Origin of the sequence: Nocardia sp. CA-128927, assembly GCF_050955855.1 — a bacterium.
In the GTDB taxonomy this organism is placed as follows: Bacteria; Actinomycetota; Actinomycetes; order Mycobacteriales; family Mycobacteriaceae; genus Nocardia.
The window spans coordinates 6640846-6871531 of record NZ_CP192087.1 but is presented as its reverse complement, the minus strand read 5'-3'; the positions used below and the strand labels follow the sequence as shown (position 1 = coordinate 6871531).

The 230686-nt window shown below is 66.7% G+C and carries 182 protein-coding genes, 1 tRNA gene and 8 pseudogenes (2 of these 191 running past the window's edge); 96 read left to right on the top strand and 95 right to left on the bottom strand.

Going from position 1 to position 230686, the window contains the following annotated elements:
• From lnt to ACQPW1_RS31465, 4 genes are all read left to right on the top strand, one after another.
• On the top strand, nt 1-1142 hold the 3' portion of the coding sequence (gene lnt / locus ACQPW1_RS31480; protein ID WP_433655394.1) for an apolipoprotein N-acyltransferase. It extends 496 nt beyond the left edge of the window; 1142 of the gene's 1638 nt are visible here — the last part of the coding sequence; its start codon lies off the left edge, out of view; its stop codon occupies nt 1140-1142.
• 360 nt (nt 1143-1502) lie between these two features.
• Nucleotides 1503-15311: an amino acid adenylation domain-containing protein gene (locus ACQPW1_RS31475; RefSeq protein ID WP_433655393.1), complete on the top strand. Its 13809-nt coding sequence runs from the start codon at nt 1503-1505 to the stop codon at nt 15309-15311.
• Between the two features lie 58 nt (nt 15312-15369).
• Nucleotides 15370-16365, top strand: coding sequence for an ATP-binding cassette domain-containing protein (locus tag ACQPW1_RS31470; protein WP_433655392.1), 996 nt, complete (start codon nt 15370-15372; stop codon nt 16363-16365).
• 103 nt (nt 16366-16468) lie between these two features.
• Nucleotides 16469-17290, top strand: coding sequence for an ABC transporter permease (locus ACQPW1_RS31465; protein ID WP_433665374.1), 822 nt, complete (start codon nt 16469-16471; stop codon nt 17288-17290).
• 120 nt (nt 17291-17410) lie between these two features.
• Here the strand turns inward: ACQPW1_RS31465 and ACQPW1_RS31460 are convergent, their stop codons facing one another.
• Nucleotides 17411-17746, bottom strand: a complete 336-nt coding sequence (locus ACQPW1_RS31460; RefSeq protein ID WP_040731279.1) for an RNA polymerase-binding protein RbpA — start codon at nt 17744-17746, stop codon at nt 17411-17413.
• 295 nt (nt 17747-18041) lie between these two features.
• Between ACQPW1_RS31460 and ACQPW1_RS31455 the strand changes: the two genes are divergently transcribed.
• A complete protein-coding gene (locus ACQPW1_RS31455; RefSeq protein ID WP_433655391.1) occupies nt 18042-18350 on the top strand; it encodes a hypothetical protein in 309 nt (102 codons plus the stop codon).
• 258 nt (nt 18351-18608) lie between these two features.
• On the opposite strand, the gene ACQPW1_RS31450 is transcribed toward ACQPW1_RS31455, so the two are convergent.
• Complete coding sequence (locus tag ACQPW1_RS31450; RefSeq protein WP_433655390.1) at nt 18609-19718, bottom strand: hypothetical protein; 1110 nt, start codon at nt 19716-19718, stop codon at nt 18609-18611.
• Nucleotides 19719-19822: 104 nt separating this feature from the next.
• Here ACQPW1_RS31450 and ACQPW1_RS31445 point away from each other — a divergent pair, with 104 nt between their 5' ends.
• Nucleotides 19823-20041 carry a hypothetical protein gene (locus ACQPW1_RS31445; protein ID WP_433655389.1) on the top strand — a complete coding sequence of 73 codons (219 nt, stop codon included), beginning with the start codon at nt 19823-19825 and terminating at the stop codon, nt 20039-20041.
• Nucleotides 20042-20132: 91 nt separating this feature from the next.
• Here the strand turns inward: ACQPW1_RS31445 and ACQPW1_RS31440 are convergent, their stop codons facing one another.
• From ACQPW1_RS31440 to ACQPW1_RS31415, 6 genes are all read right to left on the bottom strand, one after another.
• The gene (locus tag ACQPW1_RS31440) at nt 20133-20543 is read right to left on the bottom strand and encodes a YybH family protein (RefSeq protein WP_433655388.1); all 411 of its coding nucleotides are present in this window, start codon (nt 20541-20543) and stop codon (nt 20133-20135) included.
• A 145-nt stretch (nt 20544-20688) separates the two neighbouring features.
• A complete protein-coding gene (locus tag ACQPW1_RS31435) occupies nt 20689-22089 on the bottom strand; it encodes an APC family permease (protein WP_433655387.1) in 1401 nt (466 codons plus the stop codon).
• A 120-nt stretch (nt 22090-22209) separates the two neighbouring features.
• The gene (locus tag ACQPW1_RS31430) at nt 22210-23355 is read right to left on the bottom strand and encodes an LLM class flavin-dependent oxidoreductase (RefSeq protein WP_433655386.1); all 1146 of its coding nucleotides are present in this window, start codon (nt 23353-23355) and stop codon (nt 22210-22212) included.
• 14 nt (nt 23356-23369) lie between these two features.
• A complete protein-coding gene (locus ACQPW1_RS31425; RefSeq protein ID WP_433655385.1) occupies nt 23370-24374 on the bottom strand; it encodes an ABC transporter substrate-binding protein in 1005 nt (334 codons plus the stop codon).
• Nucleotides 24371-25174, bottom strand: coding sequence for an ABC transporter ATP-binding protein (locus ACQPW1_RS31420; RefSeq protein ID WP_433655384.1), 804 nt, complete (start codon nt 25172-25174; stop codon nt 24371-24373). Before ACQPW1_RS31420 ends, ACQPW1_RS31425 begins: the two co-directional genes overlap by 4 nt.
• Nucleotides 25147-25884, bottom strand: coding sequence for an ABC transporter permease (locus ACQPW1_RS31415; protein ID WP_433665373.1), 738 nt, complete (start codon nt 25882-25884; stop codon nt 25147-25149). Before ACQPW1_RS31415 ends, ACQPW1_RS31420 begins: the two co-directional genes overlap by 28 nt.
• A gap of 319 nt (nt 25885-26203) precedes the next feature.
• Here ACQPW1_RS31415 and ACQPW1_RS31410 point away from each other — a divergent pair, with 319 nt between their 5' ends.
• Complete coding sequence (locus ACQPW1_RS31410; RefSeq protein WP_433655383.1) at nt 26204-27709, top strand: flavin-containing monooxygenase; 1506 nt, start codon at nt 26204-26206, stop codon at nt 27707-27709.
• A 58-nt stretch (nt 27710-27767) separates the two neighbouring features.
• Here the strand turns inward: ACQPW1_RS31410 and ACQPW1_RS31405 are convergent, their stop codons facing one another.
• Nucleotides 27768-28493: a TioE family transcriptional regulator gene (locus ACQPW1_RS31405; protein ID WP_433655382.1), complete on the bottom strand. Its 726-nt coding sequence runs from the start codon at nt 28491-28493 to the stop codon at nt 27768-27770.
• Between the two features lie 82 nt (nt 28494-28575).
• Here ACQPW1_RS31405 and ACQPW1_RS31400 point away from each other — a divergent pair, with 82 nt between their 5' ends.
• Nucleotides 28576-29745, top strand: a complete 1170-nt coding sequence (locus ACQPW1_RS31400; protein WP_433655381.1) for an erythromycin esterase family protein — start codon at nt 28576-28578, stop codon at nt 29743-29745.
• On the opposite strand, the gene ACQPW1_RS31395 is transcribed toward ACQPW1_RS31400, so the two are convergent.
• Complete coding sequence (locus ACQPW1_RS31395; protein WP_433655380.1) at nt 29719-30285, bottom strand: TetR/AcrR family transcriptional regulator; 567 nt, start codon at nt 30283-30285, stop codon at nt 29719-29721. The genes ACQPW1_RS31400 and ACQPW1_RS31395 overlap by 27 nt on opposite strands.
• A gap of 144 nt (nt 30286-30429) precedes the next feature.
• Between ACQPW1_RS31395 and ACQPW1_RS31390 the strand changes: the two genes are divergently transcribed.
• Both ACQPW1_RS31390 and ACQPW1_RS31385 read left to right on the top strand, forming a co-directional pair.
• A complete protein-coding gene (locus ACQPW1_RS31390) occupies nt 30430-31449 on the top strand; it encodes an NAD-dependent epimerase/dehydratase family protein (RefSeq protein ID WP_433655379.1) in 1020 nt (339 codons plus the stop codon).
• 131 nt (nt 31450-31580) lie between these two features.
• Nucleotides 31581-34760: a carboxyl transferase domain-containing protein gene (locus ACQPW1_RS31385; RefSeq protein WP_433655378.1), complete on the top strand. Its 3180-nt coding sequence runs from the start codon at nt 31581-31583 to the stop codon at nt 34758-34760.
• A 289-nt stretch (nt 34761-35049) separates the two neighbouring features.
• On the opposite strand, the gene ACQPW1_RS31380 is transcribed toward ACQPW1_RS31385, so the two are convergent.
• Entirely contained in the window at nt 35050-36216 is a 1167-nt protein-coding gene (locus ACQPW1_RS31380) for a serine hydrolase domain-containing protein (RefSeq protein WP_433655377.1), read from the bottom strand.
• A 189-nt stretch (nt 36217-36405) separates the two neighbouring features.
• Between ACQPW1_RS31380 and ACQPW1_RS31375 the strand changes: the two genes are divergently transcribed.
• The 3 genes from ACQPW1_RS31375 to ACQPW1_RS31365 all read left to right on the top strand — a co-directional run bounded on the left by ACQPW1_RS31375 (nt 36406) and on the right by ACQPW1_RS31365 (nt 38795).
• Nucleotides 36406-36819, top strand: a complete 414-nt coding sequence (locus ACQPW1_RS31375) for a YciI family protein (RefSeq protein ID WP_433655376.1) — start codon at nt 36406-36408, stop codon at nt 36817-36819.
• A 1-nt stretch (nt 36820) separates the two neighbouring features.
• Entirely contained in the window at nt 36821-38080 is a 1260-nt protein-coding gene (locus ACQPW1_RS31370) for an RNA polymerase sigma factor (RefSeq protein ID WP_433655375.1), read from the top strand.
• Between the two features lie 67 nt (nt 38081-38147).
• Nucleotides 38148-38795, top strand: coding sequence for a pentapeptide repeat-containing protein (locus ACQPW1_RS31365; protein WP_433655374.1), 648 nt, complete (start codon nt 38148-38150; stop codon nt 38793-38795).
• A 13-nt stretch (nt 38796-38808) separates the two neighbouring features.
• Here the strand turns inward: ACQPW1_RS31365 and ACQPW1_RS31360 are convergent, their stop codons facing one another.
• Complete coding sequence (locus ACQPW1_RS31360) at nt 38809-39567, bottom strand: TetR/AcrR family transcriptional regulator (protein ID WP_433655373.1); 759 nt, start codon at nt 39565-39567, stop codon at nt 38809-38811.
• A 129-nt stretch (nt 39568-39696) separates the two neighbouring features.
• Here ACQPW1_RS31360 and ACQPW1_RS31355 point away from each other — a divergent pair, with 129 nt between their 5' ends.
• Nucleotides 39697-40338, top strand: a complete 642-nt coding sequence (locus ACQPW1_RS31355; RefSeq protein ID WP_433655372.1) for a hypothetical protein — start codon at nt 39697-39699, stop codon at nt 40336-40338.
• On the opposite strand, the gene ACQPW1_RS31350 is transcribed toward ACQPW1_RS31355, so the two are convergent.
• From ACQPW1_RS31350 to ACQPW1_RS31310, 9 genes are read right to left on the bottom strand one after another with little or no spacing between them, the layout of a single operon-like run.
• Nucleotides 40331-40933: a hypothetical protein gene (locus ACQPW1_RS31350; protein ID WP_433655371.1), complete on the bottom strand. Its 603-nt coding sequence runs from the start codon at nt 40931-40933 to the stop codon at nt 40331-40333. The two genes, ACQPW1_RS31355 and ACQPW1_RS31350, sit on opposite strands and share 8 nt — an antisense overlap.
• A 20-nt stretch (nt 40934-40953) precedes the next feature.
• Nucleotides 40954-41940, bottom strand: coding sequence for an MlaD family protein (locus ACQPW1_RS31345; RefSeq protein WP_433655370.1), 987 nt, complete (start codon nt 41938-41940; stop codon nt 40954-40956).
• A complete protein-coding gene (locus ACQPW1_RS31340) occupies nt 41937-43004 on the bottom strand; it encodes an MlaD family protein (RefSeq protein ID WP_433655369.1) in 1068 nt (355 codons plus the stop codon). Before ACQPW1_RS31340 ends, ACQPW1_RS31345 begins: the two co-directional genes overlap by 4 nt.
• A complete protein-coding gene (locus ACQPW1_RS31335) occupies nt 43001-44101 on the bottom strand; it encodes an MlaD family protein (protein ID WP_433655368.1) in 1101 nt (366 codons plus the stop codon). Before ACQPW1_RS31335 ends, ACQPW1_RS31340 begins: the two co-directional genes overlap by 4 nt.
• A complete protein-coding gene (locus ACQPW1_RS31330) occupies nt 44101-45138 on the bottom strand; it encodes an MlaD family protein (protein WP_433655367.1) in 1038 nt (345 codons plus the stop codon). The genes ACQPW1_RS31335 and ACQPW1_RS31330 overlap by 1 nt, the downstream gene beginning before the upstream one ends.
• Nucleotides 45126-46148, bottom strand: a complete 1023-nt coding sequence (locus ACQPW1_RS31325; RefSeq protein WP_433655366.1) for an MCE family protein — start codon at nt 46146-46148, stop codon at nt 45126-45128. Before ACQPW1_RS31325 ends, ACQPW1_RS31330 begins: the two co-directional genes overlap by 13 nt.
• Nucleotides 46145-47188 (bottom strand): MlaD family protein, encoded by a 1044-nt coding sequence (locus ACQPW1_RS31320; RefSeq protein WP_433655365.1) that lies wholly within the window; start codon nt 47186-47188, stop codon nt 46145-46147. Before ACQPW1_RS31320 ends, ACQPW1_RS31325 begins: the two co-directional genes overlap by 4 nt.
• 4 nt (nt 47189-47192) lie before the next feature.
• The gene (locus ACQPW1_RS31315; RefSeq protein WP_433655364.1) at nt 47193-48059 is read right to left on the bottom strand and encodes an ABC transporter permease; all 867 of its coding nucleotides are present in this window, start codon (nt 48057-48059) and stop codon (nt 47193-47195) included.
• Nucleotides 48059-48913: an MlaE family ABC transporter permease gene (locus ACQPW1_RS31310; protein WP_433655363.1), complete on the bottom strand. Its 855-nt coding sequence runs from the start codon at nt 48911-48913 to the stop codon at nt 48059-48061. The genes ACQPW1_RS31315 and ACQPW1_RS31310 overlap by 1 nt, the downstream gene beginning before the upstream one ends.
• 366 nt (nt 48914-49279) lie before the next feature.
• On the opposite strand from ACQPW1_RS31310, the gene ACQPW1_RS31305 reads away from it, so the two are divergent.
• The 14 genes from ACQPW1_RS31305 to ACQPW1_RS31240 all read left to right on the top strand — a co-directional run bounded on the left by ACQPW1_RS31305 (nt 49280) and on the right by ACQPW1_RS31240 (nt 65940).
• The gene (locus ACQPW1_RS31305) at nt 49280-49918 is read left to right on the top strand and encodes a TetR/AcrR family transcriptional regulator (protein ID WP_433655362.1); all 639 of its coding nucleotides are present in this window, start codon (nt 49280-49282) and stop codon (nt 49916-49918) included.
• Nucleotides 49919-49920: 2 nt separating this feature from the next.
• Nucleotides 49921-50565, top strand: coding sequence for a TetR/AcrR family transcriptional regulator (locus ACQPW1_RS31300; protein WP_433655361.1), 645 nt, complete (start codon nt 49921-49923; stop codon nt 50563-50565).
• Nucleotides 50566-50658: 93 nt separating this feature from the next.
• On the top strand, nt 50659-51696 hold the full coding sequence (locus ACQPW1_RS31295; protein ID WP_433655360.1) for an AraC family transcriptional regulator: 1038 nt from the start codon (nt 50659-50661) through the stop codon (nt 51694-51696).
• An 89-nt stretch (nt 51697-51785) separates the two neighbouring features.
• Entirely contained in the window at nt 51786-53204 is a 1419-nt protein-coding gene (locus ACQPW1_RS31290) for an MFS transporter (RefSeq protein WP_433655359.1), read from the top strand.
• 103 nt (nt 53205-53307) lie between these two features.
• On the top strand, nt 53308-54567 hold the full coding sequence (locus ACQPW1_RS31285) for a hypothetical protein (RefSeq protein ID WP_433655358.1): 1260 nt from the start codon (nt 53308-53310) through the stop codon (nt 54565-54567).
• The gene (locus ACQPW1_RS31280) at nt 54564-55535 is read left to right on the top strand and encodes a glutamate ABC transporter substrate-binding protein (RefSeq protein ID WP_433655357.1); all 972 of its coding nucleotides are present in this window, start codon (nt 54564-54566) and stop codon (nt 55533-55535) included. Before ACQPW1_RS31285 ends, ACQPW1_RS31280 begins: the two co-directional genes overlap by 4 nt.
• A complete protein-coding gene (locus tag ACQPW1_RS31275) occupies nt 55532-56716 on the top strand; it encodes a hypothetical protein (RefSeq protein ID WP_433655356.1) in 1185 nt (394 codons plus the stop codon). Before ACQPW1_RS31280 ends, ACQPW1_RS31275 begins: the two co-directional genes overlap by 4 nt.
• On the top strand, nt 56713-59145 hold the full coding sequence (locus ACQPW1_RS31270; protein WP_433655355.1) for a tetratricopeptide repeat protein: 2433 nt from the start codon (nt 56713-56715) through the stop codon (nt 59143-59145). The genes ACQPW1_RS31275 and ACQPW1_RS31270 overlap by 4 nt, the downstream gene beginning before the upstream one ends.
• A 76-nt stretch (nt 59146-59221) precedes the next feature.
• Nucleotides 59222-60259 (top strand): protein phosphatase 2C domain-containing protein, encoded by a 1038-nt coding sequence (locus ACQPW1_RS31265; RefSeq protein ID WP_433655354.1) that lies wholly within the window; start codon nt 59222-59224, stop codon nt 60257-60259.
• Nucleotides 60256-61542 (top strand): vWA domain-containing protein, encoded by a 1287-nt coding sequence (locus ACQPW1_RS31260; RefSeq protein WP_433655353.1) that lies wholly within the window; start codon nt 60256-60258, stop codon nt 61540-61542. The genes ACQPW1_RS31265 and ACQPW1_RS31260 overlap by 4 nt, the downstream gene beginning before the upstream one ends.
• Complete coding sequence (locus tag ACQPW1_RS31255) at nt 61542-62213, top strand: FHA domain-containing protein (RefSeq protein WP_433655352.1); 672 nt, start codon at nt 61542-61544, stop codon at nt 62211-62213. The genes ACQPW1_RS31260 and ACQPW1_RS31255 overlap by 1 nt, the downstream gene beginning before the upstream one ends.
• 79 nt (nt 62214-62292) lie before the next feature.
• Nucleotides 62293-63153, top strand: coding sequence for an SDR family oxidoreductase (locus ACQPW1_RS31250; protein WP_433655351.1), 861 nt, complete (start codon nt 62293-62295; stop codon nt 63151-63153).
• Between the two features lie 18 nt (nt 63154-63171).
• The gene (locus ACQPW1_RS31245; protein WP_433655350.1) at nt 63172-65067 is read left to right on the top strand and encodes a CocE/NonD family hydrolase; all 1896 of its coding nucleotides are present in this window, start codon (nt 63172-63174) and stop codon (nt 65065-65067) included.
• A 108-nt stretch (nt 65068-65175) separates the two neighbouring features.
• Nucleotides 65176-65940, top strand: coding sequence for an SDR family NAD(P)-dependent oxidoreductase (locus ACQPW1_RS31240; RefSeq protein ID WP_433655349.1), 765 nt, complete (start codon nt 65176-65178; stop codon nt 65938-65940).
• Nucleotide 65941: 1 nt separating this feature from the next.
• Here ACQPW1_RS31240 and ACQPW1_RS31235 read toward each other — a convergent pair whose 3' ends face one another.
• Nucleotides 65942-66409: an NUDIX hydrolase gene (locus ACQPW1_RS31235; RefSeq protein WP_433655348.1), complete on the bottom strand. Its 468-nt coding sequence runs from the start codon at nt 66407-66409 to the stop codon at nt 65942-65944.
• Between the two features lie 257 nt (nt 66410-66666).
• Between ACQPW1_RS31235 and ACQPW1_RS31230 the strand changes: the two genes are divergently transcribed.
• A complete protein-coding gene (locus tag ACQPW1_RS31230) occupies nt 66667-66954 on the top strand; it encodes a muconolactone Delta-isomerase family protein (RefSeq protein ID WP_433655347.1) in 288 nt (95 codons plus the stop codon).
• A 50-nt stretch (nt 66955-67004) separates the two neighbouring features.
• Here ACQPW1_RS31230 and ACQPW1_RS31225 read toward each other — a convergent pair whose 3' ends face one another.
• From ACQPW1_RS31225 to ACQPW1_RS31210, 4 genes are all read right to left on the bottom strand, one after another.
• On the bottom strand, nt 67005-67445 hold the full coding sequence (locus ACQPW1_RS31225; protein ID WP_433655346.1) for an NUDIX hydrolase: 441 nt from the start codon (nt 67443-67445) through the stop codon (nt 67005-67007).
• Between the two features lie 6 nt (nt 67446-67451).
• Nucleotides 67452-68606, bottom strand: coding sequence for a DegT/DnrJ/EryC1/StrS family aminotransferase (locus tag ACQPW1_RS31220; RefSeq protein WP_433655345.1), 1155 nt, complete (start codon nt 68604-68606; stop codon nt 67452-67454).
• A gap of 83 nt (nt 68607-68689) precedes the next feature.
• Nucleotides 68690-69808, bottom strand: a complete 1119-nt coding sequence (locus tag ACQPW1_RS31215; RefSeq protein ID WP_433665372.1) for a Gfo/Idh/MocA family protein — start codon at nt 69806-69808, stop codon at nt 68690-68692.
• Between the two features lie 210 nt (nt 69809-70018).
• A complete protein-coding gene (locus ACQPW1_RS31210; protein WP_433655344.1) occupies nt 70019-70258 on the bottom strand; it encodes a hypothetical protein in 240 nt (79 codons plus the stop codon).
• A gap of 21 nt (nt 70259-70279) precedes the next feature.
• Between ACQPW1_RS31210 and ACQPW1_RS31205 the strand changes: the two genes are divergently transcribed.
• A complete protein-coding gene (locus ACQPW1_RS31205) occupies nt 70280-71284 on the top strand; it encodes an XRE family transcriptional regulator (RefSeq protein WP_433655343.1) in 1005 nt (334 codons plus the stop codon).
• Nucleotides 71281-72174 carry a phosphotransferase enzyme family protein gene (locus tag ACQPW1_RS31200; RefSeq protein WP_433655342.1) on the top strand — a complete coding sequence of 298 codons (894 nt, stop codon included), beginning with the start codon at nt 71281-71283 and terminating at the stop codon, nt 72172-72174. Before ACQPW1_RS31205 ends, ACQPW1_RS31200 begins: the two co-directional genes overlap by 4 nt.
• Before the next feature lie 195 nt (nt 72175-72369).
• On the opposite strand, the gene ACQPW1_RS31195 is transcribed toward ACQPW1_RS31200, so the two are convergent.
• Nucleotides 72370-74691 carry a transglycosylase domain-containing protein gene (locus ACQPW1_RS31195; protein ID WP_433655341.1) on the bottom strand — a complete coding sequence of 774 codons (2322 nt, stop codon included), beginning with the start codon at nt 74689-74691 and terminating at the stop codon, nt 72370-72372.
• A gap of 385 nt (nt 74692-75076) precedes the next feature.
• Between ACQPW1_RS31195 and ACQPW1_RS31190 the strand changes: the two genes are divergently transcribed.
• Nucleotides 75077-76255 (top strand): hydroxylase, encoded by a 1179-nt coding sequence (locus ACQPW1_RS31190; RefSeq protein WP_433655340.1) that lies wholly within the window; start codon nt 75077-75079, stop codon nt 76253-76255.
• A 20-nt stretch (nt 76256-76275) separates the two neighbouring features.
• Here ACQPW1_RS31190 and ACQPW1_RS31185 read toward each other — a convergent pair whose 3' ends face one another.
• The 4 genes from ACQPW1_RS31185 to ACQPW1_RS31170 all read right to left on the bottom strand — a co-directional run bounded on the left by ACQPW1_RS31185 (nt 76276) and on the right by ACQPW1_RS31170 (nt 78424).
• Entirely contained in the window at nt 76276-76881 is a 606-nt protein-coding gene (locus ACQPW1_RS31185) for an HAD family hydrolase (protein ID WP_433655339.1), read from the bottom strand.
• A 20-nt stretch (nt 76882-76901) separates the two neighbouring features.
• The gene (locus ACQPW1_RS31180; protein WP_433655338.1) at nt 76902-77360 is read right to left on the bottom strand and encodes a VOC family protein; all 459 of its coding nucleotides are present in this window, start codon (nt 77358-77360) and stop codon (nt 76902-76904) included.
• A gap of 75 nt (nt 77361-77435) precedes the next feature.
• Nucleotides 77436-77825 carry a VOC family protein gene (locus ACQPW1_RS31175; RefSeq protein ID WP_433655337.1) on the bottom strand — a complete coding sequence of 130 codons (390 nt, stop codon included), beginning with the start codon at nt 77823-77825 and terminating at the stop codon, nt 77436-77438.
• 41 nt (nt 77826-77866) lie between these two features.
• On the bottom strand, nt 77867-78424 hold the full coding sequence (locus ACQPW1_RS31170; RefSeq protein WP_433655336.1) for a nitroreductase family deazaflavin-dependent oxidoreductase: 558 nt from the start codon (nt 78422-78424) through the stop codon (nt 77867-77869).
• Nucleotides 78425-78545: 121 nt separating this feature from the next.
• Between ACQPW1_RS31170 and ACQPW1_RS31165 the strand changes: the two genes are divergently transcribed.
• Nucleotides 78546-79073, top strand: coding sequence for an AAA family ATPase (locus ACQPW1_RS31165; RefSeq protein ID WP_433655335.1), 528 nt, complete (start codon nt 78546-78548; stop codon nt 79071-79073).
• A 15-nt stretch (nt 79074-79088) separates the two neighbouring features.
• On the opposite strand, the gene ACQPW1_RS31160 is transcribed toward ACQPW1_RS31165, so the two are convergent.
• Nucleotides 79089-80579: an FAD-dependent oxidoreductase gene (locus ACQPW1_RS31160; RefSeq protein WP_433655334.1), complete on the bottom strand. Its 1491-nt coding sequence runs from the start codon at nt 80577-80579 to the stop codon at nt 79089-79091.
• Nucleotides 80580-80660: 81 nt separating this feature from the next.
• Here ACQPW1_RS31160 and ACQPW1_RS31155 point away from each other — a divergent pair, with 81 nt between their 5' ends.
• A complete protein-coding gene (locus ACQPW1_RS31155) occupies nt 80661-81737 on the top strand; it encodes a P1 family peptidase (protein ID WP_433655333.1) in 1077 nt (358 codons plus the stop codon).
• Here the strand turns inward: ACQPW1_RS31155 and ACQPW1_RS31150 are convergent.
• From ACQPW1_RS31150 to ACQPW1_RS31125, 6 genes are all read right to left on the bottom strand, one after another.
• Nucleotides 81724-81918: a hypothetical protein gene (locus tag ACQPW1_RS31150; RefSeq protein ID WP_433655332.1), complete on the bottom strand. Its 195-nt coding sequence runs from the start codon at nt 81916-81918 to the stop codon at nt 81724-81726. The genes ACQPW1_RS31155 and ACQPW1_RS31150 overlap by 14 nt on opposite strands.
• A 34-nt stretch (nt 81919-81952) precedes the next feature.
• Entirely contained in the window at nt 81953-82270 is a 318-nt protein-coding gene (locus tag ACQPW1_RS31145; RefSeq protein ID WP_433655331.1) for a hypothetical protein, read from the bottom strand.
• A 2-nt stretch (nt 82271-82272) separates the two neighbouring features.
• A complete protein-coding gene (locus tag ACQPW1_RS31140; RefSeq protein ID WP_433655330.1) occupies nt 82273-82734 on the bottom strand; it encodes a hypothetical protein in 462 nt (153 codons plus the stop codon).
• 1 nt (nt 82735) lies between these two features.
• Complete coding sequence (locus tag ACQPW1_RS31135; protein WP_433655329.1) at nt 82736-83077, bottom strand: hypothetical protein; 342 nt, start codon at nt 83075-83077, stop codon at nt 82736-82738.
• A 66-nt stretch (nt 83078-83143) separates the two neighbouring features.
• On the bottom strand, nt 83144-84118 hold the full coding sequence (locus tag ACQPW1_RS31130; RefSeq protein ID WP_433655328.1) for a glycosyltransferase family 9 protein: 975 nt from the start codon (nt 84116-84118) through the stop codon (nt 83144-83146).
• 131 nt (nt 84119-84249) lie between these two features.
• Nucleotides 84250-84969 carry a metallophosphoesterase family protein gene (locus tag ACQPW1_RS31125; protein WP_433655327.1) on the bottom strand — a complete coding sequence of 240 codons (720 nt, stop codon included), beginning with the start codon at nt 84967-84969 and terminating at the stop codon, nt 84250-84252.
• Nucleotides 84970-85177: 208 nt separating this feature from the next.
• On the opposite strand from ACQPW1_RS31125, the gene ACQPW1_RS31120 reads away from it, so the two are divergent.
• Nucleotides 85178-85684, top strand: coding sequence for a DUF6328 family protein (locus ACQPW1_RS31120; protein WP_433655326.1), 507 nt, complete (start codon nt 85178-85180; stop codon nt 85682-85684).
• A 7-nt stretch (nt 85685-85691) separates the two neighbouring features.
• Here the strand turns inward: ACQPW1_RS31120 and ACQPW1_RS31115 are convergent, their stop codons facing one another.
• Both ACQPW1_RS31115 and ACQPW1_RS31110 read right to left on the bottom strand, forming a co-directional pair.
• On the bottom strand, nt 85692-86912 hold the full coding sequence (locus tag ACQPW1_RS31115) for a glycosyltransferase (protein ID WP_433655325.1): 1221 nt from the start codon (nt 86910-86912) through the stop codon (nt 85692-85694).
• A gap of 160 nt (nt 86913-87072) precedes the next feature.
• Nucleotides 87073-87306, bottom strand: coding sequence for a DUF6480 family protein (locus tag ACQPW1_RS31110; protein ID WP_433655324.1), 234 nt, complete (start codon nt 87304-87306; stop codon nt 87073-87075).
• Between the two features lie 357 nt (nt 87307-87663).
• Here ACQPW1_RS31110 and ACQPW1_RS31105 point away from each other — a divergent pair, with 357 nt between their 5' ends.
• The 4 genes from ACQPW1_RS31105 (at nt 87664) to ACQPW1_RS31090 (ending at nt 90233) form a co-directional block, all read left to right on the top strand.
• Nucleotides 87664-88077: an STAS domain-containing protein gene (locus tag ACQPW1_RS31105; RefSeq protein WP_433655323.1), complete on the top strand. Its 414-nt coding sequence runs from the start codon at nt 87664-87666 to the stop codon at nt 88075-88077.
• A gap of 98 nt (nt 88078-88175) precedes the next feature.
• Nucleotides 88176-88850 carry a PAS and ANTAR domain-containing protein gene (locus tag ACQPW1_RS31100; RefSeq protein ID WP_433665371.1) on the top strand — a complete coding sequence of 225 codons (675 nt, stop codon included), beginning with the start codon at nt 88176-88178 and terminating at the stop codon, nt 88848-88850.
• Nucleotides 88851-89026: 176 nt separating this feature from the next.
• Complete coding sequence (locus ACQPW1_RS31095; protein WP_433655322.1) at nt 89027-89458, top strand: anti-sigma factor; 432 nt, start codon at nt 89027-89029, stop codon at nt 89456-89458.
• On the top strand, nt 89448-90233 hold the full coding sequence (locus ACQPW1_RS31090) for an RNA polymerase sigma factor SigF (RefSeq protein WP_433655321.1): 786 nt from the start codon (nt 89448-89450) through the stop codon (nt 90231-90233). The genes ACQPW1_RS31095 and ACQPW1_RS31090 overlap by 11 nt, the downstream gene beginning before the upstream one ends.
• A 19-nt stretch (nt 90234-90252) precedes the next feature.
• On the opposite strand, the gene ACQPW1_RS31085 is transcribed toward ACQPW1_RS31090, so the two are convergent.
• A complete protein-coding gene (locus tag ACQPW1_RS31085; RefSeq protein ID WP_433655320.1) occupies nt 90253-90498 on the bottom strand; it encodes a hypothetical protein in 246 nt (81 codons plus the stop codon).
• 354 nt (nt 90499-90852) lie between these two features.
• On the opposite strand from ACQPW1_RS31085, the gene ACQPW1_RS31080 reads away from it, so the two are divergent.
• From ACQPW1_RS31080 to ACQPW1_RS31045, 8 genes are all read left to right on the top strand, one after another.
• A complete protein-coding gene (locus ACQPW1_RS31080) occupies nt 90853-91155 on the top strand; it encodes a hypothetical protein (RefSeq protein ID WP_433655319.1) in 303 nt (100 codons plus the stop codon).
• A 278-nt stretch (nt 91156-91433) separates the two neighbouring features.
• Nucleotides 91434-92144, top strand: a complete 711-nt coding sequence (locus ACQPW1_RS31075) for a response regulator transcription factor (protein ID WP_433655318.1) — start codon at nt 91434-91436, stop codon at nt 92142-92144.
• A complete protein-coding gene (locus ACQPW1_RS31070; protein ID WP_433655317.1) occupies nt 92131-93210 on the top strand; it encodes a sensor histidine kinase in 1080 nt (359 codons plus the stop codon). The genes ACQPW1_RS31075 and ACQPW1_RS31070 overlap by 14 nt, the downstream gene beginning before the upstream one ends.
• A gap of 79 nt (nt 93211-93289) precedes the next feature.
• Entirely contained in the window at nt 93290-93892 is a 603-nt protein-coding gene (gene ectA, locus ACQPW1_RS31065; protein ID WP_433655316.1) for a diaminobutyrate acetyltransferase, read from the top strand.
• The gene (ectB, locus tag ACQPW1_RS31060) at nt 93889-95166 is read left to right on the top strand and encodes a diaminobutyrate--2-oxoglutarate transaminase (RefSeq protein ID WP_433655315.1); all 1278 of its coding nucleotides are present in this window, start codon (nt 93889-93891) and stop codon (nt 95164-95166) included. The genes ectA and ectB overlap by 4 nt, the downstream gene beginning before the upstream one ends.
• Nucleotides 95163-95561: an ectoine synthase gene (locus ACQPW1_RS31055; protein ID WP_150404705.1), complete on the top strand. Its 399-nt coding sequence runs from the start codon at nt 95163-95165 to the stop codon at nt 95559-95561. The genes ectB and ACQPW1_RS31055 overlap by 4 nt, the downstream gene beginning before the upstream one ends.
• A 7-nt stretch (nt 95562-95568) precedes the next feature.
• Nucleotides 95569-96474: an ectoine hydroxylase gene (gene thpD, locus ACQPW1_RS31050; RefSeq protein WP_433655314.1), complete on the top strand. Its 906-nt coding sequence runs from the start codon at nt 95569-95571 to the stop codon at nt 96472-96474.
• A 552-nt stretch (nt 96475-97026) separates the two neighbouring features.
• Entirely contained in the window at nt 97027-99078 is a 2052-nt protein-coding gene (locus tag ACQPW1_RS31045; protein WP_433665370.1) for an AMP-binding protein, read from the top strand.
• 25 nt (nt 99079-99103) lie between these two features.
• Here the strand turns inward: ACQPW1_RS31045 and ACQPW1_RS31040 are convergent, their stop codons facing one another.
• A complete protein-coding gene (locus ACQPW1_RS31040; protein ID WP_433655313.1) occupies nt 99104-100270 on the bottom strand; it encodes a lactate 2-monooxygenase in 1167 nt (388 codons plus the stop codon).
• Nucleotides 100267-101139: a 23S ribosomal RNA methyltransferase Erm gene (gene erm, locus ACQPW1_RS31035; RefSeq protein WP_433655312.1), complete on the bottom strand. Its 873-nt coding sequence runs from the start codon at nt 101137-101139 to the stop codon at nt 100267-100269. The genes ACQPW1_RS31040 and erm overlap by 4 nt, the downstream gene beginning before the upstream one ends.
• A gap of 409 nt (nt 101140-101548) precedes the next feature.
• Here erm and ACQPW1_RS31030 point away from each other — a divergent pair.
• Nucleotides 101549-102706: pseudogene (locus ACQPW1_RS31030) on the top strand (serine hydrolase domain-containing protein).
• Nucleotide 102707: 1 nt separating this feature from the next.
• Here the strand turns inward: ACQPW1_RS31030 and ACQPW1_RS31025 are convergent.
• Nucleotides 102708-103439: a tyrosine-protein phosphatase gene (locus ACQPW1_RS31025; RefSeq protein ID WP_433655311.1), complete on the bottom strand. Its 732-nt coding sequence runs from the start codon at nt 103437-103439 to the stop codon at nt 102708-102710.
• 86 nt (nt 103440-103525) lie between these two features.
• On the opposite strand from ACQPW1_RS31025, the gene ACQPW1_RS31020 reads away from it, so the two are divergent.
• Complete coding sequence (locus ACQPW1_RS31020; RefSeq protein ID WP_433655310.1) at nt 103526-104098, top strand: NADAR family protein; 573 nt, start codon at nt 103526-103528, stop codon at nt 104096-104098.
• Here ACQPW1_RS31020 and ACQPW1_RS31015 read toward each other — a convergent pair.
• The 4 genes and pseudogenes from ACQPW1_RS31015 to ACQPW1_RS31000 form a co-directional block, all read right to left on the bottom strand.
• Nucleotides 104077-105270, bottom strand: coding sequence for a tetratricopeptide repeat protein (locus ACQPW1_RS31015; RefSeq protein WP_433655309.1), 1194 nt, complete (start codon nt 105268-105270; stop codon nt 104077-104079). The genes ACQPW1_RS31020 and ACQPW1_RS31015 overlap by 22 nt on opposite strands.
• A 140-nt stretch (nt 105271-105410) precedes the next feature.
• Nucleotides 105411-107662: pseudogene (locus tag ACQPW1_RS31010) on the bottom strand (serine/threonine-protein kinase).
• 240 nt (nt 107663-107902) lie between these two features.
• Entirely contained in the window at nt 107903-108235 is a 333-nt protein-coding gene (locus tag ACQPW1_RS31005; RefSeq protein ID WP_433655308.1) for a hypothetical protein, read from the bottom strand.
• Nucleotides 108236-108466: 231 nt separating this feature from the next.
• Nucleotides 108467-108787, bottom strand: a complete 321-nt coding sequence (locus tag ACQPW1_RS31000) for a nuclear transport factor 2 family protein (RefSeq protein ID WP_433655307.1) — start codon at nt 108785-108787, stop codon at nt 108467-108469.
• Between the two features lie 258 nt (nt 108788-109045).
• On the opposite strand from ACQPW1_RS31000, the gene ACQPW1_RS30995 reads away from it, so the two are divergent.
• Both ACQPW1_RS30995 and ACQPW1_RS30990 read left to right on the top strand, forming a co-directional pair.
• Nucleotides 109046-110125, top strand: a complete 1080-nt coding sequence (locus ACQPW1_RS30995; RefSeq protein ID WP_433655306.1) for an NAD(P)H-dependent amine dehydrogenase family protein — start codon at nt 109046-109048, stop codon at nt 110123-110125.
• Nucleotides 110122-110610, top strand: a complete 489-nt coding sequence (locus ACQPW1_RS30990) for a carboxymuconolactone decarboxylase family protein (protein WP_433655305.1) — start codon at nt 110122-110124, stop codon at nt 110608-110610. The genes ACQPW1_RS30995 and ACQPW1_RS30990 overlap by 4 nt, the downstream gene beginning before the upstream one ends.
• A 7-nt stretch (nt 110611-110617) precedes the next feature.
• On the opposite strand, the gene ACQPW1_RS30985 is transcribed toward ACQPW1_RS30990, so the two are convergent.
• The 3 genes from ACQPW1_RS30985 to ACQPW1_RS30975 all read right to left on the bottom strand — a co-directional run bounded on the left by ACQPW1_RS30985 (nt 110618) and on the right by ACQPW1_RS30975 (nt 113363).
• Nucleotides 110618-110989, bottom strand: coding sequence for a hypothetical protein (locus tag ACQPW1_RS30985; RefSeq protein ID WP_433655304.1), 372 nt, complete (start codon nt 110987-110989; stop codon nt 110618-110620).
• Between the two features lie 58 nt (nt 110990-111047).
• Nucleotides 111048-111743 carry a hypothetical protein gene (locus ACQPW1_RS30980; protein WP_433655303.1) on the bottom strand — a complete coding sequence of 232 codons (696 nt, stop codon included), beginning with the start codon at nt 111741-111743 and terminating at the stop codon, nt 111048-111050.
• A 63-nt stretch (nt 111744-111806) separates the two neighbouring features.
• Nucleotides 111807-113363 carry an amino acid permease gene (locus tag ACQPW1_RS30975; RefSeq protein WP_433655302.1) on the bottom strand — a complete coding sequence of 519 codons (1557 nt, stop codon included), beginning with the start codon at nt 113361-113363 and terminating at the stop codon, nt 111807-111809.
• A gap of 235 nt (nt 113364-113598) precedes the next feature.
• Here ACQPW1_RS30975 and ACQPW1_RS30970 point away from each other — a divergent pair, with 235 nt between their 5' ends.
• On the top strand, nt 113599-114969 hold the full coding sequence (locus ACQPW1_RS30970; RefSeq protein ID WP_433655301.1) for an FAD-dependent oxidoreductase: 1371 nt from the start codon (nt 113599-113601) through the stop codon (nt 114967-114969).
• A gap of 3 nt (nt 114970-114972) precedes the next feature.
• Here ACQPW1_RS30970 and ACQPW1_RS30965 read toward each other — a convergent pair whose 3' ends face one another.
• A complete protein-coding gene (locus tag ACQPW1_RS30965; protein WP_433655300.1) occupies nt 114973-115092 on the bottom strand; it encodes a nitroreductase/quinone reductase family protein in 120 nt (39 codons plus the stop codon).
• Nucleotides 115093-115160: 68 nt separating this feature from the next.
• Complete coding sequence (locus tag ACQPW1_RS30960; protein ID WP_433655299.1) at nt 115161-115553, bottom strand: ankyrin repeat domain-containing protein; 393 nt, start codon at nt 115551-115553, stop codon at nt 115161-115163.
• Nucleotides 115554-115668: 115 nt separating this feature from the next.
• Between ACQPW1_RS30960 and ACQPW1_RS30955 the strand changes: the two genes are divergently transcribed.
• From ACQPW1_RS30955 to ACQPW1_RS30945, 3 genes are all read left to right on the top strand, one after another.
• Nucleotides 115669-116937, top strand: a complete 1269-nt coding sequence (locus ACQPW1_RS30955) for a glycosyltransferase 87 family protein (RefSeq protein WP_433655298.1) — start codon at nt 115669-115671, stop codon at nt 116935-116937.
• Nucleotides 116938-117037: 100 nt separating this feature from the next.
• Nucleotides 117038-117232, top strand: a complete 195-nt coding sequence (locus ACQPW1_RS30950; RefSeq protein ID WP_378725710.1) for a general stress protein — start codon at nt 117038-117040, stop codon at nt 117230-117232.
• A 145-nt stretch (nt 117233-117377) separates the two neighbouring features.
• The gene (locus ACQPW1_RS30945) at nt 117378-118907 is read left to right on the top strand and encodes an FAD-dependent monooxygenase (protein ID WP_433655297.1); all 1530 of its coding nucleotides are present in this window, start codon (nt 117378-117380) and stop codon (nt 118905-118907) included.
• 157 nt (nt 118908-119064) lie between these two features.
• Here ACQPW1_RS30945 and ACQPW1_RS30940 read toward each other — a convergent pair whose 3' ends face one another.
• Entirely contained in the window at nt 119065-120180 is a 1116-nt protein-coding gene (locus ACQPW1_RS30940; protein WP_433655296.1) for a hypothetical protein, read from the bottom strand.
• Between the two features lie 229 nt (nt 120181-120409).
• Between ACQPW1_RS30940 and ACQPW1_RS30935 the strand changes: the two genes are divergently transcribed.
• The 3 genes and pseudogenes from ACQPW1_RS30935 (at nt 120410) to ACQPW1_RS30925 (ending at nt 122029) form a co-directional block, all read left to right on the top strand.
• Nucleotides 120410-120988, top strand: coding sequence for a TetR/AcrR family transcriptional regulator (locus ACQPW1_RS30935; RefSeq protein ID WP_433655295.1), 579 nt, complete (start codon nt 120410-120412; stop codon nt 120986-120988).
• Between the two features lie 104 nt (nt 120989-121092).
• Nucleotides 121093-121398: pseudogene (locus ACQPW1_RS30930) on the top strand (alpha/beta fold hydrolase); the annotation flags it as partial.
• A 16-nt stretch (nt 121399-121414) separates the two neighbouring features.
• Nucleotides 121415-122029 (top strand): alpha/beta fold hydrolase, encoded by a 615-nt coding sequence (locus ACQPW1_RS30925; RefSeq protein ID WP_433655294.1) that lies wholly within the window; start codon nt 121415-121417, stop codon nt 122027-122029.
• Nucleotides 122030-122057: 28 nt separating this feature from the next.
• Here ACQPW1_RS30925 and ACQPW1_RS30920 read toward each other — a convergent pair whose 3' ends face one another.
• Complete coding sequence (locus tag ACQPW1_RS30920) at nt 122058-122720, bottom strand: TetR/AcrR family transcriptional regulator (RefSeq protein WP_433655293.1); 663 nt, start codon at nt 122718-122720, stop codon at nt 122058-122060.
• A 102-nt stretch (nt 122721-122822) separates the two neighbouring features.
• Between ACQPW1_RS30920 and ACQPW1_RS30915 the strand changes: the two genes are divergently transcribed.
• From ACQPW1_RS30915 to ACQPW1_RS30895, 5 genes are all read left to right on the top strand, one after another.
• A complete protein-coding gene (locus tag ACQPW1_RS30915) occupies nt 122823-124292 on the top strand; it encodes a cytochrome P450 (RefSeq protein WP_433655292.1) in 1470 nt (489 codons plus the stop codon).
• Nucleotides 124289-124477, top strand: a complete 189-nt coding sequence (locus ACQPW1_RS30910; protein ID WP_433655291.1) for a ferredoxin — start codon at nt 124289-124291, stop codon at nt 124475-124477. The genes ACQPW1_RS30915 and ACQPW1_RS30910 overlap by 4 nt, the downstream gene beginning before the upstream one ends.
• A 127-nt stretch (nt 124478-124604) precedes the next feature.
• The gene (locus ACQPW1_RS30905; RefSeq protein ID WP_433655290.1) at nt 124605-125195 is read left to right on the top strand and encodes a hypothetical protein; all 591 of its coding nucleotides are present in this window, start codon (nt 124605-124607) and stop codon (nt 125193-125195) included.
• Complete coding sequence (locus ACQPW1_RS30900; RefSeq protein WP_433655289.1) at nt 125192-125986, top strand: hypothetical protein; 795 nt, start codon at nt 125192-125194, stop codon at nt 125984-125986. Before ACQPW1_RS30905 ends, ACQPW1_RS30900 begins: the two co-directional genes overlap by 4 nt.
• Nucleotides 125987-126011: 25 nt before the next feature.
• A complete protein-coding gene (locus tag ACQPW1_RS30895) occupies nt 126012-126887 on the top strand; it encodes a lysophospholipid acyltransferase family protein (protein WP_433655288.1) in 876 nt (291 codons plus the stop codon).
• A gap of 20 nt (nt 126888-126907) precedes the next feature.
• Here the strand turns inward: ACQPW1_RS30895 and ACQPW1_RS30890 are convergent, their stop codons facing one another.
• Both ACQPW1_RS30890 and ACQPW1_RS30885 read right to left on the bottom strand, forming a co-directional pair.
• Nucleotides 126908-127354, bottom strand: a complete 447-nt coding sequence (locus ACQPW1_RS30890) for a nuclear transport factor 2 family protein (protein ID WP_433655287.1) — start codon at nt 127352-127354, stop codon at nt 126908-126910.
• 108 nt (nt 127355-127462) lie between these two features.
• Entirely contained in the window at nt 127463-127660 is a 198-nt protein-coding gene (locus ACQPW1_RS30885; protein WP_433655286.1) for a hypothetical protein, read from the bottom strand.
• A gap of 190 nt (nt 127661-127850) precedes the next feature.
• Here ACQPW1_RS30885 and ACQPW1_RS30880 point away from each other — a divergent pair, with 190 nt between their 5' ends.
• The 4 genes from ACQPW1_RS30880 to ACQPW1_RS30865 all read left to right on the top strand — a co-directional run bounded on the left by ACQPW1_RS30880 (nt 127851) and on the right by ACQPW1_RS30865 (nt 131872).
• Complete coding sequence (locus tag ACQPW1_RS30880; protein WP_433655285.1) at nt 127851-128864, top strand: FecCD family ABC transporter permease; 1014 nt, start codon at nt 127851-127853, stop codon at nt 128862-128864.
• An 89-nt stretch (nt 128865-128953) separates the two neighbouring features.
• A complete protein-coding gene (locus tag ACQPW1_RS30875) occupies nt 128954-129958 on the top strand; it encodes a FecCD family ABC transporter permease (protein ID WP_433655284.1) in 1005 nt (334 codons plus the stop codon).
• Entirely contained in the window at nt 129955-130800 is an 846-nt protein-coding gene (locus tag ACQPW1_RS30870; protein ID WP_433655283.1) for an ABC transporter ATP-binding protein, read from the top strand. The genes ACQPW1_RS30875 and ACQPW1_RS30870 overlap by 4 nt, the downstream gene beginning before the upstream one ends.
• Nucleotides 130801-130867: 67 nt before the next feature.
• Nucleotides 130868-131872 (top strand): ABC transporter substrate-binding protein, encoded by a 1005-nt coding sequence (locus tag ACQPW1_RS30865; protein ID WP_433655282.1) that lies wholly within the window; start codon nt 130868-130870, stop codon nt 131870-131872.
• Nucleotides 131873-131924: 52 nt separating this feature from the next.
• Here ACQPW1_RS30865 and ACQPW1_RS30860 read toward each other — a convergent pair whose 3' ends face one another.
• A complete protein-coding gene (locus ACQPW1_RS30860) occupies nt 131925-132536 on the bottom strand; it encodes an HAD family acid phosphatase (RefSeq protein ID WP_433655281.1) in 612 nt (203 codons plus the stop codon).
• Between the two features lie 99 nt (nt 132537-132635).
• Between ACQPW1_RS30860 and ACQPW1_RS30855 the strand changes: the two genes are divergently transcribed.
• Nucleotides 132636-132863, top strand: a complete 228-nt coding sequence (locus ACQPW1_RS30855) for a hypothetical protein (protein ID WP_433655280.1) — start codon at nt 132636-132638, stop codon at nt 132861-132863.
• Between the two features lie 80 nt (nt 132864-132943).
• Here ACQPW1_RS30855 and ACQPW1_RS30850 read toward each other — a convergent pair.
• Together ACQPW1_RS30850 and ACQPW1_RS30845 are read right to left on the bottom strand one after the other, a co-directional pair.
• Nucleotides 132944-133396: pseudogene (locus tag ACQPW1_RS30850) on the bottom strand (SRPBCC family protein); the annotation flags it as partial.
• 30 nt (nt 133397-133426) lie between these two features.
• Nucleotides 133427-133954, bottom strand: a pseudogene (locus ACQPW1_RS30845) (YbhB/YbcL family Raf kinase inhibitor-like protein); the annotation flags it as partial.
• A gap of 146 nt (nt 133955-134100) precedes the next feature.
• Here ACQPW1_RS30845 and ACQPW1_RS30840 point away from each other — a divergent pair.
• On the top strand, nt 134101-134781 hold the full coding sequence (locus ACQPW1_RS30840) for a GntR family transcriptional regulator (RefSeq protein ID WP_433655279.1): 681 nt from the start codon (nt 134101-134103) through the stop codon (nt 134779-134781).
• Nucleotides 134782-134787: 6 nt separating this feature from the next.
• Here the strand turns inward: ACQPW1_RS30840 and ACQPW1_RS30835 are convergent, their stop codons facing one another.
• The 3 genes from ACQPW1_RS30835 to ACQPW1_RS30825 form a co-directional block, all read right to left on the bottom strand.
• Nucleotides 134788-136134: a M14 family zinc carboxypeptidase gene (locus ACQPW1_RS30835; RefSeq protein ID WP_433655278.1), complete on the bottom strand. Its 1347-nt coding sequence runs from the start codon at nt 136132-136134 to the stop codon at nt 134788-134790.
• Between the two features lie 132 nt (nt 136135-136266).
• Nucleotides 136267-138567, bottom strand: coding sequence for a GH92 family glycosyl hydrolase (locus tag ACQPW1_RS30830; protein ID WP_433655277.1), 2301 nt, complete (start codon nt 138565-138567; stop codon nt 136267-136269).
• A 229-nt stretch (nt 138568-138796) separates the two neighbouring features.
• Nucleotides 138797-139726, bottom strand: coding sequence for an NAD-dependent epimerase/dehydratase family protein (locus ACQPW1_RS30825; protein WP_433655276.1), 930 nt, complete (start codon nt 139724-139726; stop codon nt 138797-138799).
• A gap of 121 nt (nt 139727-139847) precedes the next feature.
• Between ACQPW1_RS30825 and ACQPW1_RS30820 the strand changes: the two genes are divergently transcribed.
• Nucleotides 139848-140663: an alpha/beta fold hydrolase gene (locus tag ACQPW1_RS30820; protein WP_433655275.1), complete on the top strand. Its 816-nt coding sequence runs from the start codon at nt 139848-139850 to the stop codon at nt 140661-140663.
• On the opposite strand, the gene ACQPW1_RS30815 is transcribed toward ACQPW1_RS30820, so the two are convergent.
• From ACQPW1_RS30815 to ACQPW1_RS30780, 8 genes are all read right to left on the bottom strand, one after another.
• Nucleotides 140664-141695 (bottom strand): esterase/lipase family protein, encoded by a 1032-nt coding sequence (locus tag ACQPW1_RS30815; protein ID WP_433655274.1) that lies wholly within the window; start codon nt 141693-141695, stop codon nt 140664-140666.
• 454 nt (nt 141696-142149) lie between these two features.
• Entirely contained in the window at nt 142150-142482 is a 333-nt protein-coding gene (locus ACQPW1_RS30810; protein ID WP_357389695.1) for a hypothetical protein, read from the bottom strand.
• A complete protein-coding gene (locus tag ACQPW1_RS30805) occupies nt 142482-142769 on the bottom strand; it encodes a hypothetical protein (protein ID WP_433655273.1) in 288 nt (95 codons plus the stop codon). The genes ACQPW1_RS30810 and ACQPW1_RS30805 overlap by 1 nt, the downstream gene beginning before the upstream one ends.
• 36 nt (nt 142770-142805) lie before the next feature.
• Nucleotides 142806-143690, bottom strand: coding sequence for a phosphoribulokinase (locus ACQPW1_RS30800; protein ID WP_433655272.1), 885 nt, complete (start codon nt 143688-143690; stop codon nt 142806-142808).
• A gap of 16 nt (nt 143691-143706) precedes the next feature.
• The gene (locus ACQPW1_RS30795) at nt 143707-144777 is read right to left on the bottom strand and encodes a class 1 fructose-bisphosphatase (protein WP_433655271.1); all 1071 of its coding nucleotides are present in this window, start codon (nt 144775-144777) and stop codon (nt 143707-143709) included.
• A gap of 29 nt (nt 144778-144806) precedes the next feature.
• Nucleotides 144807-145154, bottom strand: coding sequence for a DUF5313 family protein (locus ACQPW1_RS30790; RefSeq protein ID WP_433655270.1), 348 nt, complete (start codon nt 145152-145154; stop codon nt 144807-144809).
• Nucleotides 145155-145165: 11 nt separating this feature from the next.
• Nucleotides 145166-146101, bottom strand: coding sequence for a LysR family transcriptional regulator (locus tag ACQPW1_RS30785; RefSeq protein ID WP_433655269.1), 936 nt, complete (start codon nt 146099-146101; stop codon nt 145166-145168).
• A 3-nt stretch (nt 146102-146104) separates the two neighbouring features.
• Nucleotides 146105-147103, bottom strand: a complete 999-nt coding sequence (locus ACQPW1_RS30780; RefSeq protein WP_433655268.1) for a class I fructose-bisphosphate aldolase — start codon at nt 147101-147103, stop codon at nt 146105-146107.
• Between the two features lie 172 nt (nt 147104-147275).
• Between ACQPW1_RS30780 and ACQPW1_RS30775 the strand changes: the two genes are divergently transcribed.
• Genes ACQPW1_RS30775 through cbbX form a run of 3 tightly spaced genes read left to right on the top strand, consistent with a single transcriptional unit; the run spans nt 147276 to nt 150121 of the window.
• On the top strand, nt 147276-148706 hold the full coding sequence (locus ACQPW1_RS30775; protein ID WP_433655267.1) for a form I ribulose bisphosphate carboxylase large subunit: 1431 nt from the start codon (nt 147276-147278) through the stop codon (nt 148704-148706).
• Between the two features lie 16 nt (nt 148707-148722).
• The gene (locus ACQPW1_RS30770) at nt 148723-149148 is read left to right on the top strand and encodes a ribulose bisphosphate carboxylase small subunit (protein WP_433655266.1); all 426 of its coding nucleotides are present in this window, start codon (nt 148723-148725) and stop codon (nt 149146-149148) included.
• Between the two features lies 1 nt (nt 149149).
• Nucleotides 149150-150121: a CbbX protein gene (gene cbbX / locus ACQPW1_RS30765; RefSeq protein WP_433655265.1), complete on the top strand. Its 972-nt coding sequence runs from the start codon at nt 149150-149152 to the stop codon at nt 150119-150121.
• Here the strand turns inward: cbbX and ACQPW1_RS30760 are convergent.
• The gene (locus tag ACQPW1_RS30760; RefSeq protein WP_433665369.1) at nt 150095-151243 is read right to left on the bottom strand and encodes a GAF domain-containing sensor histidine kinase; all 1149 of its coding nucleotides are present in this window, start codon (nt 151241-151243) and stop codon (nt 150095-150097) included. The genes cbbX and ACQPW1_RS30760 overlap by 27 nt on opposite strands.
• Nucleotides 151244-151359: 116 nt before the next feature.
• Nucleotides 151360-152028 carry a response regulator gene (locus tag ACQPW1_RS30755; protein WP_433655264.1) on the bottom strand — a complete coding sequence of 223 codons (669 nt, stop codon included), beginning with the start codon at nt 152026-152028 and terminating at the stop codon, nt 151360-151362.
• A 175-nt stretch (nt 152029-152203) separates the two neighbouring features.
• On the opposite strand from ACQPW1_RS30755, the gene ACQPW1_RS30750 reads away from it, so the two are divergent.
• Nucleotides 152204-153139, top strand: a complete 936-nt coding sequence (locus ACQPW1_RS30750) for a phosphoribulokinase (protein WP_433655263.1) — start codon at nt 152204-152206, stop codon at nt 153137-153139.
• A gap of 10 nt (nt 153140-153149) precedes the next feature.
• Here the strand turns inward: ACQPW1_RS30750 and nuoN are convergent, their stop codons facing one another.
• Genes nuoN through ACQPW1_RS30690 form a run of 12 tightly spaced genes read right to left on the bottom strand, consistent with a single transcriptional unit; the run spans nt 153150 to nt 164892 of the window.
• Nucleotides 153150-154691 (bottom strand): NADH-quinone oxidoreductase subunit NuoN, encoded by a 1542-nt coding sequence (nuoN, locus tag ACQPW1_RS30745; RefSeq protein WP_433655262.1) that lies wholly within the window; start codon nt 154689-154691, stop codon nt 153150-153152.
• On the bottom strand, nt 154691-154990 hold the full coding sequence (gene nuoK / locus ACQPW1_RS30740) for an NADH-quinone oxidoreductase subunit NuoK (RefSeq protein ID WP_433655261.1): 300 nt from the start codon (nt 154988-154990) through the stop codon (nt 154691-154693). Before nuoK ends, nuoN begins: the two co-directional genes overlap by 1 nt.
• Nucleotides 154987-155733, bottom strand: a complete 747-nt coding sequence (locus ACQPW1_RS30735; protein ID WP_433655260.1) for an NADH-quinone oxidoreductase subunit J — start codon at nt 155731-155733, stop codon at nt 154987-154989. The genes nuoK and ACQPW1_RS30735 overlap by 4 nt, the downstream gene beginning before the upstream one ends.
• Nucleotides 155730-156260, bottom strand: a complete 531-nt coding sequence (gene nuoI / locus ACQPW1_RS30730; protein WP_433655259.1) for an NADH-quinone oxidoreductase subunit NuoI — start codon at nt 156258-156260, stop codon at nt 155730-155732. The genes ACQPW1_RS30735 and nuoI overlap by 4 nt, the downstream gene beginning before the upstream one ends.
• Entirely contained in the window at nt 156253-157485 is a 1233-nt protein-coding gene (nuoH, locus tag ACQPW1_RS30725; RefSeq protein ID WP_433655258.1) for an NADH-quinone oxidoreductase subunit NuoH, read from the bottom strand. Before nuoH ends, nuoI begins: the two co-directional genes overlap by 8 nt.
• A complete protein-coding gene (locus ACQPW1_RS30720; RefSeq protein ID WP_433655257.1) occupies nt 157482-159866 on the bottom strand; it encodes an NADH-quinone oxidoreductase subunit G in 2385 nt (794 codons plus the stop codon). Before ACQPW1_RS30720 ends, nuoH begins: the two co-directional genes overlap by 4 nt.
• Nucleotides 159863-161194 carry an NADH-quinone oxidoreductase subunit NuoF gene (gene nuoF / locus ACQPW1_RS30715; RefSeq protein ID WP_433655256.1) on the bottom strand — a complete coding sequence of 444 codons (1332 nt, stop codon included), beginning with the start codon at nt 161192-161194 and terminating at the stop codon, nt 159863-159865. The genes ACQPW1_RS30720 and nuoF overlap by 4 nt, the downstream gene beginning before the upstream one ends.
• Nucleotide 161195: 1 nt before the next feature.
• On the bottom strand, nt 161196-161978 hold the full coding sequence (gene nuoE, locus ACQPW1_RS30710; protein WP_433655255.1) for an NADH-quinone oxidoreductase subunit NuoE: 783 nt from the start codon (nt 161976-161978) through the stop codon (nt 161196-161198).
• Entirely contained in the window at nt 161975-163270 is a 1296-nt protein-coding gene (locus ACQPW1_RS30705) for an NADH-quinone oxidoreductase subunit D (protein WP_433655254.1), read from the bottom strand. Before ACQPW1_RS30705 ends, nuoE begins: the two co-directional genes overlap by 4 nt.
• A complete protein-coding gene (locus tag ACQPW1_RS30700; RefSeq protein WP_433655253.1) occupies nt 163270-163947 on the bottom strand; it encodes an NADH-quinone oxidoreductase subunit C in 678 nt (225 codons plus the stop codon). The genes ACQPW1_RS30705 and ACQPW1_RS30700 overlap by 1 nt, the downstream gene beginning before the upstream one ends.
• Entirely contained in the window at nt 163944-164525 is a 582-nt protein-coding gene (locus ACQPW1_RS30695) for a NuoB/complex I 20 kDa subunit family protein (RefSeq protein ID WP_433655252.1), read from the bottom strand. Before ACQPW1_RS30695 ends, ACQPW1_RS30700 begins: the two co-directional genes overlap by 4 nt.
• 7 nt (nt 164526-164532) lie before the next feature.
• Complete coding sequence (locus tag ACQPW1_RS30690; protein ID WP_433655251.1) at nt 164533-164892, bottom strand: NADH-quinone oxidoreductase subunit A; 360 nt, start codon at nt 164890-164892, stop codon at nt 164533-164535.
• A gap of 213 nt (nt 164893-165105) precedes the next feature.
• Here ACQPW1_RS30690 and ACQPW1_RS30685 point away from each other — a divergent pair, with 213 nt between their 5' ends.
• The 4 genes from ACQPW1_RS30685 to ACQPW1_RS30670 all read left to right on the top strand — a co-directional run bounded on the left by ACQPW1_RS30685 (nt 165106) and on the right by ACQPW1_RS30670 (nt 168498).
• Nucleotides 165106-165987 (top strand): phosphotransferase enzyme family protein, encoded by an 882-nt coding sequence (locus tag ACQPW1_RS30685; protein ID WP_433655250.1) that lies wholly within the window; start codon nt 165106-165108, stop codon nt 165985-165987.
• A 294-nt stretch (nt 165988-166281) separates the two neighbouring features.
• Nucleotides 166282-166842, top strand: coding sequence for a DUF4360 domain-containing protein (locus ACQPW1_RS30680; protein ID WP_433655249.1), 561 nt, complete (start codon nt 166282-166284; stop codon nt 166840-166842).
• Between the two features lie 198 nt (nt 166843-167040).
• A complete protein-coding gene (locus ACQPW1_RS30675; protein ID WP_433655248.1) occupies nt 167041-167598 on the top strand; it encodes a GrpB family protein in 558 nt (185 codons plus the stop codon).
• Between the two features lie 9 nt (nt 167599-167607).
• Nucleotides 167608-168498 (top strand): aminoglycoside phosphotransferase family protein, encoded by an 891-nt coding sequence (locus tag ACQPW1_RS30670; RefSeq protein ID WP_433655247.1) that lies wholly within the window; start codon nt 167608-167610, stop codon nt 168496-168498.
• Here ACQPW1_RS30670 and ACQPW1_RS30665 read toward each other — a convergent pair.
• From ACQPW1_RS30665 to ACQPW1_RS30650, 4 genes are read right to left on the bottom strand one after another with little or no spacing between them, the layout of a single operon-like run.
• Nucleotides 168495-169916, bottom strand: a complete 1422-nt coding sequence (locus ACQPW1_RS30665) for a beta-N-acetylhexosaminidase (RefSeq protein ID WP_433655246.1) — start codon at nt 169914-169916, stop codon at nt 168495-168497. The genes ACQPW1_RS30670 and ACQPW1_RS30665 overlap by 4 nt on opposite strands.
• A 1-nt stretch (nt 169917) precedes the next feature.
• Nucleotides 169918-170787 (bottom strand): carbohydrate ABC transporter permease, encoded by an 870-nt coding sequence (locus ACQPW1_RS30660; protein WP_433655245.1) that lies wholly within the window; start codon nt 170785-170787, stop codon nt 169918-169920.
• Nucleotides 170778-171737 carry a carbohydrate ABC transporter permease gene (locus ACQPW1_RS30655; protein WP_433655244.1) on the bottom strand — a complete coding sequence of 320 codons (960 nt, stop codon included), beginning with the start codon at nt 171735-171737 and terminating at the stop codon, nt 170778-170780. The genes ACQPW1_RS30660 and ACQPW1_RS30655 overlap by 10 nt, the downstream gene beginning before the upstream one ends.
• A 6-nt stretch (nt 171738-171743) precedes the next feature.
• Complete coding sequence (locus ACQPW1_RS30650; RefSeq protein ID WP_433655243.1) at nt 171744-173054, bottom strand: extracellular solute-binding protein; 1311 nt, start codon at nt 173052-173054, stop codon at nt 171744-171746.
• A gap of 258 nt (nt 173055-173312) precedes the next feature.
• On the opposite strand from ACQPW1_RS30650, the gene ACQPW1_RS30645 reads away from it, so the two are divergent.
• Together ACQPW1_RS30645 and ACQPW1_RS30640 are read left to right on the top strand one after the other, a co-directional pair.
• Nucleotides 173313-174191 (top strand): arginase family protein, encoded by an 879-nt coding sequence (locus ACQPW1_RS30645; RefSeq protein ID WP_433655242.1) that lies wholly within the window; start codon nt 173313-173315, stop codon nt 174189-174191.
• Nucleotides 174192-174281: 90 nt separating this feature from the next.
• Entirely contained in the window at nt 174282-174458 is a 177-nt protein-coding gene (locus ACQPW1_RS30640; protein ID WP_433655241.1) for a hypothetical protein, read from the top strand.
• A 3-nt stretch (nt 174459-174461) separates the two neighbouring features.
• On the opposite strand, the gene ACQPW1_RS30635 is transcribed toward ACQPW1_RS30640, so the two are convergent.
• Complete coding sequence (locus tag ACQPW1_RS30635) at nt 174462-174821, bottom strand: winged helix-turn-helix transcriptional regulator (RefSeq protein WP_433655240.1); 360 nt, start codon at nt 174819-174821, stop codon at nt 174462-174464.
• Nucleotides 174822-174966: 145 nt separating this feature from the next.
• Here ACQPW1_RS30635 and ACQPW1_RS30630 point away from each other — a divergent pair, with 145 nt between their 5' ends.
• The 4 genes from ACQPW1_RS30630 (at nt 174967) to ACQPW1_RS30615 (ending at nt 176724) form a co-directional block, all read left to right on the top strand.
• The gene (locus ACQPW1_RS30630; RefSeq protein WP_433655239.1) at nt 174967-175404 is read left to right on the top strand and encodes an NAD(P)-dependent oxidoreductase; all 438 of its coding nucleotides are present in this window, start codon (nt 174967-174969) and stop codon (nt 175402-175404) included.
• Nucleotides 175405-175510: 106 nt separating this feature from the next.
• Nucleotides 175511-175837, top strand: a complete 327-nt coding sequence (locus tag ACQPW1_RS30625; protein WP_433655238.1) for a hypothetical protein — start codon at nt 175511-175513, stop codon at nt 175835-175837.
• A 126-nt stretch (nt 175838-175963) separates the two neighbouring features.
• Nucleotides 175964-176048, top strand: a tRNA-Leu gene (locus tag ACQPW1_RS30620).
• Between the two features lie 424 nt (nt 176049-176472).
• Nucleotides 176473-176724: a hypothetical protein gene (locus ACQPW1_RS30615; protein WP_433655237.1), complete on the top strand. Its 252-nt coding sequence runs from the start codon at nt 176473-176475 to the stop codon at nt 176722-176724.
• A 149-nt stretch (nt 176725-176873) separates the two neighbouring features.
• Here the strand turns inward: ACQPW1_RS30615 and ACQPW1_RS30610 are convergent, their stop codons facing one another.
• The 3 genes and pseudogenes from ACQPW1_RS30610 to ACQPW1_RS30600 all read right to left on the bottom strand — a co-directional run bounded on the left by ACQPW1_RS30610 (nt 176874) and on the right by ACQPW1_RS30600 (nt 178880).
• Nucleotides 176874-177038: a hypothetical protein gene (locus tag ACQPW1_RS30610; protein WP_433653860.1), complete on the bottom strand. Its 165-nt coding sequence runs from the start codon at nt 177036-177038 to the stop codon at nt 176874-176876.
• 20 nt (nt 177039-177058) lie between these two features.
• Nucleotides 177059-178180 (bottom strand): annotated as a pseudogene (locus tag ACQPW1_RS30605) (IS701 family transposase); the annotation flags it as partial.
• Nucleotides 178181-178253: 73 nt separating this feature from the next.
• On the bottom strand, nt 178254-178880 hold the full coding sequence (locus ACQPW1_RS30600) for a TetR-like C-terminal domain-containing protein (protein ID WP_433655236.1): 627 nt from the start codon (nt 178878-178880) through the stop codon (nt 178254-178256).
• A gap of 277 nt (nt 178881-179157) precedes the next feature.
• Here ACQPW1_RS30600 and ACQPW1_RS30595 point away from each other — a divergent pair, with 277 nt between their 5' ends.
• The gene (locus tag ACQPW1_RS30595; protein ID WP_433655235.1) at nt 179158-179307 is read left to right on the top strand and encodes a hypothetical protein; all 150 of its coding nucleotides are present in this window, start codon (nt 179158-179160) and stop codon (nt 179305-179307) included.
• 570 nt (nt 179308-179877) lie between these two features.
• Here the strand turns inward: ACQPW1_RS30595 and ACQPW1_RS30590 are convergent.
• Complete coding sequence (locus ACQPW1_RS30590) at nt 179878-180660, bottom strand: thioesterase II family protein (protein WP_433655234.1); 783 nt, start codon at nt 180658-180660, stop codon at nt 179878-179880.
• A gap of 338 nt (nt 180661-180998) precedes the next feature.
• Here ACQPW1_RS30590 and ACQPW1_RS30585 point away from each other — a divergent pair.
• The 8 genes and pseudogenes from ACQPW1_RS30585 to ACQPW1_RS30550 all read left to right on the top strand — a co-directional run.
• A pseudogene (locus ACQPW1_RS30585) lies at nt 180999-186566 on the top strand (SDR family NAD(P)-dependent oxidoreductase); the annotation flags it as partial.
• Nucleotides 186567-186609: 43 nt separating this feature from the next.
• Nucleotides 186610-189753 (top strand): annotated as a pseudogene (locus ACQPW1_RS30580) (type I polyketide synthase); the annotation flags it as partial.
• 87 nt (nt 189754-189840) lie between these two features.
• Complete coding sequence (locus ACQPW1_RS30575) at nt 189841-193182, top strand: SDR family NAD(P)-dependent oxidoreductase (RefSeq protein WP_433665368.1); 3342 nt, start codon at nt 189841-189843, stop codon at nt 193180-193182.
• Nucleotides 193173-203996, top strand: coding sequence for an SDR family NAD(P)-dependent oxidoreductase (locus ACQPW1_RS30570; protein WP_433665367.1), 10824 nt, complete (start codon nt 193173-193175; stop codon nt 203994-203996). Before ACQPW1_RS30575 ends, ACQPW1_RS30570 begins: the two co-directional genes overlap by 10 nt.
• A 14-nt stretch (nt 203997-204010) precedes the next feature.
• On the top strand, nt 204011-216403 hold the full coding sequence (locus ACQPW1_RS30565; protein ID WP_433655233.1) for an SDR family NAD(P)-dependent oxidoreductase: 12393 nt from the start codon (nt 204011-204013) through the stop codon (nt 216401-216403).
• On the top strand, nt 216400-217806 hold the full coding sequence (locus tag ACQPW1_RS30560; RefSeq protein WP_433655232.1) for a DHA2 family efflux MFS transporter permease subunit: 1407 nt from the start codon (nt 216400-216402) through the stop codon (nt 217804-217806). Before ACQPW1_RS30565 ends, ACQPW1_RS30560 begins: the two co-directional genes overlap by 4 nt.
• A 36-nt stretch (nt 217807-217842) precedes the next feature.
• A complete protein-coding gene (locus tag ACQPW1_RS30555) occupies nt 217843-219339 on the top strand; it encodes a cytochrome P450 (protein ID WP_433655231.1) in 1497 nt (498 codons plus the stop codon).
• A gap of 105 nt (nt 219340-219444) precedes the next feature.
• A complete protein-coding gene (locus ACQPW1_RS30550; protein ID WP_433655230.1) occupies nt 219445-219681 on the top strand; it encodes a ferredoxin in 237 nt (78 codons plus the stop codon).
• Nucleotides 219682-219772: 91 nt separating this feature from the next.
• On the opposite strand, the gene ACQPW1_RS30545 is transcribed toward ACQPW1_RS30550, so the two are convergent.
• A complete protein-coding gene (locus tag ACQPW1_RS30545; RefSeq protein WP_433655229.1) occupies nt 219773-220366 on the bottom strand; it encodes an SGNH/GDSL hydrolase family protein in 594 nt (197 codons plus the stop codon).
• A 668-nt stretch (nt 220367-221034) separates the two neighbouring features.
• On the opposite strand from ACQPW1_RS30545, the gene ACQPW1_RS30540 reads away from it, so the two are divergent.
• From ACQPW1_RS30540 to ACQPW1_RS30530, 3 genes are all read left to right on the top strand, one after another.
• Nucleotides 221035-221619 (top strand): DUF2867 domain-containing protein, encoded by a 585-nt coding sequence (locus tag ACQPW1_RS30540; RefSeq protein ID WP_433655228.1) that lies wholly within the window; start codon nt 221035-221037, stop codon nt 221617-221619.
• 198 nt (nt 221620-221817) lie between these two features.
• Nucleotides 221818-229920 carry a type I polyketide synthase gene (locus ACQPW1_RS30535; RefSeq protein ID WP_433655227.1) on the top strand — a complete coding sequence of 2701 codons (8103 nt, stop codon included), beginning with the start codon at nt 221818-221820 and terminating at the stop codon, nt 229918-229920.
• 11 nt (nt 229921-229931) lie between these two features.
• On the top strand, nt 229932-230686 hold the 5' portion of the coding sequence (locus tag ACQPW1_RS30530; protein WP_433655226.1) for an acyl-CoA dehydrogenase family protein. The gene runs 397 nt beyond the window's last position; only the first 755 of its 1152 coding nucleotides appear in the window; the start codon lies at nt 229932-229934; its stop codon lies off the right edge, out of view.

The following is a 230686-nucleotide window of genomic DNA, read 5'->3' as shown; positions in this document are numbered from 1 at the left end:
TCGGCGGTGCACCGCTGGTCAGCTTCGCGGTGGCACTCACCGGAACCGGCGCTGCGGCACTGGTTCTGGCCGCGCGATCGATGCGCGCAGCCGACTCGGATGGTGTTCCCCCGACCCCACGAATCGCATTGGTCACCGCCGCAGTGACTTTGGTCATCATGCCCATCGCGGGCCTCATCCTCGGCGCCACCCTGCCCGACCCCGATCAAGGCGACCGCACCATCACCGTCGCCGCCATCCAGGGCAGCGTCCCCCGCCTCGGCCTCGACTTCAACGCACAGCGCCGCGCCGTGCTGGACAACCACGTCCGCCGCACCAAGGAACTGGCCCGCGCGATCGAGGCGGGGCAGGCGAAGAAGCCTGATGTGGTGATCTGGCCGGAGAATTCGTCCGACATCGACCCGCTGCGCAATGCCGACGCTTCGGCGCTGATCACCGAGGCGTCCGCGCAGATCGGCGCGCCGATCCTAGTCGGCGCGGTGCTGGTGAACAGCGACCGCACCACGACGAACTCGGTGATCGTGTGGAACGGTGCCGCGGGCCCGGGGGAGCGGCACGACAAGAAGATCATCCAGCCGTTCGGCGAGTACCTGCCGATGCGTTCGTTCTTCCGGCTGTTCTCCGAATACGCCGACCGTGCCGGGTATTTCGTGCCCGGCCACGGCGACGGCGTGGTACACGCCGACGGCATCCCGATCGGTGTCGCGACCTGCTACGAGGTCGCCTTCGACCGAGCCTTCGAGGACGCGATGCGCGCGGGCGCCCAGCTGCTCACCGTGCCGACCAACAACGCGACCTTCGGCGACAGCGAGATGACCTACCAGCAGCTGGCCATGTCCCGAATCAGGGCGGTCGAGCACGGCCGCGCCCTTGTTGTCGCGGCAACCTCGGGGGTCAGCGCGATCATCGGTGCGGATGGCAGTGTGCGGCAAGAAAGTCCGCAGTTCGTGCCCGCCGCTTTGGTAGCCGACCTCCCGCTACGCACCAGCAACACCATAGCAACTCATGTGGGACCCGCGCCAGAACGCGTTTTCGTCGTACTCACCGCTGTCGCAATGGTGGTCGCGGTGCTCCGGCGGAGGGCGTCGCGGGCTGCAAACAAGACCGACCGGAAGGTACGAAGCGCCGAAATCGTCGGCTGAAGGTCTCGGGGAGATAACCTGTCTCCCGGTTTTTTCTGTGGTTGCTGTGAGTGACTCGTCATGTAACGAATCGTTCGCAAGGGTGCGTTTGGGCGGCCGTAAGTGCTTGTCAGCGCATGAATGTCCTGACACTTCGGTGGTGCCTTCTGGGCGGTTTGTGTAGTTAGCTAAACGTTTGCTAGCCAAACAAGGCTGTCGCCGTTAGCGTGCGATGTGAAACAAATCCGCCACGTTGGCAATCCGGCCGATCAGACGCTCCGAATCATAGGGCGTGGATCACGTTCCACGGTCGGCCTTGCGTGCCTGCTGTGGGACGGGGCTAGGGGAGTTGCGTCAAACAGCGGCAGAACGGAGTGATTGATGAGTTCATTGGCCACGGACAGCGTCGACCAATGTTCATCGGGCGAATCTTCGGCACAACCATTCGTCTTGTCGCCGGCCCAAACGGCCCTCTGGTACGCACAGCGGATTCGTCCGGACGTGCCATTGACGATCGCCCAGTATGTGGAGATCCGCGGTGACCTCGATGTCGGCCGGTTGCTCTACGCGATCGAGCGCTTCGGTGCCGAAGCTCAGGTCGGCCAGGTGCGACTGCGGGAGATCGACGGAATCCCGCATCAGATGGTCGATCCGACGCGTCGGCCGGGCTGGGCCCGGGTCGATCTGCGCGCGGAGGCGGACCCGCACGCGGCGGCGATGCGCTGGATGAACGAGCACGCCAGCTCGCCGATCGATCTCGAACACGATCCGCTCACCACGAATGTTGTACTGCGGACCGGAGATTCGGAGCACATCTGGTACGCCCGGGCGCACCACATCGTGATCGACGGCTACGGCGCGATGAACGCGCTCACCCGCACCGCCGAGATCTACACCGCATTCGACAACCACACCGAGCCGGTGGTGTCCAGGGCGACCCCGCTGGCCGAGATCTACGCCGACGAGGTGCGTTACCGCGACACCAGCCGGTTCCGCGCCGACCGCGACTACTGGCTCGAACAGCTGGCCGGTGCGGGCGAGCCGATGAGCCTCGGCGGCGTCACCGTCACCGCGGCCAGCCACGACGTGGGCAGGCGCACCGCCACCGCGGTGCTCGACGACCGCTGCCAGTCCGCGATGGACGCGGCGACCACCGCCTTCGGCACCGCCAACTCGGCGCTGTTCGTCGCGGCGCTCGGCGCGTATGTGCGCTCGGTGACCGGGAATCCGGATGTGGTGCTGAGCCTGCCGGTGTCCGCGCGCACCACGGTCTCGCTGCGCCGCTCGGCCGGAGTGGTGTCGAATGTGGTGCCGATCCGGCTGAAGTTCACCGCCGACACCACCATCGCCGACGTGGTCAAAGCCACCGAACTGCAGATCACCGGCGCGCTGCGCCATCAGCGCTACCGGCACGACGACATCCGCCGCGACTGCGGCTACTCCCGGGACGCGCGCGGCTTCTTCGGCCCGATGGTCAACATCATGCTGTTCCACAACGAGCTGAAGTTCGGCAACCTGGTCGGCTCGCTGAACGTGCTGGCCACCGGGCCCGTCGAGGACCTGTCGGTCAACCTGTACAACGGCGTCGGCAATCGCATCCACGTCGACTTCGAGGCCAACCCGCGCCTCTACAGCGAGACCGAGGTGACCACCCACCACGATCGCTACCTCGATTTCCTCACCCGCTTCCTCACTTCCGCGCCGGACACCCTCGCCGAGTCGCTCACCGCGCTCACCGCCACCGAACGCGACCGGGTCCTGTACGACTGGAACGCCACCGAGACCCCACCACACACCGGCACCCTCGCGAGCCTGTTCGCCGAGCGCGCTGCGAGCTGCCCCGACGCCATCGCCCTCGAATTCGGCGAAGAGGCACTCACCTACGCCGAACTCGACGACTGCGCCAACCGGCTGGCCCGCCTGCTCATCGCGCGCGGTGCTGGACCGGAGAAGGTGGTCGCGCTGTGCCTGCGCCGCAGCCTCGAGCTCGTCGTCGGCATGTACGCGATCGTCAAGACGGGCGCGGCGTACCTGCCGCTGGACCCGGAGCATCCGGCCGAACGCATCGAGCAGATCGTGCGCCAGGCGGCACCGGTCTGCGTGCTGACAGCCGACCGCGACGAACTCACCCTGCCGGTGGACCGACTCGATATCGATACCGTCGACCTCTCGACCTTCGACCGCACCCCGATCACCGACGGCGACCGCACGGCACCGCTGTGCGCCGACCACCTCGCCTATGTCATCTTCACCTCCGGCTCGACCGGAAAGCCCAAGGGCGTCGGCGTCAGCCACGCCGCGATCGTCAACCGGCTGCGCTGGATGCAGCACGAATACCCGCTCGATCACACTGACGCCGTCTTGCAGAAGACCCCGGCCACTTTCGACGTTTCGGTCTGGGAGTTCTTCTGGCCCTTGCAGATCGGCGCGCGTCTCGTCGTCGCCGAGCACGACGGCCACCGCGACCCCGGCTACCTGGCCCGCCTCATCACCGAAAAGCACATCACCACGGCGCATTTCGTACCGTCCATGCTGTCGGTCTTCGTCACCGACACCGACGTGCGCGGCTGCACCGCCCTGCGTCAGGTGTTCTGCAGCGGTGAAGCGTTGCCCGCCGCGACCGTCCGCGACTTCCACGCCGCATTGCATCACCCTGCCCTGCACAACCTGTACGGCCCGACCGAAGCTGCGGTCGATGTCACCTACTGGCCGTGCACGTCCGATCCGGCGAGTGTGCCGATCGGTTCACCGGTCTGGAATACCCAGACCTACGTGCTGGATTCGCGCCTGCGACCGGTCCCGCCGGGCGTGGTGGGTGAGCTGTATCTGGCCGGTGTGCAGCTGGCCCGCGGCTACCTCGGTCAGCCCCGGCTGACCGCCGACCGCTTCGTCGCCAACCCGTTCACCCCCGGCGCCCGGATGTACCGCACCGGCGACCTGGCCCGCTGGCAGCTCGCCACCGGTCGACCAGGCGTGCTGGAATACATGGGCCGCAGCGACTTCCAGGTCAAGATCCGCGGCCTGCGCATCGAACTCGGCGAGATCGAGGCGGCGCTGCTGTCCGACGACCGGGTCGCCAGGGCGGTCTGCGTGGCACACACCGGCCGCAACGGCGACGAACTGGTCGCCTACATCGTCGCGGCCCTGGACGCCGACGAGTATCGGCCCGCGGTGCCCAGCGCCGGTCTCCCGCATCCGGTCTCCCGAATCGACACCGCCGCGCTGCTGACCACGCTGCGCCGCACCCTGCCCGCGTACATGGTGCCGTCCGCGCTGATGGAGCTCGACGAGCTGCCGCTCAGCGCCAACGGCAAGATCGACCGCAAGGCGCTGCCCGCGCCGGTGCTCGGCGCCCGCGCGGCCAACAGATCGACCGCCGAGCCGCGCACTGAGGTGGAGCGCGTGCTGGCGGGCATCTTCGCCGAGATGCTCGGCACCGACGACATCGGCGTCGAGGACAGCTTCTTCGACCTCGGCGGCAACTCGCTGATCGCCGCCCGCGCGGTGGCCAGGATCAACGCCGCCCTCGGCACCGGCCTCACCATCCGCGACCTGTTCGAGGCGTCGACCATCGCCGCGCTCACCCAGTGCTTCGCCACGCACACCACCGACGTCGCCTCGCCGAAACTCGTTGCGGCCGAACGGCCGGAGCGCATCCCGCTGTCGCTGGCCCAGCAGCGGCTGTGGATTCTCAACCGGTTCGCCGAACACGCCGCCGCCTACAACATGCCCCTGGCAGTCCGGATCGAGGGCGCGCTCGACGTCGAGGCGCTGCGCGCCGGTCTGGTCGACGTGATCGAACGGCACGAGAGCCTGCGCACCACCTTCCCGGAGGTGGCCGACGGGCCGTGCCAGCTGATCCATCCGGCCGCCGAGATCCCGCTCACCCTCGACCCGATCGACGCCACCGGCGCCGACGTCGCCGCACTGGCCACCGAATTCGCCGGATACGGCTTCGATCTGCGCATCCAGGCACCGATCCGGGTGGCGCTCTACACCACCGGACCGGACCGCTGGGTGTTCCTGCTCGTGCTGCACCACATCTGTGGTGACGGCTGGTCGATCGCGCCGCTGGCCAGGGATCTGATGGTCGCGGTATCGGCAAGGACCGAGGGTGCCGCGCCGCAGTGGACACCGCTGCCGGTGCAGTACGCCGATTTCGCGCTGTGGCAGCGCGAACTGCTCGGCAACGAATCCGATCCGGCGAGCGCGCTCAGTGGTCAACTGACCCACTGGCGTTCGGCGCTGGCCGGACTGCCGGACCAGCTCGACCTGCCGCTGGACCGCCCGCGCCCGCTGCGCCGGTCCACCACCGGCGGCCGGGTCGAATTCACCATCGCCCCCGAAATCCGCCGTGCCGCAGGCGAACTGGCGGCCACCCGGGGCGTGAGCATGTTCATGGTGCTGCACGCCGCGCTGGCCACGCTGCTGTCACGGTTGTGCGCGAGCACTGACATCGCCATCGGCACGCCGATCGCGGGCCGCTCCGATCCGGCGCTGGACGAGCTGGTCGGCATGTTCGTCAACACCCTCGTACTGCGCACCGAGGTCGAACCGGCCGCGGGCTTCGACCGCATGCTCGACGTTGTGCGCGAGACCGACCTCAACGCCTTCGCCAACGCCGACGTGCCGTTCGAGCGGCTGGTCGAGGTGGTCAACCCGGAACGCTCGGCCGCCAGGCACCCGCTGTTCCAGGTGATGCTGTCCTACGACCGCGCGCCGGACCTGCGTGTCGAGCTGTCCGGCGTGCAGGCCGAGGTGCTGCCGATCGTCTCCGATATCGCCAAGTTCGATCTGCAACTGGTGGTGCACGACGACATCTCCGACGGTCCGCTGACCGCCGAATTCGGTTATGCCACCGATATTTTCGACGCTTCGACGATCGAGTCGTTCGCTCGTCGCTTCGTCGCCGTGCTCAACGCGGTCGTCGCCGCGCCCAGCATGCCGATCGGCGACCTGACCATTCTGGACCGTCGCGAACTCGCCAACCTGGTGCCGATCGCGGGTTCGCCCGCCGAGCCGTTCAGCACGCTGGCGCAGCTGCTCACCGACACCGCCGAACGGCTGCCGGACGCGGTGGCGGTGCGGTACCTCGGCATCGACACCACCTACCGCGAGCTCGACGAGACATCGAACAAGCTGGCCCGCGCGCTGATCGAGCACGGCGCGGGCCCCGAGGTGGTCGTCGCGATCGCGCTGCCGCGCGGCCTGGACGCCATCACCGCGGTGTGGGCCGTCGCGAAAACCGGTGCGGCGTATGTGCCGATCGATCCGGGTTACCCGGGTGAGCGGATCGCGCACATGATCGGCGACTCCGGTGCGCTGCTCGGCCTGACCGACGCCGAATGCCTTGCGGCCATGCCGGAATGGCCCGCGCCGCGCGGCAAGCACCGCAAGAACCACGTCGATTGGCTGGTGCTCGGCTCCGACGAGCTGGCCGCCGAATCCGTGCACTACACAACGGATCCCATCACCGACACGCACCGGCATCACCCGCTGTGCACGGTGCACCCGGCGTACCTCATCTACACCTCCGGATCGACCGGCACGCCGAAGGCAGTGGTCATCACCCACGCGGGGCTCGCGTCCCTCGCCAACGAGCAGATGCACCTGTTCGGCGTCTCGGATTCGGCACGGACACTGCACTTCTCGTCGCCCAGTTTCGACGCGTCGGTGCTCGAGCTGCTGCTCGGTTTCGCCGCGGGCGCGACCATTGTCGTTGCCCCTGCGGGTCTGTACGGCGGCACCGAACTCGCGGCGTTCTTACGCGACGAACGGGTCACCCATGCCTTTGTCACGCCCGCCGCGCTGGCCACCGTGCCGACCGCGGGCCTGGACGAGCTCGAGGCGGTCATCGTCGGCGGCGAGGCGTGCTCGGAGGAGCTCGTCGAAACCTGGTCGGTCGAGCACCGCATGCACAACATGTACGGCCCGTCCGAGGCGACCGTCGCGGCCACCGCGACCGGTCCGATGGTGCCGGGTCGTCCGGTGCCGCTGGGCAGGCCGATCCGTGGCATGCGCTTGTTCGTGCTGGACGGACGCCTGCACCCGGTGCCGCCGGGCACTCCCGGCGAGCTGTACTTGTCCGGACCCGGGCTGGCGCGCGGCTACCTCGGCCGTTTCGGCCTGACCGCGCAACGATTCCCGGCCAACCCGCACGGCAGGCGCGGCGAGCGGATGTACCGCACCGGCGACCTGGTGGTCGTCGAATCGCCCGGGGGACGGCAGTCGGCGGAGCCGGCGGGGTGGGTGAATGCAGGGCAGCTGCGCTTCCTGGGCCGGGCCGACGACCAGATCAAGATCCGCGGGTTCCGTATCGAGCTGCGCGAGATCGACCACGTGCTGCGCGGCCACCCCGGCGTGAACTTCGCGCTCACCGTGGTGCATACCGACGAGCAGGGGCAGCCGAGGCTCGCGTCGTATGTCACGGCCGAGGTGCCCCTGGACGCCGCGGCGGTCGTCGAGACCGCACGTCAGCGGCTGCCCGGATACATGGTGCCCGCGTCGGTCATCGTGCTGGACGAGCTGCCGGTCACTCCGGCGGGCAAGCTGGATCGAAAGGCGTTCCCGGAACCCGTTTTCGCGGCCGTCGGATCCTCGCGTGCGCCGCACACGGAGCTGGAGTTGCGGGTCGCGGGCGTATTCGGCGACATCCTCGGCCGTCCGGTCACCGGGGCCGAGGACAGCTTCTTCGACGTCGGCGGCAACTCGCTGCTGGCCACCCGCCTGGCCGCGGCACTGCACGCGGAGTTCGGGGTCGACCTGCCGGTGCGGGTGATCTTCGAGGCGCCCACCGTCGCGGGGGTCGCCGAGCGGCTGACGCAAGCGCCCCGGACGCAGCGGTTGGCGCTGGCTGTGCAGACCACGCGTCCGGGACGCATTCCATTGTCGCTGCCGCAGCAGCGACTGTGGTTCCTCAATCGATATTCTCCCGAATCGAGTGCATATAACATCGCTTTCGTTATCCGAATCGCCGGTGATCTGGACGTGGCGGCGCTGCGCGCGGCACTCACCGACGTCGTCGAGCGGCACGAAGTGTTGCGGACGGTTTTCCCGGAGGACAACAACGGGGCACAGCAGTCGGTGCTGCCGACCTCCCGCGCGCTGCCGACGATCGACCCGATCGACGTCGACGACGCGGGTGCCGCGGCGGCACTGCGCACCCTGGCGCACACCGGCTTCGATCTGGTTCGCGACACTCCGCTGCGAACGACGTTGCTGCGCACCGGATCCGAGCGCTACCTGCTCGGCATCGTGGTGCACCACATCGCGGCCGACGGTTGGTCACTCGGCCCGCTGACCAGGGACCTGGCCGCCGCCTATGTGGCCAGGCACGAGGGCGCCGCGCCCGCGTGGGCGCCACTTCCGGTGCAGTACGCGGACTTCGGGCTGTGGCAGCGCGCCTGCCTCGGCGACGAGAACGACCTGGACAGCCTCGCGGGCAACCAATTGGCGTACTGGCGGACCGCATTGGCGGATCTGCCCGATGAGCTCCCGCTGCCCTACGACCGGCCGCGGGCCGCCGAACCCACGCAGCGCGCGGGCGCGGTGAAGTTCACGGTGCCCGAACCGGTGCAGCACGCCCTCGCCGAACTCGGCAAGGAACAGGGCGTCAGCATGTTCATGGTGCTGCGCTCGGCCCTCGCGGTGCTGCTGCGCTCGGTCACCGGCGGCCGTGACATCGTGATCGGCACACCGGTCGCGGGTCGTACCGACACCAAGCTCGACGAGTTGGTCGGCATGTTCGTCAACACGCTGGTGCTGCGTTCCGACGTCGATCCGGACCGCACCTTCGCGGGCCTGCTGCGCGCCGATCGGGACACCGAGCTGGCCGCGATGGCGCACGCCGACATCCCGTTCGAGCGCATCGTGGAGGAATTGGGCCGCGACTCACGGAGTTCCGGCCGTCATCCGCTGTTCCAGGTGGCGCTCAGCGTGCAGGACGGACCCGTCCCGGTGCTGGAGCTGCCAGGCCTCGCGTTGCGTGCCGAGGAACTCGACATCGCGCTGGCCAAGTTCGACCTGGAACTGCGGGTCGCGCACATCGGCTGCGACGCGGGCCCGGGCGAACCCGGTCAGGCCTTCGAATTCGTCTACGCCGCCGAGCTTTTCGACGAGTCGACGATCCACACCCTGGCCGACCGGTTCCTGCGGGTGCTCGCGGCGGTCACCGCCGATCCGCGAGTCCTGTTGCGCGACATCGACGCCCGCACCGAGCGGGAACGGCGCCTGTTCGCGCCGGCCACCGGCGGGGCGACGATGCCGCAGTGCACGTTGTCCGCGTACTTCACCGCCACCGCGCACATGCATCCACAGCGCACCGCCCTGCAGTCGGGCAGCGCCACACTCACCTACGCCGAAGTGGACCGCCGCTCGAATCGACTGGCGCGCGCCCTGCTCGCCCGCGATATCGGGATCGGTGACCGGGTCGCGCTCGGGCTCACCCGATCGGTCGAGTCCATCGTCACGCTGCTCGCCGTCGTCAAGTCCGGCGCCGCGTTCGTGCCGGTCGACCCGAACTACCCGGCCGACCGGATCCGGCACATGCTCACCGACGCGGGCTGCTGGGTCGGCGTCACCGTCGCCGAGCACGCCGAGCGGCTGTACGCGGCCGTCGCCGACGGTCCGGCGACCGACTGGCTGCTGCTGGACGATCCCGGCTTCGTCACCGAACTGGACACCCACGACGACGCACTGGTCGACGACCTGGACCGGCTGTGCACCATCGAGGCGTCCGATCTCGCGTACCTGATCTACACGTCCGGCTCGACCGGAAAACCCAAGGGCGTCGCGGTCACCCACGCCGGACTGTCCAACTTCGCCGACGAGCTGCGCGACCGCATGCGGGTCGACCGGGAGTCGCGCACGCTGCACTTCTCCTCGCCGAGCTTCGACGCCGCCATGCTCGACCTGCTGCTCGCGGTGGGTTCCGGTGCGGCCATGGTGATCTGCCCGCCGGAGGTCTACGGCGGTGACGAGCTGGCGGCGCTGCTGGAGCGCGAGCGGATCACGCACACCTTCCTGACCCCGGCCGCGCTGTCCACCATCGATCACCAGCGCTGGCCGCTGCCGCACCTGCGTGCGCTGATGGTCGGCGGCGAGGCGTGCGCGCCCGATCTGGTGGCCCGCTGGGCGCCGGGACGGACCATGTTCAACGGGTACGGGCCGACCGAGACGACCGTCGTCGCCACCATCGCGACGCTCACCGCCGACCGGCCGGTCACCATCGGCACGCTGGTCCGCGGCGCGCGGGCACTGGTCCTCGACGAGCGGCTGCACCCGGTGCCGGTCGGCGTGCCCGGCGATCTGTACCTCGGCGGCCACGGCGTGGCGCGCGGGTACTTCGACCGATTCGGGCTCACCGCACTGCGTTTCGTGGCCGACCCGTACGGCCCCGCCGGTGCGCGGCTGTACCGGACCGGTGATGTGGTGCGCTGGAACGGCGCCGGCGAGCTGTGCTACCTCGGCCGCAGCGACCATCAGGTGAAGGTGCGTGGCTTCCGCATCGAGCTCGGCGAGATCACCGCCGCGCTCGGCGAGCACCCCGGAGTGCGGTTCGCGCACACCGAGGTTCGCCAGATCGCGGGCGCGGATCGGATCGTGTCGTTCGTGCAGGCTTCCGACGAGCACGCAGGTGTGGATGTGGAGGCGGTGCGCGCCCATCTGGGCGCGCAGTTGCCGACGCACATGGTGCCCACGAGTATCACTGTGCTGGAACACATTCCATTGACACCGGTCGGCAAGCTGGATACCGCCGCGCTGCCCGAACCGCAACTCATCGCCGATGTGGCGGCGCGGGCGCCGGAGACCGAGTCCGAACAACTGGTCGCCAGGGTGATGGCGGAGCTGGTCGGCGTCGACACGATCCGCGCCGACGACAGCTTCTTCGACATCGGCGGAAACTCGCTGCTGGCAACCCAACTCGTCGCCCGGCTGGCCGCGGCGACGAACATCCGCCTCGAGGTACGCACCGTGTTCGCCGCGCCGCGGGTGGCCGCACTCGCCGCGCTGCTCGACTCGGGGCCCGCGGGCTCGGACGCACGTCCGGCGTTGGCGCGTCGCCACCGGCCGGAGCGGATTCCGCTGTCCGCGGCACAGCGTCGGCTGTGGTTCCTCAACCGCTTCAACGGATCCGGCGAATCGACCGACCTGACGGCGGGCGCCTACAACGTGCCGGTCGTGCTGCGGATGAACGGCAAGCTCGACGTCGACGCGCTGGTCATGGCGTTGCACGCGGTACAGGCCAGGCACGAGACCCTGCGCACCGTGTTCCCCGAGACCAACGGCGAACCGGCCCAGCAGGTACTCGATCTGGCCGCCGCCGCGATCACCCTGTTCGTCGCGACGGTCACCCCGGCTGAGGTCGACGACGCGGTAAGGCGTTTCGCCGCACCGGGATTCGACCTCGCGGGCATGGTGCCGATCCGGGCCGCGCTGATCTCCGTGTCACCCGACGGCGACACCGGCGTGCAGAACCCGGCCGAGGTGTCCGACGAACACGTGCTGGTCCTGGTGGTGCACCACATCGCCATGGACGGCTGGTCACTCGAGCCGATGGCCCTGGATGTGGCCACCGCCTACCGGGCGGCCTGCGCCGGACAGACACCGGATTGGACCGACCTCACCGTCCAGTACGCGGATTACACACTGTGGCAACAGGACACGCTCGGCGCCGAGAACGACGTCGACTCGGTGCTGAGCCGTCAGCTCGCGTACTGGCGGCGAACCCTGGACGGCAGCCCCGAGCTGCTCACCGTGCCCGCCGATCGGCGCCGCCCGCCGGTGCCGTCCTACCGTGGCGGGCTCGTCGAATGCGCTGTCGATGCGTTCACCCATCGGGAACTGCGGACGGTCGCGACCAGCAACAACGTCAGTATGTTCATGGTGCTGCACGCCGCGCTCGCGGTGCTGCTGCACCGGATGAGCGCGACCGACGACATCACCGTCGGCACGCCCATCGCCGGGCGCGGCCACCCCGCGCTGGACCGGCTGATCGGCATGTTCGTCAACACGCTGGTGCTGCGCACCCGGATCGACCCGGATGCCAGGTTCACCGACCTGCTGCACACCGTCCGCGACACCGACCTCGACGCGTTCGCGCACGCCGACGTGCCGTTCGAGCGGCTCGTCGAGGTGCTGAATCCGGCACGGTCACAGGCCCATCACCCGATGTTCCAGGTGATGCTCTCGGTGCAGAACCAGCCGGTGCGCGGGCTCGACCTGCCCGAGCTGCGGATCGAGGCGGCCGATATCGATACCGGTATCGCCAAGTTCGATCTGCAGTTCACGTTGACCGAATCGCAGACACCGGAACGGGATCCGGCGGGCATCACGCTGTCGGTGAACTACGCCAGTGACCTGTTCGACGAGCAGACCGCGCTGCGGCTCGGCAAGCGGCTGGTCCGGTTGCTGGCCGCGGTTGCCGCGAATCCGACCACCGCCGTGGGGGATCTGGAGCTGCTCGATCCCGCCGAATGGTCCGGGCTCGCCCCGGTTCGCGGTGCGGAGGCGGACCGTCCCGTCACCTTCCCGGAGGTGTTCGAGGCGGCGGCGAACATCGATCGCAAGGCGATCGCGTTGCGCACCGAGGACACTCAGGTCAGCTACGACGCGCTCGACCGGTGGACGAATCGGTTGGCACGGGTGCTGATCCGTCGTGGTGTCGGCCCGGAAACGCTGGTGGCTCTTGGTATTCCGCGTTCGGTCGAGTCGGTGGCCACGGTGCTCGCGGTGGCCAAGGCCGGTGCCGCGTTCGTGCCCGTCGACCCGCTGTATCCGGCCCATCGGATCGAGCACATGCTGTCGGATTCCGGTGCGGCACTGGGCATCACCCTCGGCGACTACCGCGACGAGCTGCCCGACGGCGTGGAATGGATCGTGCTGGACGACGCGCACTTCCGCGGACTCGTGCTCGACTCGTCCGACGCACCGATCACCGCGGCGGAACGCACCGCGCCACTGCGGATGGACAACCCGGCGTATGTGATCTACACGTCCGGTTCGACCGGTACGCCGAAGGGCGTGGTGGTCACGCACGGTGGTCTGTCCAATTTCGCCGCCGAGACCGCGCAGCGGTTCGACGTCCAACCCGGTTGCCGCGTCCTGCATTTCGCGACGCCGAGCTTCGACGCGGCGATGCTCGACCTGCTGCTCGCGCTCGGTGGCGCGGCCACCCTGGTGATCACGCCGCCCGGTGTGGTCGGTGGGGAAGACCTGGCCAGGGTGTTCATCGACGAGGCGATCACGCACGCGTTCATCACCACCTCGGCACTCGGCACGGTCGACCCGACCGGGGTCACCGAGCTGCGGCACGTGCTGGTCGGCGGCGAGGCATTGCCGCCGGACCTGGTCACCCGCTGGGCGCCGAACCGCAACCTGTACAACGTGTACGGGCCGACCGAGACGACCATCGTCACGGTGATCGGCCAGCCGTTGACGCCCGGCGGTCCGATCACCATCGGCGGGCCGATCCGCGGCGTCAGCGCGACCATCCTGGACATGCGCCTGCACCCGGCACCGGTCGGTGTCACCGGCGAATTGCATCTGTCCGGCGCCGCATTGGCGCGGGGCTACCTCGATCGGCCGGGCCTCACGGCGCAGCGGTTCGTGGCGAATCCCTTCGGCAAGCCGGGGGAGCGGATGTATCGGACCGGCGACCTGGTGCGCTGGTGGTCCGGGCAGGGTTCGCTGGCGGCCGGTCGCGGCTCGGGCTCGGTGCGCGAGATCGAGTACGTCGGTCGCACCGACCATCAGGTCAAGATCCGTGGCTTCCGTATCGAACTCGGCGAGATCGACGCGGCGCTGGCACGGCACGGGGCGGTGGAGTTCTCCACCACCATCGGACATCGCACGCCTGCCGGAACCACCGCGCTGGTGTCATATGTGAAGGCGCGCAACGGGTCCGAGGTGTCCACGGCCGAGCTCACCGAGCACGTGGCGGAGCTGGTGCCGAATTACATGGTGCCGCAATCGATCATGCTGCTCGACGAGGTGCCGCTCAGCCCGGTCGGCAAGCTGGACCGAAAGGCGTTGCCGGAACCGGTGTTCGCCGCCGCGGAGGGCTACCGCGCGCCGTCGACCCCGTCGGAGGCGGCGCTGTGCGCGGCCTTCGCCGCGGTGCTCGGCATGGAATCGGTGGGTGCCGACGACGGGTTCTTCGAACTCGGCGGCAACTCGCTGCTCGCCACGAAAGTTGTTGCGCAGGTGCGGGCCAACGGCCTGGACCTGCCGGTGCAGCTGATGTTCGGCGAGGCGACCCCGGCGGCCATCGCCGCCCGCCTCGACGGCTCGGGTGCGGGCATCGCGGCGGCGCTGGGACCGGTGCTGCCGATCCGGCCGAACGGTTCCGGGGCACCGCTGTTCTGCATCCATCCCGCGATCGGGCTGGCCTGGTGTTACTCGGGGCTGCTCGCACACCTCGCGCCGGACCGTCCGGTGTACGGGTTGCAGGCACCGCACGTCGCGGGCGAGGACGGCTTCGCCTCTATCGCTGAAGCCGCCGGACAGTATGTGGCACATATCAAGTCGATCCAGCCGACCGGGCCCTACCATCTGCTCGGCTGGTCGCTCGGCGGCCTGATCGCGCACGAGGTGGCGGTGCGGCTGCAAGAAGCGGGCGACCAGGTCGCCATGCTGTCGATGATGGACAGCTACCGGCTCTCCGATGCCTGGCTCGAGCACGCGATCCCGAGCGTGGCCGAGATCATCGAGGAGTTCGGCAGCGACCAGCTCGACACACCGCTCGATCCGGCGATGAACCTGCGCGACGCGGCAGAGCTGCTGCGCGCGCGGCCGGGGCCGTTCGCGGCGCTCACCGTCGAGCACCTCGAACGGCTCTACGCCGGGTACACCAACGGCACCCTGCTCGCGCACAGCTTCCGACCCCGCGTCTTCGACGGCGACCTGCTGTTCTTCACCGCCGCCGCGGACGAGATCAACCGGGCCGATCCGGAACGGCGTGCGGCCGCGTGGCAACCGTTCGTCACCGGCACCGTCGATGATCATGAACTGCCGTGCCGGCATTCGGCGATGACCGCACCCGAATCGCTTGCCGCGATCGGTCCGGTGTTGCGCCGGAAGCTGGACGGGGAGCCGGGGCCGAACGGGCACTCGGTAAACGGAGATACGAAACGAGCCAAGAACGGCTCGAAGCCTGCCATCGGGATCAGAAAGAAGGAGAAGCAGAGATGAGTGGGCGTTACGACATACCGGCCTCGATGGCAAGGGAGTCGCTCGTGGAGGTTGACCAGTGAGCTTGGCAGTAGAAGTCCTCGGCCTGGTGAAGAGCTACGGCAAGATCCGGGTGCTCGACAACATCGATCTGCAGATTCCGACCGGCACGGTGATGGGCCTGCTCGGGCCGAACGGTGCGGGCAAGACGACGACGGTCCGCATCGTCACCACGCTGCTGCGCCCGGACGCCGGGTCGGTCCGGGTGGCCGGGGTGGACGTGCTGCGCAATCCGGGCGCGGCCCGGCGGCGGATCGGGCTGTCCGGCCAATACGCCGCGGTGGACGCGAATCTGTCCGGCTACGAGAACCTGCGGATGGTGGCCCGGCTGTACGGGATGTCGCAGCGGCAGTCCACCGCACGGGCCGAAGAGCTGTTGAACGCGCTCGGGTTGGAGCATGCCGCGCACCGCAGGGCGGCCACCTACTCCGGCGGTATGGCGCGACGGCTCGACCTGGCCGGTGCGCTCGTCGCCCGGCCCGCGGTGGTGGTGCTGGACGAACCGACCACCGGACTCGATCCGCGCGGCAGGCTCGACATGTGGCGCGTCATCGGCGATCTCGTCGACGACGGCACCACCGTGCTGCTCACCACCCAGTATCTGGAAGAAGCCGATCTGCTCGCGGATCGGATCACCGTGATCGACCGCGGCCGGGTGATCGCGCGCGGCTCCGCGGACGAGCTGAAGATGTCCATCGGCGGCGACCGGCTCACCGTCACCCTCGCCGCCGGACAGGACGTCAAGCCCGCGCTGAGCGTGCTCGCCCAGGTCGGCATCGGCGAGCCGAGCCACGAGGCGGGCACCGACGCGGTGTCGATCGTGGTCGGCGACGGCTCGCGCACCATGGTCGAGGCGCTGCGCAGGCTCGATGACGCGGGCGTGTGCGTGGTGGACGCCGAAGTCCACCGCCCCAGCCTCGACGACGTATTCCTTTCGCTCACCGGCACGCCGGCCCGCGATGCGGCCGACCGCCAGCCAGAAACCGATGACGTACAAGAGGAGATCCTGTCGTGAGAGAGCGTAGCGAACGAACCGAAGACACAGCCGCCCTTGCAGGCACGACGGAACCGAGCGTCAGCGAGGTGCAGTCGTGACTGCCGTGGTCGAAGTCCCGAAAATGCAAGTTGTCCAGTTCGATTCGGGGCCGCGGTTGCGGATCTTCCGGGACAGCGCGATCGTCGCCCACCGCAATCTGCTGACCATCCTGCGGGTGCCGACTTTGCTGGTGACCGCGACGATTCAGCCGCTGATGTTCGTGTTCCTGTTCGCCTATATCTTCGGTGGGTCGCTGGGCGGCAGCCAGTACCGTGAGTTCCTGTTGGCTGGAATCTTCACGCAGACAGTCGCTTTCAACGCGGCGTTCACCACCGTCGGGCTGGCCAGTGATCTGCAGAAGGGCATCATCGATCGGATGCGCACGCTGCCGATGTCGCGGCTCGCCGTGCTGATGGGTCGCACGTTGTCCGATCTGGTCGTCAACGTGCTCAGCCTCGCCGTGATGGTCGGCTGCGGTTACGTCGTCGGCTGGCGGATCAACGGCGGAATCGCCGACGCCGTACTCGCTTTCGGCGTGATCCTGCTCTTCGCCTTCGCCATGTCCTGGGTCGGCGCGCTCACCGGCCTGATGTCACCGAACGTCGAAGTAGCGCAAAGCGCAGGCCTGATCTGGCTCTTCCCCCTCTCCTTCATCTCCTCCGCCTTCATCCCCGGCCAAACCCTCCCCGGCCCACTGCGCACCATCGCCGAATGGAACCCCATCACCGCCGTAGCCGGCGCAGGCCGCAAACTCTTCGAAAACGACGCCCCACCCACCTTCGCCCACGCCACCGGCTGGGCCGCCGACCACTGCGTCGAATACGCCATAGCCTGCTCCCTGCTAATCCTCGCCCTCGCCGTCCCCCTCGCCCTCCTCCAGTACCGAAAAGTAGCCAGCCACTAGACATTCAAGATCAGACTGATCCAGGGGGACTCACAGATCGTGCACACGGTTCACAGAGGCTAGACGCGGGTATGCGAAAGGCCGCCTTCATCTTTCGATGTAGGCGGCCTTTTCGGCTGATTAGACCCGGCGGCGGGTCTTGAGGAGGTCGAGGCGCTCCTTGAGCAGCTCCTCGAGCTCTTCCTTGCTGCGACGCTCCAGCAGCATGTCCCAGTGGGTGCGCGGGGGCTTGACCTTCTTGGTCTCGACGGTGGTGCCCTCGATCAGCATGCCTTCCTGACCGTTGCGGCAAAGCCACGTCGGGGGGATCTCGGCGTCGTCGGCGAACGGGACGTCGAACTCTTCACCGTTGTCGGTGCGGTACCGGGCGATCCGACGCGGAGCCAGGTCGTGGTCGCGATCGGTCTCGTAGCTCACCGCTCCGAGCCGACTGCCCCGGAGTACGCGATCTGCCATGGTGTGCCTCTCCCTGTGTGCTCGAGTCTTGTTGCTGCGACCGTACGAGCGGTTGGTGCTCGCTGGACCTTATGTGCAACGAACGGGCCTGCGCCGATAGTTCCCGACGGGCCACGGAACCGTTCCATTGTAGTGCCAACGGCGCGCCGACCTCGCCGCGCCCGCCGTCCGGCGGTTCTCGGGGGTCGCTGAGCGGGTTCGCGGCGTCGAGCGATTAAGGTTCTGCGTCATGTCGCGCCGCTCGCTGTCCCGCTAGGGGGTGTGTTCCATCTCTGATCGTCGTCACTCTCGCCAGATGTCCTGCCTGTGGTGTGGGCGGGAGATCGTGGAGTCCGAGGCCGGGCGTCGCCGCCGGTACTGCCGTCAGTCCTGTCGCCAACGTGCCTACGAACATCGCAACAGTCTCAAGGGAACGGGGATCCCGGACGACTCCGTCGTGCTCAGCGCCCAGGAGGCCGCCGATCTGGCGGACCGCTGGTTCGCCGCCCGCTGCGCCGCCGAGGACCTCACCATCGCCATCGACGAGGGCGCGAGTCCCGATGAGCTGGCGACGCTGGGCAAGACGCTGCTCGAGCTGACTCGGGACGCGGAACGCCTACGCTGACCGGCACGTCCAACACATCTGCCTCGAGGTAGGAACCGTGCTCTCGCCGCACTTGGCCTGGCTCTGCGCGCCGCCGAGCTCCTCGAGACTCACGTCGGATCACCTTGTTGCCGGTGACGAACGGCTCAGGTAGTCGCGCACCCACGTCGAACGCCGACTTCTCGTCGGGCGCAACGTGATGGGTGTCGACGAACGCCGCAGCATCAGTCGAGAGCCGGTTCCTACCTCGAGTGCGATGGGGACAACCGGACCGGGTAGCTACACGCGGATGTCGGTCGGCTTTGGATCGGTCACCAGACGTAGCGAGGTGGGCTCCGGGTGGAGGTTGGCTGAGGCATCGAGGCGCACCGTGGCCCGGGCCCGCCAGTAGATGACACCGAGCAAGACGGCGACGCCTGAGGTGAGCCCGGCGAAGGCGGTCAGGGTGGTGCCGTCCGGGTGGACGAGTGACTGGGCGCGCATCGCTTGGGTGAACACAATGGCCAGTAGACCGGTATAGCCGAGGGCCAGCACGCCGATTACCGCGGCCCGGGTGCGTTCGGCCCGCAGCCAGGGGTACCGCGGGGCCAACCACGCCAGGACGACGACAGCCAGAAGCAGCACCTGGATGCCGTGCAATCCGATGAAGTGGGGGACACGGAGGTCGCCACCGATCGTGCTCCAATGTGTGATCGGCATGCCCGCCGCGCCGTCACGTGGCGACAGATCGCGGTGGGCGGGATCGATGACGGTGTGTCCGGCGACCAGTTCGACGACGTTGCCGTCGGTATCACGGACCAGTTGCTTACCGGTGAAACCCATCAGATACCCGAGCATCATCCCGACGACCGCCAGGAACAACCCGGCATGGATCGCCCGCGTGGTCGGCCGATCCACCAGCCGCTGCCAGGACAGGATCAGCACGATGATCAGGTTCGCCAGGAACAGCCCGGGCACCCCGGACTGGAACACCTGCTGGCCGATCTCGTTCACCGCGTCGGTCTCGTCGTTGAAGTGGCTGAACGTGCCGCGCGCGGCCTGCAGGGCGATGAAGCCGACATCGATGAACCCGGTCACCGCGAACACCGTGCCCAACCACCAGGTCGCACGACTGCCCCTGTGCGGCAACGACAACAGCCACGCCAGCGTGAGCCCGTAGAGCCCGAACGCCACCCCGAACTTCAGCGGCTTCAACCAGACCGACTCACCGAGCAGCATGCGATCGTCGACCAGCATCGCCACCAGACAGAAGACGACCAACGCGGCCATCGTGAGCGTCATCCAGGTCAGCGGCCGATGCAGCCGGGTAGCGGCCTCGGCGACCGCGCCGCGGCGGCGCGGTCGCGCCGTCGACCGATTGGCGAGCGCGGCGGAGTGTGTTGTTGGCATGAACCGACGGTAGGAATCGGCACCCCCGGAAGACGTCCCGCCGCAGCGCCATTCGCGTCTAGCACCGGAGTACTGACGACCTGCTCGCCGACGCGAACTGTGGTGTGAGCCAGAGACCTATCGCAGGGAACCTGCACCCCGGCGGACCGGCCCCCGCCACGTCCGATCTCGCAGCAATGACCATCGCGGTCGATGATGTGGCAGCCGCCCGCGCAATCGTGGACAGCGCTGGCATCGACACCCGCGGCACCTTCGACGGATTCTTCGTCTCAGCGCGCGACGCGTACGGCTTCGGCCTGTTCTTCAGCCCGGCCGCTGGTTGAAGTGACAGCCGCACGCCTTCTGATTTCCCGCACGCAGACTTGCCGGACTGACACGCGTGCGGATGTCAAAACCCGTGCGGCTGCCGACCGATCAGACGGCGGGCAGGCTGGCGTCCGGGAACGAGTGGTGCTCGTGCGACACGATCCACCGCCCGTTTTCCTTGCGCAGGCCGAGGGTGAGGCGCAGGCGGCGGTTCGGGTCCTTGGCGAAGTCTTCGGCCGTGCCGCACAGCAGCAGGGCGTGGGCGAACGCGACGTCGGCGCCCGCCGTGACGTCCAGCGAGACGATCTCGAACGTCGCGCCCTGCGCCTGCCACTCGAAGAAGCCGGGCCAGGCCGCCTGGTAGGCGTCGATACCGCGCAGGCCCTCGTCCGGCGGCGGCACATCGAACATGACGATGTCGGGTGCGTGATCGGCGAGAACGGCAGCCAGGTCACCCGCGTGCACGGCGGCGGCCCACCGCTCGATCAGAACCCGGATCGTCTTCTCGTCGTCCGACATCGTTCATCGTCCCTTCATACGGCGCCTCACCAGTACGTTCGGCATCTAGTGAGCCTGCCGAAAACGCGCATGGGGCGCAATGGATTCCACGTCATATGTGAGATATCCCGACTGACGCGGGTCGGTTCCTGCTGCTGAGCGGCGGTTAGTCAGCAGCAGCGGGCGCGAGAGTGGAGCGTTTGCGGCCGTATCCGAGGTAGACGGCGAGGCCGACCACCACCCACACCGCGAACCGCACCCAGGTCAATCCGTCCAGGGTCGTCGCGAGCAGCACGCACCCGATCAGCGCGAGCACCGGAACCACCGGCACGAACGGCGTCCGGAACGGCCGCTCCCGCTCGGGCTCGGCCCGGCGCAACACCAGCACGCCCACGCACACCACCGCGAACGCGGACAGCGCCCCGATGTTCACCAGCTCCACCACGATGTCGATCGGCAGCAACCCGGCGATCGTCGCGCAGAACACACCGAGCAGCAGCGTCAACCGGACCGGCGTGGACTTCTTACCGGTCTGCGCAAGACCGCAGGGCAGCAACCGATCTCGGCACATCGCGAACGCCAGCCGCACCTGTGCGTAGACGATCATCAACAAACCCTTGGTCAACGCGATGATCGAGGCGACCACGATGACATTGCCGATCCAGCCGATCTTCAACCCCTCGAACGCCGTCGCGATCGGTGCCCCGTTGTTCAGCGACGCGAACGGCGCGATACCGGTCAACACGGCGCTGACCAGGGCATACAGTACGGTCGCGATGAGCACCGTGCCGATGATGGCGAACGGCACGTCCCGGCGCGGATTGCGCGCCTCCTCGGCCGAGGCCGCCACCACATCGAAGCCGAGGAAGGCGAAGAACGCGATGGCCGCGCCGCCGACGATGCCGCTGAAACCGAAGGGCGCGAACGGAGTCCAGTTGTCGATGTCGATATGCGGCGCACCGACCGCGACCACCAGCACCAGCACGCCGATCGTCACCCCGACCAGCGCCTTAGTGATCCGCGCGGTCAGCGACACCTCGCCGACCAGCACCGCGACGATCACGCAGATGATCAGCACCGCAGGCAGATTCACGATCCCGCCCTCGGCCGGACCCGCCGCGATGGCCTTCGGCACCGTGATCCCGAAGATCGAATCCAGCGCCGACACCGTCGTCCCGGACCAGCCGATCGCGACCGCGGCCCCCGCGATCACGAACTCCAGCAACAGATTCCACCCGACCAGGAACGCGGGCCCCTCGCCGAGCGTGGCGTAGGTATAGGTGTACGCACTGCCGGACACCGGCACCATCGCCGCCAGCTCGCTGTAGCAGAGCGCGACCAGCACGCAGACCGTCCCGGCCAGCAGGAACGACAGCACGATCGACGGCCCGGCCTTCTCCGCGGCGGCCACGCCGGTGATCACGAAGATGCCCGCGCCGACGATGGTGCCGACGCCCATCGACGTGAGGTCGACGCGTCCGAGTCTGCGCGCCAGCGTCGGCGCTCCGTCGGTCGTCGCGGTGTCGGGCAGGCGGCGGCGCCATCGCTGAGCGGCTGGGGTGGTCATGACTCCCTTATGAACTCGTCTAGCGGTCCCGCCTGTGAGCCGGACCGACAGACCATTCTGATTGAAGTGAGTCAGTCACCGTTAACTGGGTGTAACTGGGGAAGTCGGCGACCAGGTAAATCAGCTGCTGGACGACGCCGCGAAGGGTGTCGCGACCGGGGTGGCGGCCGGGCGGGACGGGTGGCTCCAGAGCCCCTTGCGCTCCAGGATCGGCAGCACGCCCTCGCCGAACCAGTACGCCTCCTCCAGGTGCGGATATCCGGACAGGATGAAGTGACTGATGCCCAGCTTCGAGTACTCGATCAGCCGCTCGGCGACCTCGGCGTGCGAGCCGACCAGCGCCGTGCCCGCGCCACCGCGCACCAGGCCGACCCCGGCCCACAGGTTGGGCGCGATCTCCAGCCGATCGGTGCTGCCGCCGTGCAGCTCGGACATCCGCCGCTGCCCCTCCGACTCGCTGCGCGCCAGGCTCGCCTGCACCCGCTCGACGTCGGCCGGATCGATGCCCTGCAGCAGCCGATCCGCCTCGGCCCACGCCTCCTCCGAGGTGTCGCGGCTGATCACATGGATGCGCAGGCCGTAGTCGAGGATGCGGCCCTGGTCGACGGCCAGCCGCCGGATCCACTCCAGCTTCCTGCTCACCGCGAGCAGCGGCTCACCCCAGGTGAGGTAGGTGTCGGCGTAGCGGGCCGCGACCGGTCCGGCCGGTGCCGAGGAACCGCCGAAGAACACCGGCGGAACCGGATCGGGCCGGTTGCTCAGCAGCGCGTCGCGGACGTGAATGTGCTCGCCCTCGAACGTGATCGGCTCGTGCGAGTTCCACAGCTCCCGCACCACGTGCAGGAATTCGCCGGTGCGCGCGTAGCGCTGCTCCTTGTCCAGGAAGTCGCCGTAGGCCTGCTGCTCGTGCGGCTCGCCGCCGGTCACCACGTTCAGCAGCAGCCTGCCCTGCGAATGCCGCTGGAAGGTGCCCGCCATCTGCGCCGCGAGGGTCGGGCTGACCAGGCCGGGGCGCAGCGCGACCAGGAACTTCAGCGTCTCGGTGGTGTCGACCATCATCGCCGTGGTGAGCCAGGCGTCCTCGCACCAGGCGCCGGTCGGCGTGAGGACGGCCTCGAAGCCGTTGTCCTCGGCGGCCGCGCCGATCTGGTTCAGGTAGCGCAGCGTCGCGGGACGGTCACCGGACATGAAGGTGCCGTGCCCGCCCGCGACCAAGCCGCGGGAATCGCCGTAGGTGGGCAGGAACCAATGGAATGACAATGTCATGGTGAGCCAACTCCTCAGGAAGCGGGGAACAGGTCATTGAAACGGGTGTCGGTGAAGTCGGTGATGTTCACCTTTCCGGGGATGAGCCCGGCGCCGGCGAACGCATCCGCGACACCCTGTTCGGCGGTGATGGCGGCGGGGTTGAGCTGATGGTCTTGGTAGCGGCCACGTTTCACGACGGTGAGAATCACGTCATAGGGCAGGCCGGTGAGCTCGGCGTAGGTCTTCGCCCACTGCTCCGGGTGATCGTTCACCCAGGTGTGTGCCCGCGCGATCCGGGCCAGCAGGTCGCGTAGTGCGGCGGAGGTCGCCTTGCTGTCCAGCGCCTTGTTGCTGGCGACGAAGAAGGCATCGCCTGCGACATACCCGGTGCCGTTCACCAGGATTCGCGCGTTCGACTGCTGCTCGGCCTGCGCGGTGTACGGGTCCCAGATGGCCCAGGCGTCGACTCGGCCGGTGGACAGCGCGGCGAGCGCGTCCGGCGGCTGCAGGTACTGCGGTTCGATCTGATCCCACTTGATGCCCGCCTTGTTCAGCACGGCGAGCAGGTGGTGGTGCGCCGAACTACCCTTGGCGACAGCGATCTTCTTGCCGCGCAACTCTTCCGGGGAGCGCAGGGGCGAATCCTTGGGCACCACGATGGCTTGGCCCTCGGTGCCGAGCTGATAGCCGCTGACGATCTTGATCGCCGACTTGGCCGCGGCCGCGAACACCGGCGGGGCATTGCCGACACCGCCGACGTCGACCGCACCGGAGTTGATCGCCTCCAGCATCGGCGGGCCGGACTGGTACTGCGACCAGGTGATCTTGTAGGGCGTCTTGTCCAGCTCGCCCGCGGCGGTGAGCAGTGCCTGGAGCCCAGTGCCCTTCTGATCACCAGCGTGCAACGTCACCTGAGAGAGGTCGATCGAACCGTCGGGGCGGACCGCCGCATCGTCGGCCTTGTCGGACCCACAGGCTGAGCCGACCGCCACGACCAGTGCGAGAGTCGTTGCGAGCAGCAGCCTTCTGGCTTTCATGCGGTTCCTTCCGGTGCCACGCCCAGTTCGGCGAGCAGTGTGTTGCGCAGGGAGAGCAGGTGCGGGTGGTCGTTGCGGCGCGGGCGCGGCAGCTCGATGCGGGACTCGTGGGCGATGCGGCCGTCGCCGAGCACGAGCACCCGATCGGCCAGCCGCAACGCCTCGTCGACGTCGTGGGTGACCAGCAGGACGCCCGGTTTGCGGCGCTGCCACAGGTCGATGACCAGGCGGTGGATGGTGATCCGGGTCAACGCGTCGAGGGCGCTGAAGGGCTCGTCGAGCAGCAGCAGATCCGGCTCCCGGACCAGCGCGCGGGCCAGGCTGGCTCGTTGCGCTTCACCGCCGGAGAGGGTGAGCGGCCAAGCGTTCGCGTGCTCAGCGAGGCCGACCTCGGCGAGTGCGGCACGGGCCGCGGCCTTGGGGTCGCTGTGGCGCAGGCCGAGAAATACGTTGGCCAGCACTCGTTTCCACGGCACCAGGCGCGGTTCCTGGAAGGCCACGGCGATGGTGCCGTGCGTGGTGAGCTCGCCTTCGATGCCGCGATCGAGGCCCGCGAGTGCGCGTAGCAGGGTGGACTTGCCCGAGCCGCTGCGACCGAGCAGTGCGACGAATTCGCCTGGCGCGATGTCGAGATCGAGTCCGTCGAGGACGCGACGGCCGTCGAAATCGCGAATCAGCCCGCGTACCCGGGCAACTGGCGTCTCCGCCGCGTCTTCCGCAGAAGTCGTTGCCGCCGAATGCCATTCGACGTCTTCGATCCGCTCTTCGGTGATCACTGCCCCAGGAATCCGCGTCGCCATGCCAGCGCCTTTCGCTCGATCAATCGGACGAACGCGTCGGTCAGCAGACCGAGCACGCAGTACACCAGCAGTCCGACGACGATGACGTCGGTGCGCAGGAACTCCCGGGCATCGTTGATCAGAAACCCGAGTCCCGCATCGGCATTGACCTGCTCGGCGACGATCAACGCCAGCCACGCGATACCCAGCGACTGACGCAACCCGACCAAGGTCTGCGGCAGCGCTCCAGGCAGCACGATGTGCCCGATCAAAGCGATCCGGCCGAGCTGCTGCACCCGAGCGAGCTCGGCCAACTTGCCGTCCACGCCCCGGATTCCGGCGAACGTATTGAGATACAACGGAATCGCCGCACCGAACGCGACGAGCACCACCTTCGGCAGCTCACCGATCCCGAACCACAGGATGAGCAACGGGATCAGCCCGTAGAACGGCACCGTCCGCAGCATCTGCATCGGCGGATCGACGACGTACTCGCCGACCGTGCTCAGTCCGGCGATGATGGCTAGGCCGATCCCCAGCACGGCACCGATCACGAACCCCGTCGCCGCCCGGCCGAGCGATACCGTGATCGCCTCCTGCAACGTGCCTTCCTGCAGCAGCTCCCAGGTGGTCCGCACAACCGTTACCGGCGAGGCGAGCAGCCGTTCCGGCAGCACACCGCTGACGCTGGCCAGCTGCCACGCCAGCACGATGACCAGCGGGCTGACCACCCGCAACCAGGTCTTGCGCGGCCGCCACCGAGCCGCCGACCGAACCCGAATCGGTGTCGGCTCCAAGACAATTGATGACACGCGACACCTCGGGTAGGGGACAAGATCTCCGGTGCGCTGCTGAGCACGCCGCAGTTATCCATGCTGTGCGCGCGGCGCGGCGGAGTCACCGTTTGAAACCAGCGAGGTTTTAATTACGCCCGGTCGGCAGCATGTTCTCAGCAATCGGCACTAGACGTAACCTTGAATAACACGTAACCTCGACCAAAGCTCTCGGTCGAAGGTGACCGAGGCGTGACCAGACGAAACGAGTTCCTCAATGACGCGGCATGTCGACGTACTGATCATCGGCGCCGGCCTCTCCGGCATCGGCATGGCCTGCCACCTCACCCGCGAGCAAACCGGACGCAGCTACGCGATCCTGGAGCGCCGCTCGGCGATCGGCGGCACCTGGGACCTGTTCCGGTACCCCGGCATCCGTTCCGACTCGGACATGCTCACCTTCGGCTACGGCTTCCGCCCCTGGATCGGCACCAAGGTGCTGGCCGACGGCCCGAGCATCCGCCAGTACGTCGAGGACACCGCCGTCGAATACGGCGTCAAGGAGCACATCCACTTCGGTCGCAAGGTGACCACCGCCCGCTGGTCGAGCGAGGCAGGCATCTGGACGGTCGAGGCACTCGACGAGCAGACCGGCGCCATCGAGGTCTTCACCAGCAACTTCCTCGTCGGCTGCACCGGCTACTACGACTACGACAACGGTTACCGCCCGGAATTCCCCGGCGAGGCCGACTTCGGCGGGCAGATCGTGCATCCGCAGCACTGGCCCGAGGATCTCGACTACCGCGGCAAGCGGGTCGTGGTGATCGGCAGCGGCGCCACCGCCATCACCCTGATCCCCGCGATGAGCAAGGACGCCGCGCATGTCACCATGCTGCAGCGGTCGCCCACCTACGTCACCGCGCTGCCCGCGAACGACCCGGTCGCCGTCGGCATGAAGCTGGCCCGCTTGCCCGCGAAGCTGGCCTACCGGTCGGGCCGGGCGCGCAATATTGCGTTGCAGCGCGCCAGTTTTCAGCTGTCCCGCACCAATCCCGCCGCGTCGCGCAAGGTGATGCTCGGCGCGGTGCGGATGTGGCTCGGCCCGAACATCGACATGCGGCACTTCACGCCGTCCTACAACCCGTGGGACCAGCGGCTGTGCGTCGTGCCGAACGGTGACCTGTTCAAGGTGCTGCGCAGCGGCAAGGCGGCCATCGTCACCGACCGCATCGAGACCTTCACCGAGACCGGCATCCGCCTCGCCTCGGGCGAGGAACTGGAAGCCGACATCGTGATCAGCGCGACCGGCCTGCGCGTGCAGATGCTCGGTGGCGCCACCCTCGAGCTCGACGGCGAGCCGGTGGTCACCCGCGACCGGGTCGTCTACAAGGGTGCGATGCTCGACGGCGTGCCCAACGCGATGATGGTCCTCGGCTACACCAACGCCTCGTGGACGCTCAAGGCCGACCTCGCCGCCGAGTACTTCTGCCGACTGCTCAACCACATGAAGTCGCGTGGCTACACGAAAGTGGTTGCGGTGGCCGAAGAAGGCGAACGTTCCGCCGATTCGGTCATGGGCGGCGCCCTCACCTCCGGCTACATCCAGCGCGGCGATGCGGTCATGCCCCGGCAAGGCACGACCGGTCCGTGGCAGGTCGTCAACAACTACTTCCGTGACCGCAAGATGCTGCGCAAGGGTGCGATCGAGGACGGCGTCCTCACCTTCACCCGCACTGCGGACGAGGCGGAGAAGCGCCCGCTCGAGGCCATCCGCACCGCCTGAGCCGCACGCTTCCTGATTTCCCGCACCGAGATTCGCATGCGATTCCAGGTGCGGGAAATCAAGGGGCGTGCGGGGGCGTGAGCACGCTCAGGTAATGATTGAGCTGAGTCGCGGCGTTGAGCATGGCGAGGCCCTGTGCATTGAGTTTGCGCTGCCAGTCGTTCAGGGCGGCGGCCAATGCGTCTGTGCCGCCTGCTGTTCGGATCTGCTGGACCACGGTGCGGATGTGGTCCAGCGGGTAGCCGCCGCGCCGGAGGAGATCGGTGAGGTGGGCGTCGCGGAGATCGCTTGCGCTGTAACGGCGGTACCCGGTCGCCGGGTCGCGAGTCGGAGCGAGAATCCCCGCGGCTTCCCAATTGCGCAGGGTCGCAGGGGTAATCCGGAGTCGGTGCGCGAGTTCGCCGATGGTTCGGGTCTCGGTGTCCTCGGATAGGTCTGCGACAGAATCGGACTCGGCCGTCAGATGGGCCACCGCCTTCCGCACCGCATCGAGAGTGTCTCTGTCGCGGAGCAATTGGCTGTGGCCACGGTCGATCGCCACCAGAACCCCGTCGATTCCGGCATTGTGGAGTGCGTTCATGATCTGGCCGCCGGCCGCGTGCCCGTATGCCGGAATGAGCGACAGGTAGGTGCGCAGGGCCGCGGCATGCACCTCGGTGTAGATCCGGTAGCCGCTGGGTGTGCGCTCAGCGGGCGGGATGCAGCCGTCCTGCTCGTAGTTGCGGACGGCTTGGGTCGATAGGCCGTGCTCGCGGGCTAGGTCGGTTGGTCGCAGTGTGATCACCGGTTTGAGACTTTACCGCACCGATGAGCGGTCAGCGATCGTAAAAGTCTCAACCGACCTTTCAATGATACGATTCAGACACATGAGTCAGAACATTCGGGACTTCGTACCCACACCATGTGACCTGGTAGCGCTGGGGGAGCCGACCCACCAGGAACCGGCCTTCCAGCTGGTCCGCAACGAACTGTTCGCCCAACTGGTCGACCTCGGCTTCCGGTCGATCGCCCTGGAAATCGACCGCATCGCCGCGCTCACCGTCAACGACTTCGTCCAAGTCGGCATCGGCAGCCTCGACTCTGCGATGAGCGAAGGCTTCTCGCACGGCTGGGGAAAGCTAGAAGGCAACAGGCAACTGGTCGGCTGGATGCACGAATACAACCAGCACCGGCCACCGGAAGAGCAACTGACCTTCCATGGCTTCGACGCACCAACAGAGAACACCACCGCCCCCAGCCCACGCCGCTACCTCGAATGCGCCCGCGACTACCTGCAATTCGACGTCGACCTCGCGACTCTCTTAGGCGCCGACGAACTTTGGAACCGCGAGGAAGCGATCCTGGACGCGGCCAAGTCGATCGGTGCCACGCCTGAGGCTGCGCGGTTGCGGTCGATCGCCAACGACATGCTCATGGCACTCGAGGCACGCGCACCAGAACTGACCGCGACCACATCACACGCCGAGTGGCGAAGGGCCAGAACACATCTCACCGCCGGCATCGCTCTGCTCCGCTACCACAGGCAAGCAGCGCGCCCCCTCGAGCTGGACGCACGCATATCCCTCCTGTCGTCCACCCGGGACGCGATCATGGCCCAGAACCTCCTCGACATCCGCGGCATCGAGGCCGGTCGCGGCCCGACCCTGGCCCACGCGCACAACCTCCACCTGCGGCGGCACCCCGGCACCATGCGCATGGCAGGCATGGTCCTCGACTGGGTCGGCGTCGGCGCTATCGTCGGAGCGCTATGGGGCGAGCAGTACACCTTCATCGCAGGCAGCCTGGGCTACAGCGAAGGTCTCGAACTCCCTGCGCCCGAACCGGATACCTACGAGGGCATGTTGCAGAGCCGAATCAGCACCTGGGGCCTGGCATCGGCCGCCACGATCGCCACCGGTCGCACCCGTACCGGCACCGCTCCCGAGAAGGGCTACTTCCAACTCGACCAGGCAACCCTCGACACCGCCGACACGGTCCTGCACATCAGCGACAGCTCGACTGTCGCGGGTTCACGCGGTCGGAGGGTTGATCTGTAGCCCGTCGACGATGAGGTCGAGGATGCGGGCGGCTCGTTCGGTGCCGCCATTCTCGGGGTTGATCCGCCACAGCACGCTCAGTTGGAGCAGTACGTCCTCGGGATCGAGGTCGGGCTTGAGTGCGCCCGCTGCGACGCCGCTGTCGAGGAGCAGGGCGATCGCGCCGACGAACGGCTGGTAGTGCTCGTCGTCGAGGCCGCCGTTGGTTGCCGCGTGAATGACCTCGGCGACACCGTATTTGAGCTGTCCGTATCGAGCGACCTCGTCGAACCATAGTCGCAGCGCGGTCAGCGGTGGATGTGCGGCGAGCAGGGTCGGGGCCAGGTCGATGAGTTCCTGGATGTCGTGGCGGTAGAGCGCGACGATGAGCGATTCCCGATTCGGGAAGTGCCGGTACAGCGTCCCGATGCCGACACCGGCCTGTTTGGCGATCGCCGTCAGGGACGTGCCACCGGAAACGGTGAACGCGTCCCTGGCGGCGACGAGGACGCGTTCGCGATTGGTTCGGGCATCAGCTCTGGCCTGCTTCGGCGTGTCCACCAATGTCGGCGCTCCATCCATACACACTTTGCCCATACACACTCTTTTGCTAAACGGAGGGCCCTCCGGTACGCTCACGGTCATTAACGGAGGGGTCTCCGTTTCATTCTCGCACAAGCGTTCCGAACACATTGGAGGACGACGATGGGTGAGTTGGTTCTGGTTACCGGGGGAAGTGGCTACGTAGCGGGGTGGTGCATTGTCGAGCTGCTGGAGCGCGGCTACGACGTGCGCACGACCGTGCGAGGTAGAGACAAGGAAGGGGCGGTGCTGTCGGCCGTGTCCACCGCGGTCGACCCGGCCGGGCGGCTGAGCTTCGCCATTGCCGACCTCACCTCGGACGATGGCTGGGCTGCCGCGGTCAAGGACGTCGACTACGTGCTGCACGTCGCCTCACCGCTCGGCCGCAACTCCGACGACGTGGACGCGCTGATCGACGCGGCCCGCGGCGGCGCGCTACGGGTGCTGCGCGCGGCCACCGAGGCGGGCGTGAAACGAGTGGTGCTGACCTCGGCGGCGAACGCGTCGAGCCCCTCGTCCTACGCGACCGACGGCATCACCGACGAAACGCTGTGGACCGATCCCGACGATCCGACGCTGATCCCGTACCGTCGGTCCAAGACCCTCGCCGAGCGCGCGGCCTGGGACTTCATGGCCGACTACGACGGACCGACCGAGCTCACCACTATCCTGCCCGGCGCGGTCTTCGGCCCGATCCTCACCACGAACACCACCGGATCCGTCGACATCGTCAGCCGCATGGTCTCCGGCAAGCTGCCCGGCGTCCCGCGCATCGGACTGGAAATCGTGGACGTCCGCGACCTCGCCGACATCCACATCAGGGCGATGACCGAGCCCGCCGCCGCTGGCGAACGTTTCCTCGCCACCGGCGAATTCATGTGGATGCGTGACATGGCCCGCGCCCTGCACGACGGCCTCGGCCCGCGCGGCAAGCAGGTCTCGACCCGTCAGCTGCCCGACTTCGCCGTCCGGCTCGCCGCGCGCCTCAGCGACGCGTCCCTCGGCGAAGTCATCCCCGCCCTCGGCCGCCGCAGCCGGCACAGCACCGACAAGGCGAAGCGCCTCCTCGGCTGGCAGCCCCGCCCCGCCAACCAGGCCGTTCTCGACTGCGCCAACAGCTTGATCGAACACAACGCCGCCTGACACCCGCCCTACTCGCTTCGTGGCCGCCCGCTACCTGACATCGCCTGCAGTGTTGACAGTTTCGGGCGGCACACGCGAGACCTCGGGTACGTCCCGTTCGACGTGCGATCGGGATGCGGGAGACTGGCTGAATGCGCGTGGTGGTGGTTAACCGGGGTGAGGTGGCGGTTCGGGTTTTGCGGGCCGCGCGGGAGCGGGGATACGCGACGTTGGCGGTGTACACCGCGGCGGAGCGGGACGCGTTGCACGTCCGGTTGGCGGATGATGCGGTGCAGCTTTCCGGGGAAGGTGCCGCTGCCTATCTGGACGTGAGTGCTGTGGTCGCGGCGGCCCGTAAGGCGGGGCCGGGGGCGTTGGTCCATCCGGGATACGGATTCCTCAGTGAGAGTGCGGATCTCGCTGCCGCCTGTGCGGCCGCCGAGCTTGTTTTCGTAGGTCCGGCACCGGAGGTGTTGCGCACGTTCGGTGACAAGGTTGCCGCGCGGGCGGCGGCGGAACGGGCCGGTGTGCCGGTGTTGGTGGCGACGTCGGCGGCCGCCGGGGTCGGCGAGATGGCCGCGCTGCTTGCCGGGCATCCGGACGGGGTGATGGTGAAGGCCGCTGCTGGTGGCGGCGGACGCGGGATGCGGGTGGTCCGGGAGCTGGAAGCGCTGGGGGAAGCGTATGAGCGGTGCCGGGCGGAGGCGTTGGCCGGGTTCGGCGACGACGCGGTGTATGCGGAAGCACTAGTGGCCGACGCGCGGCATATCGAGGTTCAGGTGGTCGCGGACGGCGTGCGTGCCGTCGCCATCGGTGACCGCGATTGCAGTGTGCAGCGGCGGCATCAGAAACTGATCGAAGTGGCGCCTGCCCCGAATCTTGCTGCGGCACTGCGGGAACAGCTGCACGGTGACGCGGTGCGGCTCGCCGAGTCGGTGGGTTGTCGCGGGGTGATCACCGTCGAGTTCCTCGTGCGCGGTGACGATGCGTGGTTCCTCGAGGTGAACCCGCGACTGCAAGTCGAGCACACCGTCACCGAAGAGGTGACGGGCGTGGATCTCGTGGCGATCCAGCTGGATCTGGCACAGGGGCACACGCTCGAGGACCTCGACTTGCCCGCTGGTGCACCACGCGGCTACGCCGTGCAGGCGCGGGTGAACGCCGAAATCATCACCGCGGGTGGCGATGTGCTGCCCAGCACCGGCACCGTGGTCCAGTTCGCCGGGCCGACCGGTGTCGGCGTGCGCGTCGACACGGCCGCCTACGCCGGTATGCGGCAAGGGGCACAGTTCGATTCACTGCTGGCCAAGGTGATCGCCCGCGGTCCGTCGTACTCCGCGGCACTGCGCCGCTGCTCGGACGCATTGGCCGAAACCGTTGTGGTCGGCGTCGATACGAATGCGGCGCTGTTGCGGGCGGTGCTGGATCAGCTCTCCGACGGGGCTACCGTCTCGACCGAATGGTTCGAACAGAACCTGCACGAGCCGACAACTAAGGCAGTCGATTACGCGCCCGCACTGCACGTCGAGCCGACCACCGTCGTCGCCCCGGATTCCGTTGTCCTGCAAGATGACGAACAGACCCTGCGTTCGACCATGGGCGGCACCGTGGTCAGCCTGGCCGAACCCGGCACCGTCGTCGCGGCAGGCGCCGAGGTCGCCGTCCTGGAAGCCATGAAGATGCAACACGTCCTGCGCGCCGAACGACCGCTGCGCATCCGACGGCAGGTAGCAGCGCCGGGCGCAACGGTGGATCCGCATGCGCCCCTGCTGATCTGGACCGAGGCCGACCATGACGGAACCGTCGCCGATATCGCGGCGATCGACCTCGATGCGGTCCGTCCAGACCTCGCCGAAGTACGCGAACGGCACCGCATCGGCCTCGACGAGGCCCGCCCCACCGCCGTCGCCAAACGCCACCGACTCGGCAGGCGCACCGCCCGCGAGAACATCACCGACCTCGTCGACGCCGACAGCTTCGTCGAATACGGCGCCCTGGCCGTCGCCGCCCAACGACTGCGCCGCAGCCCAGAAGACCTGATCGCGAACACCCCCGCCGACGGCCTGATCGGCGGAGTCGCCACCATCAACGCCGACCGCTTCGGCGCCGACCACACCCGGGTGGTCGTAATGTCCTACGACTACACCGTTCTGGCGGGCACCCAGGGCTACCGCGGTCACACCAAGTCCGACCGCATGCTGGAAATGGCCGGCACCCAACGCCTTCCGGTGGTCTTCTTCACCGAAGGCGGCGGCGGTCGTCCCGGCGACACCGACACCGGCGGCATCTCCGGCCTCGACTTCACCACCTTCCGCGCGATGGGCGCGCTGTCCGGCCGAGTCCCGTTGATCGGCATTGTGTCCGGCCGCTGCTTCGCGGGCAACGCCGCCCTGCTCGGCATGTGCGACGTCGTGATCGCCACCCCCGACGCGAACATCGGCATGGGCGGTCCCGCCATGATCGAAGGCGGCGGCCTCGGCGTCTACGCCCCCGAAGACATCGGCCCCATCGAGGTCCAACGCCGCAACGGCGTCGTGCACATCGTCGCCGACGACGAAGCCGAGGCGGTGCGCATCGCCAAGCGGTACCTCGCCTATTTCCAAGGGCCGGTGGATGATTGGACCGCACCGGACCCGCGCCTGTCCCGCCATGTGATCCCCGAGAACCGGCTGCACGCCTTCGATATCCGTGACGCGATCGAAGCCGTCGCCGACCTCGATTCCGTCCTCGAGCTACGCCCCGACTGGGCTGTCGGCATCGTCACCGCCCTGATCCGGGTGGAAGGCCACGCCTACGGACTCATCGCCAACAACTGCCATCACCTCGGCGGTGCCATCGACGCTCCCGCCGCCGACAAGCTCAGCGCCTTCCTGCGCCTGTGCGGAGCCAACAATCTGCCCATCGTCTCCCTCTGCGACACACCGGGTTTCATGGTCGGCCCGGATGCCGAGAAAGACGCCACCGTTACCAAGTTCAGCCGCCTCTTCATCGATGCGGCGGCCCTGTCCGTGCCTTGGGGCACCATCATCCTCCGCAAGGGCTACGGGCTAGGTGCCCAAGCCATGGCCGCCGGTTCCTTCCGTTCGCCCCGCTTCGTAATCGCCTGGCCCACCGGCGAAATCGGCGGCATGGGTCTGGAAGGCGCTGTCCGCCTGGGCTTCGCGAAGGAACTCGCCGCCATCGAAGACCCCGGCAAACGACAGGAAGCGTTCGACAACCTGGTCGCCATCGCCTACGCCACCGGCAAAGCCCTGACGGCCGCCACCTTGCACGAACTGGACGACGTCATCGACCCCGCCGAAACCCGCCGCTGGATCCGCACACTCCGCTGAACCCCTCGCGGTTCCCGCGCCGCGCACGCATTGCCCTGCCGCGCACGAGATTGCGGGCAAATCCGTGCGCGGGGCGACAGATTGTGCGCGGCAGTGCTAGCTGAGGGCGGCAACGCGCACGCTTTGCCACGCCGCGCCGCGCCCGCTTTGCCGTGCCGCGCACGCTTTGCCGTGCCGCGCACGCATTGCCGCGCCGCGCACGCATTGCCGCGCCGCGCACGCATTGCCGTGCCGCGCACGAGATTGCGGGCAAATTCGTGCGCGGGGCGACAGACTGTGCGCGGCGGTGCTAGCTGAGGGCGGTCTCTAGGGCATCGACGAGGTTGCGGGCGCGCAGGTCGAGCGCGCCTTCGACGATGTGGTTGGTGACGTAGGCGAACGAGAGGGTGCGTTCGGGGTCGGCGTAGCCCAGCGACCCACCACGTCCCGGGTGCCCGAACGAATTCGGCCCGCCGAGCGTGAGATCCGCGATCGGCAGCATGAATCCGCTGGCATAGCGGTCGGGCAGCATGATGACCCGATCGATGCCGCTCGTCTGCTCGCGGATGGCGGCATCGAGGGTCTCCGGGGTGAGCAGCCGCGTGCCATCGACCTCCCCGACCAGTGACGCATACACCCGGGCCAGCCCGCGGGCGGTGCCGATGCCGTTGCTGGCGGGCAGCTCCGCGGCGTGCACGGCGGGGGAGTTGAAGTCGATGTCCGGCGGGTCGGTGACCTGGAAGGCCCTGTTCGCCAACGACTCCGGATCACGCATCGCCGCGACCATCGGCCGCATCGGCTCCGGGATCAGCTCATCCGGCACCGACTCCAGATCCGGCTTCGGCGCGAACACCAACCGGCTGACCCGATGCTGTTCGGCGGCAGGCAATCCGATGAAGAAGTCGACGCCGTACGGCCCCGCGATCTCCTCGGCCAGGAACTGCCCGACGGTACGTCCGGTGATGCGGCGGATCACCTCACCGACCAGCCAGCCGTAGGTGCGCCCGTGATAGCCATGGTCGGTACCCGGCGTCCAGTTCGGCGTCTGCGCGGCCAGCGCCTCGACCATCGGCGTCCAGGCCAGCGCGTCGGCCAGCGGCACCGGCTTGTCGATCGCCGCGAGACCCGCCTGGTGAGTCAGTAACCAGCGCACCGGAATCGCGCCCTTACCCGCCGCCGCGAACTCCGGCCAGTACTGCGCGACCGGTGCGTCCAGGTCGAGCTGACCGCGCTGGACGAGCAGATGGGCCGCAGTGGCGACCACCCCTTTGGTCGCCGAGTAGACCAGCTGAAGCGTGTCGCGCTCCCACGGCCGCCCGGTGTCGGGATCGGCCAGCCCACCCCACAGGTCCACCACCGGCTGCCCGTCGCGATACACGCACACTGCCGCCCCGATATCGCCCTGCTCCGCGAAGTTCGCGGCGAATGCCGTCCGAACCGCCTCGAATCCGGGCGCTACCGTTCCATCGATCTCCATGGCATCCAGCATGTCACGCACGCCGAGGCGGGCGCCGAGTCATCGACGCGAACCGGCCATGATGCGCATCGAGCGATGCGGCCGGGACTCCTCCGGGGATTCTTCGACCGGATGTCCGAGAATGGTCAGCGGCTCCGACGTTTCTGCTGAGCGGCGCCGACGGGGTGCCGACGACGCAGAGGAGTTGTCATGAAGTACATGATCCTGAGCTACGGTTCGCAGCAGGATTACGACGGCATGGCGGGCAAGGACACCGGCAAGCCCGCCTGGACGGCCGCGGAGGTGGCGGCGATGGTCGAGTTCATGACCGACTTCAACAATCGGCTCGAGCAGTCCGGCGAGCTGGTGGAGACCCGCGGGCTGGCCGATCCGGTGCATACCCGGCGGATCGGCGGCACGGGCGATGCACCGTTCGTCACCGACGGACCATATGCGGAGACGCAGGAGGTCCTGGCGGGCTACTGGATCGTCGAATGCGAAAGCTTCGACCGGGCCACCGAGATCGCGGCCGAGCTCGGCAAGTGCCCGGCGCCCGCGCATATCGGCGACACCGCCTACGCGGATGTGCGCCCGATCGCCGAGGCGCCGCCCGAGTTCGGCTGATATGCCGACTGATCAGGTGTCGGACCTGCTGCGCTCCGCGGCGCCGCAGGTCCTCGCCGCGCTGGTGCGCCGCTACGGCCATTTCGATTCCGCCGCGGACGCGGTACAGGAAGCGTTGCTCGCCGCGGCGACGCAATGGCCTGACCAAGGCGTCCCCGACAATCCGCGGGCCTGGCTGATCACGGTTGCGTCCCGCCGACTGACCGATCTGCTGCGCAGCGAGCAGGCCCGAAAACAGCGCGAGGAGACGGTCGCCCGGTGGGCGCTGCCCGAGGACTGGCTGACCCCGCCCGCCGACCGGCAGCCGACGGATTCCGACGACACCCTGATCCTGCTGTTCCTGTGCTGCCACCCGTCGCTCTCGCCGCAGTCGCAGGTCGCGCTCACCCTGCGCGCGGTCGGCGGCCTGACCACCGCCGAGATCGCCCGCGCCTTCCTGGTTCCCGAACCGACCATGACCAAGCGCATCGGCCGAGCCAAGAAGGCGATCAAGGACAGCGGCGTTCCCTTCGCGCCCCCGGCGCTGGGCGACCGCGATGTTCGCCTCGCCGCGGTGCTGCACGTGCTCTACCTGATCTTCACCGAGGGCTATGCCGCCACCTCCGGCACCAGGCTGCAGCGCGTCGAATTGTCCACGGAGGCAATCAGGCTCACCCGCCTGGTGCATCGGCTGCTGCCCGACGACACCGAGGTGGCCGGTCTGCTCGCGCTGCTACTACTCACCGACGCGCGCCGCGAGGCACGTACCGGTCCGGGTGGTGAACTCGTCCCGATGGAAGAGCAGGATCGCGGCCGCTGGCACGCCGAGTCCATCGCCGAGGGCGTTGCACTGATCACGGCGACTCTGCCGCGCGGTGTCCCCGGCCCGTATCAACTCCAGGCCGCGATCGCCGCCTTGCACGACGAAGCACCGACCTACGCGGCGACCGACTGGCCACAGATCATGCTGCTCTACGAACGCCTGCTCGCCCTCGTCGACAATCCGATGATCGCGCTCAATCACGCCGTCGCGGTATCCATGGCACGTGGCCCACACGCGGGCTTGAAACTGGTCGACGACCTCGAAGCCGACGGCCGCATCGCCGACGACCACCGCCTGCACGCCGTCCGCGCGCACCTGCTGGAAACCACCGGCGACATCACGGCCGCGCGCGCCGCGTATCTCCTTGCCGCGCACAAGGCTCTGAGCATCCCGCAGCAGCGCTACCTGAACGGCCGTGCCGCCCGGCTCGGTGACCTGCCGGGGGAGACCGGGGGATGAACCTGTCGGTGCCGACCGGAATACTCGACCGCTGACGCACCACGAACCAGCACCAGGAGGAACCCGCATGCCCGGCGAGCTCGAAGACCTGCCCTACGCGCGCCATCTCGCGGCCTTGGCGGGCGACCTCGAGCCGGAAGGCGATTACGACTGCGTGCATCTGGACGGCGGCGAGCTCGACGACGTCAACGTGCAGAACGCCCGGTTCAGCGAGTCGGCCTTCACCTCGCTGGCGTTCAATCGAGGCAGCATGCGGCACACCAGGTTCGCCGACGTCTGGCTGCGCAACGTCCGCTGGATCGGCACCGAACTCGCCGACACCGGCTGGATCGACAGCGAAGTCATCGCCGGCGCCATGTCCGGCGTCGACCTGGCCGGCTCCAGGCTGCGCCGCGTGCGCTTCGAGGGCTGCAAGTTCGACTCCGTCAACTTCCGCACCGCCCAACTACGCGACGTGACCTTCGTCGAATGCGTCTTGCGCGACTGCGATTTCGGCGACGCCACCCTCACCGACGTGACCTTCCCCGGCTCGATCCTGGAAAGCATGGTTCTGAACCGAGTCAAACTGACCAAGGTAGACCTGCGCGGCGCCCGCGCCCTCGACATCACCGACGGCCTGGACTCCCTCCGCGGTGCCACCATCGACAACGGCCAATTGATGGAACTGGCACCAGCTTTCGCCCGCCACCTCGGCATCGTGGTGCGAAACAACTGATTTCGCGCGGCCGCTAACCGGTGCGGGCGATCGTTGCGGCGACGCCGTCGAGGACTATCTCGAGGCCGAACTCGAAATCGTCCTGAGTCGGGTCGGGGGTTGTTGGTGGGGTTGCTGATTCGAACAGGCCGGAACTGAAGAGTTCGGCCGCGTCGGGGTAGTGCTCCGGATCGACCAGGCGAGCCATGTGGCGGGCGTAGTCGCGGTTGGTTTCGGTTTCATCGAGACCTGTTGTGCGCCTGCCCTGTTCGAGTTGCTGGGCGAGCAGGTCCGCCTGGCGGACGTAGCCGCTGACCACCATCACTACGCCGACCTTCGCGCCGGAGTCGAGGCCGGTGGCGCGCAGGGCACGTAGGCCGGAGTCCATCCAGCCGACGGAACCGGGGCCGCTGGGTGGCCCGGCGATCGGCAGCTGGGTCAGCCAGGGGCGTTGCCGATGCCCCGACCAGAGGGCGAAGGCCCACTCACGCAGTGCTGGGCGCCAATCATCCACTGGCGCCGGGAAAGTCGGGGGTGTGCCGAGGGCGGCATCCGCCATTAGCACGAGCAACTCTTCCTTGGACCCGATGTGGCGGTAGAGCGACATCGGTGTGACGCCGAGGGTTTCGGCGATCTTCGGCAAGGTGGCGCCCGGCAACCCGTCCCGGTCGGCCAGCTGCACGGCGGTGCGGACGACCAGATCGACGTCGAGCCCGGCCGGGCGGCCCAGCCGCGGACCGACGGGCAGGCGCCACAGGCGGACGAGCTCGTTCGGCGGGGTGTCGTCGACCATCGTGCGTTCGCCTCCTCAGCGGTTGTGCTCGAACGGCCGGAACGTTAGCATGCGTCTTATAGTATAAGAGATATACTAAATAGGAAAGAACCTGGTCGAGGGCGGGCAGGTCAGCGAAAGCGAGAGTCCATGGACAGCTCCGTCATCAGACGCACCACCGGCACGGCAGGCCTGGTCGCCACGATCCTGATGCTCGTCGAACTACCGCTCTACTTCATCTACGGCGGCCCACCACCGGACTGGAACATCATCGCCCGCAGCATGTTCGGACTCATCGGCAACATCTTGCTGGTGGTGTTCATGATCGGGCTCCCGCATCTGCTGCGGGCGCGCGGCCCGGAGTACGCGTGGATCGGCTCGATCTGCGCGGTCGCCGGAGTGATGTGGCTGACGGTCAGTTCCGTCGCGACCTGCCTCGAGGTCGGCGCGGCCATCGCCGCGCCCGACCCGATCGATCCCACCATCGCCGTCACCGGCACGTATCTGCTCTACGGCTCGCTGTCGAAGCTGCTGATCGCCTTGTTCCTGACGGCCTTCGGCTGCGCGATCGCGGGCACCGCTCTGCTGCCGCGCTGGACCATGTGGTCGGCGTTCGGCTTGGCCGCGATCCACCTGGCCTTCGTGCCGTCGATGTTCTGCGGGAACGACCCGGCGAACTTCTACGCGGCCAACGGCTGGGGCACCACGGCGACCACGGGCGGCCTGACCATTCTCTGGCTGCTCGCGGTGAGCGTCACGTTGCTGCGCGCACCGGCGGTCCGGACTACTTGAGCGGCAGCGCCTGATTCATCCCGCCGACCTCGGTGATCTTCCAGTCGGAGTGCTGGTCGACCGTCACCGTGTAGGTGGCGGTCACCTGACCGGCCTGCGGGTTCTGCACATTCGCGACGGTGAGATTCACGAACACATTCACCGTGTACACGCCGTTGTTCCGCGCGGTGACCTTGGCCGCCACCGGGGTCGCGGTCGAGGTCCACTTCAGCGGGGTGAGCAGTTCGCCCATCTTCGGGCCGACGGCATCGAACTTGCTCGCCAGCGCGGGCGCGGTGTTGGCCCGCAACTTGCCGATCCAGGTGTTGATGTCCGCGTAGTTGATGGACGACGCGCCGACCGCGTAGTCGGTGGCGACCTGCTCGGCGTGCCGGTCATCGGCCGCCGCGGCCCGGACGTCGGCCAGCTCGCCGCGCGCGAGCACGAGAAAGGCGGACAGCGTGCCTACTGCCAGTACGAGCAGTGCGATGACCGTGCCGCGGATCAGGGTCGGAATCTGGATACTCACCGAACGATCACTTGCCGGACGGCGCGTGGCGGGCTCGGATGTCGTTGGCGCGGTGTCGGATTCGATCGTCTTCGTCAGCTCTGGCATGAGTGGCAACTCCGTCTGGTCTATTTGACAGTGATCTGCAGGTTCAGCGCGCCGTCCGGACTGGTGGCGTGCAGCGCCTGGGAAATGAGGGCGCCGAGGTCGATCCGGTGCGCCACCCCGGTGGTCGCCGCGACCACCGGTTCGAAGACCGGAAGCAGGGTCTGTAGGTCCGGCCCGAGCTGGTTGATCTTCGCAGCGAGCTGCTGCAACAACGGGATCAAGCCGATGGTTTCATCGGTGTCGATGAGGTAGTCCCCTGGGATGTCGCCCGATCGAGCGATCCGCGCGACAGCGGCGGCGACTTCGCCCACCCGCGGCCCGAATTCGGCCCACGGCCCTGCGGCCTTCGCCAATTCCGGCCCGGCCCAGGACAGCTCGGTGGCCCGCGACTGCATGGCCACCAGCATCTGACGAATCAGATCGGTGCGACTGAGCAGCGTTGCCGCGAGCAGATCGGTGGACCGGGACAGCTGCGGAATGACGGCTTCGGTTCCCGCGAAACCCTTTTCGAACGTCTCGACGATGCTCGCGATCGCCTGCGGGTCGAGCTGTTCGAGCAGCCGCGTCGCGGTGCGCGCGACCTCCGGGATCGAGACCGGCTCGGCCACGGTGGTCGCGTCGACCCGCTGCCCGTCCTGGAGATACGGCCCGCCCGCCGCGGTCGGCCGGAACTCGAGATAGGGCTCGCCGAGCCCCGAAAGCGCTTCTATCCGTGCCGAACTCGCCAGCGGAACCCGATACTCGGCATCGAACCGGAACGCCACCTCCACCGACCGCCCCTGGTGCGCAACGGATGTCACCTGACCGATCTCGATGCCGGACAACAACACCTTGGACCGCGGCAAGAGCCCACCGGAATCCGCGAGCAGCATGGTCGCGCTGGTGCTTTCGGTGAACCAGTCGACCCGAACCACGCCGAAGGTGAGATACGAACCGACGAGGACCAGGATGGCGCCGATCGAGCCGAGCGATGCGATGGATCCCAAGTTCTTGCCCGCGAACCTCATCGGACGACTCCGATCATCCGCAGGTTGTCGATGATTCGCGCGACCTGTTCGTCGGTGTTCGCCGCGCCCTCGATATCGACGCGCGTGACATTGATCTTCGGTCCCCGCTCCGCGAACGGGATGATCTTGTCGCGCAGCAGTGCGACCACCCGATTGAGGTTGGACGGCGAGTTCAGGTCGAGGGGACGGCTCGCGAACAGCAGTGGCACCAGCGCCTTGGCCGTCGCGTCACCGGCCTCCAGCAACGGCCCCAGCCACTGCACCGCATGACCGACGACGCCGAGTCCGCCGACCACGCCCAGCGTCAGCACCAGCGACTGCGCGTCGGCCGGAATCTCCACGGCGCCACGTTCGCTCAGCAACGCGTCCAGCTGGGTCGGATTGTCCAGCACCGCATCGAGATCCTGCTCGATCGCATCCAGCATCCGGTCCACCGAGCCCGTGTCGGCCGCGACATCCTGTGCGTCGCGGCCGAGCACCTCGAAGATCCGCGCGGTCTCCGTCGGCTGCTGCGGCAGTACGGCGTTCACCCGGTTGACGATGTCCTGGGCTTGTTGCAGCGCGCCGCCGCCGACGAAGGTCGACATGCCCGCCAGCAGGTCCTCCACCTGTAGCGCGGCCTTGGTCTGCCGCAGCGGGATAGTGCCGCCGTCGGGGATCATGTCGGTGAAACCCGTTGCCGGAGTGGTGAGTCCGATGTAGATGTCGCCCAGGAAGGTGTTCTGCCGTAGCTGGGCCGTGGTGCTCGTCGGCAGCTTGACCGAGCTCGAGATCTCGACGATCGCATCGACCCGGCCGCTGCTGGTCGCCGTCGGGTCAACCACGTGCACCGAGCGCAGGCTGCCGATCTGCGCGCCATTGGCGACCACTTTCGCCTGTGTGGGCAGGTTGAGCGCGTTCGCGAGTTCGATGCGTACCTGATAGGTCGGGCCGGACACGGACGCGCCGGGCACCGGCACCGTGGCCGGATCGAACGCGCAGCCCGACGCCGTCAGCAGCACGGCCGCCGCGGCCGCGACTATGCCGGACTCGAGCCTGGATGGTCGTCGTACAGACCTGCTCATCGCGCACCCACCGATCCGAGCACCGTCGGCACGAGATCCACTGCGGAGAGCCCGTTCTCGGCGGAGTGGCACTGACCAGGAATCACCACATTGATCGCCGCGCAGATCTGATCCGCCTGCTCTTGGGGCAGCGCCACTTTCGGTGCCGCGTAGGTGATCCGCGGCCAGCCGGTGACCGGGTCGACCGACTGCTGAAAGGCGTTCAGGACCGACGGGATCATCGACACGACCTGTTGCAGCGAACCGACATTCGCAGCCAGCAGCCGCAACCCCGGCACCGCGCCGTCGAGCGCGCCGAGCAGCGGCCTGCCGTAGTCACGGCCGAGGCGGTTGAGCCAGGGCAGCAGCACCAGCAGCGAATCGGCGATCTGCACGACCCTGGTCCAGATGTCGTTGACGAACGCGATGCCGGTGTTCGCGCGCACCAGCACCGTGGCGATGTCGTCCCAGTTCGTCGAGATGCTCGCGGCGATCGACGCGAACGCATCGATCAGGTGCCCGATGTTGCCGATCGCGGCATCCGGCTGCCGCAGCGCACCGGCCAGGTCCTTGATCAACGCATTGAGCCGCGGCCCGGTGTCGGCGGTGGCCGACTGAAAAGCGTTGACGCCGTCTCGGATCCGCGTCTTGTCGGCCGGATTGTCACCGCCGTTGAGCTGAGACGCGAGCTGTGAGAAGCCTTCCAGGGTCTGGCTGATGCTCTTCGGCGTGAATGTCTTGGTGACGCAACGGCTCCGGTCCCATTCGGCCGGTGCGGTCGGTTCACCGAAGACGGCGAGCGTGCGGTCGGCGACCAGACTGTCCGACAGGGTGGTCGCGGAGGGCTGCCCGCGCAGCGGATGATCGGCCGCCACCTCGAAATCGACCCGGACCGCGGTGCCCTCCGGCCGGATCGCGGTGACCGTGCCGACCGGAATGCCGAGGGTGGTCACCTGATTGCCGGTGTACAGACCGACCGCGTCCGGCATCAGCGCGCAGTAGCTCAGCATCTTCTTGGCCGGATCGAACGCGATGACATAGCCCGTGACAGCGACGACGGCGAGCAGCAGCGCGCCGACGACGGTGACGAAACCCGGTGCGGCAAGCAGACGTTTCATCAGCACCCCCGCCCCGGCACCGGGACACACAGCTGCGGCGTCAGCGCGGCCTGATCGATCACGACCCCGTCGGGTCCTGCGGCGGCCACCAGGCGATCGCGGAACTCCCGCCACGCCGGAATCGCGACATCCAGTTGTGCCCCGAGCTCGGACAGCTGCGGAAGTGTCTCGCGCAGCTTGCCGGCCAGCGGCTCCAGCACCTCACGCGACGACGGTTCGAGCGCGGCGATCCGGGACAGCAGTTGCGCGGTGATCCGCAACGCCACCTCGATCTCGGCCCGCTTGTCCAGCCCGGCGACGAGCAGCATCCCGATCTGGCGCACGAATTCGCCGACCAGGCCCTTGTTGTGGTCGATGGTGCCGAGGAATTCGCTCATCACCGTCAGCGCGCGCGACACTTCGGCGTTCTGCCGGTTCAAGATGTCCACGAACGATTGCACGGCCCCGCCCATCTGCCGTAGCGCGTCAGGACTCTGATCCAGCGAATCCTGTAGGGCCGCCAGGTTTTTCCGCAGTGTTTCACCGTCCACGTCGCGGGTGGGCTGCGCCGCGTCCTGCAAGGTGCGGATCAGACTGTAGGGCAGCCGAGTGCGGTCGATCGGAATGGCCTTGTCGCCGAGCGCCTTCGCGCCCGCCGGGAAGAGCGCCACATAGTGGCCGCCGACCGCGGTCAGCATCCGCAGCTCCAGCGATGTCGCATCGCCGAGGAATACACCTCGCTTGACGGTGAAGCTCATGCGCACCCGATCCGGCTTCAGCTTCAACCCGGTGACGGCGCCGACGGTGATCCCGGCGACGCGCACCTGATCGCCCACCTTCACCGACTGCGCCTCGGCCAACTCGGCCGTGTAGGTGGACTTGCCGATCGGCACCACGTAGATCGCCGCGGTGATCAACAGCAGCATCGCGACGAACACGGCTCCCACCACACCGAGCCGGAGTTCCCGCCGGTTCTTGGCGGCCTCGTGCCGGTCGACGTGCCCGTGATCCGGAATCAGCTTGTGCAGCAAGCCCGTTGGTGGCGTCACCCGTTGCATATCGTGATCCTCTGCCCGGCTACCAGCACCTGCATCACCTCGGGAAGTTGGGCGGCACCCTTCGAACACGTCAGGTTCACCTCGCTCGCCGCGGCGCCGTCGGGCGGCAGCACCGCGCTCAGCGCCTGGAGCAGTCCGGGCAGTCGGCCGAGTGCGTCCAGCGCCGCCTGCGAGTCGGGAAACAGCAGCCGCAGATCGGTCATCAGATCCGGGTTGGTGTTCTCGGTGAAGCCGAGGGTGTCCATCAGGCTGTTGAGCGGCCCGAGCGCGGACGGCGCCACGGCGGCGAAATCGAGTAGCCCGTCGAGCTTTTGGCGAAACGCGGTGAACACCTCGGCGATCCCGCGCAGCAGCGTGACCAGATGCGGTGAGCGGCCGCCGATCTGGCTGGAGATGGTGCCGAGGTTGGCCACGATGGTGCTGATCACCGCCTGCCGGTCGCTCGCGAATCGGCTGAGCTTGTCGAGGGATTCCAGCGCGGGCCCGATGCCGGAGCCGTTGCCGTCGATCACGGCAAGGACGTTCTCGGTGAACTGGTTGAGCGCGCCGGGGGAGAACTGGGCGATGACCGGCTGCAACCCGTTGAACAGCTGGGTGACGTCGAACGAAGGAATCGTATTCGCCTCGGCGATAGTCGATTCCGGCCGCAGTCGAGCGGCGGGCCGATCCGGCTGTTTGATGTCGACGTAGCGTTGCCCGGTCAGCGACTGGTAGCGGATGGCGAGCACGCTGCTGTCGTAGACCGGCCGATCCCGCTGCACCGAGAACCGAACGACCGCCGTCGCGCCGTCGAGGTCGATCTCGGTGACCTTGCCGACCTGCACGCCGAACATGCGCACGTCATCGCCGGTCTTCAGGCCGCTCGCATCGGTGAACCGCGCCCGAAACGTCTCGGTGTCGCCGCCGATCGGCCGGGTGATCGCCTGCGCGACCACGACCAGCAGCACCACCATTGCGACAGTAAAGATACTGAGCCGCAACACAATCGAGCGGATGGACAACTGCTTCATCGCACACCCCCGAGACCCGGCTGGCCGAACAGCGGCCCAGCGATCCCCGGCATGCCGCGCAACACCACCGCCACGTTCACCGCGGGACCCTCCGGGGTATCGGCGAACATCCGGTTCAGCCGGTCGATCAGTTCAGTGCTTTCGGCGCGGCTGCGTTGCGGGTCGGGCACCGTCGCGGCCATGGCTTCCAGTAGTGGCGTGAGCATCTGGGCGTAGCCGAGGAACTGGCCGCGTGCCGCGTCACCGACCTGGCCGACCGTGGGGAACACGTCGTTGACGACCATGCCGATGAACGCGTCGTACTTCGGCCGATCGTTGACGAACACCTCGATATTCATGATGGCGTCGAGCAGCCGGAAGGTCGCCGAGGTGAAGGCGCCGATCCCGCCGAAGAAGGAGGCGTACTGATCCAGCAGGTACGGCGTCGGGTACCGCTGGGTGTCGGCGACCGCGCGGTTGAGCGTGACGATGGCCTCCAACAGCGCCGTGAAGGCGTGCAAGTCGCCGTTGAACCGGGAGATCAGCTCGGTGAGCTTCGGAGTGAGTACGTCGGTGGAGGTTTCGGTGAGCGCGCGCAGCAGGCTGCCCATCGTCACATCCAGGACCTTGTCCGCGTTCTTGCCCGCCAGGTCGACCACCGTGCCCTCGTGCAGCGCGGCACCGCCGGTGGCCCGGCGCAGGGTGAGCGCGCTGATCCCGAACAGGTTGTCCGGTGCGTAGTCGACCGTGAAAGCGTCGGTGAGGGAGGCGGTTTCGGTGCGATCCAGATCCAGGGTGATCAGCTGGCGGCCCTGTTCGGCACCGGTGATCGTTGCGATCTCGCCGACTGTCACGCCGTCCATCCGCACCTTGGTGCCGGGGATGACCCCTTCGCCGATCTGCTCGGTGTGCAACTGAATTCGCACCCGGTCCGGGTCGGCGTCATCGAAAACGCCACGCCAGCCGAGAGTTACCACGGTGGTCGTGACGATGGCCAGCGCACCGAGGATCAGTGAGCCGCGACGGGTCATGGAGACGCCGGGCATGCTGTAGTTCGGCATCAGCTCACCCCGGGAACTCGATGGCGGAGTTGACGCCCCACAGCAGGATCGACAACACCATGTCCAGGGCGACGATCGCGACGAAGCTCGCCCGCACCGCCCGGCCGGACGCGATACCGACGCCTTCGGGCCCGCCGGAGGCGAAAAAGCCGTAGTAGCAATGGATCAGGATCACCGCGACACCGAAGACCAGGATCTTCACCACCGCGGCGAGCACGTCGTAGCCGCTGGTGAACTGGAAGAAGTAGTGGTCGTACACGCCGCCCGCCTGACCGTGCAGCAGCACCACCACCGTCGAGCACGCGACATAGCTGAGCACCAGTGCGATCAGGAACGTGGGCACGATCGCGACCGCCCCCGCGATCACCCGCGTGGTGACCACGAACGGAATCGACCGCAGTCCAAGGGATTCGAGCGCGTCGATCTCCTCGGAGATGCGCATTGAGCCGATCTCCGCGGTCATCCGGCAGCCCGCTTGCGCGGCGAACCCGACCGCTGCCGCGATCGGTGCCAGCTCACGGGTATTCGCGAACGCGGACACCACGCCGGTCACCGGGCCGAGCCCGAGCAGATCCAGTGCCGCGAAGGACTGGATGCCCACTCCCGCGCCCATCGCGATGCCGAGTACCACCAGCATCGGCACCGTCCCGCCGCCGACGAGCACGGACCCACGGCCCCAGGTCATGTCGGTGATGGTGCGCATCGTCTGCGGCCGGTAGCGGCGCAGCGTCAGCGGGATGGCCCAGAGTGCCTGGAAGACGAAGCCGAGCATGAACCCGGCGGTCTCGATCGGCGCGAGGACCCGACCGCGTTGCCGGACAACGCGATACGCCCAGCCAAGCCCTCTCGGGGCATACGGTGACGCGGTCATCAGGCCACCCGCAACGGTAAGAACATCGCCACCACCTGGGTGATCACCAGGTTCACCAGGATGATCCCGGCGACCGACACCACCACGGCGGCATTCACCCCGTCGGCCACCCCGCGCGGCCCGCCTTTGGCCTCCAGCCCACGCTGGCAGGCGACGATCACCACGATGAACCCGAACAGCATCGCCTTGGCCAGCGAGATCCACACGTCGGCCAGTACCGCGAACGAACCGAACGTCGCCCAGTAGCTGCCCGGCGTCACGTTCTGCGCGCCGATCGCGACCGCGTACCCGGAGACGATGCCGACGAAGATGATCAGGATGTTCAGCAGCGGCGCGACCAGCAGCATCGCCGTCACCCGCGGGATGACCAGCCGATGTACCGGGCTGATCCCCATGGTGCGCAACGCGTCGATCTCCTCGCGCACGGTCCGCGCGCCGAGATCGGCGGCGATCGCGGAAGCGCCCGCGCCGCCGAGTAGCAGCCCGGTGGCGATCGGCGCACCCTGCTGGATCACCCCGAGACCGCCCGCGGCACCGATCATCGAGTCGGCGCCGAGCTGGTGAATCAGATTGCCGATCTGCACCGACACGACCACGCCGAACGGAATCGCCATCAGCACCGCGGGTATCGCCGTCACGGTGATCAGATACCAAGCCTGACGCAGCATTTCCGACCATTGGAAGCGCAGGCCGAGCACATCGGTCACCGTGCCGCGCACCGACTCGAGGCCGAGGTCCACCGCGCGCCCGAAGGTGCGCAGGCTGGAAAGCGCGGTGCCGGTGAGGTTCTCGCGCACGATCTGCCCGGCCGAGGCGGCACCTGCCTGCTCAGTGAGCAGGGGAGCGTCCTCCATGAATCCTCCTACCGCCTCGTGTACGGATCGTTCGGCGATCCGGGACGAGGTCTCTCCACACGGTAAGTCGCACCGGGGAGTTGCTCGTGGCTCAGCTGGCCAGGGTGTTGACAGTTCTCGACAACCGCTTCGGTGAGGTCGCTTGCTCGCGCGCCGGTTGTTCGTCCAACTGTGATCGGGCCCACCAACGCTCGGCACACGGTAACACCGGTTCCGCTCGAGAACAACAGTGTCAATTTCGCTACCAGGGCCTTGGTGAGCACGTAGTATCCGAACTTTGATCAGCAGTCGTCGACCCCGATGCCGCCGCGGCAGTTATAGCCGATGCGTACACTGGCGCCACCGGATCACCGGTCGACAGACCTGATGATCACCGATCGAGCACTACTGGAGGAGACCGTGTCGGCGCGACGCGAGCGCATCCTGGATGCGGCGCGGGGGGTCATCGTCCGGGAGGGGTACGTCGGGGTCAGCATGCACGCGATCGCGCGTGCCGCGGGTGTCACCCGGCCCGCGCTCTACGCCGAATTCGGTGACCGCGACGAGGTTTTCGCGGCGTTGCTCGACCGGGAGAAGGCGCGGGTGGTGGCGATGGCGGCCACCGGGACGCCGATTCTCTCGCCCGACACCGATCCGGCCGACATCGCTGTCGGCCTGGCGATGGACGGCGTCGACATCTACCTGGACCTCGTGCTGTCCGCACCGGAGACGTGGCAGCTGGTCTTGATGTCCGGCGACGGCCTGCCCGCAGCGGCACGCGAACGAATCGAGCACGGCAGGAACGAGATTCGGCAGCAGATCGAAGCGGGGATCATGGCGGTGGCCGCGCTGCATGATCGGGAGGTCGACGCGGAGTTGTTGAGCTACGCGGTGATCAGCGCCAGCGAAACGGGCGCACGATTGGCGCTGGCCGACGGCGGCGCGCAGCGGGATGCGGTGTCGCGGACGTTGCGCTGGATGGTGGGCAGGATAACCGAAGCCGCGTTCGCGTTGGCGGCGGAGTAGTCGTGCCGAAGCCGGGACCCGACGACAAGCAGCAGCGCCGCCGCTACGCCAAGCGCCTCGCGCCCGCCGACCGCAAGGAGCAATTGCTCGACGCCGCACTGGAAATCATCACCGAGAGCGGATTCACCGACGTCAGCATCGCCGCGGTCGCCGAGCGTGGCGGCGTCACCCGCCCGGTGGTCTACGACTCGTTCGCCAGCCGCGACGACCTGCTGCACGAACTGATCGAACGCGAGAGCGCCCGGATGCGCGAAGCCGTCGACCGATCGATGTCCGGCCTCGAATCGACAGTGCCGCACGAAGATCGAGCCGAGGCGTTGTCGGCGGCACTGGCCGGCTTCCTCGCCGAGGTGCGCACCATGCCCGACAGCTGGCGAATCGTCTACTTCCCGATCGACGGCGTACCTCCGATCCTGCGCGACCGCATCGAGAAATCCCGCGACGACCTACGCGCACCACTGAGTCACGCGCTCGGCGAATGGCTTTCCGGCAAACGTGGCGCCGAAGAGGTCGATATCGACGTCCTGGTCCGCGTCTTCCAGAGCATCATCCACACCGCCGTCCAACTGGTCCTCGACAACCCCGCCCGCTTCGACAGCGACCGAATCATTGCCATGCTGAACGAAATGCTGCTGCGCGCCCCCTGACCAGTTTGTCGTTTTGCCCCACCGACCGGACCGGCGTTGATAGATTTCGCCAAGCCGTCGGGGTATGGCGAATTCGATGAGGAATGCGAGTACATGTTCGACCGGGATCTTCACCGCAGCACTTCCAGTGTTCGCGTGCTGATCGCGCTCGCCGAAGAGCGCGGAATGTCCGGCGTCGATTGTCTGTCCGGCACGATGCTGTCACCGACCGATATCGAGTGCACCGCGCGGCAGGAACTACTGGTCGTGCGTAATCTGCTCGAACGCTTCGGCACCGAACCGGGACTCGGTGCGCAAGCGGGCGGCCGGGCCGACGTTCCGCTGTCCGGCCCGTGGGCGCTGGCACTACTCAGTAGCCGCACAGCGCGCGACGCGATCGACGTAATGGTGCGCTACCTCGATCGAGCCTTCGTTTCGGGTCGGCTCGTGATCGAGGAAACCGCGGGCACCACGCGTTTACGGTTCGATGATTCCGAATGCCCGCCGGACCTGCGCGTCTTTCTGGCCGAGCGAATCATCGCCGGTATCAAGACAATCGGTAGCGAGATGTTCGATACCGGAATTCCGTGCACCCGAGTCGAATTCCGGCACGCCGCTCCCTCCGACACCAGCCAGTACCGCGAGATCTACGGGGCGGAGCCCATTTTCGGCGCGGAACACGACGCGATGACGTTCGACGGTCGTTCCCTCGACCTGCCGGTGCCGAAGACCAACGAACGGGCGCGCAGTGCTTGTGCGCAGCTCTGCCGTGATCTGCTGGATCGGCATCGCACCCGCTCCGGCGTCGCGGGAGCGGTCCGCGATCTGCTCGTCCGCAACCCCGGCGACATTCCCGATCAGATCGCAGTAGCCAACGAGCTGTTCATGAGCCCGCGCACGCTGTCGCGGCGACTCAACGACGAGGACGCCTCGTTCCGCGGCTTGCTCGACGAGGTCAGGCAGCTGATGTCGGAGCAGCTGCTCGCCTATACCGACCTGACCACCGAGCAGGTCGCCGCCCGCCTCGGTTACGCGGAGGCCGCGTCCTTCATTCGCGCCTTCCGCCGCTGGAAAGGGTGCCCGCCGCAGGAATTCCGGCTGCACCGGTCGCCTGCGCCGACCCGCGTCCCGGTCCCCGCGGGCGTCCACTAGGCCATCCGTACCGAATCCCGACTGGAACGAGTCGGACCGCACGGTGTGTTGGGCGTGGTAGACGGGCTGGATGCTGCAAGTATGCTGGCATGTCGATCAGCGCCCCTGTCGCGCCGAGTGTCCCGAAGACGATCCGGCAGGCCACGGTGTTGGCGGTCTGCTGCACCGCCGTGGTGATGGCGAATGTGGACACCACGGCGGTCAATGTCGCGCTACCGGCCATCGGGCACGGGCTGGACGGTTCACTGGCGGGAGCACAGTGGGTGGTCGCCGCCTACACGTTGACCCTGGCCTGCCTGCTGACGCTGTCCGGCTCGCTGGCCGACCGAATCGGTCGGCGGACCATCTTCCAGATCGGCCTCGCGGTCTTCGCGGTGAGTTCGCTGGCCTGTAGCCTCGCGCCCTCGATCGGCTGGCTCATCGCGTTCCGGGTGCTGCAGGCGGTGGGCGGGTCGATGCTGACTCCGGTTGCGATGGCGATCATTTCGGCCGTCTTCACCGAACCGGGGCAGCGGGTCCGGGCGATCGGGATCTGGAGCGGATCGATCGGGATCGGCATGGCGGCCGGTCCGGTCGTCGGCGGGTTTCTGGTCGACTCGGTCGGGTGGGAGGCGGTGTTCTGGATCAACGTGCCGATCGCGGTAATCGCGCTGGCGCTCACCTTCCTGGTCGTTCCGCAGTCGAAATCGGACCGGCCGCGCGCGCTCGATCCACTGGGGCAGCTGCTGGTGATCGGCCTGCTCGGGCTGCTGGTGTTCGCGATCATCGAAGGCCCGCATCGGGGTTGGCTCTCGCTGCTGACGGTGGGCTGCTTCGCCGGGTCGGCGGCCTGCCTCGCCACGCTGGTGGGATACGCGCCGCGGCACCCGCACCCGCTGATCGATCTGCGGGTGTTCCGTTCGATCCCGTTCACCGGCGCGTTCGTGATCGCGGTGCTCGCGTTCGCCGCGATGGGCGGCTTCCTATTCCTGAATACCTTCTACCTCCAGGAGATTCGGCACGACTCGCCACTGGTGGCCGGGCTCGCGCTGGTGCCGATGGCGGTCGCCATGTTCGTGTTCGGCCCGATGTCCGGGCGGATCGTCGCGCGCCGCGGCGCCCGCAGTTCGCTCAGCGCGGGGGCGTTGCTGGCGACCGCCGCGGCGGCGGTGCTGACGGCGACCTTCGACGGCAGCGGAAACCTGTTGCTGCTCATCGGCTACGCGATGTTCGGTGCGGGCATCGGCCTGATCTACACGCCGATCACGGCGACGGCGGTGGCTGGTCTGCCGCCCGCTCAGTCCGGGGTCGCGGCCAGCTTGGCGACCACGTCGCGGCAGATCGGTCAGTCGCTCGGCGTCGCCGTCATCGGCTCGCTGATCGCCAGCCATCCCGGCGCCCTGACCTCGGCCGCGGCCTTCCGCGCCCCAGCCCATCTCGGCTGGCTGACCATCACCGGGCTGTGCGCCGCCGCCCTGCTCGTCGCCCGAATCAGCACCGCCCCCAAGCTGGTTCGCGCCGACGTCTGAAACCGTGATTGTCCACTACCTGGGCAATCGGTCGGCACACCTAATCCTCCTCCCGTACTATCGCGATCGAATGCACCGGCCGGGGAGATGTTAGGAGGACGGTGTGGGACCTCGCATCCGCAACGGGACCCTGTGGTTGCGACGCTTCGCCGGGACGACGCCGGGGGTGATCGCCGTTGTCGTCGTCGTGTCCGTCGTGCTGTCTCTGCTCGCCGGTTTCGTGTGCGCGAACCAGATGAGCGGCAAGAGCGCGCGCCGCGACGTCGCGCTCGAACGCACCGAGCCGCTCGCGTTCGCCGCGCAGCGGTTGTACGTGGCGCTCTCGGCCGCCGACGCCTCGGCGGCCACCGCGTTCCTGTCCACCGGCATCGAGGCGCCCGCGCTGCGGCAGCAGTATCAGCAATCGCTGGCCGACGCCGCGGCCGCGCTGTCGGAGGCGACCGCCGGAGTATCGGACGAGCAGACCAGGCAGATCGTCGCTCGAATCGCCGCCGACCTGCCCGCCTACACCGGCCTGATCGAGACGGCGCGGGCGAACAATCGGCAAGGCTTCCCGGTGGGGTCGTCGTATCTGAGCGCGGCGTCGCAGGTGATGCAGAAGTCGTTGCTGCCCAATGCCGAACGGCTCACCGCCGACCGATTCGCCGCGGTGCGCGAGGACCAGCGGGCGATCGGTGCGCTGCCCGGGTTGAGCATCGTGCTGATTCTGCTGGTGCTCCTCACCTGCGCGGTGGGTTCGTGGATTCTGTTGCGGCGCACCAACCGACTGGCCAACCTCGGCCTCATCGCCGCGGCGGGCGCGGCGGTCGTCGCGCTGCTGTGGGTGGTGATCGCGACCGGCCTGGCCGCGAATTCCCTGGACACCGGCGCGTCCGGCGCGAGCAATCGCTTCGAAATCCTGGCGAAGGCGCGGATCGCGGCTCAGCAGGCTCGCACCGACGAAACACTGCAACTGATCACCCGCGGCGATATCGCGGCGGGTGAGGAGCAGTACAACAGGCACGCCACCGATCTGCGTGACCGTCTCACCACCGTCGTCGGCCCGGAGTCCGCTGCCGCACAAGAGCTCACCAAATGGTCGGCCGGTCACAAAGTTCAGGTGGCGGCCTACCAGGCGGCGAACTATCCGGCGGCGCTCGCGCAGGCGATCGGCACCGAGCCCGGCTCGTCGGCCACCCAGTTCGCCGCGCTGGACCGCTCGCTGAACGACAACCTCACCCAGGCCCGCCGCGATCTGCGCGGCGGGTTGCAGACCGCGGGCACGGTGCTGATCCTCAGCCCGTTCGGCACGCTCGTGCTGCTGGTACTCGCCGCGGCCGCCGTGGTGACCGGTCTGTGGCCGCGGCTGAAGGAGTTCCTGTGAGTACACGTCTGCTGCTCGCCGCGCTGCTGGTCGGCGCGAGCGTCCTGGTGACGGGGTGCGGGTCGGGCGACCTGCCCGCACCGAGCACGCTGAACGCGGTGGATCCGCAACCCGCAGGAGCGGCGGAGATCACCACGCCGCCGCAGGCCGAGGGCGAGGGCGCCTGTGACGCGGAGGCGTCGCTGCGGCCGGGTCCGCTGCCGAGAGTCGGTGCGATGCCCGCCGGTTCGCCGATGGCGGCGATCGTGGCGAACCAGCGGCTGCGCGTCGGCGTCGACCAGAACACCTACCTGTTCGGCTTCCGTGATCCGGGCACCGGCCAGCTACAGGGCTTCGACATCGACATCGCGCGCGAGATCGCCAAGGCGCTGTTCGGTGACCCGAACAAGATCGAGCTGCGCTCGGTGACGGCGGCGGAACGCATCTCCGCGCTGCGCGACAAACAGGTCGACATGATCGTGCGAACCTTCTCGGCGACCTGTGAGCGACGCAAGGACGTCGACTTCTCGGCCGTCTATTACCGTGCGGCGCAACGCATTCTGGCGACGCGCGCGTCCGGCATCAAATCCGCGGATGACCTGGCGGGCAAGCGGGTGTGCGTGGCCCGCGGCACCACCGCCCCCGCGCCACTGTTCGCGCTGCCCAAGCGGCCCACCGTCATCGGCGTGACCAACTGGACCGACTGCCTCGTCGCGCTGCAGCTCGGCCAGGTGGACGCGATCAGCGGCGACGACCCGATCCTGTTCGGCCTGGTCGCCCAGGACCACAACCTCGAGGTGGTCGGCCAGCCGGTCGGCACCGGCGCGTACGCGGTCGGTCTGCCGAAGGGCAGCGACGACATGGTCCGGTTCGTCAACGGCGTGCTCGAGCGGATGCGGTCCGACGGCACCTGGCGGCAGATCTCCGCGACCCGGCTCGGTCCCCTCGGCCAGGCGCAGGATCCGCCCGAGCCCCGGTATGTGGGATGAGCCGGACCATCATGCAACCGCTCACCCTGCTCGAGATCGATCGCGAATTGGCCAGGCGTGCAATCGAAGCCGATTCGATCGTGGCCACCCTGCTGGAGCTCGACAAACATCCGGGACTCACCCTGATCCGCCGTTTCCCGCCGTCCGGGGCGACCGAGGCGCGCTGGCTACCCGTCCGGGACGCGCTCGCGCTGATGTGGGAGGACTTCGGCCGGATGCGCGCTATCCTGGATTCGGCGCACGCGGTGCGCGGCACCCGCGGCAGGCTCGACGACGGTCAGCGCGCCGAGCTGACCGAGCTGCTGCGCGGCCGACCCTATGAAGCGTCGCGCACGCCGATCCCGTTCGCCGAGCGCTCGCTGACCGGTCCGAGCGAATACGTGCTGTTCGTCGGGCTCGCCGATACGCTTGATCGCATGCGGGCGACCTTCCCGATGATCGCCGAATTCCTCGACGCGGTGGACAAGGTGAACACCCGCGTGATGTCCGGACTTTCGCCCTTGCAGGACAAGCTGGACAAAGCCGGGGGCGTGACGCCCGAGTTGCGCGCCATCGGCGACGGCATCGCCGATCTGCTGAGCCGCTCGGCCACCGATCCGCTCGCGCTGACCACAGCCGAAATCGATGCCCGCCTAGCCGAACTCGGCGGTGCGATGCGCCGGGAGGCGGCCTTGCTCGCCGCACTCGCCGCGATGGTGACGAATTGGCCCGGCGCGATCGCGGGCGCGCGCAAGAAGCTGGACGCACTGCAGGCCACCCGGGAGCGGGCCGCGCAGGCCAGGGCAAAGGTCGAGCGCACCATCGTGTCGGGTCCGCTGCCGGTGCCCACGGACGATATCGGTCTGCTGCGCGCCCAACTCGATGCCATCGCGGCCAATCCGGGTGCGGCAGCGGCCCTCCTGGAACTCGGCGGCCGCATCGATACCGCGAGCACGACCGCGGCCGACGCCGAGAACCTGGCCCAGGGCCTGCTCGATCGTGGTGGTGAACTGCGCGGCAGGCTGGCCGCCTATCAGGCCAAGGCGGCGCGCCTCGGCGTCGGCGAGGACCGTGACCTGCTCGCCTCCCATCAGATCGCCACCGGGCTGCTCGGGCGCACACCGTGTGATCTGGCGGCGGTCACCCGCGCGGTCGCCGACTATCAGCAACTCATCGCGGAGAAATCGGGGAGGCGACCGTGACGACATGCACCGAACCCGGCTGCACGGGCACGATCGAAGACGGCTACTGCGCCGTGTGCGGAACCGCACCGGCCGAGGCGACGACCGTGCATTCGACGGCAGCACAGGCGAAGGCGGCGCAGGCGAAAGCGGCGCCGGTGCAGGCGGCCACCGCGGAATCGGCGACGACCGAGGCGACGACGGCCGAGTCCGCGCACCGGCAGTGCACCGAACCCGGTTGCGGCGGCACGATTATCGACGGTTACTGCGAGGTATGCGGCACCGCGCCCGCCCCGGAGACGGTCGCCACGGTATCCGGCAGCACTCGTAGTACCCGGAGCAGCTCCCGCTCGGTGCGGACCGGTCGATCGTCGTCCAGGTCGAGCCGCCGCGGGCGACTGGGCGCGGGCATGGTCGAGGTGCCGCGCGTGCCGCGTATCGATCCGACCACCGCGATCATGACCGACCCGGAGGTGCCGGAGAACAAGCGGTTCTGCGGCAAATGCGAGAAGCCGGTCGGTCGCGGCCGGGACGGAAAGCCAGGCCGCAGCGAGGGATTCTGCGCCAACTGCGGCACGCGATTCTCCTTCGCGCCCAAGCTGACCAAGGGCGATCTGGTCGCCGGTCAGTACGAGGTCGCGGGCTGCCTCGCGCACGGTGGGCTCGGCTGGATCTACCTGGCGACCGACCGCAATGTCAGCGATCGCTGGGTGGTGTTGAAGGGCCTGCTCAACGCGGGTGACGCCGACGCGATGCTGGCCGCGGTGGCGGAGAAGCGCTTCCTCGCCGAGGTGGAGCATCCGAGCATCGTCAAGATCCACAACTTCGTCGAGCACGCCGGGGCGGACGGGGTCGCGGTCGGCTACATCGTGATGGAGTACGTCGGCGGCACCTCGCTCAAGCAGATCCTGCGCAGCCACCGCGACACCGTCGGCGGATTCCTGCCGCCCGCCCAGGCGATCGCGTATGTGCTGGAGATGCTGCCCGCGCTCGGCTATCTGCATTCGCTGGGCCTCGCCTACTGTGACTTCAAGCCCGACAACGTGATGCAGACCGACGAGCAGCTCAAGCTCATCGACCTGGGTGCCGTGATCGCCATGGACGATCAGGACAGCCCCATCTACGGCACGATCGGCTATCAGGCACCGGAGATCGCCGAGACCGGGCCGACCATCGCCACCGAGGTCTACACGGTGGGCCGCACCCTGGCCGTGTTGCTGATGGACGTGCCGCAGCGCGGCGGTCACTTCGCCGAGCTGCCCGGCCCGGATACCGAACCGCTGCTGAGCACCTACGACTCGCTCTACCGATTCCTGTTGCGCGCCACCGACGACGACCCCGACGTGCGGTTCGCCTCGACGGAGGAGATGACCGACCAGCTGACCGGGGTGCTGCGCGAGGTCCTGTCCACCGACGACGGAGTGCCCCGGCCCGGCATGTCGACCTACTTCGGCCCGCCGCGCAGTGTCTTCGGTGTCGACGCACCGGTGGACGCGGCGAATATCATTGCCGCCCTGCCGGTTCCCCTGGTCGACCCGACCGACAGCGCGGCGGCGCTGCTCGCCACCACCAGCGGGACCACCCCGACGGAGCTGGAGCACGCGTTCGAGGCCGGACTGCGTTCGGTCGTCACCGGGCGCGCCGCGTCGACCGAGATCCCGTTGCGACTCATCCGGGCCGCGCTGGAGGTGGGCGACACCGCCGAGGCGGATCGGCGGCTGACCGAGGTCGCCGCGACACTGCCCGGCGATTGGCGACTCGCGTGGTATCGCGGCGAAAGTCGGCTGCTCGCCGGTGATTTCCCGGCGGCGACCGCCGAATTCGACGCGGTGTACGCCGCGCTGCCCGGCGAAGGCGCACCCAAACTCGCGTTGGCCGCCGTCGCCGAGCTGTCCGGATCCGCGGCACCCGATTCCGCGGGGTTCAATGCCGCGCAGGAAAAGCGCAGGGCCACAAGCTATTACGAGACGGTGTGGCGTACCGATCGCACGTATCTCAGTGCGGTGTTCGGTCTGGCCAGGCTGCGTGCGTCGGAGGGCGATCGCGATGGTGCGGTAGCCGCACTCGATCAGGTCGACGCCGGTTCTTCGCTGTTCACCGACGCCAGAATCGCGGCGGTCGAGACGAAGTTGAACGGACGGACACCGGCCGAACTCAGCGAGTTGATCGTGCGTGACGCGGGCGAGCGGGTGGCCCGGTTACGACTGGACTCCAAACGCCGTGGCGCACAGGTGCGTTTGCGGGTGCTGACCGCCGCACTGGACTGGCTGCGGGCGGGTGGCGTCTCGAACGCGCTCGATCCGCTGCTCGGCGCGAAGCTGGATCAAGACGGTGTCCGCACCGGATTGGAGCGCTGCTATCGAGACCTGGCCCGGGAAACCGACGACATGTGGGAGCGATTCGCATTGGTAGAGCAGGCGAACACCGTCCGGCCCAGGACCCGGTTATGAGCGAGCGTAGCGAGCGAACAATGGGCGCAGCCGCCTCCGCGGTCACAGCGGAGCCGAGCGTTAGCGAGGCGGAGCTGTGAGCGCGGGGGTTGGTTTGCACTGTCCGGGGTGTGCCGCCGAGGTGCAGCAGCAGGATCGCTTCTGCGAGAACTGCGGACATGAACTGGGCGGCAGGCGAATCGCGTTGCCGAACCATGAACCCGGTCCGCCGAGCGCCTGTGAAGCGTGCGGTGGACTGGAGTATGACGCAGACGGTTACTGCGCGGGCTGTGGGCAGCTGCGCGGGGCGCCGGACCGGTTCGACGCGGATCTCGGTGCGGTCGCGGTGGTCACCGATCGCGGAATCTCGCACGCGCGCAACGAAGATGCGGTTGCCGCGGCCGTCCTGGACGGCGCCGGTGGTGCGCCGGGGACGGTCGTGCTCGTGGTCGCCGACGGGGTGTCCTCCTCGGAGGATCCGCAGGTGGCCTCGGGTACGGCGGTCCGATCAGGTGTCGATGCCGCCCGCACCGCGCTGCTGGACGGACTGCCCGCGGCCGAGGCGGCGATGGCGGGTCTCGCGGCGGCGACGCAGGCCGTCCGCGATATCGCGGTGGCCGACGGTCACGCGCCCTCGTGCACGTACGTGTCTGCCGTGGTGCGCACCGACGCGGACGGCACGGAGATCACCGTCGCGAATGTCGGTGACAGCAGGGCATATTGGCTGCACGCCGACGCACCCGACGATCCGGCCAACCCGCCGTCGCAGCGGCTGACCTCGGACGACTCCTGGGCGCAAGCCCTGGTCGACGCGGGCGCGATGGACGAGCACGCCGCGATGAACGACCCGAGGGCGCACACCCTGATCCGCTGGCTCGGCGCCGACGGACCGGCAAAACCGTGGTCGGACAGCTGCATTCGCACGCTGCGCACCACCGGACCGGGCGTGCTGCTGTTGTGCAGCGACGGTCTCTGGAACTACCTGTCCGACGCGACCGCGCTCGCCGAGGTGGCCACCGCGACCGCCCCCGCCGTCGCCGCGCGCGAACTCGTCGAGTTCGCGCTGCGCTGCGGCGGCAGCGACAACATCACCGTCGCGATCGTTCCCGTTCCACAGCCAGGAGAAGTACAGTGAGTTCCGTTGCAGCCAATGGCATTTCGGTAGCCATCGATCAGAACGAGTATCTGGCCGACGGCGTCGGCACGGTCGACGCGGTGGTGACCGTCGAGACCGCGGCCGATCTGGTGGTGGCCGCCGCGCCGCAGGAGCGGCTGGAGATCCTCATCCTGGACTGCTCCGGTTCGATGGCCACCGGTCGCAAGTTTCCCGGCGCGCGCCAAGCCGCGCTGGCCGCGCTCGATGTGATGGCCGACGGAACCAAGTTCGCGATCATCGAGGGCACCGCGATGGCGCGGCTGGCGTTTCCGTCGAATACGCCTTCTATGGCGGTGAATCGGGAATCGCGTGCGGCCGCGCGGCGCGCGCTCGACAAGCTGACGCCCGGCGGCGGCACCGCGATGGGTACCTGGCTCGGCCTGACCAGGCAGCTGGCCAAGAAGCATCCCGGTGCCATGGTGCACGCGATCCTGCTCACCGACGGCAAGAACGAGCACGAGGAGCCCGCCGCGCTGGCCGCGGAGATCAAGCAGTCCGAGGGCGTGTTCACCTGTGACTGTCGCGGCGTCGGAACCGATTGGCGGGTCGACGAATTGCGCACCATCGCCTCGGCGCTGCACGGCACCGTGGACATCGTTGCCGACCCGGCGAAGCTGGCCGACGACTTCGCCGCGATGATGCAGGGCTCGATGGCGAAGGCGATTCCGGAGCTGACGCTGCGGGTGTGGACGCCGGCGGGGGCGAAGGTCCGGTTCGTCAAACAGGTCGCCCCGACCATCGAGGATCTCACCGCGCGGCGGGTGGAAACCGCGGCGCAGGTGGGGGAGTACCCGCTGGGCGCCTGGGGTGCGGAGGACCGCGACTACCACGTGCAGGTCGAGGTGGAACCTGCCGCGCCGGGTCGGGAGAAGCTCGCCGCGCGAGTCAGCGTGGTGAGTGGTGACGAAGTGCTCGGGCAGGGGTTGGTGAAGGCGGTGTGGACCACCGACACCGAGCTGTCCACCCGAATCATCAGGCGGGTAGCGCATTACACCGGTCAGGCCGAGTTGGCGCAGGTGGTGCAGGAGGGGTTGGCCGCGCGCAAGAGCGGCGACACCGATACCGCGACGGCCAAACTACGGCGCGCGGTCGAGCTCGCGGCGGAGTCGGGGAACGAGAGCACCGCCAAGCTGTTGCGCGGCGTGGTCGAGGTCGACGAGCGCAACGGGACTGTGCGATTGCGGGCCAGCGTCGCGGCCGCCGACGAGATGGCCCTGGATGCGCGCTCGACCAAGACCGCCAGGGTACGGAAGGAGGGGTAGTGGTCGTTACCTGTCCCGAAGGGCACCAGTCGGACGCGACCGACTACTGCGACGTGTGCGGAGCGCCGATCGGCGAGGCAGCGCCGACGAGTGTCGCCCCGGAACCGGTCGCGCTGTGCCCGTCCTGCGGTGCGCCGAGCGGTGGGCGTTTCTGTGAAGTGTGCGGGCATGATTCGGCGTTGCCCACGCCATCTGTTCGACCTGACCTGTTGCTCGCGGAGGCCTCGGTTGCGGTGTCCGCACCTGCGGTCGCCTGGGTTGCCACCATCACCGCGGATCGTGAGTTCTATGACCGGGTGATCGCCCGCAAAGGGCCCGACGCCGACCAGGTCGGGTTTCCGGCGTTCTATCCCGAGCGTCGAATCGTCTTGCACGGCAACGACATCCTGATCGGCAAGCGCAGTGTGTCGCAGGGCCTGACCCCCGATATCGATCTCGGCATCGCGCCCGCCGATGTGGGTGTGTCGCGGGCGCACGCGACGATCCACCTCGAGGGCGACGCGCTCACCGTCACCGATCTCGGCTCCACCAACGGCACCAGTGTCAACGGTAGCGACGAGCTCATCCCGGCGAAGGTGCCGGTGCCGTTGCGCAGCGGCGATCGGATTCATCTCGGTGGCTGGACAACCATCGTGTTCGACATCGATCAGCCCGAGCATGAACCAGGCTGAGCGCCAGCCGTTTTGCGTCTGGGACAGCATCGCTCGTTTTGTAGACAACAGTGTTCATTTGCGCCTATCGTCGTGAGTTATGACCACGTTCGGCGGCAAGAGCTGCTTGATCACCGGGGCGGCCAGCGGTCTCGGCCGCAGCACCGCCCTCGCGGTCGCGGGCAAGGGTGCCTCGCTGATCCTGACCGATATCGACGCGGTGGGTCTGCAGCAGACCGCGGAACTCGCGCGGGCCGCGGGCGCGAACGTGCACCTCGCGGCGACCGCCGATGTCAGCAACTACGATCAGGTCGTCGCCCTGGCGGCGAGGGCGCATGACGAGGTGGACAGCGTCGACATCGTGATGAATGTGGCCGGGATCGCGACCTGGGGCACCGTCGACCGGCTGACCCACACGCAGTGGCGGCGCACCATCGACATCGATCTGATGGGCCCGATTCACGTCATCGAGGAATTCCTGCCGCCGATGATCGCGGCGGGGCGCGGCGGGCATCTGGTGAACGTGTCGTCGGCCGCCGGACTGTTCGGGCTGCCGTGGCACGCGCCGTACAGCGCGGGCAAATTCGGTTTGCGCGGGGTGTCGGAGGTGCTGAGGTTCGATCTGCGGCAGCACGGGATCGGGGTCAGCCTGGTGTGTCCCGGCGCGATGTCGACGCCGATGGTCGACCGGGTGGACATCGCGGGCATCGATCGCAACGCCGATGTGGTGCAGCGCGCGATGGCGCTGTTCCTGAAGGGCGCGGTGACGCCAGAGGCGGCGGCGCGCTCGATCGTGCGCGGGGTCGAGCGCAACACCTATCTGGTTTACACCTCGAACGACATTCGCATCGGGCACTGGGCGCAGCGGTACTTCCCGCCGTCCTACAACCTCGCCATGCGTGGCCTGAACTGGGCGATGAGTCGCTATATCGATCAACCGGCCACGACCACCGTGCGCTGACGCCGAGAGGACCCTGCCATGGCCCAGCCGCTGATCACCACCGCGGCGACGGTGCCGCCGAATCATCGCTTCGATATCGGGCCTGCCCGGTATGCGAAGTTGTTCGGCGCCACCACCGTTCCCATTCCGATGTCGGATGGTGCGATTCTCACCGCCGATATTCTGCGGCCCGGGGACGGGGCGGGGCCCGCGCGTGAGCCGATGCCCGCCATCATCAACTTCACGCCCTACAACAAGATGATCAACCGCCAAGGCATGCGCTGGCACAACACGCTGCGTGGATTGGCTGAGCGAGTGGGCTCCTCGGATCGGCGGCGGTTCACCGCGCGGGACGTGCTGCACACGCCTGCGGGCGGGATTCTGGAACCCTTCGTGATCAACCGAACCGCGGTGAGTCGCGGTTACGTCGGGCTGATGATCGATGTGCGCGGTACCGGTACCTCCACCGGGAGTTGGGATTTCTTCCAGCCGCGCGAGCAGCAGGACTATCTGGAGGCGATCGCGTGGGTGCGCGAACAGCCTTGGTGTAACGGCGATTTCGCGGTGACTGGGGTGTCCTACGGCGCCATTTCCGCGCTGATCACCGCGGGTCTGCGACCGGAGGGTTTGCGTGCCGTGTTCGCTATCGAGGCGGGCGAGGATCCGATGCGCGAGCTCGGCCTGACCGGTGGCGTGCCGACGCCGGGGATGATGCTGTGGATTCTCGCCGTTAGTGGCGCCAAATGGCTACCGTCGGTGCCCGGGTTGTTGCGTGCCGGGATCACCAAGCAGTTCCTGCGGGATCGGATCGCGGATCCGGCGGGCTGGGTGCGGCATGCGATCGACATCGGGCTCACCGAGAACCATCCCGACAGCTTCCTCAACCCGATGTGGGCGAGCAAGCTGGCGCGTTTCGAGGACATCGCGGCGCCGACGTGGATTCACGGTGGTTGGCACGATGTGTACAACCGTTCCAACTTCCGGATGTTCGATCGAATCCCGCTGTCCGGTGGGGCGAAACAGGTGCTGGTCGATGATTCGTACCATCTCACCGTCGGGTCGGGTCTGGGTGCTTCGGACAGTCCGCAGGCGCTCGATGAGCTGCAATGTGCGTGGTTCGACCGGTGGGTCAAGGACATCGATAACGGTATCGATCGCTACGGTCCGATCACGGTCCGCAGGCAGGGGGACGGGCAGTGGTTGCGGCACAATGATTTTCCCGATCCCGCGTCCACGGTGCAGCGGTTGTACTTGAACTCCGAAATCACCGGTGCGGCAGCGCATGCCGGTATCGATGCGGGGTTGTCCGCCGAGGCGACCGAGATCGAATCTCGACTACCGCTGCCCACCGGGCGAATTCGTATGGCGTCGAACAACACCGGCGTGATGAGTATGGGTGTGACCCTGCTCTTCGGGCGTAGGTTCGGTACCGACGATCGGCACGTCGAAGCTGGGGCGGTGACGTTCACCAGTGAGCCGTTCGCGGAAGACACTGTCTTGTCCGGGCCGATGAATCTGCATCTGAACGTGGAAGTCGAAGGGGCGGATGCGTTCTGGTCGGTGACCGTGTGTGATGTCGAGCCGGACGGGGCCTCGGTGCCGATCACTCGCGGTGCGTTGCTGTCCAGCCTGCGGGCGATCGATGCAGCAGGTAGTGAGTATGTCGACGGTGAGCTGTTGTTCCCGCTGCATACCCTCACCGCCGAGTCCGCGCTGCCGGTGGTTTCGGGCGAGCCGTTCGTCATCGATATCGAAATCAATCCCACCGAAGCGGTGTTGCTCGCGGGTCATCGGCTGCGAGTCGCGGTGAGCCGCACCAGCTTTCCGCGACACCTGATCCCGCCGTGGAAGCAGCGCACGATCATCGCGCAGACCATCGTGCTGGATCCCGAGCAGCCGAGCTACCTCACTTTGCGGACGGGGCGCGCCGGGTAAGGGCAACCCCTTTCGGCTGTGGCGTTCGGCACCGAGCGCCGGGATTGTCCCTTTGGCGTATCTCGCTACGATGTACTACGAACCGTAGTAATACGTCGAGGGGAAATCATGGACAAGTTGCGGGGCAAAGTAGCCCTGGTCACCGGATCCAGTCGTGGGATCGGGCGCGGCATCGCCTGTCGGCTTGCGCGGGATGGGGCGTTGGTCGCGGTGCACTACTCGGCCAACGAGGGGGCAGGCAAGGAGACGGTCCGGCTGATCGAGGCGGCCGGTGGCAACGCCTTTCTGGTACGTGCGGAACTCGGTGCACCAGAGGCGATTTCGGAGCTGTTCATGCAACTGGAGCCGGAGCTGCTCACCCGCACCGGTACCGCGAGCCTGGACATCCTGGTCAACAATGCGGCGCACGCGGGATTCACCGGCACGATGCCCGAGGATGTCACGCCGGAGATGTTCGACCGGCACATCGCGGTGAACGCGAAGGCTCCCTACTATCTGACGCTCCGAGCGCTGAGTTCGATGCCCGCCGGTGGCCGCATCATCAACATCTCCTCCGGCATGACCAGAACGTCGCTGCCCTCGCAGATCTGCTACGCGATGAGCAAAGGCGCGCTGGAGCAGATCACCCTGCAACTGGCGCTGCACATCGCGCCCCGTGGCATCACCATCAACACGGTCGCGCCGGGAGTCACCAACAATGGCGACGCGGTCTTCGACGACCCGGCCACCGTTGCCGAGATGTCCGAGTGGTCCGCCTTCAACCGGGTGGGGGAGGTCGCCGACATCGCCGACGTCGTAGCGTTCATCGCGTCCGAAGACTCCCGCTGGATCACCGGCTCCTACATCGACGCCAGCGGGGGAACCCTGCTCTGACTCACCAGTTGTGCGCGCCGAGCGACGCGTGCTCGGGCCACCCGAACAGGCCGAAATGCTCCTTGCGCCGGAACATGTCGATGCCGGCGCGGGTGCTGAGGATCGTGTCCTCGGGGATGTCGTCGATGGCGAACCAGCGCAGTTCCGAGCAGCGGTCCGGCTCGAGGTTCCGGGGTTCGCCGGACCAGGTGTCGGTGTGGAAGATGAACACGATCAGGGCCTGTCCCGGCGGGGACTGGATGTGCATCGAGGCGACCATCCGCACGTCGTCGCGGTCGACCTGCACCCCGATCTCCTCGTCGGCCTCTCGAATGACGGCGGTGAGCACGTCCTCCCCGTCGTCGAGTCTGCCGCCGGGAGCATTCCACTCCCCGTCCCCGAAGCTGGTGTTCCGGCGGCGCGCGAGCAGCACATCCTCGCCCCTGCTCAGCAACAGCTGCACACCGACGACACTGCGAAAGATCGTCAACTGGTCTCCTGATCAGATTCGGACAACGGCCGTTGCAGAAGGCCAGGTTTGCGATATTGGCTCGATCGTAACCATCGAAGGTCGTTCCGTCGTCCCGGCAGTTGGGGGATCTTCGCCGACAACGGACATAAAGCCCAAATGTCCGACAGCATCGACGAGTCGACGTTGCAGACACCCCGAATCCGGGCGCACGCTTAGAACGACCTCCTTCGCGCCGCCGGGGACCACCCGGCCACGCCAACCGAACGGAGCAACCCATGCAGGAATTCCTCGTCGAAATCACCACCACCATCCCCGAAGGCACCGACCCCGCCGAGGTCGACCAACGCCGCACCGCCGAAGCCGCCCGCGCCAAAGAACTAGCCGCCACCGGCCACCTCGCCCGCCTCTGGCGCCCAGTCGGCGAACTACGCAGCATCGGCATCTGGCGCGCCACCGACGAAGCCGACCTCCGTATCAACGTCCTCGACACCCTCCCTCTCCGAGAGTGGATGACCTTCACCATCACCCCCCTCCAACCCCACCCCAACGACCCAGGACGGTAAGCCGCGGTTGCAGAGGCGCGAGCCACCGGCGGTCAATCCCGCAACACCAATCAGGTAGTCCGATACCGGTGCAGAACTTCCTTGACCGCGTCGGTGACTGGCGGATCCTCCGTCAGGCAGGTCCACGTGTAGGCGTTGTGTTCGGTCAGCTCGATCGGTTCGGGATCAATCACGTCGACGGTGAAGTTGAACTGTCGGCTCTTCTTGCCGCTGCCGGATTGGTAGTCGAACTCGCCCAGGTACTTTCGGATGCCTGCGATATCGAGTCCGGTTTCCTCCTTTACCTCCCGGATGAGGGCCTGATCGAGGGCTTCGCCCGGGTCGGCCTTGCCGCTGGGCAGTTCCCAGATACCGCCCATGAAATCGTCGGCCGGTCGTTGCAGCAGCAGGACTTTGCCGTCGTGCGCGACGACCGCACCGACGACGAGCTGTTGCACCTGATCGCGTTCGGCGTCGCTGGTCAGCGTCTCCAGCAGCGTGGTTTCGATCATCAGTACTTATCCCTTCAACTCGATGTGATGTTCGGTGACTTTGCGGATGGCTTCGATGTAGCGGTCAACGATCGACAAGTCTTCTTCTCGGTGCCAGACCGGCAGTTTGAGCGTGGCGTGGTGGATCTCCTCGGCCCGCGGGTAGTCGCCAGGCGCGTAGGCAAGTTTGCCGGTGAATGCCGGGAACAGCAGTCCTGGCTCCTGAAACAGTGGTAGCAGGTTCAGGGGGCAGGTGGAACCTGGCCGATCGATCTCGGCGCAGCCCTCTGCCAGCAGTGCCGCGTGGAACCGTTCGATGGGCACATCATCGAGGGAGTCGGCGTCGTACTGGATGGTGAGCCCATACCAGGACGAGTGAGCGTCTGGTTCGTTCCACGGCATCATCAGACCAGGCAGCTCGTCGAGTTCTTCGGCGATGTGTTCGGCAATGCGCTGACGCCCATCGAGATACTCATCCAGGCGTGAAAGTTGTTCCAGCGCAACCGCAGCGGCCAACGGATGGATGCGATGTTTGAGGCCCATGCCAGTGACCGCGTAGCGGTGTAGTTCGCTGTCGGCTGGGATCTCGCTGCGGCAGCGCTTGTTGTACTGCCCGTGGAGTAGTACTCGGTGATAGACCTCGTCGTCATCGGTCAGTACGAAGCCACCTTCGCCTGCGGACAAGGGTTTCGGTCCGTTCATGCTGAACGCGGCGGCGCGTCCGAACGTACCGACTTTCTGGCCACCGACGCTTGCCCCGTGAGCGTGGGACGCGTCTTCGAGCAGTTGCAAACCGTACATATCGGCGAGTCGTTTCAGGCTCCGGATTTGGGCAGGCATACCCCACATGTGCGTCACCACAATGGCTTTGGTGCGGTCGGTGATCCGTCGCGGTAGGTCACGTGGATCGAGATTGCCATTGGCATCGCAGTCGGCAAGCACCGGCGTCGCACCGAGGTGCAGGAGTGGGGTTGCCGTGGCGAAGAAGGTGTAGGCAGGCACGATGACCTCGTCGCCCGGCCCGATCCCGCATGCGGCATACATCGAGTACAGGGCTGCCGTACCCGAGCTGGTGAGGACCGCGTGCCGCGCACCGAAGTAGCGCTGCAAGTCATCTTCCAGTTCGGCTATCACGCCGGAGCGGTTGTAGATGGAGATGCCGCCACGCAGTTGATCGAGCACCGCACCGGCGGTGGCATCGGTCAGGGGCGGCCACGAAAAATGCGGCGCCGCTTCACTAATGACTGAAGCACCACCGAGAAGAGCTAGCGAAGAGGCCACAGCAACTCCTGGGGATTGATGGGAGTGCGAGTACGCGCGGCCTCGTAGCAAGCCGCGACGAAAGCCATGTGGGCCAGGTTGTCGGCAGGACCGCTGAGGTTCGGTCGGGTGCCTTCGATGACGCGGTGGAAGTAGTCGATCTGGCAGGCTGCGGCCGATGGCCAGGCTTGCTCGCGCCGCAGTGACTCGATGACCTCACCACCGTTGGTGAGCCGCCGAATGCAACCACGCTCCAGATGGACGATGCCGTCGGAGCCGATCAGCCGGATCTCCTCGGCTTTGGGACCGACGAAACGCGATAACAGCAGTGAGCCGTACATGCCGGTGTCGTAGGAGAAGTGAACGAGCGCAGTGTCTTCGGCGTCATAGCTACGATCTGGCCGGGCACTGACAGATAGATCGGCTGTGACGCTGTTCGGTAGGCCGAAGTACCACAGAATCAAGTCGATCAGGTGGTAGCCCATATCGATCACGCAGCCACCTCCGGCTTTGGCCGTGACGCCACGCCAGCCATCAGAAGGATCTTCCACATGCACGGTGTAGCGAGCATCCACCAGAAACGGTGTCCCGATCTGGTCCGCGAGCTGAGTAAAGCTGCCGTAGATCGGGTTGAAACGGCGCTGCAGCGTGACCATCAACTGGATGCCGGACTGTTCACAGAGGGCGGCAAGTTCAACGGCCTCGACCAAACTGGTGGCGAACGGCTTCTCCTTGAGGACGTGAACCCCGTGTTCCGCGGCGGCCTCGATCACACTTCGCCCGACATCGTGCGGAACGCAAACGACGACGAAGTCGAGCCGCTCGCCATCCAACATCTCACGGAAATCGGTGTAACCCGACACCTGATACCGCAACGTCTGTTCGGCCACGATCGCCGAGTTCTCGTCACAGACAGCAGCAAGCTCAGCAGTGCTGGATGCAAGCAGCCCCGGGAGATGGTCATCCACGGCCTGATGACCGAGGCCAACGACGCCGGCTCGTAGTACCGATCGACAGTTGGTAGTGAGTCTGGTTGTGCGCCAGGATGGTTCGATCTCCGGCCTGGCGATGCAGGGTGTTAGAGCACTGCCGATGGTGTCTCGAAGCGATTCGCACGATCTCATTGGATCCCCCAGATTGGTGAGTCGGTGCTCGTGATGGTCAGCTTCTAGATTCGTCGTCAACGAGGTCCAGCAAGAGGGCAAGTTACGGGGCAGAACACCGTCCGTCCGCTCGATGCGAGTGCTGCTGGATAAACTGAGCCGACCGGTTACTCGGCAAGGGGGCACATGCCACCGAACGTGCATTTGCAGCGGCGACGCGAGGCGACACCGTCACGGGTTGAGTCTGGGCGTGCGATGGGTCGCGCCGAACTTGCGGAAGCGGTCAACAACTATCTGTGGTGTACCCACCAGCAGCGCTGTGACCTTGATGCCCGCACCATCGCTCGCTACGAGCGCGGCGTTGTCCGATGGCCGAACGAGCGTTACCGCGAGGCATTCCGCGCAGTTCTTAGCGCAACCGATAGCGAACTCGGTTTCATCCCCTCCCGTCAGCGACGGGAAGACACTCAATCTCCCGATGGAACGCTGGCGGTGAATCTGTTCAGCCCGTTCGATCTGGGCGTCATACCCACCACCTATCTCGGATCGAGCACAACGGACGACAAGCCGGTCAACCGCGTTGGCTGGACGGATGTGGACCAAGTGCAGAAGGCCACGCGGGAGGCTGCTCAGGCCGAGAATCTTCATGGTGGCGGCTCAGCCAGCCTCACCGCAGGCGCACAGGTCACCCGCTTCGTCCGGCTGCTCGATGGGCATTCCGCACCGGCCACTCGACGTGCGCTGCTCGAAGCAATCGGGAACCTCAGCAGCGTCGCAGGGTACGCGGCCTTCGACATCGGCGACTACCCGGTGGCCGAGCGCAGGTTCCGGCTAGCGCTGTGGTGTGCTGACAACGCTGGTTCCTGGGAACTACGCGCCAGCACGTTGGCAGATATGGCCCGAAAGATGGCCTACATCGGCAACACCGATGGTGCGCTGTCGTTGATCGAGCTCGCTCAGGTCCGGTCAGACCGGCTGTCTGCCACCGCCCGCGCGATGCTCAGTGCATTGCGCGCTCAATTCCTCGCCACAGCGGGACGAATGCAAGAGGCTCTCACCGAAGTTGCCATGTCCGACGAGTACTTCGCCGACCGAACACCCGTGACCGACGCGCCCTGGCTGTGCTACTACGACACCGCCGAACATCTCGGCAGCACCGGGAAGGCATTGATACCCCTCGCGAAAGCACGCGAGCGCATCGACCTTGCTGCACCAAGGATTCGTGAAGCCGTTGCGTTGCAAGGAACGCAGTACCCGCGGTCGCGGACCTTCTCGCTCACTCGATTAGCCACCCTGACAATGCAGTTGGATGACCCGAGGGAAGCCGCCGCGATCGGCCTGCAAGCTACCCAGCAGGCTGCCGCCTTTCGCTCGCAGCGCATTCAGAACGAACTCCGCACCCTGGCAGCGGCCGCCGCGCCTCGGCGTCGGATGGCTGAGGTCGCGGAACTGCGGTACGCGATCGCCAGCAGCGCACCAACGGGTTTGATGCGATGAGTTCGGCTGGCGCGCGCACTTCGGCTGATGAGGTGCTGGCCAAAGCTGCGGAAATCAGCGGTGTCGATCTGCGTGGTGCGGAAGCGATTCGGGACGGCTCCCACGCCATCTACCGGTTGGCCGATGACGTCGTCGCCCGGATCGGACGACTAGGCAGCATCGATGATGCCCGGCGCGAACTCCGGATTTCCCAGTGGCTCAACGATTCCGGCATACCGACAGTCGAGGCCGAAACCTCACTGACGCAACCGGTGATCGTCGCTGGCCGTCCCGTCACCTGGTGGCGCTTGATCCCTGACCATCGCCCATCTACTCCGGGCGAGCTGGGCTCAATGCTGCGCGCGCTACACGCATTGTCGCAACCGACTGAGTTCGAGCTCCCGGCCTACGATCCCTTCGCTGGGCTGCGGGAGCGCATCGACACCGCAGGGATGCTCGACCAGGACGATCGGACGTGGTTGCTCCAGCACTACACACGACTACGTGGCCAATACGGCAACTTGCCGAACATCATCTCCCCTTGTGTGATTCACGGCGACGCCTGGCAAGGCAACCTAGTAGTACCGCCCTCAGGCATCCCGACAGTGCTCGACCTCGACAAGATGTCGATCGGCCGACGCGAATGGGACCTCACCCAATTAGGTGTGGACTACACGGATTTCAGCCGTGTACCCCTGGACGACTATCGCGCTTTCGTCGTGTCCTATGGCGGTTATGACGTCACTGAGTGGCCCGGATTCCGGGTCCTTGCCGACATCCAGGAACTGCGGTGGGTCGCGTTTGCCGTGGCTCAATCGATAGGCAACGGCAATGCCGCTGCGCAGGCGAAACACCGGATCGCGTGTCTACGCGGGCAAGTACTGCGGCCATGGCGATGGGAGGCGTTGTAAAGGTCTGGGATCGGCGGTGCCCCGCCCACGTCGCTGCTAGGTGGCGTCGCCGAAGTGGAGCCGTTTCGCCTCGGACATAGTGGAACGTGTTCTAGTTGGGGGAAACGGATCAGCTTCCGTTGGAGTCGGATGACGAATCGTCGCCTGGTCCAACAGATTTCGTGGCAGGCGACGATCCGTCGGTCGCGGCGAGGTCTAGCCGGGCGAACGGCCCGGCGCGCACGGGTTGATGAACGACGGTGGGAGCATGGGGAAGGGTTGGCCGCAGTCTTGGGTTGCGGGCGGCGGGGTGGATGGGGTTGTGGAGGGTGGGGCGGTGGAGGTGGGGACGCCGCCGGGTTGGCCGCCGATCGAGGCGGGTCTGGGGAAGTCCTCGAATGGGGTGCCTTGTAGGGCTCCGTCCATCGTGTCCTTCCAGATGTCGGACGGCAGGCCCGATCCCCACATGACGTTGCCGCTCGAGGTCTGGAGCGGGGTGCCGTCGGGGGTGCCCACCCAGACGGCGGTCGACAGTGACGGGGTGAAGCCGACCATCCAGGCGTCCTTGTTCTGGCCGGTGTCGTGGAGTTGGGTGGTGCCGGTCTTGGCGGCGGACCTACGGCCACCGGCCAACCCGTGATTGCGTGATGACGCGGCGATCGGTTCCATCGCCGCGGTCACGTTGTCCGCCACCGTCTTCGGGACACGTTGCGTACCGGCCGCCGAGCCGAGATCCAGCAGGACCCGGCCGTCGGCCGCGACAACCTTCTGCACCAAGTGCGGCTTGTGATAGATCCCGGACGCCGCGAACGTCGCGTACGCCGAGGCCATATCGCGCACGCGAACCGAATACTGGCCCAGCACGATTCCGGTGTTGGGTGGTGAGCCATCCGGCTCCACGAGGGTGGTGCCGAGATCCGGGATGGTGTCGGGGATACCCGCCTTGTGCGCCATCGCGGCGATCTTGTTCGGGCCGTCGGAGCCCATATCCAGTTCCATCCGATAGAAGCTGGTGTTCAGGGAGCGTTTGAGGGCCTCGGCGATGGTGCAGGTGCCGCAGGTTTCACCGGGCTCGGCGTTGGTGATCGTTCTCCTGGTGCCGGGCACGGTCAGATCCGAGCTGTCGTACATCTTCGACAGCGGAATGCCCAGCTCCAGGTTCACGGCGAGACCGAACACCTTGAACGTCGAGCCGGTCTGCAGCGGGTGGCCGGCGAAGTCCCAGCCCTGTCCGTTGTCGCCACCGTAATATGCTTTCACCGCACCGGATTTCGGGTCGACCGACACCACCGCCGCGCGAGTCTCCGGCCGTTCGCCCGGCATGTTCTTCTGCACCGCATCGACCGCGGCCTGCTGTGTCTTGTGGTCGATGGTGGTGGTGATCTGCAGGCCCTGGGCATTGAGCTGACTCCCGGTGATGCCAGCGTCGGCCAGTTCCTCGATCACCTGCCGCTTGATCAGGCCGTTGGGGCCCTGATCGGCGTTGTCGGCACTGGTCCGGGCCGCCGGAATCACCTGCGGGAACTGCATTTTCGCCCGGTCGGCCTTGGGCAGGGCACCCGTGTCGACCATCGCGTCGAGCACGTCGTTCCAGCGATTCTCGGCGCCCTTGCGATTCTGCTCCGGATCCAGATTCGACGGTTCCCGCGGCAATGCGGCCAGCATCGCGCCCTCGGCGGGCGTCAGATCCTGCACCTTCTTGTCGTAGTAGGCCTTGGCGGCCGCGTTGATGCCGTTGGCGCCGCGACCGAAGTAGATGGTGTTGAGGTAGGCGGCGAGGATGTCGTCCTTGCTCCACCGTCGCGCCATCTTCGTCGAGATCACCAGCTCGTGCATCTTGCGGCTGAGCGAGTGCTCGTTGGTGAGAATCGCGTTCTTCACGTACTGCTGGGTGATGGTCGAGCCGCCGCCCGCGTCGTCGCGGTTGAGCAGGTTGTCGCGAAACGCGCGGGCGAAACCGGGGAAGGAGAAGCCGGGATTCGTGTAGAACGTGCGGTCCTCGATCGCGATCACCGCATTGCGCACGTGCGGTGGGATCTGATCGATGGAGACGTCGGTGCGGTCGCCCTGCGGTACCACTTTCGTCAGCACGGACTTGCCGTCGGACTCCAGGATGGTCGCCACCAGGTTGGTCTTCAGCGCGCTGGGCCGGGGGACCGTGGCCATGTTGTAGGCGACCAGGAAGGTCGCGGACGGCACGATGATGGCCAACGCCAGCAGGATGTAGAGGACGCGACGGGCAGTGCGCCAGCGCGAACTCTTCCCGGGCGCCGGGCGGCGACCTTCAGGGCCGGTCAGGTCATCGTGGCGGCGCGGGCGTGGGGCGGGCTCGCCGGGCGCTCTCCTCCGGGGCGCCTGGGTATTCGGCGCTCCCGGCCCAGGGCGCTGTGGCGGCGGGACGGGACGACGCGGCGGGCCGACAGGACCACGCGGTGCTCGGGGATCCGCGCCCTGTGGTGCCGGACCGCGATACGGCGGGGCACCAGGGCGCGACGGTGGTAGACCGCCCGGCGGTATCGGACCGGGGTGCTGCCGCATCGGCCGCGCTCCCTGCGGTGGTCCGGACGGACGCGGTGGCGGGTAGCCGCCGGGTCCCGGTTGCCTGCGGCGAGGGGGGTGACCGTCGTTCGGTCCATCGTCGTAGGGCGAGGTCACAGGTTGGCTCTCCATAGGTCGAAACGGATTGTCTTGCAATGCCATCCACGTTCGCAGGAAGGCGTTGTGGTTCGGAGGAATGTAACGCAATCACCCCGGCAGCACCCGTGCCAAGATCCTGACGCAGGGTAGCCACAGTCCCTGCCAGGGCATCTGTAGCCGATGCCCGGCCGGGGCGGCGGTGCCGAAGAGGGTCGTTTTGCCTCGGGCATAGTGAAACGTGTTCTAGTTTGAGGGAAACGGATCAGCGGTACGGACGGGGAAAGTCATGGGGCAGGTTCTGGATCGCATCGAGGGATACGCCGAGGAGATTCGGGCGGCGGGGGCCGAGGGGGACAAGCTGATGCGGTTGTCCGATACCTCGGTGAAGCGGTTGCGGGAGACCGGGGTGATCCGGATGTTGCAGCCGAAGGGGTTCGGCGGTTTCGAGGTGCATCCGCGGGAGTTCGCGGAGACCACGATGGCGATCGGGGCGATGGACGGCGCTGCGGGGTGGGTCGCCGGGATCGTCGGTGTGCATCCTTGGGAGCTGGCGTTCTTCGATGCGCGGGCGCAGGAAGAGGTGTGGGGGCAGGATCCGGATACCTGGATGGCTTCGCCGTATGCGCCGATGGGGGTCGCGACGCCGGTGGATGGCGGGTACCTGCTCAGCGGGCGTTGGGCGTTCTCGTCCGGGACCGACCACTGTCAGTGGGTGATGATCGGTGCCGCGGTCGGCGACGAGCACGGCAAGCGGTTGATGCCGCCGCGGACGTTGCATGTGTTGTTGCCGCGCAGTGATTACGAGATCGATCAGGAGAGTTGGGATGTCGTCGGGCTGCGCGGGACCGGGAGCAAGGATCTGATCGTCAAGGACGCGTTTGTTCCGGCGTATCGCACCATCGACGACGCGAAAGTGTTCGATGGCACCGCGCCGAAGGAGGCGGGGCTTAGCGAGACGCTCTACAACTTCCCGTTCTCATGTATCTTTCCGCTCGGCATCACCTCGTCGCTGATCGGTATTGCCGAGGGCGCGTTGGCATGTCACATTGCTGCGCAGAAGTCGCGGGTGGCGATAACCGGGGTCGCGATCAAGGACGATCCGTATGTGTTGTTCGCGATCGGTGAGGCGGCGGCGGAGATCGCCGCGTCGCGGGCGGTGATTCTCGAGACGGTGGATCGGTTCTGGGATCTGGTCGAACGGGGGCAGGAAGTTACCTTCGAGATGCGCGCGATCGGTCGTCGCACGCAGACTGCCGCCGCGTGGCGGGTGGTGCGGGCTGTTGACGAGATCTTCGCTCGTTCGGGTGGCGGTGCTTTGCAGATGAAGACGCCGTTGCAACGGTTCTGGCGGGACGCGCACGCGGGACTGTCCCACGCGATCCATGTGCCGGGTTCGATCTTCCATTCGTCGGCGCTGACTCAGCTCGGCGGTGAGCCGCAGGGGATTCACCGCGCGATGATCTGATCTCGCTGTGGCCCGTTTGCCTACTTCGCCAGCAAGGTGTCCAGCGCCGAGATCGTGGTCGCATTGCTCACGTGGTGGATTGCGGTGAGTCCCACGGATTCTGCGCCGGTCACCGCTATCGCCGCGTCGTCTATGAACACTGTCTCGCAGGGGTCGACGTCCAGGCGGGCGCACGCCAGGAGGTAGATCCGCGGATCGGGTTTGGCCATGCCGACCTCGTGCGAGTACACGATGTCGTCGACCAGATGCTCGAAACCGTAAGCGTCTCTTTCACGTTCGCGTGCGCCGACGAAGCTGTTGCTCAGCAGGCCGGTTCGGTACTTCGGACGTAATCCGCCGAGGTACTCGATCAGCTCGGTGTTCGCGACTCCGAGATACTGTTCCCACATGTCGGCGATTACCGCGGTCGCGATCGTCTGATCGATGGCCAGACCGGTGCAGATCGCCTCGCTCACTTGCGATTCGGTGACCGTGCCGAGTTCGCCCGCCGCCCAGATATCGATCAGGGCCGGATCGATCTCGTCGGCAGGCAGCCCGAGTCGACGCACCCAATCGCTGAGGAAGGTGGGCTCCGAGGTGATTTCGAGAACCCCGCCGATGTCGAACAGGACCGCGCGCACCACCATGCCGCACAGTGTAGGTGGACCTATCCGCCGTACAACTTCTTCGCGCGTTCCTGGATTTCCTCGACCGTGAGGTTCTCGGTGCGGGTGCAGACGATCCAGACATGGCCGAACGGGTCTACCAGAGTTCCGCTGCGGTCGCCGTAGAACAGATCCTTGACCGGGCTGAACTCTCGCGCACCGCGTTGCAGCGCCTGAGCGAAATGCTTGTCCACATCTTCGATGTACAGGCGAAGACCAACCGACGTTCCGGGCTGTCCGCCGCTCACCAGCGGATTCCCCTCGGACGGCTCGGTGAGAACCAGTGATGAGCCACCGATCTTCAGCTCCGCGTGATCAATCCGCCCACTCGGCGACTCCCCGACATAGATCTCGACGGCACCGAACGCGTCCTTGTAGAACTGGATCGCCGAACGCGCATCTTCAACGGCCAAGTAGGCGGTCAGACTGTGCTGGCCGTGCGGAATCGGATCAACTGCCATTCGACCACAATAGGTCGCCGCCAAGAGTGCGCCGCGGCAGCACCAACTTTTGTCGCGCAACAGGTTTCGCAGCGGCTATTCGACCACTTCGGCGATGCCGAGCATGTTCCCTTCACTGTCCCGGAACCACGCGGCCCGCTCCCCACGCCCCTTGCTCGGATAGTTGCCTTCGATATCCATGATCCCGTTCACTGCACCGTCATATTCCTCGAAGACCACCCCGCGCCCACGCAGATCGGCAACAGTGGCCTCGATGTTATCCACATAGAACCCCATCTGCGTGAACGAACCGTCAGAAGCTCCCGCAGACGCAAACAAGCAGAAAACACCGGTCGCCCCCTCGTAGCGCAGCCCACCGTCCCGCTCCTCCACCGGTTCGAGCCCCAACTTCTCCGCATACCACCGCCGCGCCCTCCCCAGGTCCTGCGTCGGTATCCGCGCCTCGATCCGCCAATTGGTCAGCATGCTGGCCATATTAGGGATGGCCAGCGGTTCTTCGCGGCAGGTTACTCGAGGTCGACCACGACGGGGATACCCGCGCTGAACCAGTGACTGTGCAGCCCTTGGATCTTCTGCCTGCTCGGCCACCCCGACCGATGGAAACAGCACTCGGCATAGTTGAACGCGTTCACCGTCTCGCAGTAGCGCTGCCGAGCGCGTTCGAGCTCGGCCGGATCGTCGAATTCCCGCGCCGACCCGCTGACCGTTCCGCCGCGCAACCGCAATCGCACGCCGGGATTCACGCGGATATTCCGCAACCAATCCGCGGTCGCCTTCTCCCGCGGCTTGCGGTAGATGGCCGGGCCGACCATGACGAGGTATGCCTTGTCGCCATCACGGATCACTCGAACGCAGTTGCGCCGCAACATTCCGGTCTTGCGGCCGGTGGTGGTCAGCACCCCGAAACCCTTCGGCGCCATGACTTGGAAGAACGGCAGTTGCAGTTGATTCAGCCTGCGACCGATATGTGCCGAGCGCAAGAAAGGATTGCGCCGGGGTTGGGCCGGTACACCGGCTGAGCCGGTCTTCGCGGCATCGAGCCGATTGTCATTCTGCCCAGTCAAATTGTCCGCCCCCACAAACGTCGTAATCCGAACGACTCCCACTGACTCGGACAGTACCGCAACAACTCCTGGTACTACGTCCAGCAGGCGCTCGCTTGCGGTGAGTGCAATCATGATCGCCATGACACCTTCGGTCTACCTCATCTCCGGCATTCAGGCGGCTGGGAAGTCGACGGTGGCGCAGGCGCTGGCGGAGCGGTTGCCTCGGTCGGCGCATGTGCGGGGGGATACGTTTCGGCGGTTTGTCGTCGGGGGACGGGAGGAGATGAGTCGGGAGCCTTCGCAGGAGGCGTTGCGGCAGCTTTGCCTGCGGCATCGGCTGGCCGCGAATGCTGCTGATGCTTATGCGGCGGAGGGGTTTACGGCGGTCTTGCAGGACACGGTGCTCGGGGAGTTGATGCAGTACACCGTCGATCAGATCAAGACGCGGCCGCTGTTCGTGGTTGTGCTCGCGCCCCGGCCGGAGATCGTGGCCGCGCGTGAGGCGGGGCGGGGGAAGGCGGCCTATGGCGCGTTCACCGTCGATGAGCTGGACTCGGCTCTGTGGGAGAGCACGCCGCGGATCGGATTGTGGCTGGACACTTCGTATCTCACCGTTCAGCAGACCGTCGACGAGATACTGGCCCGCGCGGAGCCGCTGGCTCGATAGCCCCGCGCGGGGTACTTACGGCGACTGCGGGGTGAGCGGCTTGGTGGCGGGGCCCTCGAGCAGGGTCCCGTCGGGGGCGAAGCGGGAGCCGTGCAGCGGACAGTCCCAGGAGCGTTCGGCGTCGTTCCAGCGGACGATCCCGTAGAGGTGCGGGCAGACGGCGGACAACTCGGTGGTGGTCCCGTCGACCGTGCTGGTGGCGGTGGGGCGCACGCCGTTTCGTCGGACGGTGCCGCAGCCCTCGGCGGGCACCTGATCGGCGGAGTGGGTCGCCATGCGCAGCCAGCCGGCCGTGAGTTGCTGTGCGACAGCACTGTTCGAGAGGGTGGCGGACGGCAGCGCCTTGAGTTCGTCGGGCCGCCAACTGGCCAGTGCCCCTGCCCAACTCGGCTGTTTGCCGGTGATGTGCCCGGCCAGCGCCAAGGCGGCGGCAACCCCGTTGGTGAGGCCCCATTTCGCGTATCCGGTGCCGACCAGAATGTTGTTCTGTCCGGGCAGCAACGGTCCGACGTAGGGGAGCTCACCGACCGGCGAGTAGTCCTGGGCCGACCACTCCTGCATGGGTTCGGCTGTGGGGAACCAGGTTTGCGTCCAGCTCAGCAGATCGTCGACCTTCTTGCGTTCCGACCTCGTGCGCCCGACCACGTGACCGTTCCCGCCGACGAGCAGCACATCGCCGTCGGGTGTCGGCGCGTAGCGCAGCGAGCGGGTGGGTTGTCCGGCACTGATGTACATGTCGCGCGGAAACGGCTCATCGAGCCGGAAGGCCGCCAGGTAGGAGCGCTGGGCGGTGAGCCGGGCGAAGAACCCGCCGCGATCGAGTATCGGTGTACCCGTGGCCAATACGACCGTTCCCGCACCGAGATCGCCGTGCTCGGTCTCGACGGTGAGATCTCCGTTCAGCCCACCGCGCACCCCGCGCACCATGGTCGACTCGTAGATCGGCGCCGCATGCGATTCGACCTCGGCCGCCAGCGCGGCAAGCACGGCCATGGGATCCACCTGCGCCTGATCGGCGAGCCGTACCGCGCCGAACGCCGGGAAAGGCACCTCCAGCTCGTCGACCAACTCGGTGGGTAACCCCGCCTCCCGCGTCGCATCGAATTCCGCACGCACCTTGCCGACTTCGGCTTTCGATTGCGCATAGGTGAGTGCCGCGAGGTGCTGAACGGCTACCCCGTGTTCCTCGCAGAATCGCAACAACCATTGCTGCCCTTCGCGATTCGCCGAGACATACTCGCGCAGCGTGGCGACCGGGTGATGTCGCCGAATCTGCTGGGCCCGAGTTCCCTGGAGCAGGCTGATCTTTCCGGTAGTGGCGCCCGTGGTACCCGCGCCGACCCGTCGCCCTTCGACCACGGCAACCTCGACGCCATTTTCGGCCAGCAGCAGCGCGGTCACCAATCCGGTGAGACCGCCGCCGATCACGACGGTGTCGAAGCGCGATCCTGGCGTTAATCGCAGACGTGCCGGGACCTCTGCGTCGTTCAACCATAGTGACGTCATAACTCCGGCATAGCCGGTGCGCCGGTTGGCAAACCCGCCGGTTGTTGTACGGAAGAACGTTTCCTTGCCTAAGATCATCCCATGAATGTGCGCGCGAGGGAGTATGGGCTTCAATTCCCTGGAGCCACCGGAGAATTGAACGCGATTACCGACGTTCCTGGTGTCGAGGTCGGATACACCACCCTCATCCGCGGCGAGGACGTGCGCACCGGCGTGACCGCGATCCTGCCGCGCGGTCGCGAGCGAGTCTTCACTCCCTGTGCCGCAGGCTGGTATTCGCTCAACGGCAATGGCGAGATGACCGGAACCACCTGGCTCACCGAGACGGGTTCGCTGGCACTGCCGATCCTCATCACCAACACCCATGCGGTCGGCACCTGCCATCGCGGCATCATCGATTGGCTGGTCGGCGCGTTTCCCGAGCTGCCGGACGACTGGTCGCTGCCGGTCGTCGCGGAGACCTGGGACGGCTACCTCAACGACATCAACGGCACCCACGTCACTTCCGCGGACGCGGTGGCCGCCATCGACGCCGCGGCGGGCGGGGCGATCGCCGAGGGTAGCGTCGGCGGCGGCACCGGAATGAACTGTTACGGATTCAAGGGCGGCAGCGGAACCGCTTCCCGCCGAGTCGATTACGGCAACGACACCTACACGGTCGGCGCCTTCGTCCAGGCGAATTTCGGCTCCCGCAAAGAACTTACGATCCGCGGCGTCCCACTCGGCACCCTGCTGCCGGACGACAATCCGTTGGGGGAGTGGTCGGCACCGCAGGGCGCGGGCTCGGTCATCGTCGTCATCGCGACCGACGCACCGCTGCTGCCGGGACAACTGACCGCGCTGACCCGTCGGGTGCCACTCGGCCTGGCCCGCACCGGAACCAGCGGCTCACACTTCTCCGGCGACATCTTCCTCGCCTTCTCCACCGCCAACGAGGGCGCGCTGACCAGCACCTTCCCGAACGCCGAAACCCCGTACGAGCAACTGACATTCATCCCGTGGGGCCAGCTCAACCCGTTCTACGACGCGGTCGTGCAGGTCGTCGAGGAAGCCGTGGTCAACGTGCTGTTCGCCGGTGAGACGATGGTCGGCCGCTGCGGCCATCGCTCACCGGCGCTGCCGGTGGATCAGGTACTGCGGTTGCTCACCGCGAGTTGACGGTGTCCGCCATCAATTCCGCCTCGGTGGCCTCGTGCACGGCGAGCCAGCGCGCGAGCTCCTCGAACGATTCCCTGCGGTCCGGCCCCGCGGTGGACTGCAGATCGTCGAGCAGCTCGCGCATCCGGTTGTGTTGCAGAACAAGGAGTTCCACGACGTTCTGATGATGCCGCGATGTCATGTCTTCGCCTCGTTCGGGACGGAATGCTGTTCGGTTACTTCGGGACCAGGATGCCGGTCAGATCGGCCTTGTTGATCGGGGTGTCCGGGTTCGCCTGCGCCGCGCACATCAGCTTGATCGATGCGATGGCCGCGTCCACGGTCCCATCCCGGGTGGGTGGGGCGTCGTTGTTGCGTTCCTGTTCGAGGAACTTGGTGACGGTGATCCGCTGCTTGTCCGGATCCTGCGCCGAGAACTCGCTGCACGGCGTGCTGCCGCCCTTGTTGACGAGCTTCTCCGGCTCGTCACCGCAGCCGCCGACGAAGAACGCCGCAGCGATCACGAACACGAAGAACTTGGCGGTCTTGAACATGGTCAGCCTCCGAATCCGACTAGGGCACTGGCGAGATCAGATGTGTCGAGCGCCTCGAGTGCCTGCTGGCGCACGTCGGGGCAGTGTTGCGTGGTGATCTGGTCGACGACGCCGCGGTCCTTCAGCACGGTGTCGTTGAGCCCGCCGCTGCGGGCCGCCCAGTTGTGCACGGTGCCGTTGAAGGCCACCCGGCCGATGGCCGCGCCCTCGGTGCGCCACTTGTCGATGTCCGGGCGCATCATGTCGCACAACTGCTTGGCCGCCGCCTCGGAGATCTGGGCGTCGGGGTTGGGCACCTGCGCCGTCGTGGACGGCATCGACAGGACGATCGAGTTGCTGGTCGCGGTGGCCGGGGCCGCCGGGTCCTTGTTGTCGTCCGAACACGCGACGACCAGCGGGGCGGCGGCGAGCGTGCCGGCGATCAGCAGTGCGCGTAGCACCGGCCGATAGTGCGGTCGGGTCATCTCAATGGCCTGCCTGATCGGTGAGGTTCAAGCCCTCGCGGTTCTTGAGGCGACGGTGCTCGAGCACGACCAGCAGGATGCCCAGGCCGATGCACACCACGGTCACGATGGCGCCGATGATGACCCAGCCCTCGAAGCCGTAACCGGCCGCGGTGAGTGTGAGACCCAGGCCGACCAGGCCGATCGCCACAAGGATGATGCCAGGCCAGTTGCGCGCGTCCTCGATGGATTCCCCGACGTGCGTGCGCGAGGTTCGGGTGTAATCCGGGAAGTTGTCATCGGGGCGGCCATGGTGCTCGGCACCGCTGTGTCCCGTGGTCGTTTCGTCCGGTCCGGGAAGCATGGGGATCCTTTCTGGGTCCTGCCACCGATAAGGGGGCATTCGACCGCATACCCGGCCAGCCGAGGATCAATCGGTGGCGCGAAGCACCTGCTCGGTGGCGGAGACGATGGCGATGTCCGGAATGGCGTCGAGGCCGTACCGTCCGCATGGTGCACGCTGATCGCCGAGCACGATGGTCGGCACGCCGTACGGTGCCCAATGCCGGGCCGGGACGACCGGCGCGAACAGCGAGACGACGGGCGTAGCCACCGCCGCGGCCAGCGGAGCAGCACCGGTATTCGGGGCGACCACCGCGTCGGCGTCACGCAGCACGGCGGCGAGGCCGGCCAGATCGGTGGCGCCGCCGAGGTCGCGGGCGTGACCGTCCGCGACGGTGTCGGTGAGCGCCCGCTCGGCCGGGCTGCCGGTCACCACCACGCGGTGGCCCGCGTCCGCCAGCGCCGCGGCCACTTGCCTGCTGCGGGTCGCCGACATCCGGCGGGCGGGTTCGGTGGCGCCGGGATGCAGCACGACATAGCCCGGGCCGCCGGTCAATTCGGAAACCTCGGGGAGATCCTCGCGCACCCGCAGGTGGTGACCAGCGGGTGGATAGCCTGCCGCGACGGCCAGCGACAGTGCCCGAATCTGTTCCGGCATAGCGTCGTTCACGCGATGGCGGACATCGAGCAGGGATCCGGCCTCGTCGGTGGTGATCGCGCTGATCCGTGGCACCCCCGCCATCCGGAGGATCATGGCCAGCGGTAGCGGGGACTGGTGCAGCGAGGTGCTGATGATCGCCTCGTCCGGCGCCAGCATGCGCACGCATTCGATCATGGCGCGAACGCCCGCGTGGGTCAGCGGCGCCGGATCGGCCTCGACCCAGGGGGCCTCGAACTGGAGCACCCGGTCGACGCCGGGCAGTAGGGCGGCAGCCGAACTGCCGCGCGGGCCTGCGAGAAAGGTCACCGTCTCGGCTCTGCGTGCGACGGCGCGCACCGCGGGTCCGGCGAGCAGCACATCACCGGCGCTGTCCAGCCGCGCCACCAGCACATGGCCGGTCATCCGCGGTACCCGTGCCGGTCGATAACGTTCAGCGGTCCGGCCGCCCCGGTCGTTTCAGTGGTCGGAGCATCCATAGGGCACGGTTGCCCGTGTCGGGAAATCCGAAACGCACGTTCTCCATCGATGGCCGATCAGGCGGCGGCGGGCTGCAATTCGTAGACCCGGTACGCGGCCTGGATGACCGGCTGGGCGACATTGCGCACCGGGACACCACCCGGTGTCGTCCCGTGCTCGCTGCCCGCGTGCGCGTGGCCGTGCAGCGCCAGATCGGCGCCGAACTCGTCGATCGCCGCGCCGAGCAGGTAGGAGCCGAGGAACGGGTAGAGCTCGGTCGGCTCGCCGAGCAGCGTGCCGGTGATGGGGGAGTAGTGCGTTAGCGCGACGGTGACGTCGGTGGACAGCTCGGCCAGCGCGGAACCCAGCGATGCCGCCAGATCCGCTGTGTGCCCGGCGAATTCGCGCATCAGCCGCTCGCCGAATATGCCCGCGCAGCGGCCTGCGAAGCCGCCGCCGAAGCCCTTGGTGCCGGCGATGCCGAGGGTCCGGCCGTCGATGTCGAGGGTGACCGCGGTGCCCTCCAGGACGGTGATGCCGTGGTCGCACAACAGTTTCGCGATGTCGGCTTCGGCATCGCTGTGGTGATCGTGGTTGCCGAGCACCGCGACCACCGGCACGCCGAGGTCGGTGAATTCGGCCGCCACCACCCGCGCCTCGTCCATAGTGCCGTGGTTGGTCAGGTCGCCTGCGAGCAGCAGCGCGTCGGCCCGTTCGGGCAGTTCGCGCAGCTCGGGGCGGAGTGCTCCGGATGATTCGATGCCCAGATGGACATCGCCGATCGCCGCGATCCGCATGAGGCTCAACTCTCTCCGTCTTCGGTAGGACTGGACGCCTGCGTCCGGGCGCGCACTGCGGTGGTACCCGGCGCGCCCCCGGTTAATCGTCGCCGGACCGGGTATCCGCGCACGTGCGGAACGGCTGATTAGGCCGGGTGATGGAAGGGCGAGTGGGCGATGACCGCTGATGGATTCGCCGCGGCGATCGAGAGGTCGGGGGCCGCTCGTGCCGGACAGTGACGACACCTGGAACGAAGATGTGCGCGGCGAGACCGAAACCGAACGGCTGGACCGCAATTGGAGCACCCTCATCCAGGAACTGCGGGTCGTGCAGACCGGGGTGCAGTTCCTCATCTCGGCGCTGTTGATCGTGCCGTTCCAGGCCTCGTTCGCAACGCTGTCGCACCCGTTGCGGGTGCTCTACCTGGTCACCCTCTGCGCCGCCATCGGGGCCACCGTGTTCTTGGTCGCACCGGTGTCCTGGCATCGAATCCTGTTCCGGCGGCATCGGCTGGGCAACGTGGTTGCCGCGGCGCACCGGTGCGCGATGGCGGGCATCGCGCTGCTCGGCATCGCGTTGACCGGGGCGATGGTGCTGGTGGTGACCATGGTCGCCGGGACATTCGGTGGCGTGCTCGCCGGGGTGACGATCGCGGTGCTCTTCCTGGTGGCGTGGTTGCTCACGCCGCTGTTCTGGCGTGGATCGAGCGAGCCGGACGTCACGAATCAGTGACGTGTCTTCAGCGCGCCGAGACGACTTCCCCCGCGTGTGCGGGCGCGGCCCGGTGGTAGGCGGTCAGCGTTTCGAGGGCGACCTGATCCCAGGCGTAGCGGCTCGCGGCGCGCTGATATCCGGCCGCGCCCCAGGTGTCGCGGAGGGTCTTGTCGTCGAGCAGCTGGCGTACCGCCCGCGCCACGGTGAGCGGATCCGGCGGTGCGACGAGCCTGCCGGTTACTCCGTCGACGATGGTGTCGAGCATGCCGCCAACCGCGGTGGCCACCACCGGTTTCCGGCATGCCATCGCTTCCAGTGGCACCATTCCGAACGGCTCGTACCACGGGGTGCTCAGTACCACATCGGCCGATCGATACCAGCGCGGCAGCTCGCTGCGACGGACGTGCCCGAGCATCCGAAGCCGTTCCTGCACAACGTAATCCACCGCGATGCGGCGCAGCCGCCTGCCTTCGCTGTCGTCCTCGATGTCGTCGCCGACCGGTCCGCCCGCGATCACCAGTTCGGTGTCGGGCAGCTCCTGTAGCGCCTTGATCGCGACGTCGAATCCCTTGCGCGGCACCAATCTTCCGACGGCGAGGACGCGATGCATGCGGTGCCGTTGACCGCGGTCGGCGGCCGGTCCCTCCGGGGTGAAGGCGGACAGGTCGACGCCGCTGGGCACCACGGAGATGCGGAATCGGGGGACACCCATCCTGGTCAGCTCCATCACCTCGTCCGAGCAGGTCGCCACGATATGCGCTGCGCGCCCGGCGATCAGCCGCTCGAAGCGGATCCGCGAACGCGGGCTGGTGTCGGCCAGACCCTGATGGCGACGCCGCACGGTGCCGAGCGCGTGGAAGGTGACCACCACCGGAATCCCGTGTGCGCGTGCGGCCAATTCCGCGGCGAGTCCCGACATCCAGAAGTGCGCGTGCACGATGTCGGGGGTGTCGAGGCCCCACTGGCGCTGCAGGAAGGTACCGAAATCGCCTAGATGCGGCAGACTTTGGTTTCGCGGCAGCGGTTCGACCGGGCCGGCGGTCACGTGCACCAGGCGATACCCGGCGTCGGTGACCATCTCGGGCGGGAGTCTCGGATCATCGCGGCGGGTGTACACGGTGACGTCGTGGCCGCGCCGTACGTAGGCGGCAGCCAGCTCCGCGACGTGGACATGCTGGCCGGTCGCAGTGGTTCCGTCGAGCTCGGCAAGCGGGCTGGCGTGCTCGGAAACCATGGCAATCTTCACGATGTGCTCCGTTCTCACCACGGGTGACGGGCACACGGCGGCGCTGCACGGTGCCCGCGACCAGGCATCGCGTGACATGTGTTGAATTCGGATATGTCCCAGTTATGCCCGTGCACACGAGAACGAAACCCCTGATCCCGCTTAGTGATACGGGACGGGGTCAGATCATCGACACGACGATCCTGATGGCGACCGCGGTGAAAACGACCACGAGCAGCATCGTCGCGACCATCGCGGCGATGCCGGTGCCGGGGAAATGGTGGCTGGTCGACGGCTCCGGAGCGGACAGGCCGGACGTCTGCGCGGTCTCGGGCGGCGTCGATCCCGGCGGTACGCCATCGCCCGGTTCGAGGTCGGGAGTCGTGCGCGGATCGGGGTCCATCGATACATCCATGGATAAGGCGTACCCGATGGCGGAATCGGCAATCCGGGGGCGGGTTTGCGCACCCGTGATTTCGGGCAGTCGACCAACCAGAGGACTTCTGTGCGCGCCCCGAACAGCGCCGGAGACCTGCGGTGCCCGCTGAGTTTGTGACATCGGCGGCGGACCGTGCAAGACTGTAGAGAGGTTGAGACTACAGCCGAACCCGGTTCGACGCAGGGCGCACCACACCCGCCGAAATCCGGACGATGGGATTCATAGCGGCAACCTATTCGCAGCGACGCGACAGTTGTTCGCTCCCTTTATTTTCTCATCGGCCGAACCTGTCGCGTAGAACTGGAATTCCCCCCTTATACGGGAGGTTCAGTTATGTCCGCTAGTTCCGCTCTGCATGAGCACGCCGAGGGCGTGCATCGCAACGGCTCCGGGCCGATGCCCCACGATCGCCACTCCTGGGCTCAGCGCGTAGACCGCCGCCAGGAATGTGTGGTGGTCCGCGTCGAAGGCGAATTGGATGCGGCCGCGAGTCCGCAATTCTTCGCCGCGATCGAACGGGCGGTTCGCTCGGACTGTCACGCCGTGGTGATCGATCTGCGGGCGGCGAGGTTCCTCAGTCTCCGGGCCGCCAGCACGCTCGGCTCGGTCAAGCAACGCGCCGCGAGCGACGGCACCGATGTGCGCATCGTCGCCGGTCGGCAGGCGATCGAGCGGTCGCTCGAGGTCTCCGGCGTACGGCCGCTGTTCAACAACTATCCGTCGATGCGAGCGGCACTGGACGCGTAGGCAGCAACTGATTCACAAGCGGCGCCGATTCCGGCGTGGCGAGCGCCGATCTGGTCGCGTGGCGCTCGCCCACGACGGATACTTGCGCTGTGACTGAAATGGGGCCGGTCCAGCCAGAGGAGTCTCTCGCGCTGGACCGGGTGATCGGATTAGGGACACCACAGAGTGTCGGCAGTTTTCGTTTCTGGTTCGCCGATCAGCGTTGGGAATGGTCGGACGAGGTCGCGACGATGCACGGCTATTCACCGGACAGCGTCGCACCGACCACCGACCTGCTGCTGACCCACAAGCACCCCGACGATCGCGCCCAGGTGGCCAACGCACTGGCCAAATCCATCGACCACGGCGAGCCCTTCTCCAGCCGACACCGGATCATCGACACGGCGGGCGACATCCACCACGTCATCGTCGTCGCCGACCACCTGTTCGACCACGAGGGCCAGGTCGCCGGCACCGCCGGCTACTACATCGACGTGACCGACACCCTCGAACATCACCGGCAGGAAGCGCTGGACGACGCACTGCCCGAACTCTGGGCCTCCCGCGCGGTGATCGAGCAGGCCAAGGGCGCGGTGATGCTGGTCTACGGCGTCAGCTCGGAACAGGCGTTCCGGGTGCTCAGCTGGCGCTCCCAGGAGACCAACATCAAGCTGCGCACCCTGGCCTCGCGCCTGGTCGCCGACCTCGGCTCGCTGACCGGCTCGACCGTCGGGTTGCGCACGCAGTTCGACCACCTGCTGCTGACCGCGCACCAGCGGATCGACGCGAGCTGATCTCGCGCGCACGTTTCGGGTGTACCGCGGCGGGTACGACGGTAGGGATTGAGGAGCGCCGCGACCTCGGAGTTCTGGCCTGTCGCGGTGTTGGGCAGCGGGCGGCCCGCAAGAACTCGGATTCGACGATAACCGCCGTCTCCGCGTTTGACTGCGAGAGCAAGGTGGTGATGGGCATGGGGGAATGGACTTCCCGATCCTCAACGGAAACAACAACAATCGGCGTCCGAATCCCCGCGCAGCTGGAACAGTTGACGATGCTGCGCGCGCTGGCCGAGACTGTCGCGCTCATCGCCGATTTCGCCCTCGATGAGGTCACCGATATTCGCCTGGCATTGGACGAGGTCGCCACGTCGCTGATTCTGGACGCGGTGCCCGGCTCCGGCCTCGAATGCGAATTCACCTATGACACCAACCAGATGTTCGTCCATGTCGCCTCGGTGGCCACCTCGGAGTCGGTGGTGGGGCAGGCCGGGTTCGGCTGGCATATCGTGCGCACGCTGACCCACTCGATCGCCGCCGCGCAGGCGCCGTTCGACGGGGTCGTTTCCGGGTATCCGACTGTTGTCGACTTCAGTTGGATACGAGGGGCCTCGGATGGCGGGTGAATCGAGATCACGCGGCGACAGCTACGACAATATCGAGCCGCTCTTCGAGAAGATCGCCGCGCTGACCGACGACGATCCGCGGCGCGAGACCATGCGCGAGGAACTGATCGGGCGCTGTCTGCCGCTCGCCGAGCACATCGCGCGCAAATTCGCCGGGCGCGGTGAGAATTTCGACGATCTGCTGCAGGTCGCGCGGCTCGGCCTGGTGCAGGCCACGGACCGGTTCGACGTCACCCGCGGCTCGTCGTTTCTGGCGTTCGCGGTGCCGACCATCATGGGCGAGGTGCGCAGGCACTTCCGGGACAACACCTGGTCGGTGCGAGTACCGCGGCGCACCAAGGAGATTCAGATCAACATCGGCGCGACGGTGGAGGTGCTCTCGCAGCGGCTCGGCCGGATGCCGCGGGCCAGGGAGATCGCCGCGGAACTGGACGTCGACCTCGTCGAGGTCACCCACGCGTTGATCGCGGGCAACGCCTATCAGTCGTCGTCCATCGACGCGGTGGCCGGTGACGACATCGAGAACGCGCCGCTGCCGCTGCTGGAAAGCCTTGGGGCAGAGGAGCCCTCCTACCATCTGGTGGAGGACTACCTCGCCGTTCGTCCATTGATCGAAGAACTGCCCGAGCGTGAGCGTCAGGTGCTGATCATGCGGTTCTTCGAGGCCAAGACGCAGAGCCAGATCGCGGACGTGCTCGGGGTCTCCCAGATGCACGTCTCGCGGATTCTGTCGCGAACCCTGAATCAGCTGCGCGAGCAGGCATTACGGGACTGAGCGCCCGAATCACCCAGCATCACAGGGGATTGGGCGGGATCGGTTCGGTCGGCGGGAACGGCCCGCCGGGTTCCGGGACGGGTGGAATGGGCCGCGGTCCGCCGGGGTTCGGCGGGGGCGGCGCCGGATCGGGACCGGGAATCGGTGGTACCGGGTCCGGCGGCGCGGGTGCCGGATCGGGACCCGGCACCGGCGGAACCGGGTTCGGATTCGGATTCGGCATGGGTGGCACCGGGCTCGGATCGGGAGACACTGGACTGGTCATCTGTATTCCTCCTCGGGTGGGGTGTTACCCAGCGGGTCGGGTGTTACCCAGCCGAGCCCGGCTGAATCGGCCGCGGTCGCCGCCTGATCGCGGGTGACTCGCCTCACAGATCTACTGCCGGTCAGCGGTTTTCGGGCCGCTCCCGCCCGATTCCGCACTCGGGTGATCTACAGCCGGTTTGCACGAAGTTCACGTCGGGTACGTGAAAGGTAGCCGGACATACGATGCCGATGGCTCAGGAGCTCGTTGATGAACGATCACCGACTAGGCACCCGGAATCCGTACGCCGGATCGGGGAGCGCGAGGTCGCCGAAATACACGCAAGAAATCCAGTCGCAGGAGCGGACGGATCGCATGCGCGTGGGAAACGTGGAGCGCACGCGCGTCACCCGGAACCACGACACCATCCGGCAGTGGGCGGAGCGGCGTGGTGCCCGCCCCGCGACCATGCCGGGCAGTGAAGACGGCGGACAACTCCGGGTGCTGCGCTTCGACTTTCCGGGCTATGGAGGCGCGGTGCTGCGGCCGGTGGATTGGGACGAATGGTTCGCCACTTTCGACGCGTGGCACATGCATTTTCGCTACCAGGATCGGCGCGCGGACGGGACACCGAGCAATTTCAATCGCCTGGAACTCCCGACTCGCGAGGAACGCTGAGTCGCGATACACCCTCGCGGTAATGCGGATGAACAGCAAGCAGCTCCAATGTGTCAGGAGTCACGTAACGGTTGCGTAACGGTGCGGGTAGGTGGAGGGTGGATGTGACGAGCCAGACTCTTGATCGAGCGTCCAGTTGACGTTTACCAAACGGTAAGTCCGGGTATTTGCAAGATCGGCAACAAGGTGGCTCGAACAGCGGAATGTCGCGTCGGTATGGGGATGCGAAGTTCCGTATCGGCAGCGCGTACGTCCGCGTGTCTGCGAAGGATAGGTATTTGAGCGCGAACCTGATGATCGTTGAGGATGACGATAGGGTCCGTGGTGCGCTGCGGCTCGCCATGGAGGACGAAGGCTATGACGTCGAGGAGGCGGAAGAGGCCGAGGACGCGCTCACCCATCTGCGCAGCAACGGTGTTCCCGATGTGATGATCGTCGATCTGATGCTCGGTGGCATGGATGGCTTCGACTGCATCCGCGAGATCCGTCGCGAGCACGACGTGCCGATCATCGTGGTCAGCGCCCGTGACGATACCCACGACGTGGTTGCCGCGCTGGAAGCCGGTGCCGATGACTTCGTGACCAAGCCGTTCGAGATCAAGGAGATCACCGCCCGCATGCGCGCGGTGCGCCGCCGCGCCCGGCCGACGGTCGAGCGCGATGCGCCGCAGGAGATGGTGCTCGACGCCCACCCGGACGCCCCGCTGGTGCTCGCGCAGGACGGCGGCGTGGTCCGCCGCGGCGACGAGGAGATCCGGCTGACGCTCACCGAGTTCCGGCTGCTGTGTGAGCTGGCCGAGGCGCCGGGCCGGGTGCTCAGCCGCACCGTGCTGCTCGAACGAGTATGGGACCAAGGGTTTTTCGGTGACGAGCGGATCGTCGACGTGCACATGCGCCGGCTCCGCACCAAGATCGAACGGGACCCGTCCGATCCGCACATTGTGGTGACCGTGCGCGGGCTCGGCTATCGCCTCGATGTCCAGCGCTGAGCGCTGGTTCGATCCGAAACGCTGGAGTCTGCGCGGTCGGGTGACGGCCATGTTCGCGGCGATCGCCGCGCTCATGTCGCTGGTGCTCGTCGTGTCGGTGTTCACCATCAGCCGCAGCTATCTCGAACACGCGCAGGCCGGAGGTTCTGGCCTGCAGTCGAATCTGAACCTGCTGCGCAATGTGCTGATCGGCTGCGCCGTAGTGGTGACGCTGATCGGCGCCGCCGTGGGCTGGTGGGCGAGCAGACGCGTGCTGACGCCGCTACATCAGTTGGCCGGTGCCGCGGCCAAGATCGCCTCCGGTGATCTGGATCTGCGCCTGTCCGCCACCCGGGACCAGGATCTGGCCATCACGGTCGAGTCGTTCAACAGCATGGTCGATTCGCTGCAGCGCCGGATCGAGCGGGAACATCGGCTGTTCGGCGATGTCAGCCACGAACTGCGCACGCCGCTGACCACCTTGATGGCCAGCGTCGACGTGCTCAACCGGCATCGCGAGGATCTGCCGGAACGTTCCCAGCGCGCGCTCGGCCTGGTCACCGTCGAGGTGGATCATCTGCGGCGGTTGCTCGACGATCTGCTGGCCTTGGCGCGGGTCGAGGCGGGCATGCATCGCGGCGATATGGAACCGCTGTCGGTGCGCGATCTGCTGACGCACACGCTGGCCGAGCGGCGGTACGCGCCGGAGTTGTTGTCCATCGACGACGACGTCGTGGTGCGCGGCCGCAAGCTCGAGCTGGAACGCGCGGTGGGCAATCTGCTGCGCAACGCCGATCTGCACGGCGGTGGCGTCGTCGCGGTCAGCGCGGACCGTCAAGGCGGTGACGCGGTGATCGTGGTGGACGACGCGGGGCCCGGTGTGCCGCCCGCGGACCGGGTGCGCATCTTCGAACGTTTCGCTACCGCGCGCAGCGGTCGGCGTTCCGCAACGGGGACCGGCATCGGCCTCGCGCTCGTGTCCGAGACCGTTGCCAAGCACGGTGGCCAGGTCGAATGCGCCGATCGCCCGGGCGGCGGCGCCCGGTTCGTCGTCACTCTGCCGGGACTCGAAGCAATCGAGTCGTAACACAACCGTAATGAAGTCGACCAGGCCACCTCAAAGTTGATTCGTAAGCCTGGATAAGTACTAGTGACGAGGGAGTTGTATGCCACTGCCAACGTTGAACACCGCGGAGATCGAACGATCCCGCGTCGAACAGGCCGCAGCCGCACTTGGCTCCACCCAGACCCGCACGCAGGCTGGGCCCGCCGTGGTCCTGCGCGCGCCACGCGTCGGCGACGGTGCCCGGCTGTGGCAGATCGCGAAAGACTCGGCCGTGCTCGATACCAATTCGAGCTACGCCTACGTGCTGTGGTGTCGCGACTTCGCGGCCACCTCGGTCGTCGCCGAGGTGCAGGGCCGCGTCGTCGGCTACGTGATCGGCTTCGTCCGCCCGCAGGCACCGGACACCGTGTTCGTCTGGCAGGTGGCCGTCGATCGGGCCCAAAAGGGCAAGGGAATCGGCGCGCAGATGCTGCACGCACTGCTCAACAATGTTGCCGCCCAGGGCGTTTCCAAGCTGGAGACCACGATTTCGCCGGACAACGCCGCATCGATCGCCCTGTTCAGTTCGGTGGCCCGGCGCCGCGAGGCCCGAATCACCAAGCACCCCTTGTTCGACGCGGGCGTCTTCCCGGACAGCCACGCGCCCGAGGACCTATATCTCATCGCACCGACCGCTCGCACAACGCAGGAGGACCACCGATGATCACCGCAGATACGAGCATTTTCGAAAGTCTGGAATCGAATGTCCGCGGCTACTGCCGCAATTGGCCGACCGTGTTCACCAAGGCCAAGGGCAGCTGGCTACGTGACGAGGACGGCAAGGACTTCCTCGACTTCTTCGCAGGCGCAGGCGCGCTGAACTACGGCCACAACAACGATGTGCTGAAGCAGCCGCTGCTGGACTACATCGCGGGCGACGGCATCACGCACGGGCTGGACATGTCCACCTCGGCCAAGCGTGAACTGCTTGTCACCTTGCGCGACACCGTCTTTGCGCCGCGCAACCTGGACTACAAGGTCCAGTTTCCCGGCCCGACCGGAGCCAACGCGGTCGAGGCCGCGCTCAAGCTGGCCCGCAAGATCACCGGGCGCGAGACGATCGTCAGCTTCACCAACGCCTTCCACGGCATGACCCTCGGCGCGCTGTCGGTCACCGGTAACGCCGCGAAGCGGGCCGGTGCCGGTGTCCCGCTGGTGCACGCCGCGCACATGCCCTACGACGGCTACTTCGACGGCACCACCGCCGACTTCCAGTGGATGGAAAAGGTTTTGGACGACACCTCGTCCGGCTTCGACCGTCCCGCCGCGGTGATCGTCGAGACCGTGCAGGGTGAGGGTGGCGTCAATGTCGCTCGCGCCGAATGGCTTCGGCACCTGGCCGGGCTCTGCCAGGCCCGCGAGATCCTGCTGATCGTCGACGACGTGCAGATGGGCTGCGGTCGCACCGGGCCGTTCTTCTCGTTCGAGCTCGCCGGGATCACCCCGGACATCGTCACGCTGTCGAAGTCGATCGGCGGCTACGGCCTGCCGATGGCGCTGGTGCTGTTCAAGTCCGAGCTCGACCAGTGGTCGCCGGGCGAGCACAACGGCACCTTCCGCGGTAACAACCCGGCCTTCGTCACGGCGAACGTCGCACTGCGGCACTACTGGTCCGACGGCGCGCTGCAGGCCTCGACGCTGGCCAAGGGCGATCGGGTCGCGCGGACGCTCGGCGAGCTCGCCGACAACATCCCCGGCCTCTCGACCCGCGGTCGCGGCCTGGTGCAGGGCATCGTGTTCGACGATGCCTCGCAGGCGAGCAAGGTCTGCCAGGTCGCCTTCGAGCGCGGCCTGCTGGTGGAGACCTCCGGTTCCACCGACGAGGTGGTGAAGTTGTTGCCGCCGTTGACAATTACCGATCAGGAACTCGACCACGGCCTCGGCATTCTGACCGGCGCCATCGATACCGTCTGCAGTGGAATGGGGGCGATCGCATGATCGTGCGTAGCACCGAAGAGATCACCGGCACCGAACGCGATGTGGCGGGCGAGGGTTGGCGCAGCAAGCGCATCATCCTCGGCGGCGACGGCGTGGGCTTCTCCTTCCACGAGACGACCATCGACGCCGGGACCACGCATGAGTTCCACTATCGCTACCATGTAGAGGCGGTATGGCTGATCGAGGGAACGGGCAGCCTCACCGATCTCGACAACAACGTCACCTACGTGCTCGAGCCGGGTTCGATGTATTTGCTGGACGAACACGAACGGCATCGCCTGGAGGCCCGCACCAAGATGCGGATGATGTGCGTGTTCAATCCGCCGGTCACCGGGCAGGAGGTCCACGACAGTAGCGGCGCATACCCATTGGTCGCCGCTACGATCGGGGGATAGGTTAGTAATGGTTTTGCTGCACACTGAAACTCGACCCGAGACCGGCCCGGTCGATCGTTACCCGACCCGGCTCAGTACTCCCGGAACGCATCTGGATCGTAAGGATCCGACGGTGTGGGGCCGGGTCGAGACCCCGGCGCTGGCGGGCTTCGACACCGACGGTTTCGCCAGCGTCGACGACCTGCTCACGCCCACCGAGGTCGCCGACTTCAGCGCCGAAATCGGCCGTCTGGCAGGCGATCCCTCACTGCGCGACGACGAGCGGGTGATCGTGGAGAAGTCGTCGAAGCGGGTGCGGTCGGTCTTCGAGGTGCACCGCCTCAGCACGGCCATCGCCGAACTGACCCGGGAGACCAGGGTCGCCGGATTGGCCAGGCAGATCCTCGGCTCCGAGGTCTACCTGCATCAGAGCCGGGTGAACTACATGCCCGGGTTCCGCGGCACCGGCTTCTACTGGCACTCGGATTTCGAGACCTGGCACGCCGAGGACGGCATGCCCGCGCCGCGGGCGGTGAGCCTGTCCATCGCGCTGACCGACAACTATCCGATCAACGGCAGCCTGATGGTGATGCCCGGCTCGCACCGGACATTCGTGCCGTGCCTCGGCAGCACCCCCGCCGAGCACTATCGGGAGTCGTTGCAGGAGCAGGAAATCGGGGTGCCGACCCAGGACGACATCACCACACTGGCGAACACCTACGGCATCAGCCAGTTCACCGGCGGGGCCGGATCGGCGCTGCTGTTCGACTCGAACCTGATGCACGGCTCGTCGAACAACATCACCCCGTTCCCGCGCTCGAACATCTTCCTGGTGTTCAACAGCGTGGAAAACACGCTGGTAGATCCGTTCGCGGCGCCCGCGCCGCGGCCGGGCTACATCGGTAGCCGCGACTTCACGCCGCTGTCTGCCTGAGCTCGTAGCTCGAGGGCGCCTTCGGTCCATCTATCGGACCGAAGGGCGCCTTCGGCTGGGACCGACGAAAGTCCGAGGCCGGAGCCGCTCGCTCGTCGCGCGCCCCGCGCACATCGGCGGTACGATGCTGTCGGCCATCCGCTGTTGCCGCCCACACAGCCCGATCCAGCCCCCGTTTCGGCAATTCCGCCAAAAGTTCTTCCGGCATGTGCAATGTTCTGGACAACGTAACCGTGTTGGCGTTCGCCACAAGATCACCCGTCGGCCCGGTACCGCACGGTCGGCGCCGCGTACCGCACCGGCCGCCGACTAGCCTTGTGCGCCTGGTCATCTCGACTGGGTAGCCGATCGGCTGGCCCGGCGGCATTTTCGGGAGTATTGTGCAGAGTGCTGACACGTGCCGGGCATCTTGCACAAACATGGGCGTTCGACCAACTAGTCAGCAAATCATTGGCAACACATGCGGCCTTGACCTAGCTGTTACCGGTGGGTACAACTACGTAACCATGCCGACGCATACCGCTCGGTCGGCCCATGAAGAAATGCACGCAGTTGGTAACGGACGTCATCACTATCGATGCGGAGTTCGCAGCCGCACGCAAAGCATTGTGGGACTTTTTCATGGACCCACAGACCTACACCCGGATGTTCCTCGGAATTGGAGACTGTGATCGCGCGGAAACCTCAGACACGCACCCCGTTCTCCTGATTCGGGCGCGGCACAACGGCATCGAGCTGGCCGTGCCCGCGCTCCAGCTTGTCGTCGGCAAGGAGCTGGAAACCTTCGAGCTACAGTGCCCTGGGCTGGGCAGTTTCGCCGCGATTCGACTACGCGGTGAGGAGGAACAGACCCGGGTCACCATCACCTACTTCGGCGCGGCGCGGATCCATCCGTGGATCGCCGAGCAGGACAACGCCGATGTGATCGACTGGACCATGGCCGGGCTGGACCGGATCGTCGACGCCATCGTCGGCGCGCCGACCTCGGTGTTGATCAACGGCGAGGAGTCGGGGACGAAACAGCAGGTCGATACGCTGAAACAGATGGTGTCGACCGGTGTCGTGCGCACCCTACGGCCCGACCGCGCGCTCAAGCAGGTGGGCGGACTGGCCAAGTGGGGATTCACCTTGGCCGGTGGTTACGCGGCCGCCGCCGGGCACTCGCCGAATCGCTTGGCGGTGGTGGACGACGTGTCCGCTTACACGTTCGGTCAGATGCACGATCGCACACACAAACTCGCCTCGGCGTTGACTTTGCTCGGCATCGGCGCGCGCGACAAAGTAGGGCTACTCTCGCGCAATCGCGTGGCAATGGTCGAGTGCATGGTCGCCACCGGCAAACTCGGCGTCGACACCGTGTTGCTGAACACCGGGTTGTCGGCCAGACAGATCGAGGACGTGGCCGATCGGCATGGGCTGTCCGCGATCTTCCTCGACGACGAATACGACGCGATGACCAAGTACGTGGCGTCCGGGGTGCCGCGTTTCTCGACCGGCCGGGAGTCGAGGTTCGAGCGCAACACCGTCGACGATCTGATCGCCCTCGACGCGCCGACGTTCTCCCGCCCGTCGCATCCGGGCCGGCTGATCGTGCTCACCTCCGGCACCAGTGGCACGCCCAAGAGCGCACAACGCCCGCAGCCCAAGGGATTCGGTACCGTGGCGGCGCTGCTGTCGCGGATTCCGCTGCGGATGGACGAGACCATGCTCATCCCCGCGCCGCTGTTCCACACCTGGGGGCTGGCGGCGTTGCAGATCAGCACCCCGATCCGGGCGAGTGTCGTACTGTCGGAACGGTTCGACGCCGAGGACTGTCTCCGGTTGATCGAGGAGCACGGCGTCACCTCGCTGATCGTGGTGCCGGTGATGGTGAACCGAATCCTGGATCTGCCCGCGCACATTCGGGATCGCTACGACACCTCGAGCCTGCGGGTGGTCGCGAGTTGTGGTGCGCCCCTTGCCGGTCCGACGGTGCTCAAGTTCATGGACGCCTTCGGCGACGTGCTCTACAACGTCTACGGGTCGACCGAGGTGTCCTGGGCCACCATCGCCGATCCGGCCGATCTGCGCGCTGCGCCGACCACCGCGGGCCGACCGCCGCTCGGCACGAAACTCGCTGTGCTGGACAAGGATCTGCGTCCGGTGCCGCGCGGTGTCACCGGACGCATCTTCGTGCTGAACCACATGCTGTTCGACGGCTACACCGACGCCAAGCCGCCCACTGAGTCGGGCGGCATGCTCGACACCGGCGATCTGGGCTACCTCGACGCGGACGGGTTGCTGTTCGTGGCGGGCCGGGACGACGAGATGATCATCTCCGGCGGCGAGAACGTCTTCCCGCGCCCGGTGGAAGAGGCGTTGTCGCATCTGCCGCAGGTGAGCGAGGTCGCGGTGGTCGGCGTGCCGGACAAGGAGTACGGCCAGCGGCTGGCCGCGTTCGTGGTGACGCGGGAAGGGTTCGGGCTCGATCGCGACATGGTCTGCAACTACATCCGCCATCGGCTCAGCCGGTTCTCCGTGCCGCGCGACGTGACCTTCCTGGAGGCGCTGCCACGCAACGCGACCGGAAAGATCCTGAAGCGCACGCTGATTCAGGCGAGCTGAGCGGTGGCCCAGCTCGGCTGACGGGTCAGTTCGACCGGCGGATCGTCTCCGGGGTCAGATCGGCGATTGTTGGATAGCCGTCTACCGCCATCAGCAGATCCGCCTCGGCGAGCAGCGTGCGGAGTACGTGCACGATGCCGTCGGCGCCGCCCAGCGCCAGGCCGTAGCAGTACGGGCGGCCGATGCCGACGGCCGTCGCGCCGAGGGCCAGGGCCTTGACAATGTCTGCGCCGGAACGGATTCCGGAGTCGAACAGCACGGGCAGGCCGTCGGCGGCCGCGACGACATCGGGCAGGTGCTCGATCGCGGGGATGCCGCCATTGGCTTGCCTGCCACCGTGATTCGAGCAGTAGATGCCGTCCACGCCCGCGTCCTTGGCGCGGCGGGCGTCGTCGGGGTGACAGATTCCCTTGAGCACCAACGGAAGATCGGTCAGCGACCGGAGCCAGGACAGGTCGTCCCAGGTGACCGGGTTACCGAACTGTGAAATCCAGGTCAGGATGGCGGTTTTCGGATCCTCCTCGGGGCTCTTCGCGAGCATCGCGCGGAATACCGGGTCGCTGAAGTAGTTCGCCAGACAATGGCCGCGCAGCTGCGGGAAGTTCGAGGTGCTCAGGTCGCGGGGGCGCCAGCCGGGAACCCACGTATCCAGTGTCACCACAATGGCTTTGAACCCAGCGGACTCGGCTCGGCTGACCAAGCTCTGCGCCAGGTCGCGGTCGGTCGGGGTGTAGAGCTGGAACATGCCGGGGGTGTCGCCGAAGTTGGCGGCGACGACCTCGAGGGGATCGACCGTCAGCGTGGACGCGACCATCGGGACGCCGGTGCGGGCCGCGGCCTGCGCGGTCGCGATATCGCCGTGGCCGTCCTGCGCGCAGAGTCCGATCACGCCGACCGGGGCCATGAAGACCGGGGACGGCAGCTCCAGTCCGAAGAGATCCACCGAGAGGTCGCGTTCCTTGGTGGCGCGCAGCATGCGGGGGATGAGGCCGAGCTTCTCGAAGGCCGTCGCGTTGGTGCGCTGGGTGAGCTCGTCGCCGGCGCCGCCCGCCACGTAGGACCACATGCCCGGCGGCAGCGCGGCCTGCGCCTTCGCCGCCAGGTCCGCGAAGGTCATCGGCAGGTCGGGCAGGACGCCGCTGAGGCCCTGGAAGTAGATCTCGTACTGGTAGTCACCGAAGTTGCCGGTCACGGCGCTCCCCTCCTCGTTTGATACATGAATGTATCCGATACATTTGTGTAGCGGTGTGAGTTGCCCTCTGTTCGCAATGCTCCGTACAGGGTCAGCCATCGGTTCGGGTCGATCAGTCCGACCGGTTCGTCGAGTCCGATCCCCGCGGTAGCGCAGGCGGCACGCACGGTGCGGGTCGGGAACTGCCGGCGCAACGAGCTCGCCAGTGAGCCCCCGACGCCCGAGAAGCCGAGCTCCACCACCCGTCGGTAGTCGGCATGTACCGAATTCGGCAGGAGTGGGCGAGGCCGCCGGTGCAGGTGCAGAATCGCGGTATCTACGCGGGGCACGGGATGGAAGCTGTGGCGTCCGATGCGGGCACCCAATTCCATTGCGACAGTGGGCCAATGGGTGACGGTGAGTTTGGTCCATCGGCCGTAGTCGCCGGAATGCTTACGGGCGAACTCCAATTGGGTGACCAGGGTCGCCGAAGTCAGCTGGCGGGCCGCCAGGCACCAGCGCACCATGTCGGTGGTGACGGCGAACGGCACATTGGCCACCACCGCGAACGGCTCCTCCGGTTCGCACACTGCCCGGAAGTCTTTGTGGAACAGCCTTATTCGGTCGTCGCCGTCGTAACGCCTGCGCAGGCGGTCAGCATAGTAGGCGTCTTTCTCGTAGGCGCGAACCCGGCCTGCCGAGCCGAGTAACTGCCTCGTCAACATCCCGTCGCCGGGCCCGATCTCGAGCACGAGATCCTCGGCCGTGACGCCCGACGCGCGCACGATCAATCGGGCGGCACCGGCATCGGTGAGAAAGTTCTGGGACAAGCGCTTACGGGTATCGCCGCGCGTAGTACGGGCGCGCGGCAGCGAACGATTGCGGGACATGGGTGTCCTCCGAACGGAGTGGTCGAATCAGAAGAAGTGATTCGCCCGGACCCATGCCAGGGCACATAAAACCGACGGTCATCGACCGCCGGTGCGGATCCCGATCAGAAGAGTCGGGACACCGGAGCAGAACGGTGCGCTGGCAGAGCCCAGGCATCCGTGCGCAGCCGCAGGTAATACACGCCCACCGCGCACACTCCGTTCATCTCCAAACTGCCCATACGCGCAAGATATCGCACCGCCGCCGCACTCCGCGACCGGTTTTCACTTCGCCGACCAACTAGCACCTGTGTCGCAGTGCCTGGTACTGGAGTACCGCAAAGACGGTGTACCAGTTTGGCTCTCTGGGGTGAGGTGTGTCCGGCCAGAGCTCCCTAGCGTAGGTCCTGCCAATCTGTTGGAGGATGAAATGCGCAGGCACACCTATATTTTCGGCGCAGTCTGCGCCACCGCCGCGCTGACGCTGTGCGCGTGCGGGACCGCCGATCACGCGGATACCGCGGCCAAGCCCAGCTATACCGAAGTACGAAACATTCTGCAGCAGTTGACCACTGCCGACGGCGCACCTGGAGCGCTGCTCGAAGTGAACGACGCGCGCGGCCGGACCGTGCTGACGAGCGGTGTCGCCGCCATCGGCACCCAGGCACCGATGGCGGGCGACAGCAGGTTTCGTATCGGCAGCATGACCAAGATGTTCGTGGCCACCGCGGTGCTGCAACTCGTGGGTGAGCAGCGGGTGGACCTCGACGCGCCGGTCGAGCAGTACCTGCCCGGACTGATCCGGGGCAACGGCAACGACGGGCAGGACATCATCGTGCGGCAGCTGCTCCAGCACACCAGCGGGCTGCCCGACTACTTGAACTATCTATCTCTGGATCATGTCCTGAAAAACCCACTCGAACAACATGATTCGCTGGAGCTAGTGCAAACTGCGCTGGCTCACCCGCGGCTGTTCCCACCGGGAACCGGCTGGGAATACTCCAACACGGATTATCTGCTGGCCGGGCTGCTCATCGAGAAGGTCACCGGCCGCCCGTACAGGGAGGCGATCGACCAGCGCATCATTCGGCCACTCGGCCTGCACGACACTTCCGTGCCCGGGAACGAACCGGGCATCCCGGGCACTCACCCGCAGGGCTACGCCAAGCAGGAAAACGCCGGTCCCATCGACCTATCCGAATTCAATCCGTCGATCGCGGGCGCCGCCGGGGGCATGATCTCCAGCGCCGCGGATCTCAACTAGTTCCTCGGCGCCCTCGTGAACGGTCGCCTCCTGCCCCCACTCGAACTCCAGGAGATGATGACGACCCGGCCGACCGGCAATTCGGACAATGACGCCTACGGGCTGGGTTTGCAGAGCACGCCGCTGCCCTGCGGTGGCTTGTACTGGGGACACGACGGCGGCATCCCTGGCTTCCAGACGATGGGCGTGATCACGACCGACGGCCGCAGCGCAACGATGATGGCCAACCTCTACCCCGGCGAAAGCGACGCACAGGACGCGGACATCCGTACCGCCCTCGCCACGGCACTGTGTGACAGTGGTCCCGCGAAACCCAAGCCCTGAACTAGGCCGATTGGAGCAGAGTCCGCCGCAGCGCAGCGACCAAGTCGTCGTCGACACCGAGTAGATCCGTCGTATACCCGCGCACAGAGCCATGTTCGGCCGCCAAGGCCGCGAGGAACAACCGCATCACCTCGGCCGGTGCCCGCCCGTACCAGGGCCAGGTCAGCTCCTTGTCGGGATACGCGGCCCGCCAGTCCGCGACGAGGCGCTCGGTGGCGAGCTCGGTGAGCGCGAAGTCCTCGATGATCTGCTCATCGGATACGCCGAGCAAGGTCAGCACGAGTGCGGCGAGCAGGCCGGTTCGATCCTTGCCGGACGCGCAGTGGAAGACCGTCGGGCCGTCCGCCTCGGCGATTACCTCGAGGGCTCGGCGGATTTCGTCGACACCGTCATTGGCGACTTCGAGGAAGCGCTCGGCGAGGTAGGGCCCGGCCTCGATGTCCGGACCGAGCGCCGCCTGATTGTAGGGGCGATGTTCGATGCTGAGGTTGTGGTAGTCGAGCGACTCGTGCTGCGGGACTCGGCCGCTCCGGTCGATCTCCCACGGGTAGCGCAGATCGATGACTGTCGTGACCCCAAGCTTCTGGAAGCTTTCCCAGTCCTCGTCGCGCAGCTTGCTCAACGAGTCGGAGCGAAACAGCCGTCCCCATCGCACAACCTGTCCGTCTTCGGTCGGGTACCCGCCCAGATCACGGAAGTTGTGTAGTCGTTCGAAAGCGATGTGTCTGTTCACCCAACGAACTCTATGTTCGCCGCCCACAACGCTGCTCGTGGATGTTCAGGAGGCAGGGACCGCGGACCATAGGGCACACTTTGATCATGAACCTGCGTTCGGTAGGCGACCTGGTCAGGGTGACAACTGCGGGCGAGAAGGTGGATTACCTGCTGTTCTGGGGACATCAGCCGGAGCGGAGCGGGCGGATCGGCGTGAGCTGCTTGAGCCAGTGGTGGCCCGCGCCGTTCGTGGTCGACGGGGTGGAGTTCGCGTCGGCCGAGCACTACATGATGTGGGGCAAGGCGCGGCTGTTCGGGGACGCGGAGAATGCCGAGCGGGTGTTGGCGGCGCGGACGCCGAAGGCAGCCAAGGCGTTGGGGCGAGAGGTTCGCGGCTTCGACGGGAAGCTGTGGAGCGCGCACCGATACGAGGTGGTGGTGCGCGGGAATGTCGCGAAGTTCGGGCAGCACGCCGAGTTGATGGAGTATCTGCTCGGGACAGGCGACCGGGTGCTGGTGGAGGCCAGTCCGGTGGATCGGATCTGGGGGATCGGCCTCGCGGCGGACAGTCCGCAGGCCGAGGATCCAGCACAGTGGCCGGGGCGGAACCTGTTGGGCTTCGCGTTGATGGACGCTCGGGCGGAACTACGCGGCGGTCAGCCGGAGCCGACCGACTGATCCGCGTTGGTGACGCGCTCCTCGTCGGCGCACGCGCGCCAGACCCGGGCCTCGGCGTAATTGCCTTGGCGGTCCAGGAGTTCGGCCAGGCCCGCCATCGCACGTGGTTCGCGGCGGTCCGCGGCGGTGCGCCACCAGCGTTCGGCGTTGGCCAGGTCGCCGCGGCGGAAACGGACTACGCCGAGGTCGTAGGCGGCGCCCGGGTGGCCCGCGTCGGCGGCCTGCGCCCACAGTCCGCACGCCTGGTCTTCCTCGCCGCGGCCGTACATGGCGACGCCGAGGTCGTAGAGGGCGGTCCGATAGCTGGTGTCTTCCTCCGGTACCGGGTCTTCCTCGACCGGTGGCTTGGCCTGTATCGGCCGGGTGGGCGCCGATTGAACGCCGGGGCCGTACTGGGCGTCGGAGCCGAGGTGCGGAGTCGGACCGGGCTGCGCATCGGCGTGCGGGTTCGGTGGCGGTTGTGCGGCAGCGGAATTCGCGGCGTTCGGGCTCGGCTGCGCGAACCCGCCGGGGTTGGTCTGCGCCGACTGCATGGTCGGGTGCGGTGCGCTGTTCGGCGTGGTCGAGGGGTATGCGCCGCTCGGATTCGTCGGCAGGTTCGGCATCGAGCGCAGCGGATGGGTGTGCTGGGCGTCCAGGGCCGGTTGCGGTTCCGGCGGCACGGTCGCCGGGGCGGTTTGCACCTCGACGACGAGGTTGGCGAAATTGGCGGGTCCCTCGCCGATGCTGCACCACAGGATGATTCGGCCGTCCGGGGTGCTATCGATGACGATGCCGTAATTGCCGACCCAGGACTTCTGCTCGCCGAAACTGTCGACCCAGACCGGTGTGAGCGTCACCAACGTGCCGGGGGCGGTGCCGATGATGTCGAAGCTGATTCCGCCGACGAGGGCATCGGACCACACGTCGACGCCGGCCAGGCGGCGACCGTTCAAGCCGACATAGCCGTCGACGACCGACAAACCCATGCCGAGGCCGCGCAATCCGGCCGGGGGAGCGGCGGACAGCAGCGTCACCGTGACTGTGGTCGGCTGCGGACCGACCTGCTCGGTGTACATCGGATAGACCTTGCTGCCACGTAAAACGATCGGTGCCGCGCTCTGATAGCGGGCGGCCAGCGGCCGGTCGTCGGGCGAATTCCGAGCGGCCCATGACGAATAGGGCTCGTTCATCCGATGCCCGCCTTTCCGCCGAATGCGTCTTGCCGTCCTTGCGCTGTTGCGGCGGGATATACCGTACCTGCCGCAGCCGGGAAAGGCGCAGCAATCCGGCGGCCCCCTTAACGCGACGGCGGTGTGCTGATATCGGGCGATCACACCGAGCGGGCGACGATGCGCTCCAGCGCGGCCAGATCCTTCTCCAACATGCGGAACAGCCAATACACGCCGACGAACGCTAGTGCGCTGCCCACGCACAGCGCCCGCAGTGCGACGATCACGGCCGGAATGTCCTCGGGTGGAATGAACGTCGCGCCCGCGACACCGAGCAGCGGGACGGCGGCGGCGATGGCGAGGAAGTAGGTGCTGCGGCGGTCGAGTTGTTGCAGTCGGCGCGCGTCCGCGGTGCCGAGCCCGCCGTGCCGGAGAAACATCGGATACAGCGAACGCACGGCATAGAAGTTCACCATGAAGTACGGATACGCCATGGCGATGGCACCGCACACGATCTGCGTGATGAAGAAGTGCACATAGGCTGCGCGGTGATGTGGTTACCGGACGCCTGCACCGAAATCGGAACCACCACGCCCGCGATGACCCAGAGCGCGAAGCAGGTCAGCACATTTCGCTTGCCGAGCTGCAATGTGTCGCTGCGTGCGCGGGCGAGGGTCGCCGCGTCGTACGTTTTCCCCTTACGCAGCCCTCGCGAAATCGACCACAGATTCGCGAGCAGGATATTGGTGACCACGAAACCGATCAGGAAGCACAGGCCGTAGGTGGTCAGCGCGATCTGATCGAATCGGTGCTGTGCCTGCGCGTCCAGTTTGCTGATGATCAGTGTCCGATTGTGGTTGTAGCTGTACCAGATCGCCAGCGCGTTCGGCACCGCGATGGCGAGCGCCATGATCGGGTGCATGAGTTGGCGCGCCCGCAGTCGCCAGCTGGTCGGCGGCGGGTCGGCGAGGTCGCGGGCTCTGGCGTCGAGGCAGACCTCCAGCTGCTGGGCCATGTCCGCCCCGCGCGGCCAGCGGTTGTCGGGTTCCGGGTCGAGCGCGCGCACCAACGCGCGCTCCAGCGCGGCCGGGCAGTCGGCCGGAAGATCCTGGTACGGCAGCGCTTTCGGGCTGCCGGAGCGGCGCTCCAGCATGCCGTCCAGCGCCGTGCGGTCGCCGCCGGTCACCGAGTCGTCGTCGAAAGGTTTTCGGCCGGTGAGCAATTCCCACAGGACCACCGCGAGAGCGTAGAGATCGCTTCGGGTGTCGAGATCCTCGGCCGTGCCCGGTCGATCGGGATGCACGGCGGCCAGTTGCTCGGGGGACATGTAGGCCAGTGAGCCGCCGAAGTAGGCGACCGGGCTGTCGCCCGAGACATTGCCGCTGAAGCTGATATTGAAGTCGGCTAGCTTGGGAATGCCGTCGGCGGTGAGCAGGACGTTCGCCGGTTTGATGTCGCGGTGCAGCACACCGGCATTGCCTGCGTAGTCGAGGGCCTCGGCCAGCCGCCGACCGAGCCAGGCGATGGTTTCCGGCCACGACAGCTTTGCCAGCTCCGCGCGCAGTGGTGATTCGCTCGGCCTGATCTCACCCTTCGCGGCGAGCACGGCGTCGATGACGTCCAGTAGCAACGTGCCGTCGCGTTGTTCGGATGGCGTCACTCGAACCCGCTCGAGGACGGTGTACAACGTCCCGCCCGGCACGTACTGCATGTACAGCAGCCGCAGCTTCCGTCTCTCCAGCACCCGCTGGTCGAAGACTCGAACGATGTAGTCGTGGTCCAACTGCGCCAATGTCTGTGGCTCGGTGCCCTTGTCGCGGGAGATCTTCACCGCGACCAGTCGCTGCATCGACCGTTGCCGGGCGAGGAACACCCGCGCGAACGCGCCCCGTCCGAGTCCGGTCATCAGATCGAAGTCGTCGATCTTCTGCCCGACCTCGAGGTCGTCGAGGTTCACCGGCTCGGCGGCCGACATCATCGTGCTGTGATAGTCGTCCGTCGCCAGCATCTCCGAGAGTTGTTCGGCCTGTTCGGGATACGCGGCGGTGTACTCCGCGACCTGCACCGAACTGCCCGCTCGCCGCCGGACGTGGAACTCCTCGTAGATGAGATCCGGCGGCAACGGCCAGGTCCGCAATTCCGGCAGATCCACCACGTACTCCGCGAGCCGTTTCGGCGCCGTGCCGCGGCCCCACCGATTGGCCAGATCGACCTTGATCAACTCGATCAACGACACCCGCCGGATGCCGGGCGAGTCCGGCAGATAAGCCAGCAGATCCGGCGGTTCGTCGCCCACCCGCCACGCCTCAGCAAACCGTTCCACCAGCTCGGCAACCCCGTTGCCACGCGAACTCCCGGGCGAACGGTCCGATGCGACCGTCGCCCCCGAAACCGGCGGGGCGGGGTGCGCCATCTGCGCATCGTAGCCCCGCCGTCACCGGCAAACCGGACGTTCGCCAGGAAACATCGCACGAAACAGGCCGTCAGCCCGGCTCCGTCAGTTCACGCGGAGATATAGCGACGGATTCGCCGGTCCATCCCGCACGGCTCGCTGGCGAGCACGGTCGACCTCCTGCTCGAGCGCCCGCTGGACAAGATGTAACCGTTGCTCGCTAGGGGTCGGTCAGCCTGGGCAGTAGCGTTGGTGGCGGTCTTACCCGTCGGCCTGTGCTTTGGGGAATGCCCATCGGGCGTAGGTGTTTTCGGGGCGGACGGTGATTACGTCGCAGGATTTGACCAGGGGGTCGGGGGTGCCGTCGAGGTGGTCGAGGGTCGGGGTTATCACTGCTTCGGCTTTGTTGATCTGGACGGCGGTCTCCAGTTGGTCGATGCGGTTATCGGTGTCCGCGTCGAAGAGGATGGTTTTGACCAGGTCGTAGCCGAGTCGCTTTGCGAGGCTTCGGATCTGGGTTTCGTCCCAGGCTTGCTGTGGGCCCGAGATGTCGCGCCGCAGGTAACCGAGTGCGGTCGGTTCTTCTGACGTCACCACCCCTCCTCGCAGTAGGAATCCAACCCGGCTTCGCGCATCGTCACACCAGTAGCCCGCCCCCGAGCTCCCTAAACCTATCCCTCTCGGGCCACGGAGAACACGGAATTCGCGTACTGATGGTCGACTGGGGAACATTCATCGCGGCGGAATACGGTACGCGAGGGGTTCGGGCGTGCAATCAGTCGTTGTGATGCGTTGTGCAGCAGGTAGTTTCGGGCAATCGTCCGGTCAGGCCTGACCGGTGTCGAAGCGAGCGACCTGCCCGCCGTCGACGGTGAACCGCCACTTGGTGCGCATATCGCCCCAGGTGTCGTTGTGGAAGTTGGCGATCAGCGAGTGCCCGTCGTCGGCTTCACTCTCGACTTCCATCTTGCCGTTGGCGGAGAAGATCTCCTTCTCTGCCCACTGGTCTAGGTCCTCGTCGCTGCCGTCGTCGGACATCGTGGCGTCCGGGGTCAGGGTGCCGCGGAACGTGCTGGGGTCGTTGCTGTTGACGGCTGTCACGAAGGCACGCACGGCAGGGTCGGTCAGCTGATCCGTCGGAATCATGAACCCAGTCTCGCACCCGCACCTGCGGGAATGTCACCGAAACCGGTAACCGTTCGGCTACCGATCGCAGCTGCGGGTTTATCTGTAACCGACGGTTGCAGATAACTTTGGGAGGATTCTGAGGGTGAACTTCAGTCGCGGATCAACACGCGGCCCCCCGAGATGTAGTTAGCGTACCCGCTGCCTCCCGCGTACGCCACCGGACCCGGCTTCGCGATAACCCAGTGAAACCGACCAAGCGCTTGCTACGCTCCCCGCATGATCTCCACGGCGGTGTGGGGCACCGGCAATGTCGGCCGAGCGGCTATTCGGGCCGTCGAGTCACATCCGGCGCTCGAACTCACGAGTGTGCTCGTGCACAATCCGGACAAGGTCGGGCGCGACGCGGGGGAGTTGAGCGGACTCGATTATCGAGTCGGCGTCGCGGCGAGCGATGACATCGACGCCGTGCTGGCGACGCAGCCGCGGGCGGTCGTGTACGCGGCGTCCGGTGATATCCGCCCCGATGACGCACTCGCCGACATCGTTCGAGCGATCCGCGCCGGCGCGATAGTCGTCACGCCCGCGCTGTACGCGCTCTACGACCCACGCAACGCACCGGCCGAGATCCGCGACCCGGTGCTGGCCGCGATCGCCGAGGGCGGCGGTTCGCTGTTCGTCTCCGGCGTCGACCCCGGCTGGGGCAATGATGTACTGCCACTGCTGATCAGCGGCCTCGGCGGCACCGTCGACGTGGTCCGCTGTCAGGAGATCTTCGACTACTCCACCTACGACCAGCCGGACTCGGTCCGCTACCTGGTCGGCATGGGCCAGCCGATGGACTACCAACCACCCATGCTCGCGCCCACGGTGCCGACCATGGTGTGGGGCGGGCAGATTCGACTGATGGCACGGGCGCTGGGTGTCGAACTCGACGAGATCCGCGAAACCCTGGCACGGCAAGAGCTCGAAACCACGATCACCACCCGATCGATGGGCGAGTTCGCGGCGGGCACGCAGGGCGCGGTGCGGTTCGAGGTGCAGGGCATCGTCGCGGGCGAGCCGCGCATCATCATCGAACACGTCACCCGCATCCACCCGTCCTGCGCGCCGGACTGGCCCGCGCCCGCCGACGGCGACGGCGCGCACCGGGTGATCATCGAGGGGCGTCCGCGCATCGAGGTCACCATCGAGGCGTCGGACGAGAACGGCAATCGCTCCGCGGGTGGAAACGCCACTGCTGTAGGCCGTTTGGTGAGCGCCATCGATTGGCTCGCCGACGCCGAACCCGGACTCTATGACGCGCTCGATATTCCACTGCGTCCGGCAGTCGGCAAACTCGGAAGGAAATATCCATGATCATCGATATCCCCGCGGGCAAGGACCCGATCGGTTACGTCTGGGGCGAAATGGTGCCCGGTATCGGCGTGGCCGCCGCGCAGTTCTCGATGTCGGTGTATTCGCACAGCACCCTCGGGCTGCGCGAATTCGAGGCCGCCCGGCTGCGCATCGCGCAAATCAACGGCTGCATCTTCTGTCAGGACTGGCGCACCGAACGCGACGGCAAAAAGGTGGAGCCGGAGTTCGCCGACGCGGTCACTGACTGGCGCCTCACCGATGCCTTCGACGAACGCACCAGGCTCGCCGCCGAATACGCCGAGCGCTATGCCCTCGATCATCACGGCATCGACGACGAGTTCTGGACCCGGATGCTCGCCGAGTACACCCAGGTCGAAGTCGTGGAACTGAGCATGAGTATCGGTTCATGGCTGGCTTTCGGCCGACTCAATCGTGTGCTCGGCCTCGATACCGCCTGTGTGCTGCCGGGACATTCGGCCGCCTGACAAACGATTACTCGGTGCGTTTCGGCGGCCACAGCGTGTTGTCCGCGGCGTCGTAAAGCTGGTATTCCGAACCGGATATCAATCCTTCGATCAATCGGCGCACCGCTGCCGCCGCGCTGTCGACGGCCGATCCGCGATGTCGGCGTCGATCCGCTCGGTCGGCCGCGGTCACCCGGACCGAATCGCCCGCGGCCTCGACATTGAGCATGGCATGCCGGTAGGCGGCGGGCACCCGGCTGTTCCATAGTTGCAGCCCGGCCACCACGAATCGGTGCAGCTGCTCGTCGACCGGTAGTCCGCCCTGGGTCCGGACGTAGGCCGGGACCTCGGCGGGCGAGTCGACGGCCCCCATCGGCAGCACTACGAAATCGTAATTCATCTATCCAACGGTAGCGCGACCCGTCGAAATATAGGCTGGGACAACCACTTTCCAACCGCTACTGTTTCGGCAGCCAGGCGGGTTGACCATCGACCAGCCCCGTCTCGAACAACTCCGGCGCGTCCACGACGGCCTGGAGATGATCGTGCGCCTCCTCGAGCGAAAGGCTGGCAGGGTAGCGGATGTATTCGAGGGTCGCGGCGATTCGGACCTCGAATCGATGGCGGAATTCGGCGTCGTCGACGTAAGTCAGTGCGACGCGTCCATGCCAGGCGAGATCGTGCGCGCCGTCGGAGCGGCGCGTGAAAACCACCTCCTGGTCGGCAACCGAATCGTGGCCCAGCAGGTAGATGTTGAAGGCAAGGAATTCGAGCTGATCGGACTCGAGGAGCGGAAGCGGGCCGGCCGTCAACTGTTGTGGCGTCAACGATTTCAGATGAAATGGATTTCCGGGCGTGGCGGCGAGGAATCCGGTGCCGTCGTCCTCGCCCCAGTAGGTGGACGACAACGTGCAACGCCCGTAGTTCTGCCATACCTCGGCCGAGGACCAATCATCGGCCCCGACAACACCTTCCCGTGCCCCTGCGGCAACATACTCCGCCGACCGCAGGTGCAGGTCGAACCATAAGTTGCCGTTCTCGTCGATCCGCCCGGTCCACGCGAACTCTTCGATCGCATGTCCGGCGGGCCACGGGTTTCCCGGAAACATAATCCGACCGATGGTCGGATTATGCTCCAGGTCGATCCTTTCCATGTTGACGAACCTAGCGACCGACACCGACAACCCGCGAACCAGTAGTCGCTTCGCGCCGTTTGCTCAGGCGTTGACCGCCGTCTCGTCACCGGCGTCCGGCACCTCCTCGACCGTGCGCTTCGGCCCGGTGAACCACTTGCGGGCCGAAACCAGCCACCAGATGCCGATCGCACCGACGACGCCGACCAACGCGATCGGGGCGTAATTGACGGTGTTCCAGGTGAACTCGCTGTTCCACGGATAACCACGGTCATCGGTGGGCAGGATGAACAGGAAGCTGATCAACACGATCCAGATCAGCGCGACGACGCCGACCGGCCGATACCAGCGACCGAGTTGCCAAGGACCGGTACGGAATCGAGTGCCGTGCACCTGCCGCAGCAGGATCGGGATGCCGTAGGCGATGTAGAGCCCGATGGTCGCCACCGAGGTGGCCGCCGCATAGGCGGTCGGCGCGTTCTCGGCGGGCACCAGCATCGACGGAATCAACAGCACGAACGCGAAAACCGAGATGAACAGCACCGCGTTCACCGGCACCCGCTTGGCCGAAAGTTTCGACCAGAGCGCCGATCCCGGCACCGCGCCGTCCCGGGCGAATGCGAACAGCATGCGCGAGGCCGAGGTGACCGAGGCGTACCCGCAGAACAACTGCGCGATCGCCGCGATGATCAGCAGCAGCCCGGACCAGAACGAATTGAGCGAGTTCTCCAGGATGTAGATCACCGGATAGCCGCTGTTCTTCGTCGGATCCAGGGCATCGTCGAGATTCGGAATCGCGAAGGTCACCGCCATGATGAGCAGATATCCGGCGATCGCCGACACCACGATGGTGTTGATGATGCCTTTCGCCGCCATCCGCGAGGCGTCGTGCGTTTCCTCGGACATGTGCGCGGACGCGTCGTACCCGGTGAACGTGTATTGCGCGTGCAGCAGGCCGAGCAGGAAGCTGAACGCCACTCCGCCGAACCCGACCCCGGCGTTGTCCACGGTCTTGGTGAACACGAACTCGACGCTCTGATGGTGATTCGCGCCGAACGCGAGCACCAGCACGAATATCGCCACACCGCCGACGTGCCACCACGCGGAGATGTTGTTGATCACCGCGGACAGATGCGGCCCGATCGCGTTCAGCACGGCGTGCAGCACCAGGATCACGATGAAGACCAGGAAGATCGCGGTCCGGTCGGTGCCGATATCGATGCCGATCACGTTCAGCACCACCGTCGTGAAGATCGCCGCCCCGTAACCGATGGCCGCGGTCACCGCGATCTGCCCGATCAGGTTGAACCACCCGGTGAACCAGCCCCAGACCGGCCCGCCGAGCTGCGACGCCCACCAGTACAGACCGCCGGAGGTCGGGTAAGCCGACGCCAATTCCGCCATCGCCATGCCGATGAACAACACCATGATGGAGACCAGCGGCCAGCCCCAGGCCATGGTGATCGGGCCGCCATTGGCCAAACCGATTCCGTAACTGGCCAATCCGCCGGTCAGGATGGAGACGATGGTGAAACTGATGGCGAAGTTCGAGAATCCGGACCAGGATCGGGCCAATTCTTGTTTGTAGCCGAGTTCGGCGAGCCGACGTTCATCGTCGGACGGAGACGGGTTATCACTCATGACTGCGCCTCGCTAGCGCTCGGCTCCGTCATGTGCGATGCACACTGTGTCATGATTCGTTCGCTTCGCTCACTCATATACAGCTCCCGGGTGTAAACACTGCCCTCACACAGCGTTTGCCAGATGATCAGTCTGAAGTAAACCCGGGTCAACCGCATGGCAACCAGGAATACCGCAGCAAATCGCGGCGACCCCCTCCGGCGGCCGAGCGGCGGTCCGCCGTAGCGTGACGGGTATGGAGCGACTGGTGGTCATCGGTGGTGATGCGGCCGGAATGTCGGCGGCCTCGCAGGCACGCAGGCTGAAGGACGCGAGCGAGCTGGAGATCGTGGTTTTCGAGCGCGGCCGGTTCGCCTCGTTCTCCGCGTGCGGCATCCCGTACTGGGTGGGCGGCGACGTGCTCGAGCGGGACTCGCTGATCGCCCGCACGCCCGAGGAGCATCGATCCCGCGACATCGATCTGCGGATGCGCACCGAGGTGACCGAGATCGACGTCGCGGGTGGCCGGGTGCGTGCCCGTGACCTCGAGTCCGGCACCGAATCATGGACGGACTACGACAAACTCGTCATCGCCACGGGTGCGCGCCCGATCCGGCCGCCGTTACCGGGCATCGACGCTCCGGGCGTGCACGGCGTGCAAACCCTCGACGACGGGCAGGCGTTGATCGACACCCTCGACCGTACCGAGGGCAAGCGCGCGGTGGTGGTCGGCGCGGGATACATCGGAGTCGAGATGGCGGAGGCGCTGATTCAACGCGGCTACGACGTCACCATGGTCCAGCGCGGTCCGGAGCCGATGTCGACGATGGATCCGGATATGGGCGCGCTGGTGCGAGATGCCATGTGCGGCTTGGGTATCAAGGTGATCGGCAATGCCGAGGTGACCGAGATTCGCACCGGCGAACAGGGTCTCGTCCGCGCGGTCGTCGCCGACGGCGTCGAGTATCCCGCGGATGTGGTGGTACTCGGTATCGGCGTGCGCCCGGACACGGACTTGGCGCGCGCGGCGGGTCTGCCGCTCGGGGAGTACGGCGGGCTGCTCACCGATCTGGCCATGCGGGTGCGCGGCCACGAAAACATCTGGGCGGGTGGCGATTGTGTCGAGGTGCTCGATCTGGTGTCCGGTCGCGAACGCCATATCGCGCTCGGTACCCACGCCAACAAGCACGGTCAGATCATCGGCACCGGCGTCGGCGGGGGCTACGCGACCTTCCCCGGTGTCGTCGGCACCGCGGTCAGCAAGGTCTGCGATCTGGAGGTCGCGCGAACGGGCCTGCGGGAGAAGGACGCTCGGGCATCGGGTCTGCAGTTCGTCGCCGTCACCATCGAATCGACCAGTCGCGCAGGCTATTACCCCGACGCCGCGGCGATGACGGTGAAGATGCTCGCCGAGCGGCGGACCGGTCGCCTGCTCGGCGTGCAGATCGTCGGCCGCGAGGGCGCGGGTAAGCGCGTCGACATCGCTGCCGTCGCGCTCACCGCGCGGATGACGGTGGAACAGATGACCGCCCTCGATCTCGGCTACGCGCCGCCGTTCTCCCCGGTGTGGGACCCGATCCTGGTGGCCGCGCGCAAAGCGGTAGCCGAGGTGCGCGAGCGCGGCTAGTGCTCAGGCCGCGTGGCGGTGCACCGCGAACACCGGGATCACCCGAGAGGTCTTCTCCTGGTATTCGGCGAAACCGGGCATGATCTCGACCATCTTGGCGTAGAGCGCGTCGCGTTCGGACACGTCATTGCCTCCAGTGATTGCGTTTCCTCGGACAACCACCGGGCAAGCGGCGAAATTCCGGCGCGACTTCAGTAGTCGGCCATCAGCTCCAGCAGATCGGCCTTGCCGAACATGACGGCGGCATCGCGGGCCGACGGGGTGCCCGCATCGGGGTCGGCGCCCGACTCGATGAGCAGTCGCGCGATCTCGGTCTCACCCTTGAAAACCGCACCGGCCAACGGGGTTTGGCCCTTGTCGTTGGCCCGGTTCGGGTCCGCGTCGCGATCGAGCAGCGCCGCGACGGCATCGCGATGGCCGTGGTAGGTGGCGAGCATGAGCAAGGTGTCGCCCGCGTCATTGGTTAGATCCGCGGACACCCCGGCATCCACATAGGTGGCCAGCGAGGCGGCGTCGCCCTGCCGCGCGAAGCCGAACACCTTGGTGGCCAGCTCGATGAGTTCCGGATCCATGTCAGCGCTCATTCGCCCATTCCTACCATGCCCGGATGACACTCAGCCCGAGGTCGACACCGGGCAGGCCGCCGAAGCCCCGCCCACCTGGTGTACCGGACGGGATAGGTCGGTATAGTCGCCGCGGATGAGTAGTGTGACCACCCGCGTTGAGCCGGAAGCCAAGAACCGTCGACTCGGCGTCGTTGGGTGGCTGGCACCGGTCCTCTGTATCGGGTTCGCCGCGTTCTGTCTGCTGCTGCCGACCTGGCCGTTCCACAAGATCACCGGTGGCTTCATCGACCTACAGGTCTATCGGCTCGGTGTGGACGCGCTACGCCACGGCCACGACATGTACGGACAGCTGCCGCAGACCACCATCGGCTTCGGGCTGCCGTTCATCTACCCCCCGTTCGCCGCGCTGGCGCTGAGCCCGTTCGCGCTGCTGCCCTGGCATGCGGCGGCGTTCACCTTCTTCGTGTCCTCGGTGCTCGCGCTCGCGCTGACGATGTACCTGGTCGCCCGCCGGGTGTGGCCCGGCGAGGATCAGCGCAAGCTCGTCCTGGTGGTGACCGCCTGTGCGACGCCGCTGGCGCTGCTGCTGGAGCCGGTGCACGCGACGCTGGACTTCGGCCAGGTGAATCTGCTGCTGATGGCGTTGGTCGCGGCCGACTGCCTCGCGATCAAACCGCGCTGGCGGCGCGGCATGCTGATCGGCATCGCCGCCGCCATCAAGCTGACCCCGGCCGCGTTCGTGCTGTATTTCCTGGTCCGCCGCGACTACAAGTCGGCCGCGACGGCCGCGGCGACCGGTGCGGGCGCCACCGCGCTCGGCTTCGCCTTGCTGCCGCACGACTCCGCGAAGTACTGGTTCGGCGGCATGGGCAATGTGTCCGGCCTGAGCGGATCGGCGTTCCACACGAACCAGTCGATCCAGGCTGTCCTGTCCCGATTGCAGGTGCCCAAGCCGGCGTCGACCATTCTGTGGCTGGTCCTCGGCGCCGCGCTGCTGGTGCTCGTCGTCGCGGCCATGCGCCGGGCGGTCGACTTCCCGCCGCTCGCGCTGGCCATCAACGCGGTCTTCACGCTGCTGCTGTCGCCGATTTCCTGGTCGCACCACTGGGTGTGGATCGCCCCGGCGCTGGCGGGCGCGATCGGCTACGCGATCGGGCTGCCGCGCCGTCAGGCCATCGGCTGGTGGGTGACCATCGCCGTCATCACGGCGGTCTTCGTCTACGGCCCGCAGAACTGGCTGCCCGACGGCGAGCATCGCGAAACCCAGTGGACGCCATGGCAACACATCGTCGGCAACACCTATGTGTGGTTCAGCGTCCTGCTCGTCGCGCTGTACTTCGTCGCCGGCCGCCGGACCGCCAAGGCCCCGGAACCCGCACCCGCACTGGTGCCGCAGCACTGATCCTGACCACCCGAGTGTTTGCTGCCGGGATCGCCGGGTAGGGCCGTCAGTGACGGCACCCGCCGTCGCCGACAGCATTACTCGAGGCAAGGAGGGATTCATGGCCGCCCGACGTGGCTTTGCCGCCATGGACGCGGAGCAGCAGCGCAAGATCGCCAGCCAAGGTGGCAAGGCGAGCAGCGGCAGCTTCGACAACGACCCCAAGCGCGCCAGTGAGGCAGGCAAGAAGGGCGCGGCGGCTCAGCCGACCGCGGCCAAACGCCTCGGCGGCGAACGCAGCCACCTGAACCGATAGTCGAAACAGTCGATGGGCGAGGCACCGGCCTCGCCCATCGTCGGTCTCCGATGGGGATGGCACTCGATGTGCTTGCGCAGCACCGTCGATGCCGCGCAAGCGCGGTGCAAGGGTGCCGCAATCGTGCGACGGCACAGTCGGATTCATGAACGAGACATTTGATGTAGTGGTGGCCGGGGCTGGACCCGTCGGGCTGATGCTGGCATGCGAATTAGGGCTCGCCGGGGTGGACGTCCTGGTGGTCGAGCGGCTCGACGAGATCGATCCGACGCTCAAGGCCGCCGGGATCAATGTGCCGACCGCGCAAGCGCTCTACCGGCGTGGGCTGCTGCCGGAATTGCTCGCCGGCCAGAAGGTAGCGCGGGAGCGGATGGGGTTGCCCGTGGCGTCGAGCACCGAGGCGACCGGTGCCGAGCGGCCGAAGCCGCCGTTCATCGGGCATTTCGCGGGCATCATGCTCGACGTCGACGTCGTCGACTTCGAGAATCCCGCCTTCGCCGACCTGGGCCCCGCCGCCGACGTGTTCTTCGTGCCGCAGCAGGACATCGAGGCCATGCTCGGGCGACGCGCCGCCGAGTTGGGCGTCACCGTGCGACGCGGCGTCGAGCTCACCGACTTCACCGACGACGGCGACGGTGTCACAATCCGGCTCGGCGACAACACCATTCGCGCCGGCTGGCTGGTCGGTTGCGACGGCGGGCGCAGCATCGTGCGCAAGCTGACCGGATTCGATTTTCCCGGCCTCGACCCGGAACTGACCGGGCATCAAGCCATCGTCGAGATGACCGGGGCCGAAGGGCTGACGGCAGGTTGGACGACGACCGACACCGGCATGTACGTATACAACCCGACGATGGGTCGCGTCCTCACCGTCGAGCTCGACGGACCGCCCGCCGACCGTAATGCGCCGATCACCGCCGCGGAGTTGCAGGCGAGCCTGCGCGCCGTGTCCGGTGTTCCGGTGGAGATCACCGCCGTGCACTCGGCCACCCGGTTCACCGACAACACCCGTCAGGTCACCGAATACCGCAGGGGCCGAGTGTTACTCGCAGGCGATGCGGCACATGTGCATTCACCGTTCGGCGGGCAGGGACTGAACCTCGGCGTCGGCGACGCGGTGAATCTCGGCTGGAAGCTGGCCGCCGTGGTGCACGGCCGGGCGCAGCAGAAACTCCTCGACACCTACACCACCGAGCGGCACCCGATCGGCGCCTGGGTGCTGGACTGGACCCGGGCTCAGGTCGCCCTGATGCGAACCGACAAGCGCAGCAGGGAACTTCGCGCGGTGCTGACCGAACTGCTGACCACCCGCGAGGCCGCGACCGTGGTCTTCCGGAAGATCTCCGGCGTGCTGCACCGCTACGACCTCGGCGGCGGGCACGAACGCGTCGGCGCGCCCGTGCCGGACTTCGAGCTGTCGGACGGCACCAGGATCGGTACGCACTTCATCGAAGGCGCGGCGGTCTTGTTCGACCTCGCCGACTCGGCCGAACTGCGTGCGCTGGCGGCGCCGTGGTCGGCGCGGGTGCGGGTGGTCACGGCCAAGGCGGTCGAGCCGCGCGATCTGACGGCGCTGCTGGTTCGTCCCGACGGGTTCGTGGCTTGGGCCGCCGACTCGGATAGCCAGGATGGCCTGGCAGCGGCGCTGACTCGCTGGTTCGGCGCTCCGGCATGAGTGCGGAGGGCCGGAATCCCGTTGTCCCAGCCGGGGTTCCGGTCCCATCGATCACTTCATCTCCCGCTGGAGCACCTCACGCTAACAGTGCGTCGGGTGGGCGGGATAGACGCTGAAAATGGTGGCTTCCGTCGTCCAGGTGGCGCGTGGCTTCCGCTCATGCCAGCTCCAGCCGCGGGCCGATGTGGATCGCGAGGTACACCTGGTTGCGCAGCGCGTTGGCCTCCTCGTCGGTGAGCGTGCGCGTCAACGGCCGGAGGATCAGTCGCACAACGGCATTCGTCTGGCCCGGCGCGATGCCGAGGCGGTCCCTTGCCTTTTCGGAGAGCTCGGCCCACGGCGTCCGTGCCGTGACGAGCACCGACTCGATGTCGTCGACCCGGTCGTGCAGCGCCTTTCGCACCGCGTCGCCGAGGGTTTCGTCGTCGGTGTCGTCGGCGATCACCACCGACAGGTCGCGGCGGATCGGCGGCAGCATCGAGACCGGCCGCCACGGCAACAGATCCCGCAACTGCTCGGCGATGCGTGGGTTGTCGGACCGCAGGTAGCGGATATCCGGAATTCCCTTGCGCAGCATCAGTGCTCGGTCCAGGCCCATGCCGAGCGCGGTGCCGGACCAGCGCGCGGGATCGAGCCCGGCGCCCGCGAGGACGTGGTCGGCGATCAGGCCGCATTCGGCGAGCTCCAGCCAGTCGTCGCCGAGTCGCACGTCTACTTGCCGTCCGAGGGCGGTGTAGGGGTGTTCGGCGGGCGTGGTGCGCCATTCGGCACCGGGCAGCACGGCCTCGACCAGATGGGCGACCATCTCCCGCACGTCGTCGTCGCCGGTGTCCGGGCTCGAGCGCAGCCGCCAGAGGTCGACCTGATGTGGTTCGCCCACGTGGATCCGGTCGACGACGTCCCTGCGGTAGACCAGGCCGGGGATGACGATGAGGTCATCGACGGTGGCGGTGACTTCGGCGTAGCGCCGCAGTGTTTCGGGGATGTCGGCGCTGGTGTGGCTGCGCAACATGGTGGTCGGGCTGACGTAGCGGGTGTAGCGCGCGTCGCGGGTGACGTCGGCCGGGTCGTATCCGAGCTTGTCGTAGTTGTCGATGACGGCAACGAGGGGCGAGTTGCGCACCACGCGCACCTCCGACGCCCACGCGCGGACGAGTGCGTCGACGGTCCCGTTCAGCAGGGCCTGCATGGCGTGCGGCCCCTGCGCGGCATCGCTGAGATCGCGCACGGTCAGCGCGCGCGACAGATCCAGTGGGGTGAGATAGGTAGGCATGAGTAATTCCTCTGGTAGCCGGTCGGATTCGGTGAAACCCCCGAACCGACGACGGCCACAGGAACTACGTGAGCGGACGCACGCAGCAGACCCCGCGGCCGACTGACGGCCCGGGGCACAGAAATCGCGTGCACGTATTCATGAGCCAAGCTTAAGGGATCAACCGTCCGATCGACCAGCCGCCGACAAATTTTTGAATGATCGGTCAAAATGAAGTAGCGTTGCCGGAGTGGGCAGAACGAAGGAATTCGATCCGGACGAGGCGCTGCGGACGGCGATGGAGCTGTTCTGGCGGCAGGGTTACGAGGCCACGTCCATGCAGGACCTGGTCGAGCACCTGAAGCTGGGTCGCGGCAGCATCTACGGCGCGTTCGGCGGCAAGCGGGAGCTGTATCTCAAAGCGGTGGAACGCTATGTGGACGACACTCGGGCCGGATTGCTCGCGCAGCTTTCCGTGCCGGGGTCCGCGCTCGCTGCGGTCCGCGCCATGGTGCGCTGGTACGCGGAGTCCTCGCTCGCCGATGAGCAGCGAAAAGGCTGTCTGATGACCAACACTGCGGTCGAACTCCCGGCGGACGAGGGTGCGCGTCGACTGGTGACCTCCAGTTTGGAAACCATGGAGACGGTGCTCACGAGCGCGCTGCTGCGGGCTCGGGCGGAGGGGGAGTTGTCGGCGGATCGAGATCCGGTCGCGCTGGCCAGGTTCCTCGTGACGCTGCTGCAAGGGATTCGGGTGGTCGGCAAGACACCCGTTCGGCAACGTTTCCTCGATGACACCGTCGAACAGGCGCTGACCCTGCTCGGCTGACCTACTCGGTCGTTCCGCACCACATCGCCCAGTCGGGCAACACCTCCCGTCCGGGCATTGCTATGCCTATTTACTGGACTGATCGTTAAAGAAAAGGGAATTCTGTGACGCATACCGCCCCCACCGATGCCGAGCTGGCCGCCTCGCTGGCCGGCGACTTCACCAGTGCCTACGCGGAGGTCAACGGCACCCGCCTGCATCACGTCACCGGTGGTGCGGGGGAGCCGTTGATCCTGCTCGGCGGCTGGCCGCAGACCTGGTGGCAGTTCCGAAAGATCATGCCGGAGTTGGCTCTTCACTATCGGGTGACCGCCGTGGACCTGCGTGGCATGGGTGGCTCGGCCAAGCCCGAATCCGGCTACGACAAGAAGACGATGGCGCGCGACATCCACGAACTGATCCAGCACCTCGGCCACCGGTCCGTTCGTGGTCGGGCACGATATCGGCGCTTCGCTCGGCTATCACCTCGCCGCCAACTTCCCCGAGTCGGTGCGGCGGCTGGTCACCGTCGACCTGGGTGTGCCCGATCCCAGCTGGCAGGCGATCCCGATGTTGCCCAGCAGCGACGACCAGGAGGCGGCGCTCGAGCACGGGCGCGGCGGTTATCCGTGGTGGTTCGCCTTGAATCAACTGCGTGAGTTGCCGGAAAGGCTACTGGCCGATCGCTTTCGGCTGATCATCGATTGGCTGTACGGGCACATGCTGGTCGATCAGTCGTCCGTCGAGGAGGAGGCGCGACGCATCTACGCGCATGCCTACGATTCGCCGGACGCCATCCGTGCGGGCAACGGCTGGTATCAGACGATGCGCCGAGACATTGCGGACCTCGCCACCTATGCGCCGGTGACCGTGCCGATTCTGACCTTGGCGGGTGAGGAGTCGTATCCGGCTCTGCGCGAACAGATGTCGTCGGACAAGGGCACCGATATCCGGGTCGTGAAGGTCGAGGGGAGCGGTCACTACATCGCCGAGGAGCAGCCGGAGCAGGTGTTGCGTGAGTTGGCTGTGTTCTTCGCGCCGAGCGCGGTAGCGGGCTCCTAGGTCTGGTTGTGTCGCAACGGGTTCCGAGCTAGTGCTCGGGCCCCGCCGACAGGCGCTCGGCGACGTCGGGGAGCCGGGCGACCATCGAAATGGTGAACTCGGCGAGCAGATCGATGAGGCCGTCGCGGTCGACGTCCAGGCCGCCGTCGAGCCAGACGAGGACGAGTTCCGCGGCGCCGCCGGTGATCAGCTGCGAGGTCGCGGCCACGGCGGTGTCCTGGCCCGCAGGCAGGTCGAGCACTAGGCGGGTCTGCTCGATGATGACGTCGGCGACCCGGCGCATGCCGTCGAAGCGGCTGCGCATCAGGGCCTCGCTGCCGTAGGCCTGGGCGAAGACGACCTGCGCCCGGCGCGGGTCGTCGGTGAGCTCGATGATGAGCGCGGCGACACCGGCGCGGATCTTGTCCGACGGCCCGCCGTCGGTGCCCGCGACAGCCGCGCGCGCGGTGTCGAGGGCGGTGTCCTGGATTTCCAGCAGTAGCTCGGAGGCGAGCGCGTCCAGATCGGGGAACGCCTCGTAGAAGAAACGGGGTCCGACCTTGGCCTGTTCGCAGAGGCCGCGCACGGTTAACGCGGACAGCCCCTGGGTGCCGACGATATCGAGGGCGGTGTCCAGTAGCCGCCTGCGCCGATCCTCCTTGCGCTCGGCGGTCGAGGTGCCGCGGTAGGTGCCGCTGAATGCTCGGGTCACCCGAGCAGCCTTGCACAAGAGAAGTCGGGAAACAAATGTTTACGGAAACGTTTGTTTCCGCTATGGTCGAGGGGATCGCAGCGTCGCGAAGGGACGGCCGTCATGAGTCTTCTGGTTCCCCCGAAAGTCACCGATGTGCAAGGGGATGTCCGTCGCTTACGTGCGCGAGTCGCGAAACGCGCGCAGACACTGGGGGCTCGCCTCGCCGACAAGTATCCGTCCGCCGCGCGTCCGCTGGCGGATCCGCCGCCGGGAAGCGGATTGCGTCCCGTGCCCGGTGATTTCGGTGCTCCGGGAATCGGCTACACCCTGCACGCGCTGACCGACCCGATCAGCTTGGCGCGCAACCGCTTCGAGCGTTACGGACCGGTGAACTGGATGGGTGTCCTCGGTCGCCCGATGGTCGGCGTCAGCAGCCCCGCGTCCATCGAGGCCGTGCTGATGGATCGCGACAAGGTCTTCTCGGCGCAACGCGGCTGGGAGTTCTTGATCGGCCCGTTCTTTCGCGGTGGGTTGCTGCTGCGGGATTTCGACGAGCATCTGTTCCACCGCCGGATCATGCAGCAGGCGTTCACCCGGCCCCGGTTGGTCGGCTATCTGGACCTGACCACCCCGCGGATCACCCGCGATATCGCCGGGTGGCGACCGAGCGAGCACTTCCCGCTCTTCGACGCGATCAAGCAGATCCTGCTCGCGCAGGCCACCGAGGTCTTCGCCGGAGCCGAACTCGGCCCCGAAAGTGTGGTGCTGGAACGGGCTTTCGAGGACGCCGTGCACGGCGGGGCGGCGCTCGTCCGCACCAATGTGCCCGGTGGCGTGTGGTCCCGCGGCATTCGTGGACGACGCATCCTCGGCGACTACTTCCGGCGCGAGTTGCCCACCAAGCGCGCGGGCGATGGCACCGACCTGTTCAGTGTGCTGTGCCACGCCGAAACCGATGAGGGACACACCTTCTCGGATGCGGAGGTGATCGAGCACATGATCTTCGTGATGATGGCCGCGCACGACACCAGCACGATTGCCGCGTCGATGCTCGCCTACGAACTCGCCCGCAACCCGGACTGGCAGGACCGGCTGCGCGCCGAATCCCGCGCGCTCGGCAAGCCGACTCTCGACTACGCCGACCTCGATCGACTACCCGGCCTCGACCTGGCCTTCAAGGAAGCGCTGCGCATGTATTCGCCGGTGGCGCAGCAGATTCGCGAAACCGTCCAGGACACCGACATTCTCGGCTACTACGTGCCGAAGGGCACGCTCATCATGGTCGGCGCGTACCCGATGATGCGTACCGAGGACTACTGGCACAACCCCGATGTCTTCGACCCGGAGCGGTTCGCCGCCGACCGCCGCGAGGACAAAACGCACCGCCTGGCCTGGGCCCCGTTCGGCGGCGGTGCACACAAATGCATCGGCCTGTACTTCGGCGGCATGACCGTCAAAGCCGTTCTGCACCAGATGTTGTTGCAATACAGCTGGTCCGTGCGACCTGGTTACCAGGTTCCGTTGATCGCGGGCACCGGACCGATGCCGGCCGACGGCCTGCCCATCCGACTGGAACGACTGCCGTCATGAAGATCGTCGCCGACCGCACCCGCTGCGAAGGCCACGGCATGTGTGAGGCCCTGGCGCCCAACCTGTTCCGCGTCGGCGACGACGGGATCGTCGAACCGTTCGCCGACGCCATCGACGAGAGCGACCGCGACCTCATCCAACTCGCGGTGGACAGCTGTCCGGTGGAGGCGCTGCGCCTCGGCTGAATGATCACGGAAACCTCTGGGCGGCGCGGAATCCCAGTGGCTGACATCTGGGCGAGATCAAGAGTTTGGAACCTTTGCGGCGAGGCATTCCCTGTCCGAATACGACAGGCTCGGCAAGGAGGTACAGGTGTCGTCTGGAGTGTTGATCATTGTGATCGTTCTGGTCGTCCTCGCGGCGTTGGTCGTCGCGTTATTGGTCTGGCCGATGGTGCGCAGGCAGCGGCTGCGCAGCAAGTTCGGCCCGGAGTACGACCGGACGGTCGAGGAACACGACGACCGCCGGGCGGCCGAACGTGAACTGGCCGAACGCGAAAAGCGTCATGCCGAGCTGGAACTGCGCGCGCTGACATCGGAGCAGAAGCAGCTCTACACCGCGGAGTGGGTCGAGGTGCAGGAACGGTTCATCGACGATCCGGCCGAGGCGCTGCAGGCCGCCGATCGGCTGCTGACCACGGTGATGTCCCAACGCGGATATCCCACCGAGAACTTCGACCAGCAGGTCGCCGACCTCTCGGTCGAGCACGCGGCACCGCTCGGTCACTACCGCGCCGCACACGAGATCGCCACCAGGGCGACCGGCACCGAGGTGTCCACCGAGGACCGGCGCACCGCCATCGTGCACTACCGAGACCTGTTCCAGGACTTGCTCAACGGTGCGGGCGACGACAAGAAGACAGCCGACAAGAAGTCCGAGCACGACAAGAAAGCACTGTCATGAGCACCGAATACGAGCGCACCGTGCATTCCGACAAGTCCACCGAGGATGTCCCCACGAGCGAGCAGGAATCGTCCTGGCAGGGGGACCGCGACGAAACAGAAAGCGAGCGGGTCGCCGATGAGAACGCGGCCGACCACACGAGCACGACAACGGACGACGGCGAAGCCGAGCGCGCGACGGACCTGGACGTCGAACCGGAACACGTGAGCACAACGGAGTACGGCACGGAACAGGAGCACGCGACCGCGACCGAGTACAGCGCGGAGCCGGAGCGTGCGACGTCGGCGAACGCGGGTGCGGGATCCGCGACCACGGCTGATTACGAAGCGCAGCCTGCGGAGACGACCACCGCGGATTACGACTACGACGCGCAGCCGACCGCGACCAGCGATGTCGAAGTGGATCAGGCGGCAGGAGATACCGAAGCGGATCAGGTGGTACCCGTCGCGGCACCGGAACAGTCGACCACCGCGGGCAATGGCGCTGAGCGGCAACAGACTTCGCTCGACGACGTCGGTGCTCCGCTCTTCGTCGACACCGACCTCGACCGCCTGCGCACCCAATGGCGTGAGGTGCAGGGCACCTTCGTCGACAACCCCCGGGACGCGGTCACCCAGGCCGATCAGATCGTCACGGACGTCATCTACCAGTTGACCACCGCTATCGCGGAACGTAAGCGGGTGCTCGAGGAGCGCACCTCCGGCGCCACGGACTCGGATACCGAAGACCTGCGTCAGGCGCTGCGCGGTTATCGGGGCTTCTTCCGTCGGTTGTTGTCGATCGAGTCGTGAGCCTCACCAGCGGAAAGCGTTGCCCATGAACTTGTTTCGATTGCCGACCGACCGGATCGACCAGGTGGCCGATTGGGTCGCCAAGCAGGTGAACGCGCGGGTCCCCGCGGCCGACCCGGCCGAGCGGGATCCCGAATTCATCATCGACACGGTGGGTCCGGGCTGGTTGTTCGCGCGGCTGTACTTCCGCGCGGACGTCCGCGGTCTCGACCGGATCCCGGCCGAGGGGCCGGTCCTGTTGGTGGGCAATCATTCCGGGGGCAACGTTTCACCGGAGGTCATGGTCGCGACGTTGGCGTTCGTGCGCCGGTTCGGTCCGCACCGCCCGTTCTATCAGTTGGCGCACGACATGGTGATGGCCTATCCGGTCATCGGTACATTGTTGCGCCGCTTCGGCACGGTCGGTGCGGACCCGGACAGCGCGCGGCAGGTGCTCCGCGACGGGGCAGTCGTGCTCGTGTATCCCGGTGGTGACTGGGAGGTGCACCGGCCGACCTGGAAAGAGGACGAGATCGACTTCGCGGGCCGGACCGGGTTTCTCCAATTGGCCTGGGACGAAAACGTTCCGATCGTGCCGATGGTCAACATCGGTGCCCAGCAGACCGCGTTGATGCTGACGCGTGGGGACCGGCTGGCCCGGTTGCTGCGGCTGGATCAGATGTTGCGGCTGAAGGTGTTTCCCATTTCACTCGCCCTGCCGTGGGGGCTCAATGTCGGTGATCTCGCCGGGCATATTCCGTTGCCGAGCAAGGTCACCGTCGAGTTCCTCGACCCGATCGATCTGCGGGCCGAGCTCGGTCCGGAGTTGGATCTGGGGGCGGCCTATGAGCACGTCACCGGTGTCATGCAGGACGCGTTGAGCGGTCTCGCGGACGAGCGTGGACTACCGATTGTCGGCTGATCGGTTGGGCCGCAGGCGATTCAGCTCGTGCCGGGGAGCGCCTGCGCGACGAACATGTAGCTCTTCTCCTCGACCCGCCGCGCGATCCGCCACTCGCCGTCGACGCGGGCGAACGTATCCAAGTACCAGAGCCCGCACAGCATGAGGCTCGACGGCCCGTCGCCGCCGGACAGCATCATCGGGTTGTGACACATGGTCCGCCCGGTGGCGGTGTCGCCGTCGATGGTGATCGAGGAATTGCTGATGAGGTGTTGGAAGGCAGGGAAATTCGGCAACATGGCGGCGAGGAACTTCTTCGTCGCCGCCACGTCACCGGCCGATCCGCCCATCGCGGTGTAATCGATGTGCGCGTCATCGGTGAAGATGTCGTCCAGCAGATCCCACTGTCCGGTGTCGACCGCGTGGGAGTACCGGACCATCAGGTCCTGGATCTCCAGGCGGTCCGAAATCTCTGGTAGGGACAGCATGTTTGCCTCCGAATTGCGCCGATCGTCTCGGCGCTATGCCACCAGGCGCGAGCCCGGGAATCAATAGCTGGACTTCAGTGTCGCAGCGGTGGCGGAGGCGAGAAGGTGTTATGCCTTGTGCGGCAGGATGGTCAGTACAAGCGCGAGCCCGGCAGCGATGCTGGCGAGCGCGAGGACCGTGGTGGTAGCAGACTGCGTAAGAGCGGCGATGCCGATCGAAAAGGCAAGGCAGGTAGCGAATGCCAGCACCGCGGTCCCCGGCTCCACGCCGGCGATCCGGGCTGGTCGGTGATCCGTCGATGTCATACATCTCTTAGTACCCAATCGGGTCCGTTACGAAACCGTGACTGTTGAATCGCCGGTTCGGCGGCTCGCCTGGACATCGATACGGTGGTACTTCCGGTCGCGCCACTGGTGGGGGAATCGGACGAGACGGGCATCACACGCTGTACCCGCGTTGGCAGAGTTAGGCAGCGCTAACTTAAGCTCTCGTTCCGTGACTTCGCTCGACACGACCCGTACGGCCGCGGTACCGCGCCGAATCCCGATGCTGATGCTCGGGTTTGCCGCATTGCTGCTGTGCGTCGTGTTGAGCCTGGCCCTCGGCGCTCGTTCGGTCCCGATCGGCACGGTCGTGCAGGCACTACTCGGCGACGGCAACAGCCGCGACGCGATGGTGGTCACCGGCATGCGACTGCCGCGCACGCTGGTCGGGCTGGCAGTCGGTGCCGCGCTCGGTCTCGCGGGCGTTCTCGTGCAAGGCATCACTCGTAATCCGCTCGCCTCGCCGACAACTCTCGGCATCAACGCAGGTGCCGGGCTTGCCGTGGTGATCGCCATCTACGCGTTGCGGTTGCACGAACCCGTCGAATACGTGGGGTTCGCGTTCGTCGGCGCTGCCGCTGCCGCACTGTTCACACTGACGCTCGGGCGCCGGGCGGGGGACTTGGATCCGGTCCGGCTCGTCCTCGGCGGCACCGTCTTGCAGTTGGTGCTCGTCTCGTGGACGTCGGCCGTGCTGCTGTTCAGCGAACGCACCCTGGACGAGGCGCGCTTCTGGCTCGCCGGTTCGATCGCCGAACGCGACCTCGGCGTGCTGGTGCCGATGCTGCCGATGCTGGTCATCGGCTTGGTGATCGGCCTGGTGATCGCGCCCGCGCTCAACACCCTCGCCCTCGGTGACGAAGCGGCGGAGGCGCTGGGCATGCCGGTGGGGCGAATCCGGCTGGCGGGCATGGTGGCGGTGGTGCTGCTCGCCGGATCCGCGGTCGCGGTGGCCGGGCCGATCGCCTTCATCGGGTTGGCCGCGCCGCACCTGGTTCGGCTGGTGCTCGGCGGCGATCATCGGGTGCTGGTGCCCGGCTGCCTGATCGCGGGTCCGCTGCTGTTGCTCGGCGCCGACATTCTCGGCAGGCTCGTCGCGCGGCCGTCCGAGCTGGAGGTCGGCATCGTCACCGCGTTCCTCGGTGCGCCGCTGCTCGCTGTGCTCGCTCGGCGGACGGCACGATGATCGACACGACGCCGCTGCGCAACGGCCGAACAGCGCTACGTCTCAGGCGATCTGACGGGCCGTCGAAGCCGGGCACATCGAATGTCCGTGTGCGACAGCGCAGGCGCGCGATCCTGATCGGCCTGGTGTGCGGTCTGCTGATCGTCGTCTTGTCGACCGTGGCCCTCAGCGTCGGCGAGGTCGAGATGTCGGCGACGACGGCATTGCGCGCCGCGTTCGGCTTCGGTGATCAGGGCGAGGTGTACATCGTCCAGGAGTTCCGTGCCCCACGCCTGGCGGCCGCGCTGCTCGCGGGCGCGGGACTGGCCACGTCAGGTGCCTTGCTGCAGCGGCTGTTTCGCAATCCGCTGGCCTCGCCCGACGTCATGGGCGTGACCGGCGGCGCGTCCTTCGGGTCGGTGCTCGTCCTGGCGCTCGGTGCGAGTCAGACGTTCATCCCGCTGGGTGCGCTCGGCGGTGGCCTGCTCGCCGCGGTGCTGCTCGGCGTGCTCGGTTGGCGATCCGGGCTACCGGTGACCCGCCTCGTACTGGTCGGGTTGGCCGTGCAGGCCGGGTTGGCCGCGGCCGTGAACCTGATGGTGGTGCGCTTCCCGAAAGAGCTTGCCGGGTCGGCGGTTCAATGGACCACCGGCTCGCTCTACGGGCGCACCTGGCCGGAGATCCAGGGTGCCGCGGCGGCCTGCGTGGTTGTGCTGACGCTGCTGTATCTGCAATACCGGACACTGTCGGTGCTCGATCTCGGCGACGAGTCGGCGGGCACGCTCGGCGTCCGGGTGTCCTACGCCCGCCTGGCGCTGCTCAGCACCACCATCGCACTCGCCGCGCTGGCCGCCGCCCTCACCGGGCCGATTTCGTTTGTGGCGCTGGCGGTTCCGCATCTCGTGCGGCGGCTCGCCGGACCGCCCACCGCCGTCACGCTCACCGTCACCGGACTGGCCGGTGCGACGCTGCTGCTCGCCTGCGACCTGATCGTGCAGCACGCGTTGCCGATCGAGGGGTTGCCCGTCGGTGTCGTCACGGCCACGGTCGGCGCCCCGTGGTTGCTCATTCTGATGCTCCGTGAGAGCGCACCCGTCTCCAGGAGGACCGCATGAGTGACACCCGCGAAGCAGACCTAGCGGCGGCCGGTAGCAACGAATTGGCCGCGCGGGCAGTCGATCTGCGCTACGGGGACCGCGTCGTGATCGATGGGCTCGATCTGGTGCTGCCCGGCGACTCGGTCACCGCGATCGTCGGACCGAACGCCTGCGGAAAGTCCACCCTGCTGCGCGGTCTCACCCGCCTGCTGCGTCCGTCCGGCGGCACGGTCACCCTCGACGGCGCCGATATCCACCGAATGTCGGCCCGGGCGTTGGCCTTACGGATGGGTCTGCTGCCGCAGCAGCCGATCACGCCGGAGTCCATCACCGTCGAGGCGCTGGTACGGCTCGGGCGCTATCCGCACCAGCGGTTGTTGCGGCCGTGGTCGGCCACCGACCAGTCCGCCGTCGAGGATGCGTTGCGGCGCACCGGAACCACCGAGTTGCGCGACCAACAGGTCGATCAGCTCTCCGGCGGTCAACGGCAACGCGCGTGGATCGCACTGGCATTGGCTCAGGACACCGACCTGCTGCTGCTCGACGAGCCGACCACCTTCCTCGATCTGCGCCACCAGCGCGACGTGCTCGACCTGGTCGCCGACCTGCACGCCGAGGCGGGCCGCACCGTCGTGATGGTGCTGCACGATCTCGGCCAGGCCGCCCGATACGCGGACCACCTGGTGGTGCTGCACGAGGGACGACTGGCCGCCGCCGGACCACCCGCCGAAGTGCTGGACGCCGAACTCGTCCGCACCGTCTTCGGCGTCGACTGCCTGGTCATGCCCGACCCGGAAACCGGTACCCCGCTTGTTGTTCCACGCAGCCGGGCCGCCCGGCTGGCCGCCGCTCACCCCTGAGCGCGGACCCCATTGCGTCGCCTCACCAGAGCTGATGCGCCACCACTCGAGAGATGAGGGACTGCATATGTCCACACGACGATTCCGCAGCCGCGGACTCGGTCGAATCGGTATCGCGACACTTGTTGCGGCGGTGGGCCTGTCCTGCCTCGCGGCCTGTGGCAACGACACCGCAAGCACGGATTCCACTGCGTCGGCGGCGGATTCGACCAGCTTCCCGCGCACCCTGGACACGCTGATGGGCAAGGTGACCATTCCGCACGCGCCCAAGCGCGTGGTGGTGCTCGACACCGCCGAGCTGGACTCGGTCACCATGCTCGGCATCAAGCCGGTCGGCGCGGTCATCCCGCACACCAAGACCAAGGGCGGATTCCCGGAATACCTGGCGGACAAGGTCGATGGCGCGACCGACGTCGGTCCGCTGCTCGAGCCGAATCTCGAGCGGATCGCCTCGCTGAAGCCCGACCTGATCCTGTCCTCGAAGGTCCGGCACGAGAAGATCTACGGCAAGCTCAGCGGCATCGCACCGACCGTGTTCACCGAAACCACCGGTGGCCCTTGGAAAGCGAACCTCGCGGTGCACGGCAAGGCACTCGGACTCGAGCAACAGGCCGCCGACGCGTTGACGAGCTACGAGGGTCGCGCCCGCACGCTCGGCGACGCCATCAAGGCGAAGAACAACGGCACGCTGCCCACCGCCTCGGTCGTCCGGTTCCTGGCCGGTCCGACCCGGCTGTACCAGAGCAACTCCTTCAGCGGTGTGGTGCTGGCCGACATCGGTCTGCGGCGGCCCGCCTCGCAGGTCTCCACCGATCCGGCGAAGACCATGAAGGACGTCAGTGCCGAGCAGATCGATCAGGCCGATGCCGACCTGATTTTCATTGCGACCATTGATGATCCGGGCAAGACCGAGAAGGGCCCGGTCACCACCAGCCCCGTCTGGTGTGACCTGCCCGCGGTGAAGAACGGCAAGGCCATCGACGTGCTGGACGAGACCTGGATGTCCGGCATCGGTATCCAGGCCGCCGATCAGATGCTCGCCGACGTGGCCAAGGCGACCGGCGTCAAGTAGTCCACCGGTCGAACGGGACATCGCTGCGCGCGATGTCCCGTTGGGTCGTTGGCTACTGGAGTGTGCCGTCGTAATCGGGGAGTTTGTAAGTACGTTCGGCGTGACCACCGTTGAGGTCGGTCCAGTTGTTGCCGACGTTCTGGATGATCGTGTAGCCGTCGTCCTCGATCTGCACGCGGTAGGCGGTCTTCATCTCCTGCTTGCCGCGGGAGTCGCCGGGCGTGCGGTGGTAGATGGTGTGCACGGGTAATCCGGCCCGCTCCAACGCGATTCGCGTCTTGGAGGGCTTGCTGGTCGAGGCGTAGTTCCGGTTGGTGATGTAGAAGATCGCCACGCCGCTCTGCTCGGCCTGCTTGGCGAGTTTCAACGAACCGTCGACGGCCGGGATGTTGTCGCGGTCGATCGCGAAATCGGTGGCGAGGGTGGTGTCGTCGATGTCGAAGACGATGGCCAGCTTGCCGCCCTGGGCGACGCGGCCGCTCATATCGGCGGACGCGGTGGACAGCGCGGTGTCGACATCCCGGAGCCACCGTTCCGGGTCGATGCCCTTGTAGGTCTGCATACCGTCGGTGCGCGCGGCGGTGGCGGTGCCCGCGCCGAGGACGGTGCACGCCATCAGCATGGCGACAGCGGTCAGGACGAGTCGTGCGATTCTCGACTGCACTCGTAGAACCTTTCCCTGCTTGTCGATCGTTGTCATGGACGACGGCAGGCTATGACCGTGTGCTTGCCCCCGAGGGGTGCGCAAGTGAACGAGTTGTGAATGCCCTGGCAGTGGGCTCAGCTACCTGTTGTCCCCAGATGGTGGGGACGCGTAAGTGGAGTACAGAAGTACGCCAACGACGACGAGCTCTGGCGACATGTCAACGGCGAGAACACCGATGGCGCCGACATCGTCATGTGGTACGTCGCGCACCTCTCCCACGAGGCGCACGACGGCGGCGACGAATGGCACGTCTGCGGCCCGATCCTGCGCCAGTTCGGCTACTGACCCGACTGCGCGCCCCGCGAGCTTGGGAAGCGGCCGAGACCCGCATCGGCGACGATGCGGGTCTCACGGACAGCTATGTCTTAGACGGTCCGGCGGCGGACGGTGCGTTCGAGGATGCCGAGGGTGGCTTTGAGGGCGGACTCGGGGACTACCGGGAAAGTGAGGCGCTGCTTCCACTTCTCGTCGATTTCCGACCAGTCGTAGTACGACGTGACGAGGGTGCCGTCTTCGGCGGGCTCCAGTCGGTAGCCGTAGATGTGGCGGACGGGTGGGCGGATCTGGCCTTCTACGGTCCAGGCGATCTCTTCGTTCCGGGTGAACTTGGTGATGACGACCTCGACGTCGTATTTGCCTAAGGGGAAGTCGCCGAGGGCTTCTCGGTCCATGTGGACCAGGAAACGGTCGCCGGTCTGTTCGACCGGTTTGCCTTCGGCGTCGAGGAGCATGCCCGACGCGTCGATTTCCACGTGGCCCTGCGGGTCGGTGAGTACCGCGAAGATGGTGTCGGCGGGGGCGGGGATGAGGCGGGAGACCTCGACTCGCTGGGTGGTTTCGACCGCGGGCGGCGTCTCTGCTGTGGCAGTCAGGACCGCGCGGCCGAGGATGTGGCCCGCGATGTTGAAGCCGAGGTAGGCGGGCGTGGCTTCGGTTGAGACGCCGAGGGATTCGACATCGAGGGCGTGCACCACGATGAAGTAGCGGTGCCTGCCGTGGCCGGCGGGCGGGGCCGCGCCGATGAAGTGGGCGACCCGGGCGTCGTTGGGCAACTGGTAGGCGCCCTCGGGCAGACCCGAGCCGGTGTCGTCGCCTGCACCCTCGGGCAGTTCGGTGACGGTGGCGGGGATATCGGCGACCGCCCAGTGCCAGAACCCGGAGCCGGTGGGGGCGTCGGGGTCGTAGACGGTGACGGCGAAACTCTTGGTGCCTTCGGGGGCACCGCTCCAGGACAACTGCGGCGAGACATCCTTGCCGCCGGGGAGGCTGGCGGAGAGCTGCTCGGGCGACCAGGGGGCGCCGTTGGCGACAGAGGTGCTGGTAACGGTGAAGGAGGCCGCCTCGGGTAGGCGAGCGAAGGGGTCGTTGGCGCTCATCGCGTCGTTCCTTTCGGGCCGTGCTGTGGAGTGGCGGTGCTGCGGCCGACTGTAGGCCGCGGCGTCGCATAGGGGCGACACCATCACCGCTGAATCGACCATAGCATAGATAATCGATTATCTGACAGATCGTCTATAGTGATGGCATGACCGGGACGACCGATACCTCGACCTCGTCGGGCAAACAGATGCTCACCGAGCAGGTCTACACCCATCTGCGGGACGCGATCATGCGCGGGGAGTACGCCCCGGGCGACGCTCTCAAACCCCAAGATCTCGCGAAGGAACTGGGCGTGAGCCTGGCTGTCGTCCGCGAGGCGTTGGTGCGGGTTGTCGGCGACGGCCTCGCCGACCGGCTGCACAATCGTGGCTTCGCCGTCCCTGCCTTCTCCGACCGACGTTGGCAGGATGTCGCGGAAGCCCGCCGAACGATCGAACCTGTCCTGCTGCGCATGTCGATCGAACGCGGCGATGTCGAATGGGAGTCTCGGGTCCGAGCCGCGCACCACCGGCTGACCCGCACCCCGGCGTTCGACGACGGCAAGTTCTACAGCGAGGCATGGTCCGAAGCTCACCGGGTCTTCCATCGCACCCTGCTCGAGGGCTGCGGCAACTCCGTTCTGCTGGAGACCTTCGACCGGATGTGGATCGCGAGCGAACTGACGCGCCGCTGGTCCGGACACCGCAACCCCGACCGCGACGGCGCCGAAGAACACCGCAGCCTGGAGGCGGCGGCGCTGGCCCGCGACGCCGACGCCGCGGCCGAGACACTGACGCGGCACCTCACGCTGACCGCGGCCGGACTGACCGACGACCAACACGCGTAGCAACGCTCAGAGCGGGAGGCCGCCCCGGAGGCGGCCGACGGCGGTGACGATCGCCGAGGATTGGATGGTGACCAGGCTGTGCACCGGAATCGGCTGACCGGGCGCGTTGGTTTCGATATCGGTGCACCACTTCTCGAAGACTGCCGCGAAATGCGCGCGTTCCGCCGCCACTTCGGCGGACGGCTCGTGGCGTAGCTCCTCGTCGAGTAGACGCAGCAGCATGCCGCCCGCGCGCAGTCGAGCGACGCCGATCCAGACATAGTTCTCGATGAAGATCTCGCCAAGGGTCGCGGTGCACGACTCGGTGGCGGAACGTTTGGCGATGGCGTTTCCACGCAGGGCGCGCACGGTGTCGGTCAACGCCCGTTCGAAGGGGCTCCGGCCGGTCAGCCGTTCAGATATCCGATCGAGCACGCCCGACACGATGTCGGCGATTTCCTCGTAAGCGGTTGCGGTGGAACACAGTACGCTCGCCAGCGAGTGACCGCTAGGAGTGTTGTCGGTGACGCGCGAGTCGACCCACATCGGCAATTCGCAGACGAGCAAAGCGGTTCCGTGGGGCGTCGCGTAATCGCGGATGCCGCCGCCGTACATCATCGCCAGCGGCTCGACCCCGTCGGCGACCAACGTTTCGGCTATCCGCTGGAACGACGGAAGTTCGAAAACCCCAGGCGCCCAGGTGCTCGCCCCGGGCACGTCGGGCTCCCCGTCGTAGATCGGCACACCCGCCGTGGTCAGCTGGTCCGTGAGTTCCGTCCAGTAATCGGGATCGCCGCCGGTGGTGTAGAAGAACCCCCCGCCGAAATCGGCGTTGTGCAGCGACACGATCAACCCGGGGCGGGTCCGATCGATCAGGCCCATCAGCGCCCGGGTTTCCGGCAGCGGCGTGCCCACTGCGGTTCCGCGCCAACTGGTCGGGAAACACCACTCCGGCTGCTCGGCCGCGGGCGGACGGTAGAAGTCGCGCGCGACGCCGGTCCTGGTCCGTGCCGCGGCGAACCAGCCCTCGTTGAGCCGCGTGCCGTCCGGATCGAGACACAGCACGAAATGCCAGGTGGCGCCGAGGGTTTGCGCGTCGTCCGCGGTCAGCCTGCCGAGCAGGTGGCGGATCGTCGCCATCCCGATCGGTTCGTTCGGATGCGGGTTCCCGATGACGACCACTTGCCTGGCCCCCGAGCCGACCCGGACCTCCCGAATCGGATCACCCCCGCGCGATCTGCCTATCTCGGTGACCGTCACCCGACCCGGCACCGCGTCGACCAGCTTGTCGACGTACTCGCTCAGTTCATCAACCGTGGGAAACGAGTCGATCCGCTCGACCGCACCGACGATCTTGCTTACCTGATCCACCACCGAACCTCATCCTCCGCGCCCTTATCCATAGTGGGCGCGGAGGGCGGCCTACGGGCCAGTTTGCCCCCAGCAGAACGGATTCCGCCGGATCGGCAAACCTCCTAACATCCGATGATCGAACCACCGGGCCACCTAGCGGGGGACTGCGAAGGAAGGTGGCGCGTCGGCCTCGGCGGTGCCGAACTCCGGGCCGGGTTCGGCACCCATGGTGACGTCGAGGCGGCCGCCGGACAGGGCGAACGATTCGGGCAGCCACGCCTTGGTGGTGTACTCGCCGTCGACCCGCAATGCGCGAATGTAGGGCGTGGCATCGTCGGCGTCGGGGGCACTGATGGTGAACTGCTCGCCGGACGAGCGGTGGATATCGGCCCTCGTGAACGCCGGTCCGTGCACGAAAAGCTCAGCGCGGCCGGGGATTACGGGGTAGATACCGAGCGAGGCCCAGACGTACCAGGCCGACATGGTGCCGAGATCGTCGTTACCGACCAGGCCGTTCGGGGTGGGGCCGAACAGTTCGTTGCGGGCGCGCCGGACCACGTCCTGGGTGCGGTAGGGCAGCCCGGCCCACGCGTACAGCCACGGCGTTTGCAGTGTCGGCTCGTTGCCGAGGTAGGCGTACGGGGCGTGCGGGCCTGCGTTCAACTGGGTGAAGAAGGTGTCCAGCCGCCCGGCCGCCTTGGCTCGACCGCCCATCATGTCGAAGAGGGCGCGGACATCGTGGAAGGTCATCCAATGGTATTGCGCGCCATTGCCTTCCACGTATCCGTCGGTGCCTGCCGGATCGAACAGCAGGCCGAACAGGCCCTCGGCGGAGCGGGGTTGCAGCCAGCCGGTGCGCGGGTTGTACAGGTGCTGCCAGCCATGCGAGCTGCGCAGGAACTTCTCGTTGACCGCGCGGTCGCCGAGCCGCTGCGCCAGCTGCGAGATGCCGAAGTCGGCGATGTTGTATTCGAGGGTGTCGGACACCTGGCCGGGCACCCAGCCGAGCCGCTGGTACTGGTCGTTGCTCGGCCGCTCGGTGTAGCCGGCCTTCTCACCGACGCGTTCGGCGCCCGCGACCATCGAGGCGAGCGCGCCCTCGGCATCGAAGTCGCGTGCCCCGAACGCGTACGCGCTGGCCACGATCGAGTGGTACGGGTCGCCGTTCATCACACCGGTGATGGTGTTCTGGTGCGACCAGCGGTCCCACACGTCGCCGAGGACGTGCGCGTTGTCGTACATCGACTGGGCGATGTCGGAGGCCACGTCGGGTGCCAGCCACGCGAGCAGTTGGGCTTCGCTGCGGTAGATATCCCAGCCGGAGAAGGTGGCGTAGTAGTGGTGTCCGGGACGCACCTGATGCGTTTCGCCATCGAATCCGGTGTAGCTGCCGTCGACGTCGTCGAAGATGTAGGGCTGGAGAAACACGTGGTAGAGCGCGGAATAGAAGGTGCGCAACCGATCCTGATCGCCGCCGGTCACCTGGATCTGATCGAGCCTGCGCCGCCACGCGTCCCGCGCGTCCACCCGGACGGTGTCGAAGTCCTTCGCGCCGATCTCTGCGGTGAGATTGCGGCGGGCGCCGTCGAGGCTGACGTAGGACAGCCCCGTGCGCATCTGCACCGGCTGATCGGAGTCGAATTGCAGGAAGAGACCGGTGCCGAGGCCGTTGCTGGCGATGTCGCCGGAGTTCGTGCGCCGGCTCGGCGCCGCGCCGCGGGTGGTGGTCGTGCCCGGCTTGATGACGTCGTCCTTCCAGCTGCCCGACGCCTTGATCGGGCGGTCGAAGGTGGCCTGGAAGTAGACCCGGTATCGGGTGCGCGCGCCGCAGAACCCGCCGGTCAGGGCCCAGCCGGACACGGTGTTGCCGTCGATGGTGATCTCGGCGTCGTCGACCCCGTTGACCGAGCCGGTGACGTCGAGCAGCAGCGTGCCCGGCTTGTCCTTCGGGAAGGTGAAGCGGGCGACACCGGCCCTGGCCGACGCGGTGAGCTCGGTCTGTACGCCGGAGTCGGTGGTGACGCGGTAGTAGCCCGGGCTGGCCTGCTCGTTGGCGTGATCGAAGGTCTGCAGGTAACCCGCACCGTCGACGGCCGGTGACCGGCCGATGATCCCCGACACCGGCAATACCGGAAAGTCTTGTGCGCCAGTGCAACCGGGGCCGGAGATGTGCGTCATCGAGAACCCGTACAGCCGGTTGTCCTCGTATTTGTAACCACCGCCCGCGGTGCGCACCGTATCCGGGCTCCACTGCATCATCCCGAACGGTGTCACCGCGCCGGGAAAGGTCATCCCCGCCCCGCCGCCGTGCCCGAAATCGGGCCCGCCGTCCTGTGTCCCGACGAACGGATTCACATACCTACTGGAATCGGCCACGGTCTCAGCGTGCGCCACAACGGGAATCAAGGGAAGCAACAATGGAACAACGATGCCGACAAGACGGCGACGCGACATACCTCTCCTCGACGAGCGTCCGACAACGTTGCCCCGGTGCGCGTCCCATCCTGGCAGCCAGCCGGGTGCCTGAACCGTCCGACACGCCGCTGATCAGCGCATTTGTGGTTTCACACCGACGGAAGTGCGTACCGGTCGCTGGCTACGCACAGGCGGCCGACCCGCTTTCGTGGCTTCGAGAACGCGCTGCCGGTTATGCACGCTGTGCGTGCACAACCGTGGCGGGCAATCAGTGCCCGAGAGTGATCTCATTGTCGCGCAAGGTATCCCGCAGGTCGTCGATCCGGAGGATTTCATGGATCCAGGTGGGTGCGGTGGGTTGGCGGAGTACCGCCGCCCGCACGGCCGCGGCGGTCACCACAGCGGTCGCCACGGACTGGCCGCGACCGGCCGCCCAGCGGGCCGAGCTGTTCGATGAGCGCGCGAGCACAACCCACTTGTCGCTGCCCGGCATCCGTTTCGGCGCCAGCGCTCGCAGTGCCGGTGCCTTGGTGAGGAGGGTGAGTCCCATCGTGGCGAGACGCGTGTCCATCCGTAGATAGGTGCGGACCGGGACGCCGAATTCGCGGGTGAGGCGGTGCTGGTCAGCGAAATCGGCACGCAGGGCGGCGGCCGGTTTGTATCCGGACTCTTTCGGTACCTCGAATCGTTGCGGCCTGGTGAAGTTTCGGATGGCGGTGCCGTCCGGGTCGGGAAAGTGTTGTCCCAGTAGGCCGTACGTCCACGCGGTCGCGGCGGCGCCGTGCTGCTCGCCGGATCCGAGGCCGATCATGATGTCGACCGGGCCGCGGTGGCCGGACAAGACGTCCACGGCGAGCAGGGTGGTCAGGCCGGGCGCCAAACCGACGCCGAGCACGACCGGGCCGGTGACCTGCTCCAAGCTCTGCACGTACGCGCTGGTGGCGGAGATATCGAGGAACGGAATTCCGCGCCCGGCGCACACTTCGGCCAGCCGGACGTCCTCGGCGCCCGCGCAATTGACCACTGCGGCAACGCCATCCAACGCTTTCGCGAAACTGTCGATGTCGGATAGATCGAGCACCACGTCAGCGCGTGCAGGGTCCCGCCCAGCGGCTAACGCCGACAATCCGTCCGCCCGGAGCAGTCGAACGACGTGCTCGCCGACCGCTCCGTATCCTCCCAACACCAACACGTTCATCGGGACCCCTCCGGATGTAGTTGCACCGTAAGGACATGGTCCAGGTGCGCTACCCCACAGTAGTGAGAAGTGGGGTCCTCGACTTACGGTTTCGTGGCGGCGATCCGGGTAGCAATGTCTTATGGACCTCTCGGAACGTTTCGAATGGCAGGGGCGGCAGATCGCGTGGGGGAGCGTCGGGCAGGGCCCGGCCGTCGTGTTCTGCCACGGCACCCCGTGGTCGTCGCTGCTGTGGCAGCCCTTCGCCGAGGCCTCGAGCGGCGATTTCACCGTTTACGTATGGGACATGCCTGGATACGGGCAATCGTCGAAGCGGCCCGAGGATGCCGTCGACTTCGGCAGTCAGACCTCGGCGTTCGCCGCTTTGCTCGAACACTGGCGGCTCGATCGCCCGCACGTCATCGCGCACGACTTCGGTGGCGCGGTGTCACTGCGCGCGCATCTGATCCACGGCGTGCCGTACCGGTCGCTGATGCTCGTCGACGTCGTCGCCATTCCGCCGAGCGGATCGCCGTTCTTCCAGTTCGTGCAGGAGAACCCCGACTTGCTCGGGCAGCTACCCGCTTACATCCACGCCGCGATTGTGCGGGCGCACATCCAGGGGGCGAGTCATCGCGGTCTGCGCGAGGACGACCTCGACGCGTTGGTCGCACCCTGGACAGGAGCGGACGGGCAACCGGCTTTCTATCGCCAGATAGCCGACTACGACGAACGCTTCCTGGCGGAAAACGAGCGGCGACTCGGCGAGATCGACCTCCCGGTCCGCGTGCTGTGGGGCAGCGAGGATACGTGGATCCCCGCTGCCCTAGCCCATAAACTGACCGATCTCATCCCCGGCGCGACGCTCCGGTTGATCAGTGACTCGGGACATCTCATGCAATACGACGCCCCGATTCCGCTGACCGACGAGATCAGAAGCTGGCTCGGTCGGAACTGATCAGAGCAGCCACGGGTTCATCGAGCAGACCGGCGCGGGGTGGGTCGCCGGGTTGAGCGCGCGCAGCGCGAGGGAGACCGCGCGGGGCGAGTAGAGCATCGAGTTGTGGTCGGAGATGTCCTGAACGCAGCCGTCTTGCAGGAGCACATCGTCGACCGTCGCGCCGGGACCGGCCGCCAGGTAGGTACGGGTGAATGGGCTGGACACCTCGTCGTAGCGGTCCGCGACGATCGTGTACTCGACGCCGGACATCGTGTCGCCGCCCTCGTTGAGCTCGGCGAGCACCGGCGATCCGATGAGCTGCTGGATGCCCGCGTGGCCGATGAGCGCCTCGGTCGGCGTCGAAAGATCAAGTCCCATCGTGTTTTTGAAGACACCGAGGAGGCTGCCCAGACCGCTGAGCGTGGTGCCGTGGTTGGTGGCGCCGAAGGTAATGAGCTTCTTCACCTTGTTCGCCGCCGGGTCATCGGCGTTCGCGCCGCCGTCGAACTTCAGGTACTGGCGTGCCACTACGCCGCCCTGGGAGTGGCCGATCATGTCGACCTGCCCCGTCCCGGTTGCGGCGAGGACCCGGTCGACGAAGACCGCGAGCTGTTTCGCCGAGTCCTCGATGTAGCCGGTGGCGCCGATGGTGGGCTGGTTGAGCCCGGCGCCCGCGACATTGGCGCGGCCGTAGTTGAAGGTGAAGACGCAGTAGCCGGCCTTGGCGAGTTGCGGGGACATGTAGGAGTAGGCGCCGAACGCGCTGGCCCAGGTCCCGTGCACCAGCACGACCGGGCGCGGGTGCGCGTCGTCGGGCTTGCAGGCCCAGTTGTTGGACCCTTGCGGAGCGACGTCCGGATTGACGAGTCCGTAGGCGAAGGCCGCGGCCTCGTCGGTCAGCACCGGGCCGTACCCGACGGTGTCGGCGGCGTGCGTTTCCGAGACCGGGCCCGGATCCCCAACGGCCACCGCGGCATTGAGCCCTAATCCGACAATCGCGGCTGCCATGATCGCCGCGATGCTGCGCGACGAACGGAGGATGCTTCTCATTTGCTGGTTCCTAGGAAGAGGGGTGCTGTAGGCACAGGTGTGTAGAGGGGGACTGCTATTGGAATAGAAACTGGTCGTACGACCAGTTGAAGGAAGATTAGAGGCAATTCGCTAGGAATTAGCCGTGACTACTTTCACGCCGCGATGGTCACGGCCGACCGGTAAGAGCGCACGGCCGGTCGACGTGCGAATCAGCACGTACGGTCGAAACTTTCCTCACCCACAGTTCACGCAACGTTTCACCAGTTCAGCACTGTCGAACGCACGTTGTTGCGCAGGTCCGCGAGTCGCAGAAGATCCGCACCCTGTCTCGGGATCCGTACTCGGAATAGGGCCCTAAAGCAGGAGCAGATCCCGAGAGAGGGTGCGGATCTCGCTGGAGATCACGCAACCCGCGTGGGTTAGCTGCGGGGCGGCGAGGCAGCGGTGTGCCGTCGACCGCGGGCCGGAGGGTTCAGCTGGCGCGATGGTGGATGGGGCGGACACCGGCGAGGGCGCGCAAGGCGTCGGCGCGGGAGATGGGTTGGTCGTCGGCGAGGGCCGCGAGTTCGACGGCGAGCCAGTCGCGGATGAGTTCGCTCATGGTGATGCCGCGGGCCTGGGCTTCGGCCTTGATGGATTGGTCCATGTCGAGGGGTATGCGCAGGGATCGCACCACCATGATGTCTTCGCCGGGCGCCATCGGCGGCGGCACGTCGGCCTCGCGCACCGGTGCGTCGTCGAAGACGAGGCTGTCCATCAACTCGTCCACCCCCTGGGGGGTGGCGGGGAAGTTGTTGTCGCCCATCACTGGTTCTCCTGTTCCCACTTTTCGAACTCGGTTACCTGCTCCGGGCTCATCGTTCGGGCGGCGACGATCTGCCATTGCCAGGGCTCGGCCTGGCGCAGGCCGACGATCAGCGGTCGACCCGCGGCCGTCCGGCCCCAGATCGTCAGCATCTCCATGCCCGCAGTGCCCCGGCCACGCCGTGGCCATCGTCGCTGCTTGGTCAGCACCTGCATCACCTCGTTCGGAGAGATCCCGATGAGCATGTCCAACGCCCAATCAGGCCACTCGAAACCCACACCAGCCATAATACGCGCGTATTACGCCTGGTGGCTATAGGTGGGTCAGCGCGCGCCGAGTTCGGCGCGGCGGCGGTCGAGCAGACGCAGGATCATCGGGGTGAAGATGAGCTGCATCGCGAGGTCCATCTTGCCGCCGGGGCAGACGATGGTGTTCGGCCGCGACATGAACGAGTCGTGCAGCATGCCGAGCAGGTAGGAGAAATCGATGTTGTTCGGGTCGCGGAATCGGATGATCAAGAAGGATTCGTCGGCCGTCGGAATCGTCCTGGCGATGAACGGATTCGAGGTGTCCACCATGGGGACGCGTTGGAAGTTGACGTCCGTGCAGGAGAACTGCCGGCACATGTAGTTGAGGTAGTCGGGCATGCGCCGCAGGATGGTGTCGGTGACCGCCTCGGAGGTGTATCCGCGAACCATCTTGTCGCGGTGCAGTTTCTGGATCCATTCGAGGTTGATCACCGGGACGACGCCGATGCGCAGGTCGGCATGCCGGGCGACGTCCACCTCGTCGGTGACGATCGCGCCGTGTAGTCCCTCGTAGAACAGCATGTCGGAATCGGCGGGCAGCTCCTCCCACGGCGTGAACGTACCCGGTTGCTGGCCATACGGTTTCGCCTCTTCGGCGTCGTGCAGATAGCGGCGGATCTTGCCGGACCCGGTCTCGCCGTAGTGCCGGAACAACTCCTCGAGATCATCGAAAAGGTTTGCCGCAGGGCCGAAGTGACTGAACGCATGGTCGCCGCGCGCCTGTGCCTCGGCCATCGCGGTCTTCATCGCCACCCGGTCGTAGCGGTGGAAGCTGTCGCCCTCGACGAAGGCCACATCGACGTGCTCGCGGCGGAAGATCTGCTCGAAGGTGTGCATCACCGAGGTGGTGCCCGCGCCGGACGAACCGGTCACCGAGACGATCGGATGCATGCGGGACATCAGCGCAAGACCTGCCTCAACCGGCCGCTCGGAACAGTCCGCGGCCGCCGTACAGCGGCCAGGCGCAGGCACTGTCGTTGTGCTCGCGGTGATATCGGTCGATGCGCGCCACCTCGTCGGTCGCCCCGAAGACGAACGGAATGCGTTGGTGCAGACCGTCCGGGACGACGTCGAGCACGCGTTCCCGCCCGGTGCTCGCCGCGCCACCGGCCTGTTCGATCAGGAAGGACATCGGATTGGCCTCGTAGAGCAGCCGCAGCCGCCCCGGTCGCGTCGGGTCTTTCGAATCGCGGGGGTAGAGGAACACGCCGCCGCGGGTGAGGATGCGGTGCGTCTCGGCGACGAGCGACGCGATCCACCGCATGTTGAAGTCCTTACCGCGCGGACCCGGTTTGCCCGCCAGGCATTCGTTGACATAGCGCTGTACGGCCGGTTCCCAGAAGCGCTGATTCGACGCGTTGATCGCGAATTCGGCAGCGGTGTGCGGGATTTGGATCATCGGGCGGGTGAGGATGAATTCGCCAAGCCCCCGATCGAGCGTGAAGGCGTGCACGCCCGTGCCGACCGTCAGCACCAGCATGGTCGACGGACCGTAGATCGCGTACCCGGCGCACACCTGCGCGGTGCCGGGCTGGAGGAAGTCCGCGGTGATCGCGTCCACGCCGGGGTTGGGCGCGCGCAGGATCGAAAAGATGCTGCCGATAGAGACATTCACGTCGATGTTGGAAGACCCGTCGAGCGGATCGAACAACAGCAGGTACTTCCCTCGCGGGTATCCGGACGGCAGCACATACGGTTCCGCCAGCTCCTCGGACACCATCCCCGCGACCTGCCCGCTCCACTCGGTGGCGCGCAGAAAGTAGTCGTTCGCGATGATGTCGAGCTTCTGCTGCACCTCACCCTGCACATTCGTCCGGTCCGCGGCACCGAGCACGCCGGACAGCGCACCGATGGCGACCCGATTCGCGATGGCCTTGCAGGCGAGTGCGACCTCGAGTATCAGCCCGTTCAAGTCGCCGCTGGCGCTCGGATGACGCCGCCGCTCCTCGATGAGGAATTGCACGAGCGTCGTGTGATCGGCGAGCATGGCCCGCACCTCCTGGAGTTCCGAAATCGCTAGTGCCCGTACCGCATCCGATACCGCTCCTTCTCGTACGCGGTGCTCTTGCTGCGATCGACAATCCCCGGATCCAAGCCGTGCTGGGTGAGCCGGAACCGCCGCCATACGTAGCTGTGCGCCACCGTGAAGATGACCATCGGGACCGCCATGATCACGATCATCTGCCACTTGATGTGCATCGGCCCGGGAAAGAGCAGCACGAATCCGTACAGCGGAATGAACGGCACGATGAAACGAACCAGATACCGTTCCATGGCAAATGGTCCGGTCAAGTCGTGCAGCACCCAGTCGTGCAGGTAGGACGGGAGTTCGCGGCCGAGGTTGTAGGCAATTCGCTGCCGCATTGTCGGAGTCTTCATAATCGTCGAGCATCCCCTTTCGTGCGGGCGATTCCATCCCCCTGCGGGGTGGCAGTCGGGGGGTGCCAACCCAATTCGCGATGCGCGGTCAAATGCGCGACCAGAAGTTCGGTGGATGCTGTCGCCGCCGTTTGGCTGACGACATGCCACGGCCGGTGCAACGGCGTTCCTGGCACGTCGATTTCGACGAGTGCGCCGGAATCCAATTCGCGGCGAACGGATTGGCGGGAAACAAGAGTGACGCCCAGTCCGGCCACGGCCGCGGCGACGACCGATCCATGTGATCCGAGCATCAATTGTGCCGGCGCTACGTCGAGTTCGCGCAACAATGATGCGGTGGTCTCCCGAGTGCCGGAACCAGGTTCCCGCAATAGCCAGGTAGTGCGTGCGAGGTCGAATTCCGTCGCGATATCCGGCGGACCGACGACGACCAACGTGTTGACGGAAACGGCCCGCACCGACGCATTCCGGAGATCGGCCGGCGGGCGACCGGCGACCACGAGATCGACCGCGTGCTGCGTCAGCAGCGGCCAAATGCGCCGTCCGGGAGCGACTTCGAGCCGCAGCACCACGCCGGGGTGCTTGGCCCGGAATGAGGCGAGCAGTGCGGGTATCAGCAGCTCGCCCGCGGTGACCACCGCCGCCATCCGAATCGAGCCCTGCTCGGGATCCGCCCGTCCGCGCGCGGCGAGAACCGCCTCGTCGTGTAATCCGATGATGCGGCGCGCGAAGTCGACGTAGGTCAGCCCGGCGGGCGTCAGCCGAACGCCGCGACCGTGCCGATCCACGAGCGCGGTGCCCACCTCGGCGCTCAGCGCGCTCACCGCCGAGGAGACCGCCGATTCGGTGACCACCAGCCGCTGGGCCGCACCACGCACCGAGCCTGCGGCATCCAGTTCGATGAGCGCGCGTAGTCGGGCGTTGGTCGTCATCGGTCAGGTGCGCTGGAGTTCGGTGCGCGACCGCACCGCCGCGGCATTGGCGCGCACCCGCTCGGCGAGCGCGGCCTGGCCGTCGGCGTATCTGTCGGCATGGCCGCGCCAGGCCAGCAGCGCCGGCGTGACGAGCGCGCGGCCGAAGGAGAAGGTCAACGGCCACGGGGTGCGCAGATGTTGGAGCGCCGCGAGATTCGCGGTGGCGCGTTCGGGTTCCTGTCCGCCGGAGAGGAAAGCGACGCCCGCGAGGTCATCGGGCCAGGCCTGCAACACCTTTCCGGTCACCGCGGCGACATCGGCCGGTACGGCTCGAGTGGGGTGGTCCGCGCCTTCGACGATCATGTTGGGCTTGAGCACCATCCCCGCCGGGTCGACATCGAGCAGCGCGAGCGCCGCGCGAACCTCCGCGTGCACGGCGGCGGTGATCTCCGCGCAACGGAGCTGGGAGTGGTTGCCGTTCATCACCACTTCCGGCTCGACGATCGGCACCAATCCGGCTTCCTGGCAGGCGGCGGCGTACCGAGCGAGGGCGGACGCGTTGACGGCGATGGCGCCGGGAGTCGGCGTGCTATCGGTAATCGTGTAGACCGCACGCCATTTCGCGAACCTCGCCCCGAGTTCGACGTAGTGGGCGAGCCTGGCGGGCAGGCCGTCGAGGCCCTCGGTCACGGTTTCGCCGGGCAGGCCTGGACAGGCTTTCGCCCCGGTGTCGACCTTGATGCCCGGCAAGATGCCGACAGCGCGCAGTGCCTCGGCGAATGGAATACTGTCGCCGCAGCGCTGATTGAGCGTTTCGTCGCACAGAATGATGCCGGAGACGCCGTCCGCGAGATCGGGCGTGGTCGCCAGCAGTTCCCGATAAGCGCGCCGATTCTCCGCTGTCCCTTCGACACCGGCTTTCACCAGCCGTGCCGACATGGTGCCGATGCTTTCGTCGGCGGCCAGTATCCCCTTGCCGGGCGCCAGCAACTGGGTCGCAATATCCCGGCACGTGCGCATCTGCATGTCCTCCCGATCGGTTCGACAAGGATCAAATCTACGAGCGGGCAGCCGATTACACATCACCCAGACGGGTGGCTTCGATGAGGACGCGAATCATGAAGTAATCACTGAAGTAATCGCGGAAAACTCTCAATAGACAGCTTCATTATCCGCGAGGAGTATTCCGACCATGACAGACCGCTGGAACGCCGGGGTTATCCCGTACGCCGAAATGGGTTACTGGCAGCCGGATTACGTGCCGAAGGATTCGGATATCCTGTGCGCCTTCCGGATCACCCCGCAATCGGGGGTGCCGCCGGAGGAGGCGGGCGCCGCGGTCGCGGGGGAGTCGAGCACCGCGACGTGGACGGTGGTCTGGACCGACCGGCTCACCAGCTTCGAGCACTACCAGGCCAAGTGCTACAGCGTGCAACCGGTCCCGAACACGCCGGGCCAGTTCATCGCCCTGATCGCCTACGACATCGACCTGTTCGAGGAAGGTTCGATCGCCAACCTGACCAGCTCGATCATCGGGAATGTCTTCGGCTTCAAGCCACTCAAGGCGCTGCGGCTCGAGGACATGCGCATCCCGACCCACTACGTGAAGACGTTCCAGGGCCCCGCGCACGGGATCGTGATGGAGCGCGAACACCTCAACAAGTTCGGCCGTCCACTGCTCGGCGCGACCACCAAGCCGAAGCTCGGCCTGTCCGCCCGCAACTACGGGCGCGTCGTCTACGAGGCCCTGCGCGGTGGACTCGACTTCACCAAGGACGACGAGAACATCAACTCCCAGCCGTTCATGCGCTGGCGCGATCGGTACCTGTTCTGCATGGAGGCCGTCAATCGCGCACAGGCCGCTACCGGCGAGATCAAGGGCCACTACCTCAATGTCACCGCGGCCACCATGGAGCAGATGTACGAACGGGCAACGCTGGCAAAGGAACTCGGCTCCATCGTGGTGATGATCGATCTGACGGTCGGCTACACCGCGATCCAGTCGATGGCCAACTGGTCGCGGGCGAACGGCGTGCTGCTGCACCTGCACCGCGCCGGTCACGGCACCTACACGCGGCAGAAGTCGCACGGTGTCAGCTTCCGGGTCATCGCCAAATGGATGCGCCTGGCCGGCGTCGACCACGTGCACGCGGGCACGGTCGTCGGCAAATTGGAGGGCGACCCGCACGTCATCGCGGGCTACTACGACACCCTGCGACTGGACAGCATCGCGGCCGATCCGGCGAAAGGCCTGTATTTCGACCAGGAGTGGGCCTCGATGCCGGGCGTCATGCCGGTCGCGTCGGGCGGCATCCACGCGGGTCAGATGCATCAGCTGCTGCACTACCTCGGCGAGGACGTCGTGCTCCAGTTCGGCGGCGGCACGATCGGCCACCCGATGGGCATTGCCGCGGGCGCGGAAGCGAATCGGGTCGCGCTCGAGACGATGGTCAAGGCGCGCAACGAGGGTCGCGACTTCTTCAAGGAGGGCCCCGAGATCCTGCGGAAGGCGGCCTCGCGCAATCGCGCGCTGGACGCGGCACTGGCGACCTGGGGCGACATCACCTTCAACTACGAATCCACCGACACCCCAGACGTTGTCGCGACCCCGACCGCGGTCTGACGGAAGGACAGCGACGATGCGCATCACCCAGGGCACCTTCTCCTACCTGCCCGACTTCACCGACGAGGAGATCACCGCGCAGATCAACTATGCGCTGGACAACAAGTGGCCGCTGTCGGTCGAATTCACCGACGACCCGCACCCACGCAACATCTACTGGGAGATGTGGGGGCTGCCGATGTTCGATCTGGCGGACGCCGCCGGTGTGCTCCTCGAGGTAAATGCTTGCCGGACAACACATCCGGATCTCTACGTGCGTCTCAACGCCTACGATGCCCGGCTGTGCAGGCAGACCACGGCGTTCTCGTTCATCGTGCAGCGACCCGCGGCCGAACCCGGCTTCCGCCTCGACCGGACCGAGGGCGCGGACCGGCGGATCTCCTACACCACCTTCGCGTACGCGACCGAGCGGCCGGTCGGCGGCCGACACGCGCGCACCTGACATGCCCGACGCCCCCGTCGGCAGCCGTACGCCGTTCGGCTCGTGGCCCGGCAGTGCCGTTGGGCCACAACCGGACCCGGACGCGCCCGCGCCCGATTTCCTGCCCGCCGACGCCGTGGTCGACCTCGCCGCGGCCCGGCGCCAGTCCGGCATCGACGACGTGCTCGGCGAACTCGACACGCGCCTGGTCGGTCTGGCCCCGGTGAAGACCCGCATCGCCGAAATCGCCGCGCTGCTACTGGTCGATCGGATGCGAGCCCGATTCGGTGTGCTCGCACCGAAACCCACGCTGCACATGTGCTTCACCGGCAATCCGGGCACCGGCAAGACGACCGTCGCGCTGCGGATGGCCGACCTGCTGCACCGGCTCGGCTACCTGCGCCGCGGGCACCTGGTCAGCGTCACCCGCGACGACCTGGTCGGCGAGTACGTCGGCCACACCGCACCGAAGACCAGGGAGGTGATCAAGCGGGCGATGGGCGGTGTCTTGTTCATCGACGAGGCCTACTACCTGTACAAGGCGGAGAACGAGCGTGACTACGGCGGCGAGTCGATCGAGATCCTGCTGCAGGTGATGGAGAACAACCGTGACGATCTCGTGGTGATCCTGGCGGGCTACGCCGACAAGATGGACGTGTTCTTCTCCGCCAACCCCGGCATGCAAAGCCGGATCGCACACCACATTTCGTTCCCGGACTACACGGTGGGGGAGTTGGCGGAGATCGCCTGTCTGATGACGGGTCAGCTCGGCTATACGTTCTCCGACGAGGCGCGAATCGCGTTGCGTCAGTACTTGGAGCATCGCATCGGACAGCCGTGGTTCGCGAATGCGCGCAGCGTCCGCAACGCGGTCGAACGTGCCCGGCTGCGTCACGCACGGCGACTGGTCGCAGGCGAGGACGCGGAGGTCGGCCTGGCCGCCCTCACCACCATCGAGGCGGCAGATCTACTCGCCAGCAGGGTGTTTCGGTGACTCGGCAGCCAGTGGAATCTTGACCGTGACGGTTGTCCCCGAGCCGGGTCGCGATCGGATGCTCAGCCGCCCACCGACGAGTTCGGCGCGCTCGGCCATCGACAGCAACCCGTAGCCGCCCATCTCGTTGGCGCCGAGCGGTCGTTCGGAGGTATCGAAACCGATTCCGTCGTCGGCGATTTCGAGCCGAGCCACCTCGTCGTGCACCGCGAAACGCAGCGAGGCAACCCTCGCGTCGGCATGCTTGAGAACGTTCTGCAGGCATTCCTGGGCGATGCGATACAGCGCGAGCTCGATGTGCTCGGGCAGCCGATGGTCGGTGAGTTCGAGCTCCAGATCGAGCTGCGGTATCGATCTGGCGAGGCTGGCCAGCCCACCCGCCAAGCCGAGGTCGTCCAGCACCGGCGGCCGGAGTCCGCTGATCGCGGCCCGCGCCTCCTGCAATGTCAGCTCGACCAATTCCCTTGCCTTGTCGAGTTGTTCGGACGCCTCCACCTGGTCGTCGACTACCGCGCGCGCCGCGGCGTCGAGACGATAGGCGAGGGTCACCAGTCGCTGCGAGATGCCGTCGTGAATGTCGCTGGCCAACCGGCGCCGTTCGAGTTCCTGCGCCGCGATCATCTGCTCGGCGAAGTCTTCGTGGGCTCGTTCGCGTGCCGCGAGCTGCCGATGCTGCCTGGCCTGTTGTAGCGCGCCTGCGACGAGCCTGCCGAGCAGCAGCAGCAATTCCATGTCGTGGTCGCTGAATTCGCGTCGCTCGATCGTGTGCACATCGAGGACGCCGACCAGGCCGCCGGGATCGGTCTCCATCGGAATCGACACCATGGAGGTGAATTCCGCGCCGCCCAGTGCGGCAATCGGCTGGTATCGGGGATCGGTCTCCTTGTTTTCGCTGATCACCGCGGCCTGGCGGCGGCTCGCGACCCAGCCGGTGATCCCCGAGCCGAGTGCGAGCCGAACCCGGCCGATCTGCCGATCGAATGGCGGCGTCGCACCGGCGAGGGTCAGCGACCGGTCCGAGTCGTCGAGGACGTGCACCAAGCAGACATCCGCCGCGGTCGACGCGACGATCATCCGGGCGACGGCGGCGGCCAGCGGCTCGATCGCCGGGCCACTGGACATCGCCTGCACGACGTCCAGCAGGACATCGGTCTCCCGATCCGGATCGATCAGGCCGCGCACGGAATGCGCACCTGCCGTGGGTAATTCGGACCTCGGGCGCGGATCGCCCGCTGCCGTCACTGGAAGATGCCCTCCCGTAGGGCGGTCGCGACCGCGGTCGTCCGGTCGCTGACGCCCAGCTTGCGGTAGATCGAGCGCAGGTGGCTCTTGACCGTCTCGTCGCTGATGATCAGCCGGGTGGCGATGCCGCGGTTGGAGAGTCCGGTGACCATGAACGACATGATCTCGCTCTCGCGCTGGGTGAGCCCCTGCCGCGCACCCGGCCAGAACTCGTCACGCTGCATGCGGGCGGCGGTGTCCACCGCGCGTACCGCCATGTCCGGGTCGATCGCGGTCGACCCGCCGTGCACGAGCTCCAGCTGCCGCACCAATTCGTCACTGCTGATGCTCTTCAGCAGGTAACCGGAGGCGCCGACCCGCAGGGCCTGGAACAGATACTGCTCATCGTCGTAGACCGAGAGCAGCACGACCTTGCGTTCCGGGGCGAGCCCGCGCATCGACCGGCAGAGGTCCAGCCCGCTGATGCCTTGCATGCGGATATCGCAGAGGACGATGTCAGGTTCGAGATCGGTGATGACGCGCAGCGCGTCGTCGGCGCCGACAGACTGCCCGACGACCACGACTCGTTGGTGGAACGACGCGAGCATCGCCTTCAGGCCCTCGATAACCATCTCATGGTCGTCGACCAGGACAACTCGTACCGGCCCCGTGGCGGACGTCACCATATCCCCACGATACGGCGGTTTTCGGCCATGTCCATCCCCTCGTATACCCCCCGTTTCGGGGTGACCGCGGCGCGCGAACGACGCCTAGCATTGAGGATGACCCATGAGGAGTCCGGGATGGATATGCCCGCTCGTAGTGCCCACTGCCGAATTCCGGTCGAGCAGCGGATAACTCGTGGCTGACAAGACGCTGCGGATCTTCCGCGCCAGCCGGAACACCCGCCGCCGGCCCATCATGCTGGCGATCGCCGGAGACAGTGCGGCAGGGAAGACGACCGTGACCGCGGGGTTGGTCGAGGCCTTGGGCGCACACCGCTGCGTCTGGCTGTCCACCGACGACTACCACCGATTCGACCGAATCGAGCGGCAGGACAAGCCGTTCACCCCACTACATCCGGACTGCCACTACATCGACATCCTCGGGCAGCATCTGCAACTGCTCGCCACCGGGCAACCGATCCTCAAGCCGGTCTACGACCACGACACCGGCAGGTTGACCCGCCCAGAACTCATCGAGCCCAACGAGTTCGTGATCGTCGAGGGTCTGCTGCCGATGCACAGCAACCTCGCCCGGGCCTGCTTCGACCTCACGGTGTACCTCGACCCGTCCGAGGAGATCCGGCGCGGCTGGAAGGTCAAGCGCGACACCGCTACTCGCGGATACACCGCCGAGCAGGTCCTCTCCGTACTGTCCCGCAGCGAACCCGAGTCCACCGAGTTCATCCGCCCGCAGCGAGCGCACGCCGATATCGTCGTCCGCTTCGCCGCCATCGAAAGCCGACCCTGCCCGCCAGGCACCCCGCTATCCGCCGAACTCCTCCTCCGCCCGACGATCCAGCAACCGGACCTGACCGCCATCCTGCAACCCGAACTCACCCAGGCGATCCACCTGCGACTGGCCCGCGACACCGACGGCAAGCCGGTCGACAGCGTGCACATTCACGGTTACGCGAGTACCGAAGACGGTGCGGCCGTGGAGAAGTTGATCTGGCACGCTCTCGGCGATCCCGCTGTCCCACCACCGGAGAGTCTCGGCCGGGTCGGGCCCGACGAACACAGCACACCCCTTGCAGTAGTGCAGACGGTCCTGCTGCATCACCTGCTCGCGTGAGCGCTGTAGGTCAGCGGAGGAATGCTGCAGCGTCGGTGGTCAGATTCAAGACCGGTTGTGGGACGACGCCCAGGAGAACGGTGGCAAGGGCGCCGAATGCGATTGCGGCGGTAGTCAATACGCTGGCCGGTGCGACGACGACTTCGGGTGCGTCCGGTGGTGGGTCCGCGAAGAACATGATCATGATGACGCGGATGTAAATGTAGGCGGCGATTGCGCTACTGAGTACGCCGACGAGCACGAGGGCGGTGGCGCCGCTCTGGATTGCCGCCAGGAAGATGGCGAACTTGCCGATGAATCCGCTGGTCAGGGGGATACCGACGAGGGCGAGTAGGAACAGGGCGAAGGTGGCGCCGAGCAGGGGGTAGCGCCTGCCGAGGCCTGCCCATCGTGCGATATCGGTGACTTCGCCGGAGGCGTCGCGCACCAGGCTGACCACCGCGAAGGTGCCGATTGTGCTGAGTCCGTACGCGAGTAGATAGAACAGGATGGCTGATGATCCGGCTGTGATCACCCCGATCAGGATGAAGCCGACATGCGCGATCGACGAGTAGGCGAGCGTGCGTTTGATGTCGGTCTGGGTGACCGCGGTGAGCGCGCCGACCATCATGGTGAGGATGGCGATTCCCCACAGCAGCGACTGCCAATCTGCTTGCAGGCCAGGCAGTCCCACGGCGAACACGCGTAGCAGTGCGCCGAACGCCGCGACCTTGGTTGCCGCCGCCATGAATGCGGTGATCGCTGTCGGCGCCCCCTGATACACGTCTGGGATCCACGAGTGGAACGGCACCGCGCCGACTTTGAAGAGCAGTCCGATCGACAGCATGCCCGCACCGATCACCGCGAGCCCGCGGTCGCCGGGATTCGCGGCGACCGCATCGGCAATGCCGGATAGCTGCACCGTGCCCGCGTAGCCGTACAGCAGGGCGACGCCGAACAGGAAGAAGGCGGACGAGAACGCGCCGAGCAGAAAGTACTTGAGCGCGGCTTCTTGGGAAAGTAGGCGTCGGTGACGGGCCAGGCCGCACAGCACGTACAGCGGCAGCGAGAGCACCTCGAGCGCCACGAACATCGTGAGCAGGTCGTTCGAGGCCGGGAACAGCAGCATCCCGCCGATCGCAAACATCGCCAGCGGAAACACTTCGGTGGTGACGATGCCCGCCTTCGTCGCTTCCAGCTCGGCCACGCTGCCGGGGATGGCGGAAGCCTGGGGCGTAAAGGGGGTGCCTGCATCGACTCGGCGTTCGGCCATCAGCATCACAGCCAGGATCGAGAGCAACAGGATCGTCCCCTGTAGGAACAGCGCCGGTCCGTCGATCATGACCGAACCCATCACCGCCGCACCCCGCGAATCCGACTGTGCGGCAAGGACAACAACCGCGCCGAACGCCGCAGCCAGTCCGCCGAGGCCCAGCACGAGCTGACTCGTGTACCGGTAGCCGCGTGGCAGAAACGTTTCGACGAGCACGCCGAGTATCGCCACACCGAAGACGATCAGCATGGGGGACAGCTGACCGTACTCGAACGTCGGCGCTTGAATCGTCGGAGTCATCAGTGCCGCAGCAGGTTTGCGTCATCGACCGAGACCGAACGGCGCGCCCGGAAGACGGTCATGATGATCGCCAGCCCCACCACGACCTCCGCGGCGGCGACCACCATGGTGAAGAAGGTGAAGACCTGACCGTTGAGGTCGGCGTGCAGCCGCGCGAAGGTGACGAACGCCAGATTGGCGGCATTGAGCATCAGCTCGATGCACATGAATACGACGATCGCGTTGCGGCGCAACAGCACTCCGGCCGCCCCGATCGTGAACAGGAGCACGGCCAGGTACAGATAGTTCGCCGGGTTCACCGCGAGCCCTCCGCATCGGCGACGGTCCGCCGCCGCAGCGTCCGGCTGACCGAAAGCTCCGAGTGCGTCCCATCGGGTAGCCGGGCGCCCATGTCCACCCCGTTGTGCCGCGCGTAGACGCCAGGACTGGGCAACGGCGTGACGCGATCACCCTTGCGGACACGGTCTTTCGACATCTCACGCTGACCGCGGCGCGCCGATATCCGCTCACGGTGCGCCAGCACCATCGCTCCGAGCGCGGCGGTGATCAGCAACGCGCCGGTGAGCTCGAACGCCCACACGTAGCGGACGAACAGCAACTGGGCCAATTCGGTGACGCTGCCGGTCGATTCGTGCTCCGTAAGCCGACTCGAACCTACGTGTCCGATACCGACGATCAGCAGCAGCCCGAATCCCGCGGCCACCACGACCGCGGCGATGCGCTGCCCGCGTAGCGTTTCGACCAGCGAATCGGCCGAGTCCACGCCGACCAGCATGAGCACGAACAGAAACAGCATCATCACCGCGCCGGTGTAGACGACCACCTGAACGACACCGAGGAACACCGCGCCCTGCGCCACATAGAACACCGCCAGCATCATCATCGAGGCCGCGAGAAAGATCGCCGAGTACACCGCCCTGCTCGCGCACACCACGCCGAGCGCGCAGATCACCGCCGAGGCACCGAGAACCCAGAACAGCACACTCTCGCCCGTGGACGCGCGGACTTCCGGTTCGGCGGCGAGCAGCAGCGAGGTGATCATCGAGCGGACTCACCTTCCGCGGCAACGGGAACGGTGCCGCAGTAGTAGTCGGCGGCCGTCGCGCCGGGCACCATCGGATGCGGGGCCTCGACCATGCCGGGCTCCAGGGGTGCCAGCAGCCGGTCCTTCTCGTAGGTCAGGTCGGCGCGATTGTCGTCGGCCATCTCGTACTCGTTGGTCATCGTCAACGCCCGCGTCGGACAGGCTTCGATGCACAGCCCGCAGCCGATGCAGCGCAGGTAGTTGATCTGATAGACGCTGCCGTAGCGCTCACCGGGGGAGTAGCGTTCGTCGTCGGTGTTGTCCGCGCCCTCCACGTAGATGGCGTCGGCGGGGCAGGCCCACGCGCACAGCTCGCAGCCGATGCACTTCTCCAGCCCGTCCGGGTAGCGGTTCAACTGATGCCGACCGTGATAGCGGGGTGCGGTCGGGGCCTTCTGCTCGGGGTAGTACTCGGTGTTCGGCTTCTTGAACATCGTCGCGAACGTCACGCCGAAGCCTGCGACAGGACCGAGGAATTCAGGCATTGCTGCCCTCCTTTTGCCAGGGCAGCGGCGGCACCGGGAACCCGCCCGCCATCGGATCGAACGGAAGGTCGGCCTCCGGGCTGGCGGGAGAGCCTTTGGGGCGCAGTGCCTTTATGAGCAGAGCGAGCAATGCGATGCCGACGACGGCCCCGGCGATCCCCAGCGCGATCGACCCGATGCCGTATCCCGCGTTGCGAGCCGCCCGGACCGCGGCGACGATCATCACCCACATCAGCGACGCCGGTATCAGGATCTTCCACCCCAGATTCATGAACTGGTCGTAGCGCAGCCGCGGCAACGTGCCACGCAGCCAGATGAAGACGAACAGGAAGCCCCACACCTTCGCCACGAACCACAGCAGCGGCAGCCAGCCGGAATTCGCGCCCGCCCACATGCTCAACGGCCACGGCGCACGCCAGCCACCGAGGAACAGGGTGGTCGCCAACGCCGAGACGGTCACCATATTCACGTACTCCGCCAGCATGAACATGGCGAACTTCAACGACGAGTACTCGGTGTGGAAACCGCCGACCAGCTCGCCCTCGGCCTCCGGCAAATCGAAAGGCGCACGGTTGGTTTCGCCGACCATCGACACCAGATAGATCAGGAACGACGGCAGCAACAGGAAGATGTACCAGTGACCCTCCTGTGCGGCGACGATGCCGGAGGTCGACATCGTGCCCGCGACAAGGAAAACGGCGGCGAAGGACAGCGCCATGGGGATCTCGTAGGAGATCACTTGCGCGGTCGAACGTAGGCCGCCGAGCAGCGGGTAGGTCGAGCGAGACGCCCAGCCGGCCAGCACGATTCCGTAGACACCGATCGACGCCAACGCGAGCACATACAGGACCGCCACCGGGAAATCGGTGAGCTGCAATGCTGTTCGATGGCCGAGGATCGAGACCGCGGGGCCCATCGGAATGACCGCGAACGCCATCAGGGCGGGCGTCGCCGCGAGAATCGGTGCCAGGATGTACACCGGCCGGTCCACGCCGGACGGCACGATGTCCTCCTTCAACGCCATCTTGACGCCGTCGGCGACGCTTTGCAGCGCGCCCTTCGGCCCCACCCGATTCGGCCCGACCCGCATCGCCATGCGCGCAACGACCTTTCGCTCGGCCAGCACCGCGAAAACGAGGGTCATCATCAAGAAGACGAAGATGACGACTGCCTTGGCGAGCATCAACCACCACGGGTCGTGGCCGAACAGACTGAGGTCGGTCATCGGGCAGCACCGGCCTGTATCCGGACGATGCTGCCCGCGGTCACCGCGAGGCTGCGATGCACCGCGGACCCGGGGGAGTTCAGCGGTAGCCATACGACCCGATCCGGCATATCGGTGATCACCAGCGGGAGGGTGATGCTGCCGCGGTCCGTCGAGACGGTGACCGAATTCCCCTCGGCGGCTTCGATTTCGGTGGCGGTGCGGGCGGACAAGCGGACGACCGGGGTGCGGGCAGTGGCGGCCAGGTGCGGTGCGCCGTCTTGCAATCGGCCGTCGTCGAGCAGCATCCGCCAGCTCGCCAGCACCGCGGTGCCGCGGATCGGCCGAGGCAGGGGCGCCGCCGAGGCGACCTCCGGCCCTTGCCCCCGGTATCCGGTCCACACGCCGAGGGCGACGAGTTCGGCGCGTGCTGCGGCCGTATCAGGAAGTGCGAGTGGGAGATTCATCATGTTCGCGAGCGCATCGAGCACCCGTGCGTCGGGCATGGCCGCCGCCTTGCCCAGGGCCGCGTCGAACGGACGGGCGCGGCCCTCCCAATCGAGAAACATGCCGGACTTGGCGGCCACCTCCGCCACCGGGAATACGACATCGGCACGGTCGGTGACGGCGCTGCGCCGCAATTCCAGACTCACCACGAACGGTGCCCGATCGATCGCGGCCAGTGCCGCCGCCGGGTCGGGTAGGTCGTCCGGCTCGACGCCGCCGATGAGCAGCGCACCCAGTGCCGCATGCAGGATGCCGTCGGTATCGCGGCCCGGCGTCGCAGGCACCGGCACATCCCAGACCACCGAAACCCGGCGCCGCGCCCACGCATCCGCGACCGGCCGCCCGCCCGGCAGCAAGCCGGGAAGCGCCCCGGCCTCCAGCGCGCCCCGCTCACCGGCCCTGCGCGGCACCCAGGCGAGGTGCGCGCCGGTGCGGTCGGCCAGCCGTGCGGCCGCCGACAACGCACCTGGAATCGTCGCGAGACGTTCACCGACCATGAGCACTGCGCCAGACGGGGCCAGCAGATCTTGTGCGAGCACGCTGTCGAGCACGGCGGCCTCGCCACCCGGCGCTGTTTGCAGCAGTCGGCCGGACATCTTGGTCAGGCCGTTGGTGGCATACGGGGCGATGGAGTAGACCGCGACTCCGTTCCTGCGCGCCGCCTTGCGCAGCCTCAGGTAGACGATCGGCGATTCCTCTTCCGGCTCGAACCCGGCCAGCAGCACGACCGGCGCGTGTTCGAGGTCGTCATAGGTGGTGTCGAGGAACCGTCCGGCGACGCGGGCCGCGAGGAACTCGGCCTCCTCGGTCGAATGTGAGCGGATACGGAAGTCGATATCGTTGCTGCCCAATGCGATTCGCGCGAACTTGGCATAGGCGTACGCGTCCTCCATTGTTGCGCGGCCACCGACGAGCACGCCCGCATTGCCGTGCGCCGCCAGTAGACCGGCCGCCGCCGTAGCGAGCGCCTGGGGCCAGGACGCGGGTGTCAGCGTCCCGGCGTCGGCACGGACCAGGGGTGTGGTGATCCGATCCGACTGCGTCGGGTAGTCGAAGGCCCATCGTCCTTTGTCGCAGTTCCATTCCTCGTTGACGTGCGGGTCGTCGCCCGCGAGGCGGCGCAGCACGGTGCCGCCGCGGTGGTCGGTGCGTTGGGCACAGCCGCTCGCGCAGTGCTCGCACACGCTCGGACTGGAGACCAGATCGAAGGGGCGGGCACGGAACCGGTACGACGCGCCGGTGAGTGCCCCGACCGGGCAGATCTGCACGGTATTGCCCGAAAAGCACGACTGCAAGGGCTCTTTGGCGTAAATGCCGATCTGCTGCAAAGCGCCTCGCTCCAGCAGTTCGATGAACGGGTCACCGGCGATCTGCTGCGAGAATCTGGTGCACCGCGCACACAGCACGCAGCGCTCGCGGTCCAGCAGCACCTGGGCCGACAGGTTGATGGGTTTCGAGAAGGTGCGCTTGCCCTCGTCGAACCGAGTTTCGGTTCGGCCGTTGGACATTGCCTGATTCTGCAAGGGGCACTCGCCGCCCTTGTCGCAGATCGGGCAGTCCAGCGGATGGTTGATCAGCAGCAGTTCCATCACGCTGCGTTGCGCCTTGTCGGCGGCGGCCGAGGTGAGCTGGGTGCGCACCACCATGCCCTCGGTGACGGTTATCGTGCACGACGCCATGGGCTTTCGCAGTCCTTCCACCTCGACCAGGCATTGGCGGCAGGCGCCGACCGGGTCCAGCAGCGGGTGATCGCAGAAGCGGGGGATCTGCACGCCGACCAGTTCGGCCGCGCGTATGACGAGGGTGCCCTTCGGGACGCTCAGCTCTACGCCATCGATGGTGAGCGACACCAGGTTCGTCGGTGTTGTTTCATTCGCGGCGGTAGGTCTGGTCATCGTGCGTAGACCTCTACGGGCGGCAATACATCGCTGAATCGCGTTGCCATGACAGTGGATTGATACGGATCGAACGGGCAGCCGCCGTGCGCGAAGTGGGCGATGTACTCGTCGCGGAAGTACCGCAGCGACGACACGATCGGGCTGGCCGCACCATCGCCGAGGGCGCAGAACGACTTCCCCAGCATGCTGTCGGCGATGTCGAGGACCTTCGCCAGGTCCGCCGCCGTGCCGCGACCTGCCTCCAGCCGTTCGAAGACCCGCACCAGCCAGTAGGTGCCCTCGCGGCACGGGGTGCACTTGCCGCACGATTCGTGGGCGTAGAACTCGGTCCAGCGCAGCACCGCGCGCACCACGCAGGTGGTGTCGTCGAAGATCTGTAATGCCTTGGTGCCCAACATGGATCCGGCGGCGGCGACACCCTCGTAGTCGAGCGGGATGTCGAGGTGTGCATCGGTGAGGATGGGGGTCGATGAGCCGCCGGGTGTCCAGAACTTGAGTCGATGTCCGGCACGGACGCCGCCCGCGCAGTCGAGCAACTCGCGCAGGGTGACACCGAGCGGTGCCTCGTATTGGCCGGGGCGGGCGACATGCCCGGTCAACGAGTAGAGGGTGAAGCCGGGCGATTTCTTGCTGCCCATGGTGCGGAACCAGGCGACGCCGTGCTCGATGATCGGTGGCACGCTGGCGATCGTCTCGACGTTGTTGACCACGGTCGGGCACGCGTAGAGACCGGCGACGGCGGGGAACGGCGGACGTAGCCGGGGCTGGCCACGACGGCCTTCCAGCGAGTCGAGCAGTGCGGTTTCCTCGCCGCAGATGTAGGCGCCCGCACCGGCATGCACGATGAGTTCGAGGTCGTAGCCGGAGCCGAGGATGTCGCGTCCCAGGTATCCGGCGGCATATGCCTCGGCGGCCGCGGCGTGGAGCCGCCGCAGCACTGGAACCACTTCGCCGCGTACGTAAATGAACGCGTGGCTCGCGCCGATCGCATAGGCCGCGATGATCGCGCCCTCGATCAGGGCGTGTGGCGTCGCCAGCAGGAGCGGGATGTCTTTGCAGGTGCCCGGCTCGGACTCGTCGGCATTGACGACCAGATAGTGCGGCTTGCCGTCGTCGCGCGGGACGAAGGACCACTTCGCGCCGGTCGAGAACCCGGCGCCGCCGCGGCCGCGCAGGCCGGAATCGGTTACCAGCTTGATGATTTCGGCGGGGGACATGCGCAGTGCCGTCGCCAAGGCGGAGTAACCGGCATGCCGTTGGTAGGTGTCGATGGTCCAGGATCGCGGCTCGTCCCAGTAGCGGCTCAGGACAGGGGTGAGGAGCATGTCAGCCTCCGATGCTCTCGTCGGCGGAAAACGTTTCAGCGGAAGACAATTCGGCGATGGCCTGGGTGCGGGCCAGGTCGAGTCCGGCGAGGGTGGCGTGGCCGACGCGGGTGTCGTTGGCGCCGATGCGCTCATCGGGGAAGCCCGCGAGGATGCGCGCGGTACGGCGGAAGGTGCACAGCCGCGCGCCTCGGCTGGGCGTGACCTGTTCACCCGCGCGCAGTGCGTCGACGATCGCGCAGGCCGAATCCGGCGTCTGGTCGTCGAAGAACTCCCAATTCACCATCACCACCGGGGCGAAGTCGCAGGCGGCGTTGCATTCGATGTGTTCGAGGGTGATGGCGCCGTCCGCGGTCGTGGCACCGTGGTGGACGCCGAGGTGTTCTTCGAGTGTGGCGAGGATGGCGTCGCCGCCGAGGACCGCGCACAGCGTGTTGGTGCAGACACCGACGTGGTAGTCGCCGGTCGGGCTACGCCGGTACATCGAGTAGAAGGTGGCGACGGCAACGACTTCGGTGCCGGTGAGACCGAGTTGCGTTGCGCAGAAGTCGATTCCGGCAGGAGTGATGCAGCTGTCCTCGGACTGGACGAGATGCAGCAAGGGGAGCAGCGCCGAGCGCGCCACCGGGTAGCGACTGATGATGGTGGCGGCATCGATTCGGAGCCTGGCTTCGACCTCCGCCGGATACGTTTGCCGCGCACCAGGTCGGACGAGTTGGCCGCCTTCCTCCGGTGGCGGGCCGAGCTGGATGAATACCCGGTGTGCGCCGTTCGTCGCCGTCATCGGTCCACCCCACCCATGACCGGATCGATGCTGGCGACCGACGCGATGACGTCGGCGATCATGCCGCCCTCGCACATCGCCGCCACCGCTTGCAGATTGGTGAACGACGGGTCGCGGAAGTGCACCCGGAATGGTCGGGTGCCGCCGTCGCTGACCAGGTGCACGCCGAGCTCGCCGCGCGGCGACTCCACCGCGAGGTACACCTGACCGGGCGGAACACGCAGACCCTCGGTCACCAATTTGAAGTGGTGGATCAACCCTTCCATCGAGGTGGCCATGATCTTGCGGACGTGTTCCGGCGAGGTGCCCAGTCCGTCCTTGCCGAGGGCGAGTTGGGCGGGCCAGGCCAGTTTGCGGTCCTCGATCATCACCGGGCCCGGCCGCAGCCGGTCGAGGCATTGCTCGACGATCTTCAATGACTCGCGCATCTCCGCGACCCGGATCAGATAGCGGCCATAGCAATCCGATCCGGTGTCGGTGACGACGTCGAACTCGTAATCCTGGTAGCCGCAATAGGGTTGAGTCTTGCGCAGGTCGTGCGGCAGCCCGGTGGCGCGCAGTATCGGTCCGGTGATGCCGAGCGCCATGCACCCGCTCAGATCGAGGTAGCCGACTCCTTTGGTGCGGGCCTTCCAGATCGGGTTCTCGGTGAGCAGTAGTTCGAGGTCGCGCAGTCCCTTCGGCAGGGTGCGCACGAGTTCACGGATCTGGGGCACCGCGTCGTCGGGGAGATCCTGGGCGAGCCCGCCGGGCCGGATGTAGGCGTGGTTCATCCGCAGTCCGGTGATCGCCTCGAACGCGTCCAGAATCCGTTCACGCTCACGGAACCCGAAGAACATCACGTTCACGGCGCCCAGTTCCATGCCGCCGGTCGCCAGTGCCACCAGATGCGAAGAGATCCGGTTCAGTTCCATGAGAAGGACTCGGATCACGTTGGCGCGCTCCGGAATTCGATCGGTGATGTCGAGGAGTCGCTCCACGCCCAGGCAATACGCGGTCTCGTTGAAGAACGGTGCCAGATAGTCCATCCGGGTCACGAAGGTGACGCCCTGGATCCAGTTGCGGTATTCGAGACTCTTCTCGATCCCGGTGTGCAGGTAGCCGATTCCGCAGCGCGCCTCGGTGACGGTTTCGCCGTCGATCTCCAGGATGAGGCGCAGCACGCCGTGCGTGGACGGATGCTGCGGGCCCATATTGACGACGATGCGCTCGTCGTCGGCGCGCTGGACGGCGTCGACGATCTCGTCCCAGTCCTGACCGCCTGCGACATAGACCTTTTCGCGAGTGGTCATCAGCTGTACGCCCTGCGCTCGTCGGGTGGCGGGATCTGCGCGCCGTGGTATTCGACCGGGATGCCGCCGAGCGGGTAGTCCTTGCGTTGCGGGTGGCCGGGCCAGTCGTCGGGCATGGTGATGCGGGTCAGCGAGGGGTGGCCGTCGAAGACGATGCCGAAGAAGTCGTAGGTCTCGCGCTCGTGCCAGTCGTTGGTCGGGTACAGGTCGTAGAGCGAGGGCAGGTGCGGGTCGGCGTCGGGGGCGTTGACCTCGAGTCGGATTCGGCGATTGTGGGTGATCGAGAGGAAGGGATACACGGCGTGTAGTTCGCGGTCTCGGTCCTGCGGGTAGTGCACGCCGCTCACGCCGAGGCAGAGTTCGAAGCGCAGGGTGGGTTCGTTGCGCAGGATCCGGGCGACCGCGCGCAGGTGGTCGCGGTGTACGTGCACCGTCAGCTCGTTGCGGAAGACGACGACCTGTTCGATGGCCTCGGTATGACGCAGGCCCGCGGAAGTCAGTGCCGTCAGGAGACTATCGACGGTCTCGTCGAAGTATCCGCCATAGGGTCGAGTTGTTCGGGCTGGCTGCGTGATCGGGTGGACGAGTCGTCCGTAGCCCGAAGTGTCGCCGCTTCCGTGGACTCCGAACATGCCCCGCCGCAAGCGGATCGGGGCGTCGTTTTGCTCGCCGGTCATCGCGGTAGCACCTCCAAGGTCGGATAGGCGCTCGAACGGCCAAGGGGGATCGCCGGTTTCGAGGCCAGCGCGGCTCGCTCGGCCGCCTGCACGGCTTCGGCGCGGTTGATCCCGAGCGGCATCTGCTGAATCTTCGTGTGCAGAGCCAGAATCGCGTGCAAGAGCATCTCCGGGCGTGGTGGACAACCCGGCAGATAGATGTCGACCGGCACGATGTGGTCGACACCCTGGACGATCGCGTAGTTGTTGAACATGCCGCCCGAGGACGCGCAAACCCCCATCGCGAGCACCCATTTCGGCTCGGCCATCTGGTCGTAGACCTGTCGCAGCACCGGAGCCATCTTCTGGCTGACCCGCCCGGCGACGATCATCAGGTCCGCCTGCCGCGGTGATCCGCGAAACGCCTCCATGCCGAAGCGGGCGATATCGAAGCGCCCGGACGCGGTGGACATCATCTCGATGGCGCAGCACGCGAGGCCGAACGCCGCGGGCCACACCGAGCCCTTCCTGAGATAGCCGGCCAGATCCTCGACCGTGCTCAGCAGGAAACCACTCGGCAGCTTCTCCTCCAGTCCCATGCGGCCCTCACTCCCAGCTCAGGCCGCCGCGCCGCCACACGTAGGCGTACGCGACGAAGACGGTGAGCATGAAGAGGAACATCTCGACCAGGGCGAAGATGCCGGACGAATCGAAGCCGACGGCCCACGGATACAGGAACACGATCTCGATGTCGAAGATGATGAACATCATCGCGATGAGGTAGTACTTCACCGGGAAACGGCCGCCGCCCAGCGGCTGCGGGGTCGGGTCGATACCGCATTCGTAGGCGGCCAGCTTGGCTCGGTTGTAGCGCTTCGGGCCGATGAAGGCCCCCATCGTCACGGAGAGGGTGGTGAAGCCGAGGGCGATCGCGCCGAGCGCGAGAACCGGCACGTACGCATTCATAAGGCTTGTCCCACTCTCGGACGCGGCCGCCGCGGGACGGCGTGCGATGAGAAATCCGTCGGGGCGACTCTGCCTGCGGTTTCTCCTGCCTACTGTCTACCGGCGGACAGTATGGGGGTGCGCCCCCGAGTCGGGGGGTCTGCAGGGGGAGGCCCTTGGAAGTGAGATTGGTCCTGCTGCGTTCCGGCCGACCGCGCTGGTAGAAGTGGATGCGTGATCTATGTCGACGTCCCGCTGACCGAGGATATCCGCGCCGCCGTTGCGGCCGAATGGGGATACAAGGGTGAGGGTTCGCGGTTGTACGGCGGGGAGGAGTCTGCCGCGTATCGCGTCGGCGAGGTGGTGGTGCGGATCGGGGCGGTGAATCGCGACCCGGCAGAAGTCGAGTGGTGCAACGGTATTGCCGTCGCGGCTGCCCACACTGTGCCGGAGGCCGTGGCACCGTTGCCGCGTGCGAACGGGTCGACGGTCGAGGTGGTGGCGGGTCGGCCGATCACCGTGTGGCCGCTGATCGAGGGGGAGTGGGCGAGTAGTGAGGACGCGGTGCAGGTAGCCGAGGCGGCTCGGTTGCTGGCACGGGTGCATCGCGCACTTGCCGACTACCGGCCGCTGCCGCGACCCAAGCGGTCGTTCCTCGAGATCGGCCTGGACGGGTCGCCGTCTGCTGAGCTGCCCGACTCCGATCTGGACCGGTGGCTCGGCGAGTTCAGCAGTACCGCTCGGGCGCAGCCGCTGCACGGCGACTACTACGAGGGAAATCTGCTGGCCCGCAGCGGACACGTCGTCGCGGTGCTCGACTGGGACGAGGTGTTGATCGGGCCGCCGGAGGTCGAACTCGCCTCCGCGGCATTGGAATTCGCCGACGTACTGGGGAGCGACCTTACCGGGGCGCGGCAGTTCATCGACGACTATCACGCCGAGGGCGGCACGGCAGGTCAGCTGGACGACATCGCGCTGGTACAGCTGATGCGGCACCGATTGCGCAGGGAGGCAGTGTATTTCGGCATCGCCGTCGGCCGCGGCGTCCAGCACGACGAGGACGACCTCGAGTACCACCGGCGGCGGATGGACACTTTCCATCTCCTCCGGCCCTGAATCAGGCCCGCACGTCGTGCAGAGCAGCAAAAACTCCAACATTCAACAGCTGTCGACGCATCAGGAAAACCGACCACCAATTACTTAGTGGCGGAAAGATTCTCCGATTTTCCCCACTTCTGCTGGGGAGCTTCGGGCAGGTATCGACGTCTTACAGTAAGTCCTATCCGAGTCCGGACCATTGTGAGGCATCTCATGTACAAGAAATTCGTTACCCTCGGCGCAGCTGTATTCGCGCTTGCTATTCCGTTCGCAGGTTCGCCGGCCTCTGGGGCGCCGACCACCGATCGGGACATGCCCACGCCACCCGACAAGATTGTCATCGATGTCGTCACCGTCAATGGCTCCGGTTGCCCGGCGGGGACCGCGGCCGTCGCGGTCTCACCCGACAACACGGCCTTCACGGTTACCTACAGCCAATACACCGCAAAGGTGGGAATTGGGGCAGGTCCGACCGAATTCCGGATGAACTGCCAGCTCAACCTGAAAGTGCATGTCCCGCAAGGCTTCACCTACGGCATCGCGCAGGCGGACTACCGTGGATTCGCGTCTTTGGCGAAGGGCGCGACCGCCCTGGAAAGGGCCCGGTACTACTTCCAGGGCAATTCGCCGACCGACTTCGTCGACCATACCCTCAAGGGTCCTTTCGGTGATGACTGGCAGAATACCGACTCCACCGAGGTCGGCGCGATCGTCTACCAGCCGTGCGGCGAATTCCGCAATTTCAACATCAATACTCAGCTGCGCGTTGATGCCGGTACTTCGGATCCGAAGAAGACCACCAGCTTCATCACGATGGATTCCGTGGACGGCAGCATCACCACCACCTATCACTTCGCCTGGAAGAAGTGCTGAGCGCGCATAGCAATATCCGCCAAGAGCCGTAATTCCTGATTCGACAACGTGATCGGTGCGCGAGCACCTTGTCGACGCGAACTCGACCGCTATCCGCAGATTATCTCCGGATAGCGGTCCTCGCTCGCGTATTGGTGGCGGCACCTGACGGGGAGTGCGGGCCGTCGATCGGCACGCCGATGCGCGAGGATGGTCGGTATGCATGATCGAATGGAGCTCATCGGCGGCATCGAGAAGCGGGACATCCGCATCGTCGACTACAACCCCACCTGGCCGAACCGCTTCACCGACCAGCGTGCCCGCATCGCCGCCGCCCTCGGACCCACCGCACGCCGCATCGACCACATCGGCTCCACCTCGGTGCCGGGCTTGGCCGCCAAGCCGATCATCGACATCGACCTCAGCGTTCCCGACGTCGAAGACGAGGCTATCTACCGGGAACCGCTACTCGCCGCAGGCTATCAACTCCGCGTTCGCGAGCCAGGCCACCGCATGATGCGAACACCGGAACGCGATGTCCACCTACACATCTGCACCGTCGGCAGCGACTGGGAACGCCGCCACCTATTGTTCCGCGACTGGCTTAGGCATGACCCGCACGACCGCGCCGCTTACCAGCAACTCAAACACCAACTCACGCAGCGCAACTGGCCCGACATGAACGCCTACGCAGACGCCAAGGGTCCGTTGATCATCGAGATCACCGCGCGAGCGGAAGCATGGGCGCAGTCCATCGGCTGGACCCCGGGGGATTGAGTCGCAGACATGGACGGCATCGAGATCGATGAAACCTTGGTGCGATCGCTCCTGATCGAGCAGCACCCGGACCTTTCCGCACTGGAGCTGCGGCGCATAGATGCCGGTTGGGACAATCAAATGTGGCGGCTCGGTGGTGAATTGGCGGTCCGGATGCCACGTACAGAGCGGGCCCCGTCGCTGTTGGGTAAGGAGCGGCAGTGGCTGCCTATGTTGGCCGCGCGTCTTCCGCTCCCGGTCCCGACGCCCGTTCGGTTCGGCGAAGCGTCGGCAAAGTTCCCACGGCCGTGGACGATTGCGCGATGGGTTCCCGGCGAACCGGCCGATCGCGCGACGGTCAGTCGCGTCGAGCATGCTGCGGATGCTTTGGCGGGCTTCCTGAAGGCGCTCCATCAGGAGGCGCCCAATGAGGCTCCGGTCAATCCGAGGCGCGGCGTAGCGCTCGAGACCTTCGCGGACGATGCCGATTCGAAGCTGCAATCTGCTGTTGCGAGCGATGTTGTCGCCGACGTCCAACGCGTATGGGAGGCAGCCCTTTCCGCTCCCGTATGGGCCGGTCCGCCGGTGTGGCTGCATGGTGACCTGCATCCGGCGAATGTCGTTGTTTCGGATGGGACGCTCGCGGGTGTTATCGATTTCGGTGAACTCTGTGCGGGCGATCCGGCGAACGATCTCGCGGCCGCGTGGCTACTGCTCCCGGCGGGCGGTGCCGCGCGGTTCTTCGATACCTACGCGAACGGGGACGCCGCAATGATCCGGCGTGCGCGGGGATGGGCTGTGTTGCACGCGGCTTCGCTCATCAGTATCGGCCAGGCCTGGGAACGGGGGCTTCCCGGTGGCCAGCCGACATGGGGACGTGCGGGTCGGTTGACACTCGAGCGCGTGCTGGCCGACCGCTAGATCAGCGTCACGGGGAGTTGGTTTGGACGATGGGCGGTTGTGGGGACGTCAGGGCGGCTTTGCCAGGGGTGTGGGCCGTCGAGGGGGCGGTATTCGACGCCGAGTGCGTCCAGGCGGGGGAGGTGGTGATCGCGGAGGCGGGGGAGGAACTCGGCGTAGTCGCGATTCGGTGGGCTCCAGGCGAGTTCGGCGATGGCGCACAGGCGGGGGAAGGCGGCATAGTCGACTCGGCGGACCGTATCCAGGTGTTCGCTCCAGAGCTGGGCTTGAATGCCGATGATCAGTGGGCCGTCGAGCGGGGGCTCGTACCGGTATACGTCTTCCAGGGTGCGTAGGTAGCCGACCGGGATCGGTTCGTCGGGGTGATCGGACTGGCGGTGGTCCAGGTAGAAGTGATCCTCGGGGCACAGGACGACGTCGTGACCGGCTGCGGCTGCGCGAGTGGCCGCAGCCTCGTCGCGCCATGCGTCGATCACCATGGGCGGCAGGGGACCGGCGTCGAGCACCTCGTCCCAGCCGACGGCTCGACGGCCCTGGGTGGCCAGATACGTTGCGAGGTCGGCGACCAAGCGGCCGTGCGCCGGGGTTGCGCCGGGGACTTCGTCGCCGCCGATTCCGATGACCGGCGACGGGAAGATGGTCAGCACGTGTTCGAAGACTCGGCGGAAGAAGTCCAGCGTGTTCGGCGTCGGGTCGAGTAGTGAGGTGCTGATGCCCCAGGAAGTCCATACCTCCCAAGGGGTTTCGGTCTCCGGCCCGAGTTCGGGATATGCGGCGATCGCGGCCCGGGAGTGGCCGGGAACATCGATCTCCGGCACTACGGTGATGGCCCGCTCGGTCGCGTACGCGACGATCTCACGCAGGTCGTCGGTGGTATAGAACCCACCGTGTGGGCGACCGTCGCGTTCGGGTCCGTCGTGTCGGCCGACCATCGATCCTGTTCGCCACGAAGCGATTTCGGTCAACTTCGGAAAGGCGGGGACCTCGATGCGCCAGCCCTGGTCATCGGTCAGGTGCAGGTGCAGCACGTTGAGTTTGTGCGCCGACAGGAGATCGATGAACCGCAGGACCTCCGCCTTGGTGCGGAAGTTGCGTGCGACATCGAGCAGGCAACCGCGCCAACGGTATCGCGGATGGTCTTCGACGATGCCGCACGGCACCGCGAGTTCCCGAGTGCCGATGGCCGCGGCGCGCAACGCGTCCGGTCCGGCGAGTTGGCGCAGGGTCTGTTGTGCATGCATCCGCCCGGCGTGATCCGCGGCGGTGAGCGTGATGCCGCTCGGCGTGATCTCCAGCCGGTATCCCTCGGGCGGCAGGTTCGGGTCGATGCGCACGTCGAGTTCCGTTGGCCAGGCGCACACACCGGGCATCGGGCTCACCGAGACGGGTCGCGGGAGCAGTGTGTCGAATCCTGGCATGTCAGCCTTTCACCGCCCCGCCGAGGCCGGAGACGAGCTTGCGCTGCACCAGCACGAATAGCACCAGCGCCGGAATGGTCATCAAGGTCGAGGCCGCCATCACCGCGCCCCAATCGGTGTCCTCCGGTTTGAAGAACACCAGAATCGCCTGCGGCAGTGTCTGGTTCTCGGTTTTGGAGATGATGAACGTCTTCGCGAACAGGAAGTCGTTCCACGCGTGGATGAACGACAGCACGCTGACCGACACCAGCCCGGGCGCTACCAGCGGCAGCAGGATCTGCCACGCGAAGCGAAGACGGCTCGCTCCATCGAGTTTCGCCGCCTCCTCCAGCTCGAACGGCACCGCCGCGACGAACCCGCGCAGCAACCAGATGGCCAGCGGCAGACTGAACACCAGATCCACCAGCATGATCGAGCCGAGCTCGTTGAGCCCCAACGCGGGCACCGTGCCGCCGATCGAGCGCATCAGGAAGAACAGCGGAATCGTCAGCGCCTCAACGGGAACCATCTGTGCCACCAGGATCATTACCAGCAGCACGGTCCGGCCGCGGAACCGGAAGCGGGTCAGCGCCACCGCGGACAGGAACGACAGCACCAGCGAAAGGAACACGACCACAACGGCGATGAGCAAGCTGTTCAGGAAGAACCGGCCGAAACCGTTCATCGAGAGCACCCGGGTGAAACTGTCCAGGCTGGGCGCCAAGGTCCACGGTTTCGGATCGGCCGACTGGATCTCGCCCGGTGGCTTGAGTGCGGAGAGCACCATCCAGTACAGCGGGAACGCGACGAATCCGGCGATCACCACCGTAACCGCCTCGGCGACAAGGCGACCGGGCTTACGCGGTGCGCGCAGCAGAGGTTTCACTGCCATGGTGTGCTCCTGCGCTGGGACCGGACGTAGAGCCCGGTGATCGACAACAGCAACAGCGTCATCAGCACTCCGATCGCTGAGCCGAGCCCGTATTCCTGCCCGGCGAAGGCCTTTTGGTAGGCGTAGACATTGAGCACCAGGTTGCGCCCCGCGACACCGCCGCCATTGGTCATCACGTAGATCTGGGTGAAGATCTTGAAATCCCAGATGATCGACTGGATCGTCGCGATCAGCAGCAACGGCCGCAGCATCGGCAGGATGACCGAGCGGGCCGAGCGCCACGTCGACGCGCCGTCCAATGCCGCGGCCTCCAGCACCTCTTCCGGGATCGCCTTGATGCCCGCGTACATGGTCACCATGACGAACGGGAAAGAGCACCAGATCACCTCGGCGGCAACCAATCCGAACGCACTGAGAGTGCCGAAGGTCCACGAGTGCCCGTCCATCGAACGGAGCCCGAGGCCCGACAGCGCCTCGTTGACGATGCCGAAGTCCGCGTCGAACAGGAACAGCCAGACGTACGACCCTGCCATAGCGGGAGTCGCCCACGCGCCGAGCGCCGCGAGGAACAGCAGCATCCGCGGTACCGCGCGGACCCGCGTCGCGAGAACGGCCAGCGCCGTGCCGACCACGAGACCGCCGACCACACAGACCGTGCCGAACACGAAGGTGTTGGCGAGCACGATCCAGAACTGGCTGTCCGACAGGAGTTCTCGGTAGTTGCCCAGTCCGATGAACTCCAGCGGCGCGGCGCCGGTGGCCTGTGCCTGGCCGTAGTCGTAGAACGAGATCAACACGATCTGATAGATCGGATAGATCAGCACGGCGGCGAGCAGGATGCCCGCCGGGGCGAGGTAGAGCCACGCGGTGATGGTGTCTCGCCTGAGGCGACGAGGTCTCGGCGAGGTACGCGGGGCCGGAACCGGTTTCGAGAGTTCTTGAATTGCCATGTGCGCCTACCTGAATGCCTTGTTCATCGCGGCGGCCGCCGCGTTCAACGCCGCCGAGGGATCCTTGGCTCCGGTGGCGATCTGCTGCACCGCGGTCGGCAGCAGATTCTGGCTGTCGATCTTCGACCACGCCGGTGTGCTCGGCACGAACTTCGTACCGGCCTTCAGTGATTGGACGAACGGGGCGAGGAACGCGTCGTTCGCGGCGAGCTTCTGCTGCACGCTCGTCAGCGTCGGCAGGTTCCCCATCGCCTGGTACATCTTCTCCTGATACTTTGCGCTGCCGAGCAATTCGACGAAGTCGACAGCGAGGCCGCGATGCTGGCCCGCACGGAAGACGCCGAGCAGGTTGCCGCCCGCGAAGGCCGGTGCGACCGAGCCTGTTTCGGTGCCGGGTAGCGGAATCACCGCGTACTTGTCCTTCGAAGCGCCCTGATCCATGGCCTTGCGGCTGAAGTCGCCACCGATGGTCATCGCGGCCTTGCCGCCCGCGAAGGCCTGCACGCTCTGGGTTCCGGTGAAGTCGGCACACTGCGCGGGCGGGCAGATGTCGTCGTGGATCAGTTCCGCGTAGCGGGTGATCCCCGCTTTTGCCCGGTCCGAGTTCACCGTGGCGTTCCACATCGTGCCGTCGTTCTGGGCTATCTCGCCGCCGTGCGCCCAGAGGTACGGAAGCATGGCGTAGGTGTACTTGCCGCCTACCGAAATCCCGTACAGGTCAGGCTTTTTCGCGTGTATACGGCGGGCGGTGTCGGTGAGCTCGGCCAGGGTGGTCGGCGGCCGCAGGCCCAGTTCGGTGAAGACGTCGGTGCGGTAGTACAGCGCGCGGATGCCCGTGTACCAGGGCAGCCCGTAGAGCTTGCCGCCGGACTTCGCGGTTTCCAGGACCGACGGGTCGATGTCCTTGCCCTCCGGCCAGGCCGCGAGATCCGCGCCGAGGTCGGCGAACGCGCCCGTGACGGCATAACCGGCGAGATCGGTGTTGCCGAACTCGGCGAGATCGGGGGCGCTGGCCGGATCATTGAAGGCGCCGGCGAACTTCTCCGCCCGTCCGGCGACCGGCACCCACTGCACGTCGACCTCGACGTTCGGCCGCGTCGCCCTGAACTCCGCGATCGCCTCGTTGATCACCGTTTCCTTCGGCGCGCGGTTCGCCTCGTCGAACAGCCAGACCCGGACGGTGCCGGTCTTCTCGTCGGCACCCGATCCGGCCGGGCCGGACTGCACCGGCGCGCACCCGGCGAGCAGGAACAGCGCGGCTCCGAGGGTGAGTGCGCGTCGTACGGCCCCGCCTGGCCGGAATTCACGGTGCAGCATCAAGATCTTCGGTTCCCATTCATCACACGTTGCATATTGTGCAACGTGTATTGCGTTGCGTGCCACAATGTTTAGCACCAAGAGTGGGTCACATTCAATAGGCAAATGTGATGCGCATCGCAGCGAGGTGCGTGCGCTCATGGGCTGACTCGGCGTCGGCGGGTTATCGTCTAAACAGGGGAGACCTCTCGGTTCTCGGCTGTGTGCTGGGTGCGCCGCGCACGAGTAGGAGGCAGAACACTGCTTACCGTGATCGGTGTGCCGTTCAACTCCGCCGGAACGACCGGCGGAGTGGCGAACGCGCCCGCTGGGTTGCGAGAAACCGGCCTTGTCAGTGCATTACGTGCTCGCCGTTCCGATGTCCGCGATCTCGGCGACGTCGATGTCGGCACGCCGCGGCCGTCGCGTGATCCGTTGAGTGGACTGTTGGGGTTGGAATCCCTCACCGCCACAACCGCTTCCGTTCGGGCGGCGGTTGTCGCGAGTATCGAGATGGGGGAGTTCCCGTTGGTGCTGGGTGGTGACTGCCCCGTCCTGATGGGCGCTCTGCGCGGTACCCAAGACGCGCTCGGCGATGTCGCGCTGGTCTTCGTTGATGGGCACGAGGACGCGTGGCCGCCAGGTCGAAGTGTCAGTGGTGAGGCGGCCGATTGTGAACTCGGCTTGGCTTTGGCGAATGCCGAAGGTCTTCCTGGTGAGTTGGCGGATGCGCTTCCTGTTCTCGACCCCACCCGGGTCGTGGCCCTCGGTCCGCGCGACGCGGCCGAGCTGCGGGCAGCCGACGTCGATTCCATCGCCTCGACCATCGCGCTGCTGACCGACCGTGAGTTGCGGGGAAAAGCCGCCGTTCCCACCGAGATCGCCGTCGGCCGTTTCCGTCGCCGCGGTTACTCCTGGTGGCTGCATGTCGACCTGGACGTGCTGTCCACCGCCGCGATGGCGGCCGTCGACTATCCGCAACCCGGCGGCCTGGACTGGGCGGACCTTGAAGCCATCACCGTCGCCGCCATCCAACCCGGTTGTGTCGGAATGACATTGGCGATCTACAACCCCGAACTCGACCCCGGCGGCGAGGCGGCTCGGCGCATCGTCGACTACCTCGCCGATGCGCTTGCCGACACCCCGGAGACGGCCTGAGCCAGGCGTATTCGCGATCCCGGGTAACGGATCGAAGACGGGTGCCGATCACCCATTGTGCGCGTTTACTGCCGACCGATCCTTGGCGCGTTGGCAGCCCTGCTACTCGTGATCCTCGCCCTGTTCCTGATGCCCACGAACGAACCCCCGGTGCCCACCACCGACCAGCAGGTGCGAACGTTGCCCTTCATCTCGACCCCGCAGACCACAACCGTCGACGGAATGCCTTCCGTCACAATCGATCCGACCGGCCCCGGTCGCGAATAGGCGTCATGCGGTCACCGGGTGCACGCGGTCCGCGCCGATCCGATCGATACGGTCAAGACCCCAGGCGTCGAGCGGTTCGAGTGCGCGGTTGAGCGCGGCGCCCAATTCGGTGAGCTGGTATTCGACCCGCGGCGGCACCTCGCGATAGACCTCGCGCGACACGATCCCGTCCTCCTCCAGCTCGCGCAGCTGCTGGATCAGCATCTTCTCCGAGACACCCGGCAGGCCGCGGCGCAGCTCGCCGAATCGGCGGATGCCATGGGCCTCCAGCTCCCACAGGATCAGCGCCTTCCACTTGCCGCCGACCGCGTCCATCGCCGCGTCGATGCCGCAGAAGTATGGTCCGGATCTCTTTTCGCCCATCGCCCGACCTCGCTACCTGTTCACACACCCATTGGTAAGTACCCGACTAAATAGTAGGTACTTGCCGCCATAGCGGGCAAAGAGCAGCCTTGTTTTCAGCGCGCTGACCACCCCGTTCACTGATTTTCAAGGAGTTGACCCCGCAATGGCGGAAACCACGAACACCCCCGTGACCGTCCTCGGACTCGGCGCGATGGGCCATGCGCTGGCCGCGACCCTGCTGAAGGGCGGCCACCCGACGACGGTGTGGAACCGCACCCCGGGCAAGGCTGCCGACCTCGTCGCCACCGGCGCGACCGCCACCACCTCGGTCGCCGAAGCGGTCCAGGCGGGCGGCCCGATCATCGTCGTCCTCTTCGACCACGCCTCCGTGCACACCACCCTCGACCCCGTAGTCGCCGAACTGTCCGGCCGACAGGTCATCAACCTGACCAGCACCGCCCCCGAAGAGGCCCGCGAACTGGCCACCTGGGCGGCCGGCCACGGCATCGACTACCTCGACGGCGGCATCATGGCCGTCCCATCCATGATCGGCCAGCCCGGCGCGTCCATCCTGTACAGCGGCTCCCGAACCCCTCTATGACGCACACCGCGAAACCCTCGAATTACTAGCCGCCGCAGACTATTTCGGCGAAGACGCCGGACTGGCCTCCACCTACGACTTCGCACTACTCGCCAACATGTACGCCATGTTCACCGGCTTCATGCACGGCGCCGCCATGATGCGCTGCGTAGGCGTCTCGGCCAGCGCTTTCGCCGAACGCGCCGTCCCATGGGTGACCGCCATGGCCCAAATGCTCCCCGCCTACGGCACCATCGTCGACGGCGGCGACTACACCAACCCCATCCAATCCCTCGCCTTCCACAAAGCCGCCCTCGACGCGATCAACCGAGCCACCCGCGACGCAGGCATCACCACCGACTTCGTAGCCCCCATCAAAAACCTCATCGACCGCCAGGTAGCCGACGGCCACGGCACCCTGGAGTTCGCCAGAACCATCGAAGAACTCGTCTGAGGCACCGGGCTCCCGACCCCCGCCCCCGGGAGCCCCTCCCGCCACCCGACCCCTCCCGCAAAACCCGTGGTCAACCCGCGATTTGGTCCACGCCGCCACATCCTATAATCTTGCTGAGCACCACCGGTCCGGGTGGCGGAATGGCAGACGCGCTAGCTTGAGGTGCTAGTGCCCTTTAACGGGCGTGGGGGTTCAAGTCCCCCTCCGGACACGACCATTACGCACACGGGTGGTGGTGGCTGAACTTCAGCCACCACCACTCGTGTTTCGTGGTTGTAGGTCATCTTGAGGCCCAGCTGTCGGTAAACCTCGAGCTTGTCGGTGGGATCGGCAGCTCGCAGGATCTTGATGAGGCCGCCGAAGGACTTCACCAGGTCGCGAATCTCGTTGCGGCTCAATGTAGGACGGGCTTTGGTTTCTGCTTCCATTGCTGTCAGCTGTGTCGCAGCAACCTCTCGTTCGGATTGGACTTGTCGGGTCCAGGTCGCGATCAGTTGAGGGTCGGTGCCAGCCTCCAGCGCCGCGCGGTAGCTGTTGAGCTTGCGGTCATGGTCAGCTAGTGACTGCCGGATAGCGCGCATCGAGGCAACTGCCGCGCTGCCGTCTGGTTGGGCGCTTTCGAGCATGGCGAGGGAATGCTCGATCTGATCGCGGCGGAAGATTTTGGCGAGCCAGGAGTCGATCGGGCCGATGATTTGGTCTTCTCGTACGTAAACCACTCCGGGGTGGTCGATTTTGTTGGCGATGGCGTACTCGGCGGGGAAGCGGCAGCGGTAGTGGGCTTGGTCGTGGTTCCAGTTGCCTTGCATCCGTCGTCCGCAGGTTTCGTGGAGGATCAGGCCTTTGAAGGCGTAGGGGTGTTGGCGGCGTACCTTGCTGCGGACTGATCGTTGGTTTCGGGCGGCGAGCCGTAGTTGGGTTTGTTCGAAGGTTTCTTTGCTGATGAGTGCTTCGTGTGACGGTTGGTCGGAGTGGACCCAGTCGATGGCGGGGTTCCATTTGAGACGGGTTTGATGACCTAGTACTGCAACGGCACTCAGGTGAGTGGGTGGCCGCGCCGCCGGTAGTGCGATAACCGGGCTTGGTGCTGGCGGCGTCGCCGCCAGCTCGACCAGGCCCAGATGTGATCGGCGACATGGTGTGGGGTGAGCACGAACGCGATGAGCAGGCGGCGGATTTCCGGTAGCGTGAGCGCGATCATGTCTTGCTCGAGTTCGCTGGTTCCCCTTTTGCGGCAAGGGTTTTCGACGCTGCCAGCCAGGCGAGTGCGAGCATCGAGAGGGTGATGTGGGCGTACCAGGCCCGCCAGCTGCGGACCTGGTAGTGATCGAGCCCGGCTTCGCCCTTGGCTTGCTGAAACGCCTCCTCCACATGCCAGCGTGACCCGGCGACCCAGGCCAGGTCGACCAGGCGGGATCGGTGCGGGCCGTAGCAGATGTAGTAGGCGATCTCGTAGACGCCGTTGCTGTTGGGACTCAACGCGCGTCGTGCCAGCAGCCAGTGCCCGCGCCCGCGGGCCCAGGTCCCCTCGATCGGGCGGCGTGCCCAGTCGTATTCGCGGGGTCCGTGCGCGCCGGCTCCGACCGAGAGCCGCTGCCACTTGCTTGCGGCGAGGTCGGCGATCAGTTCGTCGGCGCGTGCGGTGCGCTCGGCGCGGGTGCTCAGCTGGTGGTCACAGCGGGTGGCCAGCACATAGGACACGTCCTGGTCCTCGAGCCAGTCCCGCAGGTAGGGCGCCTGTCCGTAGACCTCGTCGGCGGTGAACCACGCGAACGGCACTGCCGCGGCCAGCGCCCGTTGCAGCATGGCGATCATCTGCCGCGCTTTGGTCGCGAACTCGACCTCGTCGGGGATCCCGGCGTCGCGGCAGCGGTCTCGATCCGAGGTCCACGACTCGGGAACATAGAGTTCACGATCGATCAAGGCATGCCCGTGGCGCGAGGCGTAGGCCAGGAACACCCCGATCTGGCAATTCTCCGTGCGACCGGCAGTGCCGGAGTACTGGCGTTGCACCCCAGCAGATTTCACGCCCTTCTTCAGGAATCCGGTCTCGTCACCGACCAGCACAGCCTCGGGATCACCCAGATGTTCGACCACATAGTCACGCACATCATCACGCACCGCATCGACGTCCCAATCAGCCTTGCGCAGCAGCCGCTGCATCCCGTCCGGACTGCCCTCACCAGCACGTTCAGCGAGCGTCCACCCGTTCTTGCGTTCCAAACCCGCCAACAGCCCCGACACATACTCCCGCGCCCGCTCCCGCGGCTCGGACCGGGCGAACCTGCCCGCAATCCGTGACATCAACGAATCCAACTCGGCCACAACACGATCCAACACCACACACCAGATCTACCAGCACTCACTCACATAGGTGCCGTTGCAGTATTAACGGACAGTACATTCTCCGCGGAAGTCAGGGATGCTGGGTTTCTTTCTCGTCGTGGGCGGTGGCACGGACGCCGGCGAGGACGATTGCGCACACTTGACGCGCGTCGGCCCGGGTGAACGTGCGGGCACCGCGGGTGACGAACAACTGGACGGGTCCGGTGAGCATCTCGCCGAGGAACGAGAGGTCGACCGCGGGCAGCTCGCCACGTTCGATCGCGGTCCGCAGGCGATCGTGCAGGGTTGCCTGGCGCCGGTCGAACACCTCGTCGACGACGGCCCGCAGCTCGGGGTTCTCCCGCGCCGAGGCCACCACGCTCAGCATCGCCCGGCCTTGCGGGCTCGTCATGGCGGCGGCGCCGGTCTCGAGGAAGTCGACGAGATCGGCGTCGATGTCACCGGAGTCGTGCAGGGGTGCGGCGTCGGCCCCGAAGGTGGCGAGCGCGTCGGCGATCAGCGTGGTGCGGTCGGGCCAGTTGCGGTAGACGCTGGCCTTGTTGACGTCGGCGAGCTCGGCGACTTGGTCGTAGCGCAGGCCGCCGATCCCTTCGCGGGCGATCAGCGCGGCGGCGGCTTCGAGAATCCGGTGCCGCACCCGGGCGGTGCGACCGCCCGGGCGGCGGGCCGGTCCTCGCATCGCTCCGTTCTCAGTCACGGACGGCAGCCTACAGCGGCCGGGCCGCGCGCAGCCGGGTGTGCACGCGGCAGGACGTCGGGAGCGGATGATGCGATCCGCGGTTGTTCGCACGAATCGGATCGCGTACCCGGCTGCGACGTCGTCAGGGTCGATGAGTTCTTCTCGCTTGGTCCATCGCCCGAAGACCGCGTAACCGGTGTAGCGCGGATTCTGCAGGAACGCCGCGACGGTGGGTGCTTGCCAGCCGTCGCCGGAGCGGTGAGGACGTCGAGCGTGTCGCGGGCCAGATCCGGCTTTGACCGCCAACGCGGCCAGGACCGGTAACGCGACCGGACGTGAGCAGAACGGCAGGCACACCACGATCGCCAAGACCACCCAGTTGTTGCGGAACCCGAGTTTCACCTGCCCCGCGGCGGACCCGTCGTGGAACCAGCCCACCGCGTGAACGCGTTTGCCTCGGCGACGGAACAGGGTGTCATCGACCCGGCCGTGATCGGCGATCCTGCTGGAAGTAGCTGGGAAACAATCAATTCCGCCACAACCAGCCCGACCTGTTGGGGGCTCCACCGTGCGGTGGAGAAGAACCGGCGGGCTCGACTGTGATGCCATATCCGGGCCAACCCGGCTCCGGTGAGCATCCCACACGCGGTGTGGCGCACTGGTTCGGCGTACAGGCCCGCGACCATCATCATGAAGGTTTCGAACGTCGGGGCGGTGAAACATACCCGGAAGGGCGCCAGGACACGGGTGAACGTGCCCGGTAGGGTGGGAACCCGGAGCATCGGCGGGAACACTCTATCGTTAGCGATGGGTTGTTGTTAGGAACCGTCGATGCTCCTCCATCTTCCCCAAATCGCCTGCGCGACACACCGTTACACAGCAGGCATCATCGCCAGACTCCCGCCGTCGACACTGAGCCGGACTCCCTAGAAAAGTCCGAAAGTCGAGGTGGTTACCTCGGCTGGGCGCCCTCCAGCAGAACATTATTGGTGTGCGTGGTGTCGGGCACGGTGGGTCACTCCTGGCTTGTGCAGTAGGGGGTCAATACTTCGGTGAGGCGGGTGATTGTTTCCTTCGGTGCGGCGGTCAGGTAGAAATGGCCGCCGTTGAAGGTGTGTAGATTGAATTGGCCGGTGGTGTGGCCGCGCCAGGCCCTGGCCTCGTCGAGGGTGGCGTATGGATCGCGGTCGCCGACGAAAACGGTTATGGGGGAATCGATTACGGTCTCGTCGGGATCGCATTCATAGTTTTCGATGGCGGTGTAGTCGGCCCGGACCGCAGGGAGGAGCATGGCGCGGAGTTCCTCGTCTTGCAGGAGGATGGCATCGGTACCGCCCACGCTTCGGAGTTCGGCGACGATTTCCGCGTCGGTGCTGCGGTGTAGCGCTTCTTCGCGGCGGCGGGACGGGGCTCGGCGGCCGGACGCGACGAGTATCTCTGGCGCGCTTGCCATTCGACGGGCGACCTCGAAAGCGAGGGTGGCGCCCAGGCTGTGACCGAAGAAGGCTAAACGGTCTGCCGACCATGGTTGAAGGGCTTCGGTTACCGAGTCGGCCAGTGCACCCATGTCGGTGATAGGCGGTTCGTTGCGGCGGTCCTGACGGCCCGGATACTGCACCGCCAGAACTTCGATGTCCAAGCCCGACAAGGCAGTCGAGATGGGGAAGAAGAAGCTCGCGGAGCCGCCTGCGTGTGGGAAGCATACCAGGCGAAGCTGGGCCTTGGGGTTGGGTGCGAAAGTTCTTATCCAGGTGGCAGAGTCAAGTCGCGGACAGGTCACGTCAACGGCTTCGGTCATGTTTCGGGCTCCTTCGGGACGGTGGAATTACACAGGCTGCCGCCGGGATGGTCGGGACCCGCTGATTGCCGAGCGCACTAGTTCAGAGACGCCCCGAGCCGACCGGGATACACCCGTGCGGTAGCCGGATGGTCCAGTAAATGTCTTGCGCCACACCTGAAGCGAACTGTATCCGCCGCGGCTTCCACGCGATCTGTCGTGAGGTATCAGGTCATGCCATCCGAAACCTCCCCGGCGCAGCAGACGTCGAGGCCCCGATCCGGATGGTCAAGAGGACATCGTATGAGGACAAGCGAAAATATGGTCGCCCCTGCGCGTCCGGACGTGGAGGCGTGAGCATGGCAGCCAAGCAGAACGACGTCGTCGGTGCACTCCGGAAGTCGCTCAAGGAGACTGAGCGCCTGCGGCGGCAGAACCAGAAGTTCCTGGATCGGGCGAGTGAGCCGCTGGCAATCGTCGGGATGAGCTGCCGGTATCCCGGAGGCGTTACATCGCCGGACGAGCTGTGGGAACTGGTGGCGGGGCAGCGAGATGCGTTGTCCGGGTTTCCCGTGGATCGTGGCTGGGACGTCGAACGCCTCTATGACCCGGACCCGGACCATACGGGCACCGCTTACACCCGTGAGGGTGGATTCGTCGAGCGGGTCGGTGAGTTCGATGCGGAGTTCTTCGGGGTGAGCCCCCGTGAGGCGTTGGTAATGGATCCGCAGCAGCGGTTGCTGTTGGAGGGTGCGTGGGAGGCGTTCGAAGACGCGGGTATTGATCCGAACTCGTTGCGCGGCAGTGATACCGGCGTTTTCTGCGGGCACATGTACTCGGACTACCAATTCGTCGCGGGGATGAGCGACCAGCGTTCCGAGATCGAGGGCTACTTGATGATCGCCTCCGCGGGCAGCGTGGCGTCGGGCCGGATCAGCTACACCTTCGGGCTCGAAGGGCCTGCGGTGACGGTGGATACGGCGTGTTCCGCGTCGCTCGTCGCGATGGATTTGGCAGGTAAGTCGCTGCGAGCGGGGGAGTGCTCACTGGCGCTTGCGGGTGGCGTGACGGTGCTGGCGCGGCCGAACATCTTCGTCGAGTTCAGTCGTCAGCGCGGGATTTCCCCGGATGGGCGGTGTAAGTCGTATGCGGCGGCGGCTGACGGTGTTGGCTGGGGCGAGGGCGCGGGGCTTGTTGTGCTGGAGCGGCTTTCGGATGCGCGGCGAAACGGCCATCGCGTTCTTGCGGTGGTGCGCGGTAGTGCGGTGAATCAGGACGGTGCCAGTAATGGGCTTACCGCGCCGAATGGTCCGTCGCAGGAGCGGGTCATCCGTCAGGCGTTGGCGAATGCGGGTTTGACCGCGGCCGATGTCGATGTGGTGGAAGGCCACGGGACCGGGACGCAACTGGGTGATCCGATCGAGGCGGAGGCCTTGCTGGCGACGTATGGGCGTGAGCGGGCGGGCGGTCCGTTGTGGCTCGGTTCGGTGAAGTCGAATATCGGGCATGCGCAGGCGGCGGCGGGTGTTGCCGGGGTGATCAAGATGGTGATGGCGATGCGGCATGGGGTGTTGCCTGCCACGTTGCATGTGGATTCGCCTTCGCCGCACGTGGATTGGGACGCGGGCAAGGTCGAACTGCTCACCGAGGTACAGCCGTGGCCCGCTTCGGAGCGGCCGCGTCGTGCGGGGGTGTCCTCGTTCGGGATCAGTGGCACGAACGCGCACCTGATCATCGAGGAAGCACCGGTCGAGGATCCGGTGCCGGTCGAGGGGCCCGTGCTGGTCCGAGGTCAGGCGCTCGCAGAGGTGTCGACGGAGCGGACCGTTGGTGCGGTGCCGGTGTTGATGTCGGCTCGCAATGCGCAGGCGCTGCGGGCGCAGGCTGATCGTCTGCGCGCGTATTTGGTTGCACGACCGGAGGTTTCGCCTCTGGATGTGAGTTTCTCCGAGGTGTCCACTCGCGCGTTACTCGAGCGCCGTGCGGTGATTGTGGCTTCCGATCGCGATATGCTGATGGCCGGGTTGGCCGGTCTTGCCGATGGCGAGCCCGCTGCTGGGGTGGTCGAGGGCCGTTCGGTCGGGGGCAAGACGGCGTTCCTGTTCACCGGGCAAGGGGCCCAGCGGGTACGGATGGGTGTCGAACTGGCACAGGTGTTTCCGCGGTTCACCCAGGCCCTCGACGATGTGTGCGCACAGTTGGATCCGCTGCTGGGTAGGTCAGTGCGCGAATTGCTGAATGCCGCAGAAGGTTCCGAAGAAGCAGCACTTCTGGACGCGACCGAATACACGCAGGCGGCGTTGTTCGCGATCGAGGTCGCGTTGTTCCGGCTGGTCGAATCGCTTGGTATCCGGCCGGACTACTTGATCGGGCACTCGGTCGGTGAGTTGGCGGCCGCCCACGTGGCGGGTGTGTTGTCGCTGCCCGATGCTTGCGCCTTGGTCGTCGCCAGGGGCCGGCTGATGGGTGCGCTGCCTGCTGGCGGGGCGATGGTTGCAGTGCAGGCCGAGGAAGCCGAAGTCGATGCGTCGCTGGCGGGTTTCGACGGCCGGTTGGCGATCGCGGCGGTCAACGGTCCGCGTGCGGTGGTGGTGTCCGGTGATGCGGACGCGGTCGAAGAATGGCTGCCTCAGTGGAAAGACCATAAGACGACACGGTTGCGGGTCAGTCATGCGTTCCATTCCCCGCGCATGGAGCCGATGCTCGCCGAGTTCGAACAGGTGGCACGAGGATTGCGGTTCGAGCAACCTCGAATTCCGATCGTATCGAACGTGACAGGCAAGTCGGTGTCCTCGGAGCTGACCGATCCGGGGTACTGGGTGGCGCATGTTCGGGGCGCGGTGCGGTTCCTGGACGGTGTGCGAACTCTGCACGGTTTGGGTGTGCGCCGCTACCTCGAGCTGGGCCCGGACGGTGTGCTGACGGCGATGGCGCGGCAATGCCTCGACGAGTACGACGATGTGGTGTTGATGTCGGCGTTGCGTGCCCGCCAGCCGGAACCAGAAACCTTCGCCGGATTCCTCGGCCAGGCCGCGATCGCCGGAGTGCCGGTGGATTGGTCGGCGTTCTATGCCGGGACCGGTGCCGAGCGGGTCGACTTGCCAACGTATGCGTTCCAGCGGGAACGGTTCTGGCTCTTGCCCAACGCCTCGGCCGCAGATGCGACCGCGGTCGGGTTGGTTCGGGTCGGGCATCCGATCCTGGCGGCGGCCGTGCAGGTTGCCGACCGGGACGAGTGGGTGTTCACCGGCCGCCTGTCATCCGAATCACATTCGTGGACAACCGATCACGTGGTGATGGGGTTGACGATGGTGCCGGGCACCGCACTGGTCGAGTTGGCACTGACGGCGGGGCGCCAGACTGGGACTCCGGTGCTCGACGAGCTGGTGCTGGAAGCGCCGCTGCTGCTGGAAGACGGTGTTGCGCTTCAGGTTCAGGTCACCGTCGGTCGAGCGGCCGAGGACCACCGCCGCGAAATAGCCATCTATACCCGCCCGGAAACCGGCGGCCTGGACCAAGCAGACGACGAGCCGTTGGAGGCGACGTGTCACGCGCGCGGCTGGCTCGCCGCGGAGCAGGAGCTGGTCGCGCCATCGTGGCTGCCGATCGAATGGCCACCGGAAGGTGTCGAGCCGGTCGCGGTCGATGGGTTGTACGTGCGGCTGGCCGAGGCCGGTTACGACTACGGATCCGCCTTCCAAGGGCTGCGCACGGCGTGGCGTTCGGGTGAGGAGGTCTATGCCGAGATCACGCTGCCCGATGATGTCGATGGCGCCGAGTTCGGGTTGCATCCGGCGCTATTCGATGCCGCACTGCATGGTGCACTGCTGGACAAGGGCGCGGGATCGGTTGCGGATCTGCCGTTTTCGTGGTCGGGGGTGCGGCTCGGTCAGACCGGTACCGGACGGGCAAGGGTACGGATCGTTCAGGCGGGCAATAACTCGGTGCGGATCGATATTGTCGGCGAACACGGCGAACCGGTGGTGAGCGTGGACAAACTCGCCCTGCGCCCGGTCGAGCCGGCGCAGTTGGCGAGCGCCAAGCATGGCGGGCAGCGTTCGCTGTTCCAGGTTGACTGGGCCACGGTCACGGCCGCGGCATCGAAGCCCGCGCGAATCGCGGTCCTCGGCAAGCTGGCGGCGTCCGGCGAGCGGTTCGCCGATCTGGATGTGCTGGAGCGGGCGCTGGCCGACGGCGCGGTGGTGCCGAATGCGGTGCTCAGCGCGATCGAAGTCCCGGTGCTCGCGGATGGTTCGGCGGGGGCCGCGCGGGCGGTCGCAGAGCAAGCGCTGGATCTGGTGCAGCGGTGGCTGGCGAGTGAGTGGCCGGGCGATACGCGTCTTGTTGTGGTGACCCGCAACGCGATTGCGGTCGGCGATGAAGCGCCGGACGTTGCGCAGGCACCGGTGTGGGGCCTGCTGCGAAGTGCACAGTCCGAGCATCCTGGGCGGTTCATGCTGGTAGACCTCGACGACAGTGCGCTTTCGGGCGACCTGCAAGCAGTCGCCAGCGGTGAGCCGGAGTGGCGGTCGCTGGTCGACCTCGACGAACCGCAATTGGCCGTGCGCAACGGCCGATTGCTGGCGCCACGGCTGCGGCGTGCATCGACCGAGCCGTCGGCTGCGATCCGGGCGCTGGATCCGGACGGGACAATCCTGATCACCGGTGGCACAGGCGGTTTGGGTGCGTTGTTCGCCAGGCATCTGGTACAGCGGCACGGCGCCAGGCAACTGTTGCTGGTAAGCCGACGCGGCCCGGCGGCCGAGGGTGCGGCGGAGTTGGTCGCCGATCTGGCTGAACTCGGTGCGCACGCGCGAGTGGCGGCATGTGACGTATCGGATCGGGACCAGCTTGCGGGGCTGCTCAATTCGCTGGAGCATCCGTTGACTGCGGTGGTGCATGCGGCGGGTGTGCTGGATGACGGTGTGGTGCAGTCGCTTTCGCGAGAGCAGTTATCGCGGGTGATGCGTCCGAAGGTGGATGCGGCGCTACATCTGCATGAATTGACCGCGGGCATGGAGTTGTCGGCGTTCGTATTGTTCTCCTCGATTACGGCTTTGATCGGCACCCCGGGGCAAGCGAACTATGCGGCGGCAAACGCGGTCTTGGATGCGTTGGCGCACAAGCGAAAAGCCGAAGGGCTGGCCGCTACCTCGCTGGCCTGGGGGCTATGGGCGAACAGCCCCGGCATGGCGGGTGATCTCGATGACACCGAGATCGCGCGGCTGGAGCGGACAGGTATCGGCGCGTTGTCGGCCGAACTCGGGTTGGAGCTGTTTGATCGGGCGCTCGAGCTGGATGCGGCGTTGCTGGCGCCGGTCCGGCTGGACCTCGCGGCCCTGCGGGTGCAGGCGCGAGCCGGCCTGCTGCAGGCGCTGATGCGCGGGCTGGTCCGGGCACCGGCCCGCCGTGCCGAAGCGCGTGGGTCGCTCGCGCAGCGGCTCGCCGGAGTCCCGGAGGCTGAACGTGAACGGGTTGTGCTCCAACTGGTTCAGGCTCAGGTCGCGGCGGTCCTCGGCCATGCATCGTCGGCCTCGATCGATCCGGCGCGGGCCTTCCAAGAGCTCGGGTTCGACTCGCTGGGCGCTGTCGAGTTGCGCAACCGGTTGACGCAGGTCACCGGTGCGCGGTTGCCGTCGACGTTGATCTTCGACCACCCGACCTCCGCGGCGGTAACTCAGCTGCTGCTCGTCATAGTCGCAGGCAGCGCTGCGGAACCGCCCATCGACCAAGAGCTGAACAAGCTCGAAGAAATGCTCGCCGCGATCGGGACCAGTGAGAAGCAACGCGTGGCCACACGTCTGCGCACGCTACTGGCCGCGATTACCGACGGCGGGCAGCCAAGCAGTGATCGGACGCAGATCGAGGCGGCCACCTCCGCGATGGAGATCTTGCAGCTGATCGACGCCGAGTTCGGCGAAGCATGACCAGCGCACCGGCGAGCCCGGACTATCCCAGGAGCCCATGGCAATGAGTGTTGACAGCAACGACCTACAGCAGAAGAAGCTCGTCGAATCGCTGAAGCGAGTCGCCGTCGATCTCAACCAAACCCGGGCCCGGCTGCGGGATTACGAGGATCGAGCAAGTGAACCGCTAGCGATCGTCGGGATGAGCTGCCGGTATCCGGGCGGTGTGACATCGCCGGATGAGTTGTGGGAGTTGGTGGCCGGAGGGCGCATCGGGACCTCGGAGTTCCCGAGTGATCGTGGCTGGGACCTGGAGCGGTTGTATGACCCGGACCCGGACCATACGGGCACCGCTTACACCCGTGAGGGTGGATTCGTCGAGCGGGTCGGTGAGTTCGATGCGGAGTTCTTCGGGGTGAGTCCCCGTGAGGCGTTGGCGATGGATCCGCAGCAGCGGTTGCTGTTGGAGGGTGCGTGGGAGGCGTTCGAGGACGCGGGTATTGATCCGAACTCGTTGCGCGGCAGCGACACCGGCGTCTTCTGCGGCGTCATGTACCAGGACTACGGGTTCGTGGCCGGGACGAGTGACCGCAGCCCCGAGATCGAGGGGTACCTCACGATCTCTTCCGCGGGCAGCGTGGCGTCGGGCCGGATCAGCTACACCTTCGGGCTCGAAGGGCCTGCGGTGACGGTGGATACCGCGTGCTCGTCCTCGCTCGTCGCGATGGATTTGGCGGGTAAGTCGTTGCGTGCCAAGGATTGTTCATTGGCACTGGTCGGTGGTGTGACCGTGCTTGCGCGGCCGAATGTGTTCGTCGAGTTCAGTCGTCAGCGCGGGATTTCCCCGGATGGGCGGTGTAAGTCGTATGCGGCGGCGGCTGACGGTGTTGGCTGGGGCGAGGGCGCGGGGCTTGTTGTGCTGGAGCGGCTTTCGGATGCGCGGCGAAACGGCCATCGCGTTCTTGCGGTGGTGCGCGGTAGTGCGGTGAATCAGGACGGTGCCAGTAATGGGCTTACCGCGCCGAATGGTCCGTCGCAGGAGCGGGTCATCCGTCAGGCCTTGGCCAATGCCGGACTGACCGCGGCCGACGTGGACGTGGTGGAAGGCCACGGCACCGGAACGAGACTCGGTGATCCGATCGAGGCGCAGGCCTTGCTGGCGACCTATGGGCGTGAGCGGGCGGGCGGTCCGTTGTGGCTCGGTTCGGTGAAGTCGAATATCGGGCATGCGCAGGCGGCGGCGGGTGTTGCCGGGGTGATCAAGATGGTGATGGCGATGCGGCATGGGGTGTTGCCTGCCACGTTGCATGTGGATTCGCCTTCGCCGCACGTGGATTGGGACGCGGGCAAGGTCGAACTGCTCACCGAGGTACAGCCGTGGCCCGCTTCGGAGCGGCCGCGTCGTGCGGGGGTGTCCTCGTTCGGTGTCGGTGGCACCAACGCGCACCTGATCCTGGAAGAGGCGCCGGTCGAGGATCAGGCCGCGATCGAGGGCGCGATCGAGGACGAGGGCGCGTCTTCCCCGCTGCCGGTGCTGCCGGTATCGGTTTCTGGCCGCAGTGCGCAGGCGCTGCGGGCGCAGGCGGATCGGTTGCGGGCGTATTTGATTGCACAGCCGAATGTTTCGTTGCTGGATGTCGGTTTCTCGGCGGCGACGACCCGGGCGCAGTTGGAGCGTCGAGCGGTGGTGGTGGCCTCGGATCGCGGTGCGTTGCTGCGCGGATTGAGTGTGCTTTCCGCGGCTGAGCCAGCGGCGAATGTGATCGAGGGACAGGTGGTCGGCGGGAATGCGGTGTTCGTGTTCCCCGGCCAGGGTGCGCAGTGGGCGGGGATGGCGGTAGAGCTACTCGACACTTCGCCGGTATTCGCCGCCGAGATTGCTGCCTGCGGTGCGGCACTGTCGAAGTATGTCGACTGGCGACTCGAGGAAGTGCTGCGTGAGGTCGATGGCACACCGTCGCTAGAGCGGGTCGATGTGGTGCAGCCCGCGCTGTTCGCGGTGATGGTGTCGCTGGCTCGGCTGTGGCGCTCTTACGGCGTGGAACCGATTGCGGTAGTGGGCCATTCGCAGGGAGAGATCGCTGCGGCGTACGTGGCGGGAGCATTGTCGCTCGACGACGCTGCCCGCATCGTCGCGTTGCGCAGCCGCGCCGTGCGTGACCGGCTCGCCGGTGGCGGCGCCATGATGTCGGTCGCGCTACCGGTGCAGCGAGCCGAGGAACTGATCGAGCCCTACCTCGGCCGGATATCGATCGCGGCGGTGAACGGCCCTGCGGCGGTGGTGGTTGCGGGGGAGCGGGATGCGCTCGATGAGCTGCTGGCGATTTGTGTGCGCGATGAGATTCGAGCACGGCGCGTGGCGGTGGATTACGCCTCGCATTCGGCGCAGGTCGAAACGATCGAAACCGAACTACTGGCACTACTCGCACCAATTGCGCCGGTGTCGGGTCGAATTCCGTTCTATTCCACGGCAACCGGCGGGTTCATCGACACCGCGGAACTGGATGCCGCGTACTGGTACGGCAATCTGCGCGGACGGGTCGGATTCGAACCGGCGATCCGCGCATTGGTCGCCGACGGCGCGAACTGCTTCGTGGAGATGTCTCCGCATCCGGTGCTGACGATGGCGATCGAAGAGACGGTCCAAGCATCCGAGGCAGGCCGGATCGGAGTCGTCGGGTCGCTACGTCGCGGCGAGGGTGGCTTGGAGCGGTTCGCGATGTCGCTGGCCGAGGCGCATGTCGTCGGTGTCGCAGTGGACTGGACCGCGTTCTACATCGGCAGCGGTGCGCGACGGGTCGCGTTGCCGACGTATGCGTTTCAGCGCGAACGGTTTTGGCTGATGCCGGGTTCTGGGGCCGGAGATGCCGCCGCGGCCGGACTGGTTCGGGTCGAGCATCCGATCCTGGCGGCCGCGGTGCAGGTGGGTGACCGGGACGAGTGGGTGTTCACCGGTCGTATCTCTCAGGACGCGCAGCCGTGGACACGCGATCACGTGGTGTTCGGGATGGTGTTGGTGCCGGGCACGGCGCTGGTCGAGCTGGTGTTGACGGTCGGCGGTCAGGTTGGCTGCCCGGTGCTCGACGAGCTCGTGCTGGAAGCGCCGCTGATCTTGGAAGACGAAGTCGCACGCCAGATTCAGGTCACCGTCGGCCGACCCGGCGAGGACGGCCATCGCGAGGTGGCAATCTTCTCGCGCGAGGAAGCCGCCAGTGGTGCGGACGAACAGCGCGAGGCGATATGTCATGGGCGCGGCTCGCTGGCGACGACCGAGGGGCCCTCGACGCCATTCCCGATGCAGTGGCCGCCGACCGGTGCCGAAGCTGTTGGTGTGGAAGCGCTCTACGCGCGGCTGGCCGATATCGGCCTTGACTACGGGCCACTGTTCCAAGGCGTGCAAGCGGTATGGCGCGACGGCAGTGAGGTCTACGCCGAGGTGGCACTGCCGCAGGACACCGGAGCCGCTGGATTCGGGATCCATCCGGCGCTGTTCGATGCCGCACTGCACGGCGCCATGCTGAGCAAAGAAGCGGGATCGACTGTGGATCTGCCGTTTTCGTGGTCGGGAGTGCGGATCGGACGGACCGGGGTTTCACGGGCGAGGGTGCGCATCGGCTCGGCGGGGGAGTCCGCGCTTCGCATCGATATGGTCGATGAGACCGGAGCGACGGTCGTGGCAGTCGATGCTCTCGCCGTCCGCCCATTGGAGCCGTCGCAGCTGCAGAGCGGGCAGCGCGGCAAGCGGAACTCACTGTTCCAGGTCGAGTGGGCCGCGGTCACGGCTGCGCCGTCGAAGACGGCGCGGATCGCGGTCATCGGCGAATTGGCTGCTCCCGGTACGCGTTATGCCGATCTAGACGCACTGGAACAGGCAATTGCCGATGGCGCGGAAGTGCCGGATGTGGTGCTTGCCGATGGTGGTGCTGTCCCCCATGAGGTTTTGGTCCTGACCGGGGCTTCGGTATGTGCCGAGGCCGCGCGCGCGGCCGCCGTTCGGATGCTGGAATTGGTGCAGCGGTGGCTGGCCAGTGCGTGGTTGACCGAGGCGCGATTGGTCGTGGTAACCCACAACGCGATCGCCGTTGGCGAGGAAGCACCCGATGTGGCGTCGGCACCGGTGTGGGGCTTGCTGCGCAGCGTGCAGTCCGAACATCCGGGACGGTTCGTGCTGGTCGACCTCGACGACAGTGCCATTTCGACCAACCTGCAAGCAGTCGCTAGCGGTGGTGCCCTGGAGTGGGGGTCGCTGATCGACCTCGACGAACCGCAGTTGGCGGTGCGTGAGAGTCGTTTGCTGGCACCGAGATTCGGTCATGTTCCGGTGACGTCGGCCGGAGATATGTGGCGGCTGTCGATCGGCAGGAAGGGATCCCTGGAAGACCTGGCAATTGTGCCGTCCGACGGTGGCCGGGCGCTGGGGGTCGGTGAAGTGCGGATCGGGATACGGGCCGCGGGCTTGAACTTCCGTGACGTACTGATCGCGCTCGGGATGTATCCGGGTGATGCGCCATTGGGCAGTGAGGCTGCGGGCGTCGTCCTCGAGGTCGGTTCGGACGTCACCGATCTCGTGCCGGGCGACCGCGTGCTGGGGCTGATCACCGAGGCCTTCGGGCCGGTTGCGGTAGCGGATCGCCGGGCGGTAGTACCGATGCCGTCCTGCCTTTCGTTCACTGAGGCGGCAGCGGTGCCGGTGGTGTACCTGACCGCGTACTACGGGTTGGTCGATCTCGCCGACCTGCGCGCCGGCGAGCGCCTGCTGGTGCACGCGGCGGCCGGTGGTGTCGGCATGGCCGCGGTGCAGCTGGCCAAACACCTCGGTGCGCAGGTGTTCGCGACCGCGAGCCCGTCGAAGTGGGATGCGGTGCGCGCCCTCGGCATTCCCGATGATCGAATCGCCTCCTCGCGTGATCTCGCGTTCCGTGAGCGGTTTCTGGAAGTGACCGGCGGTGCCGGTTTCGATGTGGTGCTGGATTCGCTCGCGGGTGAATTTGTTGATGCGACACTGGAATTGCTGCCACGCGGCGGCCGGTTCCTGGAGATGGGCAAGACCGACATCCGCGATCCGGAGGTGATCGCACGAGCGCATCCGGGGGTGTTGTACCGGGCCTACGACCTCTTGTCGGCGGCGGGACTGGACCGGATCCAGCAGATGCTGGGTGAGATCACCGCATTGTTCGAACGGGGCGTGCTCGAATCCGCACCGATCCGGACGTGGGACGTACGCCGCGGTCCCGCGGCGTTCCGCTTCCTTCGCGAGGGCCGCAATATCGGCAAGGTCGTGTTGACGGTTCCGGCGCCGCTGGATACGGACGCGACGATCCTGATCACCGGTGGCACCGGCGGTTTGGGTGCGGTGCTGGCCAAACATCTGGCCGAGCGGCACGGCGCCAAGCACCTGCTGTTGGTGAGTCGCCGTGGCGCCGAAGCCGCGGGTGTGGCCGAGCTGGTTGCCGATCTCGACGCGCTCGGTGCGCGAGCGCGAGTCGAGGCGTGCGATGTGTCGGATCGGGATCAGCTTGCGGCGCTGCTGAATTCACTGGAGCAGCCGCTCACGGCGGTGGTGCATGCGGCGGGTGTACTCGACGACGGCGTGATCGAGTCGTTGACCCCGGAGCAGATGGCGCGGGTGATGCGTCCCAAGGTCGACGCCGCGTGGAACCTGCACGAGCTGACTGCGGACGCGGAATTGTCGGCATTCGTACTGTTCTCTTCTGCCGCAGCACAATTGGGCACGCCGGGGCAGGCGAACTATGCCGCGGCGAACTCCGCCCTCGACGCACTCGCGCATAAGCGACGTGCCGAAGGGCTGGTCGGTACCTCGCTGGCGTGGGGCTTGTGGGCGGATGCGACCGGCATGACCGGGGAACTCGATGAAGCCGACATCGCGCGGTTGGAGCGAACCGGTGTCGGCGCATTGTCGACTGAGCTCGGGCTCGACCTGTTCGATCAGTCCCTCGGACTGGACGCGGCCTTGCTGGTGCCGGTACGACTCGATCTGGCCGTACTGCGGACCCAGGCGAGCGCGGGCATACTGCCCGCGTTGCTGCGCGGCCTGGTGCGTGCACCGGCCCGCCGCACCGAATCCACCAGTACCGGCGGGTCATTGACCCAGCGGCTGGCCGGCGTTGCGGAATCCGATCGTGAGCAGATGGTGCTCGAGGTGGTGCAGGCGCAGGTCGCGGCTGTCCTAGGGCACACGTCCGGTGCCGCGGTCGACCCCGAAAGGGCTTTCAAGGAACTTGGATTCGACTCGCTGGCCGCCGTCGAGCTGCGTAACCGGCTCACCCAAGCTACCGGCCTGCGACTGCCCGCAACCCTGGTTTTCGACTACCCGACCCCGGTGGAGGTCGCCCGCCTGCTTTACACCGACCTTGGCGGCGGCCTAGAAGCGGGCAGCCGCTCACCGTTCGACGAGGAACTGCAGAAGCTCGAAGCACTACTGATCACGGTGGCCGGCGACGAAGAGCGGCTCGCCGAAATCGAGCCGCGGCTGCGCTATCTCAGCAACCGGCTGCGGACCGTACTCAGCGGAACCAACGGCCATCCAGACGATGCGGACGACGAGGTCGACGACTTCGATGTGGCGTCGGACAACGAGATGTTCGAACTGATCGACAAGGAGCTCGGATCGGCATGACCGAAAACACGGACGAGCAGAAGCTCCGTACTTACCTGCGGAGGGTGACCACGGAGCTGCGCACCGCGAACCGTCGCGTGCGCGAGCTCGAGGAACGCGATACCGAGCCGCTGGCCATTGTGGGTATGAGCTGCCGGTACCCGGGCGGTGTTACCTCGCCCGACGAGCTGTGGGAACTGGTGGCGACAGGTCGCGACGTGATGTCGCCGTTGCCGAGTGATCGCGGCTGGGATCTGGAGCGGCTCTACGACGCGGATCCCGATCAGCTCGGGACAGTGTCGGCGACCGCGGGCGGCTTCATCGACGGTGTCGGTGACTTCGACGCGGACTTCTTCGGTATCAGCCCCCGCGAGGCGCTGGCGATCGATCCGGCGCAGCGGTTGCTGCTCGAGGCGGCGTGGGAGGCGTTCGAGGACGCGGGGATCGATCCAACATCATTGCGCGGCAGCGATACCGGTGTTTTCACCGGCGCGGTGACATCGGACTACGGCGGCGCGATGCTGCCGGAACTGGAAGGGTTCCGGCTGACCGGAACCCAGGGCAGTGTGGTGTCGGGCCGGGTCGCCTACAGCCTCGGTCTGGAAGGGCCTGCCGTCACCGTGGATACGGCGTGCTCGTCGTCGCTGGTGGCGATTCATCTGGCGGCCAAGGCTTTACGGGCGGGCGAATGTTCACTGGCGCTGGTCGGTGGCGTGACCGTCCTTGCGGGACCGTTCTTGTTCATCGAGTTCAGCAGGCAGCGGGGACTCGCGCCGGACGGAAGATGTAAAGCGTACTCGGCGGCGGCGAATGGGACCGGGTTCGCCGATGGACTGGGTTTGCTCGTGCTGGAACGGCTTTCGGATGCGCAGCGCAACGGGCGGCCCGTCCTGGGGTTGATCCGCGGCAGCGCGATCAACCAGGACGGGGCGAGTAACGGATTGACCGCACCGAACGGTCCATCGCAGGAGCGGGTTATCCGGCAGGCATTGGCGAGCGCCGGCTTGAGTGCGGCCGAGATCGACGCGGTCGAAGGTCATGGCACCGGTACGCAACTCGGTGATCCGATCGAGGTGCGGGCGCTGCTCGCGACCTATGGGCGCGAACGCGTTGGCGGCCCGCTGCGGTTGGGGTCGATCAAGTCGAATATCGGGCACACCTCGGCGGCGGCGGGTGTTGCGGGTGTGATCAAGATGGTGATGGCGATGCGGCACGGGGTGCTGCCCGCCACCTTGCACGTGGATTCGCCTTCGCCCCACGTGGATTGGGATTCGGGCGAGGTCGAGCTGCTCACCGAGGCACAGGAGTGGGCCTCGAATGGGCGGCCGCGGCGCGCCGGGGTGTCGTCGTTCGGTGTCAGTGGCACGAATGCGCATGTGATCTTGGAGGAGGCGCCGACCGGCGGCGAACGGCTCGACGACGCAGCGGTCGAGGGTCGGGTATCGGTCGAAGATATTGCGCTGCTGACGGTTCCGGAGCGAGCGGCGGGTGTGGTGCCGGTGCTTCTTTCGGCTCGCAGTGAGGTGGCGTTGTGTGCGCAGGCGTTGCGTTTGCGTTCGTATTTGGTTGCGCGGCCGGATGTTTCGTTGGCGGATGTCGGGTTTTCGGAGGTGACGTCGCGGGCGTTGCTGGAGCATCGCGCGGTGGTGGTGGCTGAGGATCGTGCCGAATTGTTGACCGGGTTGGCTGCACTCGCTGCGGCCGAGCCAGGGGCTGGTGTGTTCCAGGGATGTTCGGTGGGTGGGAAGACGGCGTTCCTGTTCACCGGTCAGGGTGCGCAGCGGGCACGGATGGGTGTTGAGCTGGCGGAGGTGTTCCCGCGGTTCGCTGAAGCCTTGGCCGCGGTGTGTGTCGAGTTGGATCCGCTGCTGGGTCGTTCGTTGCGCGAATTGTTAACTGCTACTGAGGGTTCCGAGGAAGCGGCGCTGCTGGATGCGACGGAGTTCACGCAGGTGGCGTTGTTCGCGGTTGAGGTGGCGTTGTTCCGGTTGGTCGAGTCGTTGGGTGTGCGAGCGGATTACTTGATCGGGCATTCGGTCGGTGAACTCGCGGCCGCGCATGTGGCGGGGGTGTTGTCGCTGGCGGATGCGTGTGTGTTGGTTGTTTCGCGTGGTCGGTTGATGGGTGGTCTGCCTGCTGGTGGTGCGATGGTTGCGGTGGAGGCTGAGGAAGCTGAAGTTGTTGTCTCGCTTGCCGATTTCGGGGGTCGGTTGGAGATCGCGGCGGTGAATGGTCCGCGTGCGGTGGTGGTGTCTGGTGATGCGGATGCGGTGGAGGAATGGCTGCCACGGTGGCAGCATCGAAAGACGTCGCGGTTGCGCGTCAGCCATGCGTTCCACTCACTGCGGATGGAGCCGATGCTGGCGGAGTTCCGGCGGGTGGCTGAAGGATTGCGCTTCAGCGAGCCGCGGATCCCGATCGTGTCGAACGTGACCGGCAAACTGGTGTCTTCGGAGTTGGCCGATCCTGAGTATTGGGTCGCTCATGTTCGAGCCGCGGTGCGGTTCGCTGATGGGATACGGACTCTGCATGGTTTGGGTGTGCGTCGGTTCTTGGAGTTGGGCCCGGACGCGGTGTTGACGGCGATGGCGCGTCAGACACTCGATGAGTATGACGATGTGGTGTTGGTGGCGGCGTTGCGTGCTCGTCAGCGGGAGTTGGCGGCATTTGCTGGGTTTCTCGGTCAGGTGCAGGTGGCTGGGGTCGGGGTGGATTGGTCGGTGTTCTATGCCGGGACTGGTGCGCAGCGGGTGGGTTTGCCGACGTATGCGTTTCAGCGGGAACGGTTTTGGCTGTCGCCGAACAGCGGGGTCGCGGACGCGTCGGCGGCCGGGTTGGGCCGGGTGGCGCATCCGCTGCTGTCGGCCGCGGTTTCCGTCGGCGATCGCGACGAGTGGCTGTTCACCGGCCGTCTGTCGACCGATACCCAGCCCTGGGTTGCCGAGCATATGCTCCTCGGCAACATTGTCGTCCCGGGCACCGGGCTGGTCGAGCTCGCGCTGGCCGCCGGTCGGCTGACCGCGAGTCCGGTCCTCGCCGAGCTGGTGCTGGAAGCGCCGTTGCTTTTGGCAGCCGGGATCGCCCGGCAGTTGCAGGTTACGGTCGGCGAGAGCGATGCGGACGGCTGCCGGGAAGTAGCGATCTACTCACGACCGGAAACCGTTGGGCCCGAGGGCGAGCGGGATGTGACGTGCCATGCGCGCGGCAGGCTCGAGGCTGAGGCTGAGGCTGAGGCTGAGGCCGAGGCTGAGGTTGAGGTTGCGTGGCCCACCGAGTGGCCGCCCGAAGGTGCGCAGCCGCTCGCGATCGACGCGCTCTACGCTCGCCTGACCGACCTCGGCTACGACTACGGGCCTGTCTTCCAGGGGGTTCGGGCCGCCTGGCGCAACGGCGAGGAAACCTATGCCGAAGTGGAACTGCCGGACAACGGTGATGGTGCCGGGTTCGGAATCCATCCCGCTCTGTTCGACGCGGCGCTGCAGAGCGGCGTCATTCTGCTGACCGGCCGCGATGACAGCAGCCATAAGATGCCATTCAGCTGGGCAGGCGTGCGCCTCGCCAGCCTCGGCGTATCCCGGCTGCGCGTGCGCTCCGTCGTGACCAGCGATTCCTCGCTGCGACTCGATGCGGTCGACGAGTACGGAACCGCAGTCGTTTCGGTGCGTTCTATCGTTGTCCGCCCGGTCGAGCAGGCACAGCTCGAAGGTGCTCGCGGTCGGCAACATTCGCTGTTCAGCCTCGGTTGGGACGCGGTGGCGGCGGAGCACGATGCGCGCAGCGACCACGGGACGGATACCGGTCAGGCGCGGGTCGCGCTGCTCGGTGCGGGCGAGAAGGTTGGCGAAAACTACTGCGCCGACCTGGACGCTTTGGAACGTGCCGTCGCCGGCGGTGCCGCGGTGCCGTCGGTGGTCGTTGCCGAGATCGATGCGCAGCCGGGTGCAAGCGAAGCGACGCCAGAATCACCTGCGGCGGGCGCGGCGGCGACAGCGCGGTTGGTTGCCGGGCGTGCGCTGCATTTGGTGCAGCGGTGGCTGGCGAGCGAATGGCTAACGGACGCCAGGCTTGTGGTGGTCACCCGCAACGCAGTTGTTGTTGGTGCGGAAGTGCCCGACATTGCGCAGGCTTCGGTCTGGGGGCTGGTGCACAGTGCCCAGTCCGAGCATCCGGGACGGTTCGTGCTCGTCGATCTCGACGGCCCAGCGGCAGTTGAGCCGGACTGGGGCGTGCTGATCGGTGCGGACGAGCCGCAGTTGGCCATCCGAGACGGTCGGTTGCTGGCACCGCGGCTCGGGCGCGCTGATCTGGCGGCGTCGCGTACGCCGCAGCCGTTCGACCCGGATGGGATCGTGTTGATCACCGGTGGCACCGGCGGTTTGGGTGCGGTGTTCGCGCGGCATCTGGCCGGTGCGCGCGGTGCGCGGCGTCTGCTGTTGGTGAGCAGGCGTGGCTCCGCGGCCGACGGTGTCGACGAATTGGTCGAGGAGTTGGCCGGCTTGGGCTGCGCGGCACAGGTCGCGGCGTGCGATGTGTCCGACGGTGCGCAGTTGGCTGACTTGATCGGGTCTCTGCAACATCGGTTGACCGCCGTGATTCATGCTGCGGGTGTGCTGGATGACGGTGTGGTGGAGACGCTTTCGCCGGAGCAGCTGGCGCGGGTGCTGCAGCCGAAACTCGATGCGGCACTGCACCTGCACGAGCTGACCGCGGGCATGGACTTGTCGGCGTTCGTGCTGTTTTCGTCGGTGGCCGCGTTGATCGGCAGTCCCGGTCAGGCGAACTACGCGGCCGCCAATGCTGCCCTGGACGCGCTCGCACACCAGCGACGCGCCGCTGGGCTGCCCGCGACCTCGCTGGCGTGGGGCCTGTGGGCCGATGCGCGCGGTATGGCGGGTGACCTCGACGAGGCCGATCTCGCCCGGCTGGAGCGGATGGGCGTCGGTGCGTTGTCGGCCGAGCTCGGGCTCGAATTGTTCGACCAGGCACTCGAATTGGATGCGCCGCTGTTGGCGCCGGTGCGGTTGGATCTCGCCGCCCTGCGGGTGCAGGCGCGGGCGGGCATGCTGCCCGCGCTGCTGCGGGGGCTGGCGCCTGCGCCCGCCCGCCGTGCCGCCGCGGGTGGGTCGCTGGCGCAGCGGCTCGCCGAGGTGGCGGAGTCCGATCGGGATCGGGTGGTGCTCGAGTTGGTGCAGGCGCAGGTCGCGGCTGTCCTCGGACATGCTTCGGCGGCGGCGGTCGGTTCCGAACGGGCTTTCAAGGATCTCGGATTCGACTCGCTGAGCGCGGTCGAGTTGCGTAACCGGTTGACCCAGGTGACTGGTGTGCGGTTGCCCGCGACCCTTATTTTCGATCATCCGACGCCGGTGGCGGTTGCGCGGTTGATTCGCACCGAAGTTGCCGGGGTCGTGGATGTTTCGCGACCAGCAGTGCGTTCGCGGCAGGTGCGGGTGGATGAGCCGCTGGCGATTGTCGGTATGAGTTGCCGATATCCGGGTGGTGTCACCTCGCCGGACGAGCTGTGGGAACTGGTTGCGTCGGGCCGCGACGCGGTGTCGGGGCTGCCGACCGATCGCGGCTGGGATGTGGAGCGGCTGTACGACCCGGATCCGACCCAGCCGTGGTCGGTGAACACGACCGGCGGCGGCTTCCTGGAACGGCCGGGCGAGTTCGACGCGGAATTCTTCGGGATCAGCCCGCGTGAGGCGCTGGCGATGGACCCGCAGCAGCGGCTGATCCTCGAGGCGGCGTGGGAGGCGTTCGAACATGCCGGTATCGACCCGACCTCGTTGCGCGGCACCGAGACCGGCGTTTTCTGCGGTGCGGTCACCTCGGACTACGGCAGCTCGACGCTGCCCGAACTCGAGGGGTACCGGCTGACCGGCACGACGGCCAGCGTGCTGTCCGGCCGGATCTCGTACACCCTTGGGTTGCAGGGGCCTTCGGTGTCACTGGATACGGCGTGCTCCTCGTCGATGGTGGCGCTGCATCTGGCCTCGCAGGCGTTGCGCTCGGGCGAATGTTCGATGGCGCTGGCGGGTGGCGTGACGCTGATGTCCGGCCCGTACACGCTGACGGAATTCAGCAGGCAGCGGGCGGTGTCGCCGGACGGGCGCTGCAAGGCGTACGCCGCGGCCGCGGACGGGACCGGATTCGGCGACGGCGTGGGTGTGGTTGTACTGGAACGGCTTTCGGATGCCGTGCGCAATGGTCATCGGGTGCTCGCGGTGGTACGCGGCAGTGCGGTGAATCAGGATGGCGCGAGCAATGGGTTGACCGCGCCGAATGGTCCTGCGCAGGAACGGGTTATCCGGCAGGCGCTGGTGAACGCCGGTCTGACCGCGGCCGATGTGGACGCGGTGGAAGGCCACGGCACCGGCACCAAGCTCGGTGATCCCATCGAGGCGCAGGCGCTACTGGCGACTTACGGTCGTGAGCGAGCGGACGGTCCGCTGTGGCTCGGATCGATCAAGTCGAATATCGGGCACACCTCGGCCGCTGCCGGCGTGGCCGGTGTGATCAAGATGGTGATGGCCTTGCGCAACGGGGTGCTGCCCGCCACCTTGCACGTGGATTCGCCTTCGCCGCACGTGGATTGGGAATCCGGCGGGGTCGAGCTGCTGACCCGGGCGCAGCAGTGGTCGCCCAACGGACGGCCGCGCCGTGCTGGCGTCTCGTCGTTCGGTGTGAGCGGCACCAACGCGCACGTGATCTTGGAAGAGGCGCCTGCGGTGCAGCCGGTCGCGCGGGATCAGCACGGTGGACCGTCGGTGGTGCCGGTGCTGGTGTCCGCTCGGACCGACGCCGCGCTGCGGGCCCAGGCCGATCGTTTACGGACGTATCTGCTTGCGCGGCCAGAGATTTCGCTGCTGGATGTCGGCCTCTCGGCGGCGACCACTCGGGCGCAGTTGGAGTATCGCGCGGCGGTGGTGGCCAACGATCGTGCGGATCTGCTGGCGGGGCTGGCGGCATTGGCTTCGGCTGAGCCCGCGGCGAATGCGCTAGAGGGGCAAATGGCCGGTGGGAATGCGGTATTCGTATTCCCCGGGCAAGGCGCGCAGTGGGCGGGCATGGCGGTGGAACTGCTGGCGTCCTCGCCGGTGTTCGCTGCCGAGATCGCCGCGTGCGGTGAGGCGTTGGCTCGATATGTCGACTGGCGGATTCAGGATGTCCTGCGGGAGATCGCCGGTGCGCCGTCATTGGAGCGGGTCGACGTGGTGCAGCCCGCTTCGTTTGCCGTAATGGTGTCGCTGGCCGCGTTGTGGCGCTCGTACGGCGTGGAACCGATGGCGGTCGTCGGGCATTCGCAGGGTGAAATCGCCGCCGCCTATGTTGCGGGTGGGCTATCGCTCGATGACGCCGTCCGGATCGTGGCGCTGCGCAGCAGGCTGGTGCGTGAGCGATTGTCCGGCTCCGGCGCAATGATGTCGGTCGCTTTGCCGGTGGACCGGGTCGAGGAATTGATCGAGCCATATGCGGGACGAGTCTCGATCGCAGCCGTGAATGGTCCTGCGGCGGTGGTGGTTGCCGGTGAGCCGCAGGCACTCGATGAGCTGCTGGCGAGCTGCGACCGCGACGGAGTGCGGGCCCGGCGAGTAGCCGTGGATTACGCCTCGCATTCAGCGCAGGTGGAGGCGATCGAAGCCGAACTGCTGGAGATACTGACACCGATAGCTCCGATGTCCGGTCGAATTCCGTTCTACTCCACGGCAACCGGTGGGTTCATTGATACGTCGACGCTGGATGCCAACTATTGGTACGGGAATCTGCGCGGCAGAGTCGGATTCGAGTCCGCGGTCCGGGCATTGGTCGACAGCGGCGCGAACTGCTTTGTGGAGGTCTCTTCGCATCCGGTGTTGACAATGGCGGTCGAGGAAACAGTCCAGGCACATGACGGCGCAACCCGGGTGAGCGTTGTCGGGTCGCTGCGTCGTGGCGAAGGCGGGCTGGAGCGCTTCGTGACGTCGTTGGCTGAGGCACATGTGGCCGGTGTCGCAGTAGATTGGCCGATGCTGTTCGCCGGATCCGGTGCGCGGCAGGTCGAACTGCCGACGTATGCCTTTCAGCGCGAACGGTTTTGGCTGGCGCCGGGGGCCGGGAATGGTGATGCGACGGCGGCCGGTCTCGGTCGGGTCGAGCATCCGATCCTGGCGGCTGCCGTGCAGGTGGGCGATCGAGACGAGTGGGTGTTCACCGGGCGGATCTCGGCGGACGGGCAGCCGTGGACCCGGGATCACATGGTGTTCGGGACGGTAGTGGTACCGGGCACCGCACTGGTCGAATCGGCCCTGGTGGCTGGTCGTGAGGTGGGCTGCCCGGTGCTCGACGAATTGGTCATCGAAGCGCCGCTGATCCTGGAGGACGGTGTCACGCGGCAGATCCAGGTGACGTTGGGCCCGATTACGGAGGGCAGTCGTCGCGAATTGGCGATCTTCACCCGGCCGGAAACCGGTAGTGCGGACGAGCCGCAGGAGACGATCTGTCATGCCCGAGGGGGTTTGGCTGTGGCAGCGGAACCGGCGGCGCCGTTCCCGTTGCAGTGGCCGCCGGTCGGGGCCGTGCCGGTAGCGGTCGACGCGTTGTATGCGCGGTTGGCGGAGGCCGGTTACGACTACGGTCCGATGTTTCAAGGGCTGCGGGCGGCGTGGAGTGCGGGCAGCGAGGTTTATGCCGAAGTGGCGTTGCCCGACGACTCGGAGCGGGCCGCCGGTGGTGCGGGGTTCCGACTGCATCCGGCGTTATTCGATGCCGCGCTGCACGGCGGATTCGGATTGCTCGACCAGGGCGGTTCGTCCGCAGCGGGATTGCCGTTCTCGTGGTCGGGGGTGCGGCTCGGGCGGGCGGGGCTCACGCGGGTGCGGGTGCGGATCGGCTCGGCGGGTGAGTCCGCACTGCGGGTCGACATTGCCGGTGCGGATGGCGAGCCGGTGATGAGTGTGGACAAGCTCGTGTTCCGGCCGGTGGAACAGGGCCAGCTCGAGGGGATGCGGCGTAGTCGGCCGAGTTCGTTGTTCGGGGTCGACTGGGTCGCGGTCGCGGAGGGTTCGTCGAAGCCGGTGCGGGTGGCGGTCTTAGGTGAGTTTGCTGTGGCGGGTGATCGTTATGCGGATCTGGATGTGTTGGAGCGGGCGCTGATCGAGGGTGCGGTGGTGCCGGGAGTGGTTGTCGCCGCGGTCGATAGTCCGGCCCAGATGGCTGATGCGGCTGGGGCTGTGCGGGTGGTTGCTGAACAAGCGTTGGCGTTGGTGCAGCGGTGGTTGGCCAGTGCGTGGTTGACCGAGGCGCGATTGGTGGTGGTGACCCGCAACGCGATCGCCGTGGGCGAGGAAGCGCCGGATGTGGCGTTGGCTTCGGTGTGGGGTTTGGTGCGTAGTGCTCAGTCGGAACATCCTGGTCGGTTTGTGCTTGTTGATGTCGATGACAGTGGCGATCTGGACTGGGGGTCGTTGGTTGGTGTGGATGAGCCGCAGTTGGCGGTGCGTGGGGGTCGGTTGCTGGCGCCACGGCTCGGACGTGTCGGTGCGGTCATACCGGGTGCGATTCGGTCGTTGGATGCGGATGGGACGGTTCTGATCACCGGTGGCACAGGTGGTTTGGGTGCGTTGTTCGCCAAACATCTGGTCGAGCGGCACGGTGCCAAGCGGTTGCTGTTGGTGAGCCGTCGCGGCCCGGCGGCGGATGGTGTGGGTCAGTTGGTCGCTGATCTGGCGGCGCTCGGTGCGCAGGCCCGGGTCGAGGCGTGTGATGTCGGGGACCGGGATCAGTTGGCGGGGCTGCTCGGGTCGTTGGAGCATCCGTTGACCGCGGTGGTACATGCGGCGGGTGTGCTGGAAGACGTTGTGGTGGAGTCGCTTTCGCCAGAGCAGCTGGCGCGGGTAATGCGTCCGAAGGTGGATGCGGCGTTGCATCTGCACGAATTGACCGACGGGATGGGGTTGTCGGCGTTCGTATTGTTCTCCTCGGTGGCGGCGCTGATCGGCAGTCCGGGGCAGGCGAACTACGCGGCGGCGAATGCGGTATTAGATGCATTGGCGTACAAGCGCAGAGCCGAAGGGTTGGCCGCGACCTCGCTGGCGTGGGGTTTGTGGGCGAATGCGACCGGTATGACCGGTGAACTCGGCGAGGCCGATCTTGCACGGCTGGAGCGGATGGGTGTCGGCGCGCTTTCGGCTGAGCTCGGGCTCGAATTATTCGATCAGGCACTGGAATTGGATGCGGCGTTGTTGGCGCCGGTGCGACTGGATCCGGTTGCGTGGCGGTTGCAGGCGCGGGCGGGGATGTTGCCTGCGTTGCTGCGTGGGCTGGTGCGGATACCTGTGCGGGGTAGCGAGTCCGTGGGTGGGTCGTTGGTGCAGCGGCTAGCGGGTGTGACGGAGGCCGATCGGGGACCGGTAGTGCTCGAGTTGGTGCAGGCGCAGGTCGCGGCAGTTCTCGGCCACGCTTCAGCCGCTGCCATCGACCCGGACCGGGCGTTCCAGGAGTTCGGGCTGGACTCGCTCGGTGTGGTCGAGTTGCGCAACCGGCTCGCCCAGGCCACCGGTCTGCGGCTGCCCGCGACGCTGGCCTTCGACCATCCGACCGCCGCCGCGGTCGCACAGCTGATGCTCTCCGAAATCGGCGGCAGCACTGCGGAACCGCCCATCGAGCAGGAACTGAACATGCTTGAAAACATGCTCGCCGGGATTACGGCCGTCGAGCAGCAACGGGTGGCCGCGCGTCTGCGCACCCTGCTGGCCGCCATCACCGCAGGCGGGCACAGCACAAGCGAACAGATCGAAGCCGCCACGACCGCGGACGAAGTCTTCCAGCTGATCGACGCCGAGTTCGGCGAGGCATGACGAGGAGTATGACCATGAGCGTTGATAGCACCGACCCCCAGCAAGAGAAGCTCGTTCGGTACCTGAAGCGGGTCGCCGTCGATCTCAACGAAACCCGAGCACGGCTGCGGGAGTTCGAGGATCGGGCGAGTGAGCCGTTGGCGATTGTGGGAATGAGTTGCCGGTATCCCGGTGGTGTGACCTCGCCGGACGAGTTGTGGGAATTGGTGGCGGCCGGGCGCGATGCGGTGTCGGAATTTCCCGGCGATCGCGGCTGGGATCTGGAGCGGTTGTATGACCCGGATCCGGACCAGCTCGGGACGGTGTATACCCGCGACGGCGGTTTCGTGGACGGTGTAGCCGATTTCGATGCGGAGTTCTTCGGGATCAGTCCGCGTGAGGCGTTGGCGATGGATCCACAGCAGCGGTTGATTCTGGAGGCGGCGTGGGAGGCGTTCGAGGACGCGGGTATTGATCCGATGTCGTTGCGCGGCAGCGACACCGGCGTCTTCTGCGGCGTCGGGGCTTCGGACTACGCAGCGGGGCCCGCGGGGAGTCAGCCTCAGGTTGAGGGCTTCCGGTTGACCGGTGCGACGGCGAGTGTGGTGTCGGGTCGGATTTCCTACTTCCTGGGTCTGGAAGGGCCTTCGGTATCGGTGGATACCGCATGTTCCTCGTCGCTGGTGGCGATGCATCTGGCGGCGCAGGCATTGCGGTCGGGCGAATGCTCGCTTGCGCTGGTCGGTGGGGTGACCGTACTTTCCGGGCCGTTCTTATTCGTCGAGTTCAGTCGTCAGCGTGGTTTGGCGCCGGACGGTCGGTGCAAGTCGTATGCGGCGGCCGCGGATGGGACCGGGTTCTCCGATGGGCTGGGTCTGGTTGTGCTGGAACGGCTTTCGGATGCACGGCGCAAAGGTCATCGAGTGCTCGGTGTGGTGCGGGGCAGTGCGGTGAATCAGGACGGTGCGAGTAATGGGTTGACCGCGCCGAATGGTCCGTCGCAGGAGCGGGTGATCCGGCAGGCGTTGGCGAATGCCGGGTTGAGCCCGGCCGAGGTCGATGTGGTGGAGGGCCATGGCACCGGTACGAAGCTTGGTGATCCGATCGAGGCGCAGGCGCTGCTGGCGACCTACGGGCGTGAACGCACGGCGGGCCCGTTGTGGCTGGGTTCGATCAAGTCGAATATCGGACACAGCTCCACCGCGGCGGGTGTTGCGGGTGTGATCAAGATGGTGATGGCGATGCGGCACGGGGTGTTGCCTGCCACGTTGCATGTGGATTCGCCTTCACCGCACATCGATTGGGATGCCGGCGAAGTGCGGTTGCTGACCGAGGCGCAGCCGTGGTCGTCTTCGGAGCGGCCGCGTCGTGCGGGTGTGTCGTCGTTCGGTGTCAGTGGCACGAATGCGCATGTGATCTTGGAGGAGGCGCCGACCGGCGGCGAACGGCTCGACGACGCAGCGGTCGAGGGTCGGGTATCGGTCGAAGATATTGCGCTGCTGACGGTTCCGGAGCGAGCGGCGGGTGTGGTGCCGGTGCTTCTTTCGGCTCGCAGTGAGGTGGCGTTGTGTGCGCAGGCGTTGCGTTTGCGTTCGTATTTGGTTGCGCGGCCGGATGTTTCGTTGGCGGATGTCGGGTTTTCGGAGGTGACGTCGCGGGCGTTGCTGGAGCATCGCGCGGTGGTGGTGGCCGCTGATCGTGCCGAATTGTTGACCGGGTTGGCTGCACTCGCTGCGGCCGAGCCAGGGGCTGGTGTGTTCCAGGGATGTTCGGTGGGTGGGAAGACGGCGTTCCTGTTCACCGGTCAGGGTGCGCAGCGGGCACGGATGGGTGTTGAGCTGGCGGAGGTGTTCCCGCGGTTCGCTGAAGCCTTGGCCGCGGTGTGTGTCGAGTTGGATCCGCTGCTGGGTCGTTCGTTGCGCGAATTGTTAACTGCTACTGAGGGTTCCGAGGAAGCGGCGCTGCTGGATGCGACGGAGTTCACGCAGGTGGCGTTGTTCGCGGTCGAGGTGGCGTTGTTCCGGTTGGTCGAGTCATTGGGTGTGCGAGCGGATTACTTGATCGGGCATTCGGTGGGTGAGTTGGCGGCAGCGCATGTCGCGGGGGTGTTGTCCCTGTCGGATGCGTGCGCTTTGGTGGTGGCTCGTGGCCGGTTGATGGGGGCCTTGCCGGCGGGTGGGGCGATGGTGGCGGTGCAGGCGAGTGAGGAAGAGGTCGCCGTATCCCTGGCTGGGTTCGTGGGTCGGTTGGAGATCGCGGCGGTGAATGGTCCGCAGGCGGTGGTGGTGTCTGGTGATGCGGATGCGGCCGAGGAGTGGTTGCCGCAGTGGCAGCATCGAAAGACATCGCGGCTGCGGGTTTCTCATGCTTTTCATTCGCCGCGGATGGAGCCGATGCTCGATGAGTTCCGGCGGGTGGCTGAGGGGTTGCGGTTCAGTGCGCCGCGGATCCCGGTGGTGTCGAATGTAACTGGCGAGTTGGTGTCTTCGGAGTTGGCCGATCCTGGGTATTGGGTCGCTCATGTTCGAGCCGCGGTGCGGTTCGCTGATGGGATACGGACTCTGCATGGTTTGGGTGTGCGTCGGTTCTTGGAGTTGGGCCCGGACGCGGTGTTGACGGCGATGGCGCGTCAGACACTCGATGAGTATGACGATGTGGTGTTGGTGGCGGCGTTGCGTGCTCGTCAGCGGGAGTTGGCGGCATTTGCTGGGTTTCTCGGTCAGGTGCAGGTGGCTGGGGTCGGGGTGGATTGGTCGGTGTTCTATGCCGGGACTGGTGCGCAGCGGGTGGGTTTGCCGACGTATGCGTTTCAGCGGGAACGGTTTTGGCTGTCGCCGAGCAGCGGTGCCGGGGATGTGGTCGCGGCGGGGTTGGGGCGGTTCGAGCATCCGTTGTTGTCGGCCGTGGTGTCGGTCGGCGATCGCGACGAGTGGTTGTTCACCGGTCGTATCTCCCAGGATGGGCAGCCGTGGACGCGGGACCATGTGGTGTTGGGGATGGTAGTGGTACCGGGTACCGCGCTGGTCGAGTTGGTGTTGGCGGTCGGCCGTGAGCTGGACTGTGCGGTGGTCGAGGAGTTGGTGTTGGAGGCGCCGCTGCTGTTGGAGGCGGACACTGCGCGGCAGATGCAGGTCATGGTTGGTGCGGGCGGTGCGGATGGTCGCCGGGACGTGGTGATCTATTCGCGTGCGGAAACCGGTGGGGACGAGGGTGTTCGGGAGGTGACGTGCCACGCGCGTGGCGTGCTTGGTTTCGAGGTGGAGCCGGTTGCAGCGTGGCCCACCGAGTGGCCGCCGCTGGACGCGGTGCCGGTGGCGGTCGATGCGCTCTACGCCGGCTTTACCGGCCTCGGTTTCGACTATGGTCCGGTCTTCCAAGGGGTGCGTGCGGCTTGGCGTGTCGGTGATGAGACTTATGCCGAGGTGGCGTTGCCCGATAACTCGGATAGCTCGGAACAGGCAGCCGAGGGATTCGGGATTCATCCGGCGCTGTTCGACGCGGCATTGCAGAGTGGGGTCGGTCTGTTGACCGACCGTGACGGCAGTCGGCCTGGTATGCCGTTTTCCTGGGCGGGTGTGCGGCTCGGGCGTCATGGTGTTTCGCGGCTGCGCGTTCGCGCCGTCGCCACCGGTGATTCCTCGGTGCGGTTGGACGCGGTCGACGATTCCGGTGCTGCGGTGGTGTCGGTCAGCTCCATTGTTGTTCGCCCGGTCGAGCAGGCGCAGCTCGAGAGCGCGCGGCGGGGCGAGCAGAGCTCGCTCTTCCAGGTTGATTGGGTCTCCGTCGCGCAGGCGGGTCGCTCCGGGTCGGTACCGGTCGCCATTCTTGGTGTGAGCGATGCGGTGGCGGATACGGGTGATCGTTATGCGGATCTGGATGCGTTGGAGCGGGCGCTGATTGTGGGTGCGGTGGTGCCCGGGGTGGTTGTCGCCGTGGTGGATAGTCCGGTCGAGACCGGTGATCCGGCCGGGACCGCGTCGGTGGTTGCTGGACAAGGGTTGGCGTTGGTGCAGCGGTGGTTGGCCAGTGCGCGGTTGGCCGAGGCGCGATTGATCGTGGTGACGCGTGGTGCGGTCGCGGTGGGTTCGGAAGCGCCGGATGTGGCGTTGGCTTCGGTGTGGGGTTTGGTGCGTAGTGCTCAGTCGGAGCATCCAGGTCGGTTTGTGCTTGTCGATATCGATAACAGCGGTGATATCGACTGGGGGGCGCTGATCGAGCTCGACGAGCCGCAGTTGGCGGTGCGTGAGGGTCGATTGCTGGCGCCACGGCTCGGGCACGCGCCTGCCGGGCCGGTCGGTGATTTGTGGCGGTTGTCGATTGGGCGGAAGGGGTCGTTGGAGGATCTGGCGATCGTTGCGTCGGATGGCGGTCGGCCGTTGGGTGTCGGTGAGGTGCGGCTCGGGATACGGGCCGCGGGCCTGAACTTTCGTGATGTGCTGATCGCGCTCGGAATGTATCCGGGTGAGGCGCCGCTGGGTAACGAAGCAGCCGGTGTGGTGCTCGAAATCGGCCCGGGGGTAACCGGTTTGGCGCCGGGTGATCGGGTGATGGGTCCGGTGACGGATGGGTTCGGGCCGGTGGCAGTGGCGGATCGACGGATGTTGGTGCCGATCCCGGCGGGTTGGTCGTTTGCCGAGGCCGCGTCGGTGCCGGTGGCGTTTCTGACGGCCTACTACGCGCTGGTCGATCTCGCTGATGTACGTCCTGGTGATCGAGTGCTGGTCCATGCTGCGGCCGGTGGTGTGGGGATGGCGGCGGTGCAGATCGCTCGTCATCTCGGGGCGGAGGTGTTTGCGACCGCGAGCCCGTCGAAGTGGGATGCGGTGCGCGCGTTCGGTATTCCCGACGAGCGGATTGCCTCGTCGCGTGATCTCGGTTTTCGGGACAAGTTCCTCGAGGTGACCGGTGGCGCCGGTATGGATGTGGTGCTGGATGCCCTCGCCGGCGAGTTTGTCGACAAATCGTTGGAGCTGTTGCCGCGTGGCGGCCGGTTCCTCGAGATGGGTAAGGCAGATATCCGCGATCCGGAGGTCGTCGCGCGTGACTATCCGGGGGTGCGCTATCGGTCCTTCGACCTGATGGAAGCCGGGCCGGAGTGGATCGGGCGGATGCTTGGTGAGGTAGTCGGGTTGTTCGAGCAGGGTGTGCTGGCGCCTGCTCCGATTCGGACGTGGGATGTGCGCCGCGGTCGTGAGGCGTTCCGGTTCCTGCGGGAGGGCCGCAATGTCGGCAAGGTGGTGTTGACGATTCCGGCGCCGTTGGATGCGGATGGGACGGTTCTGATCACCGGTGGCACAGGTGGTTTGGGTGCGTTGTTCGCCAAACATCTGGTCGAGCGGCACGGTGCCAAGCGGTTGCTGTTGGTGAGCCGTCGCGGCTCGGCGGCGGATGGTGTGGGTCAGTTGGTCGCAGATCTGGCGGCGCTCGGTGCGCAGGCCCGGGTCGAGGCGTGTGATGTCGGGGACCGGGATCAGTTGGCGGGGCTGCTCGAGTCGTTGGAGCATCCGTTGACCGCGGTGGTACATGCGGCGGGTGTGCTCGATGACGGCGTGATCGAGTCGCTCACCCCGGAGCAGTTGGCGCGGGTAATGCGTCCGAAACTTGACGCTGCGCTGCATCTGCACGAGCTGACCTCCGGGATGGAGTTGTCGGCGTTCGTACTCTTCTCCTCGGTGGCCGCGTTGATCGGCAGCCCCGGCCAGGCCAACTATGCCGCCGCAAATGCCGCTCTTGATGCGCTCGCCGCGCAGCGGTGCGCGGCAGGTTTGCCTGCGAGTTCGCTGGCGTGGGGATTGTGGGCGGATTCGACCGGAATGACCGGTGCGCTGCAGGAGACCGATCGCGCGCGGCTGGACCGGTCGGGTGCCGAAGGGTTGTCGGCCGAGTTCGGGCTCGATCTGTTCGACCAATCTCTTGGGTTGGCTGCGGCGTTGTTAGTGCCGGTGCGATTGGATCTGGCCGCGCTACGGGTGCAGGCGCGGGCGGGCATGCTGCCCGCGTTGTTGCGTGGGCTGGTGCGTGCGCCTGCCCGCCGTGCTGCGGCGGGTGGGTCCTTGGCGCAGCGGCTGGCGGAGGTGGCCGAGTCCGATCGGGATCGGGTGGTGCTCGAGTTGGTGCAGGCGCAGGTCGCGGCTGTCCTCGGACATGCTTCGGCGGCGGCGGTCGGTTCCGAACGGGCCTTCAAGGATCTCGGATTCGACTCGTTGGGTGCGGTCGAGTTGCGTAACCGGTTGACCCAGGTGACTGGTGTGCGGTTGCCTGCGACTCTAATTTTCGATCATCCGACGCCGGTGGCGGTTGCGCGGTTGATTCGCACCGAAGTTGGTGGGGTCGTCGAGGTTTCGCAACCCGCGGCGCGGTCGCGGCAGCTGAAGGCGGATGAGCCGCTGGCGATTGTCGGTATGAGTTGCCGGTATCCCGGCGGTGTCACTTCGCCAGAGGAGTTGTGGGATCTGGTGGTGTCGGGTCGTGATGCGGTGTCGGGATTGCCGACCGATCGTGGTTGGGATCTGGAGCGGTTGTATGACCCGGATCCGGACCAGCTCGGGACGGTGAATACGACCGGTGGTGGTTTCCTAGAGGGTCCGGGTGAGTTCGACGCGGAGTTCTTCGGGATCAGTCCGCGTGAGGCGTTGGCGATGGATCCACAGCAGCGGTTGATTCTGGAGGCGGCGTGGGAGGCGCTCGAGGACGCGGGTATTGATCCGATGTCGTTGCGCGGCAGCGACACCGGCGTCTTCTGCGGTGTGGTCACCTCGGACTACGGCAGCTCGACGGCGCCGGAATTGGAGGGGTACCGGCTGACCGGCACGACGTCGAGCGTGGTGTCGGGTCGGATTTCCTACAGCTTGGGTCTGGAAGGACCTTCGGTATCGGTGGACACCGCATGTTCCTCGTCGCTGGTGGCGATGCATCTGGCCGCCCAGGCGCTGCGGTCGGGCGAATGCTCGATGGCTCTCGTGGGTGGGGTGACCGTGATGGCGGGGCCGTACTTGCTGGTGGAGTTCAGTCGTCAGCGGGGTTTGGCGCCGGACGGTCGGTGCAAGTCGTATGCGGCGGCCGCGGATGGGACCGGGTTCTCCGATGGGCTGGGTCTGGTTGTGCTGGAACGGCTTTCGGATGCACGGCGCAAAGGTCATCGAGTGCTCGGTGTGGTGCGGGGCAGTGCGGTGAATCAGGACGGTGCGAGTAATGGGTTGACCGCGCCGAATGGTCCGTCGCAGGAGCGGGTGATCCGGCAGGCGTTGGCGAATGCCGGGTTGAGCCCGGCCGAGGTCGATGTGGTGGAGGGCCATGGCACCGGTACGAAGCTTGGTGATCCGATCGAGGCGCAGGCGCTGCTGGCGACCTACGGGCGTGAACGCACGGAGGGCCCGTTGTGGCTGGGTTCGATCAAGTCGAATATCGGGCACACCTCGGCGGCGGCGGGTGTTGCGGGTGTGATCAAGATGGTGATGGCGATGCGGCACGGGGTGTTGCCTGCCACGTTGCATGTGGATTCGCCTTCACCGCACATCGATTGGGATGCCGGCGAAGTGCGGTTGCTGACCGAGGCGCAGCCGTGGTCGTCTTCGGAGCGGCTGCGTCGTGCGGGTGTGTCGTCGTTCGGTGTCAGTGGCACGAATGCGCATGTGATCGTGGAAGAGGCACCGGTCGAGGATGCGGTGTCGGTCGAGACGCCGGTGGCGCGGCCCGTTGGTGTGGTGCCGGTGTTGGTGTCGGCTCGCAGTGCGTCGGCATTGTGTGCGCAGGCGTTGCGTTTGCGTTCGTATTTGGTTGCGCGGCCGGATGTTTCGTTGGCGGATGTCGGGTTTTCGGAGGTGACGTCGCGGGCGTTGCTGGAGCGTCGTGCGGTGGTGGTGGCTGAGGATCGTGATGCGTTGCTGGCGGGGCTGGCGGGTCTTGCCGATGGTGAGCCGGTGGCTGGTGTGTTCGAGGGCTGTGCTGTCGGCGGTAAGACGGCGTTTCTGTTTACCGGTCAGGGTGCGCAGCGGGCGCGGATGGGTGTCGAGTTAGCGGAGGTGTTTCCGCTGTTCGGTGCGGCTTTGGATGCGGTGTGTGCCGTGTTGGATCCGTTGGTGGGTCGTTCGTTGCGCGAATTGCTTTCTGCTGCAGAGGGTTCCGAGGATTCCGCGTTGCTGGATGCGACGGAGTTCACGCAGGTGGCGTTGTTCGCGGTTGAGGTGGCGTTGTTCCGGTTGGTCGAGTCGTTGGGTGTGCGAGCGGATTACTTGATCGGGCATTCGGTCGGTGAACTCGCGGCCGCGCATGTGGCGGGGGTGTTGTCGCTGGCGGATGCGTGTGTGTTGGTTGTTTCGCGTGGTCGGTTGATGGGTGGTCTGCCTGCTGGTGGTGCGATGGTTGCGGTGGAGGCTGAGGAAGCTGAAGTTGTTGTCTCGCTTGCCGATTTCGGGGGTCGGTTGGAGATCGCGGCGGTGAATGGTCCGCGTGCGGTGGTGGTGTCTGGTGATGCGGATGCGGTGGAGGAATGGCTGCCACGGTGGCAGCATCGAAAGACGTCGCGGTTGCGCGTCAGCCATGCGTTCCACTCACTGCGGATGGAGCCGATGCTGGCGGAGTTCCGGCGGGTGGCTGAAGGATTGCGCTTCAGCGAGCCGCGGATCCCGATCGTGTCGAACGTGACCGGCAAACTGGTGTCTTCGGAGTTGGCCGATCCTGAGTATTGGGTCGCTCATGTTCGAGCCGCGGTGCGGTTCGCTGATGGGATACGGACTCTGCATGGTTTGGGTGTGCGTCGGTTCTTGGAGTTGGGCCCGGACGCGGTGTTGACGGCGATGGCGCGTCAGACACTCGATGAGTATGACGATGTGGTGTTGGTGGCGGCGTTGCGTGCTCGTCAGCGGGAGTTGGCGGCATTTGCTGGGTTTCTCGGTCAGGTGCAGGTGGCTGGGGTCGGGGTGGATTGGTCGGTGTTCTATGCCGGGACTGGTGCGCAGCGGGTGGGTTTGCCGACGTATGCGTTTCAGCGGGAACGGTTTTGGCTGTCGCCGAGCAGCGGTGCCGGGGATGTGGTCGCGGCGGGGTTGGGGCGGTTCGAGCATCCGTTGTTGTCGGCCGTGGTGTCGGTCGGCGATCGCGACGAGTGGTTGTTCACCGGTCGTATCTCCCAGGATGGGCAGCCGTGGACGCGGGACCATGTGGTGTTGGGGATGGTAGTGGTACCGGGTACCGCGCTGGTCGAGTTGGTGTTGGCGGTCGGCCGTGAGCTGGACTGTGCGGTGGTCGAGGAGTTGGTGTTGGAGGCGCCGCTGCTGTTGGAGGCGGACACTGCGCGGCAGATGCAGGTCATGGTTGGTGCGGGCGGTGCGGATGGTCGCCGGGACGTGGTGATCTATTCGCGTGCGGAAACCGGTGGGGACGAGGGTGTTCGGGAGGTGACGTGCCACGCGCGTGGCGTGCTTGGTTTCGAGGTGGAGCCGGTTGCAGCGTGGCCCACCGAGTGGCCGCCGCTGGACGCGGTGCCGGTGGCGGTCGATGCGCTCTACGCCGGCTTTACCGGCCTCGGTTTCGACTATGGTCCGGTCTTCCAAGGGGTGCGTGCGGCTTGGCGTGTCGGTGATGAGACTTATGCCGAGGTGGCGTTGCCCGATAACTCGGATAGCTCGGAACAGGCAGCCGAGGGATTCGGGATTCATCCGGCGCTGTTCGACGCGGCATTGCAGAGTGGGGTCGGTCTGTTGACCGACCGTGACGGCAGTCGGCCTGGTATGCCGTTTTCCTGGGCGGGTGTGCGGCTCGGGCGTCATGGTGTTTCGCGGCTGCGCGTTCGCGCCGTCGCCACCGGTGATTCCTCGGTGCGGTTGGACGCGGTCGACGATTCCGGTGCTGCGGTGGTGTCGGTCAGCTCCATTGTTGTTCGCCCGGTCGAGCAGGCGCAGCTCGAGAGCGCGCGGCGGGGCGAGCAGAGCTCGCTCTTCCAGGTTGATTGGGTCTCCGTCGCGCAGGCGGGTCGCTCCGGGTCGGTACCGGTCGCCATTCTTGGTGTGAGCGATGCGGTGGCGGATACGGGTGATCGTTATGCGGATCTGGATGCGTTGGAGCGGGCGCTGATTGTGGGTGCGGTGGTGCCCGGGGTGGTTGTCGCCGTGGTGGATAGTCCGGTCGAGACCGGTGATCCGGCCGGGACCGCGTCGGTGGTTGCTGGACAAGGGTTGGCGTTGGTGCAGCGGTGGTTGGCCAGTGCGCGGTTGGCCGAGGCGCGATTGATCGTGGTGACGCGTGGTGCGGTCGCGGTGGGTTCGGAAGCGCCGGATGTGGCGTTGGCTTCGGTGTGGGGTTTGGTGCGTAGTGCTCAGTCGGAGCATCCAGGTCGGTTTGTGCTTGTCGATATCGATAACAGCGGTGATATCGACTGGGGGGCGCTGATCGAGCTCGACGAGCCGCAGTTGGCGGTGCGTGAGGGTCGATTGCTGGCGCCACGGCTCGGGCACGCGTCGGTGCATACGGTTCCGGTGCCGCTCGATCCGGACGGAACGATCCTGATCACCGGTGGCACAGGTGGTTTGGGTGCGTTGTTCGCCCGTCATCTCGCTGAACAGCACGGCGCGAAGCACCTGCTGCTGGTCAGCCGCCGCGGCCGGGCCGCGGATGGTGTCGAGCAACTCGTCGCGGACCTCGACGCACTCGGCTCCCAGGTGCGGATCGCGGCATGCGATGTGGCCGATCGGGACAGTTTGGCCGAGCTGATCAATGCGCTGGACCGTCCGTTGACGGCGGTAGTGCATACCGCTGGTGTGCTCGATGACGGTGTGGTCGAGTCGTTGACGGCGGCGCAGCTGACCCGGGTGATGCGTCCAAAGGCGGACGCGGCGTGGCATTTACACGAGTTGACCGCCGGGATGGAGTTGTCAGCGTTCGTGCTGTTCTCCTCTGTCGCGGCGTTGATCGGCAGTCCCGGACAGGCGAACTACGCGGCCGCGAACGCGTCGCTCGACGCGCTCGCGGCGCGGCGGCGCGCGGAAGGGCTGCCCGGCACCTCGCTGGCGTGGGGGTTGTGGGCGGAAGCGACTGGGATGACCGGCGCATTGGGCGAGGCCGAGCTGGGGCGGCTCGCGCGCACGGGTGCAGGCGCACTCTCGACGGAGCTCGGCCTGGAGTTGTTCGACCGGGCCCTCGGACTGGATACGGCGTTGCTGGTGCCGGTGCGGCTGAACCTCGGCGGGCTGGGCGCGCAGGCTCGGGCGGGGATGCTTCCCGCACTATTGCGTGGGTTGGTACGCGTACCGGCCCGCCGCACGGAGTCCGCGACAGGCGGGTCGCTGGCCCAGCGACTGGCCGGCGTGCCGGACGGCGATCGCGAGCAGATCGTGCTCGAACTGGTCCGTGCGCAGGTCGCTGCCGTACTCGGCCACGCCTCCGTCGAGGCCGTCGATTCCGACCGCGCGTTCAGGGAACTCGGGGTCGACTCCCTCGCCGCGGTCGAGTTACGTAACCGGCTCACTCAGGCCACCGGTCTGCGGCTGCCTGCCACCCTCGTATTCGACCACCCGACGTTGGGCGCGGTCACCCGGCTGCTCCTCAAAGACGTCAGTGCGGCGGCGCGCACGCCTCGAAACGCAGACAGCGACTGGCCCGTTGCGCAGAACGGCCTCGGCACGTTCAGTGCACTGCTTCGCCACGCCCACGCCAGCGGGTCGATCGCCGAGGCTTTGCCGTTGCTGATCGAGGCATCGAGATTCCGTCCCGCCTTCGCATCGGCCGCCGAGCTGGGGGTCGAGGACAGCTACGTCGTCCAACTCGCCTCAGGGAGCGCGCTGCCTGCGATGGTCTGTGTGCCCTCCTTCGTGGTCGGTTCCGGTCCACATCAGTTCATGCGGTTCGCCGATCGCTTCGCGGGTGTGCGGGACGTCTTCGTCTGCTCGCTGCCCGGATTCCGCGACACCGAGCCCGCACCGGGATCCTGGAGTGCCATGGTGGAGGTCCTTGCGGACTCGATCCGCCGGGCCGTCGGTGCGGCTCCCTTTGTGTTGGTCGGTCACTCGGCCGGAGGCGTCATCGCGCATTCGCTCGCCGCTCGATTCGAAGAAACGGGCGTAACCGCAGCCGGTGTCGTCCTGCTCGACACTCCGACGCCGGAGGCGGACGAGGAGGAGAACAACCGGGTCTTCTCGCTGGTCATGACGGAAATTCTGACACGTGAGCAGGAGCCCATCCTGGTGGATGATGCCAACTGGCTCGCCATGGGCAGCTATATGCGACTACTCCCTGAGCGTCACCAAGCGCGGATCGCCGCCCCGACGTTGCTGATCAGAGCGACTGAGCCGATGGATGGATGCGACGACGGTCCCCGCTGGCCCGCATGGGACCTCGGCGGCGACGAAATCTCCATCCCTGCAGACCATTTCGCCCTGATTGCGGCCGCCGCCGTGGCGACCGCAGACACTATCGAGAGTTGGGTTGAGGCATGACCGCAATTGCCCCGAGACGGGGCCTGTCCGTCGCCGTAGTCCTGGTCGGCGTCTTCGTTTCGTCGCTGGATCTTTTCATCGTCAACATCGCGTTTCCGGACCTGTTGAAGTCATTCTCGTCGTCGAGCCTCGGCGAGCTTTCGTGGGTGCTGAATGCCTACGCGATCACGCTGGCCGCGTTGCTCATGCCAGCCGGTTGGTGGGCGGACCAGTCCGGGCGCAAGCGGGCGTTTCTGACCGGCCTCATACTGTTCACCGTCGCGTCGGCCTGCTGTGCGGTCGCCCCCGTGCTCAGTGTTCTGGTGGCCGCTCGGATCCTGCAGGCGGTCGGCGCGGCCTTGATGACGCCGAGTTCGCTCGGTCTGCTCCTGCCGCTCTTCGCGCCGGAGAAACGCGGTGCCGCGATCGGGTTGTGGTCGGCGATGGCGGGTGCCGCCGCCGCGGCCGGACCGCCGATCGGTGGGCTTCTCGTGCAGGCCGACTGGCGCTGGGTGTTTCTCGTCAACATCCCCATCGGCATCGTCGCGGTATTCGTCGGCTGGCGGGTGCTGCCGGAGATTCGCGAGGAAGCACGCTCGACTCCCGACATATTGGGCGCCCTCGTGCTCGCGGGGACTGTCGCGGCGATTGTCGCGGCGATCGTGCAGGGACAAGCCTGGGGGTGGGGTGATACGCGGATCTTAGGCTTGATCGTCCTGGGTGTACTCGGTGTCGTATTCAGCGCGCGGCGCGCGTTCCGACACCCCGCTCCCATCATCGAACCCGCGATCCTGCGGATTCGGGCCGTCGCGCTGGCCGATCTCGCGGCGATGTTTCTGCTCAGCGGATTCGGCGCGATGGTGCTCGCCACGACGCTCTTCCTGACGGGGATCTGGCACCACTCGGTCCTGCGCGCCGGAATGGAGATCGCGCCCGGGCCGCTGATGGCCGGGGTGTTCGGCGTGCCGGGCGGCCTACTCACCGCCCGGTACGGCGCGCATGTGGTCGGGCTGGTCGGCAGCGTGATATTCGCGGCCGGGGGCATCTGGTGGGTGGTCGCGACGGACGGCAACTCGGACTACGTCTCCACCCTGCTGCCGGGAGCGATCATCACCGGGATCGGGCTCGGCATCCTGTTGCCGAGCCTTTCCGCGGCCGCCACGCTCCCGCTGCCGCCCGAGCGTTTCGCCACCGGCACCGCGATGATGTCGATGTGCCGCCAGGTCGGGCTTGCCCTCGGCGTCGCTGTCGTCACGGCCGTGCTCGATGTTCGCCCTGATGTTTCCGCCTTCCACACCGCGTGGCTGTTCATGGCCGCATGCGGTCTCGCAGGTGGCCTCACCTTGTTCGCGGTTGGCGCGGGCAAGCGTCCGGTAGCCGTGTACGCCGACGCGCGCGGGGTGAGTGATAGCCCGAATCCGTGATGTGACCACTTGGTAGTCGAGAAAAGGATGACTGAAATGGATGTTCCCAAGACAACTGGCAGGCGCGACCCTGCCGAAGACGTGGCCGCCGCGGCCCAGGGCGGTCGGTGTCCGGTCGACCACGGCGGCGCCGGATCGACCTCGGCGGAGTCGGCCATCGCGCCTCCGCCTATCGCCATCTCCGCCACCGAGTTGCCCGCCTATCGCAAGGCCACCCTGGCGCAGATGTTCGAGTTCTGGAAGAGCCCGCCGAACTTCATGGCGCAGTGCCGCGATCGCTACGGCAGCCGGTTCGCGGTGAGCATCAAACTTCCACCCAAGCCGGTGTATGTGCTCTCCGATCCCGCGGACCTGAAGGCCATGTTCCTCGCTCCGGCCGATGTTCTGCACACCGGCAACGGATCAGGCACGATCGAGAAGTACACCGGCCAGACCGGGCTTGCCTGGCTCGATGAGGATCAGCACAAGGAGCGGCGCAAGCTCCTCATGCCGAGCATGCATGGTAAGGCGCTGCAGCGCATCGGTGCGGCGATCGCCGAGATGGCCGAGACGGATGTCGCCACGTGGCCGCGTTCGGAGAACACGGCGCTGCATCCGTACATCCAACGTTATGCGTTCCACGCGCTCCGCGAGGTGATCTTCGGATCGGTCGCACCGTCGTGCTGGGACGAGCTTGCCGATGTGCTGATCCGGATGATGCAGTTCAACGACCACATCGGGTCGGTGCTGCAGATCCATCGGATGCCGTCCGCGGTGGTGCGGCTGCTCACGGCGATCCGGCCGCTAGGCCTGTACGACTTCTTGAAGCTCCGTAAGCGCGCGGACGCGCTGCTTGCCGAGGCCGTCGAGGAACGCCGGAATTCGGGTGAGCACGGCGACGATCTGCTCTCGGTCCTGCTCGGTATTACGCACGAAGACGGTTCGCCGCTGTCTGCCACCGAGCTGCGCGACGAGATTATGACCATCTTCATCGCGGGTACCGAAACCACCACGGTGGCCATCGCGTGGGCGTTCGAGTACCTGAGTTGCGACCGTGCGGCGCTGGACCGGCTGGTCGCCGAGATCGATGCGGGCACCGATGACGCCTACCTCACGGCGACGGTCCAGGAGGTGCTGCGCCTGCGGCCGTCACTCCCGCAGATCATCCCCCGCGAGGTCATCAAGCCGATCGAGATCGGCGGCGTGCGCTACGAGCCCGGGATGGTGTTGTGGGGGAGCGCTTACCTGATGAATCGTGATCCGGTTGTCTACCCGGCTCCGGACGCGTTCCGCCCGGAGCGGTTCCTGGACAGCAGGCCAGGCACCTACACCTGGATCCCGTTCGGCGGCGGCCGCGTCCGCTGCCTCGGCGACAAGATCGCGATGCTCGAGATGAAAGCTGTTATCCGCGAGGTGCTGGCCCGCTGCGAACTTCATCGGGTCGATCAACAGCCTGCGGAACCGCGGAGTCGCATTGTCGTCATCATGCCGTCGAACGGCACGCGCCTGGAATTGCGGCCCCGGGCGAAGGTGATGAGCGCGGCCATGGACTGAGGTCGCGCGATGAGCCGGCGACCGCACCGGTCGCCGGCCTTTCACCGTTCGGCATGGGCGGTGAATTTCTAGTATCGGAAATTACTGCACATGAGATGGGACCGAATGAGCAAGTACGCCTTGGTCGACAAGGACACATGCATTTCCTGCGGGGCATGTGGCGTAACCGCACCCGATATCTTCGGTTGCGACGATAACGGTTTCACCGAGGTGGTTTATCAGGGTGATAAGAACCGCGGAACCATGGAAATACCGGAGAGCCTTTATCGAGATCTGCAGGATGCGATAGAAGGGTGCCCGACCGGCGCCGTGCAGGTCGCCGAAACACCTTTCAGCGCTTAGGGAAAGCTAGATGTTGAACCGTGCTCGGGATCGGCGGTGTTGTCCGCCGATCTCGAGCGCCTGCCTACTCGGTCGGCAGCGCCGACTCGACTCAGACGATGAGCGCGCCTGCGACAGCCTCAGCCCATCGGCGGTATCCGGTGGCCGAAGGATGGAAGCCGTCTCGAGCGAAGAAGTCCGAGCCTACGGGCTGGATGAGGGACCGGCTGATCCACGTTGTCCGCGGCCGCTCGGCCAATATCTGTTGGGTGATCTTATCGAAGGTATCCGCGCGTTCGGCGAGGTAGCGACCCAGTGTAGTGGGCAGCGCCGGGAAATCGGCAAACGGCGCCTGTGCGCTCACCGCCACATGCTCGGCACGATTGGTGAGGTCGTCGACGATGGCGGTGAGATCGTCCGCCCATTGGGCGGGGGTACGCCGGGCCAGTACGTCATTGCCGCCGGCGAGGAGTACCGCGACGTTCAAGTTCTCGCTGAGCTTGGGCAGGAGCTTGTATCGGATCCGGCTGGCGGTAGCGCCGAGCTGCCCGACCGCTTCCCACGCGACCGACTTGCTGGTCCGCGCGGCGAGTTCGCGTGCCAAACACCCGGCGAGCGCAGCATCGTTGGTGTCGACCCCGTGGCCTGCCGCGGTCGAATCACCGAGGACGGCGATGCGCACCAGCGGGAGGGACTCATCTCCCACAGTCCCGACGGTCGGGCCTTCAGGCGCGGGAAGGAGGGTGATGGTGGAACGCGCCCGCATCCCCTGCAGGACGGCGAGGGGCAGCAGGAGTGGGTTCACGCGATCGCCCGTTCGGTGAGCAGGGAATCGGCGTGCGTCCGGCGTGCTCCGGTGCGATCCACCCCCGGTGCTGTCTCAGCCTCGCGTGCCGTTGTGCACGGCTCTGTTTGCATGACTGAACGATAGGCACAGTAACCATCGGCCGACAAGGGGGTAGTGTCGATTCGCCGATTTTCTCGGCTGTCCGGATCGGATGTCAGAGTTGTTGCTATCGAACGGTTTTCGGTCGATTCCGGGAAAGTGTGATCAGCGTCGCACAGGTATTCGCCAGTCGAATTCGGTGTTTGTCCGCAACGACGGTCGTCCGCATATGATTCGCGGCGACGACCGTGACCCGAATCGGGCGGAGTATGCGCTGAGCCGTCGAATATCAAGGTAGGCAACCGAGTTGGCGCCCAGCGTGGCGGACGCCCATCTGCTATCGTCGGGCCGGGGGGAGGTATGAAATTCTCACCGGATATGGATCTGGTCCGCAGCTATGTATTCATAGCCGGTTCTGCCCTCGCCGGAAACGGTTGCCGCAGCGAGGTTTCGAGGTTATCGGTCCGAATATGGATGGAGGTCCACGAATGAAACTCCCGAACACCGCACATACATCCCGGCCCTGGCGGATTCACGAGCTCGCGGGTGATTTCGAGCTCGAGGACGTGTGGGCGTTGGCAACGCCCGGCGGTCCTGACGGTCTCGCGCAACTGGTGCGCCAATTCACCTCTGACGACGGATCGCATCAATCCGCCCTTGTTGTGCGCACGCTCTTCGCGATCCGTTGGAAGCTCGGGGCGTTGCTCGGCTGGGACAAACCCGGATCGGGTATCGGCACCCGGGTGCCGTCGCTGCGCGACCGATTGCCCGCGGATCTCCGCGATATGCCACGTGGACCGGACTCCGAAACGCTTCCATTCACCTCGGTGTATCAGACGGACACCGAATGGGTGTCCGAGATCGCCAACCGGACCATGCACGGGCTGATGCACATCGGCTGGGTCCCGGATGGGGCAGGCAGCTACCGCGGCCAGATGGCGGTGCTGGTGAAGCCGAACGGCTGGTTCGGGAAGGCTTATATGGCAGCGATTGCGCCGCTGCGGCACGTGCTGGTCTATCCGCCGCTGATCCGAGCGATCGGACGCGATTGGCAGATGCGGGCCACCGGATAGCCTGATCCAACCGCAAGACCCACGCCGGTGCCACCGGCGTGGGTCTTGTGCTGTCTCCATGGCCCTGTTTTTCGCCCCGGATCCTGCTGCGGCGGTGCGGGTTCCGTTGAAGTTGATGCCGCAAAACGTATCTGTTCGGGCTCCTCGGCGCTCCTGTATTCGACGCTTGTACTTACGAGCTGGAGAGGTCTGGAACTTATGCATCAGCGTGCGGTTGCCGTCGTCGGGTTGGCGTGCCGGGTCCCTGGGGCCGGCAATGCCCGTGCCTTCTGGCAGTTGTTGCGGGGTGGCGTCGACGCGATCAGCGACGTGCCCGTGGGCCGATGGTCGGATGTCGCGGAGCTGGCGCAGTTCCACCGGGGCGGATTCATCGACCACGTCGCCGATTTCGACGCCGGATTCTTCGGCATCTCGCCGCGCGAGGCCGCGGCGATGGACCCGCGCCAGCGGTTGGCACTCGAATTGAGCTGGGAGGCACTGGAAGACGCCGGTGTTGCGCCAGAGAGCCTGCACGGCAGCGCTGCCGCGGTGTTCTTCGGCGCCGCCGGTGACGACTACGCCTCGCTGGTGCAGCGGCACGGTCCGGATGCCATATCCCACCACTCGGTGGCGGGGCTGAGCCGGGGTCTGATCGCCAACCGGATTTCGCACCAGTTCGGCTTCCACGGGCCTAGCGTCACGGTGGACACTGCGCAGTCTTCGTCCTTGGTCGCGGTGCAGACGGCGGTACAGAGCCTGCAATCGGGCGCCACCCAGCTGGCGTTGGCCGGTGGCGTGCATCTGAATCTGGTGCCGGAGAGCACGCTCGCCTTCACGCGCGCGGGTGCGCTGTCCCCAGACGGCCGCTCCTACACATTCGACGCGCGCGCAAACGGATTCGTCCGGGGTGAGGGCGCAGGGGTGGTCGTCCTCAAGCGCTTGGCGAACGCGGTCGCCGACGGCGACCCGATCTACTGTGTACTGCTCGGCGGCGCGGTGAACCACGACGGCGACGGCCAGGCCTTGACCGTCCCCGACGGTGACGCACAGCGGGCGCTGCTGCGTGAGGCGTACGCGAAGGCCGGGGTGGATCCCGAGCACGTGCAATACGTCGAACTACACGGCACCGGCACCAGGGCGGGCGACCCGGTCGAGGCGAGCGCGCTCGCCTCGGTCTTCGGTTCGGGCCGCGATGCCGCGCAGCCGTTGCTCGTCGGGTCGGTGAAGACGAATATCGGTCACCTCGACGCCGCCGCCGGCGTCGTCGGACTGATCAAAGTGGCGCTGTCGATCAAGCACGGAACCATCCCGGCGAGCCTCAATTTCAGCGAACCGCATCCGGCGATCCCGATGCAGCGGTGGAAACTGAAGGTGAACGACGCCACCGGTCCGTGGCCTGCGGGTCCTCGGCTCGCCGGTGTCAGCTCGTTCGGCATCGGCGGTACGAACTGCCATCTCGTCGTCGCCGCCCATCCCGCCGTACCGGCGCAGGAGCTCGAATCGGAGTTCGCCGACCCGGTTCCGGTGCTGGTGTCGGGTAAGTCCACGGCGGCGTTGCGGGCGCAGGCCGCACGGTTGCTCGACTGGGTCGCGTCCGATCCGGACCTGCGCCCGTTGGATATCGGCTACTCCGCGCTGACAACCCGGTCCGCGCTGAATCACCGTGGCGTCGTCATCGCCGCGGATCGCGCCGAGTTGCTGGAAGGTTTGTCGGCGTTATCCGCCGGCGAACCCTCGGCGAACGTCACGGCAGGTGTCGCCGCCGCCGAATCCGGTGTGGTGTGGGTGTTTCCGGGCCAGGGCGCACAGTGGATCGGGATGGCTCGCGGACTGTGGGAGACCTCTGCGGTGTTCGGCGCCCGGATGACGGAGTGCGCGCAGCTGCTGAGCGGTTTGGTCGACTGGTCGCTGCGAGATGTGCTCGATGACGAGGCCGAGCTGGCACGCGTGGACGTGGTGCAGCCCGCGCTGTTCGCGGTGATGGTGTCGCTGGCCGAGGTGTGGCGTTCGGTCGGTGTGGTGCCCGATGCGGTGGTTGGGCATTCGCAGGGCGAGATCGCGGCCGCGTGCGCAGCCGGAATCATCTCCCTCGCAGACGGTCTGCGGCTGGTGGTCGGGCGCAGCCTGGCCATCGCCGCCGGGCTCGCGGGTCACGGGACGATGGCTTCGCTGGCGATGCCCGCAGCGGACGTGGATCAGGATCAGGTCTCGGTCGCGGCGGTGAATGGCCCGAATGCGGTCGTGATTTCCGGTGCGGTCGACGCGGTACGCGCCGTTGTCGCCGACTGCGAGGCGCGCGGGATTCGGGCCAGGGTCATCCCGGTCGACTACGCGTCGCACTCCGCGCAGGTGGAGACGATCCGGGACGAGGTGTTGCGGGTCGCCGAGGGCATCGCGACGACGGACAGCGGCGTCGCGTTCTATTCCACGGTCGTCGGTGACCGGGTGGACGCGGCCGAACTGGACGCCGAGTACTGGTACCGGAATCTGCGGCAGCAGGTGCGGCTCGCGGAGACCATCAAGGTGGTGGCCGACGCCGGGCACGGGGTCTTCGTGGAGGTCAGCCCACATCCGGTGCTGGCCATGGCCATCCAGGACACCGTGGACACCGCGGTGGTGCAGGGCACGCTGCGCAGAGACGAGGATGAAACCCGTCGCCTGCTGTTGTCCATGGCCGAGCTGCACACCAGGGGCGTCGCGCTGGATTGGCGGCCGCTCTTCCCGGGTGCCCGCCGAATCGAGTTGCCCACCTACGCATTTCAGCGACAGACCTATTGGGTCACCGGCGAGCGCACCGAGCGGCACGCATTGCCGCAGGCCGAGGCCGCGCAGGTCACGGAGGTCACGCAGATCGAGTCCAGCGGGCTGACCGACCAGGAGCTGTGGCGACTGGTCCGCGCGCACGCGGCGACCGTGCTCGGGCACGCCGACCCGAAGCTGATCGAATCCGCAAGCACCTTCAAAGAACTCGGCTTCGACTCGGTTACGGCGGTGGAGTTGCGCGACCGGCTCAACACCGCCGCAGGTCTGCGGATGCCGACCTCGCTGCTGTTCGACTACCCGACCCCCAGCGCACTCGTACTGCATATGCGCGAGCAGTTGTCGGGCTACGTTGGCGACCAGCGGCCGCCCGAGGCGAGCACCGCGGTGGCCGATGACCTGATCGCGATCATCGGCATGAGCTGCCGCCTCCCGGGCGGTGTCACCTCACCAGAAGACCTGTGGCGGTTGGTTTCCCACGGCGTGGACGCGATCTCGGCCTTCCCGGACGATCGTGGCTGGCGCGTGGACTCCGGTGCGGACTACGCCCCCGTCGGCGGCTTCCTGGCCGACGTCGCCGACTTCGATGCGGGCTTTTTCCGCATCAGCCCGCGCGAGGCGCTGACGATGGACCCGCAGCAGCGGCAGGTGCTGGAAGTGGTCTGGGAGGCGCTGGAACGGGCCGGTCAGGATCCGGCGGCACTGCGCAGGAGTCGCACCGCCGTTTTCATGGGCGCCATGAGCCAGGACTACCTGCCGCGCCTGAACGACGTACCCGAAAACCTCGGCGGCCACGCTCTGACCGGAAGCGCGACCAGCGTGGTGTCCGGTCGGGTCGCCTACGCGCTCGGTCTCGAAGGCCCTGCGGTGAGCGTCGACACGGCGTGCTCGTCGTCATTGGTGGCGCTGCACCTGGCGGCCCAGTCGCTGCGGTCGGGGGATTGCTCGCTGGCGCTGGCGGGCGGCGTGACGGTGATGTCGACGCCCGGCATTTTCGTCGAGTTCGCCCGGCAGGGTGGGCTCGCGGCCGATGGCCGGTGCAAAGCATTCTCGAATACGGCCGACGGCACCGGCTGGTCCGAGGGTGTGGGAGTGCTTGTGCTGGAACGGTTGTCGGACGCGCGGCGCAACGGCCACCGGGTGCTTGCGGTCTTGCGCGGTTCGGCGATCAACCAGGACGGCGAGAGCAATGGGCTCACCGCGCCGAACGGTCCGTCGCAGGAGCGGGTGATCCGGCACGCGCTGGCGAGCGCCGGGCTGTCCCCGGCGGATGTCGATGCCGTCGAGGCACACGGTACCGGTACGACCCTCGGTGATCCGATCGAAGCCCAAGCGCTGCTGGCGACCTACGGGCAGGACCGCGCGCATCCGCTGTGGCTGGGGTCGGTGAAGTCGAATATCGGACACACCCAGGCCGCGGCGGGTGTCGCGGGGGTGATCAAGATGATCATGGCCATGCGGCACGGTGTGGTGCCGCGCACGCTGCATGTCGACGAGCCGTCACAGCACATCGATTGGTCGTCGGGCGCGGTGCAACTGCTGACCGCGCAACAGGATTGGCCGCAGTCCGAGCGTCCGCGCCGCGCCGGTGTCTCGTCGTTCGGGATCAGCGGCACCAACGCTCACGTGATCCTCGAACAGGGTGATCCCGTCGAGCCCACCGATGGGGCCGGCTTCGAAGAGCCGGAGGTTGTTGTGCCGTGGCTGGTTTCGGCGCGCAGCGCGCAGGCGCTGACCGGTCAGGCGAGGCGGCTGTTGGCCGCGGTATCCGGGGACCCGGAGCTACGGATCGCCGATGTGACATTATCTCTCGCCACCGACCGGATGTCCTTCGAGCACCGCGCGGTGGTATTGGGTTCGCAGCGGGCGGAGTTGCTCGCCGGTCTGGACGCACTGTCGAAGGGCGACCGGGCGAAGGGGCTGATCGTCGGCGGCGCAGCGACCGCGCCGAATGTCGGCGTCCTGTTCTCCGGGCAGGGCAGTCAGCGGATCGGCATGAGTCGTGAACTCGGGCAAGTGTTTCCGGTGTTCGCCGAGGCGTGGCAGGTGATCTGCGCCGAATTCGCTCCGCTGCTGCAACATTCGCTCGACGACGTGGTGTCGGCCGAGCCCGGCTCGGAGCTCGCCCGGCTGCTCGACGAGACGGCGATGACGCAGCCCGCGCTCTTCGCATTCGAGGTCGCGGCGTTCCGATTGCTGGAATCGCTTGGCGTTGTGCCCGCGGTCCTGGTCGGGCATTCGATCGGGGAACTGGCCGCAGCCCATGTCGCGGGTGTGTTCTCGCTGACCGACGGGGTGCGCCTGGTGGCCGCTCGCGCCAGGTTGATGCAGGCACTGCCGTGCGGCGGTGCGATGGTGGCCGTGCAGGCTGACGAGGACGAAACCCGCCGTGCGCTGGCAGGTTACGAAGAATCTGCGTCGATCGCCGCGGTCAACGGTCCGATCGCCACGGTGATCTCCGGCGTCGAGGATGTGGTCGCCGAGATCGAGGCGACGCTTGCCGCCGACGGCCGCAAGACGACGCGCCTGCGGGTCTCGCATGCGTTTCACTCGCCGCTGATGGAACCGATGCTCGACGAGTTCCGGCAAGTGGCGCAGTCGGTTTCGTATTCGCCGCCGCGAATCGCAGTCATCTCCAACGTGACCGGTGCCATCGCCGCCGACGGTGTGCTGGAGCAGCCGGAGTACTGGGTGCGCCATGTTCGCGAGGCCGTGCGTTTCGCCGACGGCGTGCGCGCCGCGGTGGCGGCCGGGGCCGAGGTGTTGGTCGAGGTCGGTCCAGACGGGGTCCTGTCCGCCATGGCCGCGGAAACCCTCGCCGAGATCGCGCCCGGCCTGTCCGCGGTCCCGCTTGTCCGCAAGGATCGGTCCGAATCCCGCTCGGCCGCAGAGGCATTGGCGAGATTGCATGTCGCGGGCGTGCCCGTCGACTGGCAGTCCTACCTCACCGTGCTCGGTGTCACCGGACGGCATATAGACCTGCCCACCTATGCGTTCGACCGGCAGCGGTACTGGGCGCAGCCCGCGCAGGCGCAGGGCGATGTCGCCGGGGCGGGACTCGACGCGGTCACCCACCCGTTCCTCGCCGCCGCCACCGACCTTGCCATCGGCAACCAACTGGTCCTCAGCGGCCGGGTCTCGCTGGCCGACGATCCGTGGTTGGCCGACCACGTCATCTTCGCCAACGTCGTATTCCCGGGAGCGGCCTTCGTGGAAATGGCATTGCACGCCATGGACAGTGCCGAGTGCCGGAGCATCGAAGAGCTCACCGTGCAGGCGCCGCTGATCCTCGCCGACGACGCGGTCCAACTCCAGATCGTCGTCGGCGCGGCCGAGGACTCGGGCCGACGCGAAATCGGTGTGTACTCCCGGGCGAGGACTGCGCGATCACGGTCCTGGACCCAGCACGCGACCGGATTCTTGGTCGCGACGAGCCCGGAACACATTGTCGCCGTTGATGTGTGGCCGCCCCAGGGAGCCACGCCGGTCGAACTGAGCGACTTCTATCCGGGTCTTGCCGATCGCGGCTATATGTACGGGCAGGCCTTCCAAGGATTGTGTGCCGCATGGCGACTCGACGATGAGGTGTACGGCGAGATCCGGCTACCCGGCGACGTCGGACCTGCGTCCGCTGGGTTCGCCCTGCACCCAGCACTATTCGACGCCGCCCTGCATCCGATGCTGGCGCTCTTCGCTGACCCGCTTCTTTCGGATACAGATCCCACCCGGGCGCTGCTGCCGTACTCCTGGTCGGGAGTGTCGCTGCATGCGTTCGCAGGCACGGAACTGCGTGTCCGGGTGGCGCGCAAGGGGCCCAACGAGGTGTCGCTATGGATGACCGGCCCGAGCGGCACCCCGGTGCTGTCGGTCGAATCGCTCACGCTCATAGCTGCCTCCGTCGAACAGTTGACCGGCAGTGCGACAGCCGATTCCCTATTCGTTCTCGACTGGTCACCGCTGCCCGAGCAGCTCGACTCCGCCCGGCCGGACCTCGAGTTCGCGCATGTGCCGGTGTGCTCAGACCCCGACGTACCCGCGGCGGCCCGAGCGACGGCGGACGACGTGCTCGACCGAGTGCAGCAGTGGTTGCGCGACGAGCGATTCGGCCGCACCCGGCTGGTGATCGTGACTCGCCACGCGGTCGCGGTGACCGACGATGAAGCGCCCGATCTGTCCGGCGCGCCGGTCTGGGGTTTGGTGCGGTCGGTCCAGGCGGAATACCCGGACAACTTCGTCCTGGTCGACATCGATGATCACGAGGCGTCGCGACGCGTGCTCGCGTCGCTGGATCTGTCGCGCGAGCCGCAGGTGGCCATCCGCGGTGGCGTCGTGCACGTGCCACGCCTCGTCGCGGCACCAGTGACGAAAGCCGAACGGCCGGTGTGGAACCCGCAGGGCACGGTGCTGCTTATCGGGGCGACGGGTGGACTCGGCTCGCTGCTCGCCCGGCATTTGGTGACCGAATACGGCGTGCGCCGCCTGCTCATGCTCAGCAGGCGGGGAGCGGCGGCCCCTGGCGCGATCGAGCTGGCCGCGGAACTGACCGCCCTCGGCGCCGAGGTCACGCAGGAGGCCTGCGATGTGACCGACCCAGCCGCGCTGGCCGAACAGCTCGCGCGGATCCCCGAGGCGTCGCCGCTCACCGCCGTCATCCACTTGGCAGGTGTGCTCGACGACAGTGGCGTGGAGTCGCTGACATCGGAACGACTCGACCGGGTGTTGCGGCCGAAGATAGATGCCGCCTGGTACCTGCACGAACTGACCAAGGACCTGGATCTGTCCGCGTTTATCCTGTATTCGTCCGTCTCGGGAACCATCGGCACCCCGGGCCAGGCGAACTACGCCGCCGCCAACACATTCCTGGATGCCCTGGCTGCGCATCGTAAATCCGCCGGCCTACCGGCGATTTCGCTCGCATGGGGTCCCTGGGAACTCGGCATGGCAGGTGCGCTCGGCCAGGTCGACCTGTCGCGCTGGCGGCGAAACGGTATGGCGCCCTTGGCCGCGGCGAAGGGGATTGCGCTGTTCGACACCGCACTGGCGCTCGACAAGGCACTGGTAGTTCCCGTCGTACTCGACACCGCCGCTTTGCGAGAACAGCAAATCGTGCCCGCAGTCTTGCGCGGCATGGTCCGACCGCAGCGCAGGCACGCCGAGGAAAGCACCGAACCGCAACTCGTGCAGCGGTTGCTGGATCTGACCCCCGAGGAACGATCGAGCGAGCTGCTGGAACTGCTGTTGTCCACCGCGGCGCTGGTGCTGGACTACCCGTCCGCTGACGATATAGATGGCGACCTGTCCTTCAAGGAGATCGGTTTCGATTCGCTGAGCGGTGTGGAATTCCGCAATCTGGTCAAGAAGGATACCGGAATGCAGATTCCCGCCACGGTGATCTTCAATTACCCGACCCCGGCGTCGCTGGCCGAGCACCTGCGGGAACTGCTATTCCCGTCGGATGTGGAATCGCTGGACAACGATGAGGATATGGCAGCCGATCAGCTGGATGAGGAGATCGACGAGATGGATATCGAGGATCTCATCGAACGGGCATTTGTCGAATGAATGGTGGGATAATGAAATCGGAAGATGTGAAGACCGTTCGCCGGTTCGTCAAAGAGGAACTCGGCGGCGAGCAGATGGACGTGCTGGCGGATAAGCCGCTGGAGTTGTACGAGAAGTTTCGCGATACCGGACTGGCGAATTGGTGGCTACCAACGGAGTTCGGTGGGCGTGGGCTGAGCCTCGAGGACAGCGTCGAACTCGTGAATGAAATCGCTTACGGCGATGCGGGCGTGGCTTTCACGCTGTTCATCTCGATTCTGGGCACCAGCATGGTGCAGCTGTACGGGTCCGACGAACTCAAGGCTCGGTACCTCGAGCCGATGGCGGCGCGCGGCTCCTTCTGTGCGACCCTGGGCAGCGAGCGTAATGCGGGTAGCGAGCTCAGCAAGATCGAGACGGTGGTTGCCAGGGAAGGCGACCAGCTCGTCATCACCGGTGAGAAATTCTTCTCCACCAACTCCGATTTCGCGGACTTCCTGATCGTCGTCGCCAGGGCGAGCGACGATCCGGAGGTGTACCACGCGGTGCTGGTTCCGAGAGGAACGCCCGGTGTCCAGATAGTCAAACGGTGGGATGTCATCGGCCTGCGCACCTCGTACACCTACCAGGTGAAATTGGATCAGTGCCGAGTACCTGCCGCCAACCAGTTGCTGGGTTCCGGGCTTCGGCTGCTCGAGATCGGCTTGAACGCCAGCCGGATCCTGATCGCGGCGACCGCGATCGGAATCGCCCGGCGAATACGCGATCACTGCATGGTCTACGCCAA

What these genes read in the sequence shown, in the direction of transcription:
- ACQPW1_RS31290 (WP_433655359.1), top strand. Translation starts at nt 51,786, where the DNA reads ATGTCGATCAGCGCCCCTGTCGCGCCGAGTGTCCCGAAGACGATCCGG.
- ACQPW1_RS30775 (WP_433655267.1), top strand. Translation starts at nt 147,276, where the DNA reads ATGACAGACCGCTGGAACGCCGGGGTTATCCCGTACGCCGAAATGGGT.
- ACQPW1_RS30650 (WP_433655243.1), bottom strand. Translation starts at nt 173,054, where the DNA reads ATGCTGCACCGTGAATTCCGGCCAGGCGGGGCCGTACGACGCGCACTC.
- ACQPW1_RS30770 (WP_433655266.1), top strand. Translation starts at nt 148,723, where the DNA reads ATGCGCATCACCCAGGGCACCTTCTCCTACCTGCCCGACTTCACCGAC.
- ACQPW1_RS30610 (WP_433653860.1), bottom strand. Translation starts at nt 177,038, where the DNA reads ATGATCGCGCTCACGCTACCGGAAATCCGCCGCCTGCTCATCGCGTTC.
- ACQPW1_RS31390 (WP_433655379.1), top strand. Translation starts at nt 30,430, where the DNA reads ATGGGTGAGTTGGTTCTGGTTACCGGGGGAAGTGGCTACGTAGCGGGG.
- ACQPW1_RS31245 (WP_433655350.1), top strand. Translation starts at nt 63,172, where the DNA reads ATGGCCCAGCCGCTGATCACCACCGCGGCGACGGTGCCGCCGAATCAT.
- ACQPW1_RS30870 (WP_433655283.1), top strand. Translation starts at nt 129,955, where the DNA reads ATGAGTGACACCCGCGAAGCAGACCTAGCGGCGGCCGGTAGCAACGAA.
- ACQPW1_RS30890 (WP_433655287.1), bottom strand. Translation starts at nt 127,354, where the DNA reads ATGCTGTCCCTACCAGAGATTTCGGACCGCCTGGAGATCCAGGACCTG.
- ACQPW1_RS31100 (WP_433665371.1), top strand. Translation starts at nt 88,176, where the DNA reads ATGGGGCCGGTCCAGCCAGAGGAGTCTCTCGCGCTGGACCGGGTGATC.
- ACQPW1_RS31180 (WP_433655338.1), bottom strand. Translation starts at nt 77,360, where the DNA reads ATGGCAGTTGATCCGATTCCGCACGGCCAGCACAGTCTGACCGCCTAC.
- ectA (WP_433655316.1), top strand. Translation starts at nt 93,290, where the DNA reads ATGCCACTGCCAACGTTGAACACCGCGGAGATCGAACGATCCCGCGTC.
- nuoH (WP_433655258.1), bottom strand. Translation starts at nt 157,485, where the DNA reads ATGACCGACCTCAGTCTGTTCGGCCACGACCCGTGGTGGTTGATGCTC.
- ACQPW1_RS30560 (WP_433655232.1), top strand. Translation starts at nt 216,400, where the DNA reads ATGACCGCAATTGCCCCGAGACGGGGCCTGTCCGTCGCCGTAGTCCTG.
- ACQPW1_RS30785 (WP_433655269.1), bottom strand. Translation starts at nt 146,101, where the DNA reads ATGACGACCAACGCCCGACTACGCGCGCTCATCGAACTGGATGCCGCA.
- ACQPW1_RS31070 (WP_433655317.1), top strand. Translation starts at nt 92,131, where the DNA reads ATGTCCAGCGCTGAGCGCTGGTTCGATCCGAAACGCTGGAGTCTGCGC.
- ACQPW1_RS30795 (WP_433655271.1), bottom strand. Translation starts at nt 144,777, where the DNA reads ATGCTCGCCGATCACACGACGCTCGTGCAATTCCTCATCGAGGAGCGG.
- ACQPW1_RS30840 (WP_433655279.1), top strand. Translation starts at nt 134,101, where the DNA reads ATGACCGGGACGACCGATACCTCGACCTCGTCGGGCAAACAGATGCTC.
- ACQPW1_RS30820 (WP_433655275.1), top strand. Translation starts at nt 139,848, where the DNA reads ATGGACCTCTCGGAACGTTTCGAATGGCAGGGGCGGCAGATCGCGTGG.
- ACQPW1_RS30700 (WP_433655253.1), bottom strand. Translation starts at nt 163,947, where the DNA reads ATGACCGGCGAGCAAAACGACGCCCCGATCCGCTTGCGGCGGGGCATG.
- ACQPW1_RS31125 (WP_433655327.1), bottom strand. Translation starts at nt 84,969, where the DNA reads ATGCGGATCGCGGCGATCGGCGATGTCCATCTGGGCATCGAATCATCC.
- cbbX (WP_433655265.1), top strand. Translation starts at nt 149,150, where the DNA reads ATGCCCGACGCCCCCGTCGGCAGCCGTACGCCGTTCGGCTCGTGGCCC.
- ACQPW1_RS30780 (WP_433655268.1), bottom strand. Translation starts at nt 147,103, where the DNA reads ATGCGCACGTGCCGGGATATTGCGACCCAGTTGCTGGCGCCCGGCAAG.
- ACQPW1_RS30810 (WP_357389695.1), bottom strand. Translation starts at nt 142,482, where the DNA reads ATGGGCGACAACAACTTCCCCGCCACCCCCCAGGGGGTGGACGAGTTG.
- ACQPW1_RS31135 (WP_433655329.1), bottom strand. Translation starts at nt 83,077, where the DNA reads ATGCTTCCCGGACCGGACGAAACGACCACGGGACACAGCGGTGCCGAG.
- ACQPW1_RS31020 (WP_433655310.1), top strand. Translation starts at nt 103,526, where the DNA reads ATGAACCTGCGTTCGGTAGGCGACCTGGTCAGGGTGACAACTGCGGGC.
- ACQPW1_RS31000 (WP_433655307.1), bottom strand. Translation starts at nt 108,787, where the DNA reads ATGATTCCGACGGATCAGCTGACCGACCCTGCCGTGCGTGCCTTCGTG.
- ACQPW1_RS30805 (WP_433655273.1), bottom strand. Translation starts at nt 142,769, where the DNA reads ATGGCTGGTGTGGGTTTCGAGTGGCCTGATTGGGCGTTGGACATGCTC.
- ACQPW1_RS30655 (WP_433655244.1), bottom strand. Translation starts at nt 171,737, where the DNA reads ATGGCAATTCAAGAACTCTCGAAACCGGTTCCGGCCCCGCGTACCTCG.
- nuoI (WP_433655259.1), bottom strand. Translation starts at nt 156,260, where the DNA reads ATGCCTGAATTCCTCGGTCCTGTCGCAGGCTTCGGCGTGACGTTCGCG.
- ACQPW1_RS31435 (WP_433655387.1), bottom strand. Translation starts at nt 22,089, where the DNA reads ATGACCACCCCAGCCGCTCAGCGATGGCGCCGCCGCCTGCCCGACACC.
- ACQPW1_RS31085 (WP_433655320.1), bottom strand. Translation starts at nt 90,498, where the DNA reads ATGACCAGTCCAGTGTCTCCCGATCCGAGCCCGGTGCCACCCATGCCG.
- ACQPW1_RS30735 (WP_433655260.1), bottom strand. Translation starts at nt 155,733, where the DNA reads ATGATCACCTCGCTGCTGCTCGCCGCCGAACCGGAAGTCCGCGCGTCC.
- ACQPW1_RS30540 (WP_433655228.1), top strand. Translation starts at nt 221,035, where the DNA reads ATGAAACTCCCGAACACCGCACATACATCCCGGCCCTGGCGGATTCAC.
- ACQPW1_RS30625 (WP_433655238.1), top strand. Translation starts at nt 175,511, where the DNA reads ATGTTCACCGGCTTCATGCACGGCGCCGCCATGATGCGCTGCGTAGGC.
- ACQPW1_RS31175 (WP_433655337.1), bottom strand. Translation starts at nt 77,825, where the DNA reads ATGCTGACCAATTGGCGGATCGAGGCGCGGATACCGACGCAGGACCTG.
- ACQPW1_RS30790 (WP_433655270.1), bottom strand. Translation starts at nt 145,154, where the DNA reads ATGCGGCAGCGAATTGCCTACAACCTCGGCCGCGAACTCCCGTCCTAC.
- ACQPW1_RS30865 (WP_433655282.1), top strand. Translation starts at nt 130,868, where the DNA reads ATGTCCACACGACGATTCCGCAGCCGCGGACTCGGTCGAATCGGTATC.
- ACQPW1_RS30575 (WP_433665368.1), top strand. Translation starts at nt 189,841, where the DNA reads ATGCAGTGGCCGCCGACCGGTGCCGAAGCTGTTGGTGTGGAAGCGCTC.
- ACQPW1_RS31350 (WP_433655371.1), bottom strand. Translation starts at nt 40,933, where the DNA reads ATGCCAGAGCTGACGAAGACGATCGAATCCGACACCGCGCCAACGACA.
- ACQPW1_RS31230 (WP_433655347.1), top strand. Translation starts at nt 66,667, where the DNA reads ATGCAGGAATTCCTCGTCGAAATCACCACCACCATCCCCGAAGGCACC.
- ACQPW1_RS31190 (WP_433655340.1), top strand. Translation starts at nt 75,077, where the DNA reads ATGGGGCAGGTTCTGGATCGCATCGAGGGATACGCCGAGGAGATTCGG.
- ACQPW1_RS30535 (WP_433655227.1), top strand. Translation starts at nt 221,818, where the DNA reads ATGCATCAGCGTGCGGTTGCCGTCGTCGGGTTGGCGTGCCGGGTCCCT.
- ACQPW1_RS31195 (WP_433655341.1), bottom strand. Translation starts at nt 74,691, where the DNA reads ATGCGGCAGCACCCCGGTCCGATACCGCCGGGCGGTCTACCACCGTCG.
- ectB (WP_433655315.1), top strand. Translation starts at nt 93,889, where the DNA reads ATGATCACCGCAGATACGAGCATTTTCGAAAGTCTGGAATCGAATGTC.
- ACQPW1_RS30855 (WP_433655280.1), top strand. Translation starts at nt 132,636, where the DNA reads ATGCCCTGGCAGTGGGCTCAGCTACCTGTTGTCCCCAGATGGTGGGGA.
- nuoN (WP_433655262.1), bottom strand. Translation starts at nt 154,691, where the DNA reads ATGACTCCGACGATTCAAGCGCCGACGTTCGAGTACGGTCAGCTGTCC.
- ACQPW1_RS31370 (WP_433655375.1), top strand. Translation starts at nt 36,821, where the DNA reads ATGCCGACTGATCAGGTGTCGGACCTGCTGCGCTCCGCGGCGCCGCAG.
- ACQPW1_RS30960 (WP_433655299.1), bottom strand. Translation starts at nt 115,553, where the DNA reads ATGAGCGCTGACATGGATCCGGAACTCATCGAGCTGGCCACCAAGGTG.
- ACQPW1_RS30885 (WP_433655286.1), bottom strand. Translation starts at nt 127,660, where the DNA reads ATGACATCGACGGATCACCGACCAGCCCGGATCGCCGGCGTGGAGCCG.
- ACQPW1_RS30590 (WP_433655234.1), bottom strand. Translation starts at nt 180,660, where the DNA reads ATGACCGAAGCCGTTGACGTGACCTGTCCGCGACTTGACTCTGCCACC.
- ACQPW1_RS30550 (WP_433655230.1), top strand. Translation starts at nt 219,445, where the DNA reads ATGAGCAAGTACGCCTTGGTCGACAAGGACACATGCATTTCCTGCGGG.
- ACQPW1_RS31295 (WP_433655360.1), top strand. Translation starts at nt 50,659, where the DNA reads ATGTTCGACCGGGATCTTCACCGCAGCACTTCCAGTGTTCGCGTGCTG.
- ACQPW1_RS31250 (WP_433655351.1), top strand. Translation starts at nt 62,293, where the DNA reads ATGACCACGTTCGGCGGCAAGAGCTGCTTGATCACCGGGGCGGCCAGC.
- ACQPW1_RS31145 (WP_433655331.1), bottom strand. Translation starts at nt 82,270, where the DNA reads ATGTTCAAGACCGCCAAGTTCTTCGTGTTCGTGATCGCTGCGGCGTTC.
- ACQPW1_RS31080 (WP_433655319.1), top strand. Translation starts at nt 90,853, where the DNA reads ATGCGCGTGGGAAACGTGGAGCGCACGCGCGTCACCCGGAACCACGAC.
- ACQPW1_RS31315 (WP_433655364.1), bottom strand. Translation starts at nt 48,059, where the DNA reads ATGACCGCGTCACCGTATGCCCCGAGAGGGCTTGGCTGGGCGTATCGC.
- ACQPW1_RS31310 (WP_433655363.1), bottom strand. Translation starts at nt 48,913, where the DNA reads ATGGAGGACGCTCCCCTGCTCACTGAGCAGGCAGGTGCCGCCTCGGCC.
- ACQPW1_RS30670 (WP_433655247.1), top strand. Translation starts at nt 167,608, where the DNA reads ATGGACGGCATCGAGATCGATGAAACCTTGGTGCGATCGCTCCTGATC.
- ACQPW1_RS30565 (WP_433655233.1), top strand. Translation starts at nt 204,011, where the DNA reads ATGAGCGTTGATAGCACCGACCCCCAGCAAGAGAAGCTCGTTCGGTAC.
- ACQPW1_RS30680 (WP_433655249.1), top strand. Translation starts at nt 166,282, where the DNA reads ATGCCCACGCCACCCGACAAGATTGTCATCGATGTCGTCACCGTCAAT.
- ACQPW1_RS30815 (WP_433655274.1), bottom strand. Translation starts at nt 141,695, where the DNA reads ATGAGAAGCATCCTCCGTTCGTCGCGCAGCATCGCGGCGATCATGGCA.
- ACQPW1_RS31365 (WP_433655374.1), top strand. Translation starts at nt 38,148, where the DNA reads ATGCCCGGCGAGCTCGAAGACCTGCCCTACGCGCGCCATCTCGCGGCC.
- ACQPW1_RS31335 (WP_433655368.1), bottom strand. Translation starts at nt 44,101, where the DNA reads ATGAAACGTCTGCTTGCCGCACCGGGTTTCGTCACCGTCGTCGGCGCG.
- erm (WP_433655312.1), bottom strand. Translation starts at nt 101,139, where the DNA reads ATGTCCCGCAATCGTTCGCTGCCGCGCGCCCGTACTACGCGCGGCGAT.
- ACQPW1_RS31455 (WP_433655391.1), top strand. Translation starts at nt 18,042, where the DNA reads ATGTCCTGCCTGTGGTGTGGGCGGGAGATCGTGGAGTCCGAGGCCGGG.
- ACQPW1_RS31360 (WP_433655373.1), bottom strand. Translation starts at nt 39,567, where the DNA reads ATGGTCGACGACACCCCGCCGAACGAGCTCGTCCGCCTGTGGCGCCTG.
- ACQPW1_RS31090 (WP_433655321.1), top strand. Translation starts at nt 89,448, where the DNA reads ATGGCGGGTGAATCGAGATCACGCGGCGACAGCTACGACAATATCGAG.
- ACQPW1_RS30825 (WP_433655276.1), bottom strand. Translation starts at nt 139,726, where the DNA reads ATGAACGTGTTGGTGTTGGGAGGATACGGAGCGGTCGGCGAGCACGTC.
- ACQPW1_RS31340 (WP_433655369.1), bottom strand. Translation starts at nt 43,004, where the DNA reads ATGAGCAGGTCTGTACGACGACCATCCAGGCTCGAGTCCGGCATAGTC.
- ACQPW1_RS30910 (WP_433655291.1), top strand. Translation starts at nt 124,289, where the DNA reads ATGAAGATCGTCGCCGACCGCACCCGCTGCGAAGGCCACGGCATGTGT.
- ACQPW1_RS31055 (WP_150404705.1), top strand. Translation starts at nt 95,163, where the DNA reads ATGATCGTGCGTAGCACCGAAGAGATCACCGGCACCGAACGCGATGTG.
- ACQPW1_RS31305 (WP_433655362.1), top strand. Translation starts at nt 49,280, where the DNA reads ATGATCACCGATCGAGCACTACTGGAGGAGACCGTGTCGGCGCGACGC.
- ACQPW1_RS31345 (WP_433655370.1), bottom strand. Translation starts at nt 41,940, where the DNA reads ATGAGGTTCGCGGGCAAGAACTTGGGATCCATCGCATCGCTCGGCTCG.
- ACQPW1_RS31460 (WP_040731279.1), bottom strand. Translation starts at nt 17,746, where the DNA reads ATGGCAGATCGCGTACTCCGGGGCAGTCGGCTCGGAGCGGTGAGCTAC.
- ACQPW1_RS31240 (WP_433655349.1), top strand. Translation starts at nt 65,176, where the DNA reads ATGGACAAGTTGCGGGGCAAAGTAGCCCTGGTCACCGGATCCAGTCGT.
- ACQPW1_RS31400 (WP_433655381.1), top strand. Translation starts at nt 28,576, where the DNA reads ATGAGTCAGAACATTCGGGACTTCGTACCCACACCATGTGACCTGGTA.
- ACQPW1_RS30660 (WP_433655245.1), bottom strand. Translation starts at nt 170,787, where the DNA reads ATGGCAGTGAAACCTCTGCTGCGCGCACCGCGTAAGCCCGGTCGCCTT.
- ACQPW1_RS30970 (WP_433655301.1), top strand. Translation starts at nt 113,599, where the DNA reads ATGGAGCGACTGGTGGTCATCGGTGGTGATGCGGCCGGAATGTCGGCG.
- ACQPW1_RS31425 (WP_433655385.1), bottom strand. Translation starts at nt 24,374, where the DNA reads ATGAAAGCCAGAAGGCTGCTGCTCGCAACGACTCTCGCACTGGTCGTG.
- ACQPW1_RS30720 (WP_433655257.1), bottom strand. Translation starts at nt 159,866, where the DNA reads ATGACCAGACCTACCGCCGCGAATGAAACAACACCGACGAACCTGGTG.
- ACQPW1_RS30615 (WP_433655237.1), top strand. Translation starts at nt 176,473, where the DNA reads ATGCTCGATCTGATCGCGGCGGAAGATTTTGGCGAGCCAGGAGTCGAT.
- ACQPW1_RS31440 (WP_433655388.1), bottom strand. Translation starts at nt 20,543, where the DNA reads ATGTCGGACGACGAGAAGACGATCCGGGTTCTGATCGAGCGGTGGGCC.
- ACQPW1_RS31320 (WP_433655365.1), bottom strand. Translation starts at nt 47,188, where the DNA reads ATGCCGAACTACAGCATGCCCGGCGTCTCCATGACCCGTCGCGGCTCA.
- ACQPW1_RS31110 (WP_433655324.1), bottom strand. Translation starts at nt 87,306, where the DNA reads ATGGATGTATCGATGGACCCCGATCCGCGCACGACTCCCGACCTCGAA.
- ACQPW1_RS31420 (WP_433655384.1), bottom strand. Translation starts at nt 25,174, where the DNA reads ATGGCGACGCGGATTCCTGGGGCAGTGATCACCGAAGAGCGGATCGAA.
- ACQPW1_RS30755 (WP_433655264.1), bottom strand. Translation starts at nt 152,028, where the DNA reads ATGGTGACGTCCGCCACGGGGCCGGTACGAGTTGTCCTGGTCGACGAC.
- ACQPW1_RS30955 (WP_433655298.1), top strand. Translation starts at nt 115,669, where the DNA reads ATGAGTAGTGTGACCACCCGCGTTGAGCCGGAAGCCAAGAACCGTCGA.
- ACQPW1_RS30705 (WP_433655254.1), bottom strand. Translation starts at nt 163,270, where the DNA reads ATGACCACTCGCGAAAAGGTCTATGTCGCAGGCGGTCAGGACTGGGAC.
- ACQPW1_RS31330 (WP_433655367.1), bottom strand. Translation starts at nt 45,138, where the DNA reads ATGCAACGGGTGACGCCACCAACGGGCTTGCTGCACAAGCTGATTCCG.
- ACQPW1_RS31275 (WP_433655356.1), top strand. Translation starts at nt 55,532, where the DNA reads ATGAGCCGGACCATCATGCAACCGCTCACCCTGCTCGAGATCGATCGC.
- ACQPW1_RS30995 (WP_433655306.1), top strand. Translation starts at nt 109,046, where the DNA reads ATGATCTCCACGGCGGTGTGGGGCACCGGCAATGTCGGCCGAGCGGCT.
- ACQPW1_RS30940 (WP_433655296.1), bottom strand. Translation starts at nt 120,180, where the DNA reads ATGCCTACCTATCTCACCCCACTGGATCTGTCGCGCGCGCTGACCGTG.
- ACQPW1_RS31375 (WP_433655376.1), top strand. Translation starts at nt 36,406, where the DNA reads ATGAAGTACATGATCCTGAGCTACGGTTCGCAGCAGGATTACGACGGC.
- ACQPW1_RS30665 (WP_433655246.1), bottom strand. Translation starts at nt 169,916, where the DNA reads ATGCCAGGATTCGACACACTGCTCCCGCGACCCGTCTCGGTGAGCCCG.
- thpD (WP_433655314.1), top strand. Translation starts at nt 95,569, where the DNA reads ATGGTTTTGCTGCACACTGAAACTCGACCCGAGACCGGCCCGGTCGAT.
- ACQPW1_RS31165 (WP_433655335.1), top strand. Translation starts at nt 78,546, where the DNA reads ATGACACCTTCGGTCTACCTCATCTCCGGCATTCAGGCGGCTGGGAAG.
- ACQPW1_RS30900 (WP_433655289.1), top strand. Translation starts at nt 125,192, where the DNA reads ATGAGCACCGAATACGAGCGCACCGTGCATTCCGACAAGTCCACCGAG.
- ACQPW1_RS31015 (WP_433655309.1), bottom strand. Translation starts at nt 105,270, where the DNA reads ATGAACGAGCCCTATTCGTCATGGGCCGCTCGGAATTCGCCCGACGAC.
- ACQPW1_RS31430 (WP_433655386.1), bottom strand. Translation starts at nt 23,355, where the DNA reads ATGACATTGTCATTCCATTGGTTCCTGCCCACCTACGGCGATTCCCGC.
- ACQPW1_RS31380 (WP_433655377.1), bottom strand. Translation starts at nt 36,216, where the DNA reads ATGGAGATCGATGGAACGGTAGCGCCCGGATTCGAGGCGGTTCGGACG.
- ACQPW1_RS31150 (WP_433655332.1), bottom strand. Translation starts at nt 81,918, where the DNA reads ATGACATCGCGGCATCATCAGAACGTCGTGGAACTCCTTGTTCTGCAA.
- ACQPW1_RS31130 (WP_433655328.1), bottom strand. Translation starts at nt 84,118, where the DNA reads ATGACCGGCCATGTGCTGGTGGCGCGGCTGGACAGCGCCGGTGATGTG.
- nuoE (WP_433655255.1), bottom strand. Translation starts at nt 161,978, where the DNA reads ATGACGGCGACGAACGGCGCACACCGGGTATTCATCCAGCTCGGCCCG.
- ACQPW1_RS30945 (WP_433655297.1), top strand. Translation starts at nt 117,378, where the DNA reads ATGAACGAGACATTTGATGTAGTGGTGGCCGGGGCTGGACCCGTCGGG.
- ACQPW1_RS30895 (WP_433655288.1), top strand. Translation starts at nt 126,012, where the DNA reads ATGAACTTGTTTCGATTGCCGACCGACCGGATCGACCAGGTGGCCGAT.
- ACQPW1_RS30635 (WP_433655240.1), bottom strand. Translation starts at nt 174,821, where the DNA reads ATGGGCGAAAAGAGATCCGGACCATACTTCTGCGGCATCGACGCGGCG.
- ACQPW1_RS30985 (WP_433655304.1), bottom strand. Translation starts at nt 110,989, where the DNA reads ATGAATTACGATTTCGTAGTGCTGCCGATGGGGGCCGTCGACTCGCCC.
- ACQPW1_RS31325 (WP_433655366.1), bottom strand. Translation starts at nt 46,148, where the DNA reads ATGAAGCAGTTGTCCATCCGCTCGATTGTGTTGCGGCTCAGTATCTTT.
- ACQPW1_RS31185 (WP_433655339.1), bottom strand. Translation starts at nt 76,881, where the DNA reads ATGGTGGTGCGCGCGGTCCTGTTCGACATCGGCGGGGTTCTCGAAATC.
- ACQPW1_RS31450 (WP_433655390.1), bottom strand. Translation starts at nt 19,718, where the DNA reads ATGCCAACAACACACTCCGCCGCGCTCGCCAATCGGTCGACGGCGCGA.
- ACQPW1_RS30690 (WP_433655251.1), bottom strand. Translation starts at nt 164,892, where the DNA reads ATGAATGCGTACGTGCCGGTTCTCGCGCTCGGCGCGATCGCCCTCGGC.
- ACQPW1_RS30800 (WP_433655272.1), bottom strand. Translation starts at nt 143,690, where the DNA reads ATGTCCCGCATGCATCCGATCGTCTCGGTGACCGGTTCGTCCGGCGCG.
- ACQPW1_RS30675 (WP_433655248.1), top strand. Translation starts at nt 167,041, where the DNA reads ATGCATGATCGAATGGAGCTCATCGGCGGCATCGAGAAGCGGGACATC.
- nuoF (WP_433655256.1), bottom strand. Translation starts at nt 161,194, where the DNA reads ATGCTCCTCACCCCTGTCCTGAGCCGCTACTGGGACGAGCCGCGATCC.
- ACQPW1_RS31160 (WP_433655334.1), bottom strand. Translation starts at nt 80,579, where the DNA reads ATGACGTCACTATGGTTGAACGACGCAGAGGTCCCGGCACGTCTGCGA.
- ACQPW1_RS31155 (WP_433655333.1), top strand. Translation starts at nt 80,661, where the DNA reads ATGAATGTGCGCGCGAGGGAGTATGGGCTTCAATTCCCTGGAGCCACC.
- ACQPW1_RS30695 (WP_433655252.1), bottom strand. Translation starts at nt 164,525, where the DNA reads ATGGGACTGGAGGAGAAGCTGCCGAGTGGTTTCCTGCTGAGCACGGTC.
- ACQPW1_RS31105 (WP_433655323.1), top strand. Translation starts at nt 87,664, where the DNA reads ATGTCCGCTAGTTCCGCTCTGCATGAGCACGCCGAGGGCGTGCATCGC.
- ACQPW1_RS31410 (WP_433655383.1), top strand. Translation starts at nt 26,204, where the DNA reads ATGACGCGGCATGTCGACGTACTGATCATCGGCGCCGGCCTCTCCGGC.
- ACQPW1_RS31200 (WP_433655342.1), top strand. Translation starts at nt 71,281, where the DNA reads ATGAGTTCGGCTGGCGCGCGCACTTCGGCTGATGAGGTGCTGGCCAAA.
- ACQPW1_RS30555 (WP_433655231.1), top strand. Translation starts at nt 217,843, where the DNA reads ATGGATGTTCCCAAGACAACTGGCAGGCGCGACCCTGCCGAAGACGTG.
- ACQPW1_RS30990 (WP_433655305.1), top strand. Translation starts at nt 110,122, where the DNA reads ATGATCATCGATATCCCCGCGGGCAAGGACCCGATCGGTTACGTCTGG.
- ACQPW1_RS31385 (WP_433655378.1), top strand. Translation starts at nt 31,581, where the DNA reads ATGCGCGTGGTGGTGGTTAACCGGGGTGAGGTGGCGGTTCGGGTTTTG.
- ACQPW1_RS30975 (WP_433655302.1), bottom strand. Translation starts at nt 113,363, where the DNA reads ATGAGTGATAACCCGTCTCCGTCCGACGATGAACGTCGGCTCGCCGAA.
- ACQPW1_RS30980 (WP_433655303.1), bottom strand. Translation starts at nt 111,743, where the DNA reads ATGGAAAGGATCGACCTGGAGCATAATCCGACCATCGGTCGGATTATG.
- ACQPW1_RS31215 (WP_433665372.1), bottom strand. Translation starts at nt 69,808, where the DNA reads ATGAGATCGTGCGAATCGCTTCGAGACACCATCGGCAGTGCTCTAACA.
- ACQPW1_RS31095 (WP_433655322.1), top strand. Translation starts at nt 89,027, where the DNA reads ATGGGGGAATGGACTTCCCGATCCTCAACGGAAACAACAACAATCGGC.
- ACQPW1_RS30760 (WP_433665369.1), bottom strand. Translation starts at nt 151,243, where the DNA reads ATGTCCAGTGGCCCGGCGATCGAGCCGCTGGCCGCCGCCGTCGCCCGG.
- ACQPW1_RS31355 (WP_433655372.1), top strand. Translation starts at nt 39,697, where the DNA reads ATGGACAGCTCCGTCATCAGACGCACCACCGGCACGGCAGGCCTGGTC.
- ACQPW1_RS30915 (WP_433655292.1), top strand. Translation starts at nt 122,823, where the DNA reads ATGAGTCTTCTGGTTCCCCCGAAAGTCACCGATGTGCAAGGGGATGTC.
- ACQPW1_RS30830 (WP_433655277.1), bottom strand. Translation starts at nt 138,567, where the DNA reads ATGTCGCGTCGCCGTCTTGTCGGCATCGTTGTTCCATTGTTGCTTCCC.
- ACQPW1_RS31465 (WP_433665374.1), top strand. Translation starts at nt 16,469, where the DNA reads ATGCAAGTTGTCCAGTTCGATTCGGGGCCGCGGTTGCGGATCTTCCGG.
- ACQPW1_RS30950 (WP_378725710.1), top strand. Translation starts at nt 117,038, where the DNA reads ATGGCCGCCCGACGTGGCTTTGCCGCCATGGACGCGGAGCAGCAGCGC.
- ACQPW1_RS30630 (WP_433655239.1), top strand. Translation starts at nt 174,967, where the DNA reads ATGGCGGAAACCACGAACACCCCCGTGACCGTCCTCGGACTCGGCGCG.
- ACQPW1_RS31225 (WP_433655346.1), bottom strand. Translation starts at nt 67,445, where the DNA reads ATGATCGAAACCACGCTGCTGGAGACGCTGACCAGCGACGCCGAACGC.
- ACQPW1_RS31140 (WP_433655330.1), bottom strand. Translation starts at nt 82,734, where the DNA reads ATGACCCGACCGCACTATCGGCCGGTGCTACGCGCACTGCTGATCGCC.
- ACQPW1_RS31475 (WP_433655393.1), top strand. Translation starts at nt 1,503, where the DNA reads ATGAGTTCATTGGCCACGGACAGCGTCGACCAATGTTCATCGGGCGAA.